Source organism: Rhodococcus sp. I2R (genome assembly GCF_020889545.1).
Classification (GTDB): Bacteria; Actinomycetota; Actinomycetes; order Mycobacteriales; family Mycobacteriaceae; genus Rhodococcoides.
Genome location: NZ_JAHUTG010000001.1, coordinates 171,350 through 336,301, shown reverse-complemented (window position 1 = coordinate 336,301; position 164,952 = coordinate 171,350). Strand labels below are relative to the sequence as shown.

Below are 164,952 nucleotides of genomic sequence, written 5' to 3'. Positions count from 1 at the left end.
CCCGCCGCCGCGGCACAATTTCACCGAGCTGCCTCGTATCCGTTCCGAGCGTCCGGCGTTCGAGTTGCATTACCCGCATATGGTCGACCGGATGCGCGCCGAAGCCCACGTCGGTCCCGGGTCCCACGGTGGCGAGACCACCGAAGTCCTCGAACAGGCACGCCGGGCACCCATCGCCACCAGCGACCACGAAGGCTCCGGGGATCCAGACCCGAAGTAAATCAACACGCAGTGATCGAAGGGCCCCTCCCGACTACACGGGCGGGGCTCTTCGCTTGCGACAATTCATGATCTAGACCACGCCGAACACGACGCGCCCCCGGGGCGGGTCGAGCGCGAAGGGAGAACTAGTGCCGTCGATGGATACCGCAGTACTCGTCACGGTGACGGGCCCGGACAAACCGGGAGTCACCTCGGTTCTGTTCGCTGCGCTGTCGCGGCATCAGGTGAGTCTTCTCGACGTGGAACAGGTCGTGATCAGAGGCCGCCTCACATTGGGTGTACTACTGACCTGCCCCAACGACGCCGAAGAGCTCCAGGAAGAGCTCGAAGAGGCGATGACTACGGTCGGCGTACACGTCGACGTGGAGATCGGTGCCGACCCGGTCGGCAAGCGAATGCTCGCGACTCACGTTGTCGTCGTGCTCGGACGGCCCGTCACCGCCCGTGCGTTCAGCTCCATCTCCCGCGAACTTGCCAGACAGGGCGCCAACATCGACTCCATCCGGGGCATCGCGGACTACCCGGTAACCGGTCTCGAACTTCAGGTCACCGCAACCAACACCTCGCCCGATGCCGATCGGCTTCTGCGTACCGGTCTGTCCGAGATCGCTGCCGGAGTCGGCGTCGATGTCGCGGTCGAACGAGATGGGATTTCGCGTCGCTCGAAGCGGCTCATCGTGTTCGACGTGGACTCCACCCTTGTTCAGGGTGAGGTGATCGAGATGCTCGCGGCCAAGGCCGGCCGTGAGGAAGAGGTGCGCGCGGTCACCGAATCCGCGATGCGCGGTGAGATCGACTTCGCCGAATCGCTGCATCAACGCGTTCAGGCGTTGGCCGGGCTGGATGCGTCGGTGATCGAGGAAGTCGGCGAGGCGCTCGAACTGACGCCCGGTGCCAGAACCACCATCCGCACGCTTCGGCGGCTCGGCTACCACTGCGGCGTCGTCTCGGGCGGTTTCCGTCAGGTCATCGAAGGTCTGGCACACGAACTCGAACTGGATTTCGTCAAAGCGAACACTCTCGAGATAGTCGACGGGAAGCTCACCGGCCGGGTCGTGGGCGATATCGTCGACCGTGCCGCCAAAGCGAGCGCGTTGCGTGAGTTCGCGACGCAGGCTGGTGTACCGATGGAACAGACCGTTGCTGTCGGAGACGGCGCCAACGACATCGACATGTTGACCGCCGCCGGGCTGGGTGTCGCATTCAACGCGAAGCCTGCTCTGCGCGAGATCGCGGATACCGCCATCTCGCATCCCTACCTCGACGCCGTTCTGTTCATGCTCGGTGTCACGCGCAGCGAGATCGAGGCCGCCGATGCCGTCGACGGCGGGGTCCGTCGCGTCCCGATCCTGTGACCGACGCTCCGCCGGAAGGGCAGAGCCAGGAGGATACGTTCGCGGAACGCCATTCGATACTCGCCCGGGGATACGGCGGGCGCGGCGATCCACCCGACCCTGCGGACGTCCTCGCCATGCCCATGGTGCTGCATGTTCCCAAGGCAACTCCACCGCCGCGAAGCCAACTGCTCGAAGCTGCGGCATCGGCGGTGGTCGCCCTGTGTCTGGACGAGCGTGTCGGTCCCGGCGGAGAATGGGAGGGCGCCGTCCGTGACTGGACTCTCGCCCGCATCCGAAAAGTTGCCAGGCGCGCGAGGGGTGCGCACTGGGATGCAGCGCAGAACGTTCCGGGCATCACCGTCGAGGTGGGACAGGCGCAGGCTCGTGCGTTCGTGCCCGGACGAGTCGGCGACGTGGATTCGCGGATCAAGCGGCTACAGATCGGCGGGACCGATCTCGAGCACGATGCTCCGCCACTGCCGATTCCCGGAAGGCCTGTGCTGTGGATCGACGCTGCGCTGGAGATGACTGTCGGGAAGGCGGCCGCGCAGGTCGGACACGCGGCCATGCTGCTCGCCGGTGTGATGACGGTGGACCAGTGCCGAAGCTGGGCGTCGGAAGGGTTCGTCTGCTCGGTCCGCGAGGCCGACCCGAAACAGTGGAAGCATGCCCGCGCACTCGTCGACACCGGGCGGGCTGTCGCCGTCCGCGACGCAGGGTTCACCGAGGTAGCACCGGGCTCGATGACCGTGATCGCCCAACCAGCGCCGTGATTTCGATCAGATTGTTGGATTCTCGGCTGCGCGAACCGCTCCGAGCTTGACGGGTCCACGCGCGCGTCAGTGGATATCGAAAGCAGGGCCAGTATTCATGTTCCCTCGCTGCGCAGGACCATCACTGTGGGCCCTGACAACGGGATCACCGACCCGGCCTGCACCGTCGACGTGCTCGACGGCGCGCCGTCGACGGTGGAGGAATCGAAGATGGGAACGAACTGCGACGCGGCCCAGGCCGGACATGCGAGTGTGAGTTCGATGGGGCCGCCGGAGTGCACGATCAGCAATGCGCTGACATCGGCTACCGGTAGTCCTTCCGGCTCGAAGGAGCGTATGTCGCCGCCATCGACCCACGCCTGCAGCGTGCGGACCGAATCGTCGTTCCAGGCTTCGATGCTCAGCTCGTGACCGGCCGCATCGAACCACACCAGATCCGGACGGCCGCTGGGTGTGTCGCGTCCGATGAAGAATTCCTGCTGGCGCAGCGCCGGAGCGCCTCGGCGGACACGCAGAAGGCGCGAGACGAAGGCGACGAGATCGTCATCGGCCGTCGACCAGTCGATTGCCCAAGCAAGAGCGGCGGGTGTGTCCTCGGGAACGCAGTAGGCGTTGTTGTTGCCGCCCTGTGTATGGCCCAACTCGTCTCCGGCCAAGAGCATCGGTGTTCCGGTGGACAGCGCCAGCGTGGCCAGCAGCGCGCGAACGTGACGAGCGCGTGCGGACAAGATCGCCGGATCGTTCGTCGGGCCCTCTGCGCCGTGGTTGACCGAGATGTTGTGGTTGGTTCCGTCCCGATTCTCCTCACCGTTGACCTCGTTGTGCTTCGCTGCGTAGGACACGAGGTCGCGGACGGTGAATCCGTCGTGGGCACTGATGAAATTGACCGAAGCCCAGGGCTTTCGGCTGCCGCCGCCATAGATGTCCTCGGAACCGGCGAGCCTCGACGCGAGCTCGCGCACACCGCTCTGGCCGGCCCAGAATCGGCGGATCGTATCGCGATAACGATCGTTCCATTCCGACCACATACTCCCGAAGCCGCCCACTTCGTAGCCGGCGCCGGTGGCGTCCCATGGCTCGGCGATCAGTTTCGTTCGGGACAGAACAGGATCAGTGGTGATCGCTGTGAGTAGCGGTGCGCGAGCATCGAAGCGCCAACCGCCGGGGCGTCCGAGCGCGCTTGCCAGATCGAAGCGGAATCCATCGACGCCCATCTCGGTCACCCAGTATCGGAGGCTGTCGCACACCATGCGCACCACTGCAGGCGAGGCGGAGTCGACGGTGTTCCCGCAGCCGGTCAGGTCGACGTCCTGACCTCGTCCGTCGAGCAAGTAGTAGCCGGGCGCGTCGAGTCCGCGCCAACTGATCGACGGGCCGGCGACGGAGGATTCGCATGTGTGGTTGTACACGACGTCGAGCACGATCTCGATGCCCGCCGCATGTACGGCGTCGACCATCGTTCTGAACTCGGTGATCTCGGCGCCGGGAGTCGAGGCGAATCGCGGGTCGGGTGCGAAGAAGGCTCCCGTCGAGTATCCCCAGTGGTTGCGCATGCCCCGGGACCGCACATCCGGTTCCGTCAGCATCGCCTGCACCGGGAGCAGCTCGATCGTGGTGACACCGATGCGTCGTAGATGTTCGAGGACTGCGGGGGCGGTGAGGCCGAGATATGTTCCGCGATATTCCGGCGGTACGCCCGGATGACGCGCCGTATAGGCACCGACGTGCATTTCGTAGAGTACGGTCTGATCCCACGGCACCTCCGGCCTCGGGCTGAGCGGCCGGTTTGCCGGCGCGGTGACGACCGAGAGCGGAACGTGTCCGAGCGAGTCGACAGTGCTCGCGTGTCCGAACGGGTCGTCCTCGTAGGACAGCAGAGCTGCCGCCGCCCCCAGCCGTCCCGAGATCTGGCGCGCTGCCGGGTCGAGAAGAAGCTTGTGCGAGTTGAATCGGAGCCCGCGGCTCGGATTCCACGGCCCGTGCGCTCTGATCCCGTATGTCGCGCCGGCGTCGACATCTCTGATCACACCGTGCCAGATCCCGTAGGTGCGACTGCCCAGTTCGACGCGGCGCTCACCTCCATCCGGGTCGATCAGACAGATCTCGAGCCCGTCGGCCTCGGGGGAGTGGACTGCAAATTGAATCCCACTCTCGGTTGCTGTGGCTCCCAGTGGAAAGGGTGAACCGGTCGCGGGGAGTTCCCCGAGGGCGTTGTGATGTGAATTGGACGACACGCATGGAGATCTTGCCGTGTTCGGTGGCCTCATGTGCGACAAGATAGGGACCGTGTCTGAACCGGATCCCGATCTGCTCATCGATTTCAAAGACGTTCTCATCAGGCGAGGCGGGGTAACCCTTGTCGGACCGGTGACCTGGCAGGTCGAGTTGGACGAACGGTGGGTGGTGCTGGGGCCGAACGGCGCCGGAAAGACATCGTTGATGCGGATCGCCGCGGCCGAGGTGCATCCGACATCCGGCGTCGCACATGTGCTGGGCGAAGTGATGGGCAAGGCTAACGTCGCCGATCTGAAGACGCGGATCGGGCTCTCCTCGTCTGCGCTCGCTCATCGCATTCCTGCTGACGAAACAGTGATCGACCTGGTGGTTTCGGCGGGGTACAGCGTGCTCGGACGGTGGCGTGAGCGCTACGACGAGATCGACACCGAGCGTGCTGTCGACATGCTCGAAAGTCTCGGTGCCGAGCACCTGGCGCAGCGAACGTACGGAACGCTTTCCGAGGGGGAGCGCAAACGCGTGCTCATTGCACGTTCGCTGATGACCGACCCGGAGTTGCTGCTGCTCGACGAGCCGGCGGCCGGACTCGATCTCGGCGGGCGCGAGGAACTCGTCGCCCGGTTGGCCGACCTGGCCGCCGACCCCGACGCTCCGGCGACGGTCCTGATCACCCATCATGTGGAGGAGATCCCGCCGGGATTCAGCCATGCCTTGTTGCTCAAGGAGGGTGGTGTCGTCGCACAGGGACTCGTCGATGACGTGATCACCGCGGAGAACCTCACCGAGGCATTCAGCCAGTCGATCACACTCGATCGAGTCGACGGTCGCTTCTTCGCGCGACGCACCAGGGCAGCCGGTCAGCACCGCCGCTGATCATCGCCTGCGGCGGTCGTTGTAGTTTTCGAAGATGACCCCCACACCACTTCCCCCGACCGACGGCCCGGCGTCGGGGACGACCGACGGCTCCCTTCCGGTGCGTGATGCCTCGACGGTGATCCTCGTTCGTGACAGCGAACCCGCCGGGCGGTCCGAGGGCATCGAGGTCTTCTTGCTCGAACGGGTGGGCGGGATGGCCTTCGCCGGCGGCATGACGGTCTTCCCCGGCGGCGGCGTCGACCTTTCCGACGCCGACGCCGATCTCGTGTGGGCCGGGCCGGATGCTGCATGGTGGGCTGTGCAGTTCGGTGTCGACGAACGCAAGGCGATGGCGCTTGTATGCGCGGCCGCACGCGAGATGTTCGAGGAATGTGGAATCTTGCTTGCCGGTCCGACGACGGACTCGGTCGTCTCCGACACCTCCGGCTATTCCAGTGATAGAGGACGGCTCGAGCGGCGCGAGCAGACCTTCGGTGAGTTTCTGGTTCGCAACGGTCTGGTGCTGCGGGCGGATCTGCTCAGGCCTTGGTCGAACTGGATCACTCCGGTGGGCGAGAAGCGGCGGTACGACACGAGGTTCTTCGTGGCCGCTGCGCCGAGCGGACAGGACGCGGACGGGGCGTGCAGCGAAGCGGCATCGGTGGGCTGGCGGTCCGTCTCCGCTGCGCTCGAAGACTGGCGCGGCGGGCAGACGATCCTGCTTCCGCCGACGTGGAGTCAGCTGTCCGGCCTACTCGAATTCGAATCGGTGGCGGATGTGCTCGCGGCACGTCCTCAGATCGCACCGATCCAGCCTGATCTGTACCGCGTCGACGGAGAATTGCGGGTCGACTTCCCGGGGCAGCAGGGGTACTACGAAGGCAGCGCGCACCCGTGGACCGGGCGGTAGGGCCCACACCGGTAGCGTGTGAACCATGGCTGAGTTCGTGACTCTCGAGGTAACAGACGGCATCGGCACGATTCGGCTGGACCGCCCTCCTATGAATGCTCTGAACCGTCAGCTACAGGAGGAAATACGAGCCGCGGCGCGGGCAGCGAGTGTCGATTCCTCCGTCAAGGCGGTCATCGTCTACGGCGGCGAGAAGGTGTTCGCTGCCGGTGCGGACATCAAGGAGATGGCAGAGCTGTCGGCGGCTCAGATGGCCGCCATCGCTGGCGAGCTGCAGTCCGCGCTGGGTTCGTTGGCCGAGATCCCGAAGCCCGTCGTCGCGGCCGTGACCGGATATGCACTCGGTGGCGGGTTGGAGGTTGCGCTCGGTGCCGATCGCCGGATCGTGGGCGACAACGTCAAGCTCGGCGTCCCCGAGGTGCTGCTGGGCGTCATCCCCGGCGGCGGTGGGACACAGCGACTGGCTCGTTTGATCGGGCCGAGCAGGGCCAAGGATATGGTGTTCACCGGCCGTTTCGTGGGCGCCGACGAAGCCCTGCGCATCGGTCTGGTCGACGAGGTGGTCGCACCCGACGAGGTGTACAACGCCGCCCGGGCCTGGGCATCTCAGTTCACTACGGGTGCCTCGCGAGCTCTGGCAGCAGCGAAGGCATCAATCGATTCGGGGCTGGACACCGATCTGCACACTGGTCTGAGGATCGAGGCTCAGCAGTTCGCCGCGCTGTTCGCGACCTCTGATCGCACGATCGGTATGGAATCGTTCATCGCCAATGGACCGGGAAAGGCCGAGTTCACCGGCGAGTGACGGCTACGCAAGAACTAGAACTTGTTCATTCTCTACTGGATAGTAGGCTGCCCTCATGACTGCAAGCCCCCACGACGGTACTTCTGCCACCGGCCGCGCCGACTCCGGCCTGCACGTGGTGTCCGATGCCTCGAGCGACCCCGCGCCCAACCCGCATGCCACGGCCGAGCAGGTCGAGGCGGCACGAAGCGACACGAAACTGGCTCAGGTCCTCTACCACGACTGGGAAGCGGAAACGTACGACGACAAGTGGTCCATCTCTTACGATGAGCGCTGCATCGACTACGCCCGCGGCCGCTTCGATCGCGCTGTGCTCGGGCAGGACGAGGCGCAGGAGGCGCTGCCGTACGGTCGGGCCCTCGAGCTCGGCTGCGGCACCGGGTTCTTCTTGCTGAACCTGATGCAGGCCGGTGTAGCGGAGAAGGGGTCTGTCACGGACCTGTCGCCGGGCATGGTGAAGGTTGCGCTGCGCAATGCGGAGCACCTGAAGCTCGATGTGGACGGTCGGGTAGCCGATGCCGAGACCATCCCTTACGAGGACAACACGTTCGATCTGGTCGTCGGACACGCGGTGTTGCATCACATTCCCGACGTCGAGCTCTCACTCCGTGAGGTGCTCCGAGTGCTCAAGCCCGGCGGGCGTTTCGTCTTCGCGGGGGAGCCAACCACTGTCGGTAACTTCTACGCCCGCTGGCTCGGACGATTGACCTGGGAGGCGACGACTCGCGTCACCAAGCTTCCGTTCCTGGCGAGTTGGCGCAAGCCGCAGGAAGAACTCGACGAGTCCTCGCGTGCGGCTGCGCTGGAGGCAGTGGTCGACCTTCACACCTTCGATCCCGCCGATCTCGAAGACATTGCCCGCAGCGCCGGTGCCGTCGAGGTGCAGGCGCAGACCGAGGAGTTCGCGGCGGCGCTGTTGGGATGGCCGGTTCGAACGTTCGAAGCTGCCGTCCCCGCCGAGAAACTGGGTTGGAACTGGGCGAAGTTCGCTTTCGGCGGGTGGAAGTCGCTGAGCTGGGTCGACGAGAACGTGTTGGGGCACGTCGTACCCCGCGGCTTTTTCTACAACGTCATGATCACCGGCAGAAAGTCCAGCTGAGCCGAGTCCGCCGGACTACACACCTCCGACATGGGTTATGCCTTTTCCGGCGCCGACATCGACTATCTCCGCAGCGATGTCGGCGTCGCTGCGTTGCGGGAGACGGAGCGACTGCCACTGACCAAAGCGTCGATGCTCACCGACGTCGCCCTCGTGCGAGGTAGACACGGGGACAGAGTGGGCGTGTTGATCGAGACCACGACGCTCAGGCGTAGGGCCCGAGCAAAGATCTCCGATGCCGAGGGTTGGTTGCTCACCGACGACGCCGTCCAGCAGGCGACACCGTCGGTGGTGGCGCGGCGCCGAGCGCAGCGACTTGCCGGTCGGGACGTGCACGATGTGACCTGCTCGATCGGTACCGAACTGGCCGCGCTCGTCGCCACGCCGGGCGCGGTACTCGGTAGTGATCTCGATCCGATTCGCGTACTGATGGCGCAGCACAATGTTCCCGCCGCGGGCGTGTTCCGTGCCGATGCGCTGACCCCCACCACGCGGGGGACGGTCGTGCTCGCCGATCCCGGCCGGCGTGCAGGTGGCCGGCGGACACACGATCCCGAAGCGCTCGAGCCACCGCTTTCCGCGTTGCTCGATGTCTACGCCGGCCGCGACCTCGTGGTCAAGTGCGCGCCCGGACTGGACTACGACCGTCTGGGGTGGGACGGCGAGGTCGAGGTGGTCTCGGTGAGCGGCGGTGTTCGGGAGGCGTGCCTGTGGTCACCCGGACTGGCGCGGCCACCAGTCCGCAGGCGGGCAACGGTCTTGGCCGCGGATGGTTCCGGCTACGACATCACCGACGCCGATCCGGACGATATCGAAGCCGCCGCTCCCGGCGCATGGTTGATCGATCCGGACGGGGCCGTCGTCAGGGCCGGGCTGGTTCGGCACTACGCCGCCAAACACGGACTGTGGCAACTCGATCCTCGGATTGCGTACCTCACGGGTGACTCGGTGCCGGCGGGCGTGAACGGGTTCCGGGTGCTCGACCGCATCAAATATTCCGAAAAGGTGCTCCGTCAGGCGCTGACGGCGCTCGATTGCGGTTCCGTCGAGATCCTGGTGCGCGGGGTCGACGTCGATCCGGCAGTGCTGCGCCCCCGACTCAAATTGCGCGGCAACCTCGCGCTGTCGGTGATCATCACGCGCATCGAACGGTCCGCGGTCGCATTCGTGTGCGCGGCCCGTGAACCCGGGGATTTCAGGACGAATAGGTGAAGATCTCCCCGAGGTAGGTCGAGGTGACGACCTGGCCGTCCGGGCCGATCGACGTCCCCACGGTGAAGCCCGTGGCCCCGGGCAGCGGGCGATCCGCGACGGTGTCGCCGGTGTTCGCGTCGACCGTCGAGATCACCAATTCGTTGCCGCGGCCGGTGACTGTCACAATTGTGTCATCCGCAGCGTGTACCGGAGTCCCCAACTGCTGCAGGTCGTTTCGTTCCCACTCCAGCGTTGCGCGGTCTCCCTCGTCGCGTAGGCTGCGCACTCCGGCATCGCCTCCGGTGGGGACGATGGATCCGTCCGAGGAGATCGATGGCGTCCCCGATGCCCCGAAGCCGGCGCCGTAGGTCCACTTGGCGGTGCCGTCGGAGGTTTTGTACGCGCTCAGCCGACCGTCGACATCCGCGAGATAGACCGATTCACCGTCAGCGGAAAGCACTGGGCTCGACGTGACCGCCGCTGGAAGCAACTCGGAGGACCACCGTTCGGTGACGGCGGGGGTGGCATCGGCGTCGTAGTGCAGCGAAACAAGTTGAGGTGCAATAGCTCCCGCGCGCCAGAGAACCAGATAGATGTTCGAGGCGTCCAGGTCCACTGCGGGTGCTGCCGCGACCGGGCACTGCGACGAACCGGTCGCGCAGGCCTCGAGGCCTGTGTCGGGTGGCAGGAAGTCGGTGTTCGGCGCTTCAAGGAATTCGGGCGGGCTGATCAAGTCGTGAATCGGCACGGTGGTTCGGCCGGTCTGAGTGTCGAGGATGTTGACCTGGCCGAGTTGAGTAACGGCCAGCACGCTGCCGTCACCGAGGAACTGCGCCGAGCGAGGCACTCCGTACACCGGTGTTCGCCAACGAAGCTGGCCGTGATCGTTGAACGACGAGAACCCCCCGTCGTCGCCGATGTAGGTGTTGGCGACAGAATCGACGAGCGGAGTTGCGGTCGCCACCGACGGCCCGGACCGGTTGCACCACCGTTTCCTACCGGAGTCGATCTCGAAGGAGAACAGATTGCATCCGGCGTCGGTATAGGTGGAAACGAACATCTGTCCGGTCGAGGCTATCGACACCGGTGACACCACGGGGCCGCCCAGCGGCCGCGACCAATCGAAGGTGGCGTTTTCGAGACCGCTGTGCTCGGTCGAGTTGCTGTTTCGGGCATCCGCATGCGCGGCCGGCCAGCCGCTGGAGTCGAGCGCGTCGACGGTATCGCTCCCGCTGCTGCACGCGGCGACTGTCAGCACAGCTACGGTCGCCAGCGACGCTGTGCGGGCGAGGCCAGCTCTGCCGCCAAGCACGTGGTGTTCTCCTTCGTCGGAAGTAGCAGTTCAGGGTCGTAGCAGTTCGCCGGGAGCCCCGCGCTCGCGGATGTCCCCTGCCGCAAGAGACTATCCCGGTGCCCGCGGGGCGCGCAGCAGCGGCCGGAGGGGAAGTTGGTTCACCGCGCTCGCGAAACTAGGGTGACTGTCTATGACGAGCATGTGGAATGCCCCACTCCGTTCACGGTGGCGTGGATCGAGACGACGGGACACCGATCAAGCTCGGTTTCTCACCCTCGACTCGCTCCGATGGGTGCTGCGGAACAAGGCCTACACCCCCTGGTACCTGGTTCGTTACGCCAGGTTGGCGCGGTTCAAGGCTGCCAACCCGCACGTGATTCTGCGGGGGATGCTGTTTTTGGGCAAGAACGTCGAGATTCACTCCACCCCGGAGTTGTCGAGGCTCGAGATCGGCCGCTGGGTTCACATCGGCGACGGGAACGCGATCCGGTGTCACGAGGGTTCGCTACGCATCGGCGACAAGGTTGTCTTCGGTAAGGACAACGTCGTCAACACCTACCTCGACATCGAGATCGGCGCGTCGACGCTCGTAGCCGACTGGTGCTATATCTGCGACTTCGACCATCGAATGGATGATGTGAACATCCCCATCAAGGACCAGGGCATCGTCAAGGGGCCCGTGCGGATCGGGCCGGACACCTGGATCGCCACCAAGGTCACCGTGTTGCGCGAGACCAGCGTGGGGCGCGGTTGTGTGCTCGGTGCGCACGCAGTCGTCAAAGGCGTCGTGCCCGATTACAGCATCGCCGTCGGGGCGCCCGCGAAGGTAGTGCGCAACAGGAAAGCCGACTGGGAGGCCGGGGCCGCGGAACGCGCCGAGTACATCGCGGCGCTCGAAGACATCGAGCGGAAGAAAGCGCTCAAAGCTGCCGAGCAGACTCGTGGCGAATCAGCTTCGTTCGGGTAGGGCTCGCTCGATGATGGTCGGACGGCCCAGGGGAAACCGGACCTTGCGTTTGGCCGAGAGGTAGACCTGCGCGGTGGCGTCGGCAACGTGCTTCCAGTCGAAGTCGACCGTGAGTCGGGCACGCGCAGCTTCGGCGCGCTCTTGGGCGGCATCGACGTTGTCGAGGACCTGCCGAACCGAGGACGCCAGCCCTGCGACGTCGGCCGGCTCGAAGGACAGCCCAGTCACCGAGTCGACGATGGCCTCTCCGAGGCCACCGGCCGTGGACGCCACGAGCGGAATGCCCGCTGCGGCGGCTTCGAGGGCGATGATCCCGAAAGGTTCGTAGCGGCTCGGTAGGACGATGGCGTCGGCGCCGTGGAGCCAACCCAACAGTTCGGCGTGATCGAGCGTGCCCATGAACGAGACCGCCCGAGCGACGCGGTGGGTGCGGGCAAGCTGAGCGAGCCAGGCGTACTGGGTGCCTTCGCCGGCAATGTGAAGCGTCGTTCCCGGATGACTGCGACGGATGCGTGGCAGTGCAGCGATGGCATCCTGAATGCCCTTTTCGTACTCGAGGCGGCCGACGTAGAGCAGTTTCGCCGGTTCGTGACGCGGCTGTCGGCGTCGGAAGGTCCACGTGCGAATGTCGATTCCGTTGCGAATGACGGTCACCGCCGCGTCGCGAATCCCGAACAGTCGGGTGACCTCGTCTTTCATGGAGGCCGAACATGTGATGACGGCATCGGAGTCGTTGGCGAGCCACCATTCGATGGAGTGGACCTGCCGATTGACCGGACCGGAGATCCAGCCGCTGTGGCGGCCGGCCTCGGTGGCGTGAATGGTCGAGACCAGGGGGACGTCGAAGTGCTCGGCCAGCGCGATCGCAGGGTGCGCGACGAGCCAATCGTGTGCGTGGACGACCTCGGGTTGCCAACCCTCGCCCAGTCCGGGCTTGCCCAGCGCAATTCCTGCCCGCACCATGGCGTGGCCCATGGCGAGCGTCCAGGCGAGCATGTCCTCGCCGAACACGAAGTGCGGGGGATCCTCGGCGACCGCGACGACGAGAACACCGTCCTCGATGCGATGGAGCGTCGGATGGGTCGAAGCGTCGGTTCCGGTGGGACGGCGAGAGAGAACCACGACCTCGTGGCCGCTTCGCACGAGTTCGGTGGCGAGGTGATGCACATGGCGACCGAGGCCGCCCACCACCACCGGCGGGTATTCCCACGACACCATCAGAATCTTCACTTATCGTTCCCCTCCTTGCGGCCGATCCCTACGCAGTCGCCGGGCGTCGAGGGCCGGGAACAACCCGTCTGCCCGATTCCACTGCGCTGCGAGTTCGGCGGCGCGAACGTCATGCCCCCGTGTCGCCGCGTCGGCGATCTCGCGCAGAGCGTGCGCGTGGATGTGCGCGCGCCGACGGGCGTACTCGGCGGCGGAATCCTTGCTGACCATGAATGCCCAGTCGCTGGCGATAGCCAGAAGTGTCTCACGCAAAATCTGATCGTTGACCGGGTTGCGTAATTCTGGTCGTCCGTTCGAGGCCGCGCCGCGCCCGGCATCCACGGTGCGCAGAGCAGTGTCGACCACCTCTTCGTTGAGCGCCACCAGGTCCTGTACTGCGTCGCCGGCCCACACCCGCCAGTCCTTGCCCGATCCCCACGAGGACCGCTCGAGCTCGACTGGAGCGCCGACATATCCCCTCGACCGGGCGTCGGCAAGTGTGCCGACGTCGATGCCGGCTTCCGGTAGAGCACGAAGGACACGTTCGAGCCAGATCGGGCCCTCGAACCACCAGTGACCGAACAATTCGGTGTCGAACGCGGCCACGACGAGCGCGGGACGGCCGATTCTGCTCGACTCCTCGCGTAGACGCCGCCTGACGGAGTCCACGAAGTCCACGACGTGCTTGTCGATTGCCGCTGATGCCGCCTCGGGGTCGTACGGGGCCTTGTCCTGTGACGCCACTGCCCGTCCGGTCACGCGTGCATGTTTGAGGCCGGTAGCGTGATCGTAGGTGTGGAAATCGCGATAGGCAGCATGCCCCGGATAGCCGGATTTCGGTGACCACACCCGGTAACTGACCTTCAGGTCGCGGCCGAAAGCCAGAACGTCGGAGTCGTACACCGGCCTTGCCAACGTGGTGTCTCCGCGCAGCGCCGGCCCGTCGACCATGAAGTGGGTGACTCCTGCTGCGGCATAACCCTTCTCCATGCCCGGCGCGTACGCGCACTCCGGGGCCCAGATCCCACTCGGTCGTGTTCCCCAACGAGCCTCGGCGTCGGAAAGTCCTTCCGTCAAGGAGAATTCGCGCAACCGCGGGTCCATCAACGGCTGAAACGGATGTGCGAGCGGGCCGCCCAGCAATTCGATGGCTCGGGCATCGATCAGACTGCGGAACAGAGCTGAACCGCCGTGCCGCCAATGCTTTTCGAAGGTCTCGAGCGATCCCGCGGCAGCGCGGTGTTCGCGCCTCGCCAACCCCCGATCCCGAGCCTCGTGTGCACGCAACTGCCAGTTGCCGAGCCAGTGATGCATGCCGGACAAGCAGTGCGGATCGTCCAACTGTGCTGCCAGTACCGGGGTGATTCCGAGCGAAAGAAGATTGGTTCGGCCCTCGTCGGCGAGAGTGCTCAGCATCGTCGTCAGCGGCAGGTACGAACCGGCCCACGATTGGTAGAGCCATTCCTCACCCACCGGCCAGCGGCCGTGGTTGGCGAGCCAGGGGAGGTGGGAGTGCAGAACCAGGGCGAACATCCCCGGTTCGGTCACGGAGGGTACCGGTGTGCTCACCCGCTCACCGGAGACGTCCCGGCCGCTGACGGTTTGATCGCAATCGCCACCAGGTCGAGGCTGGCGTCGATCTCGGACGGGTCCACCTCGAAGTCGGCCACCTCGACGGACGCGACATCCTCGGTCAGGTCCTGCGGCCACGGATCACCGGCGAGCGACCGCTCGATCTGTGCGTCGATGAACGATCCGCCGTGTTTCGCGTCCAACTCGCGGAGCGCTCGACCGTGATGGACACCCGTCATCGTTTCCACGGTGAAGCCCGCTTCGACCAGCAGTTCGATCAGCTCAACGGCATCGAGTTCTCGGGTGTGGAACGGGTTCAACGGCGTATCGCGGCCGGGGGAGAAGGTGATCCGATTGGGGGTGCTGATCAACAGTGCGCCGCCCGGAGTCAGGACTCGGAAGCACTCGCTCAAGAACTGCGCCTGGTCCCACAGGTGCTCGATCACCTGGAAATTGACGACGACATCGACCGATGCATCCCGTAGCGGGAGTCGAGCGAGATTGCCGCGCAGCATGCGGACCCTGGGGTACCGGGTACTGACGTGCGTGGCCGCGGACAGGTCGTAGTCCAGTCCGATCACCACGGACGCCACATCGGCGATCATGTTGGCGCCGTAGCCTTCTCCGGATCCCGCCTCGAGAACGACGCGATCGATGCAGCGCTTCGCCAGCGCTTCGTAGGCGACTTCGTGCCGACGGAACCAGTAGTTCTCCTCGGCGATACCCGGCACCGTCCGCTCCCCGGTCAGCGCAAGCGCAGGGGCATCCGCTGTCGCGGGGGTCGGTGACGCTTCGACGGTCCGTGGCGCTGTGGGGGTCGGCGTTGCGTTCGATGAATCGCTCACCGACGAGAGGGTAGTGCCTCACGGGGTGAAAGAACCATCGGCTGTGCGGTGGGGTCGGAGTGGGTCGGATGTATGGTCGAACCGGAAGTGCCGTAAGTTACCCGCCAGTAACTAAACATGGGGTAATCTACGACAAGGCCTAGAACAGCAAGAACCCATTAGTACGCCCCGATTGAAGCGAACCATGACCAGGAGGTCGACGCAGACCCATGACGAACATCGTTGTTTTGATCAAGCAGGTTCCCGACACGTGGTCCGAGCGCAAGCTCACCGACGGTGACTTCACCCTCGACCGCGAGGCAGCCGACGCAGTGCTCGACGAGATCAACGAGCGCGCCGTCGAGGAAGCCCTGCTCATCAAGGAAGCACAGGGCGGCGAGGTGAAGGTTCTGTCCGCAGGCCCCGACCGCGCGACCGACGCCATCCGCAAAGCCCTGTCCATGGGCGCGGACAGTGCAGTACACCTGAACGACCCGTCGATGCACGGCTCCGACGCAATCCAGACGGGCTACGCACTCGCGGCAGCGCTCGGGAACGTCGCATTCGAGAACGACGAGCCGGCCGACCTCATCATCGCCGGCAACGAAGCAACCGACGGACGCACCGGCGCCGTACCGGCCATCATCGCCGAGTACCTGCAGATCCCCGCGCTCACGCAGATGCGCAAGGTGACTGTCGCCGACGGCAAGGTCTCCGGTGAGCGCGAGACAGACGAGGGCATCTTCGGCCTCGAAGCAACGCTTCCCGCCATCGTGAGCGTCACCGAGAAGATCAACGAACCGCGCTTCCCCTCCTTCAAGGGCATCATGGCCGCGAAGAAGAAGACGGTGCAGACGATCACCCTTTCGGATATCGGTGTCGAAGACGGCATCGTCGGTGTCGAGAACGCGGGAACGACCGTGACGTCGTCCACGCCGAAGCCTCCCAAGACTGCGGGCGAGCGGGTCACCGACGAAGGCGACGGCGGCCAGAAGATCGCCAGCTACCTCGTCGGCCAAAAGATCATCTGATCCAGCCCCCGAGCCACTCGAGACCACTCAAGGAGAGCAAGACATGGCAGAAGTACTCGTGCTCGTGGAGCACGTCGACGGAACTCTGAAGAAGGTCAGCGCCGAGCTGATCACCGCCGCTCGCGCCCTCGGCGAGCCGTCGGCGGTCGTCACCGGCCCGTCCGGCACCACCGACAAGGTCGCCGACGCGCTGACCGAGGCCGGCGCCGAGAAGATCTACGCCGCAGAGTCCGACGACATCGACGGATTCCTCGTCACCCCCAAGATCGACGTACTGGCAGGCCTTGCAGAATCGGTCAGCCCGGCCGCAATCATGACCGCCGCAAGCATCGAGGGCAAAGAGGTTGCGGGTCGTCTCGCAGCTCGCCTCGGCTCCGGCTACCACAACGACGTCGTCGCCATCACCGCTGGCGGCAGCGCCACCTACTCCATCTTCGGAGGTGCGTTCACCGTCGAGGCCAAGGCCAATGGCGATGTTCCCGTCATCTCGCTTCGCCCCGGTGCGGTCGAGGCCGAGCCCAAGGCCGGAGCAGGCACACGCGAGAGCGTCGAGGTCCCAGCCCAGGAAGAAGCCGTCGTGAAGATCACCTCGCGTGATCCGATCGTCGGAGGCGACCGCCCGGAACTCACCGAAGCCAGCGTCGTCGTGTCCGGTGGCCGCGGAGTCGGCAGCGCAGACAAGTTCAGCGTCGTCGAAGACCTGGCCGATTCGCTCGGTGCAGCAGTCGGCGCATCGCGCGCAGCCGTCGACTCGGGCTACTACCCGGGCCAGTTCCAGGTCGGCCAGACCGGCAAGACCGTCTCACCGCAGCTGTACATCGCACTGGGCATCTCCGGTGCCATCCAGCACCGCGCAGGGATGCAGACCTCGAAGACCATCGTCGCCGTCAACAAGGACGAGGAAGCACCCATCTTCGAGATCGCCGACTACGGCATCGTGGGCGACCTGTTCAACGTCGCACCGCAGCTGACCGAGTCCGTCAAGAAGCACAAGGGCTGATCACACAGCTCCCGGGCCCCCACATCCGTCGGATGTGGGGGCCTGTTGCTTGCCGCAGCCGTTCACACAACATCTGCGGCGGCGTTACCCTCCCGACGCACTGAGGCCGTTCTGATTCGTTAGACACACGTCATGACCAGTTCAGTCATGACGTCTCGAACGGTAATCAACCCAGCCGAAGCCGGTCGTTCCGCAGGCTCCCCTCCTGCCACCGATCGGTATTCGCTCGTGCTCTCCACCGACCGAGACCACCGCCGCGCCGCGCAGCGACTCCGGTACGACGTGTTCGCCTCCGAACCAGGGTTCGCCATCGAAGAGGACACCGACGGCCTCGACGCCGACCGCTTCGACGAGTTCTGCGACCACCTGCTCGTCCGTGACAACAAGACCGACGTCTTCGTCGGTTGCTACCGCATGCTCCCGCCCGACGCCGCAATCGCCGCCGGCGGCTACTACACCGCAACCGAATTCGATCTCCGCGCGCTGGACCCCGCTGCCTCCAGGGTGGTCGAGATGGGCCGAGCCGTCGTCCATCCCGATCACCGCTCCGGATCCGTCCTCGGACTGATGTGGGCCGGAATTCTGCACTACCTCGAAGTCACCGGACTGGAATGGGTGATGGGATGTGTATCGGTTCCCATGCAGTCCGCACCCGACGAACCCGCCGGGGCGAACGTCCGGGGAGTCCGCGACCAACTCCTCAACAGACACGGATCTGCACTCGACCGACGAGCTGTGCCGTACAACCCGGTGATTGTCGACGGCCGAACCCTCGACGAGATTGCTGCCCCCGCACGTACGACCATGCCGCCGCTCCTGCGGGGCTACCTCAGACTGGGCGCCCAGATATGCGGAGAGCCGGCGCACGACCCGGCGTTCGGTGTCGCGGACTTCGTCGCGCTACTCGGTTTGCACGAGGCCAACACCAGATACCTCGACCGACTGCGAAGCGCAGCCACCACCTACGAGACGAAAGCGGGCGCATGAGTCCGTCGAAAGACCTCGCACCGGTCGAACCACGAACGGATCACGCGTGGATGCCCTCGAGCCCCTGCGGAACCGGATGCATCGGCCGTGACTCGGCAACCGTGATGCGCGTGACGGTGCTGCTGCGCATACTCGTCGCGATCATCGCATTCGGCCTGCTCCCGATTCTGATCCTCGTCGGATTGGCCTCACCGCGTGCCCGTCACGGAGTGACGAGATTCGGTGCGAGGCTCCTGTTGTTCGCGGTCGGCATCGATCTGCGCGTATCGGACTTGCGATCCGACCGTGAACGTTCCCGAACCGATGCGGGCGCGCTGTTCGTCGCCGCTCACGTCTCGTGGACCGATGTGCTCGTCCTCACCGCCCTGCGTCCGGCGACCTTTGTCGCGCGCGGCGACCTCATCGACTGGCCCGTTCTCGGACTGCTCGCCCGCGCGATGAAGGTGCTTCCGATCGATCGCGCAAACCTACGGGCCTTGCCCGGAACCGTGGAACAGGTGAGTCGACGTCTCGACAGCGGCTCCGCCGTGGTCGCGTTTCCAGAGGCGACGACATGGTGCGGACGGGCATACGGATCGTTCCGGCCTGCGATGTTCCAGGCGGCCATCGACACCGAAACCTGGGTACAGCCCGTCCGGCTGCGGTACACCGACGCAGACGACGGCCTCACCACCGCCACCTGCTTCGTCGGCGAGGAAACAATCGGACAGTCGATCAGCCGAATCTTCCGGCTCAAAGGAATCACCGCACAGGTCGAACTGCCTGCACCCGAGCCGCCCGGCAACGACCGCCGCGATCTGGCGAGTCGATGTGAACTCTCGGCACGGGCCGGAGAAACACACGACCCGTCCATGCATGCCGTTGCACTCGACGACGCCGTTCGCGCACCAGAACTGCACATCGGACGCTGACAAGGCTTGCTGGGGTGGGTGCCGGTATCGCGCAGGGACGGGATACCGGCGCCGACCGGCTATCCTGAAGAGCGTTATGCCTTCAGCCCGCAGTTCGTCTGCCAACCAACACGCGAGTGCGCCCGTCTACCTCGACCACGCTGCAACGACGCCCATGTCGCCCGCCGCGATCGAGGCCATGACCGCAGTCTTCGCGACTGTCGGCAACGCGTCCTCGCTACACGGGTCCGGCCGCGCTGCGAGGCGTCGCGTCGAAGAATCTCGCGAATCGATCGCGGCGCACCTCGGGGCGCGCCCGTCCGAAGTGATCTTCACCTCAGGCGGCACCGAGAGTGACAACCTCGCGGTGAAAGGGATTTTCGCAGCTCGTCGGAACGCCGATCCAGCGCGCACGCGGATCGTCGCCAGCGCGGTGGAACACCATGCGGTGCTGGATGCGGTCGAGTGGCTGGCCGAGAACGAGGGCGCCCGCATCACCTGGTTGCCGGTCGACTCCGAAGGTCGGGTGCATCCGGACGCCCTGCGCGCCGAACTCGCCCTCCATGCCGACGAGACCGCACTGGTCACGGTGATGTGGGCGAACAACGAGGTCGGAACCATCATGCCGATCCGCGAACTCGCGGTGGTCGCCCGCGACTACGGCGTTCCCATGCATAGTGACGCCATTCAGGCAGTGCCGCACCTACCCCTCGACTTCGCCTCCAGCGGGCTGTCAGCCATGAGCATCGCAGCTCACAAGTTCGGCGGCCCGCAGGGCGTCGGAGCGCTTCTCCTGGGCCGAACCGTCTCGTGCGTACCGTTGCTGCACGGCGGCGGACACGAGCGCGACGTGCGGTCGGGCACGCACGACACGGCGTCGATCGTCGCCATGGCCGCCGCCCTCACCGATACTGTCGACGGACTCGCGGAACGACACACCCAGCTCACCCGCTTGCGCGAGAAGATGATCGCAGGTGTGCGGGCGCTCGACCCCGACGTGATCGTCAACGGCCCGGACGGCGCCGACCGGCTCGCAGGAAACGCGCACTTCACCTTCCCCGGCTGCGAGGGTGATTCCCTGTTGATGTTGCTCGACGCCGCGGGAATAGAATGTTCTACGGGGTCCGCGTGCACCGCAGGTGTGGCCAGCGCGAGTCACGTGTTGATCGCGATGGGTGCGGATCCGTTCACCGCCCGGGGCTCGTTGCGGTTCTCGCTGGGGTCGGATTCCTCCGAGTCGGATGTGGACGCACTGCTGGCAGCGTTGCCGCACGTGATCGAACGAGCCCGCGCTGCGGGATTGGCGAGCGTAGGAGCTCGGGGAGGACAACGCTGATGCGTATTTTGGCTGCCATGAGCGGTGGAGTGGATTCGGCTGTTGCGGCGGCTCGTGCCGTCGACGACGGTCATGATGTCGTCGGTGTACACCTTGCGCTGTCCACCGAGCCCGGGACGCTGCGTACCGGTTCGCGGGGCTGCTGCTCGAAGGAGGACGCCGGGGACGCACGCCGTGCCGCCGACGTCCTCGGCATCCCGTTCTATGTGTGGGATTTCGCCGATCGGTTCAAGGAAGACGTCATCGACGACTTCATCGAGTCCTATGCCGCCGGTGAAACACCGAATCCGTGCCTGCGATGCAACGAGAAGATCAAATTCTCCGCACTCGCGGACCGTGCGCTGGCTCTGGGATTCGACGCCGTCGCCACCGGGCACTATGCCCAGTTGCACGATGGTGTCCTGCGTCGGGCAGTCGATGCCGACAAGGACCAGTCCTATGTGCTCGCCGTCCTGACGCCCGCGCAGTTGTCCCGGGCGATGTTCCCGATCGGCGACACACCCAAGTCCGAGATTCGAGCCGAAGCCGCTGAGCGAGGTCTCGCGGTCGCGGACAAGCCCGACAGTCACGACATCTGCTTCATTCCCTCCGGTGACACTCGCGCGTTTCTCGGCGCCAAGATCGGTATTCGCCCGGGCAAGGTCGTCGATGCGGACACCGGCGCGGAACTCGCCGATCACGAAGGGGTGCACGGCTTCACGATCGGTCAGCGGAAGGGGCTCGGCGTCGAAGGGCCGACGATCGACGGCAAGCCGCGTTACGTGACGGCCATCGAACCAGACAGTGGCAATGTCATCGTCGGTTCCGCAACACGTCTGGATGTGTGGGGAATAACCGGTGACCGAGCGATCTGGACCGAGGGCTCAGCGCCCGTCGGGCCGATCGAGTGCGTGGTTCAGGTGCGGGCACACGGCGGTATGTCGGAGGCTGTCGCCGAGGCAACCGAGGGTGGTATGGACATCCAGCTGCGGACTCCTCTCGCCGGGGTCGCGAAAGGTCAGGCCGCAGTGCTGTACCGGAGGGACGTACTCGGTGACATCGTCATCGGAAGTGCGACCATCGCGGGCACTCGTTCCGAGAACACGTGAGCGCGAGCGTCTTCGGCGCCCTCTCGACAGGCTTGGGTTCCTGGCCGGGCACGGATATCCGTGAGTCCGTGTCAATCGTTCTCGGGGAGCTACCTGTTCTGCCGCACCTCGTCGAGCTGCCGGCCAGAGGGCTCGGTGCGGACCTGATCGGGCGGACCGGCGCTTTGATGGCCGATGTCGAACTCGATGTTCGGACGTCGGGATATCGCGTCTCCCCGCGCAGAACGTTGTCGAGTCGTCGAGCTGGAGACTTGCTGCGCGAGGATCTCGACGTGCTCGAAGAGCTTTGGGAGACAGGCGGTCACGCTGGGACGCGCAGTCTGTTCAAGGTGCAGGCGGCCGGAGTCTTCACCATGGCGGCGCAAGTCGAATTGCGCGGCGGACACCGCATTCTGACCGATCGAGGCGCGGTTCGCGGCTTCGCCGAATCGCTCGCCGAAGGAGTACGCCAGCACTGCGCGGAGATCACCGCGCGGCTCGGCGTCGAGGTAGTCGTTCAGTTCGACGAGCCGAGCCTGCCTGCGGTGCTCGCGGGCTCGTTGTCCGGGGTCACTCGGCTCGATCCTGTCCGCGCAGTACCCGAACCCGAAGCACTGGACCTGCTCGACACGGTGCTCCGCAACGTCGGTGCCCCCGCTGCGATCCACTGCTGCGCCGTCGACGCTCCGCTGGAGATGTTCCGTCGCAGTCTCGCCGAGGCAGCAGCTATCGACCCTGCGCTGCTTCGGGCGAGTGATCTCGACGACGTCGGGGAGTTCTTGCAAGCGGGCAAGACACTGATGTTGGGCCTCGTGCCCGCCGTCGAGCCGGATCGAGTACCGACCTGGCGCGAGCTGGCGGCACCGGCAGTCTCGCTGGTCGATCGGCTCGGGTTTCCGCGATCTGTGCTGGCTACACAGTGCTCCGTCACGCCGTCCTGCGGGTTGGCCGGCGCATCGGTGCCGTGGGCGCGCACGGCACTCGAATTGGCCTCCGCGATCGCCGAGGTCTTCCAGGACGCTCCCGACTCGCTCTGAGCGCCTCATCGCCGAGGGCGTCGGCATCAGGGCCGGGGCCGGTGTTGTCGCGCCGGAGGTGTCGGTCGCGTCGGATAACCTTCTGGCGTGGACGAAACAACTGAACTTCCGGGTTCCGAGGAAGCGGGCGCGCCGGGTGCCGCCGTGTCGGCGAGGGCTGCCGGCACACCCGCCTCGGGCAGGGATCGTGAGCGCTGGCAAGAGTTGGCCGAGGAAGTTCGCGGGCATCAGTTCCGCTACTACGTTCGCGACTCACCTGTTGTCTCGGACGGCGAGTTCGATGCACTGCTCGGTGAACTGAACGATCTCGAGGAGGCGCATCCCGAGCTCCGCGCCGCGGATTCGCCCACGCAGCTCGTCGGCGGCGGGTTCGCCACCGAGTTCACTGCGGTCGATCATCTCGAGCGGATGTTGAGTCTGGACAACGTATTCGATCAGGACGAACTGCGAGCGTGGGCCAAACGCGTGGAGTCCGAGACCGGCCCCGATCTGCATTACCTGTGCGAGGTCAAGATCGACGGCGTTGCCCTCAACCTCGTGTACGAAAACGGGAAGTTGGTGCGAGGTGCGACGCGCGGCGACGGACGCACGGGTGAGGACGTCACACTCAATGCCCGCACCATCGACGATATTCCGGAAGTGTTGGCCGAGAGTGCCGAGCATCCGACGCCGAGCCTGTTGGAGGTGCGCGGAGAGGTGTTCTTCCGGCTCGAAGATTTCGCCGCTCTCAATGCTTCGCTCGTCGAGGAGGGGAAGCCGCCGTTCGCGAATCCGCGCAATTCGGCCGCAGGGTCCCTGCGACAGAAGAACCCCGCAGTGACCTCTCGTCGTAGGCTGGGCATGATCTGTCACGGATTCGGTCGCATGGAGGGCTTCTCGCCCGATTCGCAACTGCACGCCTACGAAGCGTTGAAGGCATGGGGGCTGCCGGTCTCAGCGCTCACCGCCCGCGTCGAGGGCATCGATGCCGTCGTCGAGCGGGTCGCATACTGGGACGATCATCGGCACGACGTCGAACACGAAATCGACGGGCTTGTCGTCAAGGTCGACGAGATGTCGCTGCATCGCAGGCTCGGAACCACCTCACGCGCGCCTCGTTGGGCGATCGCGTACAAGTATCCGCCCGAGGAAGTCACGACGAAACTGCTCGATATCAGGGTCAGCGTGGGTCGAACAGGCCGCGTAACCCCATTCGCCTACATGCAACCGGTAGTGGTGGCCGGGTCCACGGTGGCATTGGCGACATTGCACAACGGGTCCGAGGTCAAGCGCAAGGGCGTGCTGATCGGGGACACGGTCACCATTCGTAAAGCAGGCGAGGTCATTCCCGAGGTACTCGGCCCAGTCGTCGCCGCCCGAACCGGTGACGAGACCGAGTTCGTCATGCCCGACAGGTGTCCCGAATGCGGCACCCCGCTCGCGCCCGCGAAAGAGGGCGACGCGGATCTACGTTGCCCCAACTCGGAATTCTGCCCGGCACAGCGCCGCGAGCGGGTGTTCTTCGTGGCAGAGCGCGGTCGTTTCGACATCGAGGGTCTCGGATACGAGGCGGCGACCGACCTGCTCGAAGCCGAGGCCATCGTCGACGAGGGCGATATCTTCTCGCTCACCGAGGAAGACTTGCTGAAGACGTCGATATTTCGGACCAAGGCGGGTTCGTTGTCCGCCAATGGCCGTCGACTGCTTGCCAACCTCGACAAGGCCAAGGACCGGCCACTGTGGCGGGTTCTGGTGAGCCTGTCGATCCGGCACGTCGGACCGTCTGCCGCTCGCGCTCTGGCCACCGAGTTCGGCAGTCTCGAGCGTATCGAGAACGCCACCGAGGAAGAGCTCGCGGCGGTGGACGGTGTCGGCGGCACCATCGCCAAGGCGGTCTCGGAGTGGTTTTCGGTGCCGTGGCACCGAACCATCGTGGAGAAGTGGCGGACCGCGGGCGTTCGGATGGAGGACGAGCGCGACGAATCGATCGTCCGCAACCTCGAGGGCATGTCCATCGTCGTCACCGGCTCACTCGTCGAATACTCGCGTGACGGGGCCAAAGAGGCGATTCTCGCGCGCGGGGGCAAGGCGGCCGGATCGGTGTCGAAGAAGACAGCGTTCGTCGTCGTCGGCGAGTCTCCGGGGAGCAAGCACGACAAGGCACTCGAACTCGGCGTTCCCGTTCTCGACGAGGAGGGGTTCACGCTGTTGCTGACCGAGGGGCCGGACGCAGTACGCCCGCCGGACAAGACCGAGGACGCCGAAACGGAAAACCCAGAAGACTAGGTCACCCGAGCACGGTGGCGACGATCCCGGCGAGATAGCCCAACCTCGCCACTTCAGACGGGCGGAACCCCGGACCACCGGGGCGGCCGAGGACCAATACGGTGCCGGTCGAACCGAGTGGTGCAGCCGCGATCTTGGTGTCCATGTCGCGCCACACCTGCGGGACCCAGTCGGCCTCCGAGTCCAGCGCCGTTGGGTGAGCAAGTGGCATCCATGGCATGTCGGCTGCGTGCGTCTCCGGAGCCCCGGAGCTGCCGACGACGCGATACGCGCCGTGCCTGCCCGAGGCCACCACGATGGACCATCCCACTCGGAGCACCCGGGGCGCGCCGTCGACGAGTACCTGCAGACGATCGTCCGACGCGGCGGCGACCCGATCGATCAGCTCGAGTTCGCGATGTGTGTCGAGAACTCCGGTGTACGGCCGAATGGAATCCACTCGCACATCGGTCAGGCGTTCGGCGGCGGTGATGAGGGTATCGGGTAGAGCGCCCGGGGGAACGTCGACCACCAGGTCGTCGACGGCGAAGTCGGGGCCGCGTTCGATGACGTCGAGCGACAGGATGTCTGCACCGACCGAGCCGAGAGCAACGGCGAGCGCCCCGAGGCTTCCGGGGCGATCGGGGAGTTGAACGCGGAGCAGGTACGACATGACGCTCCCTTTCGATCACACAGTGCGGACATCGTGGGCACCGACGGCATCGGGGTGCGTGAGTTTCGCGCACACCCGCATGCGCGAGCACCGCGAGTCATCCTTGCATTGTCTGCTCCCCTTCTCGACACGGACGGCTCCGGCGGTGATCTTTCGGACACCTTCCGACGGCGCGGCGACCGCTGGATGAGTCGGCGCGCCGGTTGGCTACTACGATTACGTGGTCGCGTGTCTGTGCGGCAGCTTCGATACATGTGTGAAAGGGGTCTACGCGGTGCCTGATATTTCCCGCGACGAGGTTGCTCACCTCGCCCGGCTGTCCCGGCTGGCTCTGAGCGAAGCCGAGTTGGACGAGTTCGCCGGCCAGCTCGATTCGATTCTTCACCATGTGAAGGCAGTCGCTGAGGTCGCTGCAGACGAGGTGCCTCCGACAGCCAACCCCGGTGCCATCGCGAACGTAACGCGCCCGGACGTGATCGTGCCCGGTCTGACGCCGTTGCAGGCGCTATCGGGTGCACCGAACGCCGAGGACGACCGCTTCGCAGTGCCACAGATTTTGGGAGAGAGCGAATGACCGACCTGACTGCCCTCGACGCCTCCGAACTCGCGGGGCGTATTCATGCCCGCGAGGTGTCTGCGGTGGAGGTCACCCAGGCGCATCTGGACCGTATCGATCAGGTCGACGGTGAGTATCACGCCTTCCTGCACGTGTCCGGCGCGAACGCACTGGTTGCTGCGAAGGAAGTCGACGATGCACTGTCGGCGGGGGAGTCGCCCGCGTCGGCACTGGCAGGGGTGCCACTGGCATTGAAGGACGTGTTCACCACGACCGACATGCCCACCACCTGTGCGTCGAAGATGCTGGAGGGGTGGATCTCGCCCTACGATGCAGCGGTCACCTCGAAGCTCCGGTCGGCAGGAATTCCGTTGCTGGGCAAGACCAATATGGACGAGTTCGCGATGGGCTCCTCGACGGAGAACTCCGCCTACGGGCCGACCAAGAACCCCTGGGACACCACGCGCATACCGGGTGGCTCGGGTGGCGGTAGTGCCGCGGCTCTCGCCTCTCGGCAGGCACCCCTGGCGATCGGCACCGATACCGGTGGATCCATCAGACAGCCCGCTGCTCTGACAGGAACCGTCGGCACCAAGCCGACCTATGGGACCGTGTCCCGCTACGGCCTCATCGCATGCGCGTCCTCCCTCGATCAGGGCGGGCCGTGTGGGCGCACCGTGCTCGACACCGCTCTGCTGCACGATGTCATCGCCGGGCACGACCCGCGCGACTCGACGTCGGTCGACGTGGAAGTGGCCTCGATGGTCGCCGCTGCCCGAGCGGGCGCGAACGGTGATCTGACCGGGGTGCGGGTAGGAATTGTCAAGGAACTGCATTCCGACAGCTATCAGCCCGGCGTCATCTCGTCCTTCGACGCCGCCGTCGCCACGTTGACGTCGCTGGGTGCAGAGGTCGTGGAGGTCTCGTGCCCCAACTTCGTGCACGCCCTGGCGGCGTACTACCTGATCCTGCCGTCCGAGGTGTCGTCCAATCTCGCGCGATTCGACGGCATGCGGTACGGCGCACGCGCAGGGGACGACGGCACCCACAGCGCCGACCAGGTCATGGCCATCACGCGCGCCAAGGGATTCGGCGCAGAAGTCAAGCGCCGCATCATGATCGGAACCTACGCACTCTCGGCCGGATACTACGACGAGTACTACGGTCAGGCCCTCAAGGTTCGTACACTCATCGCCCGCGACTTCGACCGTGCATACGAGCAGGTGGACGTGTTGGTCTCGCCGACTACCCCGACCACTGCGTTCCCGTTGGGGGACAAGGTCGACGATCCCATCGCGATGTATCTCAACGACCTGTGCACGTTGCCGACGAACCTGGCCGGGCACTGTGCAATGTCGGTTCCGTCCGGCCTCGCCTCGGAGGACGCACTTCCCGTCGGATTGCAGATCATGGCACCGGCATTTGCCGATGACCGTCTCTACCGTGTCGGAGCGGCGTACGAGTCGGCTCGCGGGCCGCTTCGCTAGCACTCCGGTAGCAGAGATCCTTGATCGGCACCGTAGCGGTGCCCGTGTCCGGTGGGAGCATTCTGAGCCGACATCAGGTCGACGGTGGTCTGCAGATAGCTGACGACTGGGATCCACTGCGGCATGGGCGCATCCGCCTGGGTGCCGTCGAGCTTCGGCGGTGAGGTAAGGAGCTCGGTCGACCATCGAACAACCGGGTCCGACGTGTTCGCGAGCACCACTGCCGAACCCGATTCGACCTCTCCGGCGGGCGGACCGGCCCACAGAGTCCCGCAGATCCCCTCCGGATTCGCCGCCACCGCCGCGCTGCCGCCGATGGCACCGAGGCTTTGACCGTAGACGTACAGGTCGGGCCTCGATGCGGCAGGCAGTGCTGCGATGCGTGTGCGTACGGCGTCGAGCAGTGCCGTCGCCGAGTCCTCGGCCTCTGTCTTCGCGAGTAGGAACGTAGCCCAACTCGGTCGGTATGAGTACTGGAGTGCCACCGTGGCGACGTCTCCTTGGAAGCGATCCTCGATTCCGCTCGTCGCGTTCTCGTCGACCCACCCGGATCCGGTCGGAACAGCCACCACGACATGCGATTTCGTGAGACCGCCCGAGTGTTCGAGTTCGTCGACGGCGATCTGTGCGCGTGCCGTGGCGCTCGACGCGGCGTCGAGTGCGACGTAGGTGCGTACAGCGTCGACGTCGGTGCCACCGGAGACGAACTTGCGTCCCTCTCGGCCGAGATCGTCCCACCTTACGAGTGATCCGATGCTTCCGGACTTGCTGGGTGTCAGCGGAATGATCAGCGATGAATCGATCATCGCATTGGATGCTGCGAAACGATCCGTCAACGACGCCCACGCAGCGGGCAGTACGACGAGATATCCGGCGAGTCCTGTCACCGGAATTACGCAGACGGTTCGGGTGCGGCCGAGCCTTCTTCCGCCGCGCATGAGTCCCACCCCGATCACCACCGAGATCGCGCAGATCGAGATTGCTCCGCACCACACCTCGACCCAGTGCATCGGTGGCGTCGGTTCGGTGCCCATCGCTGAGCGGAGATCGTTCTGCCATCCGGCTTCGCTCACAGCCGCAGCGAAGATCGCAGTCACGCTGCCGCAGAGTGCAATGCGACGAGCCACCGGGCGAACGGACGGAGTGAATACACGGGAGACGATGCGGTGAGCAATCGCGGACAATGCGAGCCCGAGGGCGGCCGCGATTCCGGTGACGAGTGCCTGTGTCCACGAGGATCGTGGCAGCAATCCTGGTGCCAATGATGCGATTACCGTCACCGAGAGGATGATCGAGGTGGCAGTTCGGGGTACTGCAGGACGGGCCGATCGAGTGGTCGGCGGGCCGAGGACTACTGGGGCGTCGAGAATCTCGGCGCTCATGCTCCCACCCCACGCAGTCGTAGAGGAGCTGTGATCGACATGGCGGACGGGCCCATTGCCGCGATGCCGCCGCCGATGCCGATTGCGAGGAGGTACGGAAGCGCGGGTTCTGGCTCTGGCGTGCCGTAGTGCTGACGCCACGAATTGAACCGGACGGCCGTGGTTGCTATCTCGGCCATCACGTGGCACGAGGCGCGAGACCGGATTCCCGAACGCGCGCTACAGCTTTCGTTCATTCTCTCGCCGAGTTGCGTGTCGAGTTCCTGGCGAGCGGTCGCCGTATGCTCGGATGCCCCGCCGAAGCGGAGTAGGTCGTATCCCAGATCGTGCGCCTTGCATGGCCCGTCGAACTCGGATGGAAGCGGAATCGGCGACGAGCAGTCTCCGTCAGGATCGACCAACACCCCGTTCTCGACAGAGGGGACGTAGAACCGCTCGGTGAATCCGGCGGGTACGGTCGCGGAGGCTCGGCCGGCCGGTACGTCGGCGAGCGCTGTCGGCGGTGTGATGGTGGCACCGATCCCGAGAACGGCGCCGACGGCTAGCGTCCCGACGCCCACTTGCGCTGCGCGTGCCCCTGTCCCGAATATCCCAGTCCTGTTCTTCATGGTGACCGACGCTATGAGCGACCTGCGGTGCAGGTAATCGGTCTGCGGTGCCGATCCTCCCTGCCTTCTCGGTGCTGCCGACGCTCCGTTCTGATACCGAAGGGGCGCCGCGATCTCACTCCTGGGTACGATGACTTTTCGGCTCGGGGTTCCTAGTGTTCTGAGGGTGGGTATCAGAAGCAGAACCAGGAACAAGGCTCCGGTCGGCAGGCAAGGGGGAGTCGTGACGCGGGCTGCCCGCGCAATCCCGCCTGGCCGCAGAATCGACATCACGATATTCGTCGTGACTGCGATCCTGTATTCAGTGGCGTGGCCGACGCTCCAACTCACGCACGACGTACCGATCCCGATCATGCCGATCGTGTCTGCGCTCGCAGTGTTCCCACTTGTGCTCGTGCGTGCCAACCCTGCTCTCGGGTGGGCGATTTCAGCTGCATCGGCAGTGGTGGTCCCGGTGGCCTTCGATCGGCTTCCCGGCTACGACTTTCCGTGGCAGGTCACCCATCTCATCGTGTTGTTGGTGCTCGTGTCGACGGTGAGCCTGCGTTGTGCTTTCCCGGTAGTCGCCGTCGTCTGGCTCTCGACAGTTCTGCTGTTTCTGGGTTTCACCCCGGGTAACGACGGGGTCGGTTGGGCGGTGGGACTGAGCGCGATCGTCTTGTTCGCCCTGTTGATCCGTTGGCTCGTGCTGTCCAGGCGCGAACTGGCCAAGCAGGAAGAAGTCAGCGAACTGGAGCGTGCGCGTCGCACCGTCCTGGAGGAGAAGGCGAGGATCGCGCGCGATCTACACGACGTCGTCGCCCATCACATGTCCCTCGTCGTCGTACAGGCGCAGAGCGCGCCCTACCGAATCGAGGATGTGTCACCCAGCGCAGCAGCAGAATTCGAGGCCATCGGAGCCACCGCTCGCGAGGCGCTGAACGAGATTCGGGGAATGCTCGGTGTGCTGCGCAGTGACGGAGTTCTCGCTGAGAACTCACCGCAACCGGGTACGGCCGACGTGCCTGCATTGCTCGAGAGCAGTGCGCGCGCCGGGGTTCGATTGAGCTGGGAATCGACGGGCAACCCAGCGGCAATCTCCGCCACGACCGGGCTCGCGCTCTATCGCATACTGCAGGAGTCGCTGTCCAACGCCTCCCGGCACGCACCGGATACCGACGTTCGGGTGCGACTGGATTACGGACTCGACGTCGTCTATGTCGAGGTCGTCAACGGAAAGACGCCAGGCAACGGTGACGTTCCTGTGCAGATGGGAACCGGAGGGCACGGCCTCCGCGGTATGCGCGAGCGCGCCTTGGGCGTGTCCGGGTGGCTCGACGCCAGAGTTCGTCCGGACGGGGGATTCGAAGTGGTGGCTCGGCTACCGACCACCCCGTCAGCGCACGTCGTCTCCGAGCACACAACCGCCTTCACCGCATAAGGTCTCTGTTCGTGGCTATCACGGTATTCATCGCCGACGATCAGGCAATGGTTCGGCAGGGGTTCGGCGCACTGCTGACAGCTCAGCACGACATCAGTGTGATCGGCGACGCCGACAACGGCGCGACCGCAGTCGACGAGGTGAAGCGCCTGCACCCGGACGTGGTTCTCATGGATGTTCGGATGCCGCAGATGAACGGACTCGATGCAGCGCGAGCCATCCTCGGCGCCGCGCTCGATCCGCCTGTACGCATCTTGATGTTGACCACATTCGACATCGACGACTACGTCTACGAGGCTCTCACTCTGGGCGCGAGCGGCTTCATGCTCAAGGATGCCCCCGCGGAGGAACTGATCCGGGGAGTGCGCGTCGTAGCGGCCGGGGAGGCCTTGCTTGCCCCGTCGGTGACGCGTCGCTTGATCGCCGATGTGACTTCGCGGCGTGGGCGGGTCCGTACGCGCCCCTCTGCTCTGACCTCGCTCACCCCACGTGAACGTGAAGTGCTCGAGCTGATAGCCAAGGGAATGTCCAATCTCGAGATCGCCGCTGCCCTCTTCGTTGCCGAGCAGACCGTCAAGACACATGTCGGGAAAGTGCTGGGGAAGCTCGGCCTTCGTGACCGCGCGCAAGCGGTGGTGCTCGCGTACGAAACCGGAGTTGTCGGGCCCGGGTGATCGGCTCGCACTGCCGACACCGGTGCGAGGCGGCAAGATTACGGTAATGGTCATGGAGTCGACGAGAAGCGAGAAATCGATGCGCATCGGAGTTCTTACCGGCGGTGGCGACTGCCCCGGTCTCAATGCGGTGATCAGGGCTGTCGTTCGCACTGCCGATGCTCGGTACGGATCGGCCGTTGTCGGCTTCCAGGACGGGTGGCGCGGGCTGCTCGAAGACCGCCGCATCCAGTTGCGCAACGACGACCGCAACGACCGTCTGCTCACCAAGGGCGGAACCATGCTCGGTACGGCACGCACCAATCCCGAGGTGCTGCGCGCTGGATTGAGCCGGATCGAGCAGACTCTCGAGGACAACGGCATCGATGTGTTGATTCCGATCGGCGGTGAGGGCACGCTCACGGCGGCGCACTGGCTGTCCGAGGAGGGCGTTCCGGTTGTCGGTGTCCCCAAGACCATCGACAACGACATCGATTGCACCGACGTCACGTTCGGCTTCGACACCGCACTGACCATCGCAACCGACGCGATCGACCGTCTGCACAGCACCGCCGAATCGCATCAGCGCGTCATGCTCGTCGAGGTGATGGGCCGTCACGCCGGGTGGATTGCCTTGCATGCGGGGCTGGCGTCGGGCTCGCACATGACGCTCATTCCCGAGCAGCCGTTCGACGTCGACGAGGTCTGCGACATGGTGCGCAAGAGATTTCAGCGAGGCGACTCGCACTTCATCTGTGTCGTCGCGGAGGGGGCCATGCCCAAGGAGGGCTCGATGTCGCTGCTCGACGGCGGCATCGACGAGTTCGGGCATGTGAAGTTCACCGGCGTCGCACACCAACTCGGCCAGGAGATCGAGCGTCGGATCAACAAGGAAGTGCGGACGACCGTCCTCGGACACGTGCAGAGGGGCGGTACCCCGACGCCGTACGACCGGGTCCTGGCCACGCGGTTCGGTGTCAACGCCGTCGACGCCGCGCATGCCGGCGATTTCGGAAAGATGGTCTCTCTCCGCGGCGCCGAGATCGGCCTGGTATCTCTGGCGGAGGCGGTGACCAAGCTCAAACGGGTACCGGAGAGTCGGTACGTGGACGCAGCAGCCTTCTTCGGCTAGTTCGCCTCGACTTCACTGTCAGCACGTCGGTCCACCAGTGGGACGTTCTCGGTTCCTCGCTGGATTTCCGATTCGCGCCGCTCGGTCTCACGCCGCAGCTCACGCCGTCGTTCGGCGGCTTGGAAACGTTGTCGGCCGAGTTCGCTCGTCGGCGTCAACGGTGGCAACTCGAGCGGTGCGCCCGCGTCGTCCACGGCCACCATCGTGAAATAGCAGCTGTTGGTGTGCCTGGTGTCGCCGCGCTGGATGTTCTCGGTCTCGACGCGGATACCGACTTCCATCGACGTCCGTCCGGTGTAGTTGACCGACGCGCAGAAGGTGACGAGCTCGCCGACGTGAATCGGCTCTCGAAATACGACGCGATCGACCGAGAGCGTGACCACGTATGCCCGCGCGTACCGGCTCGCGCAGGCGTAGGCGACCTGATCGAGAAACTTCAGGATGGTGCCGCCGTGCACGTTGCCGGAGAAATTGGCCATGTCCGGTGTCATGAGCACGGTCATGGACAGTGTCTGTTTCGCGGAGTCCGTCACCTCCCGAGCTTAGCGAGCACCCGGGGTTACTCGCGCGTTGCACGCAGCGCATAAACTTCCCTGCATGACTGCCGCCATGGTCGATTACGACGACGTTCTGACCCGCTTCGACCCCGTTCTGGGTATGGAGGTCCACGTCGAGTTGGGCACGGCCACGAAGATGTTCTGCGGTTGCCCGACGGCCTTCGGGGCCGAACCGAACACTCAGGTGTGCCCAGTGTGCCTGTCTCTGCCTGGAGCGCTGCCGGTGGTCAACGCCGCCGCCGTCGAGTCGGCGATACGCATCGGCCTCGCGCTGAACTGCTCCATCACCCCGTGGGGGCGGTTCGCGCGGAAGAACTACTTCTACCCGGATCAGCCGAAGAACTACCAGATCTCGCAGTACGACGAGCCGATCGCCACCGAGGGCTACCTGGACGTGCTGCTCGACGACGGCAGCACCTTCCGCGTGCAGATCGAGCGCGCCCATATGGAGGAGGACACCGGAAAGTCCACCCACGTGGGCGGCGCGACGGGCCGCATCGAGGGCGCCAGCCATTCGCTGCTGGACTACAACAGGGCGGGTGTCCCGCTCGTCGAGATCGTCACCAAACCCATCACCGGAACCGGCGAACGTGCACCCGAGGTCGCACGCGCCTACGTCACTGCGCTCCGCGACCTGCTGAAGGCACTGAACGTCTCCGATGTCCGTATGGATCAAGGTTCGTTGCGCTGCGACGCCAACGTCTCGCTCATGGAGAAGTCCGCCACGGAGTTCGGCACCCGCACCGAAACCAAGAACGTCAATTCGCTCAAGAGTGTCGAGGTTGCCGTGCGCTACGAGATGCGCAGGCAGGCAGCGGTTCTGCAGTCCGGCGGCGAGATCACTCAGGAGACGCGTCACTTCCAGGAGTCCGACGGCACCACCACGCCGGGACGAAAGAAGGAGACCGCCGAGGACTACCGCTACTTCCCCGAGCCCGACCTGGCTCCGGTTGCGCCCGACGCAGCATGGATCGAAGAACTGCGCGCGACTCTGCCGGAGCTACCGTGGCTTCGCCGGGCGCGTATCCAGGCCGACTGGGGTGTTTCCGACGAAGAGATGCGTGACCTCGTCAACTCGGGGGCGCTCGATCTCGTCGCAGCGACGGTCGAGGCCGGTGCCTCCGCACAGTCCGCCCGCTCCTGGTGGGTGTCCTACCTGGCGCAGCAGGCGAACATCGCCGGTGTCGAGCTCACCGAGCTCGCCATCACTCCGGCGCAGGTCGCCGAGGTCGTCGAGCTCGTATCGGGCGGCAAGGTCAACAACAACGGAGCCCGCCAAATCGTCGACGGTGTGCTGGCCGGTGAAGGTGAGCCGGCCGAGGTCATGGCGGCCCGCGGTCTCGTCGTGGAGAAGGACGACACCAAGCTCCAGGCTGCAGTGGACGAGGCGCTCGCTGCCAATCCCGGTGTGGCAGAAAAGATCCGCGCAGGCAAGGTTGCGGCGGCCGGTGCCATAGTCGGTGCCGTCATGAAAGCCACTCGCGGACAGGCGGATGCAGCCCGAGTCAAAGAACTGGTGCTGGCGGCATGTAGCTGAGCTGGAGTCATTCGATGCCATCGTCGGAAGCGTCGCTCTTCTGGATAGCGGTGATCGCTGTTCTGGCACCGTTGTTGGCTGGCTTCGTTCCGCGCAGGCTCGTGCCGGAGGTCGTCCTGCTGCTCGTGCTCGGGATGGTCGTCGGACCCAACGTGCTCAACTGGGCCGCCGACGGTAGCGAAGTGGACCTGCTGCGCGAACTGGGCTTGGGAATGTTGTTTCTGCTCGCAGGCTTCGAAATCGACGTCGAGGAGATCACCGGCCGTGGTGGTCGCCGAGCCCTGGTGACCTGGCTCTTCAGCCTGGGCGCGGCCTTCGCCGCTGTGCTCTTGCTCGGGCACACCGGCGCCATCACGGCCGAGATCGCCGTTGCGATTGCGTTGACCTCGACTGCACTCGGGACGCTGCTGCCCATTCTGAAAGACAGTGGACTACAGAACACCGCGCTCGGGCGAACGGTGATGAATCACGGTGCGATCGGCGAATTGGGTCCGGTTGTCGCCATGGCGGTGTTGTTGGGTTCGCGCGGTGATATCGAATCCGTGGTGGTCCTCGCTCTGTTCGTGGTGGTCGCGGTCGCGGTGGGTATGCTGCCGCTGTGGGTCTTCCGCGAGGGATCGCGAGTACTCGCGGTCGTGCAGCGGGGGTCCGACACGACTGCGCAGACGACCGTACGGCTGACGATGCTGTTGCTCATCACGTTGACAGCCGTCGCAACTGCATTCGGTTTGGACATCATTCTCGGTGCCTTCGCCGCCGGATTCATTCTTCGCCGTGTGATGCCCGAGGGGGACGAGCAGCTGGAGACGAAACTGGGCGGGCTGGCCTTCGGCTTCCTGATCCCGATCTTTTTCGTCACCTCCGGCATGTCCATCGACATCGCGGCCGTGCTCTCGGCACCCGGCGCGCTCGTGGCGTTCCTGGTGTTGCTGCTGCTGGTTCGCGGCGTTCCGGTTTTCGTGGCGACCAAGTTGGACCGGGTAGACAATTTCTCCACCCGAGAACAGATGCGAGTGGCCCTCTATGCGACGACCGGGCTGCCGCTGATCGTCGCCGTCACCGGAGTCGCCGTCGATGCCGGGGAGATGTCCTCGGCCAACGCGTCGATACTCGTCGCGGCCGGCGCGATCACGGTATTGGCATTGCCGATGCTGGCCACGGTCCTCGGTGGTGACGAAGCGAGTGAGGCTAGTCGAACCCACCGCCCCCCGCGGGAACAGGAATCTTGACCACACGGTCGTCGTTGGGTCCGGGCGCGTCGCCGTTCTTGTTGACGGTACCGGCCCAGATCTGGCCGTCGGGTGCGAGCGCGGCACCGTTCAGCTGTCCGTATCGACCCTCCACCAGCAGTGTCGGCGCTGCTGATACCGCGCCGCTCTCCGGGTCCGTCACGAGCACTGCGACCGCTTGACCGCCTGTCAGTGAGATCGCCACGGCACCTGGACCTGCCCCGCAACCCGCGACGCCGGGTCGGTCCGGCCAGGTCCAGACGGGTGAGATGACGGTACCGAGCGGGTCGATGCGCTGTAGACGATCTTCCACCGCTGTGCGATCGGTGACCCAGATGCCACCCGTCGGATCGATGCAGACGTCACCGGCCGTGCCGATTCCACTCAGGGCGACTTGCGGTGCAGGTCCGCTCTGCGCGGGTACGAGCGACTCGACTCGGAGGAGTTTGCCGGCCAGGGAGGAAGGATCCGTGGCCGAATCCGGACTGCCCGCATCCCCGGTGAGCACCAGAAGTTGGTTCGGGCTGTAGAAGTCGAGTGCGCCGCGATTGCCCTGGGTGCCCTTCGGAATGCCGGTGAGGATGTTCTTGGGTGTGTCACCGGGGGCGATGCGGACGACGCGATTGTCCGAGGCGGTGGTGATGTAGGCGTAGAGGAGTCCGTCCTCGCGATAACTGGGGGACAACGCGAGGTCGAGTAGCCCGCCGTCCGCGCCTGCATCGACATCGATGGTGGCGACCTCGACGGGCGTCTGCCCTGGCGCGACCTGCATGATGCGGCCGGTGCGGCGCTCGGCCACCAAGGCGGACATCCCGTCCGGAAGCATCACCAGCCCGCCGGTGGTGTCGAGGCAGGTCGCGACCACGTTGGGGTCCGGGTCGATACACGGCCCATCCGGCCTGTCCAGGTCCTCGGGTGTGGTCGTCGGTGCCGCATCGGGGTCGCGTGGCGCGATTTCCGCTGCGCCGAACGACGGTTCGGGGCTGAACGGCGTTGTGGTCGAATCGTCGAAGCGTGCGCAACTCCCGGTCAGCAACACTGTCAGGCCGAGTGCGGCACCTACGGTTGCAGTTCTCCAGGACCCTCGCACCGGCTTCATGTACTCCGACGTTACGGAAAGCGCGCCGGGGTTCGCCATTCGGTGTATGTCTCTCCCGCGCCGCGCCAAAATTCAATGCAGCCGAATGAACACGTCTTCGCCATACTGTTGACATTGTGACCGACAAGCCTCGAGACCCTGAACAACCCGATCCCAGCTACGAACCCGCATCGAGTCCGTACGACCAGCCGACCGAGCAGCTGCAGCCGAAGACCGAGGATGAACTCGACTTCGGGCGAGCCGGTTCGGGCTCGTACCCGACGGAGCAGATCCCGTCGTACCGGCCGTCGCAGTTCGATGAGCCCATCGCGCCCGACAGCCGCGGCGCCTATTCCGATCAGCCCACCGAGTTCTTGGACTCCGACCATCTGAAGACCGGGGCCCCGGCGTCCGCCGCGGCAACCTCGGCGACAGTAGATGCGCCCGAACCGGTGATACGCACCGAAACCGTGGAGGTTCCGGCACGTCGCGGCACCACCGATGTAGGGCTGTTCTTGCTACGACTGGTCGTTGGTGGGATCTTTCTCGTGCACGGCCTGCAGAAGCTCACCGGCATCTGGAACGGCCCCGGTCTCGACGGTTTCCGATCGTTGCTCGAGGAATCTGGCTACGAGCAGGCAAATCTGCTCGCTATAGCCGGAGCCGTCGGTGAGACCGCAGGCGGTGCGCTGCTGATCATGGGACTGGCAACTCCGTTCGCCGGCGCTGCCGTGCTGGCCGTCATCATCAACGCATGGTGCTTCAAGCAGGCGGCCGAACCGGGCTTGCAGTTCTTCGCCCCTGACGGCATCGAGTACGAGACATTGTTGGCCGTCGCGGCTGCTGCGATCATCCTGACCGGTCCCGGCAAGATCGCGTTCGACGGGCGCCGAGGCTGGGCGACCCGCCCGAGCTACGGTTCGTTCCTCGCGCTCGCCGCCGGTATTGCAGGCGGAGTATGCATGTGGATCTTCCTCAACGGCGCCAATCCGTTGGTCCAGTAGGACGCTCCGCGTCATGTGCGTGGAAATACGTGCCAGAGCACGTATTTCCACGCACATGCGGCGAAGCCGCCTCAGGGCACGTAGCGCACTGCGCCCTTGTCTGCCGAGGTGGCCAGGGCAGCGTAGGCGCGCAGCGCCGTGGTGACCGTGCGCTGACGATCCACCGGCTGCCAGGGCCGCTCGGAGGCATCCATCTTTGCGCGACGGGTCTGCAGGGTCGCGTCGTCGACGAGGATCTCGAGTGTGCGCGAAGCGACATCGATGCGGACCTGATCACCGTTCTCGACGAGACCGATGACTCCGCCCGCGGCGGCCTCGGGGGAGATGTGGCCGATGGACAGTCCCGATGTTCCGCCGGAGAATCGACCGTCGGTGATCAAGGCGCAGACCTTCCCGAGACCAGCGCCTTTGAGGAACGCGGTCGGGTGCAACATCTCCTGCATGCCGGGGCCGCCCTTGGGCCCCTCGTAGCGCACGACGAGCACGTCGCCCGCCTTGATCTTCTTCTGCAGAATCGCCGAGACGGCCTCTTCCTGTGACTCGACCACGAGCGCCGGGCCCTGAAAGCTGAACAGATCCTCGTCGATTCCTGCCGTCTTGAGAATCGCTCCGTCGAGTGCGATGTTCCCGCGCAGCACAACCAGGCCGCCCTCGACGGTGTACGCGTGTTCCTTGTCGCGGATGCAACCTCCGGCGGCGTCGGTGTCGAGCGAGGACCACCGGTTTTCCGTCGAGAACGGTTCGATGGTGCGAACTCCGCCGGGAGCAGCGTAGAAGAGCTCGAGTGCTTCGTCCGAGGCCTTGCCGGAGCGAATGTCCCACGTGTCCAGCCACTCGTCGAAGCTCTTCGTGTGCACGGTCGACACGTCGGTTTCCAGCAGATTCGCACGACGAAGCTCGCCGAGCAGAGCCGGGATTCCGCCGGCCCGGTGCACATCTTCCATGTGGTAATCCGAGTTGGGAGAGACCTTGGACAGGCACGGCACCTTACGGCTGATGGCGTCGATGGTGTCGAGATCGAAGTCGACCTCGCCCTCCTGCGCGGCTGCGAGGGTGTGCAGCACGGTGTTGGTGGAACCACCCATGGCCACATCGAGTGCCATCGCGTTGCGGAAGGCGGCAGGCGTCGCGATGTTGCGCGGTAGAACGGACTCGTCCTCGTCGCGGTAGTACTTGAGTGCTGCCTCGACGACGGTGGTACCCGCACGCTGGAACAGCGCGTACCTGGCCTTGTGGGTGGCGAGCGTAGAGCCGTTGCCGGGCAGCGCCAAGCCGAGAGCCTCGGTGAGGCAGTTCATGGAGTTGGCGGTGAACATGCCCGAACATGATCCGCACGTCGGGCACGCGCTGCGCTCGACCTCGTCCAGTCCGTCCTCGGACACTGCGTCGTTCGCACTCGCCGAGATCGCGGTGATGAGGTCGGTCGGTGCCTGCGCGACGCCACCGACGACAACAGCCTTGCCTGCTTCCATCGGCCCGCCCGAGACGAAGACGGACGGAATGTTGAGCCGCATGGCCGCATTGAGCATTCCGGGTGTGATCTTGTCGCAGTTGGAAATGCAGACCAGGGCGTCGGCGGTATGGGCATTGGCCATGTATTCGACGGAGTCGGCGATGATTTCGCGACTGGGCAGCGAGTAGAGCATGCCGCCGTGGCCCATTGCGATCCCGTCGTCGACGGCGATCGTGTGGAATTCACGGGGAACGCCGCCTGCGGCGCGGACGGCATCGGCAACGATCTCGCCGACGTTCTTCAGATGCACGTGACCGGGGACGAACTGGGTGTACGAATTCGCGATCGCGACAATCGGTTTGCCGAAGTCGGAATCGGTCATTCCGGTTGCGCGCCAGAGCGAGCGTGCGCCGGCAGCGCCTCGTCCGACAGTGGTGACTCGTGACCGTAGCGGCGGCATGTGTAAGTTCCTCGATTCGGCGTGTGCGATTGTCGCGCGGAAAAGGTTACTCCCGCGCTACGAGTTCTCAGTGTGCGGCGTGGGTTCCTCGTCCCGTTCCTCGTCCCGTTCCTCGGCCACTGCCACGTCAGCCACGTCAGCCGCGGCGGCCGCATAGGGGTCGGTGATGCGTCCGCCACTCGCGGCCGCCAGCTGAGGTAGGCGATCGAACCGCACCAGCGGCAGGGACTTCTCCGAGTCGTCCTCGAGGACCACTCGTGCCCACCGTCGGTCCGGGAAGTGGATTCCGCGAACGTTGTCCCAGGACACGAAATCGGAGCCCACGAAGCGGCGCATGGCGAGCCCGTCCGTGCTCACCACCGTGCGCACGCGAAGTACCCAGACGGCCGCGACGACGGGGAGGGCGAACAGCCACCCGAGGGCCAGTGGCCAGCTGGCCGCGGCGAAGGACACTCCGAACAGGAGCATCCCCACGCCGACCAGCGCCAACCGGGGGAGACGGATGACCTGCGGAGACGGAGCGGGAGTATGGGATGATGTGTCCGGTGGTTCGGACTGCTGCGAAGGTGACACCCCTTCATCTTCGCATTGCATCTACGTGATCTCACATAATGGGATTGCGTCGTGAGGAGTTTGACTGTTCGCTACCTGCGCGCCTAACGTCGAGCGCGTGAAGCGAACATGGATACTCGTAATCGGCCGGCGCGTCGTCGCCTGAGCCGGTTAATCCCTACTCGCATCGACGCGCCACCCTCGTCCAGCCTCGGCTGACGGGGGTTTTTTCTTGCCCAGAGATCGTCCAGCAACCGAAAATCCTGAGGAAGCAGCAGTGAGCGCACCAACCGCACGCCCAGGGCCCGCGACACGTAAGTCGGGGGCAGCCAACAGCTCGTCCGTGCCGGAGACAACGGCCGCAGTCACCATCGACGGGTCGCGTCGCCATGTCGCCCCCGAAAAGGTGACCGGCGCACAGTCCGTCGTCCGGGCTCTCGAAGAGCTCGAGGTCGACACGGTATTCGGCATTCCGGGTGGAGCCGTGCTCCCGGTGTACGACCCACTCTTCGACTCGAAGAAGGTCCGGCACGTCCTAGTGCGCCACGAGCAGGGTGCAGGTCACGCCGCCACCGGCTACGCGCAGGCAACCGGACGCGTCGGCGTCTGCATGGCAACGTCGGGTCCCGGTGCCACCAACCTCGTCACCCCGCTCGCCGACGCGCAGATGGACTCGGTCCCGGTCGTCGCGATCACCGGCCAGGTCGCTCGCAGCTTGATCGGCACCGACGGCTTCCAGGAAGCCGACATCTCCGGCATCACGATGCCGATCACCAAGCACAACTTCCTGATCACCGACGGCGCCGACATCCCGCGAATCATGGCAGAGGCCTTCTACCTCGCCTCCTCGGGTCGGCCCGGCGCCGTCCTCGTCGACATCCCGAAGGACGTGCTGCAGGCGCAGACCACGTTCTCGTGGCCGCCGGAGATGCGCCTGCCCGGCTACCGGCCGGTGACGAAGCCGCACGGCAAGCAGGTTCGTGAAGCAGCGCGCTACATCGCCGACGCCAAGCAGCCTGTGCTCTACGTCGGTGGCGGCGTCATCAAGTCGAACGCCTCGGCCGAGCTGATGGAGCTGGCCGAGCTCACCGGAATCCCCGTCGTCACGACGCTGATGGCTCGCGGCGCCTTCCCTGACAGTCACAACTTGAACCTGGGCATGCCCGGAATGCACGGAACGGTCGCCGCAGTTGCCAGCCTGCAACGAAGCGATCTCCTCATCACCCTCGGCGCGCGGTTCGACGACCGTGTCACCGGTCAGCTGTCCTCGTTCGCGCCGGGTGCCAAGGTGATTCACGCGGACATCGATCCGGCAGAGATCGGCAAGAACAGGTATGCGGACGTCCCGATCGTCGGTGACTGCAAAGAGGTCATCACCGAACTGATCGAAGCCATCCGCGCCGACCGCGCCACCGGCACCACCCTCGATTTGGAGGACTGGTGGGTGTATCTGAACGGCATTCGCAGGACCTACCCGCTCAGCTACGACCGTCCCAGCGACGGCAGCATGTCACCCGAGTTCGTCATCTCCTCGGTCGGAAAGTTCGCCGGACCCGACGCGATCTACTGTGCCGGCGTCGGCCAGCACCAGATGTGGGCCGCACAGTTCATCGACTACGAGAAGCCGCGGACGTGGCTCAACTCCGGCGGTCTGGGCACCATGGGTTACGCGGTGCCCGCCGCGATGGGTGCGAAGATGGGTCTGCCCGACGCTGAGGTGTGGGCGATCGACGGTGACGGGTGCTTCCAGATGACCAATCAGGAACTCGCGACGTGTGCTGTCGAGGGCATCCCGATCAAGGTCGCGCTGATCAACAACGGCAACCTCGGCATGGTTCGGCAGTGGCAGACACTGTTCTACGAGGAGCGTTACTCCAACACCAACCTCGGCACCCACGGTGCCGTCCGGATCCCCGATTTCGTGAAGTTGGCCGAGGCCTTGGGTTGCGTCGGCCTGCGCTGCGAACGCGAGGAAGACGTCGATGCGGTGATCGCCGAGGCTCGTGCCATCAATGACCGTCCGGTTGTCATCGACTTCATCGTCGGTGCGGATGCTCAGGTGTGGCCGATGGTTGCCGCGGGCACCGGAAACGACGAAATCATGGCTGCGCGCGGAATCCGCCCGCTGTTCGACGATGACGAGGCCGACGGCCACGTGCCCGGTATCGCAGAGTCGATGGAACGCGAGCAGGCACTCGGCGAGCACGCCGGTACCGACGAGGCGAAAGGCGCCGACAAGTGAGCACCAGCCATACCCTCAGCGTTCTCGTCGAGGACAAGCCAGGTGTGCTGGCCCGTGTCGCCGCACTATTCTCGCGGCGCGGCTTCAACATCTCCTCGCTTGCCGTCGGCGGCACCGAGATTCCCGGGATCTCACGCATGACGATCGTCGTGACCGTCGACGAGTTCCCACTCGAACAGGTGACGAAGCAGCTCAACAAGCTCATCAACGTCATCAAGATCGTCGAGCAGGACGACGACTCGTCGGTTGCTCGTGAGCTCCTGCTCATCAAGGTTCGTGCAGACTCGAGCGTGCGCAGCGAGGTCATCGAGACCGTCAATCTTTTCCGCGCCAAGGTCATCGATGTCTCGCCCGAGGCTGTCACCGTCGAGGCGACGGGAACACGGTCGAAACTCGATGCGCTGTTGAAAATGTTGGATCCCTACGGAATTCGAGAAATTGTCCAGTCGGGAGTCGTTGCCGTCGGACGTGGACCCAAATCGATCACGGCGTCTCGCTAGCGAGACGCCCGCGATGACGGCGTCGCGCCAGCGCGCCGCCGAAGAGTTGAACAGACCCCAGAGGAAAGGTACTAACCAGTGGCAGTCGAGATGTTCTACGACGACGATGCTGATCTGTCGATCATCCAGGGCCGCAAGGTCGCCGTCATCGGCTACGGAAGCCAGGGCCACGCGCACTCGCTGAGCCTGCGCGATTCTGGCGTCGAGGTCCGGATCGGCCTCAAGGAAGGCAGCAAGTCCCGCGCCAAGGCACAGGAGCAGGGCCTGACGGTCGGAACTCCGGCCGAGGTGTCGGCCTGGGCCGACGTCATCATGGTGCTCGCACCCGACACCGCGCAGGCAGCGATCTTCACCGAGGAGATCGAGCCGAACCTGAAGGACGGCGACGCGCTCTTCTTCGGACACGGACTCAACATCCACTTCGACCTGATCAAGGCTCCGGAGTTCGTCACCGTCGCGATGGTCGCGCCCAAGGGGCCGGGCCACCTGGTGCGTCGTCAGTTCGTCGACGGCAAGGGCGTCCCCGCCCTCATCGCCGTCGATCAGGATCCCAAGGGTGAGGGTCAGGCGCTCGCGCTGTCCTGGGCCAAGGGCATCGGTGGAACGCGCGCAGGCGTCATCAAGACCACCTTCAAGGAAGAGACCGAGACCGATCTCTTCGGCGAGCAGGCCGTGCTGTGCGGCGGCACCGAGGAGCTCGTCAAGACGGGCTTCGAGGTCATGGTCGAGGCCGGCTACGCCCCCGAGATGGCGTACTTCGAGGTGCTGCACGAGCTCAAGCTCATCGTCGACCTCATGTACGAGGGCGGCATCGCCCGCATGAACTACTCGGTGTCCGACACCGCAGAGTTCGGCGGTTACCTGTCCGGGCCGCGCGTGATCGACGCCGGCACCAAGGAGCGTATGAAGGCGATTCTCGCCGACATCCAGTCCGGTGAGTTCACCCGCCGTCTCGTCGCCAACGTCGAGAACGGAAACACCGAACTCGAAGGCCTGCGCAAGGAGAACGCTGAGCACCCCATCGAGGTCACAGGCAAGAAGCTGCGCGACCTGATGAGCTGGGTCGACCGGCCGATCACCGAAACGGCTTGATTCCGGCGAATCGTCGGTAGTACCACCGAAGGGCGCCCGGCACGCGCTGCCAGGCGCGGGTCGGGTGCCCTTCGGTCGCAAGGCGACGCCTAAACTCGTCCTGCACACATGCACTTCAGCTCGCCCAAAGATTCATCACGACCTACATAGGGAGTTTTCCACGTGAGCCAGCCAGGCCGTCCTGTCGTTCTGATCGCCGACAAACTTGCGCAGTCCACAGTCGAGGCACTCGGCGACGGCGTCGAGGTCCGTTGGGTCGACGGCCCGGACCGCCCGGCTCTGTTGGCCGCTGTTCCAGAAGCCGACGCCATCCTCGTTCGCTCGGCCACCACGGTCGACGCCGAGGTCCTCGCAGCCGGAACCAAACTGAAGATCGTCGCGCGTGCGGGCGTCGGCCTGGACAACGTCGACGTGCCCGCCGCCACCGAGCGCGGAGTACTCGTCGTGAACGCGCCGACCTCGAACATTCACACCGCGGCAGAACACGCCGTCACGCTGCTGCTCGCCGCGGCCCGGCAGATCCCCGCGGCCGACGCCACCCTCCGTCAGCACGAGTGGAAGCGCAGCAAGTTCAACGGCGTCGAGTTGTTCGGCAAGACGGTCGGTGTCGTGGGCCTCGGCCGCATCGGACAGCTGTTCGCGCAGCGTGTCGCCGCGTTCGAGACCCACGTCATCGCCTACGACCCCTACGTCTCCGCCGCCCGCGCCGCGCAGCTCGGAATCGAGCTGGTAACTCTCGACGAACTGTTGACTCGCGCCGACATGTTCTCCGTCCACCTGCCCAAGACGCCCGAGACCAAGGGCATCATCGGCAAAGAAGCGCTGGCCAAAACCAAGCCGGGCGTCATCGTCGTCAACGCCGCACGCGGTGGCCTGGTGGACGAGCAAGCCCTCGCCGACGCGATTGTCAGCGGTCACGTGTTCGCAGCTGGCATCGATGTGTATGCCACCGAACCCTGCACCGACAGCCCGCTCTTCGAGCTCCCGCAGGTCGTCGTCACCCCGCACCTCGGCGCCTCCACCACCGAAGCGCAGGACCGGGCCGGCACCGATGTCGCGAAGTCCGTTCTGCTGGCTCTGGCAGGCGAATTCGTTCCCGACGCAGTCAACGTCAAGGGCGGGGCCGTCGGCGAAGAGGTCTCGCCTTGGCTCGAGATCGTCCGCAAGCAGGGCGTGCTCCTGGGCGCGCTGTCGGACGAGCTCCCTACGTCCCTGTCGGTCGATGTTCGCGGAGAACTCGCTGCCGAAGAGGTCGAGATCCTGGGGCTCTCGGCGTTGCGCGGATTGTTCTCTGCTGTCATCGAGGATTCGGTGACCTTCGTCAACGCGCCGTCGCTCGCGCAGGAGCGGGGTGTCAGCGCCGAGGTGACGAAGGCCAGCGAGAGCGAGAATCACCGTAGCGTCGTCGACGTGCGCGCTGTCTACGGAGACGGCTCGGTGCTCAATGTCGCGGGCACGCTCACCGGTACGCAGCAGGTCGAGAAGATCGTCAACATCAACGGCCGCAACTTCGAGCTCCGCGCCGAGGGCAAGAACCTCATCGTCAACTACGCCGACCAGCCCGGAAGCCTCGGCCGTATCGGCACGCTGCTCGGTGACGCCGGAATCGACATCCAGGCAGCTGCACTCAGTCAGGACTCCGAGGGCAGCGGCGCGACCATTCTGCTGCGCGTCGACAAAGATGTTTCGGCCGAATTGAGGGCGAGCATCGCCGAGTCGGTGGGCGCGTCGACGATCGAGCTCGTCGACCTGTCCTGATCGCGTCACCGTCCAAGCAAGCGCCTGAGAAGAACGAGGAGTCCATGAAGCTCGCCGTCATCGCCGGAGATGGAATCGGCCCAGAGGTCGTCGACGAGGCACTCAAAGTGCTCGATATCGTCGTTCCCGGGGTCGAGAAGACCGAGTACGACCTCGGTGCGCGCCGCTACAACGCCACCGGTGAGCTTCTCCCGGACTCGGTGCTCGACGAGATCCGTGGGCACGACGCCATCCTGCTCGGCGCGATCGGCGATCCGTCCGTGCCGAGCGGGATCCTCGAACGTGGACTCTTGCTGCGTGCGCGGTTCGAGCTCGATCACCACATCAACCTCAGGCCGGCGAAGCTGTACCCAGGGGTCGTCGGCCCGCTCGATGGGAACAAGGACATCGATGTCGTTGTGGTTCGGGAAGGAACCGAGGGGCCGTACACCGGAAACGGAGGCGCGCTGCGGGTGAACACCCCCCACGAGGTGGCCACCGAAGTGAGCGTCAACACGCGCTACGGAGTGGAACGGGTCGTCCGGGACGGGTTCGCACGGGCAATGGGTCGGCGTAAGCACGTCACCCTGCTGCACAAGACCAATGTGTTGACCTTCGCCGGCAGCCTCTGGTCGCGCACGGTCGACGCCGTGTCGAAGGAATTTCCGGATGTCGAGGTGGCCTACCAGCACATCGACGCCGCGATGATCCACCTCGTCACCGATCCCGGTCGTTTCGACGTCATCGTCACCGACAACTTGTTCGGCGATATCGTCACCGACCTCTCCGCGGCGGTGAGCGGCGGGATCGGTCTGGCAGCCAGCGGCAACATCGATGCCACGCGGACCAACCCGAGCATGTTCGAGCCGGTCCACGGCAGTGCGCCGGACATCGCGGGCCAAGGCAAGGCCGACCCGACAGCGGCGATCCTGTCGGTGTCGTTGCTGCTCGCGCATCTCGGTGACACGGCGAACGCGGAGCGCGTCGAGGCTGCCGTTGCCGCGGACCTCGTCGACCGCGGAGCGGGTGTTGCGAGCACCAGCGCTGTCGGCGATCGGATTGCCGCAAGGCTGTAGGGGTCTTTTCGGCGCGTTGTATGGAGCGAATGTCACAGTTGGTCACTCAGAGTGACCAACTGTGACATTCGGTCACCGCGGGGTGACCGTCTTACCCGGGCGATCGGTGATCGTCCGGGATCACCGGCATGGCGAGGGCGGGGAACACCGCCGATACGAGGAAGGCCACCGGGAAACTCACCGCTGCCAGCACACCGAATCCCGGTGGTACCAGCGACGCGGCGACATACTGGCCGGTGTTCTGAACCCCGAGTGCACGTCCGCTCCAGTAGGGGCCGGAGAACTCGGCGACTGCAGTGAACGCGAGCCCGTTCGGCGCAACCGTGGCAATGGACGCTGCGATCAGAAACGCGACGGACAGTGGTGAGTCCAGCCAGTCCGTCAGGGCCAATCCGAGCATGCTCAGCGCAGCCGTGGCCGACACCCAGCGCAGCGGGCGCATACGACTGCCGACCCTGTCGGACAGCGCGCCAACCCCCATGCGCCCCAGGGCCCCGAGGATCTGTGTGACGGTGACGAGAATTCCTGCGGACGCCGCCGACCATGCGCGGTCGGTCATGAGCCAGACCAGCGCGTAGGTCCATACGACGTACTGCGGAACGACGAGCAGAATCGACGTCGAATGAATTCGCCACAGCTGTGATCCGGCGCGGTAGGGATTGCTGAGCAAGCCCATGTGTTCGGCCGCAGCACGGTCGGGCCGCGCGGGGTCGAGCACCCCGAGGCACAGCAGTGCACCGACGGCGCAGATCGATGCCGGCACGAGCAGCGCCGCGGATACCCCGTGATCTCGGGCGATAGGGGGCACCGTCATCGCGGCGATGGCCACACCGAGCGGTACGGACATTTGGCGTATCCCCATGGCGAGACCGCGGCGTTGCGGCGGAAACCATCCCACGACCACGCGTCCGCTGGCGCTGTTCGCGCTTGCTGCAGCCATTCCGCCGATCAGCAGGCACAGGCCCAGCAGAGGCAACGAGGTGGTGAAGACGGCGGTGGCGCTGGCGGCGGCTGTCAGTGCCAGCCCGATGCACAGGACGAGGCGCTCACCGATCCGGTCCACCAGCATTCCCCAGGCGATGAGTGTGAGCATGATTCCGACTGTCGGCATAGCGACGAGAAGTCCTGCGGCAGCAAGGCTGAGACCGCGGTCGTCGAGCAAGGCGGGAATGAGAAAGGCGGCGCCGTTGATGAAGACAGCGCCCGCAGTCTGCGCGAGCATCCCGAGAGCGAGCATGACCCACTTGCGTGCGCCACCGGTGCGTTGCACATGGTTTGCGGTGGTCATTCCATTCCGATCTCACATAGTGAACACTGAATCTTGTAATATGAACATCGAAGCGAACTTTACACACCTTCGCCGTCGCGGGTGAGGACGGCCGTCGTCACTGCGCGTCGAAGGTCGATAGACTTCCGACATGCGTCTGGGTCGAATTGCAAGTCCTGATGGTGTGGCATTCGTGAGTATCGAGGGGGAGGGTGAAGAGCGGACGGCGCGGGAGATTGCCGAACATCCCTTCGGCACACCGACGTTCACCGGTCGGTCGTGGCCACTCGCCGACGTACGTCTGCTCGCGCCCATTCTCGCGAGCAAAGTGATTGCAATCGGCAAGAACTATGCCGCGCACGCCGCTGAGATGGGTAGCGAAGCCCCGGACTCGCCGGTCATCTTCCTCAAGCCGAACACATCGATCGTCGGTCCCGGCGCCCCGATCGTGCTGCCCCCCACCTCCTCCGAGGTGCACTACGAGGGCGAGCTCGCCGTGATCATCGGACGGCCCTGCAAGGATGTTCCTGCGTCGAAGGCGCTCGATGTGGTGCTCGGATACACGGTCGCCAACGATGTCTCCGCGCGCGATCATCAGCGGCAGGACGGACAGTGGACGAGGGCGAAGGGGCACGACACGTTCTGTCCGCTCGGGCCCTGGATCGAGACCGCCCTCGATCCCTCGGATGTCGAGATCAGGACCGAGGTGGACGGTGAGGTCAAGCAGCGCAGTCGAACCTCGCTGCTGCTGCACGACATCCCCGACATCATCGAGTGGGTCTCGGCGGTGATGACCTTGCTCCCCGGCGACGTCATTCTCACCGGTACCCCCGAGGGCGTCGGTCCGATCACGTCGGGCCAGTCGGTGTCCGTCACCGTAGAAGGTATCGGAACCCTCACGAACCCGGTCGCCGCAAAGAAGTAGAGCGCCGCACAAAGCTGAGCACGACCCAAGGCGAATTCAACCCCTCGACGATGAGTGAGACATGACCTCCACCGAAGTACGAGTCCGATTCTGTCCGTCGCCGACCGGAACGCCGCACGTCGGTTTGATCCGCACGGCGCTGTTCAACTGGGCGTTCGCCCGCCATCACGGCGGGAGTTTCGTCTTCCGCATCGAGGACACCGACGCAGCCCGAGACTCCGAGGAGTCCTACGCCGCCATCCTCGACGCGTTGCGGTGGCTGGGTCTGTCCTGGGACGAGGGCCCCGAGGTCGGTGGCCCGTACGAGCCCTACCGTCAGTCCCTTCGGCGCGATCAGCATCTCGAGGTCGTTCGGAAGCTGCGCGAGGCCGGGGAGGCCTACGAGTCTTTCTCCACGCCTGAGGAGGTGGAAGCGCGGCACCGCGCCGCAGGGCGTGACCCGAAGCTGGGCTACGACAACTTCGACCGCGATTTGACCGATGCGCAGAAGCAGGCCTTCCTGGACGAGGGTCGCAAGCCCGTTGTCCGCCTGCGTATGCCGGATCACGACCTGACCTGGACCGACTTGGTGCGCGGCGAAACCACCTTCAAGGCCGGCACCGTGCCGGACTTCGCCTTGACTCGCGGCAACGGAATTCCGTTGTACACCTTGGTCAATCCTGTCGACGATGCCTTGATGAAGATCACGCACGTGCTGCGCGGTGAGGATCTGCTTTCCTCCACGCCGAGGCAACTGGCACTGTACGAGGCTCTCGTGCGGATCGGTGTCGCCGAGCGTGCGCCGGAGTTCGGGCATCTGCCGTTCGTGATGGGTCAGGGCAACAAGAAGCTCTCCAAGCGTGACCCCGAGTCGAATCTGTTCATCCACCGCGACCGAGGGTTCGTACCCGAGGGATTGCTCAACTACCTGGCGTTGCTCGGGTGGGGCATCTCGGACGACCACGATGTCTTCACTCTCGATCAAATGGTGGCCGCGTTCGAGATCTCCTCGGTCAACTCGAACCCTGCGCGTTTCGACCAGAAGAAGGCCGACGCCATCAACGCCGAGCACATTCGGTTGCTGTCGTCGGAAGACTTCGCTGGGCGGCTCCGCGCATTTCTCACCGAGCATGGTCATCTGTCGGCCGAGATCGACGAGACGAAGTTCGCGGTTGCGGCGGATCTCGTGCAGACGCGAATCGTGGTCTTGGCCGATGCATGGGACTTGCTGAAGTTCCTGTACGTCGACGACGCCGACTTCGAAATCGATCCGGCCGCCGCGTCGAAGAACCTGGGCGCCGACGCGGGCCCGGTTCTCGACGCCACGATCGAGGCGCTGACCGAGCTGGCGCAGTGGCGCACCGCCGATCTGGAAGAAGCGCTCAAGGCCGCCTTGGTAGAGCGAATGGAGCTCAAACCGCGCAAGGCGTTCGCACCCGTACGAGTGGCAGTGACCGGATCACACGTCAGCCCGCCGTTGTACGAATCGATGGAACTGCTTGGTCGGGAGAAGACACTGGCTCGGCTGCGCGCTGCGCGCGCCACCATCGGCTGACAGCCGAAGCCCGATGAGTTTCTCCGGCTGGTTGGACCGGACCCAGCGCAGGCATCCTGCGCTCGGCTTTCCCATCGCCGTGATCTACAAGTTCGTCGACGATCAGGGCGGCTATCTTGCCGCCCTGATCGCCTACTACGCCTTCGTGTCGCTGTTCCCGCTGTTGCTGCTGGGCTCGACGATTCTCGGCCTCGTCCTCGCGGGCAATCCCGAACTGCAGCAGGAAATCCTGGAGTCGGCGCTCGAGCAGATCCCGATTCTCGGAACGGATCTGGGTGAGCCGCAGAACATCGGCGGCGGAGTCATCGGGTTGATCGTGGGGTTTCTCGGGTCCCTGTACGGCGGCCTCGGAGTCGCCGTGGCCCTTCAGAATGCCACCAACATTGCGTGGGCGATTCCGAAGAATCTGAGACCGGATCCCATCTTCGCGCGAGTACGCGGTCTCGCTCTGCTCAGCACCGTCGGACTGGCGGTCCTCGCGATCACCGCGGTGAACGTCGTCAGCTCGGCGGGGTACTTCGGTCCCGTCACGGGCGTCGTCGTGTTCGTGGCGATGGTCCTGCTGAACACCGCGGTGTTCACGGTCGCCTTCCGGCTTGCCACCGAGCGAGCGCTGTCCCTCACCGACGTCCTGCCGGGCGCGATGGTGGCCGGTGTGGTGTGGCAATTGTTGCAGGCCTTCGGCGGCGCCTACATCAAGTACGTCGTCACGCGCGCGTCGATCACCAACGGAGTGTTTGCGGTGGTACTCGGGGTGTTGGCCTTCATGTACATCGCGGCTGCGGTCGTCGTGATCTCGGTCGAAATCAACGCCGTCAGAGTCAGGAAGCTCTACCCGAGGTCGTTGCTCACGCCGTTCACAGACGACGTGGAACTGACCGAGGGTGACGAGCTCACGTACACCGGGCAGGCCGAGGCGCAGCGCAGCAAGGGGTTCGAGGAAATAGAAGTGACGTTCGATGGCCCTCGCCCGGACGAGGAACAGCGTTCTCCATAGCGCTTGACCAGGCGATTTGGAGAAACACCGGTGTCGTTTGATAGTCTCTATCCCGGCCCGAAACGCGGTCCACATCGGATGAGATGTGGATCTCGAACAAAGCCATTGGGGTATGGTGTAATTGGCAACACAGCGGTTTCTGGTACCGCCATTCTAGGTTCGAGTCCTGGTACCCCAGCAAGCGAGCGGCAGCGATTTTGTTGCCGAACGCGGGTCGGTTAAGCTGACCGAGCTTCTCATCGAAGCAAGCAGTGCAGGTAGAAAGCAGTGCAGGTAGCGCAGCTACCATGAAAGTTCCTGGCCCCGTCGTCTAGCGGCCTAGGACGCCGCCCTCTCAAGGCGGTAGCGCGGGTTCGAATCCCGTCGGGGCTACAAAACAAAGCACCCTCCAAGCCATTTGGCTGGAGGGTGCTTTTCTGTTCGTACCGTGGCCTTGCTCAGACGCTCTTGCGCCGAAACATTTTCTGGTGATCGGCCGGCCCGTGAACGTTGTTCACTTTCGGACCGCCGTCCTTGTGTTCGGTGGTCGGCGTGGCCCTGTGGTTCTTCTTGTCGAGTGCCTCGCGGAACTTCTTCTTCATATCGTCGTCGCTCGGCGGGTTCTTGCTGGTTGGGTTCTTGCTGGTTGGGGTCATGATCGCTCCTCGCACGTCGGTGACGAATAAAACGTACCTCACCTGCGAAATTGCATCACCCGGTTTTTCGGTGTGCTTTCGGTGGCCTACTGCTAGAGGTAACGCGCTGTGGTGCCGGACAGTGGCATCGCGGGCAGGCCGAGCTTGCGGTGGTCCCATGATCTGACGCGATCCACGGCGACGCGCACCGCAATTCTCTTGTTCATCATCTGATCCACGAGTGGCTTGACTTCTTCGGAGTACGGGCCGGTATACCGCTCCCATACACTGATGCCGACTTTCGAGATCGATTCCGCATCGTCGACGATCTCCGCGTGACCCTCGATGGACACCCCGCGAAGCGTGTCGTAGGTGTGGCCGTCCTCGATGAGCACAGTCAGTCTCGGATCCCTGCGCAGGTTGACTGCCTTTTGCGACTTCGCCTTGGTCTCGAACCAGATTTCTCCGTCGATCAGTCCGTACCACATGGCCACGAGGTGAGGTGTGCCGTCGCGTCCCAGCGTCGCGAGATTCGCGATGCGGCTGCGTTCGAGAAACGTCGTCGTTTCGGCGTCTGTCATGGTGATCTGTGCGCGCTGGTTGGTTCCCACGCTCTACTCTCTAGCAGAACTTCGGCCGATATGGTGACTGCGCCACCTTCACGGCTACGTTGTGGATCTCAGAGGCGCTTGTGGATTGCTTCGGCGGCGGCGAGCAAGTCGGCGGCCCACCGTGCCCCTGGTCTCCGGCCGATGCGGTCTATCGGACCGGAAACAGATACGGCCGCAACTACTTTACCGACAGCGTCGCGTACGGGCGCTGCGACGCTGGCGACGCCGGGTTCGCGTTCACCGGCACTCTGCGCCCATCCGCGGCGACGAACTTCGGCCAGAGCCCGTTCCCCGAATTCTGCATCCGGCAGCAGTGCATGCTGAGTCTGTGGGTCGGCCCACGCGAGCAGGACCTTGGCCCCGGAGCCGGCAGTCATGGGCAAGCGGGCCCCTACGAGCACCGTGTCACGAAGCCCCGCGGGTGGTTCCATCGAGGCGACGCACACGCGGACGGTGCCCTCGCAGCGATAGACCTGGACGCTTTCTCCGGTGATCTCGCGTAACCGCGGTAGAACTGCCGCCGCAGCGTCGACCAGGGTGTCGGAGGCGCTCGCGGCGAGCTCGGCCAGGCCAGGCCCGGGGCGCCACACGCCGCCGGTATCGCGGGTGAGCAGTCGGTGGATCTCGAGGCCGACGGCCAACCGGTGCGCTGTCGCACGCGGCAGGCCGGTGCGTTCGCAGAGATCACTGAGAGTGCAGGGTTCTTCGGCAACCGCGTACAGAACACCCATCGCTTTGTCGAGGACGCCGATGCCGCTATGCTGTCTCATAGGTCGATATTAACGTCTCGCATAGTGGGAACGCACGTTAGGGCGTGCGCGCCGCTTCGGGGTAGACCGGTATCGACGACATGACGCGACGTGGGCCAGCCCGTAGTCCACCGGCGCGACGCACTCGAAGAATGGTTGGTGATGAAGCATGGCCGGCACAGCACGCACTCTGGCTGAGAAAGTCTGGGATCAGCACGTCGTGGTTCGCGGTGGTGGCGAAGGTGGGGCGCGCGAACCTGATCTCATCTTCATAGATCTGCACCTCGTGCATGAGGTCACCAGCCCGCAGGCATTCGATGGCCTGCGTCTTGCGGATCGACCGCTCCGCCGACCGGATCTGACGATCGCGACCGAGGACCACAACGTACCCACAGCTGACATCTTCTCGCCCATCGAAGATTTGGTTTCGCGTACTCAGGTGGACACACTTCGGCGCAATTGCGCGGAATTCGGAGTTCGGCTGTACCCCATGGGGGATCTCGATCAGGGGATCGTCCACATCATCGGCCCGCAACTCGGTCTCACCCAGCCCGGCATGACGGTGGTCTGTGGCGACAGTCATACCTCCACCCACGGCGCGTTCGGGGCGCTGGCGATGGGTATCGGCACCAGTGAAGTCGAGCACGTGATGGCAACGCAGACGTTGTCGTTGCGTCCGTTCAAGACCATGGCGATCACAGTCGACGGCGAACTCGCACCGGGAGTCAGCAGCAAGGACCTCATCCTGGCCGTCATCGCGAAGATCGGAACCGGTGGCGGGCAGGGCTACGTTCTCGAGTACCGCGGGGAGGCCATTCGGAAGCTGTCCATGGAGGCTCGAATGACGATCTGCAATATGTCGATCGAGGCGGGTGCACGCGCGGGAATGATCGCGCCCGACGAGATTACGTACGAGTACATCAAGGGCAGGCCGCACGCTCCGCGCGGCGCCGACTGGGACGCGGCAGTGGCGGCCTGGGAGGAATTGAAGACCGATCCCGATGCGGTGTTCGACAACGAAGTTCGTATCGACGCGTCCGCGTTGACTCCGTTCGTCACGTGGGGAACCAACCCGGGGCAGGGGGCCCCACTCGGAGATCGGGTGCCGAATCCGGCGGACATCGTCGACGAAAGCGAGCGAACCTCCGCCGAGAAGGCGCTGCAGTACATGGACCTCGAGCCTGGGACGGCACTGCGCGAGATCGCAGTCGACACGGTTTTCGTCGGCTCGTGCACCAACGGACGGATCGAGGATCTGCGTGCGGTCGCGGAGGTTCTGGACGGCAGGAAGGTTGCGGACAGTGTTCGCATGCTGATCGTCCCGGGTTCGATGCGCGTGCGTGCACAGGCCGAGAAAGAAGGACTCGGTGAGATCTTCACTGCCGCGGGAGCGGAGTGGCGGCAGGCGGGCTGCTCGATGTGCCTGGGCATGAACCCCGATCAACTTGCGGTGGGGGAACGGTCGGCGTCGACCTCGAACCGGAATTTCGAAGGACGACAGGGTAAGGGCAGTAGGACACATCTGGTTTCGCCGTTGGTCGCGGCCGCTACGGCGGTACGGGGGACACTGTCCTCTCCCGCCGACCTGGACTGAACTTCGCGCACGTAGTCCGTCCCGAAGTCCGAAGACGTATCGGTACCTGTCAATCGTAGGAGAGTTTTCGATGGAACCATTCACTAGGCACAAGGGGATCGGCGTACCGCTGCGTCGGTCGAACGTCGACACCGATCAGATCATTCCGTCCGCGTATCTGAAAAGGGTGACGCGCACCGGATTCGAGGACGGGCTGTTTTCGGCTTGGCGAAACGACCCGGAATTCGTGCTCAACGTCGCGCCCTACGACAAGGGTTCGGTACTCGTCGCCGGACCGGATTTCGGAACCGGCTCCTCACGCGAGCACGCGGTGTGGGCGCTGTCGGATTTCGGATTTCGTGTCGTGATCGCTTCCCGGTTCGCCGATATTTTCCGCGGCAACGCCGGAAAGGCGGGATTGCTGGCAGCGGAAGTGGATCAGAGCGACGTCGAATTGATCTGGAAGGCGCTCGAAGAGCAGCCCGGTCTCGAAATAATCGTCGATCTCGCCGAGAAGACCGTGACCGCTGGAACCTTGGTGGTGCGCTTTGCCATTGATGACTACACGAGATGGCGTCTGCTGGAAGGTCTCGACGACATCGGATTGACATTACGCCAGGTAGACGCCATTGCGGAGTATGAAAGGTCAAGGCCGTCATGGAAACCTGCAACGCTTCCGGCGCGGATCGAAGAGCCCTCCGACGGGTGACGATTTCGGCCCTCCGACACGCATTGTGGCGGTAAATCATTCCGCCACGCCGGATGAGAATTGGCGTGGCTCATAGACTCTTGACGCCTGGGGGTTTACCGTTGTAGTAGTCGGTCCGACGATGGGCCACAATATTGCGGAGGAAATCCATGAACAAGGCAGAGCTGATCGACGCCCTGACCGAGAAGTTGGGGTCTGACAGGCGGAGCGCCACAGAGGCTGTCGAGAACATCGTCGACACCATCGTGCGCGCAGTCCACCGCGGCGAAAGCGTCACCATTACCGGATTCGGCGTTTTCGAGCAGCGTCGTCGTGCAGCTCGCGTCGCGCGCAATCCCCGTACCGGCGAGACCGTTCGGGTAAAGCCGACCAATGTCCCCGCATTCCGCCCCGGTGCACAGTTCAAGGCTGTCATCGCCGGCGGCCAGAAGCTCCCCGCCACCGGCCCTGCCGTCAAGCGAGGGTCTGCGTCGACTCCGGCGAAGAAGACTGCTGCCGCGAAGAAGACGGCTGCGAAGAAGGCCGCCGTCAAGACAACTGCACGTAAGACGACGGCCGCGGCGAAGAAGGCAGCGCTGGCAAAGACCACGGCACGCAAGGCTGCTCCGGCGAAGACCGCAGCCAAGAAGGCCGCGCCCGCGAAAACCACGGCGCGCAAGACCGCCGCGAAGAAGGCTCCGGCCAAGACTGCAGCGAAGAAGACCACTGCGGCTGCGGCCAAGAAGGCTCCGGCCAAGACTGCAGCGAAGAAGACCACTGCGGCTGCGGCCAAGAAGGCTCCGGCCAAGACCGCGGCAAAGAAGACCACCGCAAAGAAGGCTCCGGCCAAGCGCACCGCGCGCAAGTAGCTCGCTGCGCAGATAGCACTGCGCACCGAGCGAACTCAGGGCCCCGGCGATATTCGCCGGGGCCCTGAGTTTTTGCGCACCGTTCCGAACCGGAGTGCCAAGCTTCAGTCAGCCGCCGGAACGCGGTGGTAGGGGACTGGCAATATGGTCTGCGGCGACGAGGGTTCCACCCACCAGTGACAGCACCCACACACTGCCCTTGCGATTTCGATTCGGTGGCAGCGTCACACCGTCCTTGCCTGCCCACCACTGCAACAGGTCGGGAATGACTTTGCCTTGACTGCAGATCGTGCGAACGCCGCCTGCAGAAGCGATATCTACCGCTCGCTGTCGACCTGCTTCCGGGTCGTCCCAGTACCCTTCCTCGGAGAGCATCGGTTCGAGCGTGATCTGCTCCGAAATGGTCTCTGCCAACGGCTGAACCGTCTGAATGCATCGGCGACGGTTTGCGGCGTGTATCGACTCCGCCCCGAACGCCAGCAGTTGCGGCACGAGCGCAACCGCTTGAGTTCGCCCGACTGCATCGAGCGGACGAAGGGCATCGTCGCCTTTGTATCGCGAACGTTGACCGGCCCTGGCGTGCCGAACGAGTAGCACAGTCTGGGTGTGCGCCGGATGTTGGGTGAATCGATCGAGTACCTTGTGGTCCATTCGATACGACAGCTGGTCCGCTGCCTCGTCAGGGGAGACCCAACGTAGTACGTCCACCTCTTCGTTGGGCTCGAACTTCCCGTCCTTGGCCTCTGCTGCCCAGTAATCGACCTTCTTCACCTTCTGATGACCGGGGACCGGGTAGGTCACCTTGGCCAGGTGGCGTCCGAGTGTGGCTTCGAACCCTGTTTCCTCGGTAACTTCCCGAACGGCGGCTTCGACGACGGTCTCACCGGGATCGATCTTCCCTTTGGGAAACGACCAATCGTCGTATTTCGGTCGATGAACCAGAGCGACCTCGATGCCGCCCGGATCGTCGCTGGACTTGCGCCACAGGACGGCGCCAGCTGCGAATATGTTTGCTCGCAACGGTTTACTGCGGGACATCAGGAGCCCTGGCTCCGACGGCTACGCATCAGCTCCACCTGATGTTCGCGGACGCTCTCGCCCTGGGCCGGCGATGCGGCCCAACCACCATCTGCGCGCAGGATCCAGCAGCGGGTGGTCGGGTCGAGTGCGGATTCGAAGATGTCGTCGAGCTGGTCGGTCAGTCGTGGATCCTTCACCTGCGCCATGACCTCGACGCGGCGGTCGAGATTTCGGTGCATCATGTCCGCACTTCCGATCCAGAACTCACCCGCGCCTCGGAAGTGCAGCACTCGGGAGTGTTCCAGGAAGCGACCGAGAATCGAACGCACCTCGATGTTTTCGCTCAGACCGGGCACGCCGGGCTTGAGAGCACAAATGCCTCGAACGACGATTTCGACGGGCACCCCTGCCGCCGATGCCCGGTAGAGCGCATCGATGACCTGTTCGTCGACGAGTGCATTGGCCTTGAGACGGATCCCGGCGGGCCGGCCGGCTTGCTGATGCTCGACCTCGCCTTCGATGCGCTCGACGATTCCTCGTCGCACACCGTAGGGCGCGACCAGAAGGTTGCGATAACTGGTCTTGCGCGAATACCCGGTGAGCGAGTTGAACAAGTCGGTCAAGTCGGCACCGATCTCCGGCGAGGAGGTCAGCAAGCCGACGTCCTCGTAGATCCGTGCTGTCTTGGGGTTGTAGTTTCCGGTGCCGATGTGGCAGTACCGCCTGATGACCGACCCTTCTCGGCGTACCACCAGGCAGGTCTTGCAGTGGGTCTTCAGTCCAACCAGGCCGTAGACGACGTGCACGCCGGCCTTCTCCAGCTTGCGTGCCCATTCGATGTTGGCCTGCTCGTCGAAGCGAGCCTTGATCTCCACGAGAGCGACAACCTGCTTGCCCGCGCCGGCAGCATCTACGAGGGCGTTGACGATCGGGGAGTCACCGGACGTTCGGTACAGGGTCTGTTTGATCGCCAGGACTTGCGGGTCGGCCGCCGCCTGTTCGATGAAGCGCTGCACGCTGGTGGAGAACGAATCGTAAGGATGGTGAACGAGTACATCTCCGTCGCGCAGCGTCGAGAACACGCTCTTCGGGGTTTCACGTTCGCCGAACGCCGGATGCGTGGCGGGCACGAAAGGGGCGTCCTTGAGGGCGGGACGGTCTACGCCGTAGACCTGCCACAAGCAGGACAGGTCCAACAAACCTGGAACCTGGATGACATCGCTCGGGTCGACGTCGAGTTCACGCAGCAACAACTCCAACATGTGCTCGGTCATGTCGTCGGCGATTTCCAACCTGACGGGCGATCCGAAGCGTCGGCGCGCCAACTCCCGTTCGAGAGCTTGAAGGAGGTCCTCGTCGCGGTCCTCTTCCACCTCGAAGTCTGCGTTGCGGGTGATGCGGAAGGCGTGGCTCTCCACGACGTCCATGCCTGGGAAGAGCACATCGAGGTGCGCCGAGATCACTTCCTCCATCGACAGGAACGCATCGATCCGGTGGCTCCCGTCGCCGCGCCGAACCCGCACGAAGCGGTCGACGTTGTCCGGCACCTTGACTCGGGCGAAGTGCTCACCCGAGGTGGCGTAATCCTTCACCGTCACAGCAAGATTGAGGCTGAGCCCGCTGATGTATGGGAACGGATGAGCCGGATCCACTGCCAGGGGAGTGAGAACCGGAAAGACCTGTTCGTGGAAGTAGGCCGAAAGTCGCTCTCGTTCATCGGCGTCGAGATCGGACCACCGGATGATCTCGATTCCGACAGCGGTGAGTTCAGGCAGGATCGAATCGAGCAGCACCCGGGCGTGTCGTCGGGCCAGTTCCTGAGTGCGCTCCCCGATCAGGACCAGCTGTTCGCGCGGGGTGAGACCGTCGGCGGAACGAACCGAGAGTCCTGTTTCGTCGCGGCGCTTGAGTCCGGCGACTCGGACCATGTAGAACTCGTCGAGGTTCGAGGCGAATATGGCGAGGAACTTGGCTCGCTCCAAGAGGGGGAGTGAGGCATCCTCGGCGAGCGCGAGGACACGTGAATTGAAGTCCAGCCAGCTCAATTCGCGATTGAGGTAACGGTTTTCAGGCAATGCTCCGCGCGCATCAGGGGCGTGGGGTTCGGTCGCAGCGGGGAGGGCAGTGGGACTGCTTGCGCTGCCGAGTACGGACGGGGAGGTGGCCGGGTTGCCGTCGCTGCCGTTGTGCTGGGCAATCGATCCGACGTCGGGGGCCTTGGATTCGCTGTTGCTCACGTCCTGATCATCCCCCATTTGCGCGGTCGCTGAAACTCGGATCGGAGAATCGTCTCGCGCTGGTCGCTCGCGCGGATCCGGTCACCAGCCGAGCGAGCGGAGAACAGCGGCGGTGGCGTCGCCGACACCCAGCGCGTGCGCAGCTCGTACATCGTCGATGGTGTCGACATCGAGTCGGAGCCCGGGCCAGAAACCGTCCAGGTCGTTCGCTCCCGACTCCCGGTGACGTCGGGCGGAAGCAGGTCCGAACAGCGGTGCGAACTCCTCGGTGTGTCCTTTCAGGATGAGTGCGGCGGTGCCCGTCCCGTGATGGTCGCTCACCACCGATCGTGTCTCTGCCGGTGCGAGTTGGTAGGCCTGGGCCAGCTCTCGGCTACGCAATGCGGGCAGGTCTGCCTGCAACGCGATGATGTCATCGTCTCCCTCGTCGCGTACAAGGGACGCCGCCGCGGTGAATGCCGAGTTCAATCGTGCCACCGAGTCCTGCGGCGACCTGTCGCACGGCTCCTGGATGACACGCGCGCCGAGTTCGGCGGCGGCGTCGGAGACCGCGGAATCCGGTGTTACGACGGTGACGGCGCCGACGGCCTCGACTGCCCACGCTGCAACGACGGTGTCGCGGAACATGGCAACGACCAGGCGTGCACGATCGGCGTCGGCGAATGCATCGGCCAAGCGTGTCTTGGCGGCGGCGAGATCCTTCACAGCGATCACCACGTGCGCGGTACTCATGACCATTGATCCTGCCAGCGACCGTCGATCAGCTGCCGTTCGACCTCGCCACCGGTCGCCGAACGTTAGTGTGGGGCGGCGGTACGGTGCCGAGCGGCAGGCGTGATCACTCACAGACCCAAGAAGGTGGCTTTCGATGACCAAAGCAGCGGTACTCGGTTCCGGATCGTGGGGAACGGCGTTCGCCAAGGTGTTGGCGGAAGCAGGAACCGACGTGACGATGTGGGCTCGGCGCGCCGAACTCGCCGAGGCCATCTCCGATCGGCACGAGAACCCGGACTATCTGCCGGGCATTTCGCTCCCACCGACGATTTCGGCGACCAGCGATCCGGAGCGTGCTCTCGCCGACGCCGACATCGTTGTCCTCGCCGTACCGTCTCAGTCGCTCCGGGCCAATCTCATCGAATGGACTGAATTCATTCCTCGTGACGCGACGCTGCTGAGCCTCGCCAAGGGCATCGAAACCGGGACGCTGCTGCGCATGAGCCAGGTGATCGGACAGGTCACCGGTGCCGACCCCAGTCGGATCGCATCGCTGTCCGGGCCGAACCTCGCGCGTCCGATCGCCGAGGGTCAGCCGGCGGCGACCGTCATCGCCTGCTCGGATTCCAGGCGCGCACTCGAGGTTCAAAAGAGTTGTGCTACAGGATACTTTCGGCCGTATACCAACTCCGACGTCATCGGTTGTGAGATCGGTGGCGCCTGCAAGAATGTGATCGCGCTGGCATGTGGAATGGCCAGCGGCGTCGGATACGGGGACAACACGTTGGCCTCGATCATGACGAGGGGACTCGCCGAGATCATTCGACTCGGTACTGCCCTCGGCGCCAAGCCCGCAACGCTGGCCGGACTTGCCGGTGTCGGTGATCTGGTCGCGACCTGTACCTCGCCGCTCTCACGAAACCGTACCTTCGGTGAACGTCTCGGTTCGGGCGGTTCGCTCGAGAGCGCCCAGGAAGCAGCGCACGGTCAGGTCGCCGAAGGCGTCAAGTCGTGCACATCGGTGCGCGCACTGGCCGAGAGCTACGACGTGGAGATGCCGCTGACCGATGCTGTGCACCGTGTATGCCACGAAGGACTGTCCGTACCGGACGCCGTCGGGCATCTGCTGGGGCGGAGAATCAAGCCCGAGTAGACCGAACGGAGCCTCACGGTACGGTTGAGCACCGTGAGTCAAACGCGCACCAAAGTCGCCGTCATCTTCGGCGGAAAAAGCAACGAGCATTCTGTCTCCTGCGTTTCTGCAGGAAGTGTGCTGAAGCACATCGACTCGGAGCGCTACGACGTGGTGCCCGTCGGTATCACTTCCGAGGGCGCATGGGTTCTCGGAGCCGCCGATCTGGACGAACTCGCTATCACCGGTCGAGTGCTGCCCAGCGTCGACAAGAACTCGACCGCGTTGACACTGTCGGCGGACCCGACTCGAGCCGGCGCGCTCGTCTCGCTCGACGGCAGCGACGCCGGAACGGTCCTCGCCTCTGTCGACGTCGTGTTTCCGCTTCTCCACGGCCCATACGGCGAGGACGGCACGCTCCAGGGTCTGCTCGAACTGGCAGGTGTGCCCTACGTCGGCCCGGGCGTGCTCGCCAGTGCCGCGGGCATGGACAAGGAGTTCACAAAGAAGTTGTTGGCCGCCGAAGGACTTCCGGTCGGCCGTCAGGTTGTGCTTCGGCGGGGAGTCGATGCGCTGACGGCCGAACAGCAGGACTTCCTCGGCCTTCCGGCCTTCGTCAAACCAGCGCGCGGAGGCTCGTCGATCGGCATTACGCGTATCACCAGCTGGGATCAGCTGTCGCGTGCGGTGGACCACGCTCGGCAGCACGATCCCAAGGTGATCGTGGAAGGCGCGATACACGGGCGCGAGGTCGAGTGCGGAGTGCTCGAGTTCCCAGATGGATCCGTCCGAGCCAGCGTGGTCGCGGAGATCCGCATGCCGGACGCCCCAGCGGACGATCACACATTCTACGATTTCGACAGCAAGTATCTCGACGACGTATGCGAATTCGATGTCCCGGCAGCGCTGTCGGCGAACGTGAGCGAGGATATCCGGCGTATCGCAGTCGATGCGTTCCACGCACTCGACTGCCAGGGGCTCGCGCGCGTGGACCTGTTCGTCACCGAAGACGGACCGGTGATCAACGAGATCAACACCATGCCCGGCTTCACCTCGATCTCCATGTTCCCGAAGATGTGGGACGCGGCGGGCGTCGATTACCGAACGTTGATCGACACGCTCATCGAGACAGCCATCGCCCGCGGCACCGGGCTCCGATAAGCGGACCGGCGCTACTGCAGGGGTGCGGGGTCGAGAGGCGTCTGCGGCAGCGATGCCGAAATCGCATCGGACGCATCCTGCAGGGGTGTCGGACCTGAGCCGCCAGGCACAGTCAACGCCACGTAGACGGGGCGATCGACTGTGTACCAGGTGCTGGCGTCGATACCGGAATCCGCACCGGATACTTCGAACCACTGCACCCCATTGATCACCTGAAGCGCCGAAGCCACGTCGAAACCTATCGGCCGAGGCAGGCCGCAGCGGAGCACGATTGCATCGGCTGTGGCGTCGTCGGGAGCCCAGGCGCGCACCCCGACCGGAGCAGGTTCGATCAGCTCGGCGCGAGAGTAGTCACCCAGCTCGTCGGGCAACCCGGCGAGGACGGCCGAACAGTCGGCAGTGTCGGCCGCAGGCGCATCCACCGGGCCAAGGGCCTCGGGCGGCCGCGTCGATTCGCCGATTACCGTGACCGCAGCGACGATGACGCCGATGAGCAAGGCAATAGGCAGCGCGAGAGCAGTCGCGATTACCGCGGGATGCCGCCTCTCCTGGGCATCATCGGCCTCCGGGGCCTCCGGGGCCTCCGGGGCTTCCGGGGCCTCCGGGGCCTCGGCGGAGTCCGGCCGGGTGATCTCTGGGGTGTTCGGTTCGCGATCGTTACTCATCGATGTTCAGTGTGAAGTCTCGATCAACGGTCCGCGGCAGCGGGGGGCTCGGCGATCTCGCACGTGAGCGTGCGGGTGATCGAATCGGTCTTCTGTACCCGCCCGATGATCTCGGCGATCGCGGATCTGTCTGCACCGTTGACTCGTACCACCACGTCGTAGGGGCCGAGCACCGCCTCGGCCGACTCCACGCCGTCGACCTCGCTCAGCGCTGCCGCTACCAGCATCGCGCGGCCCACCTCGGTCTGCACGAGGACGAATGCCTGCATCGTAAGGCCCCTTTCCGGATCCTCGCGCAACCCCCGAAGGTAGTCTCGCGGAGGTTCTCGCTCGTGATCGAGTCTTTCCCTGTCTGCTCTGTTGCCGGTAAAAGGTACCGCAGACATATGCGACGGTCCGCGCGAGAACGAGCTACAGACATCGCGAGAGAAAGAGGACGATCATCGACGCTGGCGAGAACCGTATTCCACCGTCCAGTCTCACCGTCGGTGAAGTCGGTGAGTTCGGCGTGATCGACCGTGCCACGAAGGGCCGGACTCAGTCGGAAAACACGATCCTCGGCCCCGGTGACGATGCCGCTCTTGTTGCTGCGCCGGACGGGCGCGTTGTGGTGACGACAGATATGTTGGTGCACGGCAGGCATTTTCGCCTCGATTGGTCCAGCCCGGTCGACATCGGTCGCAAAGCGATCGCGCAGAACGGCGCGGACATCGCGGCGATGGGGGCTCGGTGTACCGGGTTCGTCGTGGCACTCGGCTGCCCGGCCGACACTCCCGTGAACGTCACCGACGGCATCTTCGAGGGTATGTGGCGTGAGGCGGGCAGGGCCGGCGCGTCCGTGGTCGGCGGGGATCTCGTCGAGTCGACGGCCCTCGTGATTTCGGTCACCGCATTGGGTGCCCTCGACGGCCGAGGCCCGGTTCTGCGATCGGGAGCGAGAGCAGGTGACGTGGTGGCGGTGGCCGGTGTGCTGGGGTGGTCGGCGGGAGGTCTTGCCGTCCTGCAGTCCGGCATATCGGGGCACCCGAAGCTCGTGGGCGCGCACCGGGTGCCGAGGCCGGAGTACGAGCAGGGTGTTCAGGCTGCGCTTGCCGGTGCCACCTCCCTCACCGACGTCTCGGACGGACTTCTCGCAGATCTGGGTCACATCGCGGTGGCGTCTTCGGTCGACATCGACCTCGACAGTGGAAGTTTCAGCATCAGCGACGAAATGAACTCGGCTGCAGAAGAACTGGGTGTGTCACCGTTGTCGTGGATGTTGACGGGCGGTGAAGATCACGCACTGGCCGGAACATTCGCGTCCGCAGCTGATCTTCCGGACGGGTGGACCGTGATCGGCCGAACGACGGACGCTCGAGGCGCACCCACGGTGACCGTCGACAGTCGGTCCTACAGCGGGCCCGCGGGATGGACCAGTTTTCAGTAGCTCGGCTATGTTGCAGCAGATGAGCTACGAGTACGAAAGGGTCACGGCATGAGAGCGCAACCCCTGGAGAATATCGTCGAAAGCGGTTGGGCCGCAGCGTTGAAGCCCGTCGAAGAGCAGATAGCTGCGATGGGCGAGATGCTGCGCGCCGAACTCGCCGACGGGCGTGACTATCTTCCCTCCGGGGAGAACGTTCTGCGTGCCTTCACTCGCCCCTTCTCCGAGGTTCGCGTCCTGATCCTCGGGCAGGATCCGTACCCCACGCCGGGGCATGCTGTCGGCCTCAGCTTCTCGGTCGCGCCGCACGTGTCGCCGGTTCCGCGAAGCCTGGCAAACATCTTCAAAGAGTATTGCGACGACCTGGGCTACCCGACGCCCGAGAACGGCGACCTTTCGCCCTGGGCCGATCAGGGTGTACTGCTACTCAATCGCGTGCTCACCGTGCAACCCGGACTGTCCGGGTCACATCGGAAAAAGGGGTGGGAGGTGGTGACGGAGCGAGCCATCAGAGCGTTGGTCGAACGACGCACAGAGGAGCACTCGGCCGGATTGGTGGCAATCCTCTGGGGCCGTGATGCTGCGACTGTGAAGCCGATGCTGGGAGCGACGTCGTGCATCGAGTCGGCTCACCCGTCACCACTATCGGCCTCGCGCGGCTTCTTCGGCTCCGCGCCGTTCAGCCGCGCGAACGAACTACTCGTCGCCGAGGGTCACGAACCCGTCAGCTGGCGCTTGCCATAGCCGTGCCGAGTTCTTAGGAGAAATCTGGGCGACGCTTCTCTACGAATGCATCGACACCTTCTCGGCCGGTGGGACCGTTGGCCGCCTCGGCGATGGAGACAGCTTCGGCCTCCAGTTGCTCGGCGAGAGTGCGGGTCTCCGACGCGAAGAGCAACGCTTTCGCGCCCTGGTAAGCCGAGGTCGGTCCGGCGGCGAACGTTCGAGCGAGACGCTCGGCCTCGGTCGCGATGATCTCGTCTTCGACCAGCCTGCTCAGAAGGCCGAGGCGCACTGCTTCCTCGCTGTTGAGGATCGAGTCGTTGAGCAAGATGTCGCGAGCACGCGCCGAACCGACGATTCGAGGGAGCGTCCAGGTCAAGCCGCCGTCGGGAGTGAACCCGATGCCGGGATACGCCGGGCGGAGTTTGGTTCCGCGTCCACCGATCGCCACGTCCGAATGGCAGACCAGGCTCATTCCTGCCCCGGCCGCCCATCCATGAACTGCCGCCACGACCGGAACTGTGGCTGCGGCGAGTGCGGAGACGAATCCGTGGAACTCGTCGGCGACGTCGCGAACGTACTGCCCCCGGTCGGGCGCACCCGCGAATGCGCGTACGTTGCCGCCCGCGCAGAAATTCGCGCCCGAACCGGCGAGGAGGATGCACCCGGCTTGCAGTTCGCCGGTGTTCAGCGAGTGCAGGGCGGCCGTGCCCTCTCTCATTCCGGCGCCGCTCAGCGAGGTGCCGGCAGCTTCGGTTGCCACGATGATTTTCAGGACGCCGTCGACGAGTTCGACGGAACCCGTACTCTCGAAATTGCTCACACCCGCACTGTAACTTGCGTCCTCGCCCAGAAATGACTGTGCCCGGAAACAACTGTGCCCCGCGGCACAGGCCGCGGGGCACAAGTCGATCTTGGGGGGGGCTTCGGTCAGCCCCGAACCACCTTGCCGGCCTTCAGGCATGAGGTGCAGACGTTCATGCGCTTGGAGTTGCCGGGGGCAACCTGAGCGTGAACGGTCTGAATGTTCGGGTTCCAACGACGGTTGGTCCGTCGGTGCGAGTGCGAGACCGACTTACCGAAGCCGGGCCCTTTGGCGCATACGTCGCAGACGGCAGCCATAGTCGCGAACTCCTTGATAGATGATTGATCGTTAACATGAGGGCGGTTGCTCGGGGGAGAGCGACACACAATCTGCGCCGCGCCTCATCGGGCAACCCTGCAAGAATAGCGGCGCACCCCGAATTCACCAAACCGCCACCTGACAGGAAGGCCGAGCGGCGTCCGGACAGGGAGCAGTCTAGGCTGGCCGAACTGGCGCGAGGGAATGGGGAGCCTGCGAGCATGGGCGAGGCGGTCGATGATGGAACCGAGGCTGCGTCACCACCGCGATGGCGACCACATCGCGCTCCGGATGCGAGCATCCTCGGTCCGGACGAGATTCGGCAATGGGTTTACCGCTGCGTAGATCGTCTCACCGACCGTTGCGACGAGATCAACGAACTCAATGTCTTCCCGATACCGGACTCCGACACCGGAACCAACCTCGTCTTCACTGTCCGTGCCGCCGTCGAAAGTATGCGCGGTGCAGGTCCGGACGCTGATCTGACCACCCTGACGGCGGCCCTTGCCCGCGGCGCGACAGCGGGTGCCCGTGGCAACTCAGGGGTGATCATCTCGCAGGTGATGCGCGCACTCGACGAGCAATCCGCCCACGGTGTCCTCGACGGTCCCGCCGTCGCGAGCCTTCTTGGTAGGGCATCGGCGCTGGTGCGCGAGGTCATCAGTGTTCCCGTCGAGGGAACGATCGTGACCGTCGTCGAGGAAGCAGCGGTGGCCGTCGGCGCTCTGGGCCCCGAGGCTGATCTCCCGGTTGTCGTCACATGTGCGGTCGAGGCCGCCGCCGATGCCCTGGGGCGCACACGCACACAGTTGCCGGTTCTCGACGCCGCGGGTGTGGTCGACGCGGGAGCTCTCGGTCTTCTCGTCATGCTCGACGCGTTGTGCTTCGTGGTCACCGGATCTTCTCCGAATCGCCCCCGCTACCACCGGAGCGTCGGACCGGGGGTTCGTACCAGCTCGTCCATCGTTCGTGCGGAAGCGCCGCGGGTCGGGGTGAGGTCGGCCGGCTCGACCTCCTCGGACGCGGGAGGCGTGCTCGGCTACGAGGTCCTCTTCCGGATCACCTCGGTCGATGACAGCGATGTCGTCACTCTGCGCCGCGTGCTGTCCGATCTCGGTGACTCTGTGGTCGTTGCGGGTGACGGCGCCGGCACGTGGTCGGCGCACGTACACACGATCAATGCCGGATTGGCAGTCGAGGCGGGCCTCGACATCGGTCGAATTCACGACGTGCGTATTTCGGCGTTCGCCGCCGACGAGGACTGTGCCCCGCAGGCGGCGACGTCGCCGAGCAGCGAGGTCGCCGAGCGAGACATTCTGGCCGTGGTGGCAGGCGACGGTGCCGAGTACCTCTACCTCGGCGAAGGCGCCACCGTACTCAGATGCGACACCACAGACGTCGGTACGGCCGAGCTGTGTGCGGCGATCGTCGCCTCGGAGCACACCGAGGTGCTGGTGCTACCCAACGGTGCACTGTCGGCGCACGAGCTCGTGTCGGTGTCCATCGCCTCGCGGACCGCGGGCAAAGACGTCCTGATGTTGCCATCGTCGTCGATGGTGCAGGGTCTGGCAGCGTTGGCAGTGCACGATCCGACACGCGCAGCGGTCGACGACGCGTTCGCGATGTCCGAGGCCGCCGCCGGTACCCGGTGGGCCTCACTGCGAGTGGCGGAGGAGCGATCACTCACGTGGGTCGGAACGTGCGAACCCGGCGACGGTCTCGGACTGGTCGGTCGGGAGGTCGTGGTGATCGGGCCGGATGTGTTCGCGGCGGGATGTGACCTGCTCGACCAACTGCTGTCGGTGGGTGGTGAGATGGTGACGATGTTGCGTGGAGAACACGCATCGAGCACCCGCGTCGGCGGAACACACAGCCGTGACGAACTGGACGTGGCGGGGCGGCTTGCGCTCTACGTCGCCGAACGTCACCCGGAAGTCGAGGTCTTGGTCTACGACGGTGGCCAGCCAGGCGACGCCGTCCAGCTGGGTGTCGAGTAACTGTCGTAGCGCGACGAGACTTCACGAGAGGGCAGGCACAAAGATGGTCGCCGTATCGGATCGACTCGACTTCGCTCTCGGTAAGAAGGTGTCGGAGCCGCTGGCCGAGCAGTTCGGTATCCACACCGTCGAGGATCTGCTGCGGTACTACCCGCACCGCTATATGACGCAGGGCGCGGAGCTGACAGAGAAGGAACCTGCCGAGGGTGAGCACATCACGATCGTGGCGACCATCTCGTCCGCCACGGTGAAAGACATGAAGTCGAGGAAGGGGCAGTACCTCGCACTGTCGCTGGCGGCGGAGGGACAGCAGATCGAGGCGACGTTCTTCAGCCCGCACAAGCTCAAGCGCGTACTCACCCCCGGCAAACGCGGAATGTTCTCGGGCAAGGTCAAGTACTTCGGCCGTCGCTGGAACCTCACCCACCCCGGTTACGTGATTCTCGGCGGGGACGAGGACGACGGCGCGATCGTGCCGTCCGGTCGAATTGTCGGTGGCGGCGCACTGGCAGGTGTCGCCCGGGGCTCCGTCGGCGCGACCGGCAGTGTCGACATGTCGGTGTTCGACCGCGCCTATGTGCCGCTGTATCCGGCGTCGAAGGACGTGGAGAGCTGGACCTTCATGCGTGGGGTCCGTCAAGTGCTGGACCAGCTCGACGCCATCACCGATCCGGTGCCGGCCGACGTTCTCGCCGAGCGTGGACTGGTCTCACTCGACAACGCATTGCATTGGATCCACTTTCCGGAATCGATCGAACAGAAGGAGCAGGCGCGCGCTCGGCTCAAGTTCGACGAGGCGCTCGCCGTTCAACTGGTGCTCGCATCGCGCCGGCGGGACGTCTCGACGCGGAGCGCACCGTCGTGCCCTCCGCGTCCGGACGGCATCGCCGCCGAATTCGAACGACGTCTACCCTTCACACTCACTGCCGGGCAGATGGTGGTGGCCGAGGAAATCTCGGCCGATCTCACTCGCGGGCATCCGATGTCGCGGCTACTGCAGGGTGAGGTCGGCTCCGGCAAGACCATCGTCGCCCTGCGCGCCATGCTGCAGGTCATCGATGCAGGCCACCAGTGCGCTCTGCTCGCCCCGACCGAGGTTCTGGCCGCGCAGCATGCACGCTCCATTTCGGCGATGCTGGGAACACTTGCCGGCGCCGGCGAGCTCGGCGCCGACGACCTGGCCACGAAGGTCACACTGTTGACCGGGTCGATGGGTACCGCAGCGAAGAGGGCAGCGCTGCTCGATGCGGTCACCGGCGACGCCGGCATCGTGATCGGCACGCACGCACTCATCCAGGACCGCGTCGAATTCTTCGATCTCGGCATGGTTGTCGTCGACGAACAGCATCGATTCGGCGTCGAGCAACGAGATGCGCTGCGATCGAAAGCGCGAGACGGAACGAGTCCGCACCTCCTCGTCATGACTGCGACGCCGATTCCACGCACCATCGCGATGGCTTCTTTGGGCGATCTCGAAACCTCGACGCTCACCGAACTGCCGCGCGGGCGTGCCCCCATCATCAGCAAGGTGGTGTCGGCGCGGGACAAGCCCGGCTGGGTCGACCGCGCCTGGGCGCGCATCCGCGAGGAGGTCGCCGCAGGTCGGCAGGCCTACGTCGTGTGTTCCCGGATAGGCGGGGACGATGACGAGGAGAAGAAGAAGCCGCGTACCCGCACCGCGGCCCACGACGACGAGAAGAACCTGCCCGAAACCAAGGCGGCGCTCGAGATGTTCGAGATGCTCAGCGCAGGTCCGCTCGCAGATGTACGGGTCGGACTCCTCCATGGGCGAATGCATCCGGACGAGAAGGACGCGTCGATGCAGGACTTCAATGCCGGCGCCATCGACGTCCTGGTGTGCACGACGGTGGTCGAGGTGGGCGTCGACGTTCCCAACGCCACGGTCATGGTCATCATCGATGCCGATCGGTTCGGCATCAGCCAGCTGCATCAGCTCCGCGGTCGCATCGGGCGAGGTGGGCACCAGGGACTGTGCATCATGATCAGTCAGCTGAGTTCGAATGGACCCTCGTTTGCGCGGCTGGAAGCGGTCGCCGCGACCAACGACGGCTTCGAGTTGGCCACGCTCGATCTCAGAACCCGGCGAGAGGGCGACGTCCTCGGGGCGGCGCAGTCCGGAACGGTGAGCAGTATGCGTTTGCTCTCGCTCATCGACGACGAACCGATCATCGCCGATGCCCACCTGTGTGCTCGTCGACTGTTCGAGATCGATCCCGAAATGTCGAGCCACCCAGGAATCGCGACGATGATGAAATCGGCGTGGCGTTCGGACCGAGCCGAGTATCTGGAGAAGTCCTGACCTACGAGTACGTAACAACTAAACCGTTTCAGAACAAGAATTCGGTCGTTGAGTCTCACATTTCGGGACAGTGACCGCAACGAGCAACCCGTTCGGCGGTAGGTTTGGCGAATGTTTTCCAAAGTGTTGGTTGCCAATCGCGGTGAGATCGCCATCCGCGCGTTCCGCGCCTCATACGAGTTGGGCGCCGCAACCGTGGCCGTCTTTCCGTTCGAGGACCGCAACTCTGTCCATCGGACCAAGGCCGACGAGGCCTACGAGATCGGCGAGAAGGGCCACCCCGTGCGGGCATACCTTTCTGTCGCGGAGATCGTCGCTGCGGCGAAGCGGTCGGGGGCCGACGCGGTCTATCCCGGGTACGGCTTCCTGTCGGAGAATCCGGAGCTGGCGGCCGCGTGCGCCGAGGCCGGTGTCACGTTCGTCGGTCCGTCCGCCGATGTTCTGCAGCTGACAGGAAACAAAGCGCGCGCGATCGCGGCGGCCAAACGTGCCGGTCTGCCGGTGCTGGCTTCGTCGGAGCCGTCGAGCGATATCGAAGAACTGGTGGCCGCGTCCGAGTCGATGACGTTTCCGTTGTTCGTCAAAGCGGTTGCCGGTGGCGGCGGCCGCGGTATGCGCCGTGTCGCCGAACCCGCGCAATTGCGTGAGTCGATCGAAGCGGCTGCGCGTGAGGCCGAGTCCGCGTTCGGCGACTCGACGGTCTTCCTGGAGCAGGCCGTAATCGACCCGCGGCACATCGAGGTGCAGATCCTGGCCGATGGGCAGGGCAATGTGGTGCACCTGTTCGAGCGTGACTGCTCGGTCCAGCGTCGCCACCAGAAGGTGATCGAGCTCGCTCCGGCGCCGAATCTTCCGGAGGGCGTGCGGGAGAAGATCTGCGCCGACGCTGTCGCCTTCGCGAAGGAGATCGGCTACTCGTGCGCGGGTACCGTCGAGTTCCTCCTCGACACGCGAGGCAACCACGTCTTCATCGAGATGAATCCGCGCATCCAGGTCGAGCACACGGTTACCGAGGAGGTTACCGATGTCGACCTGGTTCAGTCGCAGCTGCGAATCGCCTCGGGCGAAACGTTGGCAGATCTGGGGTTGAGCCAGGACAACATCGTGCTTCGGGGTGCGGCGCTGCAGTGTCGCATCACCACCGAGGACCCGGCCAACGGATTCCGGCCCGACACCGGCCGGATCACCGCCTACCGAACCCCGGGCGGTGCGGGTGTTCGTCTCGACGGCGGCACGACGCTCGGCGCGGAGGTGGGTGCCTACTTCGACTCGATGCTGGTGAAGTTGACCTGCCGCGGACGTGATTTCGACACTGCTGTCGCGCGCGCACGCCGAGCCGTCGCCGAGTTCCGTATTCGGGGCGTGGCCACCAATATTCCGTTCCTACAGGCGGTTCTTGTCGATCCGGACTTCACGCAGGGACGGGTGACGACCTCGTTCATCGAGGAACGCCCTGAGCTGCTGACGTCACGGAGCTCTGGAGACCGCGGCACCAAGATTCTGACCTACTTGGCCGATGTCACGGTGAACAAGCCGCACGGGGAACGCCCGTCCACGGTGTACCCGCAGGACAAGCTACCTCCCGTCGACTTCTCTGCGCCGATTCCCGACGGCAGTCGTCAACGTCTTCTCGCGCTCGGCCCGGAAGGGTTCGCCCGCGATCTCCGCAATCAGAAGGCCCTCGCGGTCACCGACACGACTTTCCGCGACGCGCATCAATCGTTGCTGGCCACCCGCGTTCGCACTTCCGGTCTACTGATGGTCGCACCCTACGTGGCACGGACGACGCCCGAGTTGCTGTCGATCGAGGCGTGGGGCGGCGCGACATACGATGTGGCTCTGCGGTTCCTGCACGAGGATCCGTGGGAACGCCTTGCCGCGCTCCGTGAAGCCGTACCGAACGTCGCGTTGCAGATGCTGCTCCGAGGCCGCAACACCGTCGGCTACACCCCTTACCCGGAGAAGGTCACCCGCAGTTTCGTCGCCGAGGCGACCGACACGGGTATCGACATATTTCGCATCTTCGACGCCCTCAACAATGTCGATCAGATGCGCCCCGCGATCGACGCGGTTCGGGAAACGGGTACTGCGATCGCCGAGGTCGCGATGAGCTACACCGGGGACCTGAGCAATCCGAACGAGAAGCTGTACACCCTCGATTACTACCTCGGGCTCGCCGAGCAGATCGTCGACGCGGGCGCACATGTGCTGGCGATCAAGGACATGGCTGGTCTGCTTCGCGCTCCGGCTGCGAAAACGCTGGTGACGGCACTGCGAAGCAACTTCGATCTCCCGGTGCACGTGCACACGCACGACACTCCGGGTGGTCAGTTGGCGACGTACCTTGCGGCGTGGGAGGCCGGCGCCGACGCCGTCGACGGTGCGAGCGCGCCGATGGCGGGCACGACGAGCCAGCCCGCGCTCTCGGCTATCGTCGCCGCCGCGGCGCACACCGAGCGGGACACCGGCCTCGATCTGCAGGCTGTCTGCGATCTCGAACCGTACTGGGAGGCGATGCGAAAGGTCTACGCGCCGTTCGAATCCGGTATCCCAGCTCCAACCGGCCGGGTTTACACGCACGAGATTCCCGGCGGGCAGCTGTCCAATCTGCGCCAACAGGCGATCGCGTTGGGTCTGGAGGACCAATTCGAGACCGTCGAGGCGAACTACGCTGCAGCAGACCGGATGCTGGGGCGCTTGGTGAAGGTGACTCCCTCGTCGAAGGTAGTCGGCGATCTGGCGCTCTCGCTGGTGGGTGCCGGAGCGTCCGCCGAGGAGTTCGCAGAGAATCCAGCCAAGTTCGACATCCCCGATTCGGTCATCGGCTTCCTGCGGGGCGAACTGGGCACTCCGGCGGGCGGATGGCCGGAGCCACTTCGCACCAGGGCCCTGGAGGGACGCGGCGAGGCCAAACCGGAAGCGGAGCTGTCCTCGGACGACGAGAAAGCGCTCGACGGAACATCGTCGCAACGTCGAGATGCGCTCAACCGCCTACTGTTTCCGGGACCCACCGCGGAACTGGCAGAACACCGAGAGAAGTACGGCGATACTTCCCGGCTCTCGGCCAATCAGTTCTTCTACGGTCTGCGCCAGGGCGACGAGCACCGAGTCAAGCTCGAGAAGGGGGTCGAGCTGCTGATCGGGTTGGAGGCGATCTCCGACGCCGACGAGCGCGGAATGCGTACGGTGATGTGCATTCTCAACGGCCAGCTCCGGCCGGTATCGGTCCGAGATCGATCGATCGCCAATGAAGCACCGACAGTGGAGAAAGCCGATCGCACGAACCCCGGGCACCTGCCGGCACCGTTCGCCGGCGTCGTCACGCTGTCGGTGGCCGAAGGCGACAAGGTTGCGGCCGGAGACGTCGTTGCGACGATCGAGGCGATGAAGATGGAAGCTGCGATCACCGCACCCAAGGGTGGCACGATCTCGCGCCTCGCCATCGGCGCGGTCCAGCAGGTCGAGGGCGGTGACCTGCTCGTGGTGATTGGCGGCGAATCGACCGAGAACCAGTCCTGAGCGGCGATGAGTAAAATTGCGTAAATGACACGCATCGTCGCCGGTATCGCGGGAGGCCGAAAGCTGAAGGTTCCGCCTCGCGGCACACGTCCGACATCCGAACGTGTCCGCGAGGCGGTGTTCAGTGCGCTACAGGCTCGGTTGGACCTGGACGGTACAGCAGTGCTCGACCTGTACGCGGGCTCGGGAGCGCTTGGTCTGGAGGCGCTTTCGCGGGGAGCGGCGTCGGTGCTACTCGTCGAATCCGACGCGCGAGCGGCTGCGGTGGCGCGAGAGAACGTTGCGACGGTCGGTGTGCCCGGGGCGTCGGTGCGGTGCGCTCCGGTGGCAGCGGTGTTGGCGGGTGCGGCGGAGACCGAGTACGACCTCGTACTCGCCGATCCGCCGTACGCGGTGACGGAGTTGGCGGTGCACCAGATGCTGACGGCATTGGTTTCGGGTGGCTGGCTGGCACCGGATGCGGTCGTTGTCCTGGAACGGTCGGCCCGATCGCCGGAAACGGTGTGGCCCGAAGGTCTGACGCCGGCAAAGGTCAAGAAATACGGCGAGACCCGAATCGAGATCGCCGAGCTCGTGTCGCAGAATACCGATATCTGACCGGCCCGAACGGACGGGTGCCGGTGATAGCGTGCAGCCATGACTGGAGCACTCTGTCCTGGATCCTTCGACCCCGTGACCAGAGGTCATCTCGACGTCATCAGCAGGGCGGCAGCGCAGTTCGACGAGATCATCGTCACGGTGATGATCAACAAGAGCAAGCGCGGGCTGTTCACCGTGGACGAGCGAATCGACATGCTGGGCGAGGCAACGTCCCATCTGCCCAACGTTCGCATCTCCTCGTGGCACGGTCTGCTCGTGGACTATGCGAAGCAGGTGGGCTTTGCCGCCATCGTCAAAGGTTTGCGGGGGGCGAACGACTTCGACTACGAGTTGCAGATGGCTCAGATGAACCAGAAGCTCTCCGGCGTCGACACGCTCTTCGTACCGGCGAACCCGACGTACAGCTTCCTGTCGAGCTCGCTGGTGAAGGAGGTCGCGACGTTCGGAGGCGATGTCGAAGACATGGTTCCCGCATGCGTTCACGGGCGCCTGCTCGCGCGGATCGCAGAACGCAAGGCCGAGTAGTCGGCCAGGTGTGTCGCATGCAGCGACACACCGAGGTCCGCCGGTCACGCACGGACGCCGATCACCAGGCAAACTGGGTAAGCCAGCATTACTTCGTAGGTTCGACGATTGGGGTTACCGGTGTACCGCGTATTCGAGGCTCTCGACGAGCTCGTTGCCATTGTCGAGGAGGCGCGCGGTGTCCCGATGACAGCGGGCTGCGTCGTACCTCGTGGCGACGTACTGGAACTGCTGGACGACGTCCGAGATTCGATCCCGGGCGAGCTGGACGACGCACAGGATGTGCTCGACCACAGGGACAAACTGGTCGGTGACGCCAGGGCGACTGCCGACAAGACCGTCACCTCCGCGAATGCCGAGGCGCAGGACACCGTAGAGAATGCGCGCGACTCCGCCGACCGAATCCTGGCCGATGCGAAGGCGCAAGCCGACCGCATGGTGGCGGAGGCGAAGGCGCACGCCGATCAGCTCGTCGACGACGCAACCGATTCCGCCGAACGAGCGGTGGAAGCGGGTCGGCTGGAGTACGAGGCATTGACCACGAGAGCTCGGAGCGAAGCCGATCGTATGGTCGAAGCCGGACAAACGTCCTACGACCGGTCGATTGCAGATGGTGTCGAGGAGCAGGCCAGGCTGGTCGCGCAGACCGAGGTGGTTCAGGCTGCACGCGCGGAGTCTGCCCGGGTCATCGACGCCGCGCACGCGGAATCGGATCGCATGCGAGGTGAGTGCGACGTCTACGTCGACACCAAGCTCGCGGAGTTCGAGGAGTTTCTGTCGGGCACGATTCGATCTGTGGGGCGTGGGCGTCAGCAGCTCAGAACCGGTTCGGGCGTGCCCGACTACGGATCCGAATCGGGCGAGGACGCGGGTCGCTTCCGTCGATAGCCGCCGACAGGGATTTGCTCACATATGCGCGGATGCGTATCGTTGAGTGGTTGACCTTGGCAAGAACCTTCAGGGTTCGACCATGATCGCATTTCGTCATCGAGCAGAAAGAACAGTTGTGTCTACCCGTCGCAGTACCCCCCGTCCCGAGTCGGAAACGGGTTTCGTTCTGTACATCGACACCCTGGGCCGTCGGCCCGGTTCGATGAAGCAGGTCCAGCGGACGGTGGCGGCACCTTCGCGTATAGGTCTCGACGCGATCGGAATCGAAACCGGCTCGCCCGTGGAACTCGATCTTCGACTCGAAGCGGTTTCGGAGGGCGTGCTGGTGACCGGCAGCGTGCAGGCCGCCACGTCGGGGGAGTGCACGCGGTGTCTCGAGCCGGTGAGCGGAGCGGTGGATGTGTATCTCACCGAGCTGTTCGCCTACCCCGCGAGCGTCACGGAAGAGACCACCGACGAGGACGAGATTCACCGTATCGTCGACGATTGCATCGACCTCGAACCAGTCCTCGTGGACGCCGTCGGACTGGAGCTCCCGCTCCACCCTCTGTGCCGTGAAGACTGCGAGGGATTGTGCCCCGAATGTGGCGTTCGCCTGGCGATTGCCGAATCCGGCCATGGTCATGACATACTGGATCCTCGCTGGGCTGGTCTTGCAGCCAAATTTGGCGTGGAATCAGAACCGAGCAACAAACTTGTGAACAACGAAGCCGAGGAGAAGTAGAAGTGGCTGTCCCGAAGCGCAAAATGTCGCGTTCCAACACGAGGTCGCGGCGTGCACAGTGGAAAACCACTGCGCCCACTCTCGTAACGTGCCCCAACCGTGGCTGCGGCGAGAAGACGCTGCCCCACATTGCGTGCCCCTCGTGCGGCACCTACAAGGGCCGTCAGGTCACTGCTGCAGTCTGATCTTCCGATCAGTTCCGGTAGCGGACACACAGTGACGAACAAGAGCACTCCTGCTTCCAAATACAGCAGTGCAAAAAACAGCAGTGCAGCCGACAGCGGCGGGGACGACAGAACGTCGCTCCTCGCCGCTCTCGGCGTTGAGCTGGAGGATCCGCTCCTCACCCTGGCGCTGACGCATCGCTCCTACGCGTACGAGCGGGGCGGACTTCCCACCAACGAGCGTCTGGAATTTCTGGGCGATTCTGTTCTCGGGCTCACCATCACCGAACGCCTCTACGTAGTACACCCGACCAAGTCGGAGGGCGAGCTCGCGAAGATCCGCGCAAGTGTGGTCAACATGCACGCCCTGGCCGAAGTGGCGCGCGGACTCGGTGAGGGCGGACTAGGTAGGCATCTGCTCCTGGGTAAGGGCGAGGAGCAGACCGGGGGACGCGATAAGCCGAGCATCCTGGCCGACGGTATGGAGTCGCTGCTGGGCGCGATCCATCTGCAGCACGGGATCGACACCGCTCGCCACGTCGTGCTCGCCTTGTTCGACGATCTGCTGGACCGCGCTCCGCGTCTGGGGGCGGGCTTGGACTGGAAGACGAGCCTGCAAGAACTGACGGCAGTGAAGTCGCTCGGCGTGCCCGCATACGAGATCTCGTCCACCGGGCCGGACCACGACAAGGAGTTCACCGCGACCGTGGTGGTCAGCGGACGTGCTCTGGGCGTGGGGATCGGTCGGTCGAAGAAGGAAGCCGAGCAAAAGGCCGCGAGTACCGCCTGGAATGCGCTCTCGCCTACCGGCAGCGTGGATGCCTGAGCTTCCCGAAGTCGAGGTGGTTCGCCTGGGTCTCGAGTCGCACATCGTCGGAACCACGATCGAGTCCGTCGAGGTGCTTCATCCTCGGGCCGTGCGGCGACACATCGCCGGTGGCAAAGACCTCGAAGGGCAGCTACGTGGTTGCACCATCGCGGCGGCCCAGCGGCGCGGAAAATATCTGTGGCTCCCGCTCGAATCTCGTGACCGTGCCATCGTGGTCCATCTTGGGATGAGCGGTCAGATGCTGGTGCAGCCGCCGACCGTGCCGGACGAGAAGCATCTACGCATCCGTGCGCGGTTGGACAACGGCGCGGACCTGCGTTTCGTCGATCAGCGGACGTTCGGGGGGTGGGCCCTAGCGCCGTTGCTCACCGTCGACGGTGAGTCGGTGCCGGAGCCCGTAGCCCACATCGCACGCGATCCAGTCGACCCGCTGTTCGACGCCGAGACGGTGGTGAACATGCTGCGCGCCAAGCACACCGAGATCAAGCGAGCTCTACTCGATCAGACGGTGTTGTCCGGGGTCGGCAACATCTACGCCGACGAAGCTCTCTGGCGCGCGAAGATTCACGGCAATCGCATCGCTGAGACGCTCTCGAGGCCGGCACTTCGTCGGCTGTTGACGGCAGTGCATGCCGTCATGGGCGAGGCCCTGGCGCAGGGTGGCACGTCGTTCGACGCGCTGTACGTCAACGTCAACGGAGAATCCGGCTACTTCGACCGGTCGCTCGACGCCTACGGGCAGGAGGGCCTGCCGTGTTCGCGTTGCGGCAGCCCCATCCGGCGGGAGAAATTCATGAACCGGTCCTCGTACAGCTGCCCCAGGTGCCAACCTCGACCTCGAATATCCCGATCCTGACCCATTGCCCGAACACGCGAGTCTCTAGAATCCGATCATGACCGACGAGAGCACCCCGACTGACCAGAGCCCTTCGACGAAGCTCTGGGTGGAACGCACCGGAACCCGCCGCTACATCGGCAAGAGTTCACGCGGAGCCGAAGTACTCATCGGATCCGAGTCGGTCGACGGCGTCTTCACTCCCGGGGAATTGCTCAAGATCGCGCTCGCGGCCTGCACAGGGATGAGCTCGGACCTTCCGCTCTCGCGTCGGCTCGGGGACAACTACGACGCCACCATCGAGGTCTCCGGAGCGGCGGATCGTGAGAACGAGCTCTACCCTGCACTCGCCGAGGTGTTGAGAATCGACTTGAGCGAGCTCGATGCGGACGCGCAAGAACGGCTTCTCACTGTCGTCGAACGCGCAGTCGACAAGGTGTGCACCGTGGGGCGCACCTTGAAGGCAGGAACCAAGGTCGGCCTCGACATTGCCGTGGACGGCTGAGGTGAGGGTCTGGTCGGTCCTCGCGACCGTCGTGACTGCAGCAGTGCCCCCGGGGCTACTCGTGGGTGTGCCGAGTGCGTCGGCGACGCCGAGTTGTGTCCCATGGAGTGTGACCACCGTCGCGTCGGGATTCGGGATGCTCGAGAACATCGCGTTCGACGACAGTGGATCGATGTATCTCTCGCAGACCTCGCCTCTCGGACCGGGCGCTATCGCGCGGATGACGCCCGACACCGCACGAACAGTCGCGGTTGCGGACGTGTCCTCGCCGGGCGGCATCGTCGTCGACGGTGACACGATGTACTTCACAACGGGAAACGGCACTGCTGCAGGGCTTTTCGGCACTCCTGATGGAACCGTCGACGCTCTCGATCTCGTGTCCGGTGTTCGGTCCACCTACGCGCGCGGCTTGGTGATGCCCAACGGTCTTGCGCGGGCAGCGAGCGGTGAACTATTTGCGACTCGAAACCTCGGTAGCGCAACGGGTCTCACGTCGGTGGGTGCCGAGGCCCCACATGAGCCATCGGTGATACGCAACGATCTCGGAACTGCGAACGGCATCGCGATCGACGGCGAAACCTTGTACGTCGCCAATACTTTCGAGCCCGAACTCGAGATATCGGTGCTCGATGTGCGTGACCTCGACGGCCCCGCTCGCAGGATTCCGGTGGACGGATTCGGTCCTGTCACCGCCTCGGACGACATGACTGTCGGAGCGGACGGCCAGATCTACCTCTCGCAGAACCTGGCGGGCCGCGTACTTCGCATCGATCCCGAATCCGCTTCCTGGTGCGTGATCGGCACCGGGATGCCCTTGACCACCTCCGTCGCATTCGGCGGCATCGGATGGGATCGCGAGTCGCTGTACGCCACCAGCTTCGACGGCACCGTGCGGAAGTTGAGCCCGCCATGACAGACGAGCGTTTGACGGCCTGGGTCCACGGGCAGGTGCAGGGTGTCGGCTTTCGATGGTGGACACGTTCTCGCGCATTGGAACTCGGCCTTCTAGGATCGGCCACCAATCACCCCGACGGGCGTGTGCTGGTAGTCGCCGAAGGCGCCAGGGACCGGCTCGAAAAGCTGTTGGAATTGTTGCGCGGAGGAACCACGCCGGGTTCGGTGACGCTCGTCGTCGAGAGTTGGGATCGTCCACGCGGCGGACTCTCCGGATTCGTCGAGCGTTGAAGCGAGTGTGCGCGCAGTACGCGGCCGTACACCCGGTACTCTGAACGGCCATGCATCTCAAGAGTCTGACGCTGAAGGGCTTCAAGTCCTTTGCATCGGCGACGACTCTTCGATTCGAGCCAGGTATCACCTGCGTCGTCGGGCCGAACGGCTCGGGCAAGTCGAACGTCGTCGACGCCCTCACCTGGGTTATGGGGGAGCAGGGCGCGAAAGCGCTGCGTGGCGGAAAAATGGAAGACGTCATTTTCGCGGGGACGTCGGGCCGTGCCCCCCTCGGACGGGCCGAGGTGACGTTGACGATCGACAACTCGGACGGCGCGCTGCCGATCGACTACAGCGAGGTGTCGATCACTCGTCGGATGTTCCGCGACGGTGCCGGAGAGTACGAGATCAACGGCAGCTCGTGTCGGCTCATGGATGTACAGGAGTTGCTCAGCGATTCAGGCATCGGTCGTGAGATGCACGTCATCGTCGGGCAGGGGAGGCTCGCAGCCATCCTCGAATCGCGTCCGGAGGATCGACGTGCCTTCATCGAGGAAGCTGCGGGTGTCCTCAAGCATCGGAAGCGCAAGGAGAAGGCGGTACGCAAACTCGATGCGATGCAGGCCAACCTGGCGCGGTTGACCGATCTCACCACCGAACTGCGGCGCCAACTCAAACCGCTCGGCAGGCAGGCAGAGGTGGCGCGACGTGCGCAAACCGTGCAGGCAGATCTTCGCGACGCCCGACTCCGTCTCGCTGCCGACGATTTGGTCACACGGCGCGAGGAGTTCGCCAGCCAGACGCAGGACGAGGCTGCCGCGCGCGAACAGTACGCCGCTGTGCAGGATGCGTTGGCGGCCGGAAACGTCGCTCTCGGGGAGCTGGAACACTCCGTGGCAAGGCTGACGCCGAGTGCCGAGGCGGCAGCGCAGACCTGGTTTGCGCTGTCCGCGCTCGCCGAACGCGTCAACGCGACCGTACGAATCGGTAGGGAACGGGCGCGTCACCTCGACACAGCGCCGTCCGGTGGCCGTGGCCAGGACCCCGATGAGCTGGAACAGCAAGCCGAGCGCGTCGCCGAGGAGGAAGCGGAACTCGTCGAGGCGGTAGAGATGGCACGCGAAACCCTCGAGGTGGCGCGTGAGAAGTTGGTCGAGCGGGAGGCTGCGGCCGCGGAAGCGGAGCGCGCCCACATGGCGGCTGTGCGAGCTGTGGCCGATCGCCGTGAGGGGTTTGCGCGCCTCTCCGGCCAGGTCGACACGTACCGAACCAAGGTCGAGTCCGTGGACGCGGAAGTTGCGCGGTTGTCCGTCGCGATCGAGGAAGCACGGGAGCGCGGTGACGTCGCGCAGGCGGAATTCGAGAGCGTCCAGGACCAGATCTCGGGCTTGGATGCGAGCGAACTGAGCCTCGACACACATTACGAACGCGCGGTGGCGGCGCTGCGCAGTGCGGATGCGCGCGTGAGCGAACTGCAGAGCGAGGAGCGGGTCGCGGGCAAGAAGGTGGCTTCGTTCCAGGCGCGCATCGAAGCGTTGACGATGGGCCTCGAGCGCAAGGACGGGGCGGGTTGGCTTCTGGAGAACAACGTCGCCGGGGTGTCCGGGTTGGTTGCCGAGCAGATTACTGTGGCCGTCGGCTTCGACGTTGCCGTAGCCGTGGCCATGGGGCCTGCAGCGGACGCTGCACACGCCGAGTCGTTCGCCAGTGCCCGCCAAGCAGTGCGTGCGCTCCGCGACGCCGACGGTGGCCGAGCGGCGATCGTGTTCGACGATTCAGGCGATGAGGCGGCTGTGCGATCGCGGACGGTCGTGCTCCCGGAGAGGGCCCGCTGGGCCGTCGACGTGGTGGAGTTTCCGCAGTCTCTGTCAGCTTCGATGCATGCCCTGTTGGGCGACATCGTCATCGTCGACTCGCTCGACGACGCGCAGTCGCTCGTTCGATCGACCCCGGGCGTGCGGGCGGTCACCACAGCCGGCGACTACGTCGACGCGGGGTGGTTGTCCGGCGGGTCCGACCGTCGACCGAGCACTCTCGAGGTGCAGGCTGCGATCGATACCTCCACCGTCGAACTAGCCGCTGCCGAGCGCCGAGCCTCGGAGTTGGAAGCAGCGTTGTCCGGTGCTCTCGCCGAGCAGCACGATCGCCGCGAATCCGCCGAACAAGCGCTGGCCGCGCTCAACGAATCCGACGCCGCCATGTCGGCGGTGTACGAGCAGTTGGGACGCTTGGGGCAACTGGCGCGCTCGGCGCACGCCGAATCGAGCCGACTGAGCGAGCAACGCACCGCGGCCGAGCACGGACGAGAAGAAGCTCTCGCCGCTCTCGCCGATCTACAGGAACGGTTGAGATTGGCCGAGGACGAACAATCAGGGTCCGGCGGCGCCTCGGACCCTGAGGACTCGACTCTCGCCCGCGAGAGCGCCGCTGCCGCGCTGGCGGAGGTGCGTTCGGTCGAGGTGGAGGCGCGGCTGAACGTGCGCACTGCGGAGGAGCGTGCACACGCACTTCGTGGCCGCGCCGATTCGCTTCGACGAGCTGCCCGAGCCGAGCGCGAGGCGCGTGTCAGAGCCGAACGTGAGATGGTCGCGCGTCGGCACGCAGCAGCAGTCGCCGAATCGGTCGTATCGGCAGGCGAGCGCATCGCGGTGCGGTTGGCCTCGGTCGTGTCGGCCGCTGCCGCCCGTCGCGATGAACTCTCCGAACAGCGTTCGAACACCAACGCTGAACTCGATCGGGTGAAAGAGCAGGTCAGGGCACTTGCCGCGCAGCTGGCCTCGATCACCGACGCCGTTCACCGCGACGAGGTCGCGCGGGCTCAGGCTGCGCTGCGGATAGAGCAGCTCGAAACGACGATTCTCGAGCAGCACGGTATCGGTCTCGACGACTTGATCGCCGAATACGGTCCCGATATCGCATTGCCGCCGAGCGAACTTGAAATGTCGGAGTACGAAGCTGCCAAGGAGCGCGGCGAACAGGTGATCGCCCCCGCACCCATGCCGTTCGATCGATCCACCCAGGAAAAGCGAGCGAAACGGGCCGAACGAGATCTCGCGACGCTGGGCAAGGTCAACCCGCTCGCGCTGGAGGAATTCGCGGCGCTCGAGGAGCGATACAACTTTCTCTCGACTCAGCTCGAAGATGTGAAATCCGCCCGCAAGGATCTGCTCGAGGTCGTCGCCGATGTGGACGAACGAATCCTGCAGGTCTTCACCGAAGCCTGGCTCGACGTCGAGCGTGAATTCACCCAGGTCTTCGCCAAGCTCTTCCCCGGCGGCGAAGGTCGGCTGATACTCACCGACCCCGGCGACATGTTGACCACCGGTATCGAGGTCGAAGCACGGCCGCCGGGCAAGAAAGTCAAGCGCCTGTCCTTGCTCTCGGGTGGCGAGAAGTCACTGACCGCGGTGGCGATGCTCGTCGCAATCTTTCGTGCTCGCCCCTCTCCGTTCTACGTCATGGACGAGGTCGAGGCGGCCCTGGACGATACAAACCTCAGGCGGCTGATCGGGCTTTTCGAACAGCTACGCGAAAAATCGCAGCTGATCGTGATCACCCACCAGAAGCCGACCATGGAGGTCGCCGACGCGCTTTACGGTGTGTCGATGCGTGGCGACGGCATCACGACCGTCATCTCGCAGCGCCTCGACCGCGACCGAAACCGGGTCGAGACCATCGGTAGCGCGACCGTCGAGGACTGAGATGTCGATGCCGACGGGTGCTCGCCCGGTCCGGCCAGGGTGACCGCGGGGGCTGCGGGCGGTCCTGACAGGATGGATCTCGTGAGTACCCAAGCCTGGATCATCCTTGCGGCCGTTCTGGCCGTGCTCGTCGTCGTACTCGTCGCCGGGTTCGTTCTCCTCCGTCGTCGACGCGTGTCACTGAAGGCGCCCGAGACGGACAGAATCGAAGAGGGACTCAAGGATCGTTCCGGCGGCTACAAGGCAGGAGGGGGATTCTCCTTCAGTCAGGGTGCCGCAACGGTAGAGCCCGAGCTCGCTCCCAAGCCCCGTCCGACGCCCGAACCGACGCCCGAGCCCGAACCGACGCCGGCGCCCCCGGCGATACCGGTTCCGGCTCCGGAACCCGAGCCGACACCTGAACCGGAACCTGCACCCGCGCCGATACCGGAGCCTGCACCGGAGCCGGTATCCACGGCGCCCGTGCTGGACGAGATCGAGCCCACCGACGGTCGGCTCGATCGCTTGCGGGGTCGACTGTCGCGCTCGCAGTCGGCGGTGGGCAAGAGCCTGCTCGGCCTGCTCGGCGGCGGCGACTTGGACGAGGACTCCTGGGAGGAGGTCGAGGACACTCTCCTGATTGCCGACCTCGGCTCGTCCACGACTGCGGAGATCATGACGACACTGCGCGAGCAGATGGCGGCCAGAAGTGTGCGCACCGAGGCCGACGCGCGAGCGCTGCTGCGCGAAATACTGGTCGATCAACTGCACCCGGAGTTCGATCGTTCCATCAAGGCGCTTCCGCACGAGGGGACTCCCGCGGTGTTGCTGGTCGTCGGCGTCAACGGCACCGGTAAGACGACCACCACCGGCAAACTGGCGCGCGTGCTCGTCGCCGACGGTCGCCGTGTGCTGCTGGGCGCCGCGGACACCTTCCGAGCTGCGGCCGCAGACCAGCTCCAGACATGGGGAGAGCGCGTCGGAGCCGACGTGGTGCGCGGCAAGGAGAACGCTGATCCGGCGGCTGTGGCATACGACGCGGTCACCAAGGGGATCGAACAGGGTGTCGACGTCGTCCTGGTGGACACAGCGGGCAGGTTGCACACCAAGTCGGGACTGATGGACGAGCTCGGCAAAGTCAAGCGCGTCATCGAGAAGCGAGCCCGCGTGGACGACGTGTTGCTCGTTCTCGACGCGACGGTGGGCCAGAACGGCTTGACCCAGGCACGCGTTTTCGCCGAGGTCGTCGACATCACCGGAGTCGTGCTCACCAAGCTGGACGGCACCGCCAAGGGTGGCATCGTTTTCCAGGTTCAGCGCGAGCTCGGTGTTCCGGTCAAGCTGGTCGGTCTCGGTGAAGGAGCGGACGATTTGGCGCCCTTCGAGCCGGGTGCTTTCGTGGATGCTTTGCTCGGCTGAGTACCGAAAAATCGTCGGTCTGGACATACCGGACACAGCTTCCATGGGCTTGAAACGAAGCCGGCAAAAAGGCGAAATGCCTGGACGAAACCTGCTCGCAACAGTTTCGGGTAATGCGTTCACACGGGCGAAACACCTGAGTGTCATGGCTGAAACTTTGTGACACGACCCTTTGTTCACGGCGCAACAACCGGTGCGCAGGAGAATGGAGGGTGTACGTGAGTCCCGAGGATATGTTGGCCAACTCCGGCAACGCCGCGTGGATGCTGATGGCAGCATCGCTGGTATTGCTGATGACGCCAGGCCTGGCGTTCTTCTACGGCGGTATGTCGCAGCAGAAGTCCGTCCTGAACATGATGATGATGTCGTTCGGGGCAATGATGGTTGTGTCCATCATCTATGTCCTGTGGGGATGGTCGATGTCGTACGGCACCGAGGACATCGGTGGACTGTTCGCCAATCCCTTCGAGTTCTTCGGTCTGAAGGACACGATCACCGACGCGGACGGCAACTTCATTGCCGGAGCCTTCGGCTACGCCAATGTCATCGATGTCGCTTTCCAGGTCACGTTCGCGATCATCACAGTCGCACTCATTTCCGGTTCGCTCGCCGGTCGCGTCAAGTACGGAACCTGGCTGGTGTTCGCCGGCATCTGGGTCACGCTGGCGTACTTCCCACTGGCTCACATGGTCTGGGGTGGCGGTCTGCTCTCCGGTTCCGAGGACGGTCTGGCCGCGAAGATCTTCGGCACGACTGACGATGGTGATGGCGGGCTGGTTGCCTCGGTCGCACCCATCGACTTCGCCGGTGGCACCGTCGTGCATATCAACGCAGGTATCGCCGCACTCGTCCTGGCCGTGATCATCGGCAAACGCGCAGGCTTCGGCAAGGTGGCATTCCGGCCGCACAACCTTCCGTTCGTCATGCTCGGCGCAGCACTGCTCTGGTTCGGCTGGTTCGGCTTCAACGCGGGTTCGGCGTTCGCGGCCGACGGTGCTGCGGGCCTCGCCTGGGTCAACACCACGGCCGCCACTGCCGCCGCAATCGCAGGCTGGCTGATCACAGAGCGCATTCGCGACGGGCACGCCACCAGCCTCGGAGCCGCTTCCGGAATCGTCGCCGGACTTGTCGCCATCACCCCGGCTGCAGGTTCGCTCACTCCGGTTGGTTCGATGATTCTCGGTGTCATCGCCGGTGTCCTGTCCGCACTCGCGGTCGGGCTCAAGTTCAAGTTCGGATACGACGACTCGCTCGACGTGGTCGGCGTGCACCTCGTAGCCGGCCTGTGGGGCACAATTGCCATCGGCTTCCTCGGCTCCGAGACCGGGTTGTTCTACGGTGGCGACTACAAGCAGTTGGTCGTTCAGATCGTCATCGCACTGTTCGCGCTGATCTTCACCGCGATTGTCACCGTCGTAATCGCGCTGGCACTCAAGCCGCTCGGATGGCGCGTATCGGACGAGGAAGAGGCCAACGGCATCGACGAAGCCGAGCACGCGGAGACTGCGTACGACTTCGCCTGACAGGGTAAAGATAGGGGCGAGGGATCGCTCTGAACGCAATCGGGCACTCCAGAGCAGGCGAAGGGAAGCAAGATATGAAGCTGATCACGGCAATCGTCAAACCGTTCACGTTGGAGGACGTCAAGACGGCCCTCGAACAGGCCGGCGTGCTTGGCATGACGGTCAGTGAGGTTCAGGGATACGGACGACAGAAGGGGCACACGGAGGTCTACCGCGGCGCCGAGTACTCCGTAGATTTCGTACCCAAGGTTCGAGTCGAGGTCGTCGTCGACGACGCGGCAGTGGAAAAGGTCGTCGAGGTAATCGTCGAGGCCGCGCGAACCGGCAAGATCGGTGACGGCAAGGTCTGGGTTTCGCCGGTCGACTCGGTCATCCGAGTTCGTACCGGAGAACGCGGCGCAGATGCACTCTGACCCACACGGGTCGGGCGCAGGCGGCCCCGATTCTTCAGCAAAAGCTGGAGGATCGGGGCCTTCGGCCTCGAAGGGCACCAAGAACATGGGCTCGAACTCGACATCTCGAAACACCATGGGCTCCGGCGCGAAGAACAACGATGCCGCAGCCGACCTGGCACGTGCCAGGAAGCAGTTGCTCGACGGTGGTGCACGCAACCGCCGACTCGACGCGCCCTCGCTTCGCAGGGCACTTGTCGACTTGCACGAATTCTGGCTCACTACCAAGGGCGCCGAACTCGGCATCAAGCCCGACTCGGGATTCGCTATCGTTGCTGTGGGCGGGCTGGCGAGACGTGAGTTGCTTCCGTACTCGGATCTCGACCTGATCCTGTTGCACGACGACATGGACTCCGAGATCGTCGCAAGCGTCGCCGACGCACTCTGGTACCCCCTCTGGGACGCGCACATCAAGCTCGATCACAGCGTCCGCACGGTCCCACAGGCACTTCACGTCGCATCCACCGATCTCACGGCCGCTCTGGGAATGCTCGAGGCTCGTCACATCGCGGGTGACGTCGAGCTGAGCAACCTCCTGATCGGCGGAGTTCGCCGTGAGTGGCGTACCAGCATCAGGTCGCGTTTCGACGATCTCATCGCACAGACCCGATCGAGGTGGGCCCGCAGCGGCGAGATCGCCCATCGCGCCGAACCCGACCTCAAGAGCGGACGAGGAGGGCTGCGCGATGTCCAACTGCTCGACGCGCTCTCCATCGCCCAGCTGACCGACGGGATGCCCGGGCTCGGCCCCGAATCGCCCGGTGGTGGTCTCGCGTTTGCGCACGGCCGTCTGCTCGATGTACGTACCGAACTGCATCGGGTAGCAGGGCGTGCCCGTGACCAGCTCCGCGCGCAGGATGCAGACGAAATCGGTGCAGCCTTGCGGATCGGTGACCGATTCGACCTGGCTCGTGTGCTCAGCGACTCGGCGCGCACGATCAGCTATTCCGTCGACGTCGGATTGCGAACGGCGGGCAACTCGTTGCCCCGCCGCGGTCTTTCGAGACTCCGTCGAGCACCCGTTCGTCGACCTCTGGACGAGGGCGTCGTCGAGCACGGTGGCGAAGTGGTGCTCGCTCGTGACGCTCGGCCGAACAAGGATCCCGGTCTGATCATGCGGGTTGCCGCAGCTTCGGCTCAGACAGGTATGCCGATGTCGGCGTCGACGCTCAACCGTTTGTCCGACAGTGCGCCCGAGCTACGCGAACCGTGGCCGAAGGAGGCACTCAACGACCTGCTGGTGCTGTTGGGTTCTGGACGTCGGGCGATAGCCGCCATCGAGGCGCTCGACCGCACCGGACTGTGGGGTCGACTCATGCCCGAGTGGGGGGCCGTTCGCGACCTACCGCCTCGGGACGCAGTCCACACGTGGACGGTGGACCGACACCTGGTGGAAACGGCCGCCTACGCGAGTGCCCTCACGACGCGCGTGGCGCGGCCGGACCTGCTCGTTCTCGGTGCCCTCGTGCACGACATCGGTAAAGGTCGCGGCGGGGATCACAGTGTCGTCGGCGCAGAGTTGGCAACTCAGATAGGAAACAGGCTAGGACTGTGGCCGTCCGACGTCGCTCTTCTCAGTTCGATGGTCCGCTATCACCTGCTGCTACCGGACACCGCGACACGACGTGATCTCGACGATCCGGTCACGGTGGAGACGGTGGTGAAGGCACTCGGTGCCGACACCGTGCTGCTGGAGTTGCTGCACGCCCTCGCCGAGGCGGACTCGCTCGCGACGGGGCCGGGGGTGTGGGGCGACTGGAAGGCCTCGCTCATCCGGGAACTCGTCCGCCGGTGCCGCATGGTGATGGCAGGGGACAACCTGCCCGTCCCGGACCCACTGGACCCCGCCCACATCGCACTCGCCGAGAAGGGCGGCGTGCACGTGGATCTGCAGCAGACCAACGGGTCTCACACCTACGTCGTCACGGTGGTTGCACCGGACACCCGTGGCCTGCTTTCCGATGCTGCCGGTGTGCTGGCACTGCAGTCGCTTCGCGTGCTGTCGGCCTCTCTCGGCAGTCACGACGGTTCTGCGGTGAACTCGTTCGTGGTGGCGCCTCTGTTCGGAACGCCGCCGCAAGCCGGTTTGCTGAGACAGGAGATCATCAGGGCGCGAGCCGGCGAACTGAATCTCGTCGCGATGTTGGACGCCAAGGAGAAGAGCTCGCGTCCTGCGCCTGTCGACGAGACGCCTCTCGACGAGTCTCCGTTCGACGCCGCTTCCCGCAGCGAGAGCTCGAGGGACGGCAAAGCCGACGAGGAGGCGGGCGAGCCTTCGGTTCCTGTCACGTATGCACTGGCGCCTCCCCGGGTGCTGTGGTTCGACGGAACCGATCCGGGACAGGTGGTGCTCGAGCTACGGGCGGAGGACCGACTCGGATTGTTGTGTCGGTTGGCCACCGCCTTGGAAGCCATCGGTGCGGACATCCGGTGGGCGAGGGTCGCGACGCTGGGAACCTCCGTCGTCGACGCCTTCTGTATCGACCTGACCGGCTCCGACAGTCGTGCCACCAGGGAGGAAATCGAACGTGCACTGCTCGATGTGGTGCCCGCGCCTGAACCGCCCAAGCCGCCGGAGAAGCCGGAAGGAACCTAGTCGCCGAACGGTTTCAGCGGGTGAGAACGAACCGACGACTGTGAAGTGTCATCAAGATTGGGCCACTGTCATTCGAAACGATGTCGTTTTGTTACCTTGATCCCCACAGCGACGACACCTGAGCCAGAGCGAATCCATCCGTAAAACGGCCGCGACGGTTCGTCTTCACCGTTCGTGAGAATTGACGAGGTACTGACTGTGGGAGCCCACCGCCGGTCGAACATCTACGTTCCAGCCGACGCAGAAACCGACACCCCGCGCGGGCGTCATCGAGCGAAGGAGGATACGAAGGACTCGGGCTTGAAGACAGCCACCGTGGTGGTGGCCACCGGAGCCATCGTCGCCGGCGCGACGTCGCTCGGAACCGGCACTGCGACCGCAGCGCCTCTTCCCGCGCCCGAGGCGCCCGCCGCGAGCACCCCGTTCGGCATCCCCGAACACCTGATACCCGCGGGCTTCGAAATGCCGCACTTCGAGGTGCCGGATGGCCTCGTATTGCCGGAGAATCTCGATCTCCCACCGTGGCCCACGCTTCCCGAGCTACCGGACTTCGGTCTGCCCCAGGTCGGAGAGCAGGATATGCAGCCGATCGGGCTGCGTGCGGTGCAACCGGTCTCGGGAACGCTGACGTCCTCCTTCGGACAGCGGTGGGGTACTCACCACAGCGGGACCGACATCGCGGCGCCCATCGGCACGCCCGTGCTCGCGGCTGCAGACGGGGTGGTTACCGCTGCGGGTCCGGCCACCGGGTTCGGTCTGTGGGTCAAGGTCCGTCACGTCGACGGGACCGAAACTGTGTACGGGCACGTCGACACGTTTTCCGTCACGGAGGGGGAAACCGTTTCCGCGGGGCAACGTATCGCCACTGTCGGTAATCGCGGGCATTCCACCGGGCCACACCTGCACTTCGAGGTCCACGACCCGTCCGGAGTGAAGGTCGATCCAGCTGCCTGGCTGGCGACACGAGGAGTAGCGGTGACCTGGAACGATTCCGCGCGCAACGCCTGACCACACCGGGCCGAGCCACCGCCCGGTGCACGCGCTGTCCACGCCTGATCGCGGCGAGCGCTAGTCTGGAGCCACGTATCGCTCGACCAACAGGCTCTTTCTTTCTATCGGCTCAGGAGTGCAATCGGTGTTCGAATCCCTTTCCGACAGGTTGACCGGGACCCTCAAGGACCTGCGTGGCAAGGGGCGTCTCTCCGGTGCCGACATCGACGCGACGGCACGTGAGATCAGACTTGCGCTCCTCGAAGCGGACGTCGCCCTGCCCGTGGTGCGCGAGTTCATCACCCGCATCAAGACACGGGCCAAGGGCGCCGAGGTCTCGGCCGCGCTCAACCCGGCCCAACAGGTCGTCAAGATCGTCAACGAAGAACTGGTCGGCATCCTCGGCGGTGAAACGCGTCGCCTGACTTTCGCGAAGAACCCTCCTACCGTCATCATGCTCGCCGGACTGCAGGGCTCGGGCAAGACGACGCTGGCCGGCAAGCTCGCGAAATGGCTCAAGGACCAGGGGCACACACCGCTTCTGGTGGCGTGTGACCTACAGCGTCCCGGCGCGGTCAGTCAGCTGCAGATCGTCGGCGAGCGAGCGGGTGCTGCAGTGTTCGCACCGCACCCCGGGACCTCGATCGGCGGCGGAGACAACGCACTCGGCGTCACGGCAGCCGATCCCATCGAGGTCGCACGGGCCGGACTGGACGAGGCGCGAAGCAAGCAGTACGACGTTGTCGTCGTCGACACCGCTGGTCGTCTCGGTATCGACACCGAACTGATGGAGCAGGCCGCGGGCATCCGTGACGCGGTCGACCCAGACGAAACACTGTTCGTCCTCGACGCCATGGTCGGCCAGGACGCCGTCAGCACGGCACAGGCGTTCCGTGACGGAGTCGGTTTCACCGGCGTCGTCCTCACCAAGCTGGACGGTGACGCCCGCGGTGGTGCCGCGCTGAGCGTGCGTGAGGTCACCGGCGCTCCGATCATGTTCGCCTCGACCGGCGAAAAACTCGAGGACTTCGATGTCTTCCACCCCGACCGGATGGCCAGTCGCATCCTCGGTATGGGTGACGTGCTGAGCCTCATCGAGCAGGCCGAGCAGCACTTCGACGCCGAACAAGCCGAGGCCACAGCCAACAAGATCGGATCCGGTCAGCTCACCCTCGACGACTTCCTCGAACAGATGATGGCAGTCCGGAAGATGGGTCCGATCGGCAATCTGCTCGGCATGCTCCCCGGTGCCGGACAGATGAAGGAACTCGCCAACGTAGACGAGAAGCAGTTGGATCGGGTGCAGGCCATCATCCGAGGCATGACTCCGCAGGAACGCAACGATCCCAAGATCATCAACGCCTCACGCCGACTGCGTATCGCCAACGGGTCGGGTGTGAAAGTGTCCGACGTCAATCAGTTGGTGGACCGATTCTTCGAGGCTCGGAAGATGATGTCCGCGATGGCGGGCCGAATGGGAATGCCGGGCGCGCGCAAGCAGGTTCGCAGCAAGAAGGGCAAGAAGGGGAAGAAGGGTGGCCGTGGGCCGACCCAGCCCAAGATCCGCGGTGGATTCCCAGGCATGCCGGGAGGTATGCCCGCTGGCATGCCCGACCTGTCGGGTATGCCGAAGGGACTCGACCAGATTCCTCCGGGTCTCGAGGGAATCGACCTGTCGCAGCTGAAGTTGCCCAAGAAATAGGGCTGCTGGTGTCCGCGTTCCGGATCCGAGGTCGGCGGCTTCCCGGTGAGGATCCGATCGAGCTGTGGATCCATGACGGGAAGATCTCTCTCGATCCCATCCTCGGCGCGACCACCCTGTGCGAGGACGGTTGGGTTCTGCCCGGGCTGGTCGACGCGCACTGTCACGTCGGAATCCGGTACGGCGGTGGACACGAGGATCTACCCGGAGCCATCGAGCAGGCGAGAACCGAACGCGACGTCGGAGCGCTGCTGCTACGCGATGCCGGTTCGCCCATCGATACACGCGAGCTCGACGACTACGCGGATTTGCCGCGCATCATCCGGGCAGGCAGACACATCGCGTCCCCGAAACGCTACATCCCGGGCCTGGCAATCGACATCGAGGACGACTCGCAGCTCCCGGAAGCCGTGGCCCAGCAGGCGCGCCTCGGAGACGGATGGGTCAAGCTCGTCGGAGACTGGATCGACCGGTCCGTCGGTGACCTTGCTCCGCTGTGGGACGAACGCATCTTGAAGGACGCAATCGACGCGGCACACGCCGAGGGGGCCCGTGTCACCGCCCACGTCTTCGGGGAGGATGCGCTGCCGGGGCTCATCGGGGCAGGCATCGACTGCATCGAGCACGGGACCGGCCTCACCGACGACACAGTCCAGATGATGGTCGAGAACGGTACCGCTTTGGTGCCGACGCTCGTCAACATCGAGACCTTCCCCGACATCGCCGCGTCGGCAACGAAGTATCCGGTCTATGCGCGGCATATGCGCGCTCTGCACAGTCGCGTCGGGGAGACGATCGGCAGGGCGCACGATGCCGGTGTGCCGATCTTCGCGGGAACGGACGCAGGCGGTTCGATTCGGCACGGCCGCATCGCGGACGAGGTCGAGGCTCTCGTCGGCACAGGGATGACGCGCACCGAGGCGTTGGGTGCGGCGAGTTGGACGGCCAGGACGTGGCTCGGCTGGCCGGGACTCGAGCACGACGCGCCCGCGGATCTGCTCGTTTACTCGACGGATCCTCGCGGCGGCCCGGATGTGCTGTCGGCGCCCGACATCGTCGTACTGCGCGGTAGGCCGATACCGAGGGCGGTGTGAACGCATCATCGGACTTCGAGCCGGATGAGGCTCTGCCTAGTTGGGCCGCAATGCCGCCGATGAACCCCGTGCACCACCAGGATCATGGTCTTTCGCAATCATATTGGCGAGCCGAGCAAGCTGCGGCCCGCCGTCGTCCCGGTCAGCGGTGGGGGATACCTGCCGCTGCAGCAGTCCTGCTGGTCAATCTCGCAGGATTTCTCGTGCTGCCGTTCGTCGTCGACACCGACGCTCCCGCCGTGTTCGTGTTCGCGATCATGGTGCCGAGCGTCGCCGCCATGTCCCTGGCATTCGTGGTCAGCACCTACCGCGGAAACGGGCCGATCGTCGATTTCGGTTTTCCGACATCACTGTCGGAGTTCGGTGGACAACTCAGATCCGGATTCGCTTGGGGCGCTGCGGCACTGGGGGGAGGGATCGTGCTGGCCCTGGTGGTGCTGGCGAACAGCGATCTCGCGGATCAAGCGCCACTGAGTGAACTGTTCGACATCCCGATGCCGTGGAAAGTCGTACTCGTTCTGTGGATCTGGATGGGCGCACCGTTCTGCGAGGAAGTGATGTTCCGAGGCATGGTGTGGGGGGCGCTCGAACGCAGAGTCGCGCCAGTCCGATTCGCTTGGCTCGGCAACCGGTGGGTCGTACTCATCGTCACCGCAGTCCTGTTCGCGCTGTGGCATCGCGAAAGCTGGCGGCTCGTGATTCTGATATGGGGCGGTCTCGCGATCGGAATCGCTCGGATGAGGTCGGGGTCGGTGGCTGCCTCGGCCATCGCGCATTCGGTGAACAACACGCTCCCGGCGCTGGCAATCCTCACCGTTGCCTGAGCGGATTGCGAGCGGGCGATTAACTGCTCTGCGGCTTCGTCTGGCACAATAGGCTGCTGTTCGCCCGTCCACCGGTTACGTACCGAACGGCGGTCACAACACCCATCAACGCAAAACCGGGTGCGCACCCCATGCGCACCGCCGAATTGCGCCGTGACCACTCGAAAGGCTCTATTCTTCATGGCTGTCAAGATCAAGCTCATGCGTATCGGCAAGATCCGCACCCCCCACTACCGCGTAGTGATCTCCGATTCGCGCACCCGCCGCAACGGCCGCGCAATCGAGACCATCGGCAAGTACGAGCCCAAGCAGGATCCGAGCATCATCGACATCGATTCCGAGCGTGCGCAGTACTGGCTGGGTGTCGGCGCGCAGCCGACCGAGCCCGTCGAGGCTTTGCTCAAGATCACCGGTGACTGGCAGAAGTTCAAGGGACTCCCCGGCACCGAGGGCACCCTCCGCGTGGCCGAGCCCAAGCCGTCCAAGCTGGATCTGTTCAACGCTGCGCTGGCTCAGGCCGATGCCGAGCCACTCGGCGACGCCACCACCGCCAAGAAGAAGAAGTCGGCCAAGGCCGACGAGGCCGACGCCCCCAAGGCTGACGCTCCCAAGTCTGATGATGCAGCTGCAACCGAAACGGCCGAGGCGCCGGCCGCCGAGGCTACTGAGAAGTGAGTGCCGTTGTCGCCGATGCCGTCGAACACCTTGTTCGCGGCATCGTCGCCAATCCTGACGCCGTCCGCGTCGAGATGAGCACCGGCCGTCGCGGACGCACCGTCGAGGTACACGTGCACCCCGACGATCTCGGTAGGGTCATCGGCCGCGGTGGACGCACGGCCACGGCGCTGCGGACGCTCGTCTCCGGAATCGGCGGACGCGGCATTCGCGTCGATGTCGTCGATACCGATCGATAGCACCGATGGAGCTTGTGATCGGTCGTGTTGCCAAGTCGCACGGCATCAAAGGTGAAGTGGTCGTAGACGTTCGCACCGACGAGCCCGAGGATCGGTTCGCCGTCGGATCGGTGCTGCGTGGACGAAAGTCCCCGCGTCAGGCTTCGCGCCAGGAAAAGGCCCGTACCGACACGATCGCTTATACGGTGGAAGCCGCCCGGGAGCACTCCGGGCGGCTTCTGCTGCGTTTGCGTGGCATCGAGGACAGAGGTGCGGCCGACGCGCTACGCGGAACACTGTTCCTCGTCGACTCGGCCGATCTGTCCCCGTCCGATGACCCGGACGAGTTCTACGATCACGAACTCGAAGGTCTCTCCGTCCGGCTGTCCGACGGCACCGTCGTCGGAACCGTTCACGAGGTACTCCACTCGGCAGCGGGGGAGTTGCTCTCCGTCCGCCCGGCCGACGGTAGCCGAACCGAGATTCTGATTCCGTTCGTGGCCGCGATCGTCACGTCGGTGTCGCCGGCCGACGGAGTGGTCGAGATCGATCCGCCCGAAGGTCTGCTGGACCCGGAGTAGCAGTGAACCTCGACGTCATCACGATTTTTCCCGAGTACCTCGCACCACTTCGCACGGCCCTGCTCGGCAGGGCAATCGACCGAGGTCTCGTGAGAGTGGGTGTGCACGACCTGCGGTCCTGGACTCACGATGTACACAAGGCAGTGGACGATTCTCCGTACGGCGGCGGGCCTGGGATGGTCATGAAGCCGACGGTATGGGGCGATGCCCTCGACGACGTTCTCACCGACGAGTCGGTTCTGGTGGTACCCACTCCCGCCGGAGTGCCGTTCACGCAGCGCACTGCCGAGCGCTGGTCGCAGGAACGGCATTTGGTGTTCGCGTGCGGGCGATATGAGGGAATCGACCAGCGCGTGTTCGACGACGCAGCGAGACGAGTACGAGTCGAAGAAGTCAGCATCGGTGATTACGTGCTGATCGGCGGTGAGGCCGCGGTGCTGGTGATGACCGAGGCAGTCGTTCGCTTGCTGCCCGGTGTTCTGGGCAACCAGAGATCGCACGAGGAGGATTCGTTCTCCGATGGCGTTCTCGAAGGCCCCAGCTATACGCGACCGGTGAGTTGGCGCGGGCTCGACGTACCGGAGGTGTTGCTCTCGGGCGATCACGGACGGATCGCTGCCTGGCGCCGAGAACAAGGTATGCGGCGTACAGCCGAACGTCGTCCCGATCTGCTCAACGGCTAGTCGCCCTTCTGCGGACCCGCTAGTCGATGCGTCCGTCGGGAAAGAGCATGTTCACGAAGCCGGTTACCGTGTCCCTTGCGTGGCGGGCGCTGCTGTCATCGCTGACGTCGAAGACCGAGGTGTCCGGATATCGCTCGACGCCATCGTCGTATTGGATCTCTTCGCGTGACAGAATCGCGATCACGTATCTGTTGTCGACACCCACCGTGCCGGTCGAGAGGTGGAGCCAACGGCCCACGATGCAGCACATCCACCCCTGCTTGACCGCGCGAATCGCTTCGCTGGGAAGACCGTCCACAATTCCGAAGTGTTGTAGATACCCGTCCGTCGCCACCGGCGCGGACTCGCGCAGCAATCCGAGCATCACTGCTGTCGATGCGGGCGATAAGCCGCCTCTGCCGTCGAGCAGTCTGTTGTAGTACGCCACGATGTCGCCGGCCGATGTGGTTGTGTTCCACCACTGCCCATCCCACGGAGCTGTGGTGAACGCCAGCCCGTACCGCTGGGCGACGCGTTCGACGATGTCACTTCCGCCGTACTTCGACCAGAGGTAGGTCGCCGCGCTGTCGTCCGAGGAAGTCAGCATCGTCGTGATCGACGCGAGGTCGTCCGCGGCCACCGAGGTCTGCGTCAGCTCGGCCCCACGCAGCACATCATCGACGATGAAGAGCTTCGATACAGAAGCTGTTTCGAGCTGATCGGTATCGCCACTGGCGAAGTATGCGCCGGTCCGGCGGTCCAGAAGCGCGAAGCGAACATCCGCTCCGCGCCCAGCTGCGGACGAGAGTGCCTCGGGTATACGTGCTTCGAGAGCGAGGCCGTCGACGGTCTCGATATCAGGGAAGGGTGAGGACACGGTCGAAGTCGTCGACTTGGAAGCCGGTGACTCCTCGGGGATGGAACACCCCGATTGAATCAGCAGCCCAACAGACACGACCAAGGCCGCGCTCGAAACAGCCAAAACCTTGAGCGGCCTGGACATCTGTAGGTCTCCCACACTGGTCCCTGAACTACCTGTCCCAGGGTAGCTGTAGGGTCGTGCGCCGTGACGATTGCTCTGAAAACTGTGAACAAGCGCATAGCCGAGGAACTCGACGTTCGTGAGGGTCAGGTGGCCGCGGCCGTGGACCTCTTGGACGGAGGTTCCACCGTCCCGTTCATCGCCCGGTATCGCAAGGAAGTCACCGGCATGCTCGACGACGCGCAGCTGCGTCAACTCGAGGAACGCCTGCGGTACCTGCGCGAGCTCGACGAGCGACGCGATGCGGTGATCGAGTCGATTCGGTCGCAGGGCAAGCTGGACGAGGCGCTGGAGCAGTCCCTGATGCTCGCCGAGACAAAGGCGCGCGTCGAGGACATCTATCTCCCGTTCAAGCCCAAGCGGCGCACCAAAGCGCAGATCGCCCGTGAGGCCGGACATGAACCCGTCGCCGACGCGCTCATCTCAGATCCGTCCACCGACCCCGCGAGTTTCGACAGCGAGCAACTCGACGGGGCGCGCGCCATCCTGGTGGAAAGGTTCGCCGAGGATCCGGACCTCGTCGGTGAACTGCGCGAACTGATGTGGACGCGTGGACGGCTGACCTCGACCGTTCGGAAGGGCAAGGAGGACGAGGGGGCCAAGTTCGCCGACTACTTCGAGTTCTCGGAGCCGTTCACCTCGCTCCCGTCGCACCGCATTCTGGCTGCATTCCGTGGCGAGAAGGAGGATGTCCTTTCACTCGGCCTCGAGCCCGACCAGGAGGAAACGCCTCGGGGGGTGCCGACGGTGTACGAGGGTCGTATCGCCACCAAGTTCGACATCGCCGACCGTGGTCGCCCCGCGGACCGCTGGCTGCTCGATACCGTCAGGTGGGCGTGGCGTACCAAACTCATGGTCACGATGGCTATCGATGTTCGAATGCGGCTGCGGCAGTCCGCCGAGAAGGACGCTGTCGACGTGTTCGCCACGAATCTGAAGGATCTGTTGCTCGCGGCGCCCGCCGGCAACAGAGCCACCATGGGCCTGGACCCCGGCTTTCGCACCGGCACCAAGGTGGCCGTCGTCGATTCGACCGGAAAGGTCGTCGACTACGACACCATCTATCCGCACAAGCCGCAGGGCAAGTGGGATCAGGCCCTCGCAACCCTTGCGGCCCTTGCTGCCAAACACTCTGTTCAGCTCATCGCCATCGGCAACGGCACGGCCTCCCGGGAAACCGATTCGCTCGCAGCGGAGTTGATCGCCAAGTACCCCGCAGCTGGACTGACCAAGATCGTCGTCTCCGAGGCCGGCGCGTCCGTGTATTCGGCTTCGGCGTATGCATCGAGCGAACTACCCGAACTCGACGTGTCGATTCGCGGTGCCGTCTCCATCGCCAGGCGTCTCCAGGACCCGCTCGCGGAACTGGTCAAGATCGATCCGAAGTCGATCGGCGTCGGCCAGTATCAGCACGACATATCGGAATCGCTGCTCGCACGTTCGCTCGGTGCCGTGGTCGAGGACGCGGTGAACGCGGTCGGCGTCGACGTCAACACCGCTTCGGTACCGCTGCTGGCGAGGGTGTCGGGAATTGCCGGATCGCTCGCCGAGAGCATCGTCTCGCATCGCGACCAGCATGGGCCGTTCGGTAGCCGGTCCGAGCTCAAGGATGTCGCCCGCCTCGGCCCCAAGGCATTCGAACAGTGTGCGGGGTTCCTCCGGATCTCAGGCGGTGCCGACCCACTCGACCGGTCCAGCGTGCATCCGGAGGCGTACCCGGTGGTTCGCCGGATCGTCGACTCCGCCGGTGTAGGTGTACGCGAAGTGATCGGAAACAGTGCCCTGCTCAGTACCTTGAATCCGAAGCAGTTCGCCGACGAGCGCTTCGGGATCCCGACGGTGACCGACATCATCGCCGAGCTCGACAAGCCCGGCCGGGACCCACGTCCCGAGTTCAAGACGGCGACATTCGCCGCGGGAATCGAGAAGGTCGCCGACCTCGAGCCGGGCATGACACTCGAGGGTGTGGTCACCAATGTCGCGGCCTTCGGCGCATTCGTCGACGTCGGCGTGCACCAAGACGGGCTCGTCCACGTCTCCGCCATGTCGCACAGCTTCGTCAAGGATCCTCGTGAGGTCGTCAAGTCCGGCGACGTCGTCAAGGTCAAGGTCATGGAGGTCGATATCCCCCGCCAGCGAATCGGCCTCAGTCTGCGACTCGACGACGAACCCGGCTCCACCACGAAGGGCAAACCACGTGATGCGGCGGTGTCCGGCGGCGGCCCGCGGGGCAGCAGGCCCGACGCCGGTGCCGGACGCGGTGGCGAGGATCGCCGCCGACAGTCCGAGCGTCGGGACAGTCGCGGTGGCCGTCAGGCAAGCACGCCTGCGGGCGGCTCGATGGCCGATGCACTCCGAAAGGCCGGATTCGGGAAGTAGACCCACGGCCTCGGGCAAGATGAGCAAGTAATCGCTAGCGATTCGGGCGAATCTTGGCCGAGGAAGGGTGGCGGGCCGAAGTGGACTGGTTCAACCGCGAGATCATTTCGCAAGGACGGCTACCACTGCTGTGCTTCCTGTTGGGATTTCTCGCCGGTTTCGTCCTGATTCGCCTGAGCGTCAGGATGATCAGGGCGCAGGTTTCGTGGTGGCCCGGCAACATCACCCCGGGTGGGCATCACGTGCACCACGTCGTGTTCGGCGTCGTCCTGATGCTCGTGGCAGGCGTTGCGCTCATCGCCGTGTTCGAGGACGCAACCCGCGAGACGGCGGCGGTACTCGCTGCGCTGTTCGGCGTCGGGGCCGCGTTGGTACTCGACGAGTTCGCGCTGATCTTCTACCTCGAAGATGTCTACTGGTCGGAACAGGGGCGAGCGTCGGTGGATGCCGTGTTCGTTGCGGTCGCCGGGACCGGACTGCTTCTTCTCGGCTTCCATCCGCTCGAGCTGCTCGAAGTCACCGACATGCGTCGAGACCCCGAACCGCTCATCCGCTTCGGCTACCTCGCTCTCGCGCTCGCCCATCTCGGGCTGTGCGCGGTCGTCGTACTCAAAGGGAAGATATGGACGGGGTTGCTCGGGCTCTTCGTGGGTCCGCTGCTCGTCGTCGGCGCGGTGCGGTTGAGCAGGCCGGGTGCGCCGTGGGCGAGGTGGAGATACACGAAACGGCCGAAGAAGATGTACCGGGCGCTGCAGCGCGAGCGGAATCTACGGCGGCCGGTTGTCGGCGCGAAGATCTACCTGCAGGATCTGATCGCGGGCAAGCCGGATATCGACCGTGCCGTCGCCGCAACGGAGAACGAGCTCGATCGGACCGTGCAGGCTGCTCCGGCGCCGTTGCCTTCGAGGCAGCGAGCACGCGTGATTTCGTAACCGCGCCCCCAATCTGGCACAATGGTGGGGTTGCCTGTTCCGGGCACACACCTGATCGGAGTACGAACCAGTCCGAGTGCCGCGAATCCGCGGCGCCGCTCGGTTCCTCTACTCGTGCGAAGAACGCAAGGATGGCCCCACCACATGAACACTTTGGACTTCTTGGACAAGCAGTCGCTGCGCAGCGACGTTCCCGACTTCCGTCCCGGCGACACGCTCAACGTGCACGTCAAGGTTATCGAAGGCTCGAAGGAGCGCGTGCAGATCTTCAAGGGCGTCGTCATCCGTCGCCAGGGTGGTGGCGTCCGCGAGACGTTCACCGTTCGTAAGGTGTCGTTCGGCGTCGGCGTCGAGCGAACCTTCCCGGTTCACAGCCCGAACATTGCGCAGCTCGAGGTACTCACACGCGGCGACGTTCGTCGCGCGAAGCTGTACTACCTGCGCGACCTCCGTGGCAAGGCCGCGAAGATCAAAGAAAAGCGCTGACTGCACATATTCAGTGGTTCGACCAGCGCCGTATCGCCTCGCAAGGCGGTACGGCGCTTTTCGTGTGTCATGGTGCCCAGCCTGCCGCGGCGCGTCGTGTCGACGCTCCGTCCATGGCTCGTCGCCGATGCGGTTAATCTGGTGCGGTGTCAGATTCCCCGCAGGATCCTCACGGCCCGAACAGCTCGCCGAGCGAGAACTCGGAGAACACGCATCGCGGGAAGAAACAGCGATCCTTCTGGCGTGAGCTGCCGATCCTGATTCTCGTCGCCCTCGTCCTGAGCTTCGTGCTGCAGACGTTCATCGCGCGTGTCTACCTCATCCCATCGGAATCGATGGAACCAACGCTGCACGGTTGCGTCGGCTGCACCGGTGATCGAATAGTCGTCGAGAAGATCGGCTACCGATTCGGGGACCCGCAACCCGGAGACGTCGTGGTCTTTCGCGGTCCGGATTCATGGAACAGCGATTTCGTGTCCACCCGTTCGTCGAACACGATCGTTCGCGGCGCCCAGGAGGTGGGGTCGGTCATCGGGATCGTTGCGCCGGACGAGAACGATCTGGTCAAGCGCGTCATCGCAACCGGCGGTCAGACCGTCGAGTGCTGCGACGACCAAGGACGCGTTCTCGTGGACGGCCAACCCCTCGACGAACCGTACGTGCAGATGGACTTCCCGTTCGTGCCCGGAGAACTCACATGCGACACCGAGCTGAAATCGGGCCGCTGCTTCCCGGCCGTGACTGTTCCCGAAGGAAATCTGTGGGTCATGGGCGACAACAGGAGCAATTCCGCCGATTCACGCTTTCACGTCTCCGATGAGCTGATGGGAACCGTCCCGGTCGACAATGTCATCGGCAAAGCCTTCATGATCGCACTGCCCCCGTCGCGTTGGGGAACCCTCGACTCTCCGGACATCCAGGGCAAGTGAGGACCGAAGGCCGAAGTTTCGATGGCTGACACCAGAACGAGCCGCTCTCGCCAACGCCCGCCGTGGCCGCCACGTCCGATCATCCGCAGATCCGGGGGCCTGCGGACCATGGAGTCCGCGCTCGATCGCAATGGGCTCGGACCGGTAGCAGGCGTGGACGAGGCCGGCCGGGGTGCATGCGCCGGACCGCTCACCGTCGCGGCGTGCATTCTCGGTCCCAAGCCGTACGCGTCGTTGGCGGAACTCGACGATTCCAAGAAGCTGACGCACAAGCGTCGAGAAGAACTCTTCCCGAAGATCCAGAAGCTTGCGCTCGCCTGGAGCGTGGTGTTCATCGAGGCCGAGGAGATCGATCGCATCGGTGTGCACGTGGCGAATATCGAGGGAATGCGGCGCGCGGTAGCGGGCCTGGGCGCGATGCCCGGCTATGTGCTGACAGACGGATTTCGGGTACCCGGTCTGCCTGCCCCGTCTTTGCCCGTGATCGGCGGCGACGCAACAGCGGCGTGCATCGCCGCGGCAAGCGTGCTTGCGAAAGTGTCCAGGGACCGAGTGATGGTGGAGATGGACGCGCGGATACCCGGCTATGGTTTCGCGGTGCACAAGGGCTACAGCACGCGAGCTCATGCCGAGGCGATGTTGCGGCTGGGTCCGTGTTCCGAGCATCGAATGTCGTACGCGAATGTCTCGGCGGCAGCATCGGGCGAGGCCGATGCGGTGGTCTCGATGCTGGGCCGAATGGACTGCGACGATCGGAGTGCGCGATGATTGCGGTTCGTAACAGCAACCGGAGGATGAGAAAAAACCGATGAGTGCCGAGGATCTCGAAAAGTACGAAACCGAGATGGAACTCTCGCTGTACCGGGAGTACCGGGACATCGTCGGTCAGTTCAACTACGTCGTGGAGACCGAACGGCGGTTCTATCTCGCGAACTCTGTCGAACTCATTCCGCACAATGCGGACGGCGAAATCTACTTCGAGCTGCGTATGTCCGACTCGTGGGTGTGGGATATGTACCGTCCGGCCCGTTTTGTGAAACACGTACGCGTGATCACGTTCAAGGATGTCAACATCGAAGAACTGGACAAGCCCGACCTTCGACTGCCCGAGTAGCGCAGGCCGGTGTCGATCCTCGTATGGCTGATGCTGATTGCAGGTGCGGTCTATCTGCTCGGTCGCCGGCGTTCGCGAACCACCCTGGTCATATGTGCGCAGCTGATCGGTGCCGCCGCGATATGCCTGGTCCTCGGCCAGGTGGTGTGGCAGATTCTTCGTTCTTGACTCGCGAGCGGCAATTGCGGTTCAGGTTGTCTGTGCTGCAACGCATTACGGTTTCAGTTCCGCTGTTCGGTGTGCAAACAATTTGTCTGAATTCCTGAAACAAAGCTGTGTATTCCGTTGATTCTTTGTAGTCGACGGTCCCGGGGTGGTACAAAAGTCTCGATAAGTTTATCCCTTCACCGTTAGAGGTTCGGCCATGGCGCGTAAGACTCTCGTCCAAATGATCGATGATGTGGATGGTTCCGTCATCAAAGAGGGCCAGGGAGAAACCATCGAATTCGCTATCGATGGAAACCAGTACCGCATCGATCTGAATCTGAAGCACGCAAACGAATTGCACGAGCAACTGGCTTTCTGGATCGAGCATGCCGAAAAGGTGTCGGGGCGTCGTGCACGCAAGAGCCCGGCCGGATCGTCACGCGGAAAGACCGATCTGCAGGATATTCGCACGTGGGCTCGTGAGAACGGTTACGAGGTCAGTGCGCGCGGACGGATCAGCCAGGACGTGCAATCCGCGTACGACGCTGCGCACTGAGGCGGACCGCACACTGACGCGGAGCCGTTTGGTTCGTTCCATCGAAATATGCCCCTGCCGGATTCGGCGGGGGCATATTTCGTTGCGCAGATGCGCCCGAAAGACGGTCCGGCACTAGCAGGTGGCACCGACATGGCGCGTCGTCGGGGTGGTGCGGCGGTCGGGTTATCCACAGGGAGCGCGTTTGTCCACAGGGCGATCTGCGACCTGGATTTTGCGACGGGTGCAATGACGTCCTGCGGCATCGTCGGGACATCGGTTGGCCATTCGGCGATCCGATGACCACAGGGGGAGACGGTGTCGAATTCGAAGTTGGGGGCGCGCGGGGAAGCTTTGGCCGCGCTGCATCTGGTCGACGGCGGTATGGAAATCATCGACCGTAATTGGCGCTGCAGATACGGGGAGCTCGATATCGTCGCCCGCGACGGAGATGTCATGGTTTTCGTCGAGGTGAAGACCCGGTCGGGCATCGGGTACGGGACTCCCGCCGAATCGGTGACCTACGCCAAGCAGTTGAGGATCCGGCGTTTGGCGCTGGCATGGCTCGACGAACGAGGTAGCCCGTGGGTCCAGCTGAGGTTCGACGTGGTCGCAATCCTGATGACGCGTGACGGTGATCCGGTGGTCTCGCACCTGCGCGGGGTCTTCTGATGGCACTGGGGCGTGCGTTCTCCGTCGCTGTCAGCGGGGTCGACGGCCAAGTGGTCGAGATAGAGGCCGATATCGGCCGCGGACTGCCCGGCGTGCATCTGGTGGGCTTGCCGGATACCGCATTGCACGAGTCTCGTGATCGCGTGAAGGCGGCGGTGACGAACTCGGGCCGGCGATGGCCGGATTCGAGGGTGATTCTTGCGCTGTCACCGGCAACACTGCCGAAAGTCGGCTCGGTCTACGATCTGGCCCTCGCGTTGTCGGTGCTGGACGCAGACAAGCAGATTCCACGCAGGTCGCTGGAGAAGACGCTCTTTCTGGGTGAACTGGCGCTCGACGGTCGCATCCGCGGCGTGCGCGGCGTGCTGCCTGCGGTTCTGGCAGGCAAACGCGCGGGATGGACTTCGGTGGTGGTTCCGATGACGGGCCTGGCCGAGGCCGGTCTGGTGGAAGGCGTCGAGGTATTGGGTGCGACTTCGCTGAAGGAGGTCGTGGCCTGGCTACAGGGGGAAGTGCTGCTGAGTCATCCGCTCCCGGCGTCAAGGCAGCAGGACGAGTCGTACCCGGACATGCGTGATGTGGTGGGGCAATCCGAGGCGCGCTGGGCGCTCGAGGTTGCCGCGGCGGGTGCGCATCACGTCATGCTGACTGGGCCGCCGGGAATCGGCAAAACGATGTTGGCGCAGCGACTTCCCGGAATTCTGCCGCCGTTGACTGAGGAAGAGTCGTTGGAAGTGACGGCAATTCACTCCGTCGCCGGTACGTTGACCGGTGATCGTCCGCTGATCTCGTCGCCGCCGTTCATTGCCCCGCATCATTCCACCACGGTCAGCGCGATGGTCGGCGGTGGTACGGGAATGGCGAAGCCGGGGGCGGTGAGTCGGGCACACCGCGGTGTGTTGTTCCTGGACGAATGCGCGGAAATGAGCCAGAAGGTGCTGGAGGCGTTGCGAACCCCGCTCGAGGACGGAGAGATCCGAATAGCGCGTCGAGACGGTGTGGCCCGCTACCCGGCACGATTCCAGCTGATTCTGGCCGCCAACCCCTGCCCGTGCGCACCGGCCCGAAATGTCGATTGTGTATGTGCCCCAACTGTTCGCCGCAAGTACCTGGGCCGGTTGTCCGGTCCGTTGCTCGATCGAGTGGATCTGCGGATCGCGATGCCGCCGCCCGCCACCGGCGCCCTGACGGACGAGGTCGGCGAGACCACCGAACGCGTGCGGGCACGAGTCACCGGTGCCCGTGACGCCGCAGCCGAACGCTGGCGGGAATACGGGTGGCGGACCAATGCCGAAGTTCCAGGACCGGCGTTGCGCCAGACGTTTCGACTCTCGAGTGCAGCACTACGTCCTCTCGAGCGCGCGCTCCGCAATGGTGCGATCACCGCGCGCGGCGCAGACAGAGCGCTGCGCGTTTCCTGGACCCTGGCCGACCTGGCCGGGGGCGTGGTACCCGGGCTCGACGAGGTCGGAGCCGCGCTGGACTTTCGCGACAAGGGGACGATGTGAGTAGCGCAGAAGATCCTCGGCGGCTGGCATGGGCATATCTCTCTCGCGTTGCGCAGGGACCCCACCGCGCGTTGGCGGACTATGCGGAGAAGGCTGGGCCGGAGGAAACGTGCGCAGCCGTGGCCGGTGGTGAGCTCGGTGACAGACTGCTCGTGCGCTCGCATATCGACACGGCCGCGGCGGATCTCGAAGTGATCACCTCACTCGGTGGGCGTCTCGTCACTCCCGATGACGAGGAATGGCCGGTGTGGCAACTTCTTTCGTTCGACGGTGCAGGTATGTCGGACGGGGCGGACCAGTGCGCACCGTTGGCATTGTGGGTTCTCGGCGGTACACCGCTTACGGAGTTGCTGGAACGGGCAGTCGCCATCGTCGGAACTCGCGCGGCGAGCGCCTACGGCGAACACGTGACCGCGGAGATCGCCGGCGACCTGGCCATCGACGGGTGGACGGTGATATCGGGTGCAGCATTCGGGATAGACGCAGCTGCACATCGTGCAGCACTCGGCGTCGGTGCCCGCACGATGGCGGTGTTGGCCTGCGGAGTCGATCGGGCCTACCCGTCGGGACACGCGCGGCTACTGCAGCGGATCGCCGGCAGTGGTGCTGTCGTGAGCGAGTACGCCCCAGGAACGCCGCCCGCAAAGCATCGCTTTCTCGCGCGCAACCGAGTAGTTGCTGCCTTCGGTTCCGCAGTGGTGGTGGTGGAGGCGGGGTGGCGAAGTGGTGCGCGAAACACTGCTGCGTGGGCACACAAACTCGGTCGACCGGTGCTCGCCGTTCCCGGCCCCGTCACGTCGGCCTCGTCCAAGGGGTGCCACCGCATGATTCGCGAGGGGGAGGCTCGTCTGGTCGCCGACGCTCACGACGTGGTCGCCGAGGCAGGCCCGGTGGGCGCCGTCGGCGAAGGGCGGCCGTCGATGTTCCGCGATATCGATGCACTGTCGGAGAATGCGCTGCTCGTCTACGAGGCACTTCCAGCTTCGGGTACACGCTCTCCCCGGGAATTGTCCGAGCAGGCAGCGATACCGGTGGAGAAGGTCCGCTCGGTGCTGCCACTGCTCGAGCTCGAAGGATTCGTCGCGAGCGACGAGACAGGATGGTATCGAGTGGCCCGGGCATGAACATGGGCGCCAACTGCACACAGGCGGAACGAACTGCAGAACAACCCTTGGCGGTAGCCTGGTTAGGTAACACTTATTCGCTGAGCGATCAAGACAGCTCCGACAGCTTGGGAAGGCTGACCGACGTGGCACGACGCAGAACGACGCTGACGGTTCTACGCACCGAGGCTCTGACACCGCACATGCAGCGGGTGTACCTCGGCGATCCCGGATTCGAAAATTTCGAACCGGCGAACTTCACAGATTCCTACGTGAAGCTGATCTTCGGGTCGGAGGGCGAGGAAGTTGTGCGAACCTACACCGTCAGGTCGGTGGATCCGGACGCCCGCGAGATCGCGATCGATTTCGTGGTGCACGGTGACGAAGGCATCGCCGGACCGTGGGCGGCGAACGCGGTGACCGGAGACAGAATTGACTTCTACGGCCCGAACGGGGCGTATTCGCCCCGATCGGACGCCGACTGGCACCTCTTCGCCGGCGACGAATCGGCCATTCCGGCGATCAGTGCAGCCGTCGAAGCGCTCCCCGAGGACGCCATCGCCAAGGTCTTCGTCGAGGTCGCCGACCGCAAGGACGAGATCTACATGGAGACTCTCGCCCTGGTGGATGTCACATGGGTCCACCGCGGTGCGGGGTCGAACGAGGTCGGCGACGACAGGGCGGGCGACAATGCCCCGCTGATCGAGGCCGTCAGAGCCACAGAGTGGTTGCCCGGCCAGGCACAGGTCTTCATCCACGGCGAAGCCCAAGCGGTGATGCACAATCTTCGGCGCTACATCCGCAAGGAGCGCGGCATCGGTGCCGAGTGGGCATCGATTTCCGGTTACTGGCGCAGAGGGCGGACAGAGGAGGGCTTCCGGGTATGGAAGCGAGAGCTCGCCCAGGCCGAGGAAAGCGTCCAAGCGTGAGCAAGCCGCCCGCGTCGGCAGCGGACCCGTTCCGTGTCGGCGCGCCCGGTTGCTCGGGACGCCATGGCAGGCAAGGCTGACATCCGTGACCGATACGCTGCCACCCACGCTGACGGTGCATCTCGAGGAGTACTCGGAGTACCTCACGCTGGGCCGGTCGCGTTCGGTCAACACGGTCCGCGCATACGTCAAGGACGCCGAGTCGTTGCTCGTGCACTACGTCGGAGCCACCGAGGCAGACTCTCTCGACGCACTAGACCTTCGGATACTCCGCTCTTGGCTGGCGCAGCAGGCGCGGGATGGTTCGGCACGGACGTCGATGGCGCGTCGAACGTCGTCGGCGCGAGCGTTCACCGCCTGGCTCACCCGGACCGGCCGAGTCGAGCGAGATCCGGCGCTGCGTCTGGTGGGGCCCTCCGCGCGGCGGTCGCTGCCGTCCGTGCTCAAGCAATATCAGGCTGCGGAAGCTCTGACGTGGGCTGAAGTGGGGGCAAGGGAACTCGAGCCGATAGCACTGCGTGATCGGTTGATCGTCGAACTGCTTTACGCAACCGGGATCCGAGTGGGCGAGTTGTGCGGCCTGGACCTCGACGATGTCGATCGAGATCGTCGGGTTCTGCGCGTCACGGGCAAAGGCGACAAGGAACGATCGACGCCGTTCGGGGGCCCGGCCGTCTCGGCCCTGAACGCATGGATTGCACACGGCCGTCCGGAACTGGCGACCGATCGATCGGGCCCTGCGCTCCTGCTGGGCCGGCGGGGTGGGCGGATCGACCCGAGACAAGCCCGGACCGCCGTGCACGATGCGCTCGCCGCTGTACCCGGTGCTCCGGACATGGGCCCGCACGGACTGCGGCATTCCGCCGCGACCCACTTGCTCGAAGGTGGCGCCGATCTTCGCGTCGTGCAGGAGCTATTGGGTCATTCATCGCTCGCAACGACGCAGATCTACACCCACGTGTCAGTGGACCGGCTGCGTGCAGTCCACGACCGCGCACATCCCCGAGCGTGAGCGATGACACATCCGAGCAGACCATCGTTTGGTAGCGTCGTGGCGAAACAAACCGCATGCGAAGTATTGTCGGTCCGGAGAAAGTCGAAGCCCGAGAATCAACGCCAGAATCCGGATACGGGGGGACCGTGGACCGCGACCAGCCACGAGGCTCAGCCGCTGCGTGGTCGATCCGTGCACAACAGAGTTCGAGCCGGGCCTCGCAGCCCGGCTCGGCACCAATCGAGCCAGTACGTGTCGAGCCGCTTCGCCCGGGAGGAGGGTCCATGAACGGTGATAGGCAGTCACCGCCGTGGCAGTCGCCTCGTCCAGCGGACCGGCAGCCACCGCCGCGATACTCCGCTCCCTCCGAGTCGACTGCGTCCGCGCGCGCCGAGGAATGGACGCCGCCCTGGGCCTCTGTGCCGGAGCGGCAACAATCGGACGGGCAGCAGGCTCCGTCGAATCGTCGGGGCCCCGAGGCGGTCAACCTATCGGGACACGGACAGTTCGCACCCGAGCCTGCGTTTCTGGACCCGATACACAACCCGCGTTATCAGCCCACCAGTTCCGACCTAGCTTCGGACAGTCTGTTGCGTCGACCCAAACGCGCCTCTACGTCGGGGTGGCGACGCGGCGTGCACCGACTCACCGGCGGCGTGATCAATCCCGGCGAGTCCACGGCCGAGGAGCGCTACCGCAATCAGGTCGAACGCATCCGTCAGCCGGTACTCGGTGATTACCGCATTGCATTTCTGTCGCTCAAAGGTGGTGTGGGCAAGACCACCACGACACTGGGGCTAGGTTCCACGTTCGCTTCGCTGCGCGGGGACTGTGTCATCGCTGTCGACGCCAACCCTGATTTCGGCACTCTCGGTGAACGGGTCCCGCGCCAGACATCGTCGACCGTTCGTGATCTGTTGGCCGATGCGCCGAATATCCGGCGCTATTCCGACATTCGAGTGCATACTTCGCAGGCTCCGAGTCGTTTGGAAGTGCTTGCCGGAGAGCGTGATCCGGCTGCATCCGAGATGTTCGGTGAACAGGACTACCGCTCGGTCATCGAGATGTTGCAGGTGTACTACAACCTCATACTCACCGACTGCGGCACCGGCATCATGCACTCGGCGATGAACGGAGTGCTCCAACTCGCGAATGCGCTGGTTCTGGTGTCGTCACCGGCTGTCGACGGTGCACGCTCGGCTGCGGCCACCCTGGATTGGTTGCAGCTGCACGGTTACGGGCACCTCGTCGAACGCACGGTGGTTGTCATCAGTTCGGTTCGGCCAGGTTCGTCGGCGGTCGACATGAATCTGCTGACTCAGCACTTTCTCGAACGTTGCAGAGCGGTATTGGTTGTTCCGTTCGACGAGCATCTGGCGGAGGGCGCCGTTGTGGATCTCGAACTTCTCCGGCCGCAGACGCGGGCGGCGTTCGTTGAACTCGCCGCGATGGTGGCCGACGATTTCCCGGCGGCATCCGGTCGGCATTCAGGACCTGGCTGGCGATAGCGTTCGAGAGAATCCACGGCCGCTCTTTACGCGGCTACCGGGGCCCGAGCGGTTTGAGCCGGATTGTCATGGCATCGACCAGCGCCAGCGGGTTGAGATAGACGCGGCTACGGCGCACCCCCCAGTGCAGGCACGCGTCCGCGCAGCCGGAGTGGCCCGCGACCAGCTGGCCGATGCGTTCGCCCGTACGAACTCGCTCGCCGGCCGAGACCGTCGCGACAACGGGTTCGTAGGTGCTGCGCAGCCCGTTGGAATGATCCACCGACACCACCGGCTTGCCTGCGATGGTGCCGGCGAAGACCACCAGTCCCTCGCCGACCGCGCGAACCTCTTGGCCGTCGCGCCCGGCAACGTCCACGCCTCGGTGGCCGGGCAGCCAGTCGTGCTCGGGTGGATCGAATGGGTTGACGACCGTGGGGCGGGGATCGAGCGGCCATACGAACGACGGCGCTGCCTGCACCTCTCCGCCGGCGTGCACAATCACCGCGACCGTGGCAAGAAGCAGAATCAGAGCTCTCATGACTGACAGCGTTGCCTCGCGAGGTCGTCAGCGACAGAGGTGAACCTCGATTGTGGATAGCGGCACCATTCATCCCCAAGCGATGAAAAGGCTTGACCATCGGGCCGCGTTATGAGCTGCGACGTTGAAGTCGTACACTGTGACAGCGACCTGTGCCTGCATAGGTCGACTTCGCGCGTCTGCGTAACGAAGTATCCACCCACGGTGGGCTCGTACTTCGTGACCGGTTGCCGGCGGTCCCTCTTCTGACGAAGTCGGTCCGGCAGCCAGCGGACGCCAGGGCAGGGGTCGACGACACCCTGCGACAACCGGCAATCGAAAGCGAGTTATTCAGCCATGGCTGTAGTAACCATGAAGCAGCTGCTAGATAGCGGCACACACTTCGGACACCAAACCCGTCGCTGGAACCCGAAGATGAAGCGATTCATCTTCACCGACCGCAACGGCATCTACATCATCGACTTGCAGCAGACTCTGACCTTCATCGACAAGGCCTACGAGTTCGTCAAGGAGACGGTTGCCCACGGTGGCACCGTGCTTTTCGTCGGCACCAAGAAGCAGGCCCAGGAGTCGATCGCCGCAGAAGCGACCCGCGTCGGCATGCCCTACGTGAACCAGCGCTGGCTCGGCGGAATGCTCACGAACTTCCAGACCGTCCACAAGCGTCTGCTCCGCCTCAAGGAGCTCGAGGCGATGGAGCAGACCGGTGGCTTCGAGGGACGTACCAAGAAGGAAATTCTCATGCTCACGCGTGAGATGACCAAGCTCGACCGCACCCTCGGTGGCATCCGGGACATGGCCAAGGTTCCGTCGGCCATCTGGATCGTCGACACCAACAAGGAACACATCGCCGTCGGCGAGGCTCGCAAGCTGAAGATCCCGGTCATCGCGATCCTCGATACCAACTGCGATCCCGACGTGGTCGATTACCCGATCCCGGGCAACGACGACGCGATCCGCTCCGCAGCACTGCTCACCAAGGTCGTTGCATCCGCAGTGGCCGAGGGTGTTCAGGCCCGCGCGGGGCTGAACACGAGCACCGATGCAAAGCCCGAGGTCGGCGCAGGCGAGCCGCTCGCCGAGTGGGAACTCGAGCAGCTTGCGCAGGCATCGCCCGCCGCCGAGACGGTCACCGAGGCTGCAACCGAGGCGCCGGCCGCCGGTGAGGCAAACCTGACCGAAACCCTCGGCGAGGGCACCGCTGATGCACCTGCAGCAACGGAAGCCCCCGCAGCAACGGAAGCTCCCGCAGTACAGCCCTGATCGAAGAGCGCTCGACCCCGGGCGCGCTCCGACCACCGTTGGTGCGGCGACTTGTCGCGAGAACAGCCCTGGCCTCCTTCACGGGGCCAGGGCTGTTCGCCCGGAGTCCCGATGCCGGGAACAGGTACAGGGAGCATCGCTTCCCGTAGCCTCGTGTCCGACTCGCAGTGCACGCACGCACGGTCACACGCACGCACGGTCACAGGCACACACGGTCACAGACACGCACAGTCACAGACACCCATAGAGGAGGCTCGCCCGACATGGCGAACTACACCGCCGCTGACGTCAAGCGGCTTCGTGAGCTCACCGGCTCCGGAATGATGGACTGCAAGAACGCGCTCGCTGAAACCGACGGCGATTTCGACAAGGCCGTCGAGCAGCTTCGCATCAAGGGCGCGAAGGACGTCGGCAAGCGTGCCGAGCGTTCCACTGCCGAGGGTCTCGTCGTCGCCAAGGGCGGCGTACTGCTCGAGATCAACTCCGAGACCGACTTCGTCGCCAAGAACGAAGAGTTCCAGGCATTCGCAGACTCGGTAGCCGTTGTTGCAGCCGAGGGCAAGCCGGCCGATGTCGATGCCCTCAAGGCGCTCGATCTCGGTGGCAAGAGTGTCGACGTCGCCTTGAACGAGCTTTCCGCCAAGATCGGCGAGAAGCTGGAATTGCGTCGTGTCGTCTCGTTCGATGGCCCCGTCGCTGCGTACCTGCACAAGCGCAGCGCAGACCTCCCGCCGGCAGTCGGCGTGCTCATCGAGTACACCGGTGAAGGCGAAGCCGCAGCGGAGGCCGCTCGCGGTGCTGCAATGCAGGTGGCCGCGCTCAAGGCCAAGTACGTCACCCGCGACGAGGTGCCTGAGGAGACCGTCGCGTCCGAGCGTCGCATCGCCGAGGAGACTGCACGCGAGGAAGGCAAGCCCGAGCAGGCGCTGCCGAAGATCATCGAAGGCCGCGTCAACGGCTTCTTCAAGGACGTCGTGTTGACCGAGCAGTCCTCGGTGCAGGACTCCAAGAAGTCCGTCAAGGCAATCCTCGACGAGGCCGGTGTGACGATCACTCGTTTCGCTCGCTTCGAGGTCGGCGCGAACTGAGTTCGTAGCGCGCAGTAGTACCACCGACGGTGCCGTCCGTTCGACTCCGAGTCGAACGGACGGCACCGTTCGATCCGGGGCCGGGCGGTGAACCGACGGCGATGGAAGGTGGTGTCGTCCACGGCGCCCTCGATAGGGCAGGATGAGTGTGGGTGCGCAGAATTATCGTTGGAAATCAGTGCACCTTGCTTTATCGTGCGCAATCGACAGGCGAGAACCGAGGAGAGCTATGACCGATCCCGCCACCGACCGCCCCGGGTTCAAGCGTGTGATGCTCAAGCTGGGTGGTGAAATGTTCGGCGGAGGCCAGGTGGGTCTGGATCCTGACGTGGTCAACAACGTTGCCGAACAGATCGCCGAGGTCGTCTCGACCGGGGTTCAGGTTGCTGTCGTCATCGGGGGAGGAAACTTCTTCCGCGGCGCCGAACTGCAGCAGCGGGGAATGGATCGTTCCCGCTCGGACTACATGGGCATGCTCGGAACAGTCATGAACTGCCTTGCTCTGCAGGACTTCCTGGAGAAGCAGGGGGTGGCCACCCGCGTCCAGACCGCGATCACGATGGGTCAGGTTGCAGAGCCGTATCTACCGTTGCGTGCCCGCAGACACCTGGAAAAGGGTCGCGTCGTCATTTTCGGTGCAGGCATGGGCATGCCGTACTTCTCCACTGACACCACGGCGGCGCAGCGCGCGCTCGAGATCGGCGCGGAGGTACTTCTGATGGCCAAGGGCGTCGACGGAGTGTATTCCGCCGATCCTCGGGTCGATCCCGACGCGACGATGTATCGGACCATCACTCATCGTCAGGTCATCGAGAAGGGCCTGAAGGTCGCAGACGCCACGGCGTTCAGCCTGTGCATGGACAACCAGATGCCGATCATGGTCTTCAACCTCCTCACGCAGGGGAACATAGCGCGTGCTGTTGCAGGCGAGGACATCGGAACTCTGGTGCAGTCGTGAGCGACGCCGACAACACAGGTAGACAAGCTGGATTTCCAGCGATGACGATGGAGGACAGACCGTGATCGACGAAGCGCTATTCGATGCCGAGGAAAAGATGGAGAAGGCTGTCACCGTTGCGCGTGATGATCTCTCGTCCATCCGGACCGGTCGAGCGAATCCGGGCATGTTCAATCGCATCGTCGTCGAGTACTACGGTGCGCTGACGCCCATCACGCAGCTGGCGAGCATCAATGTCCCCGAAGCGCGGTTGGTGGTCATCAAGCCGTACGAGGCTTCTCAGCTCGGTCCGATCGAGACTGCGATCCGCAACTCCGATCTGGGTGTCAATCCCACCAACGACGGCAACCTCATTCGTATCGGCGTGCCTCAGTTGACCGAGGAACGACGCCGCGAGTTCGTCAAGCAGGCGAAGGGCAAGGGTGAGGACGCGAAGATCTCCATCCGCAACGTTCGGCGCAAGACGATGGAAGAGCTCAAGCGGATCCAGAAGGACGGCGAAGCGGGCGAGGACGATGTGGTGCGTGCGGAGAACGAACTCGACAAGACCACCGCGAAATACACCGCGTCGATCGACGAGTTGGTCAAGCGCAAGGAAGCCGACTTGATGGAGGTCTGACCTCGGTCGAGTTCGGTTGTACAAGATGACAAAGCAAGGAGATGGCGTCGTGGTGGGTTCGGATCGGCCACGTGGGTCTGCCGGTTCCGATCCTTCGGCGGCCGACGGGCCGGGACAGACCCCGGACACGTCGGGTTCGGTGCCCGGCGCGCCGGACCACGCTGCGAAGCCCCCCGGTAAGGCGGGTCGAAATCTACCCGCCGCCATTGCCGTGGGCGCTGCGTTGGGGATCTCGTTGATCCTGATCATGGTGTTCGTGCCCCTGGTGTGGATCGGTGTGGTGTCCGTGGCGCTCGCGGTCGCCACCTACGAGGTTGCCGATCGTCTCCGCGAAGCGGCTGTTCTCGTACCGCGTATCCCGCTGATCCTGGGTGGTCAGGCGATCATTTGGTCGGCTTGGCCGTGGGGGACCACCGGTGTCCTCAGCGCCACCGCGGGAACAGTCCTGGTCTGCATGGTGTGGCTGCTGCTACAGCAGGGTCTCCGGTCTGCACCGAAGAACTATCTGCGCGAACTCTCGGTAACGGTGCTGGTGGCATGCTGGTTGCCGCTTCTCGCCTCGTTTGCCGTGTTGATGGTGCTCGAGGACAACGGTCCCGAACGGGTGCTCGTCTTCCTCATCGCCGTGGTCTGCTCCGATGTGGGCGGGTACGTCGCCGGGGTGCTGTTCGGGAAGCACCCGATGGCGCCGGCAATCAGTCCGAAGAAGTCCTGGGAAGGACTCGCGGGCTCGTTGTTGTTCTGCGTGATCGGCTCACTGTTGACCGTCACGCTCATTCTCGGAGCGAATTCGCTGATCGGTGTGCTGCTGGGAGTCGTCCTGGTCGTGTCGGGAACCCTCGGCGATCTGATCGAGTCACAGGTGAAACGAGATCTGCGGATCAAGGACATGGGTACGCTGCTGCCGGGCCACGGCGGCATCATGGACCGCTTGGACTCCCTGCTTCCGTCGGCGTTCGTCGCGTGGCTGGTCTTCGCAATCCTGTTGTGACCGATCGCCGGACCATTCCCAGCCCGAACATCTGGCACTGGCCCGAGATCTACGAGGCAGAGAACCGAGCGCAGGATGTCGATGGCGCGATCCCGGCCGAACTGCGCCGAATTGCACCCTGGGATGGCGCAACCATCGTCGACGTCGGCTGTGGCACCGGCTTTCACCTTCCCGGGTTCGCCGCCTCGGCTCGGCGAGTGGTGGGCATCGAACCGTATGAGCCGATGGTCCGCCGCGCGCGAGTACGCGTCTCAGGATCGAGCAATGTCGAGGTGCTCACAGGTCATGCCGAGGAGATCCCACTCGAAGACTCCGTGGCCGACATCGTGCACGCCCGCACCGCGTACTTTTTCGGTCCGGGATGTGGAGCCGGAATCACCGAGGCGATGCGAGTTCTCCGTCCAGGTGGGACCTTGATCGTGGTTGATCTCGATGTTTCCGCTTCGCCCTATGGTCATTGGATGCGGGCGGATCTACCGAAATACAACTGCGCGGCCGTCGAGGGGTTCTTCGACGCGCAAGGATTCGCGTTGCGCAGAGTCGATACTCGATGGCGCTTCGAGGACCGGAAAACACTGCGTTCGGTGCTGCGAATCGAATTCACCAGGCGGACAGCGGAGCGGGCGGCTCGAAGTGTTCCCAACCTCGAATTCGGAGTGCGGTATCGCGTGCACTGGCGAGCCAAGCCCAGCGGGCTCGAGACGAGCCGGCTCGGACCTCGGTCGCTCTAGTCAGCTCGGATTCCGAATACGTCGGCGGCCGCGCGAATTTTCAGAGCCTTGGCCAATCGAGGCAGGTCACTGCCGTCCCTGACGTGTGCGCCGTCTGCACCGAGTTCTTCGACGACCTCGTGGGCCCAGGTGACGTCGTTCGGTGTCGGGGCCAACTCTCGGTTGACGATGGGTGCCTGTTCGGCATGCATACACAGTTTTCCGGTCATGCCCATCGACACCGTCAGCGCCGAGTCCCGGGCAAGAATTCCGTCGTTCGCCGTCAGAGTCGGTCCGTCGATCGGGCCCGGGAGTCGGGCCGCGCGCGAGGAGACTACGAGTCGCGACCGTGGATACGCCATGGCAAGTGGTTCGTCGCTCATTCCGGTGTCGCGGCGGAAATCGCCGCTGCCGAAAGCGAGCCGAAAGGTCGAATCGGCGCGCGCGATCTCGGCGACGGCTTCGAGGCCCACCGCGGATTCGACGAGCGCAAGAATCCGGGTGCCTGCAGGAAGCCTCGTCGCCGTGGCGTCGACCTGACTTCCGCTCTCGGTCTTCGCGAGCATGATGCCGGCGAGGGTTCCCACACCGGCGAGGGCGGCCAGATCTTCGGCCCAGAACGACGTGGTGGCGTCGTTTATTCGAACCCACGCGGTGTTCCCGGCCTCGAGCCAGGACACGACAGCCTCACGCGCAGCCGGTTTCGCTGCTGGGGCGACGGCATCTTCGATGTCGAGGATCACCGCGTCGACCTCGGAGTCGACAGCGGCGGAAAAGGCTTGGGGCCGGGTGGCCGGCACCAGCAGCCACGAGCGTGCGCGGTCCGGCGCGACCGCTGGTGTCACTCGATTCTGTATGAAAGTGGTCACATCAACTCCTTGCGGTGAGGTGGGGCACCGCAATCGTGATCGATTCAGTCTGGCGCAGCGAGCTTCTGTGCATAGTGTTCATCGATCCGTGAACTACTTTCGTTTCGCTGCGCGTCTGATCTGCAGGATGCGAACCCCGCCTGCCAAGGCCATCACCAGGGCGCCGGCGATTGCGGCCAGCAGCATCGCCACGCCGAGAGGCAGGTCGAATGTCCATATGAAGATGTTCACTGGGACTGCATCGAGATTCTGCAGAATGAATACCAGCAAGAGAATCAGAACGAGCGCGCCGACGACCAATCCGGTCCACAGAGCTGCAGCTCTCGTGTGCGCAATTCCGTCGGGCGACTGCCCGGATGGCAGCCGGTCATCGTGGACTGAGTCCGGGTCGGGTGCGCTGTGCTCGTCGGAATCGGGCGTCGTGATCGGTGACGGTGCTCGGTCCGAATCCGATCGATCTCGGGAGCTCACGGGCTCACCGGTGGGGTCCGCGTACTTGCCATCGCCTGTCGGAGTGGTCATTGTGCGATCCTTCCATGCCGAAGCCCGATCTAGCGTGCCCTGTGTTTACCCGTATGCGGGGGAGTGAAAACCAGACCGCCCGCGTGGTCTACGAATAGGACTCACGGCCTGCTAATGGGACACTGGTAGGCATTATGAGTGACCCCGCTACAGCAGCCGATGTGACCGCCGACGACAACACGCCCACGACGACGAGGCCGTCGCTTCCGTTGGTGTTCGCGGACAAGCGTCGCGGTATGCCCCCGCGGCACCTGGCCGATCTTGATCGGGAGGGCCTCAGGGAGGCTGTGAAGAAGCTAGGGCTCCCTGCGTTCCGTGCCGACCAGCTCGCTCGCCACTACTACGGCAGGCTCGAAGCCGACACGAAGAACATGACAGACCTGCCCGCCGCGGCCCGGGAAAAGGTCGGTGCCGATCTCTTTCCCCCGTTGCTCACCCCGCTCAAGCATCTCTCGTGCGACGACGGCGATACACGCAAGACCTTGTGGAAGGCGAATGACGGGACGCTGCTCGAGAGCGTGCTCATGCGCTATCCGGATCGAGCGACGCTGTGCATATCCAGTCAGGCGGGTTGCGGAATGGCGTGCCCGTTCTGCGCCACCGGTCAGGCCGGACTCGACCGGAACCTCACCACCGCCGAGATCGTGGATCAGGTCCGCTCTGCGGCCGCCGACCTGCGTGACGGTGTCGTGCCGGGCGGTCAAGGACGGTTGTCGAACGTGGTGTTCATGGGGATGGGGGAGCCCCTTGCCAACTACAAGCGCGTCGTCGCGGCGGTACGCAAGATCGTCTCACCCGCACCGGACGGTCTGGGTCTGTCACAGCGTTCGGTCACCGTGTCGACCGTGGGGTTGGCACCGGCGATCCGCAAGCTCGCCGACGAAGGGCTATCGGTGACGTTGGCGGTCTCCTTGCATACTCCCGACGACGAACTACGCGACACTCTTGTGCCGGTGAACAACCGTTGGTCGGTGGCGGAGGTTCTGGCAGCGGCCCGCTATTACGCCGATCGAACCGGCCGCCGAGTCTCGATCGAGTACGCCATGATCAAGGAAGTCAACGATCAGCCGTGGCGAGCGGACCTGCTCGGCAAGAAGCTGCACAAAGCGCTCGGCTCCCGGGTGCACGTCAATCTCATTCCGCTGAACCCGACGCCGGGCAGTGAATGGGACGCGAGCCCCAAGGACGTCGAGCGTGAATTCGTCAGAAGAGTGATCGCGCAGGGCGTCTCGTGCACCGTCCGAGATACCCGCGGACAGGAAATTGCCGCCGCCTGCGGTCAGCTCGCGGCGGAGAACTGACGAGAAGCTTCGGGCCGTTCGTTACCGCGGCTTGCGTCGGACGATGATGTCGCGCACCACGATGCCGACGAGGACGACCGCGAAGCCGATGAGGTAGAGGTCCTCGACCAGTCCGGTGTGATTGCCGTGCATCATGAAAAGCAGGAAGGCCGCGACGACGAGTGCGGCGATTCGCATGGCGCGCCGGGATTCCCCGGTCCAGCCCCAATCGGCGGACGGCACCTCGGCGATGTCCTCGTGGGTGTACTCGACCGGGTCGTACGAAGCGGGGGTCAGCTCGGTTTGGGCCACCGGTCGATCCTCTCGGGTCATGTTCACACCGTCGGTACGGCATGCATCGATGGTGACAATGTTTGCATACGACCGGCCGTCGTAGCCAGCAGGGTCGGCTGGGCCCCGACGGTGTGTGTCGAGCGCCCGTCAGGGAAGTAGTCGAGCGCCTGCAGGCAGTTGCTGGGAGACTGCTCAGCGTGAACACCGAAGGTGCGCCTCGTACACCGGCCGCTCGTCCCGCAGGGTCCGCCTATCCCCGGGACCTGGTCGGCTATGGCGCGATCCCACCCGATCCGGCGTGGCCGGGGGGCGCGCGGATCGCGCTGCAGTTCGTCCTCAATTACGAGGAGGGCTCGGAGAACAATGTTCTCGACGGCGACGCGGGTTCGGAGACCTTTCTGTCGGAGATGATCGGTGCTCAGTCTTTCCCCAATCGACACAAGAGCATGGAATCTCTGTACGAATACGGCTCGCGTGCCGGCGTGTGGCGAGTGCTGAGAGTCTTCTCACGGCGCGGTCTGCCTCTGACGGTCTTCGCCGTCGCACGCGCGATGCAACGCAACCCTGAAGCCGCGGCTGCTTTCGTCGAGCACGGTCACGAGATCGCCTCGCACGGGTTGCGTTGGCTCAATTATCAGATGGTCGACGAGGATGTCGAGCGTGCCCACATGGCCGAGGCCGTGGCCATTCTGACGGAGTTGACCGGAAGCGCGCCGCTCGGCTGGTACACCGGACGTGACTCGCCGAACACGCGATCGCTCGTGGTCGAGCACGGTGGATTTCTCTACGATTCCGACTCCTATGCCGACGATCTCCCGTACTGGGAACGGGTGGACGTGGGTTCCGGAACGACGCAGCACCTCGTGGTCCCGTACACGCTGGACACCAACGACATGCGATTCTCGTCGCCGGGCGGATTCTCGACGGGCGAGGAGTTCTTCGCGCACCTGCGCGACGCCTTCGACGTCCTGTACGCGGAGGGAGTAGCGGGCGCACCGAAGATGCTCTCGGTCGGGCTGCACTGTCGACTGGTGGGTCGCCCGGCTCGGATCGCCGCGCTCGAGCGGTTCCTCGACCACGTGCAGAGCCACGACAAGGTCTGGATCGCGCGACGCGTCGATATCGCCCGACATTGGGCGGCGAACCACCCGCATCCGGCGTGAAACGGGCAGGCCGTCGACACATAGCTGTCTCTCAGACTCCATCAGGGACAATGAACGAGTGCCAGAGCATCGAACACACGCCGAGATCGCCATCGACACGCCGGCCATGGGGGATCGTCCTCGAAAGCGCGTGCTCGTTCTGGGTAGCACCGGATCCATCGGTACGCAGGCTCTCGACGTCATCGCCGCAAATCCGTCGCAGTTCGAAGTGGTCGGGCTCGCAGCGGGCGGAGGCAACCTCGACCTACTGAGCAAACAGATTCGCGAAACCGGTGTCACTGCAGTGGCGGTGGCCGACCCGGCGGCGGGCGCCGAACTGAATCGGCCCGACACCTTGGTCGGTGATCGGGCAGTCACAGAATTGGTCGAATCCGTACAGGCGGACATCGTCCTCAACGCGCTGGTCGGCTCGCGCGGGCTCGAACCGACTCTCGCCGTGCTCGCCTCGGGCGCCACCCTGGCTCTGGCGAACAAGGAGTCGCTGGTCGCCGGCGGCGAGCTCGTCGTTTCCGCTGCCGCGCCGGGGCAGATCGTTCCGGTCGATTCCGAACACTCCGCACTGGATCAGTGTCTACGCGGTGGCCGCGCCGAGGAAGTGGAGCGGTTGATCCTCACGGCATCCGGTGGCCCGTTCCGAGGCTGGTCCGAGGTGGAACTGAAATCTGTGACACCCGAGCAGGCAGCGGCGCATCCGACCTGGTCGATGGGGCCGATGAACACGTTGAACTCGGCCACCCTGGTGAACAAGGGGCTCGAACTCATCGAGACACACCTGTTGTTCGGTGTTCCGTACGACCGAATCGACGTCACTGTGCATCGCCAGTCCATCGTCCACTCCATGGTGACGTTCTTCGACGGTTCCACGATTGCGCAAGCGAGCCCGCCCGATATGCGTCTGCCCATTGCGCTGGCGCTGGCATGGCCGAACCGAGTGCGTAACGCGGCCCGGGCCATCGACTTCACCACGTCCTTCACCTGGGATTTCGAACCGCTCGACGATCGAGTGTTCCCGGCCGTCCAGCTGGCCCGCGAAGCCGGAATTCTCGGCGGATGTATGACCGCGGTCTACAACGCGTCCAACGAGGTAGCCGCCGAGGCGTTCCTCGCCGGACGTATCAGCTTTCCGCGGATCGTCGAGACCGTCGCTCAGGTGGTCGACGCAGGTAGCGGCGATTGGACGTCCACCCCCCGCGGCGTGGACGATGTACTCGAAGCCGATTCCTGGGCACGCAGGCAGGCCCGCTCGTTCTTGAACCAGAAGGACTGAATCAACGATGGTGTTCGCTTTCGGCGTCATTCTCTTCGCTCTGGGCATCACTGTGTCGATCGCCCTGCACGAGGCCGGTCACATGTGGACCGCCCGCGCCACGGGCATGAAGGTACGGCGGTTCTTCATCGGCTTCGGCCCCAAGGTGTTCTCGTTCCGGCGAGGCGAAACCGAGTACGGCCTCAAGGCCATACCTGCGGGCGGCTTCTGCGACATCGCCGGAATGACTGCGATCGACGTTCTCGAACCGGATGAGATAGACCGTGCCATGTACCGGCAGAAGACGTGGAAGCGTCTGCTGGTGATGATGGGCGGAATCTGGATGAACTTTCTCCTGGGCTTCGTGCTGATCTTCATCCTGGCCGTGGGCTGGGGGCTGCCGAACCTGAACCCGCCGACGAACGCACTGGTGGGTGAGATGCCGTGTGTTACCGCAACTCAGAACAGGGATCTGTCGTACCCCGAATGCGATGGCCCCGGCCCGGCGTATCAGGCCGGAATTCGGGAGGGTGACGTCATCGTCTCGGTGAACGGGACGCCGACCGCGGACTTCACCGACGTCGTCCGAGCGACGCAACCGTTGTCGGGGACAGTGGACTTCGTCGTGGAGCGGAACGGTGAGCAGCTGACGTTCCCGGTGGCGGTGCAGCAAGTCCAGCGATGGGTGTCCGACGGTACGGAGGACGGGCGAGAATCGGCGACCGTCGGGGCGGTTGGAATTCAGCTCGCACAGTTCTTGCCGACGCAGTACAACCCGCTCGCGGCCATCCCGGCCTCCTTCGCCTTCACCGGCGAAATGTTCGTCGAGACCGCCGAGCGCCTGGTGCAGATGCCGAGCAAGGTTGCCGACCTCTGGACCTCCGTCACCGGCGGTGAGCGCGATCCGGAGACACCGATCAGCGTGGTAGGTGCCAGTGTCATCGGCGGGCAGCTGGTAGAGCGGTCCTTGTGGCCAGTGTTCATTCTGCTGCTGGCGAGTTTGAATTTCTTCCTCGGAATCTTCAACCTGCTGCCGCTGTTGCCGCTGGACGGTGGGCATATGGCGGTGACCATGTACGAGCGGATTCGCAACTTCTTCCGCAATCGGCGTGGTCTGCCGAACGGTGGGCCGGTCGATTACATGAAGCTGATGCCCGCGACATATGTGGTGATCGTGATCGGTGGGGCATACATGTTGCTCACGCTCACAGCGGACATCGTGAACCCCATTCAATTGTTCTAGCTAGACTCGTGCATATAGCTAGGGAAGAAGGCAACGAAGTGACTGTGTCAGTCGGACTGGGAATACCGGCTCCTCCGGTTCCCGTACTCGCACCCCGCCGGAAGACGCGTCAACTGCAGGTCGGATCGGTTGGGGTGGGCAGTGACCATCCCATTTCGGTGCAGTCGATGTGCACGACCAAGACTCACGACATCAACGCGACTCTGCAGCAGATTGCGGAACTGACGGCATCCGGTTGCGATATCGTGCGCGTCGCATGCCCCACCCAGGAGGATGCGGACGCCTTGTCCGTCATCGCCAAGAAGAGCCAGATCCCGGTCATCGCGGATATTCACTTCCAACCGAAGTACATATTCGCCGCGATCGATGCGGGCTGCGCTGCAGTGCGCGTCAACCCAGGAAACATCAAGGAGTTCGACGGCCGAGTCAAAGAGGTCGCCAAGGCGGCAGGTGATGCGAACATTCCGATTCGCATCGGCGTCAATGCGGGGTCGCTCGACAAGCGAATGATGGACAAGTACGGAAAGGCGACGCCTGAGGCGCTCGTCGAGTCGGCACTGTGGGAGGCCGGCCTGTTCGAGGAGCACGGCTTCGGCGACATCAAGATCTCCGTCAAGCACAACGACCCGGTTGTCATGGTCGCTGCATACGAGCAGCTCGCCGCGCAGTGCGACTACCCTCTGCACCTCGGCGTCACCGAGGCCGGCCCCGCGTTCCAAGGCACCATCAAGTCGGCGGTCGCCTTCGGTGCGCTGCTCGCTCGCGGCATCGGCGACACCATTCGCGTCTCGCTGTCGGCTCCGCCGGCCGAGGAGATCAAAGTCGGCAATCAGATTCTGCAATCGCTCAACCTGCGTCCACGCAAACTCGAGATCGTCTCCTGCCCGTCATGTGGACGCGCGCAGGTGGACGTCTACACCCTCGCCGACGAAGTCACCGCAGGGCTGGAGGGCATGGACATACCCTTGCGTGTGGCCGTGATGGGGTGCGTCGTCAACGGTCCCGGCGAAGCGCGAGACGCCGACATCGGAGTGGCTTCAGGCAACGGCAAGGGCCAGATATTCGTCAAGGGGAAGGTCATCAAGACGGTTCCCGAAGCGCAGATCGTGGAGACGTTGATCGAGGAAGCGATGCGTATCGCCGAGGAGTTCGGCGAAGGTGAGGGTTCCGATCCCGGCGCGCCGGTCGTCACGGTCGGTTGAGGCGAAGTGGCAGGAATGCCCGACGCCGCCTCGAAAGTCTGGCAATCTGTGAGCGGTGACTCGGCGATCGGCGCACGTTCGGCTCTGTGATGTTGTGCTCGGTGACGCTGTCTCCACGTGGATGCGGCGGGCAGGAGGTGACCCCAGGTGCTCAAGCTTCTCGGTGCGAAGCCTCTGAGTGGCAAGGACACGTCCAACGTGCTGCGCGTGCTCGATGCTGATCCCATAGCGTCCTGCATGATTGCGGCGCGCGTTCAGGAGAACGGTCTCGACCCGCGCTCGTTTCACGGTGAGATGTGGAGTCGCGGAGGTCCGGACGAGTCGCTGTGTTTCTACGGTGCCAATCTCGTCCCGCTGAGAGGTTCGGTGGACGATCTGCGTTCGTTCGCAGACCGGGCGTGCCGTGGACCGCGTATGTGTTCCTCGCTCGTCGGACGGGCTGAGCTGACGCTGCCGCTGTGGGAGATGTTGGAACCGGATTGGGGTCCGCCTCGTGAACTGCGCAGCGAGCAACCGCTGCTCGCCACCTCGCAGTACTCGACCTTCGCGCCCGATCCTGGTGTGCGGCTCGTTCGGGCCGACGAAATCGAGGTGTATCTCACGGCTGCGGTCGCGATGTTCATCGAGGAAGTCGGGGTCGATCCTCGCGCCAACGATGGTGGTCGGGGTTACCGACGTCGAATCGGCAGTCTCATCGCCGCCGGTCGCGCGTGGGCGCGGATCGAAGACGGCGAGGTGATCTACAAGGCGGAGATCGGATCTCAATCGGCGACCGTGGGCCAGATCCAGGGAGTGTGGGTGCATCCGCTCTATCGGGGACGCGGGATCGGGTCCGCCGGCACTGCCAGCGTCGTCGATGCAGTCGTGCGCAGCGGCCGAACGGCAAGCCTGTATGTCAACAGCTTCAACATTCCGGCCAGGCGCGCCTACGCGCGCATCGGACTGACTCAGGTCGCGACATTTGCGACGGTTCTTCTCGACTGACCGCGATTCGCTGACTGTAGTTGCGCAGAAGCCGAACTACGATGGGTGCGATGAGATTTCCGGATGTCCGACGCGCGCGGCGCGCAATCTCGACTGTTGCGGTTGCCCTCGCGATCGTGGCGTCGTCGTCGGCGTGTACGCCGAGTCCGGACGGTCCCGAACCTGCTGCGCAGGCGTTTCTCGCCGCCATTTCCGCCCGCGAAATCGAGACCGCGGCGTCCGACACGGATCGACCGTCGGCGGCCGCCGCGGCACTCGCCGAGACCTGGGACAACCTGCAGGCCGAATCACTCGAGGCGACAACAACTTCCGTACGGGTCAACGGCGATACCGCAACGGTCGGCTACACCTACCGGTGGCAGCTACCGCGGGATCGAGTCTGGACCTACGACGGTGAACTGCAGATGGGCAGAGCCAACGACCAATGGGGTGTTCGGTGGACCTCGACCGACATTCACCCTGGTCTCGGTGAAACCCAGACCATGGCATTGCGTTCCACCGCGCCGCCACGGGCGCGAGTGAACGAGAGGTCCGGAACCGACGTCTTGGTCCCGGGCGTCGTGTACCGGATCAAGATCGACGCCGACGAGGCGGCGAACGTCGTCGAGTCGGCGACGAGACTCGTCGAGATCCTCGAGCCGTTGGCCCCCGGGCTCTCCGCCCAGAGCATCGTCGAGTCCGCGACGTCCATCGACGGGGAATACCCGGTAGCTCTGCTCCGTGAGGAGGACTATCGAAGCGTGGCGGCGCCGCTTTCGGCGCTGTCCGGCGTGAGTATCTCCGACGAGTCGGATCTCGTCTCTACCGACCGGACCTTCGCACCCGATCTCGTTTCGCAGGTCAAGAAGGCCGTGATCGACGAGGTCGACGGTCAGGCCGGATGGAGCGTGGTGACGGTGAATCGGAACGGCGTCGAAGTCGACGTACTGACCGACACACCGCCCGAGCCTGCGCCGTCGTTCTCGGTCACGCTGGATCGCAATATCCAGGTAGCTGCTCAGAATGCGGTGAACGCGCGTGTCGAGCAGGCGATGATGGTTGTCATCGAACCGTCGACGGGGGCGATCCTTGCCGTGGCGCAGAACGAGGAAGCAGATCGAGATGGTCCCGTTGCCTCGGCCGGGTTGTACCCGCCCGGATCGACATTCAAGATCATCACCGCCGGAGCAGCGATCTCGGAGGGCATCGCGGGCCCGTCAACCACTGTCCCGTGTCCTGGCCGCATTGTCATCGGCGAACGCAGTATCCCCAACTACAACGAGTTTTCGCTTGGGAACGTGAGCATGGCGACGGCGTTCACTCGTTCCTGCAACACCTCGTTCGCGAAGCTGGCCAGTGAGATGCGACCCGATGCACTGACGGTTGCGGCATCGCAGTTCGGTATCGGACCCGACTACGACGTGACGGGCCTGCCCACCGACTCCGGATCGGTTCCGCCCGCCGCCGAGCTCGTGCAGCGGACCGAGGACGGATTCGGGCAGGGCCGAGTTGTCGTCTCCACTTTCGGAATGGCGTTGGCTGCAGCCACCGTCGCGAACGGATCGACTCCGATCCCGAGGTTGATCGTCGGTGCGGACACCACGATCGAGGGCGATCACCCCCCGATCGAGCCGGCCATGGTCGACGGGCTGCGCGGAATGATGCGCTCGGTGGTCACGAGTGGCACAGCCGATCGCATCGCGGATCAGGGCGAGGTGTTCGGTAAGACAGGAGAGGCTGAAGTCGAAGGCGGTTCACACGCCTGGTTCGTCGGCTATCGCGGCGACCTGGCCTTCGCGACTCTGGTGGTGCGTGGCGGCAGCTCGGACAACGCTGTGGCCGTCACGCGAGATATGTTCGAGCAACTGCCGCCGGGATACTGAAACGGCGGCAGTAGCCAGCGAGTTCGTCAGGGGAGCAGGCCGAGCTTTCGTGCTGCGACGACGGCTTCGTGGCGAGTGCGTGTACCAGTCTTGGTCATGACCGTGCGCAAGTACGACTTCACCGTTTCCGGTCGCAGCGACAACCTCTCGGCGGCTTGGGCATTGGTGCAGCCGAGCGCAATCTGCGCGAGCACGTCCGATTCGCGGGCGGTCAGCGTGACGTCGGTATCGATGGGAGCGGCGCGCAGCGCATCGGTGATTCGATCGGACAGCAGCGTCAGCTTTTCTCTCACCGCGGCCTCGGTGGTCGAGGTGGACAACGTACGCAGCTCGGCGTGGAGTTCGCGAAGGATCTCCGTCGCGACCGTCGATCCCGCCGACTGCGAGTGCGCTTCGAGCATGTCGACGCGGCGGTCGACTTCGTCCCGTATCGCGAACTCCTGCGAGAGGCGCTTGGAGGCCTGCACCATCGTGTCCGCCACTCGGTCACCGAGAGGGCCACGCTCGCGCACGGCGGCATACATCACGGCTCGGGATGCTCCGCCGACGACGACGGGAACGGCCAGTATCGAACGAAGTCCCTCGCTCAGTACCGGGCGGTCGTAGTCGTGGGTGATGTAGCGCGAGCTGCCGTAGTCGCTGACCGCAGCGGGTGTGCACTGGTCCATCACCCGACCGCCGAGGCCTGATCGACTCGGGATCAACAGACCGTCGAGCCCACGAGTCCTGGTGCCGTGGAACTCGCTCAGGCGCAGGGTGTGCGCCGACACTTCTCCGCCGAACACGACGGGAACACCCGAAACCGCGGCTATCCGCCGCAGTTCGCTGCGCAGTGCATCGCTGTCGCGAGGGCGTAACAGGTCACTACGTGACACGTGCGACTCCCTTCGATTCATGTGAGCTGAATCATAGTAGTTGAGCCCTCGGGTGCGTCGATGGTAGGGCCGCCTCCAGGCCGTAGACGCGGTACGTGCCCGCTGAGGCCAACGACTACCCTGGTGGGCATGTCTGTGACCGCCGAGAGCAAGCCCCGTCAGCCACTCGTGCCGGGCGTCGTATCGCCTACCCTGCCTGTGCCCAGTTCGATCGAACGACCCGAGTACGCCTGGAAGCCGACGGCGAACGAGGGCAACGAGCCGTGGGTTCAGACGCCTGAGGTCATCGAGAAGATGCGTGTGGCCTCGAAGATCGCGGCCGGCGCGTTGCAAGAAGCCGGCAAGGCGGTTGCGCCGGGTGTCACCACCGACGAACTAGACCGCATTGCACACGCCTACATGATCGATCACGGTGCGTATCCGTCCACGCTGGGATACAAGGGATTTCCCAAGTCGTGCTGCACATCGCTGAACGAGATCATCTGTCACGGCATTCCCGACTCGACCGTCATCGAGGACGGTGACATCGTCAATATCGACGTCACCGCCTACATCGACGGCGTGCACGGAGACACCAACGCGACTTTTCTTGCCGGCAACGTTTCCGAGGAGGCTCGCTTGCTCGTGGAGCGGACTCATGAAGCGACTATGCGTGCGATCAAGGCCGTCAAGCCCGGTCGCGCCCTCAACGTCGTCGGCCGCGTCATCGAGTCGTATGCGCACCGTTTCGGCTACGGCGTCGTCGAGGACTTCACCGGCCATGGAATCGGTACCACCTTCCACAGCGGGCTGGTTGTGCTGCACTACGACCAGCCGTCTGTGGAGACGGTCATCGAGCCGGGCATGACGTTCACGATCGAGCCCATGATCAACCTCGGCGGGATCGATGCCGAGATGTGGGACGACGGCTGGACTGTCGTCACGCGCGACCGCAAGTGGACGGCACAATTCGAGCACACGCTCGTCGTGACCGAGACAGGCAGCGAGATCCTGACGCTGCCGTGAGCGGAGCCTGCGGAGTGAACCCGGGTGCCGTGAGCGGAGCCTGCGGAGTGACGGGCGCTCTGCTGGTGGCGGGCTGTACCTCCGATGCCGGTAAAAGTGTGTTGGTCGCCGGCCTGTGTCGGATGCTGGCTCGACGAGGTGTGTCGGTTGCCCCGTTCAAGGCGCAGAACATGTCGAACAATTCGGTGGTCACCCTCGACGGAGGTGAGATAGGCCGGGCGCAGGCGTTGCAGGCTCGTGCCTGCGGTCTCGAACCGAGCGTGCGGTTCAATCCTGTGCTGCTGAAGCCGGGTAGTGATCGGACATCTCAACTCGTGGTGCGTGGTCACGCGGTGGCGCAGGTGTCGGCGTCGAGCTATATCGAGCATCGGCAGGCCTTGCGGGAGGTAGTTGCTGCAGAACTCGCATCGCTGCGGGAAGACTACGACGTGGTCATCTGTGAGGGTGCGGGCTCACCGGCAGAGATCAATCTGCGTGCAACGGATCTGGCGAACATGGGTTTGGCGACTGCTGCCTCGCTGCCGGTGATCGTGGTGGGGGACATCGATCGTGGTGGGGTGCTCGCGCACCTGTTCGGCACCGTCGCCGTGCTGTCACCCGAGGACCAGGAGTTCATCAAAGGCTTCGTCATCAACAAGTTTCGAGGCGATCCAGCGTTGTTGGATCCGGGCCTCGTTCAGCTCGAATCCCTCACCGGCAGGCGAACTTTCGGGGTGGTGCCCTACTGCGAGGATCTGTGGCTGGACGCGGAAGACTCGTTGGGGACGGTGGCCGATGCTCCGGTCGGTCGTCCTCGGCCGCCGTTGGGGGAGCAGTGGTTACGGGTAGCGGCGATCCGTCTTCCTCGCATTTCCAACACCACCGACGTGGAGGCGCTGGCCTGTGAACCGGGGGTATCGGTGCACTGGGTGACCGAGCCCTCCCGGCTGACCGATGCTGACCTCGTCGTGGTTCCGGGCACCAAGGCGACACTGTCGGATCTGCAGTGGCTGCGTCGAACCGGTTTGGCCGATGCCCTGGTGTCGCGAGTGAACGCGGATCTTCCGGTGCTCGGTATCTGCGGCGGTTATCAGATGCTCGGGCGCACCGTCACCGACACCGTGGAGAGTTCTTCGGGAAGAGTCGAAGGGCTCGGGCTACTGGACCTCGACGTCGAGTTTCATTCGGAGAAGGTGCTCGCGCGGGTGTCGGGGTCCTCGCCTCTGTTCGACGTCGGTGATGTCACCGGCTACGAGATACACCACGGCCGGGTGGTGCGAAACGGTGATGCGCCGCTGTTGCGTGACGCGAACGGGGAAGCGGAGGGCAGCGTCCGCGGAAGCGTGCTCGGATCGCACTGGCACGGGATGCTCGAATCCGACGGCTTCCGTCGACACCTGTTGCGGTGGGCGGCGGACCGGGCCGGCCGTGGAGGGTTCGAGGTGGCAGCGGATACGTCGGTCGGGGCAATGCGCGAGCAGCAACTCGACCTACTCGCGGACCTGGTGGAGAACAATGTCGATGTCGACGCCGTGCTCGAGATCATCGAGCGCGGCATCGACGTGTGAGGTCTGCTGTGGCTCAAGCGGTTGCGCGTCGCAGTCCTGTCCAGCTTGCTATTGCGAAGAGTGCGCTCAGTGCGAGCGGGATGGCACCCAGGAGCAGCACGGTCGGTGTCTCGATGAAGAAGCGGCCGACCGCGGGCCACCACTGCTGCCACGACACTACGATCACAGCGCTGCCCACCACCACGAGCGCGGCCAGACCGGTGGCCAGGATGCCGGTAACGCGGTAGCGCTGATAGACAACGCCCAAGGCCATGCCGACGGAGGCGACGAGCAGCAGTGTCGTAAAGATTCCGAGCCATTCCAGGAACGGATTTTCGGTGGCGTAGCGGAAGGGGCCGAACATCCGAGATTTCACTCCGAAGCCGGCAGTAGCGTTTTCGAGCGCAGACAGCACGACTACCAATGTCGCAAGCAGTGCCGATTGTACGGTTCCGACCAGCGCGGTCGCTCTGAAGAACTCTTTTCGAGTCACACTGATACCGAGAGCGAACGGGAAGGTCTGGGTCACTGCCTGCAGGTAGAAGCCCACTGCGAATCCGTACATCGAGAACATGCCTCCGGTGAAGTTGTACTCGTTGTCGGTCTCGGGCAGGAGCGCGAACAACGTGTAGCTGAGCGCGAAGGCGATGGCGAGCACACCTATAGGCCAGCCGATGATCAACGGCCACGCGGTGAGGTGCAGTCGTGCGACATCGAGTGTGCGTTTCATGAAGCCGACTCCTTCGCGGTGGTGTTTCGAACGATCAGTTGTTGCAGTGACAACGGTTCGACACCGAGTCCGAGGGCTGTCGCTCGGGTGCGTTCGTCCAGCGAGAGTGCTGAGTCGATACTGACCCGTGCGAGCGACCCCAGCGAGTCTCGGTGCAGCACTGCACGTCCGCCAACGAACTGCTCGACTGCGCTCGCGGTGCCGGAGACCACGAAAGCGCTTCGCCGCAGCTCGTCCGCATCGGAGTCGATGACGATGCGACCTTTGTCGATGAGGAGGACGTGTTCGATCAGATCGCTGACCTCGTCGATCAGATGAGTGGACAGGATGACGGTGCGGGGGTTCTCGGCATAGTCGGCAAGCAGCCGGTCATAGAACATGTGCCGTGCGACGGCGTCGAGTCCCAGGTATGGCTCGTCGAAGAATGTCAGTGGCGCGCGTGAGGCCAACCCGATAACGATGCCGAGTGCGGATGTCATCCCGCGCGAGAGTTTCTTCACCTTCCGAGTGGTCGGTAGATCGAAGTCGCGCATCAGTTCGTCTGCGAAATCTCGGTCCCAGCGCGGGAGAAGCCTTGCGGAACAATCGAGTACGTGTCGCACTCTGAAGTCATCGGGGAACTTTTGGCTTTCGCCGATGAAGCAGATGTCAGCCAGCGCCGAGCGATTCTCATAGGGCTGCATTCCGAAAACGTCGATGTTGCCGGTGGTGTGACGACACTGCGCGGTGAGGAGTTGCATCACCGTGGTCTTGCCGGCGCCGTTGCGACCGAGCAGACCGTAGATCTTGTCGGCGCGGATGTCGAAGCTTATCCCGTCCACCGCGGTGAAGTTTCCGTACGACTTGGTCAGATTGCGCGCGGATGCGATGACGGGCGCGTCGTCGACCAGGGTGAGGTCGTGACGATCGGTTATGATCTTTCCTCCCAGGTATCGAGCATGGTCTTGAGCTCGTCGACGGTCATGCCGAGCTTGTTCGCTTCTGTGATCAACGGTTCGATGTATTGCTTGGCGAAATCCTCGCGACGGCGGAAGCGGAGTGCATCCGAGGCGCCGTTGGTGACGAACATGCCGATTCCTCTTCTCTTGTAGAGGATTCCGTCGGCGACGAGTTTGGCGAGGCCTTTGCCTGCTGTCGCCGGGTTGATTCGATGGAAGGCAGCCAGCTCGTTCGTCGATGGAACTTGCGCCTCGTCGGCGTAGGTGCCGTCGATGATCGAGTTCTCGATCATTTCGGCGATCTGTACGAAGAGGGGTCGGCCCTCGTCGATCAAGTCGATCGCCATGAGACTGTTTGGCTATATGGTTCCTTACTCATGTAATGAACCATAGAACCTGTCCATCGGCTGTGCAACTCCATGCCGGCTATCGAGGTGGAGGCGGGTGGTGCAGTAGCGTCGAGGCCATGGACCACAAGCAAGTGACGACCCGAGACGGGAGCTGCTCGCTGCGCATCGCAGGGCCGGATTCCAGGCACGCAGTGCTGATGCTTCCGGGACTGGGTGACCCTCCTGACCTGTACGACGGCGTCGCCGAGCGGCTGCACAACTCGGATCTCAAAACCGTTGCCGTGGAAGATATCGCAGGCCTGGACCACAGTGCGGTATTGGCGGTCCTGGACGAGTTGTCGCTACCATGGGTCCACCTCGTCGGCACCGACGAGGGCGCTGAGCTGGCATGGACACTCGCGGCGCGGACGTTCGGCAGAATCGCCAGTCTCGTCGTCTGCGACCGCGGCCATCCGGCCGTCCCAGACCAGAACGGCCTCGTGCTCGCGGCAGACTGCCCGCCGGTCGAGCTTCCGACGACGATTGTCGTCGGAAATTCGCTCGGACGCGCGGTCGCCGACAGCAGCGGCCGTCTCGTCTACGGAGACTTCCGCGTGGTTCAGCTCGACGGCGTCGGCAAGGTACCGGCCGATGCGACGGCGGAGCTCGCCACCGAGATCGTTCTTCGCACCAGTCCCTGGTGACGAGCCGCCGAGCCTCGTCGGATATCGAGCCTCGTCAGATATCGAGGCCCAGTAAGGCGTTCTCCACTACCTCCGGCAGACCCGGATGGATCCAGTACTGACCACGGGCCATCTCGGTTGCGGTCGTTCCGAAGCTCATTGCCTGGATGAGGGGCTGCAGAACCGTCGGGGCCTGCGCGCCCATGACGTGCGCGCCGAGAATGCGGCCGGTCTTCCTCTCCGCGATGATCTTGCAGAAGCCCTCGCGATCCTCCATGGCCCAGCCGTACGCGACGTCCCCGTAGGACTGAGTTTTCACCGTGATGTCGAGGCCTGCCTCGAGGGCCTCGTCCTCGGTGAGGCCGACAACAGCGATCTGTGGGTGCGTGAACACAGCGGCAGGCACGAATCGGTGATCGAACGCCCGAAATCGAGAGGTGTCGTCCCACTCGCGCTGAAGCAGGTTGTACTGCACCACGCGAGCTTCGTGGTTGGCGACATGCTTGAGCTGGTGCTCCGAGGACACGTCCCCGACCGCGAAGACGCCTTCGGCGGTCGTGCGCCCGAACTCGTCGACGACCACCCGTCCTTCGTCGTCGAGTTCGATGCCGCCGGCTTCGGCGCCGATATGGTCACCGTTCGGCACACGACCGATTGCGACGAGCAGTGCGTCGCCGAGAACCCGCGTTCCGTCACGCAGTTCGAGGCCGACTCGGTTGCCCTCGGAGACTGCCAGCGCCTCGCCGGAATTGAGGTGGACGTCCCAGTTCTTCTGTGCCAGTTCGGTGAATCTGTTCGAGATGTCGGTATCGAGCCCACGTAGGACGTTGTCCTTGCGGGCGACCATCGACACCTTCGATCCCAGCGAGCCGAACACGTGCGCGAACTCGGACGCAATGTATCCGGAACCCAGGATGACGAGGTGCTCGGGCAGCGAAGGCAGGCGCATCACGTCCTCGTTGGTGTGGAACGCGACACCGCTCTCGCGTACCTGCTGCGGAACCACCGGTCGAGAACCGGCGGCCACGACGACCTGATCAGCTGTGATCACCTCACCGGTGCCGGTGTCGATCGTTCTGGGGCCGACGAACGATGCGTGGCCACGGAAGAGCGTGACGTTGTCACTTCCGGTTTCGCGATAGTTCTCCCCGCCGGCGGAGATGGGGTCTATTCGGCCGAAGACGCGGTCGACGATATCCGTCCATCTGACCTTCTCGATGGTCGAATCGATCCCGTACCGAGCCGATTCGCGAATGGTCTGCGCGACCTCTGCCGCGTAGACGAACATCTTCGTCGGAATACACCCGACATTCAGACAGGTGCCGCCGAACGGGGAATGCTCCTCGAACAGAGCAACCTTCAGATCGCCGAATCGCTCGTCGGGAATGGAGTTGCCGGAGCCCGAGCCGATGACGGCGAGATCGAAATGCCTGTATTCGCTCATCGAGCGGTACCCGTTTCGTTGTGGTCCTTGCCCGATTCGCGTTCGATATGGGCGCTGCGATAGAGCCAACCCAGCCATTCGTCGACCTCGTCGAATGCCCGAGTTCGCGGGATCTCCTGGGAGAGAAACACATCGTGCCGTGCACCTTCGATCGGTACGACGGTCGTTCGATCGCCCAAGCACCCTGCCCACCGCGCGATCTGGCGCACGTCGAGGACGGCGTCGGCGACATCGACTCGCGAGCTGTACTTGCGCGAGAAGTGCGTGACCTTCGAACGCAGGATCAATGATGGCACGCCGATGTCGAGCCCACGATGCAATGCAGCGTGACCCTGTCGAATGGCGCGGATCCAGCCGAACGTAACGGGGAACCCGGCGAGTGGCTTCCAATCCAGGTTGTATTCCCATTCGCCGAAGTGATCCTTGGCGAGGGAAAGTCCATAGGTGTCGAGGCCCTGTCCGGGTACCGGAGCCTTGGCCCTGACGCGTCCGATGACGTCGATTGCCGTGGTCCCGACGGTTCGCATCGCTGCGGGGCCCTGCAGGTCGAACCACGGGCTGTTGAGGATGACGCCGTCTATCCCCATTGCCGCGGTGCCCCCTTCACGCCGATTGCGCCTGTCGAGCCACAGCGGGAGGATGAGTCCTCCGGTCGAGTGAGCGGTGAGAACCACCGACCCCCCGCCGGTGTCTGCGCGAACCAGCGCGAGAGCCTCGTCGAGTTCGGCGTCGTAGATCGCCAGATCCGTTACGAAGTGCGGTGTCTGCCCGGCACGTAGTGAACGGCCGCACTTGCGGAGATCGAGGGCGTAGAACGCGAAGCCCTGCTCGGTGAAGTGCTCGGCGAGGTGCTGCTGGAAGAAGTAGTCGGTGTATCCGTGGACATAGATCACCGCACGCCGTGCGGGGCGAGCGTCGGCCGGCTGGTAGCGGACCAGCGTGGCTTCGACCTGCCCTTCGCCGTCCGGGTCGTCGCCGAGTGGGATGGTGGTCTGTTCGTAGCCGTCGCCGAGGACATCGGGCACCCAGGTAGTCACAGATCACAACTGTAGTTGGCAGTTCGGCGATGCCGTGAGGAGCACAATCGAGGTAGTGCATTTCGCGGGCGTTTCACGGGGCTTTTCACGGGGGTCGGGACGGGTATGTACGGGCGGGTAACGTAACCGCTACCTGAAGCAGAACTCGGCAACGAGTACTCACGGACAAGGAAGTCGAATCTCCAGTGTCAAACGAACAGCGTTCCAACGAAGAGCAGGTCAAACGGGTCAAGACCGACGTGGTTCTGGTCGGCGCCGGAATCATGAGTGCCACTCTGGGCGCGTTGTTGCGGCAGCTCGAACCTGAATGGTCGATCGATGTGTACGAGCGACTCGACGCGGCCGCTGCAGAAAGCAGTGACGCATGGAACAACGCCGGCACCGGCCACTCGGCCCTGTGTGAGTTGAATTACACCCCGCAGAACAAAGACGGTTCCGTCGATATCTCGAAGGCGCTCAACGTCAACGAGCAGTTCCAGGTCTCACGTCAGTTCTGGGCGCACAGCGTCGACTCCGGAATCCTCAGCGATCCGAAGAACTTCATCAACCCGATTCCCCATGTCAGCTTCGTGCACGGTGAAGAGAACGTGAAGTACCTGCGTGCCAGGTACGACGCGCTTGCGACGAACCCACTGTTCGAGGGTATGGAGTACATCGCCGATGCCGACGAGTTCACCAGGCGTTTGCCGCTGATGGGTCGCGGCCGCGATTTCAGCGATCCGGTTGCTCTGAACTGGAGCGACAAGGGCACCGACATCGATTTCGGCGCCCTCACTCGCCAGCTGCTCAACTACCTCGCGGGTGCAGGCGCAACCGTTCACTTCGGTAGCGATGTCCGCAACATCTCCAAACAGTCCGACGGCACCTGGGATGTCAAGGTCGCCAACCTGCGCACCGGGGCGAAGAAGACCGTCAACGCGAAGTTCGTCTTCGTCGGCGCTGGCGGGGGAGCGCTGCACTTGCTGCAGAAGTCCGGCATCGAGGAGATCAAGGGATTCGGTGGCTTCCCGGTGAGCGGTGAGTGGTTGCGCTGCACCAATCCTGATCTGATTTCGCAGCATTCTGCGAAGGTGTACGGAAAGGCGTCCGTCGGGGCGCCGCCGATGTCGGTGCCGCACCTCGACACCCGTGTCATCGGCGGCAAGCCGGGCCTACTGTTCGGGCCGTACGCTGGCTGGTCACCCAAGTTCCTCAAGCAGGGCAAACTCACCGACCTGCCCAGTTCGATCAAGCCGGGCAACCTGATGTCCATGTTGGGTGTCGGTGTCACCGAACTCGGATTGGTCAAGTACCTGGTATCCGAACTCGCACAGTCCGAGGCCGATCGCGTGGAGACACTGCGGGAATTCGCACCGACGGTGCTGGGCAAGGACTGGGAACTGGTTTCTGCCGGCCAGCGAGTGCAGGTGATCCGCAAAAAGGGCCGCGGCGGCGTCCTCGAATTCGGTACCGCAGTCATCAACGCCGCGGACGGCACCATCGCCGGCCTGCTCGGTGCATCTCCGGGTGCGTCGACGGCCGTGCCCGCGATGCTCGACGTGCTCCAGCGTTGCTTCGCCGACCGCTACGACGGGTGGCAGCCCAAGCTGAAGGAGATGGTCCCGTCGCTGGGCAAAAAGCTCGCCGAGGACCCCGCGTTGTTCCGCGAGGTGTTCGACTGGACCTCCGATCGACTGCTGCTCGACGAGTCGACTCAACTCGCACAGCCAACCGGCGTGTGATAGCAACAGTTGATGACTACGCAAGCGGCTGCCCTCAAGAGATCCTGGGCTCTGGATCTTTCCAACAACACTCTGTACGACCTGTTGAAGCTGCGTGTCGAGGTGTTCGTCGTCGAGCAGGCGTGTGCCTACCCTGAATTGGACGGCCGTGACCTGCTCGCCGAAACCCGTCACTTCTGGCTCGAGCGCAACGGTGAAGTCGTCTGCACTCTTCGGCTGATGGAAGAGCACGACGACGGTGAGAAAGCGTTCCGCATCGGGCGTCTGTGCACCCAACGTTCCGCTCGCGGTCAGGGTCACACGACTCGGATACTTCGCGCGGCATTGGCGGAGGTCGGGGAAGCACCGTGCCGGATCAACGCGCAGAGTTACCTCGTCGACATGTATGCCAAGCACGGATTCCAGCCGGACGGTGAGGAAGTGCTCGAAGACGGCATTCCGCACACGCCTATGCGCCGCGGCGGCGGTACGCCCTGGAACGAGTCTTAAGACAGCACGAACGAAGCCGACGCGGGGAAGTCCTGTGTGAATCAGGCGCGGTCCCGCCACTGTGTACGAGTGCACCGATACGTTCACTCGAAGCCAGATCACCGCTCGGTCTCGTAGAACACGGCGCGTCGTCCTCGGCGTGGCCGACACCGTCCCGGCGCGGAAACCGGGTTACGAAGGAGTATTTGTGCAGCAGGGCAGCGGTTCATCCAGCGACCGGGGTTCATCGAGAGTCGAGGCGGCACCGCAACCGGGGTACCCCTTCAGTGCGATAGTCGGCCAGGATCAACTGCGTTTGTCGTTGATCCTGTGCGCGGTGCACCCCGGTATCGGTGGCGTTCTGGTGCGTGGGGAGAAAGGCACTGCCAAGTCCACGGTGGTGCGCGCGCTCGCCGCCCTGCTGCCCGCCGTGGAGGATGGCGATGGGCCTCGACCGGCTCGACTCGTCGAACTACCGGTCGGCGCAACCGAGGACCGCGTCGTCGGTTCCCTCGATTTGGAGAAGGTGCTTCGGGACGGTGAGCGGGCCTTTCAACCGGGTCTGCTCGCCGCGGCCCACCGCGGTGTTCTGTACGTCGACGAGGTGAACCTCCTGCACGACCACCTCGTCGATGTGTTGCTCGACGCCGCGGCGATGGGCCGCGTTCACATCGAGCGTGACGGTGTCTCACATTCGCATGCGGCACAGTTCGTCCTCGTCGGAACGATGAACCCCGAAGAAGGTGAGTTGCGTCCGCAGCTGCTGGACCGGTTCGGTCTGGCCGTCGATGTGAGGGCTTCGCGGGAGGTCGACACACGGATGGATGTCGTGCGTCGGCGGTTGAACTACGAGCGCGATCCGTCCCGGTTCGCGGCCGCGTATGCCGATGCGGACGCCGACATCGCGCGCAAGATCCTCGCTGCCCGAGCAGCTCTGGACGCGATCGAGCTCGACGATATCGAGCTACGCCGAATCGCTGCCCTGTGTGCGGCGTTCGACGTGGACGGGATGCGAGCGGATCTGGTCGTCGCGCGAACGGCCACAGCCCACGCAGCATGGCGTGGATCGGAGAAAGTCGAAGAGTCCGATGTGCGCGTCGCAGCCGAGCTCGCCCTACCGCACCGCCGCAGACGGGATCCATTCGACGAGCCTGGCATCGACGAACAGGCGTTGGACGACGCCATGCGCGACGCCGCTGAGCAGGCAGAGTCCGAACGCCCCGACCCGACCGAGCCCGACCCGACCGACCCGGATGGCGGCGGCGCTCCCGACACCGACTCCGATGGTCCGCAACCCCCAGCCAGCAGCACGTCAGAGGACAGCACGTCAGAGGGCAGCGACCCGGAGCGGAGCGGAGCGCGGGAGAACAACGCCGGTGCACCGGCCAGCGAGTTCAGGGCCAGGTCGATGGAAATACCCGGTGTCGGTGACGGCGCGCCGGGGCGCAGATCCCGCTCTCGCTCGACTCAGGGGCGAGCGGTTCGCTCGACGACCGAGCGCGGCAAAGGACTGCACCTCGTCGGCACCCTGTTCGCCGCCGCGGAGGAACAGGTCGCCAGGGGCCGCACCTCCGGCCGATTTCGGCTGGAACCGGCAGACCTGCGTGGCGCGCTGCGTGAGGGGCGAGAAGGAAATCTCATCGTGTTCGTCGTGGACGCATCCGGATCCATGGCCGCGCGCGATCGTCTCTCCGCTGTGACAGGGGCGGTGCGCTCACTGCTACGCGACGCCTACCAACGTCGAGACAAGGTTGCAGTCGTCACGGTCCGAGGCCGGGAAGCGGACCTGGTGCTGCCCCCGACCTCCAGCGTCGATGTCGCGGCCACGCTGTTGCGTCGGATGAAGACCGGCGGCAGATCACCGCTCGCACAAGGGTTCGTCAAAGCTCGCGAGGTGGTGTTGCGCGAGAAGGTCCGCGATCCGTTGCGCCGAGCGCTGGTGGTCGCGATGACGGACGGTCGAGCGACCGGCGGCGTCGACCCGGTCGGTCGCGCGCGAATCGCGGCAGCTCGACTCGCCGCCGACGGTGTCGCGTCGGTCGTCGTCGACTGCGAATCCGGCATGGTTCGACTGGGACTTGCCGCCGACTTCGCCCGTCACCTCCAGGGCGGCTACGTTCGACTGGCCGACCTTTCGGCGGAGCAGGTTGCTGCCGTCGTTCGCGCCGCGGCCTGAGGGGGTTTGCACGATGCCACAGGGAGTGCCAAGTCCGGGATCGGTCCCCGACGACGGACTGACGACGCGACAGCGCCGAAACCAGCCGATCCTGGCCGTTCATACCGGTCCGGGCAAAGGGAAATCGACCGCTGCATTCGGGATGGCTCTACGGGCGTGGAACCAGGGTTTCGACGTAGGGGTGTTCCAATTCGTGAAGAGCGCGAAATGGAAGGTCGGTGAGGAGGCCACGTTCGCGTTGCTCGGTGAGCTGCACGAGAGCTCCGGGGCCGGAGGTGCCGTCGAGTGGCACAAGATGGGCGAGGGTTGGTCGTGGACCCGCAAGAAGGGGTCCGAGGTCGATCACGCCGCGGCCGCCGCCGAGGGGTGGGCGGAGATCTCCCGACGACTCCAGGAACAGACGCATCGCTTCTACGTCCTGGACGAGTTCACCTATCCGCTGAAATGGGGCTGGGTCGACGTCGACGAGGTTGTCGATGTACTGACACATCGCCCAGGGAATCAGCACGTCGTCATCACCGGCAGGGACGTCCCGCAAGCACTGATCGACGCTGCGGATCTGGTCACCGAGATGAGCAAGGTCAAACATCCGATGGATGCGGGCCGCAAAGGTCAGCGCGGAATCGAGTGGTGACTCCGAACGCGCTGAGCGCGTCGCCGCCCGCTGTCGTGATCGCGGCCCCGGCGTCGGGAAGCGGGAAGACGACGGTCGCGACCGGGCTGATGGGTGCGTTGCGCGCTGCGGGTCATCGAGTGGCGCCCTTCAAGGTGGGGCCGGACTACATCGACCCCGGCTACCATGCGCTGGCCACCGGTCTGCCCGGACGCAATCTCGACGCGGTCATGGTCGGGGCCGATCGCATCGGTCCGCTGTTCCTGCACGGCAGCAAGGGCTGTGACATCGCGGTCGTCGAGGGTGTGATGGGCCTCTTCGACGGCAAGATCGACATGTCCGGCGGCGGCGCAGCGTCGGCAGAGGGGTCCACCGCGGCGATCGCGTCCTCGATCGGCGCACCTGTTGTACTCGTCGTAGATGCTCGCGGTCACAGTCAATCTCTCGCCGCGGTCCTGCACGGTTTCTCGACCTACGATCCTTCCGTCCGTATCGGCGGGGTCATCCTCAACCGGGTAGGCAGCCCACGCCACGAGGAGGTGCTGCGGCAGGCGTGCGAGCGGGTGGGTGTACCCGTGCTGGGATCGCTGCCGCGGATGTCCGAACTTGCTGTGCCGTCCCGGCACCTCGGGTTGATCACTGCGCTCGAGCACGGCGGACTCGCGGCACAGGCCGTCGACGCGATGGCGGACCTCGTGCGCGAGCACGTCGATCTGGGCGCTGTACAGGCACTCGCCCGGTCCTCGGTCACGGGTGCTGCGTGGGATGCCGAGGCCGAGATCTGCGATCACAGCAACTTCTCACCCGTCGTCGCGATCGCCGGCGGCCCGGCCTTCACGTTCGGGTACGCCGAGCATGTCGAGTTGCTCCGGGCAGCCGGAGCGGAGGTCGCGGTCTTCGATCCCTTAACCGATGCGTTGCCCGAGCGCACGGCTGGCATCGTCGTTCCAGGTGGGTTTCCCGAGGAGCACGCAGAAGCTCTGGCAAGCAACGGTGAGCTGCTACAGGACGTGCGGGCGCTCGCGGGCCGCCAGATTCCGATTCATGCCGAATGTGCCGGGTTGTTGTACCTGTCCCGTTGCCTGGACGGTCACGCCATGGCGGGCGTGATCGACGTCGACGCGCGATTCGGCTCGCAACTCACGCTCGGCTACCGAGATGCGGTTGCGCTCGAGGACTCGGTGTTGTTCGAGGCAGGTGAGCGGGTGACCGGCCACGAGTTTCACCGCACGATGTTGGTCGAGACAGGTACCGAGCATGCGGCGCCTGCATGGGGATGGCGCAACCCCAGTGCGACTGCCGAAAAGCGCACCGTGCGGGAGGGATTCGTTCAGGGGCGAGTTCACGCCTCGTATCTGCACACGCATCCGGCGGGAAACCCGCGAGCAGTGAGTCGATTCGTCGAAGCCTGTGCCCGCTTCGCCGCAGTAGAGAGCTGACCGGGCCGATGGTCGACCGGGTCGTCGTCGGTCTGGGGGCCACGTCCTCCGCAACTGTGGACGACTGCCTCGAACTCGTCCGGCGAGTCGTTCGTCCCGAATGGGTTGTGGTCGAGGTGGCAACTCTCGCCGGCAAGGAAGCGTTGATCGGGCCCGTCGCCGACGCGCTGGGGGTGCCCTGGTCGGCGTGGACCGCCGAGTGTCTCGACCGAGTCGAGGTGCCGAATCCCTCGGCGCTCGCTCGCGGGGTCATCGGAACGTCGAGTGTCGCCGAGGCGGCGGCGTTGCTCGCGAGCAAGGGCGGCCGCCTCATGCTCGGGAAGGTCGGCGGCCGAGCGGTGACGATCGCCGTTGCTTGCACAGCGGACTAGAACACGTTCTAATGTCTCATGCGCTACGGATTGGTCTTGTTCACCTCCGATCGCGGCCTCACCCCCGCTGCGGCGGCCGCCGCAGCGGAACGTCACGGCTTCGACTCGTTCTACGTGCCCGAGCACACCCACATGCCGATCGAACGAGAGGCCGCGCATCCACGGACCGGTGACACCTCACTACCCGACGACCGGTATGCGAGGACGCTCGATCCATGGGTCTCGTTGGCCATGGCCGCAGCGGTGACCTCCCGCATCGGTCTTGGTACCGCCGTGGCGATCCCGGTCGAGCACGACCCGATAGCGTTGGCCAAGACCATCGCCTCACTCGATCATCTCAGCGGTGGGCGCGTGCGTCTCGGCGTCGGATTCGGTTGGAACACCGACGAGCTCGCCGATCACGGAGTGCCGCTCGGGCGCCGCCGCACCATGCTGCGCGAATATCTGGAGTCCATGCGCAGCCTGTGGTCGGACACCGAGGCGCATTACGAAGGCGAGTTCGTGAACTTTCGTCCCAGCTGGGCCTGGCCCAAACCCGCTCAGGGCAAGTCGATTCCGATCATCGTCGGTGCTGCCGGGACCGACAAGAACCTCGCGTGGATCGTACGTAGCGCGGACGGGTGGATGACCACACCGGGGGAGCGGGACATCGCGGAATCTGTGCTGCGCCTGCGCACACTGTGGAGTGATGCCGGGCGAGCGGGGCAGCCGGAAATAGTCGTCCTCGACGCCGCACCGAAAGGGGAAAAACTCGACCGATGGCGTGAGCTCGGGGTGACCGAGGTGCTGTACGGCATTCCGGACAAGTCCGATGCCGAGGTTCATGCGTACCTCGCGCGGCTGGCGGAGAAGCTGGCGCAGAGGTCGTAGTAGGGGCACTGTGTGAACAATGACGTCCTCACCCCTCGAGCTGGGTCCGCTGGTTCGCTACGTCGGTGCGCACGACGCGAGTTTCTGGTTCGAGTTCGATGCACCGGGCACGGTCCGGGTTAGCACAGACATCGGTGTGGCAGGCGAGGCCAAGACCTGGGGAATTCACGGTCACCACTATGCGCTGGTCGCGCTGACCGGCTTGCCTCAGAACACCGCACTCGACTACAAGGTCACGTTCGACGGCGTGAATGTCTGGCCGATACATCCGGAGACGGCATCGATCCACACCGTCGACCCCGACGGACCGGTCACCCTCGCCTTCGGGTCCTGTCGACGCGGTGACAACTACAGCGACCAATCGCTGCAGCGCATCGGCGCCGACGCACTGGCCGGTCTGGGCAATAGGATGGCGACGCAGGATTCCAGCCGATGGCCACAAGCGTTGCTTCTCCTGGGCGATCAGGTCTATGCCGATGATCCGTCTCCGGAGATCCTCGATCGCCTTCGTGCACGCCGCGGGGCGGGGCACGGCCCCGACAGTGTCCGCGGAACCGATGCAGAGGACGAGATCTGCGACTTCGAGGAGTACTCGTGGCTCTATCACGAGTCGTGGGGCGCCGAACCGGTGAGAAAACTTCTGGCGAGCGTGCCCTCGTGCATGATTCTCGACGATCATGACCTCCGCGACGACTGGAACAGTTCGGCGTCCTGGCGAGCGAACATCGAAACGAGGTCCTGGTGGAAGGACCGCGTCGTCGGCGCGTTCACCTCGTATTGGGTCTACCAGCACCTGGGCAACCTCTCACCCGCCGAGCTCGTCGAGGACGAGTTGTACGCGGCCGTGCGATCGGCGGCCTCGGACACCGAACGTGAACGGGTGCTCGCCTCGTTCTCCCTTCGAATCGATGCCGAGCCCTCCACCGGCCGGTGGAGTTTCTACCGCGACTTCGGCGACACTCGGCTGATCATGATCGACTCTCGATGCGCGCGGAATCTGGATCCGAACAACCGAGCCATGGTCGATGCCAGACAATGGGCCTGGGTGCGAGAACGCGCTCTCGAGGCGTCACCGAAGCACCTGTTGTTCGGGTCGTCGTTGCCTTACCTGATGCTGCCCGCGCTGCATCATCTCGAACAGTGGAACGAGGCGGTGGCACAGGGAAGTTGGGGTAGAGCGGCCGCTCGGGTGGGGGAGAAGTTGCGGATCGACCTGGACCTCGAGCATTGGGCTGCGTTCGGAAATTCGTTCGCCGACATGGCGACGCTCACTCGTGAGCTCGCGCGCGGCGAGGATGCTCCCGCGAGCATCCTGTGGCTTTCCGGTGATGTGCACTGCTCCTACGTTGCACGGGCGGAGTTCGGAGTCGGTGGCGATGTGCCCGCTACATACCAGCTGACGATGTCACCGTTCCGAAATCCCCTCGAACTACCCATCAGGGCGGTCAACCGCCTCGCGATCAAGAGACCGATGGCGCGCGCGATGGCCGCGCTGGCTCGTTCGGCGAACGTCGCACCGACCGAGACGTCCTGGAAAACCGAGGCAGGTCCGTGGTTCGACAACGGCGTCATGCTGCTCACCACCGACGGTGATTCTGCGGCGCTTCGGGTCGAGCATGCGTTCGTGAATGCCGCTGGAGTACAGACGCTCACGACCACGTGCGAAATACGATTGACCTGACTGACATAGTTGGTCGGTGTGGCGCACCTCGAACTGACCGACATCGATTACTTCCTTCCCGACGGGCGACAACTGCTCAGCGGAGTGGGGTTTCGTGTCGGTGACGGCGCAAAGGCGGCGCTCATCGGACCCAATGGAACTGGAAAGACCACGCTCACGCGCATCGTTGCCGGAGACATCGAACCGGACGACGGGGCCGTCACTCGATCCGGTTCACTCGGTGTGATGCGTCAGTTCGTAGGCCAACTGAGGGATGATTCGACGGTTCTCGACTTGCTGCTGTCGGTTGCATCGCCGGCCGTGCGGTCGGCAGCGAAAGCCCTCGACGACGCCGAGAATGCGATGATCGAGGCCGACGACGAGAAGACGCAGATGAAATATGCTGCTGCGCTGTCGGATTGGGGCGACATCGGTGGGTACGACCTGGAACCGTTCTGGGACAAGGTCACCATGGCCGCACTCGGCATGCCGTTCGACAGAGCAAAGTGGCGAGCGGCGTCGACGTTGAGCGGCGGCGAGCAGAAGCGATTGGTACTGGAGGCATTGTTCACCGGCTCGGACCAGCTGCTGTTGCTCGACGAACCTGACAACTACCTCGATGTACCCGGGAAACGGTGGCTCGAGAGAACCATCCGCGAATCCGACAAGTCCGTGCTGTTCATCAGTCACGACCGCGAGCTCATCGCCGCCGCGGCGACGCGCATCGTCACCCTCGAACCCGGCATCAACGGTGCGACATCGTGGGTGCACGGCGGCGGATTCGGCACCTACTACGACGCTCGCGAGGACCGCAACGCTCGGCTCGACGAACTACGTCGTCGGTGGGACGAGGAGCGGGTGAAACTGCGTGCGCTCGTGCTCCGCCTCCGGGAGAAAGCGAAGTTCAACGACGGTGTCGCGGCCCGCTATCACGCTGCTCAGACTCGACTCGCTCGATTCGAGGACGCAGGACCGCCCGAGGCCGTCCCGGTGAAACAGAAAGTGACCGTCCGGTTGCACGGGGGTCGTACGGCCAAACGAGCGCTTGTCTGCACAAGCCTCGAACTGACCGGTCTGATGAAGCCGTTCGATACCGAGGTCTGGTTCGGCGACAGGGTCGCCGTGCTCGGATCCAACGGCTCCGGCAAATCGCACTTCCTGCGACTACTCGCCGCCGGCGGCACGGATCCCGAGCGGGAGCACCAACCGGTGCAGGAGCTGGCGCTCGAGTCGGTTCCACATACCGGCCAGGCAGTACTCGGTGCCAGAGTTCGGCCCGGTCTCTTCGCTCAAACCCACACCCGACCGGATCTGACGGGGAACAACCTGCTCGACATCCTGCATCTCGGAAACGAGCACCGCGACGGGATGGGCCGTGAGGCATCCAGCCGTGCCCTCGATCGATATGGACTCGCCCTCGCCGCCGAGCAGCTCTACGATAACCTGTCAGGGGGTCAGCAGGCGCGCGTTCAGATCCTGCTGCTCGAACTGTCCGGAGCCACAATTCTCCTGCTCGACGAACCGACCGACAACTTGGACTTGCTGTCGGCCGATGCACTGCAGGACGCGATCGCCGCGTTCGAGGGGACCGTGATTGCAGTCACCCACGATCGCTGGTTCGCCCGCAGTTTCGACCGATTTCTCGTCTTCGGGTCGGATGGCCGGGTGTACGAATCGAACGAGCCCGTATGGGACGAAACGCGCGTGCAGCGTTCACGGTAGCGTTTCCTACCGTGCATGAGACTGAAACCGATGCGACTGAATCGCCCTACCTCGTCGGCCTGAATCTCTCGGGCAGGCGTGCGGTGGTGGTCGGTGGCGGGACCGTTGCGCAGCGCCGGCTTCCCTTGCTGATCTCGTCGGGAGCGCTGGTGCACGTCATCACGCGCGAGGCGACACCGGCCGTCGAAGCGATGGCCACCGCCGGGCAGGTGACGATGGAACTGCGGGATTATGCCCCCGGGGACATCGGCGATGCGTGGTACGCCATCGCCTGCACCGACGAGGCCGACACGAACGCCGCCATCGTCGCCGAGGCCGAAGAATCCAGGATCTTCTGCGTTCGTGCAGATATCGCCCGCGACGGCACAGCCGTCACCCCTGCGTCCGCAGAATACGACGGTCTGCAGCTCGGCGTCCTCGCCGGGGGAGCGCACCGACGTTCGGCGGCCGTACGCAATGCGGTCCTCGAAGCGCTGCAGTCGGGCGTCATCACCGATTCCGCGCACGCGCCGTTGACCGGGGTGGCTCTGGTGGGTGGAGGGCCCGGCGACCCCGACCTGATCACGGTGCGCGGACGTCGGATGCTGGCATACGCGGACGTCGTGGTGACCGACAGGCTTGCGCCACCGGAACTGCTCGCCGAGCTCGGGCCGCACGTCCAGGTCATCGACGCATCGAAAATTCCGTACGGTCGCGCGATGGCGCAAGAAGCGATCAACCAGGCACTCATCGACGGGGCGAGAGCGGGCAAATTCGTCGTGCGACTCAAAGGTGGCGACCCCTACGTGTTCGGGCGCGGCTACGAGGAGCTCGAGGCGCTCACCGCCGCCGGAATCCCGGTGACAGTGGTTCCCGGAATCACCAGCGCCATCTCGGTTCCGTCCGCGGCGGGTGTGCCGGTCACGCACCGCGGAGTCACGCACGAGTTCGTCGTCGTCTCCGGCCACGTCGCGCCCGATCATCCCGATTCGCTGGTCGACTGGAACGCGCTCGCCAAGCTCAAGGGGACAATTGTGCTGCTGATGGCGGTCGAACGCATCGAGAAATTTGCGAACGTACTCATCGACGGTGGCCGCCCCGCGACGACACCGGTGCTCGTCGTTCAGGAAGGGACGATGCGTACTCAACGTGAGGTACGCGCGGATCTGACGACGGTTGCGCGCAAGGTCAAGGAAGAGGGCATCAGGCCGCCTGCCATCGTCGTCATCGGGACCGTTGCTGGTTTTTCGGTGGACTCTCGGTAACGTGAACTTCCATGCCTGACCACTCCCAGCCCGCAGCGCGCGAAACGCAGATCGTCTACCCGGTAGTGACCAGGGCATTCGGTCTCGCCATTATCGTGCTGAGCGGACTTCAGCTCATGGTGGTTCTCGACGGCACCGTCGCCAATCTCGCGCTCGCACCTCTGCAGGCCGATCTCGGTCTCAGTGATGCTGGTCGCAACTGGGTGCTGACGTCGTACGCCCTCGCATTCGGCGGTCTCATGCTCCTCGGTGGGCGGTTGGGTGACGCGTTCGGACGCAAGAAGATGTTCCTCACCGGCGTGATCGTCTTCACGCTCGCATCGCTGCTGTGCGGGTTGGCGTTCAACGAGGCGACCCTGGTCGGCGCACGTGCCCTGCAGGGCGTGGGGGCCGCGATCGCCTCACCGACCGCGTTCGCGCTCGTGGCCACCACGTTCGCGCCGGGGCCCGTCCGCAACCAGGCGATCGCCATCTATGCCGCGATGACCGGAGTCGGTTCCATCGCCGGATTGATACTTGGCGGCGCATTGACTCAGGTGTCCTGGCGCTGGATCTTTCTCATCAACGTTCCGATCGGTGCGATCATCGTCGTACTTGCGGTGGTGTCCCTCAAGGAGACCGCCGGGGTGCGCCTCCCGCTCGACTTCCCGGGCGCCGTACTCGGCACGCTGGGATGTACCGGTGTCGTCCTGGCGTTGAGTGAGGGGACAGAACTGGGTTGGCTCAGCCCCGTAGTCGTCGGTTCGCTCGTCGCAGGGCTGGTCTTGCTGGGACTGTTCCTGGCCGTAGAGCGCAGGGCCGAAAACCCGTTGCTTCCGTTCTCGCTGTTCGCCGACAAGGATCGTGTGGCGACATTCGTGGCCATCTTCTTCGCCGGTGGCGTGATGTTCTCTCTGGCCGCGTTCGTCGCCTTGTTCGTGCAAGACATTCTCGGCTACAGCCCACTCAGTGCAGGTCTCGCGTTCGTGCCCTTCGCCTTCGGTCTCGGCGCAGCGGCATTCATCACTTCCAAGCTGGTGGTGCGAATTCAACCGCGCTGGCTCGTGATGACCGGGGCCGCGATCATGGTCGGCTGGCTGCTGTTCTCGGTACTGACGATGAACGCGGATTCGTCGTACTTCCCCGGTATCTTCTTCCCGGTCATCGGTATCGGGTTCGGCGTCGGCATGGCGTCGATACCGCTACCGCTGTGCGCCATCGCCGGGGTGCCCGCCACCGAGATCGGGCCTCTCACCGCCATCGCGCTGGTGGCTCAGACGTTGGGTGGGCCGGTTGCGCTCGCAGTGGTCGGTGCACTCGCCACCTCTCGCACGCTTTCACTCGGGGGCATCGCCGGACCCGCCAACCTCATGAACGACGCCCAACTGGGCGCCCTCAGTTCCGGATACATGTTCGCGCTGTTCTGTTGCGCGATGTTCGCCCTTGTCGCCGGACTCGCCGCATTCTTCATCCGATTCACCCCACAGCAGGTGGCCCAGGCCCAGGCCGCGCAGGAGGACGTGCAGTCGGTTTGATCGATCGCCGACTAGCGCGATAGATCCGCCTCGTCGGCTGCGGCCTGGCCTGAATGCCAGCCCTCGGCGTCTAGCCGCGGACCACGCATCGGCCGGGTGCTGGGAAAGAGTCGCTCGAATTCTTCGTCGACAGCGACGGACTGGGCCGCGAGCATCGGGAGCAGGTCACTCGACTGCTCGGATGCTTCCTCGAGTGTGCGCGCGTCGACCTCGGCGAGCCGCTCGCCGATCCGCACCGCATACGCATACAGAAACGCCTTGCCGAACGCCGCTGACGCCGACCCTTTGCGACGCTTGGCTTTGGGCGAATGCGACAGCGCTCTCGTGGCCTGGATGAGCAGCGATGTGAACAGAATTTCCGTCTGCTCGACGTCGACCGGAGTGCCGACGAGCGTGGCGACGGCGAACGTCGGATCCCAGATCGACTTCACACGGTTGACGGCGCCGACACCGTGCAACAACTGAGCTTTGGGTGGAGCATGCGGGTTGTCGATGTGTACGCGAACGCTGACGACCTCGACAGTGCCCTCGGTCAGCAGCAGGGAGTCTATGGAGTAGCGCGTCATCAACTCCTGCGCTTTCGCGGTGAGTGTCTCGGCCTCCTCCTCGAAGTCGGTGGCGTCGGCCTTCGCCAGCAAGCCGCGAATCCTGCCCAGTACCTTCTCGCTCGGTGCATCCGAACTTCTCGTCGATCGCGCAGCGGTCGGTGGGCGCTTCTTCGGCCATTGTGACGGCAGTGGACCGATCCGAGGCCAACGAGGAAGGGTCTGCCATTGACCCAGCAGTGCGAGAACGGACTGCCACAGATCGCTCTGAGCGATGTAGTCCGCAGTGCCGCTCGACCGCAGTACAGCGGCGAGGAAACTCGGGGAGGCCTCCACACGCGCGGCCGCTTGCGGATAGACGGCACAGATCTCCGACAGTTGCGCCACCCAGTTCTCGGGTGCGCGCTGGTCCGCGTTCGACAGGTCCGACTGATGCAGGATGGCGGCCGCCGCCAGCGAGGACACCGCGACACTCTGTTGCCGCCGAACGATGTGGATTAGGTCCAGGGGTTGCCACCCGGCCTCGTACATCGTCTCGATCATGTTCGTCAGGGCGACCGATCCCAGCCCCAGCGCGTCGGAGTTCTCCATCGCGATGAGCTGATCGGAGACATCGTCGACGATGCGCAGGTCTTTGCCGCGACCGAACGAGGCGTCGGCTCCGGCGCGGAGCAGTCCAGGAACGGGGTTCATTGCGTGATCACGACCAGTTCGACGGGTGAGGCGATCTCCACTTTCAGCCCAGCTTTCGCCGCGACCCTGGCCACGGCTTTGACGTCCTTCGGTTCGGCTGTGGTGAGCGTGAGAGCTCTTGCCAACAGCCCCTTGTGGTGCTTGTTGAAGTGGCTCACCACTGACCGGGTTCCGTCAGGCTTCTCGGTCAGCACTGTGGCTGTGATCGCACCTGGCACGGGGCCGAGCTGCTGGTAGATACCGGACCGGAGGTCCACGACGAGGCTGTCGGCCTCGGCGACCAACGCATCGGTGAGCTCGGGCGTCCAGTGCGCGCGCAACGTACCGAAGCCGGGGAGTTTTGAGCCGCCGGAGAGACGGTAGTAGGGGAGCGGGTCGATGGCTCGGACCGCGCCGAACAGGGCGGAGCCGATCCATAGGCGGTCGGCCGCACGTGCGCGGCCGGCCTTCGTGAACGAGCGCGCATCGAGGGCGTCGTAGAGCACACCGGTGTAGCGATCGAGCGCGGGCGTCGTCGCAGATGTCCACAGTGACGCGTTGCGTTCGATCTCGTCCGCCTGGGTCGGGCCGAGCCCGAGTGCCGCACTCGACGCGGGTGCGTCGTCGGCGAGTTCGACGAGCGCGTCGACCAGCTTGCGGCGGAGCGGCGTCAGCTCGGGCAGCGACAGGGCGGCAAGATCGAGAGGAACTCCGTCGCCGCCACCGGACTTGGTTTCAGACGGGGGTAGGAGAATCAGCACGAGGAACCACGTTACGCACCGACCGGGTGCCCAGCGCCACCCAGTAGTCCAGCCACTCAATAAACCAGTGGCGGGGACCGACTACTCTCGTATCCCGTGATCACCCGTCTCTCGCAGCTGTTCCTTCGTACCCTTCGCGACGACCCTGCCGACGCCGAGGTCGACAGCCACAAGCTGTTGGTTCGCGCCGGCTACGTTCGTCGTATCGCGCCCGGTGTGTACTCCTGGCTGCCGTTGGGTCTGCGAGTTCTGCGGCAGGTGGAGAGGGTCGTCCGCGAGGAGATGGACGCAATCGGGGCGCAGGAGATCTCGCTGCCCGCGTTGCTTCCCCGCGAGCCGTACGAGACCACCAAGCGGTGGACCGAATACGGTGATGCCCTCTTCCGGCTGCAGGACCGCAAGGGCAACGACATGCTTCTCGGGCCCACGCACGAGGAACTGTTCGCACTGACGGTCAAGGGCGAGTACAACTCGTACAAGGATCTGCCTGTCACGCTCTACCAGATTCAGACCAAGTACCGCGACGAGGAACGCCCCCGCGCCGGCATCCTCCGCGGACGTGAGTTCGTGATGAAGGATTCGTACTCGTTCGACCTCGACGAGGACGGGCTCAAGGCGTCTTACCATGCCCACCGCGAGGCATACCAGCGGATCTTCGCTCGCCTGGGAGTCGAGTACGTCATCGTGGCGGCGACCTCGGGCGCCATGGGTGGAAGTGCATCGGAGGAGTTCCTCGCCGCAAGCGATATCGGCGAGGACACCTACGTCCGCTGTATCGAGTCCGGCTATGCAGCCAACGTCGAGGCCGTCGAGACCGCCAGGCCCGATTCGCTGCCGGTCGAAGGCCAGCCCGCAGCCGAGGACTACGAGACCGGCGACACCCCGACCATCTCCACACTCGTCGACTGGGCCAACACTGCTGATCTCGGACGCACGATCACCGCCGCGGACACCCTGAAGAACATCCTGCTCAAGGTCCGCAACGCGGAGGGCGAGTGGGAACTGCTCGCAGTCGGTGTGCCCGGAGATCGCGAAGTGGACGAAAAACGACTGGAGGCCTCACTCGAGCCGGCCGAGTTCGAACTGCTCACCGATGCGGATTTCGAAGCCAATCCCTTCCTCGCCAAGGGATACATCGGGCCACGGGCCTTGCAGGCCAACGGTGTTCGTTACCTGGTCGATCCTCGGGTGGTCGACGGCACGTCGTGGATCACCGGTGCAGACGCCAAGGGTAAGCATGTGGTGAATCTCGTCGCGGGTCGCGATTTCGTTCCCGACGGAACGATCGAAGCCGCCGAGGTTCGTGACGGTGACATGTCGCCGGACGGTCGTGGGCCCTTGGTCACTGCCCGCGGAATCGAGATCGGTCACATCTTTCAGCTCGGCTCCAAGTACACCGACGCGTTCGCCGTCGATGTCCTCGGGGAGAACGGCAAGCCTGTGCGTCTGCTTCAGGGCTCCTACGGGGTCGGGGTTTCCCGGCTCGTCGCCGTCATCGCCGAACAGATGCACGATGAGAAGGGGCTCCGCTGGCCGGCCGAGGTCACTCCGTTCGACGTTCATCTGGTCGTGGCGAACAAGGACGAGGCTGCGCGCGCCGGTGCCGAGGGGATTGCGTCGGAACTGAACATTGCGGGTCTCGAGGTCCTCTTCGATGATCGCAAGGCCTCTCCGGGTGTGAAGTTCAAAGATTCCGAGCTTCTCGGTATGCCCCTGGTGGTCGTGGTCGGGCGAGGTTGGGCCGACGGCAATGTCGAGCTGCGCGACCGGTTCAGTGGAGAAACTCGGGAACTACCCGTCGAGACAGCCGCCGCCGAGATCGTGAAAGTCGCACGCCGCACTTCCTGATCACCACTGCCGTCCGAATTGCCACTGCAGTCGGTTACTCCTTGGTAGCTTCGAGTAACCGACTGTGAGAGGTGACAACATGGCACATGTTGAGCTGTTGAATCCCACGAAGTTCGATACTTCTCGATTCGACGAGGAGACAGCGCGTCAACTCCACGCCCTCATCTCCTTCTTCGAGAACCGAGGGAAGGCGCGTTTGCTCGCCGACGACCTCGACGCCGTCTGGACGGCCGACTTCCTCGAGTTCGTGGCGAAGGAGAAGCTGTTCGCCACCTTCTGCACACCGGCCGCATATGCGGACGGCAACCCCAACAAACGTTGGGACGCCGCACGAAACGCAGCGCTCAGCGAGATACTTGGTTTCTACGGTCTCTCGTACTGGTACGCCTGGCAAGTCACCGTCCTCGGCCTCGGTCCTATCTGGATGAGTGACAACGAGAACGCCAAACGTAGGGCCGCACAAGCACTCGACGACGGCGCCGTGATGGGGTTCGGGCTCTCCGAACGCACGCACGGCGCCGACGTCTACTCCACGGACATGGTGCTCACCCCGTCGGACAGCGAGGATCTCGCATTCACTGCTTCGGGGGAGAAGTACTACATCGGAAACGGCAACGTCGCGGGTATGGTTTCGATATTCGGTCGACGAGCGGATCTGGACGGTCCGGAGGCCTACGTGTTCTTCGCAGCCGACTCCTCGCATCCGAACTACGTGCTGCGTGAGAACGTGGTGCACGGGCAGATGTTCGTCAGCACCTTCGGGCTCGAGGACTATCCAGTCCGCAGTCAGGACATTCTCCATACCGGACCCGACGCGTTCTCCGCGGCCCTCAACACCGTCAACGTCGGCAAGTTCAACCTCTGCACCGGATCCATCGGCATCGCCGAGCATGCGTTCCACGAGGCGATCACGCACGCGCACAACCGAATTCTGTACGGCCACCCGGTCACCGACTTCCCGCACGTACGGTCCAGTTTCGTCGATGCGTACGCGCGTCTGATTGCGATGAAAGTCTTCTCCTCGCGCGCAGTGGACTACTTCCGCTCGGCGAACCTCGAGGATCGGCGCTACCTGCTGTTCAACCCGATGACAAAGGCAAAGGTCACCTCCGAGGGCGAAACGGTGGTGCGGATGCTGCACGACGTCATCGCCGCGAAGGGGTACGAGAAGGACACGTACTTTCGGGAGGCGGCACAGTTGATCGGCACCCTGCCCAAGCTCGAAGGCACCGTGCACGTCAACGTTGCGCTCGTGCTCAAGTTCATGCCGTCCTACATGTTCGCCCCCGTCGACTACCCCGTGGTAGGTGTTCGCGACGATGCTTCCGACGACGCATTCTTCTTCGCTCAGGGACCCGCCCGAGGAGCCAGCACCGTACGCTTCCATGACTGGGAAGCGGTCTACGAGAAGTTCTCCCATATTCCCAACGTCGCGCGTTTCTACGAGCAAGCTCAGGCATTCAAGCAATTCCTCAGCGAAGCCGCCCCCGACGAGGCTCAGCAGAAGGATCTCGACTTCCTGCTGAACGTGGGGCACCTCTTCTCGCTGATCGTCTACGGGCACCTCATCCTCGAATCGTCCGACGCGATCTCGGTCGAGACGCTGGATCAGATATTCGACTTCCAGATTCGCGACTTCTCGGGGTACGCCGTGGCCTTGCACGGCAAGCCGTCCTCGACCCCGGCCCAACAGGAGTGGGCACTCGGTGCGATTCGCAAGCCGACCGTGGATCGGCGCCGTTTCGACGCCGTGTGGGCCGAAGTGCTGACCTACGACGGTGCGTACGAGATGAATCCCTGACCGCGCATCACACTTGACCGGGAAACGCCGTGGTCCCCGGTACCTCACCGAGGATGCGGCGCCAAATGGCCAATCGAAGCGCGGCTTCGGTGAGGGCGATGACGGCGGTCTCCCGGGTGGGCCCGGACCTGCTGCGCTCGATCACCGACCGCCACGCGATGGAGGTGTCCACCTCGACCTGGGCCGCCAGTTGCGCGGCGCCGACCGGATCGGTCACCGGAAACGGGATCGCGTAGGCAGTCGCCGCAGCAGGGGCTTCGACGCTTGCCGCCGTCAAGGCGTCGATCGTCGCGTTCCGGCGAGCCCGATGAGCGGCTGCATTCGCCGCGACGAGGTCGGCGCGTGCCGGATTCGAGAAGGCGCCGACAACGCCGTACGCGAAGACGGCCGCGTACTCGGCATCGAGAGCATCGACGAGCGCCTGTTGTTCCACACCCAGTTCGTTCACGCCAGCACCACTTCCAGTTCGACGGCACAGGCCGCGCTGATCGAACCGAGAAGGCCGGCGCGATATCCCGACTCGTTGCGGGCCGAATCGGCCGCGCCACGCTGCGACTCGAGCAGGTAGGACTTCAGTTCGTCCAGCGTCGGCGGCGGCTTCGGCGTCGTGGACTGCGCCTGGGTCGTCTCCGCTGCCTCTGCCGCCGTTGTCGCGGGCACGCCTGCAACCCGAGCGATCTCCGCGGCGAGCGCGTCGGCGTGGCTGGTGCGTTCGGCGCGGACCACATCGAGCGCTCCGGCCAGTTCGGGTGCGAGCGCAGTCAATGCAGTGGCAGCGGTGGCATCGCGTCGCGCGAGCCGCAAGTGCGTTGTCAACGTGTCCACGGTGGCCTGCTCCTCGGCGGCCGAGGAGCAGGAGATCGCGCCGACCAGACCGGCAGTGCCCAGGACTGCGCCTGCGGTCCACCGGAACGCCGCACGGCGTGAGAGCGAACGAGTGATCTCCGGCGTCGGCACGCCCTTATCGTGCCAGGTGCGATCTTGCTCTCGTGCACCCGGACCTGGTCATCAGTGCCCGCAGATGGCGTTAAGCTGTACGTTCACCACGCGCTGGCTTTCACACAACTTCAACGAGGAGTTCCCACCACGATGCCTGTTCCGTCCAAGGAGAGGGTCATCGCACTCCTCTCCGATCTCGTCGAGGCCAGGGGGTTCGACCTCGAGGACGTCACCGTCGTCGCGGCCGGCAAACACAGTGCCGTAAAGATCATGGTCGACCGTGACGAGGGCATCGATCTCGATTCCCTGCCTGCGCTCAGTCGCGATATCTCCGATGTCTTCGACGCTGTATCGGATTTCGGTGAGGCGCCGTACACGCTCGAAGTCACCACCCCTGGGATCGACCGGCCGCTGACCGAGCCCCGGCATTGGCGTCGGGCGCGGGGTCGGATGGTCCGGATCCAACTGGCCGATGAGAAGTTCGATGCTCGCGTCGGGCTGCTCGACGGAGATGTCGTCACCGTTGTCACCCGGACCAAAGGGGTCCTGGCCACACGGGACATCGTGCTGGCGAACGTGGTCAAGGCAGTTGTGCAGGTGGAATTCTCGCGGCCCAAGGCTGATGAAATGGAGTTGGCGGGCGGCGTCGTCGACGGCAGGCCCGCCCCGGCCGACACCGACGAGATCGTGAACGTGGAAACACCGGAAGAAGGGTCTTGACAAGTGAATATCGACATCGCAGCGCTACGCGCTATCGAGGCGGACAAAGGCGTCTCGATCGAGACAGTGATCTCCACGATCCAGACAGCGCTGCTGACGGCCTACCGGCACACCGAGGGGCATCAGCCGCACGCGTGGATCGACGTCAACCGCAAGACCGGTTCGGTGCGGGTGATGGCCAAGGAGATCGACGCGGACGGCAACACCATCTCGGAGTGGGACGACACCCCCGAGGGATTCGGTCGTATCGCAGCCACGACGGCACGACAGGTCATCCTGCAGCGGTTGCGTGATGCCGAGCACGAGCGCTCGTTCGGCGAGTACTCCACCCATGAGGGTGAGATCGTCAACGGAGTCATTCAACGAGACACCCGGGCGAACGCGAAGGGCACGGTCATCGTCCGAATCGGCAGCGACGCCAACGGTGCGGACGGTCTGTTGCCGCCGGCAGAGCAAGTCCCGGGGGAGAGCTACGAGCACGGCGAACGAATCAAGTGTTACGTCGTCGGTGTTGCCCGCGGGCAACGCGGTCCGCAGATCACCCTGTCGAGAACGCACCCCAACCTGGTGCGAAAGCTCTTTGCCTTGGAAGTGCCGGAAATTGCCGACGGCTCGGTCGAGATCATCGCTGTCGCCCGCGAGTCGGGACACCGGTCGAAGATTGCCGTGCAGTCCACCGTGAACGGACTGAACGCCAAAGGTGCGTGCATCGGGCCCATGGGCCAGCGCGTTCGCAACGTGATGAGTGAGCTCGCGGGCGAGAAGATCGACATCATCGACTTCGACGAGGATCCTGCCCGATTCGTCGGGAACGCACTGTCTCCGTCGAAGGTTGTGTCGGTGACGGTGGTCGACGCCGTAGCTCGCGCGGCCCGCGTCGTCGTCCCTGATTATCAACTCTCGTTGGCCATCGGCAAAGAGGGGCAGAACGCCCGATTGGCTGCCAGGCTGACGGGTTGGCGTATCGATATCCGCAGCGATGCGGCGGTGGCACCCGAATCGACCAGCGGGTAAGGGTGGAATGCGGAGTTCGGAGCGATACAGCGGTAGAGTGGTCGGTGGTTCGGAAATGATCTCCATGCGTTCGTCTCATGAGAGCACCGGTTCGGCGGTAGACCGTCAGCCGGTGCGCACGTGTGTCGGGTGCAAGGAGAGAGCTCCGTCCGTCGATCTGTTGAGAGTCGTGGTCAGACCCTCGTACGGTGGATCGCAGTCCTCGGACTGGATCCTCGTACCCGATGTCCGCCGCAGGCTGCCCGGTCGAGGTGCATGGTTGCACCCCGTCCAGCAGTGTCTGGTCAACGCAGAACGGCGCCGAGCTTTCGGCAGGGCACTTCGCGTGCCGGGGCCGGTTGAAACCTCCGAGGTAGTCGCTTTCGTCGAAGGCGCTTCATCGGAAGGTCGATCACCGGAACCGGACGACAGAGTTACATCCGTCGAGAAGAACAGGCAACAGCACTGATGAGCACACCGTGAAGCACCAACGATGAACGTCCGTCGGAGATAACCCGAGGTCGTGCGGGCACCAAGCCTCGCTCGGCCTCTCAGTGAGGAGAGCAGTGGCAGGCAAGGCCCGCGTGCACGAGTTGGCAAAAGAACTCGGTGTCACCAGTAAGGAACTACTCGCACGGCTCAAAGAGCAAGGCGAGTTCGTCAAGTCCGCATCGTCCACCGTCGAAGCGCCCGTAGCGCGTCGACTGCGTGAGGCGTTCCCATCCGACAAACCCGATTCCGCCTCCGGCAACGGTCAGTCCGCCGGCGCAGCGAACGGCAGCACCGCATCACGTAGCGATGCCACCGATTCCGCGCCCAAGCCGACCACCGGCGCCAAGCCCGGCGGTCCGCGGCCCGGCCCCAAGCCGACACCGCGGCCGACACCGGCAGCCCCGGTTGCAGAAACACCTGCGGAGCCCGTGGCGCCGACCAAGTCGGAACCCGCTGCTCCCGCCGCAGCCGCACCGACGAGCCCGTCCCCGGCTGCTCCGGCACCATCGGCGCCAGCTGCCGCTGCGCCGGCAGCACCCGCCGCAGAGGCGTCCCCGGCAGCATCCGAGGCTCCGGCTGCGCCGGCCGGACCAAAGCCAGGCGCGCCCGGGCCCAAGCCGGGACCCAAGGCTCCTCGCGTCGGTAACAACCCGTACTCGTCCGCACCCACCGAGCGTCCCGCGCCTCGTCCGGCTCCCGGTGCTCCTCGGCCGGGTGGCGGTCGTCCGGCCCCCGGTCAGGGTGGACCTCGTCCGGCAGCACCGGCGGGTGGGTCGCGTCCGGCTCCCGGCCAGGGCGGACCTCGTCCGGCTCCCGGTCAGGGTGGACCTCGTCCGAGTCCCGGCTCGATGCCACCTCGCCCGAACCCGGGTGCCATGCCCACGCGTTCGTCGCGTCCCGCTCCCGCCACAGGCGGCCGTCCGGGTCGCCCCGGCGGCGCTCCGGGCGGTCGTCCCGGTGGCGCCGGTGGCGGCGGTTACCGCGGCGGCGGCGCGCCAGGTGCGCCCGGCGGCGCTCCCGCAGGAGGAGCACCGGCAGGCGGCTTCCGTGGTCGTCCCGGCGGCGGTGGTCGTCCAGGCCAGCGCGGCGCTGCAGCAGGTGCATTCGGTCGTCCCGGCGGCGCGCCCAGGCGTGGACGCAAGTCGAAGCGGGCGAAACGTGCCGAGTACGAGAGCATGCAGGCTCCTGCCGTCGGCGGCGTCAGGCTGCCTCGCGGCAACGGCGAGACCATCCGTCTCGCCCGTGGCGCTTCGCTGTCCGACTTCGCGGACAAGATCGACGCCAACCCGGCTGCATTGGTTCAGGCTCTGTTCAATCTCGGTGAGATGGTGACCGCGACACAGTCGGTCAACGACGAGACGCTCGAGCTGCTCGGCGGCGAGATGAATTACGTCGTCCAGGTCGTCAGCCCCGAGGACGAGGATCGCGAGCTGCTCGACAGCTTCGACCTCACCTACGGCGAGGATGCGGGCGGCGAGGAAGACCTCGAACAGCGTCCCCCCGTGGTCACGGTCATGGGCCACGTCGACCACGGTAAGACGCGGTTGCTCGACTCGATCCGTAACACCACGGTGCGCGAAGGCGAGGCCGGCGGCATCACCCAGCACATCGGTGCTTACCAGGTTCTCACCGAGCTCGAGGGCAACGAGCGCCTCATGACCTTCATCGATACACCCGGTCACGAGGCCTTCACGGCCATGCGTGCTCGCGGTGCGAAGGCCACCGACCTCGCGATTCTGGTTGTTGCAGCCGATGACGGTGTCATGCCGCAGACGGTCGAAGCGATCAACCACGCGCAGGCTGCCGATGTCCCCATCGTGGTCGCGATCAACAAGATCGACAAGGAAGGTGCCAACCCGGACAAGATCCGGCAGCAGCTCACCGAATACGGTCTCGTCGCCGAGGAGTACGGCGGCGACACGATGTTCGTCGAGATCTCCGCGAAGCAGGGCATCAACATCGACGCCCTTCTCGACGCGGTGCTCTTGACCGCAGATGCCGCATTGGATCTGCGTGCGAACCCCGACATGGAGGCGCAGGGCGTCGCCATCGAGGCCCACCTCGATCGTGGACGTGGACCGGTGGCAACCGTGCTCATTCAGCGCGGAACGTTGCGAGTCGGCGATTCGATCGTGGCCGGCGATGCATACGGACGTGTCCGCCGCATGGTCGACGAGCACGGCGAGGATGTCACCGAAGCGTTGCCTTCGCGGCCCGTGCAGGTCATCGGTTTCACCTCGGTGCCCGGTGCAGGCGACAACCTCCTCGTCGTCGACGAGGACCGTATCGCTCGGCAGATCGCGGATCGTCGCAACGCCCGTAAGCGCAACGCGCTTGCCGCGAAGAGTCGCAAACGCATCAGCCTCGATGATCTCGATGCAGCGCTGAAGGAGACTTCGCAGCTGAACCTGATCCTCAAGGGCGACAACTCGGGCACCGTCGAGGCGCTCGAAGAAGCCCTGCTGGGTATCGAGATCGACGACGAGGTAGAGCTGCGGGTCATCGACCGCGGTGTCGGTGGCGTCACCGAGACCAACGTCAACCTCGCATCGGCCTCCAACGCGATCATCATCGGCTTCAACGTCCGCGCGGAAGGCAAGGCCACCGAGCTCGCCAACCGTGAGGGCGTCGACATTCGGTACTACTCGGTGATCTACCAGGCGATCGACGAGATCGAACGGGCCCTCAAGGGCATGCTCAAGCCGGTGTACGAAGAGGTCGCGCTTGGTCAGGCAGAGATTCGTGCGCTGTTCCGTTCGTCCAAGGTCGGCAATATCGCCGGTTGCCTCGTCACCTCCGGTACGATCCGTCGCAACGCAAAGGCGCGTCTGCTTCGCGATAACAAGGTGGTCGCCGAGACCGTCACCATCTCCTCGCTTCGTCGTGAGAAGGAGGACGCGGTCGAGGTGCGCGAGGGCTACGAGTGTGGTCTTACGGTGACGTACTCCGACATCAAGGTGGGAGATGTCATCGAGGCGTACGAGCTTCGCGAGAAGCCGCGCGACTAGACGGGAAAGGAACCTGTGGGTGACGCACCCGACAAGGTTCCGATCTCGGTTGTGGTGACGCACGGGGAGTGACACTGGAGTGATCGATACGGCCGGCGGCGGTACCTCGAAGGTGCCGCCGCCGGATCGTCCGGTCGAACCGATCGAAGGATGGCCGCGTGTATCTGGGTGCTCTGGAGTTGGACGTGCTGTTGGGCGATGTGCGGTCGTTGGCGGAGAAGCAGACGACGGTCGAGCCCGTGCTGTCGGAGTTGCACAGATTTGGTGTTTCGGCGGCGGAGACGGGTGAACTCGGCCGTATCAGGCGGTCCCTTTTCGGAATCGCCGCAGCGGGATCCGATGTCGATGGTCTGCACGACAAACTGGACGAATGCGAACGGCATGTCGCCGAGCGCCACGATCTGGAATTGTTGGCAGTGAGAAGAAGAATTTTCGGTCCCGAGGACTGACTCGGTACCGCGTATGAGGAGCGTGAAGAGTTCATGGTGGATCAGGCGAGGGCTCGCAGGCTTTCGAAACGGATAGCCGCCATCGTTGCGACGGCTATCGACCACGAGATCAAGGATCCGCGGCTGGCATTCGTGACGATCACCGACTGCAAGGTCACAGCCGACCTGCACGATGCGACGGTCTATTACACGGTGCGAGGCGAGGACTTGGACACGCCGCCCGACGTGCAGGCTGCGGCTTCCGGTTTGGAGAAGGCAAAGGGCGTTCTGCGCTCCAAAGTCGGTGCGGGAACCGGTGCGCGCTTCACACCGACGCTGACGTTCGTCACGGACACGGTCCCCGATACAGCGCGTCACATGGAGGAACTCCTCGAGCGCGCCCGGCGAGCGGACAGTGAGGTCGCCCGGGCGGCGGCCACCGCGCAACCCGCAGGTGACCCCGATCCGTACAAGGCGCCCCGAGACCTCGACGAGGACTCAGAGTCGGCCGAGGTGGACCGGGCGACGTGACGACATCGCCCAGGGCGGCCTCGCCACAGGCAGGAATCGGTGCACCGGTAGAGGACATGTTCCCCCGCGTCATCTCTCTGTTGGAGGCTGCTCGCTCGGCGACTGTGCTCTGTCACGTGCACCCGGACGCCGACACCATCGGTAGCGGTCTTGCGTTGGCGATGGTGCTGGATCGGCGGGGAGTGTCGGTGGAAGTGTCGTTCGCCGTCCCCGAGGAGCTACCGGAATCGATGAACGAACTGCCCGGGCGCGAAATGTTGGTTCCCGCTCGGGAAGTGCGCAGCGAGGTCGACCTCGTCGTCACCGTGGATGCCGGCAGCCGAGGGCGACTCGGTGCGCTTGCCGATCGAATCGACTCCGCAGACGCATGCCTGGTGATCGACCACCACAGATCCAATACCCGTTTCGGGACCGTGAATCTCGTCGACGACGGTGCGGAGTCCACGACCGCGGTCATCACGCGGCTGTTCGACGCGTGGGACATCGAGGTCGATGCCGACGTAGCCCACTGTTTGTTCGCTGGTCTGGTCACCGACACCGGATCGTTTCGATGGGTTCGGCCCGGCTCGCATCTGCTTGCCGAACGACTGCTCGCCACCGGTATCGACGGTGCTGCGATCGCCCGAAAGCTGCTGGACAGTCATCCGTTCGGCTGGCTTCCGATGCTGGGCAAAGTTCTCGGATCCGCGACGCTCGTTCCCGACGGTGTCGGCGGGCTCGGGTTGGTGTACGCCGTCATCGAACGCGAGGACACCGCCGGACTACGGTCGGAGGAGATCGAGAGCGTCATCGACATCGTGCGCACCACCGCCGAAGCCGAGGTCGCGGCTGTGTTCAAACAACAGGCCGGTGACGAATGGACCGTGTCGCTGCGCTCGAAGACCGTAGTCGACGTCTCGACCGTCGCAACGGTTCTCGGCGGTG

Annotated in this window: 153 protein-coding genes, 2 tRNA genes, 1 pseudogene and 1 riboswitch (1 of these 157 running past the window's edge); of the genes and pseudogenes, 118 read left to right on the top strand and 38 right to left on the bottom strand. The window is 64.6% G+C overall.

Annotation, left to right across the window (positions count from 1 at the left end; all coding sequences use genetic code 11):
- From KVY23_RS01545 to KVY23_RS01535, 3 genes and pseudogenes are all read left to right on the top strand, one after another.
- A pseudogene (locus KVY23_RS01545) lies at positions 1–220 on the top strand (cytochrome ubiquinol oxidase subunit I); the annotation flags it as partial.
- Between the two features lie 139 nt (positions 221–359).
- A complete protein-coding gene (serB, locus tag KVY23_RS01540; protein ID WP_268994592.1) occupies positions 360–1,577 on the top strand; it encodes a phosphoserine phosphatase SerB in 1,218 nt (405 codons plus the stop codon).
- Positions 1,574–2,332 carry a peptidyl-tRNA hydrolase gene (locus KVY23_RS01535; protein ID WP_075840167.1) on the top strand — a complete coding sequence of 253 codons (759 nt, stop codon included), beginning with the start codon at positions 1,574–1,576 and terminating at the stop codon, positions 2,330–2,332. Before serB ends, KVY23_RS01535 begins: the two co-directional genes overlap by 4 nt.
- Positions 2,333–2,427: 95 nt before the next feature.
- Here the strand turns inward: KVY23_RS01535 and glgX are convergent, their stop codons facing one another.
- The gene (gene glgX, locus KVY23_RS01530; protein WP_230555027.1) at positions 2,428–4,566 is read right to left on the bottom strand and encodes a glycogen debranching protein GlgX; all 2,139 of its coding nucleotides are present in this window, start codon (positions 4,564–4,566) and stop codon (positions 2,428–2,430) included.
- A 31-nt stretch (positions 4,567–4,597) separates the two neighbouring features.
- On the opposite strand from glgX, the gene KVY23_RS01525 reads away from it, so the two are divergent.
- The 5 genes from KVY23_RS01525 to KVY23_RS01505 are packed head-to-tail and all read left to right on the top strand — an operon-like array spanning position 4,598 to position 9,448.
- Entirely contained in the window at positions 4,598–5,440 is an 843-nt protein-coding gene (locus tag KVY23_RS01525; protein ID WP_230555026.1) for an ABC transporter ATP-binding protein, read from the top strand.
- A gap of 34 nt (positions 5,441–5,474) precedes the next feature.
- Complete coding sequence (locus KVY23_RS01520) at positions 5,475–6,332, top strand: NUDIX hydrolase (protein ID WP_230555025.1); 858 nt, start codon at positions 5,475–5,477, stop codon at positions 6,330–6,332.
- Between the two features lie 25 nt (positions 6,333–6,357).
- Positions 6,358–7,137, top strand: a complete 780-nt coding sequence (locus KVY23_RS01515; RefSeq protein WP_230555024.1) for an enoyl-CoA hydratase/isomerase family protein — start codon at positions 6,358–6,360, stop codon at positions 7,135–7,137.
- A gap of 55 nt (positions 7,138–7,192) precedes the next feature.
- Positions 7,193–8,236, top strand: coding sequence for a class I SAM-dependent methyltransferase (locus KVY23_RS01510; protein ID WP_230555023.1), 1,044 nt, complete (start codon positions 7,193–7,195; stop codon positions 8,234–8,236).
- A gap of 30 nt (positions 8,237–8,266) precedes the next feature.
- Complete coding sequence (locus KVY23_RS01505) at positions 8,267–9,448, top strand: class I SAM-dependent methyltransferase (RefSeq protein WP_230555022.1); 1,182 nt, start codon at positions 8,267–8,269, stop codon at positions 9,446–9,448.
- Here KVY23_RS01505 and KVY23_RS01500 read toward each other — a convergent pair.
- A complete protein-coding gene (locus KVY23_RS01500; protein WP_230555021.1) occupies positions 9,432–10,742 on the bottom strand; it encodes a PQQ-binding-like beta-propeller repeat protein in 1,311 nt (436 codons plus the stop codon). The genes KVY23_RS01505 and KVY23_RS01500 overlap by 17 nt on opposite strands.
- Positions 10,743–10,914: 172 nt before the next feature.
- Between KVY23_RS01500 and KVY23_RS01495 the strand changes: the two genes are divergently transcribed.
- On the top strand, positions 10,915–11,691 hold the full coding sequence (locus tag KVY23_RS01495) for an acyltransferase (protein WP_075840164.1): 777 nt from the start codon (positions 10,915–10,917) through the stop codon (positions 11,689–11,691).
- On the opposite strand, the gene KVY23_RS01490 is transcribed toward KVY23_RS01495, so the two are convergent.
- From KVY23_RS01490 to KVY23_RS01480, 3 genes are read right to left on the bottom strand one after another with little or no spacing between them, the layout of a single operon-like run.
- The gene (locus tag KVY23_RS01490; protein ID WP_230555020.1) at positions 11,674–12,921 is read right to left on the bottom strand and encodes a glycosyltransferase family 4 protein; all 1,248 of its coding nucleotides are present in this window, start codon (positions 12,919–12,921) and stop codon (positions 11,674–11,676) included. The genes KVY23_RS01495 and KVY23_RS01490 overlap by 18 nt on opposite strands.
- On the bottom strand, positions 12,922–14,433 hold the full coding sequence (locus KVY23_RS01485) for a glycoside hydrolase family 57 protein (protein WP_230555049.1): 1,512 nt from the start codon (positions 14,431–14,433) through the stop codon (positions 12,922–12,924).
- 32 nt (positions 14,434–14,465) lie between these two features.
- The gene (locus KVY23_RS01480; RefSeq protein WP_230555048.1) at positions 14,466–15,221 is read right to left on the bottom strand and encodes a class I SAM-dependent methyltransferase; all 756 of its coding nucleotides are present in this window, start codon (positions 15,219–15,221) and stop codon (positions 14,466–14,468) included.
- 305 nt (positions 15,222–15,526) lie between these two features.
- Here KVY23_RS01480 and KVY23_RS01475 point away from each other — a divergent pair, with 305 nt between their 5' ends.
- The 8 genes from KVY23_RS01475 to ligA all read left to right on the top strand — a co-directional run bounded on the left by KVY23_RS01475 (position 15,527) and on the right by ligA (position 24,909).
- Positions 15,527–16,327, top strand: a complete 801-nt coding sequence (locus KVY23_RS01475) for an electron transfer flavoprotein subunit beta/FixA family protein (RefSeq protein ID WP_206510880.1) — start codon at positions 15,527–15,529, stop codon at positions 16,325–16,327.
- A 43-nt stretch (positions 16,328–16,370) separates the two neighbouring features.
- Positions 16,371–17,327, top strand: a complete 957-nt coding sequence (locus KVY23_RS01470; RefSeq protein ID WP_230555019.1) for an electron transfer flavoprotein subunit alpha/FixB family protein — start codon at positions 16,371–16,373, stop codon at positions 17,325–17,327.
- A gap of 147 nt (positions 17,328–17,474) precedes the next feature.
- The gene (locus KVY23_RS01465; protein WP_206511117.1) at positions 17,475–18,314 is read left to right on the top strand and encodes a GNAT family N-acetyltransferase; all 840 of its coding nucleotides are present in this window, start codon (positions 17,475–17,477) and stop codon (positions 18,312–18,314) included.
- A complete protein-coding gene (locus KVY23_RS01460) occupies positions 18,311–19,225 on the top strand; it encodes a 1-acyl-sn-glycerol-3-phosphate acyltransferase (RefSeq protein WP_230555018.1) in 915 nt (304 codons plus the stop codon). The genes KVY23_RS01465 and KVY23_RS01460 overlap by 4 nt, the downstream gene beginning before the upstream one ends.
- 76 nt (positions 19,226–19,301) lie before the next feature.
- Positions 19,302–20,540 (top strand): cysteine desulfurase family protein, encoded by a 1,239-nt coding sequence (locus KVY23_RS01455; protein WP_206510878.1) that lies wholly within the window; start codon positions 19,302–19,304, stop codon positions 20,538–20,540.
- Positions 20,540–21,628 carry a tRNA 2-thiouridine(34) synthase MnmA gene (gene mnmA, locus KVY23_RS01450; protein ID WP_206510877.1) on the top strand — a complete coding sequence of 363 codons (1,089 nt, stop codon included), beginning with the start codon at positions 20,540–20,542 and terminating at the stop codon, positions 21,626–21,628. The genes KVY23_RS01455 and mnmA overlap by 1 nt, the downstream gene beginning before the upstream one ends.
- Positions 21,625–22,644 carry a methionine synthase gene (locus tag KVY23_RS01445; RefSeq protein WP_230555017.1) on the top strand — a complete coding sequence of 340 codons (1,020 nt, stop codon included), beginning with the start codon at positions 21,625–21,627 and terminating at the stop codon, positions 22,642–22,644. The genes mnmA and KVY23_RS01445 overlap by 4 nt, the downstream gene beginning before the upstream one ends.
- A 144-nt stretch (positions 22,645–22,788) precedes the next feature.
- A complete protein-coding gene (ligA, locus tag KVY23_RS01440) occupies positions 22,789–24,909 on the top strand; it encodes an NAD-dependent DNA ligase LigA (RefSeq protein ID WP_230555047.1) in 2,121 nt (706 codons plus the stop codon).
- A 1-nt stretch (position 24,910) separates the two neighbouring features.
- Here the strand turns inward: ligA and KVY23_RS01435 are convergent, their stop codons facing one another.
- Positions 24,911–25,561, bottom strand: coding sequence for an amino acid-binding protein (locus KVY23_RS01435; protein ID WP_230555016.1), 651 nt, complete (start codon positions 25,559–25,561; stop codon positions 24,911–24,913).
- 274 nt (positions 25,562–25,835) lie between these two features.
- On the opposite strand from KVY23_RS01435, the gene gatC reads away from it, so the two are divergent.
- Together gatC and gatA are read left to right on the top strand one after the other, a co-directional pair.
- Positions 25,836–26,135, top strand: a complete 300-nt coding sequence (gatC, locus tag KVY23_RS01430; protein WP_075840239.1) for an Asp-tRNA(Asn)/Glu-tRNA(Gln) amidotransferase subunit GatC — start codon at positions 25,836–25,838, stop codon at positions 26,133–26,135.
- A complete protein-coding gene (gene gatA / locus KVY23_RS01425) occupies positions 26,132–27,604 on the top strand; it encodes an Asp-tRNA(Asn)/Glu-tRNA(Gln) amidotransferase subunit GatA (protein ID WP_230555015.1) in 1,473 nt (490 codons plus the stop codon). The genes gatC and gatA overlap by 4 nt, the downstream gene beginning before the upstream one ends.
- Here gatA and KVY23_RS01420 read toward each other — a convergent pair.
- Together KVY23_RS01420 and KVY23_RS01415 are read right to left on the bottom strand one after the other, a co-directional pair.
- On the bottom strand, positions 27,601–28,986 hold the full coding sequence (locus KVY23_RS01420; RefSeq protein WP_230555014.1) for an alpha/beta-hydrolase family protein: 1,386 nt from the start codon (positions 28,984–28,986) through the stop codon (positions 27,601–27,603). The two genes, gatA and KVY23_RS01420, sit on opposite strands and share 4 nt — an antisense overlap.
- Positions 28,983–29,594: a hypothetical protein gene (locus KVY23_RS01415; RefSeq protein ID WP_230555013.1), complete on the bottom strand. Its 612-nt coding sequence runs from the start codon at positions 29,592–29,594 to the stop codon at positions 28,983–28,985. Before KVY23_RS01415 ends, KVY23_RS01420 begins: the two co-directional genes overlap by 4 nt.
- A gap of 166 nt (positions 29,595–29,760) precedes the next feature.
- Here KVY23_RS01415 and KVY23_RS01410 point away from each other — a divergent pair, with 166 nt between their 5' ends.
- From KVY23_RS01410 to KVY23_RS01400, 3 genes are all read left to right on the top strand, one after another.
- Positions 29,761–31,014: a sensor histidine kinase gene (locus KVY23_RS01410; protein ID WP_374108680.1), complete on the top strand. Its 1,254-nt coding sequence runs from the start codon at positions 29,761–29,763 to the stop codon at positions 31,012–31,014.
- A gap of 11 nt (positions 31,015–31,025) precedes the next feature.
- Positions 31,026–31,688, top strand: a complete 663-nt coding sequence (locus KVY23_RS01405; RefSeq protein WP_206510870.1) for a response regulator transcription factor — start codon at positions 31,026–31,028, stop codon at positions 31,686–31,688.
- A gap of 79 nt (positions 31,689–31,767) precedes the next feature.
- Positions 31,768–32,799, top strand: a complete 1,032-nt coding sequence (locus tag KVY23_RS01400; RefSeq protein ID WP_206511115.1) for an ATP-dependent 6-phosphofructokinase — start codon at positions 31,768–31,770, stop codon at positions 32,797–32,799.
- On the opposite strand, the gene KVY23_RS01395 is transcribed toward KVY23_RS01400, so the two are convergent.
- Positions 32,796–33,302, bottom strand: a complete 507-nt coding sequence (locus tag KVY23_RS01395; RefSeq protein WP_230555046.1) for an acyl-CoA thioesterase — start codon at positions 33,300–33,302, stop codon at positions 32,796–32,798. The two genes, KVY23_RS01400 and KVY23_RS01395, sit on opposite strands and share 4 nt — an antisense overlap.
- A 94-nt stretch (positions 33,303–33,396) precedes the next feature.
- Here KVY23_RS01395 and gatB point away from each other — a divergent pair, with 94 nt between their 5' ends.
- Positions 33,397–34,893 carry an Asp-tRNA(Asn)/Glu-tRNA(Gln) amidotransferase subunit GatB gene (gatB, locus tag KVY23_RS01390; protein ID WP_230555011.1) on the top strand — a complete coding sequence of 499 codons (1,497 nt, stop codon included), beginning with the start codon at positions 33,397–33,399 and terminating at the stop codon, positions 34,891–34,893.
- Between the two features lie 14 nt (positions 34,894–34,907).
- Positions 34,908–36,122 carry a cation:proton antiporter gene (locus tag KVY23_RS01385; protein WP_230555010.1) on the top strand — a complete coding sequence of 405 codons (1,215 nt, stop codon included), beginning with the start codon at positions 34,908–34,910 and terminating at the stop codon, positions 36,120–36,122.
- On the opposite strand, the gene KVY23_RS01380 is transcribed toward KVY23_RS01385, so the two are convergent.
- Positions 36,082–37,221, bottom strand: coding sequence for a sorbosone dehydrogenase family protein (locus tag KVY23_RS01380; protein WP_230555009.1), 1,140 nt, complete (start codon positions 37,219–37,221; stop codon positions 36,082–36,084). The genes KVY23_RS01385 and KVY23_RS01380 overlap by 41 nt on opposite strands.
- 116 nt (positions 37,222–37,337) lie before the next feature.
- Between KVY23_RS01380 and KVY23_RS01375 the strand changes: the two genes are divergently transcribed.
- Positions 37,338–38,204 carry a DoxX family protein gene (locus KVY23_RS01375; RefSeq protein WP_206510868.1) on the top strand — a complete coding sequence of 289 codons (867 nt, stop codon included), beginning with the start codon at positions 37,338–37,340 and terminating at the stop codon, positions 38,202–38,204.
- A gap of 71 nt (positions 38,205–38,275) precedes the next feature.
- On the opposite strand, the gene ilvD is transcribed toward KVY23_RS01375, so the two are convergent.
- On the bottom strand, positions 38,276–40,117 hold the full coding sequence (gene ilvD / locus KVY23_RS01370) for a dihydroxy-acid dehydratase (protein WP_230555008.1): 1,842 nt from the start codon (positions 40,115–40,117) through the stop codon (positions 38,276–38,278).
- 57 nt (positions 40,118–40,174) lie between these two features.
- Positions 40,175–40,690, bottom strand: coding sequence for a PH domain-containing protein (locus KVY23_RS01365; protein WP_230555007.1), 516 nt, complete (start codon positions 40,688–40,690; stop codon positions 40,175–40,177).
- A gap of 256 nt (positions 40,691–40,946) precedes the next feature.
- On the opposite strand from KVY23_RS01365, the gene KVY23_RS01360 reads away from it, so the two are divergent.
- The 5 genes from KVY23_RS01360 (at position 40,947) to KVY23_RS01340 (ending at position 47,316) form a co-directional block, all read left to right on the top strand.
- Entirely contained in the window at positions 40,947–42,911 is a 1,965-nt protein-coding gene (locus KVY23_RS01360; RefSeq protein WP_230555006.1) for an acetolactate synthase large subunit, read from the top strand.
- The gene (gene ilvN / locus KVY23_RS01355; protein WP_068376145.1) at positions 42,908–43,411 is read left to right on the top strand and encodes an acetolactate synthase small subunit; all 504 of its coding nucleotides are present in this window, start codon (positions 42,908–42,910) and stop codon (positions 43,409–43,411) included. The genes KVY23_RS01360 and ilvN overlap by 4 nt, the downstream gene beginning before the upstream one ends.
- Before the next feature lie 90 nt (positions 43,412–43,501).
- The gene (gene ilvC / locus KVY23_RS01350) at positions 43,502–44,503 is read left to right on the top strand and encodes a ketol-acid reductoisomerase (RefSeq protein WP_206511114.1); all 1,002 of its coding nucleotides are present in this window, start codon (positions 43,502–43,504) and stop codon (positions 44,501–44,503) included.
- A gap of 162 nt (positions 44,504–44,665) precedes the next feature.
- Entirely contained in the window at positions 44,666–46,261 is a 1,596-nt protein-coding gene (gene serA, locus KVY23_RS01345; protein WP_230555005.1) for a phosphoglycerate dehydrogenase, read from the top strand.
- A gap of 44 nt (positions 46,262–46,305) precedes the next feature.
- Positions 46,306–47,316, top strand: a complete 1,011-nt coding sequence (locus KVY23_RS01340) for a 3-isopropylmalate dehydrogenase (RefSeq protein WP_230555004.1) — start codon at positions 46,306–46,308, stop codon at positions 47,314–47,316.
- A 91-nt stretch (positions 47,317–47,407) separates the two neighbouring features.
- Here KVY23_RS01340 and KVY23_RS01335 read toward each other — a convergent pair whose 3' ends face one another.
- Positions 47,408–48,604, bottom strand: a complete 1,197-nt coding sequence (locus KVY23_RS01335; RefSeq protein ID WP_230555003.1) for an MFS transporter — start codon at positions 48,602–48,604, stop codon at positions 47,408–47,410.
- Between the two features lie 130 nt (positions 48,605–48,734).
- Here KVY23_RS01335 and KVY23_RS01330 point away from each other — a divergent pair, with 130 nt between their 5' ends.
- From KVY23_RS01330 to KVY23_RS01310, 5 genes are all read left to right on the top strand, one after another.
- Positions 48,735–49,508 carry a fumarylacetoacetate hydrolase family protein gene (locus KVY23_RS01330; RefSeq protein WP_075840152.1) on the top strand — a complete coding sequence of 258 codons (774 nt, stop codon included), beginning with the start codon at positions 48,735–48,737 and terminating at the stop codon, positions 49,506–49,508.
- A 61-nt stretch (positions 49,509–49,569) separates the two neighbouring features.
- On the top strand, positions 49,570–51,042 hold the full coding sequence (gene gltX, locus KVY23_RS01325) for a glutamate--tRNA ligase (protein WP_230555002.1): 1,473 nt from the start codon (positions 49,570–49,572) through the stop codon (positions 51,040–51,042).
- Positions 51,043–51,055: 13 nt separating this feature from the next.
- Positions 51,056–52,039: a YihY/virulence factor BrkB family protein gene (locus KVY23_RS01320; RefSeq protein ID WP_230555001.1), complete on the top strand. Its 984-nt coding sequence runs from the start codon at positions 51,056–51,058 to the stop codon at positions 52,037–52,039.
- A gap of 106 nt (positions 52,040–52,145) precedes the next feature.
- Positions 52,146–52,217, top strand: a tRNA-Gln gene (locus KVY23_RS01315).
- Positions 52,218–52,338: 121 nt separating this feature from the next.
- A tRNA-Glu gene (locus KVY23_RS01310) sits at positions 52,339–52,411 on the top strand.
- A 65-nt stretch (positions 52,412–52,476) separates the two neighbouring features.
- Here the strand turns inward: KVY23_RS01310 and KVY23_RS01305 are convergent.
- The 3 genes from KVY23_RS01305 to KVY23_RS01295 form a co-directional block, all read right to left on the bottom strand.
- Positions 52,477–52,674, bottom strand: a complete 198-nt coding sequence (locus KVY23_RS01305) for a DUF5302 domain-containing protein (protein WP_230555000.1) — start codon at positions 52,672–52,674, stop codon at positions 52,477–52,479.
- A gap of 92 nt (positions 52,675–52,766) precedes the next feature.
- Positions 52,767–53,264, bottom strand: coding sequence for a pyridoxamine 5'-phosphate oxidase family protein (locus KVY23_RS01300; protein WP_230554999.1), 498 nt, complete (start codon positions 53,262–53,264; stop codon positions 52,767–52,769).
- Between the two features lie 68 nt (positions 53,265–53,332).
- Entirely contained in the window at positions 53,333–54,034 is a 702-nt protein-coding gene (locus KVY23_RS01295) for an IclR family transcriptional regulator (protein WP_075840149.1), read from the bottom strand.
- A gap of 148 nt (positions 54,035–54,182) precedes the next feature.
- Between KVY23_RS01295 and leuC the strand changes: the two genes are divergently transcribed.
- From leuC to KVY23_RS01280, 3 genes are all read left to right on the top strand, one after another.
- Positions 54,183–55,607: a 3-isopropylmalate dehydratase large subunit gene (gene leuC, locus KVY23_RS01290; RefSeq protein ID WP_230554998.1), complete on the top strand. Its 1,425-nt coding sequence runs from the start codon at positions 54,183–54,185 to the stop codon at positions 55,605–55,607.
- A 70-nt stretch (positions 55,608–55,677) separates the two neighbouring features.
- Entirely contained in the window at positions 55,678–56,295 is a 618-nt protein-coding gene (leuD, locus tag KVY23_RS01285) for a 3-isopropylmalate dehydratase small subunit (RefSeq protein ID WP_075840147.1), read from the top strand.
- Between the two features lie 149 nt (positions 56,296–56,444).
- The gene (locus tag KVY23_RS01280; RefSeq protein WP_230554996.1) at positions 56,445–57,143 is read left to right on the top strand and encodes an HU family DNA-binding protein; all 699 of its coding nucleotides are present in this window, start codon (positions 56,445–56,447) and stop codon (positions 57,141–57,143) included.
- Between the two features lie 108 nt (positions 57,144–57,251).
- On the opposite strand, the gene KVY23_RS01275 is transcribed toward KVY23_RS01280, so the two are convergent.
- From KVY23_RS01275 to cofC, 3 genes are all read right to left on the bottom strand, one after another.
- Entirely contained in the window at positions 57,252–58,181 is a 930-nt protein-coding gene (locus tag KVY23_RS01275; protein ID WP_230554995.1) for a bifunctional NUDIX hydrolase/histidine phosphatase family protein, read from the bottom strand.
- The gene (locus KVY23_RS01270) at positions 58,181–60,418 is read right to left on the bottom strand and encodes an RNA degradosome polyphosphate kinase (RefSeq protein ID WP_241260196.1); all 2,238 of its coding nucleotides are present in this window, start codon (positions 60,416–60,418) and stop codon (positions 58,181–58,183) included. Before KVY23_RS01270 ends, KVY23_RS01275 begins: the two co-directional genes overlap by 1 nt.
- A 63-nt stretch (positions 60,419–60,481) precedes the next feature.
- A complete protein-coding gene (cofC, locus tag KVY23_RS01265; protein WP_308070316.1) occupies positions 60,482–61,132 on the bottom strand; it encodes a 2-phospho-L-lactate guanylyltransferase in 651 nt (216 codons plus the stop codon).
- Positions 61,133–61,268: 136 nt separating this feature from the next.
- On the opposite strand from cofC, the gene KVY23_RS01260 reads away from it, so the two are divergent.
- Both KVY23_RS01260 and KVY23_RS01255 read left to right on the top strand, forming a co-directional pair.
- Positions 61,269–62,267 carry an NAD(P)H-dependent glycerol-3-phosphate dehydrogenase gene (locus KVY23_RS01260; protein ID WP_230554991.1) on the top strand — a complete coding sequence of 333 codons (999 nt, stop codon included), beginning with the start codon at positions 61,269–61,271 and terminating at the stop codon, positions 62,265–62,267.
- A 33-nt stretch (positions 62,268–62,300) separates the two neighbouring features.
- Positions 62,301–63,407 carry a D-alanine--D-alanine ligase family protein gene (locus KVY23_RS01255; RefSeq protein WP_230554989.1) on the top strand — a complete coding sequence of 369 codons (1,107 nt, stop codon included), beginning with the start codon at positions 62,301–62,303 and terminating at the stop codon, positions 63,405–63,407.
- A gap of 11 nt (positions 63,408–63,418) precedes the next feature.
- Here the strand turns inward: KVY23_RS01255 and KVY23_RS01250 are convergent, their stop codons facing one another.
- Positions 63,419–64,072: a DUF3515 domain-containing protein gene (locus KVY23_RS01250; RefSeq protein ID WP_230554987.1), complete on the bottom strand. Its 654-nt coding sequence runs from the start codon at positions 64,070–64,072 to the stop codon at positions 63,419–63,421.
- Between the two features lie 23 nt (positions 64,073–64,095).
- The gene (locus KVY23_RS01245) at positions 64,096–64,341 is read right to left on the bottom strand and encodes an Lrp/AsnC ligand binding domain-containing protein (RefSeq protein WP_230554985.1); all 246 of its coding nucleotides are present in this window, start codon (positions 64,339–64,341) and stop codon (positions 64,096–64,098) included.
- Between the two features lie 170 nt (positions 64,342–64,511).
- On the opposite strand from KVY23_RS01245, the gene KVY23_RS01240 reads away from it, so the two are divergent.
- Positions 64,512–65,498: a thiamine-phosphate kinase gene (locus tag KVY23_RS01240; RefSeq protein WP_230555045.1), complete on the top strand. Its 987-nt coding sequence runs from the start codon at positions 64,512–64,514 to the stop codon at positions 65,496–65,498.
- Between the two features lie 48 nt (positions 65,499–65,546).
- Positions 65,547–66,239: a uracil-DNA glycosylase gene (locus tag KVY23_RS01235; protein WP_230554983.1), complete on the top strand. Its 693-nt coding sequence runs from the start codon at positions 65,547–65,549 to the stop codon at positions 66,237–66,239.
- 13 nt (positions 66,240–66,252) lie between these two features.
- On the opposite strand, the gene KVY23_RS01230 is transcribed toward KVY23_RS01235, so the two are convergent.
- Both KVY23_RS01230 and rpmB read right to left on the bottom strand, forming a co-directional pair.
- Positions 66,253–67,041: an enoyl-CoA hydratase/isomerase family protein gene (locus tag KVY23_RS01230; protein WP_206510857.1), complete on the bottom strand. Its 789-nt coding sequence runs from the start codon at positions 67,039–67,041 to the stop codon at positions 66,253–66,255.
- A gap of 107 nt (positions 67,042–67,148) precedes the next feature.
- Positions 67,149–67,340 (bottom strand): 50S ribosomal protein L28, encoded by a 192-nt coding sequence (gene rpmB, locus KVY23_RS01225; RefSeq protein ID WP_008717389.1) that lies wholly within the window; start codon positions 67,338–67,340, stop codon positions 67,149–67,151.
- A 222-nt stretch (positions 67,341–67,562) separates the two neighbouring features.
- Here rpmB and KVY23_RS01220 point away from each other — a divergent pair, with 222 nt between their 5' ends.
- The 26 genes from KVY23_RS01220 to trmD all read left to right on the top strand — a co-directional run bounded on the left by KVY23_RS01220 (position 67,563) and on the right by trmD (position 97,854).
- Positions 67,563–69,338, top strand: a complete 1,776-nt coding sequence (locus tag KVY23_RS01220; RefSeq protein WP_230554982.1) for a DAK2 domain-containing protein — start codon at positions 67,563–67,565, stop codon at positions 69,336–69,338.
- Between the two features lie 43 nt (positions 69,339–69,381).
- The gene (gene recG, locus KVY23_RS01215; RefSeq protein ID WP_230554981.1) at positions 69,382–71,658 is read left to right on the top strand and encodes an ATP-dependent DNA helicase RecG; all 2,277 of its coding nucleotides are present in this window, start codon (positions 69,382–69,384) and stop codon (positions 71,656–71,658) included.
- 111 nt (positions 71,659–71,769) lie between these two features.
- Entirely contained in the window at positions 71,770–75,177 is a 3,408-nt protein-coding gene (locus tag KVY23_RS01210) for a pyruvate carboxylase (protein WP_230554980.1), read from the top strand.
- 24 nt (positions 75,178–75,201) lie between these two features.
- Complete coding sequence (gene rsmD, locus KVY23_RS01205) at positions 75,202–75,774, top strand: 16S rRNA (guanine(966)-N(2))-methyltransferase RsmD (RefSeq protein WP_230554979.1); 573 nt, start codon at positions 75,202–75,204, stop codon at positions 75,772–75,774.
- A 39-nt stretch (positions 75,775–75,813) separates the two neighbouring features.
- Positions 75,814–76,302: a pantetheine-phosphate adenylyltransferase gene (coaD, locus tag KVY23_RS01200; protein ID WP_230554978.1), complete on the top strand. Its 489-nt coding sequence runs from the start codon at positions 75,814–75,816 to the stop codon at positions 76,300–76,302.
- A gap of 120 nt (positions 76,303–76,422) precedes the next feature.
- A complete protein-coding gene (locus tag KVY23_RS01195; protein ID WP_230555044.1) occupies positions 76,423–77,190 on the top strand; it encodes a DivIVA domain-containing protein in 768 nt (255 codons plus the stop codon).
- Positions 77,191–77,272: 82 nt separating this feature from the next.
- Positions 77,273–77,917 carry a DUF177 domain-containing protein gene (locus KVY23_RS01190; protein ID WP_187346795.1) on the top strand — a complete coding sequence of 215 codons (645 nt, stop codon included), beginning with the start codon at positions 77,273–77,275 and terminating at the stop codon, positions 77,915–77,917.
- A gap of 2 nt (positions 77,918–77,919) precedes the next feature.
- Complete coding sequence (rpmF, locus tag KVY23_RS01185; protein WP_075840136.1) at positions 77,920–78,102, top strand: 50S ribosomal protein L32; 183 nt, start codon at positions 77,920–77,922, stop codon at positions 78,100–78,102.
- A 31-nt stretch (positions 78,103–78,133) separates the two neighbouring features.
- Positions 78,134–78,907 (top strand): ribonuclease III, encoded by a 774-nt coding sequence (gene rnc / locus KVY23_RS01180; protein ID WP_230554976.1) that lies wholly within the window; start codon positions 78,134–78,136, stop codon positions 78,905–78,907.
- Positions 78,900–79,766: a bifunctional DNA-formamidopyrimidine glycosylase/DNA-(apurinic or apyrimidinic site) lyase gene (gene mutM, locus KVY23_RS01175; RefSeq protein WP_230554975.1), complete on the top strand. Its 867-nt coding sequence runs from the start codon at positions 78,900–78,902 to the stop codon at positions 79,764–79,766. Before rnc ends, mutM begins: the two co-directional genes overlap by 8 nt.
- Positions 79,767–79,803: 37 nt before the next feature.
- Positions 79,804–80,250 (top strand): OsmC family protein, encoded by a 447-nt coding sequence (locus KVY23_RS01170; RefSeq protein WP_230554974.1) that lies wholly within the window; start codon positions 79,804–79,806, stop codon positions 80,248–80,250.
- Position 80,251: 1 nt separating this feature from the next.
- On the top strand, positions 80,252–81,163 hold the full coding sequence (locus KVY23_RS01165; RefSeq protein ID WP_230554973.1) for an SMP-30/gluconolactonase/LRE family protein: 912 nt from the start codon (positions 80,252–80,254) through the stop codon (positions 81,161–81,163).
- Positions 81,160–81,435 (top strand): acylphosphatase, encoded by a 276-nt coding sequence (locus KVY23_RS01160; protein ID WP_075840131.1) that lies wholly within the window; start codon positions 81,160–81,162, stop codon positions 81,433–81,435. The genes KVY23_RS01165 and KVY23_RS01160 overlap by 4 nt, the downstream gene beginning before the upstream one ends.
- Before the next feature lie 50 nt (positions 81,436–81,485).
- The gene (gene smc, locus KVY23_RS01155) at positions 81,486–85,118 is read left to right on the top strand and encodes a chromosome segregation protein SMC (protein ID WP_230554972.1); all 3,633 of its coding nucleotides are present in this window, start codon (positions 81,486–81,488) and stop codon (positions 85,116–85,118) included.
- A gap of 81 nt (positions 85,119–85,199) precedes the next feature.
- Positions 85,200–86,516, top strand: a complete 1,317-nt coding sequence (ftsY, locus tag KVY23_RS01150) for a signal recognition particle-docking protein FtsY (protein ID WP_371829745.1) — start codon at positions 85,200–85,202, stop codon at positions 86,514–86,516.
- Between the two features lie 233 nt (positions 86,517–86,749).
- A complete protein-coding gene (locus tag KVY23_RS01145) occupies positions 86,750–88,039 on the top strand; it encodes an ammonium transporter (protein ID WP_187346805.1) in 1,290 nt (429 codons plus the stop codon).
- Positions 88,040–88,113: 74 nt separating this feature from the next.
- Entirely contained in the window at positions 88,114–88,452 is a 339-nt protein-coding gene (locus KVY23_RS01140) for a P-II family nitrogen regulator (RefSeq protein ID WP_075840128.1), read from the top strand.
- On the top strand, positions 88,442–91,087 hold the full coding sequence (locus tag KVY23_RS01135) for a [protein-PII] uridylyltransferase (RefSeq protein WP_230554970.1): 2,646 nt from the start codon (positions 88,442–88,444) through the stop codon (positions 91,085–91,087). Before KVY23_RS01140 ends, KVY23_RS01135 begins: the two co-directional genes overlap by 11 nt.
- Positions 91,088–91,285: 198 nt before the next feature.
- On the top strand, positions 91,286–92,095 hold the full coding sequence (locus KVY23_RS01130; protein WP_269417338.1) for a M23 family metallopeptidase: 810 nt from the start codon (positions 91,286–91,288) through the stop codon (positions 92,093–92,095).
- A 127-nt stretch (positions 92,096–92,222) separates the two neighbouring features.
- The gene (gene ffh, locus KVY23_RS01125; RefSeq protein ID WP_075840233.1) at positions 92,223–93,779 is read left to right on the top strand and encodes a signal recognition particle protein; all 1,557 of its coding nucleotides are present in this window, start codon (positions 92,223–92,225) and stop codon (positions 93,777–93,779) included.
- Positions 93,780–93,787: 8 nt separating this feature from the next.
- Positions 93,788–94,873, top strand: coding sequence for an amidohydrolase family protein (locus KVY23_RS01120; RefSeq protein ID WP_075840127.1), 1,086 nt, complete (start codon positions 93,788–93,790; stop codon positions 94,871–94,873).
- Positions 94,870–95,697: a CPBP family intramembrane glutamic endopeptidase gene (locus KVY23_RS01115; protein WP_230554968.1), complete on the top strand. Its 828-nt coding sequence runs from the start codon at positions 94,870–94,872 to the stop codon at positions 95,695–95,697. Before KVY23_RS01120 ends, KVY23_RS01115 begins: the two co-directional genes overlap by 4 nt.
- A gap of 180 nt (positions 95,698–95,877) precedes the next feature.
- Positions 95,878–96,372: a 30S ribosomal protein S16 gene (rpsP, locus tag KVY23_RS01110; RefSeq protein ID WP_230554967.1), complete on the top strand. Its 495-nt coding sequence runs from the start codon at positions 95,878–95,880 to the stop codon at positions 96,370–96,372.
- Positions 96,369–96,611 carry an RNA-binding protein gene (locus KVY23_RS01105; protein ID WP_230554966.1) on the top strand — a complete coding sequence of 81 codons (243 nt, stop codon included), beginning with the start codon at positions 96,369–96,371 and terminating at the stop codon, positions 96,609–96,611. The genes rpsP and KVY23_RS01105 overlap by 4 nt, the downstream gene beginning before the upstream one ends.
- A gap of 5 nt (positions 96,612–96,616) precedes the next feature.
- Complete coding sequence (gene rimM, locus KVY23_RS01100) at positions 96,617–97,171, top strand: ribosome maturation factor RimM (RefSeq protein WP_230554965.1); 555 nt, start codon at positions 96,617–96,619, stop codon at positions 97,169–97,171.
- Between the two features lie 2 nt (positions 97,172–97,173).
- Entirely contained in the window at positions 97,174–97,854 is a 681-nt protein-coding gene (gene trmD, locus KVY23_RS01095) for a tRNA (guanosine(37)-N1)-methyltransferase TrmD (RefSeq protein WP_230554964.1), read from the top strand.
- 19 nt (positions 97,855–97,873) lie between these two features.
- Here trmD and KVY23_RS01090 read toward each other — a convergent pair whose 3' ends face one another.
- Positions 97,874–98,836, bottom strand: coding sequence for a class A beta-lactamase-related serine hydrolase (locus KVY23_RS01090; protein WP_230554963.1), 963 nt, complete (start codon positions 98,834–98,836; stop codon positions 97,874–97,876).
- A gap of 63 nt (positions 98,837–98,899) precedes the next feature.
- Between KVY23_RS01090 and KVY23_RS01085 the strand changes: the two genes are divergently transcribed.
- From KVY23_RS01085 to KVY23_RS01020, 14 genes are all read left to right on the top strand, one after another.
- Positions 98,900–101,254: a Tex family protein gene (locus KVY23_RS01085; protein WP_230554962.1), complete on the top strand. Its 2,355-nt coding sequence runs from the start codon at positions 98,900–98,902 to the stop codon at positions 101,252–101,254.
- An 80-nt stretch (positions 101,255–101,334) separates the two neighbouring features.
- Positions 101,335–102,186, top strand: a complete 852-nt coding sequence (locus KVY23_RS01080) for a hypothetical protein (protein WP_230554961.1) — start codon at positions 101,335–101,337, stop codon at positions 102,184–102,186.
- 144 nt (positions 102,187–102,330) lie between these two features.
- Positions 102,331–102,672, top strand: a complete 342-nt coding sequence (gene rplS, locus KVY23_RS01075; protein ID WP_075840232.1) for a 50S ribosomal protein L19 — start codon at positions 102,331–102,333, stop codon at positions 102,670–102,672.
- 146 nt (positions 102,673–102,818) lie between these two features.
- Positions 102,819–103,601, top strand: coding sequence for a signal peptidase I (gene lepB, locus KVY23_RS01070; RefSeq protein ID WP_075840121.1), 783 nt, complete (start codon positions 102,819–102,821; stop codon positions 103,599–103,601).
- Positions 103,602–103,622: 21 nt separating this feature from the next.
- The gene (locus tag KVY23_RS01065; protein ID WP_075840120.1) at positions 103,623–104,369 is read left to right on the top strand and encodes a ribonuclease HII; all 747 of its coding nucleotides are present in this window, start codon (positions 103,623–103,625) and stop codon (positions 104,367–104,369) included.
- 40 nt (positions 104,370–104,409) lie between these two features.
- On the top strand, positions 104,410–104,715 hold the full coding sequence (locus tag KVY23_RS01060) for a DUF2469 domain-containing protein (RefSeq protein WP_008717288.1): 306 nt from the start codon (positions 104,410–104,412) through the stop codon (positions 104,713–104,715).
- Between the two features lie 9 nt (positions 104,716–104,724).
- Positions 104,725–104,883: a hypothetical protein gene (locus tag KVY23_RS01055; protein WP_158050708.1), complete on the top strand. Its 159-nt coding sequence runs from the start codon at positions 104,725–104,727 to the stop codon at positions 104,881–104,883.
- A gap of 196 nt (positions 104,884–105,079) precedes the next feature.
- Complete coding sequence (locus KVY23_RS01050; protein ID WP_075840119.1) at positions 105,080–105,418, top strand: Lsr2 family protein; 339 nt, start codon at positions 105,080–105,082, stop codon at positions 105,416–105,418.
- Positions 105,419–105,715: 297 nt separating this feature from the next.
- Complete coding sequence (locus tag KVY23_RS01045; protein WP_075840118.1) at positions 105,716–106,069, top strand: YraN family protein; 354 nt, start codon at positions 105,716–105,718, stop codon at positions 106,067–106,069.
- A complete protein-coding gene (locus KVY23_RS01040) occupies positions 106,069–107,577 on the top strand; it encodes a YifB family Mg chelatase-like AAA ATPase (RefSeq protein WP_230554960.1) in 1,509 nt (502 codons plus the stop codon). Before KVY23_RS01045 ends, KVY23_RS01040 begins: the two co-directional genes overlap by 1 nt.
- Complete coding sequence (gene dprA, locus KVY23_RS01035) at positions 107,574–108,701, top strand: DNA-processing protein DprA (RefSeq protein ID WP_230554959.1); 1,128 nt, start codon at positions 107,574–107,576, stop codon at positions 108,699–108,701. Before KVY23_RS01040 ends, dprA begins: the two co-directional genes overlap by 4 nt.
- A gap of 125 nt (positions 108,702–108,826) precedes the next feature.
- Entirely contained in the window at positions 108,827–109,609 is a 783-nt protein-coding gene (locus KVY23_RS01030; RefSeq protein ID WP_206510845.1) for a siderophore-interacting protein, read from the top strand.
- An 85-nt stretch (positions 109,610–109,694) separates the two neighbouring features.
- Entirely contained in the window at positions 109,695–110,621 is a 927-nt protein-coding gene (locus tag KVY23_RS01025; protein WP_230554958.1) for a tyrosine recombinase XerC, read from the top strand.
- Between the two features lie 266 nt (positions 110,622–110,887).
- On the top strand, positions 110,888–112,111 hold the full coding sequence (locus tag KVY23_RS01020; protein WP_268994588.1) for a MinD/ParA family protein: 1,224 nt from the start codon (positions 110,888–110,890) through the stop codon (positions 112,109–112,111).
- 34 nt (positions 112,112–112,145) lie between these two features.
- Here the strand turns inward: KVY23_RS01020 and KVY23_RS01015 are convergent, their stop codons facing one another.
- Positions 112,146–112,631 (bottom strand): M23 family metallopeptidase, encoded by a 486-nt coding sequence (locus tag KVY23_RS01015; protein WP_230554957.1) that lies wholly within the window; start codon positions 112,629–112,631, stop codon positions 112,146–112,148.
- Positions 112,632–112,967: 336 nt separating this feature from the next.
- On the opposite strand from KVY23_RS01015, the gene rpsB reads away from it, so the two are divergent.
- The 6 genes from rpsB to KVY23_RS00985 all read left to right on the top strand — a co-directional run bounded on the left by rpsB (position 112,968) and on the right by KVY23_RS00985 (position 118,281).
- Complete coding sequence (rpsB, locus tag KVY23_RS01010; protein WP_206510842.1) at positions 112,968–113,894, top strand: 30S ribosomal protein S2; 927 nt, start codon at positions 112,968–112,970, stop codon at positions 113,892–113,894.
- A 263-nt stretch (positions 113,895–114,157) separates the two neighbouring features.
- Complete coding sequence (tsf, locus tag KVY23_RS01005) at positions 114,158–114,982, top strand: translation elongation factor Ts (protein ID WP_206510841.1); 825 nt, start codon at positions 114,158–114,160, stop codon at positions 114,980–114,982.
- A gap of 229 nt (positions 114,983–115,211) precedes the next feature.
- Positions 115,212–115,940 (top strand): UMP kinase, encoded by a 729-nt coding sequence (gene pyrH, locus KVY23_RS01000; RefSeq protein WP_230554956.1) that lies wholly within the window; start codon positions 115,212–115,214, stop codon positions 115,938–115,940.
- Positions 115,941–116,001: 61 nt separating this feature from the next.
- Positions 116,002–116,559: a ribosome recycling factor gene (gene frr, locus KVY23_RS00995; RefSeq protein WP_075840114.1), complete on the top strand. Its 558-nt coding sequence runs from the start codon at positions 116,002–116,004 to the stop codon at positions 116,557–116,559.
- 25 nt (positions 116,560–116,584) lie between these two features.
- Positions 116,585–117,550, top strand: a complete 966-nt coding sequence (locus tag KVY23_RS00990; RefSeq protein ID WP_230554955.1) for a phosphatidate cytidylyltransferase — start codon at positions 116,585–116,587, stop codon at positions 117,548–117,550.
- Positions 117,547–118,281, top strand: a complete 735-nt coding sequence (locus KVY23_RS00985) for a class I SAM-dependent methyltransferase (RefSeq protein WP_230554954.1) — start codon at positions 117,547–117,549, stop codon at positions 118,279–118,281. Before KVY23_RS00990 ends, KVY23_RS00985 begins: the two co-directional genes overlap by 4 nt.
- Here the strand turns inward: KVY23_RS00985 and KVY23_RS00980 are convergent.
- Positions 118,278–119,129, bottom strand: a complete 852-nt coding sequence (locus KVY23_RS00980; protein WP_371829746.1) for a CoA ester lyase — start codon at positions 119,127–119,129, stop codon at positions 118,278–118,280. The genes KVY23_RS00985 and KVY23_RS00980 overlap by 4 nt on opposite strands.
- Positions 119,130–119,222: 93 nt before the next feature.
- Positions 119,223–119,651 carry a lipopolysaccharide assembly LapA domain-containing protein gene (locus KVY23_RS00975; protein WP_230554953.1) on the bottom strand — a complete coding sequence of 143 codons (429 nt, stop codon included), beginning with the start codon at positions 119,649–119,651 and terminating at the stop codon, positions 119,223–119,225.
- 236 nt (positions 119,652–119,887) lie between these two features.
- On the opposite strand from KVY23_RS00975, the gene rlmN reads away from it, so the two are divergent.
- Positions 119,888–120,952 carry a 23S rRNA (adenine(2503)-C(2))-methyltransferase RlmN gene (gene rlmN, locus KVY23_RS00970; protein ID WP_230555041.1) on the top strand — a complete coding sequence of 355 codons (1,065 nt, stop codon included), beginning with the start codon at positions 119,888–119,890 and terminating at the stop codon, positions 120,950–120,952.
- A 21-nt stretch (positions 120,953–120,973) separates the two neighbouring features.
- Here rlmN and KVY23_RS00965 read toward each other — a convergent pair whose 3' ends face one another.
- Positions 120,974–121,243, bottom strand: a complete 270-nt coding sequence (locus KVY23_RS00965; RefSeq protein ID WP_139318232.1) for a DUF2631 domain-containing protein — start codon at positions 121,241–121,243, stop codon at positions 120,974–120,976.
- Between the two features lie 179 nt (positions 121,244–121,422).
- On the opposite strand from KVY23_RS00965, the gene puuE reads away from it, so the two are divergent.
- From puuE to KVY23_RS00935, 6 genes are all read left to right on the top strand, one after another.
- Positions 121,423–122,388 (top strand): allantoinase PuuE, encoded by a 966-nt coding sequence (gene puuE, locus KVY23_RS00960; RefSeq protein WP_230554952.1) that lies wholly within the window; start codon positions 121,423–121,425, stop codon positions 122,386–122,388.
- A 106-nt stretch (positions 122,389–122,494) separates the two neighbouring features.
- Complete coding sequence (dxr, locus tag KVY23_RS00955; RefSeq protein WP_230555040.1) at positions 122,495–123,655, top strand: 1-deoxy-D-xylulose-5-phosphate reductoisomerase; 1,161 nt, start codon at positions 122,495–122,497, stop codon at positions 123,653–123,655.
- Positions 123,656–123,662: 7 nt separating this feature from the next.
- Complete coding sequence (locus KVY23_RS00950) at positions 123,663–124,877, top strand: RIP metalloprotease (RefSeq protein ID WP_230554951.1); 1,215 nt, start codon at positions 123,663–123,665, stop codon at positions 124,875–124,877.
- Between the two features lie 38 nt (positions 124,878–124,915).
- The gene (gene ispG, locus KVY23_RS00945) at positions 124,916–126,079 is read left to right on the top strand and encodes a flavodoxin-dependent (E)-4-hydroxy-3-methylbut-2-enyl-diphosphate synthase (protein WP_230554950.1); all 1,164 of its coding nucleotides are present in this window, start codon (positions 124,916–124,918) and stop codon (positions 126,077–126,079) included.
- 147 nt (positions 126,080–126,226) lie between these two features.
- Positions 126,227–127,063, top strand: coding sequence for a GNAT family N-acetyltransferase (locus KVY23_RS00940; protein ID WP_206510838.1), 837 nt, complete (start codon positions 126,227–126,229; stop codon positions 127,061–127,063).
- Between the two features lie 50 nt (positions 127,064–127,113).
- Positions 127,114–128,925 carry a penicillin-binding transpeptidase domain-containing protein gene (locus KVY23_RS00935; RefSeq protein ID WP_230554949.1) on the top strand — a complete coding sequence of 604 codons (1,812 nt, stop codon included), beginning with the start codon at positions 127,114–127,116 and terminating at the stop codon, positions 128,923–128,925.
- A gap of 26 nt (positions 128,926–128,951) precedes the next feature.
- Here KVY23_RS00935 and KVY23_RS00930 read toward each other — a convergent pair whose 3' ends face one another.
- Positions 128,952–129,821: a LuxR C-terminal-related transcriptional regulator gene (locus KVY23_RS00930; RefSeq protein ID WP_230554948.1), complete on the bottom strand. Its 870-nt coding sequence runs from the start codon at positions 129,819–129,821 to the stop codon at positions 128,952–128,954.
- Between the two features lie 108 nt (positions 129,822–129,929).
- On the opposite strand from KVY23_RS00930, the gene map reads away from it, so the two are divergent.
- The gene (gene map / locus KVY23_RS00925) at positions 129,930–130,805 is read left to right on the top strand and encodes a type I methionyl aminopeptidase (protein WP_206510835.1); all 876 of its coding nucleotides are present in this window, start codon (positions 129,930–129,932) and stop codon (positions 130,803–130,805) included.
- A 47-nt stretch (positions 130,806–130,852) separates the two neighbouring features.
- Positions 130,853–132,352: a cobyric acid synthase gene (locus tag KVY23_RS00920; RefSeq protein WP_230555039.1), complete on the top strand. Its 1,500-nt coding sequence runs from the start codon at positions 130,853–130,855 to the stop codon at positions 132,350–132,352.
- A 13-nt stretch (positions 132,353–132,365) separates the two neighbouring features.
- On the opposite strand, the gene KVY23_RS00915 is transcribed toward KVY23_RS00920, so the two are convergent.
- Genes KVY23_RS00915 through KVY23_RS00905 form a run of 3 tightly spaced genes read right to left on the bottom strand, consistent with a single transcriptional unit; the run spans position 132,366 to position 134,334 of the window.
- The gene (locus tag KVY23_RS00915; protein WP_230554947.1) at positions 132,366–133,061 is read right to left on the bottom strand and encodes an ABC transporter permease; all 696 of its coding nucleotides are present in this window, start codon (positions 133,059–133,061) and stop codon (positions 132,366–132,368) included.
- Positions 133,058–133,975 carry an ABC transporter ATP-binding protein gene (locus KVY23_RS00910; protein WP_230555038.1) on the bottom strand — a complete coding sequence of 306 codons (918 nt, stop codon included), beginning with the start codon at positions 133,973–133,975 and terminating at the stop codon, positions 133,058–133,060. Before KVY23_RS00910 ends, KVY23_RS00915 begins: the two co-directional genes overlap by 4 nt.
- Positions 133,972–134,334 (bottom strand): GntR family transcriptional regulator, encoded by a 363-nt coding sequence (locus tag KVY23_RS00905; protein ID WP_230555037.1) that lies wholly within the window; start codon positions 134,332–134,334, stop codon positions 133,972–133,974. The genes KVY23_RS00910 and KVY23_RS00905 overlap by 4 nt, the downstream gene beginning before the upstream one ends.
- Before the next feature lie 131 nt (positions 134,335–134,465).
- Between KVY23_RS00905 and KVY23_RS00900 the strand changes: the two genes are divergently transcribed.
- Positions 134,466–135,032: an alpha/beta fold hydrolase gene (locus tag KVY23_RS00900; RefSeq protein ID WP_230554946.1), complete on the top strand. Its 567-nt coding sequence runs from the start codon at positions 134,466–134,468 to the stop codon at positions 135,030–135,032.
- A 34-nt stretch (positions 135,033–135,066) separates the two neighbouring features.
- Here KVY23_RS00900 and mtr read toward each other — a convergent pair whose 3' ends face one another.
- Positions 135,067–136,455 (bottom strand): mycothione reductase, encoded by a 1,389-nt coding sequence (gene mtr, locus KVY23_RS00895; RefSeq protein WP_230554945.1) that lies wholly within the window; start codon positions 136,453–136,455, stop codon positions 135,067–135,069.
- Complete coding sequence (locus KVY23_RS00890; protein ID WP_230554944.1) at positions 136,452–137,492, bottom strand: alpha/beta hydrolase; 1,041 nt, start codon at positions 137,490–137,492, stop codon at positions 136,452–136,454. The genes mtr and KVY23_RS00890 overlap by 4 nt, the downstream gene beginning before the upstream one ends.
- A gap of 185 nt (positions 137,493–137,677) precedes the next feature.
- Here KVY23_RS00890 and mqo point away from each other — a divergent pair, with 185 nt between their 5' ends.
- From mqo to KVY23_RS00835, 11 genes are all read left to right on the top strand, one after another.
- The gene (gene mqo / locus KVY23_RS00885; RefSeq protein WP_230554943.1) at positions 137,678–139,213 is read left to right on the top strand and encodes a malate dehydrogenase (quinone); all 1,536 of its coding nucleotides are present in this window, start codon (positions 137,678–137,680) and stop codon (positions 139,211–139,213) included.
- Between the two features lie 12 nt (positions 139,214–139,225).
- Entirely contained in the window at positions 139,226–139,702 is a 477-nt protein-coding gene (locus tag KVY23_RS00880; RefSeq protein ID WP_206510828.1) for a GNAT family N-acetyltransferase, read from the top strand.
- Positions 139,676–139,827: riboswitch (cobalamin riboswitch) on the top strand. (Overlaps the previous gene by 27 nt.)
- Before the next feature lie 146 nt (positions 139,828–139,973).
- On the top strand, positions 139,974–141,857 hold the full coding sequence (locus KVY23_RS00875) for an AAA family ATPase (RefSeq protein ID WP_230555036.1): 1,884 nt from the start codon (positions 139,974–139,976) through the stop codon (positions 141,855–141,857).
- A gap of 13 nt (positions 141,858–141,870) precedes the next feature.
- The gene (cobO, locus tag KVY23_RS00870; protein ID WP_230554942.1) at positions 141,871–142,491 is read left to right on the top strand and encodes a cob(I)yrinic acid a,c-diamide adenosyltransferase; all 621 of its coding nucleotides are present in this window, start codon (positions 141,871–141,873) and stop codon (positions 142,489–142,491) included.
- A gap of 11 nt (positions 142,492–142,502) precedes the next feature.
- Positions 142,503–143,909 carry a cobyrinate a,c-diamide synthase gene (locus KVY23_RS00865; protein ID WP_268994611.1) on the top strand — a complete coding sequence of 469 codons (1,407 nt, stop codon included), beginning with the start codon at positions 142,503–142,505 and terminating at the stop codon, positions 143,907–143,909.
- 8 nt (positions 143,910–143,917) lie between these two features.
- A complete protein-coding gene (locus KVY23_RS00860; RefSeq protein WP_230554940.1) occupies positions 143,918–144,280 on the top strand; it encodes a cobalamin biosynthesis protein in 363 nt (120 codons plus the stop codon).
- Positions 144,281–144,298: 18 nt separating this feature from the next.
- Complete coding sequence (locus tag KVY23_RS00855) at positions 144,299–145,150, top strand: LLM class F420-dependent oxidoreductase (protein ID WP_230554939.1); 852 nt, start codon at positions 144,299–144,301, stop codon at positions 145,148–145,150.
- A 19-nt stretch (positions 145,151–145,169) separates the two neighbouring features.
- Complete coding sequence (locus tag KVY23_RS00850) at positions 145,170–146,831, top strand: alkaline phosphatase D family protein (protein WP_230554938.1); 1,662 nt, start codon at positions 145,170–145,172, stop codon at positions 146,829–146,831.
- Positions 146,832–146,849: 18 nt separating this feature from the next.
- A complete protein-coding gene (locus KVY23_RS00845) occupies positions 146,850–148,532 on the top strand; it encodes an ABC-F family ATP-binding cassette domain-containing protein (protein ID WP_230554937.1) in 1,683 nt (560 codons plus the stop codon).
- Between the two features lie 11 nt (positions 148,533–148,543).
- A complete protein-coding gene (gene cobA / locus KVY23_RS00840) occupies positions 148,544–149,776 on the top strand; it encodes a uroporphyrinogen-III C-methyltransferase (RefSeq protein ID WP_230554936.1) in 1,233 nt (410 codons plus the stop codon).
- Between the two features lie 11 nt (positions 149,777–149,787).
- Positions 149,788–151,290, top strand: coding sequence for an MFS transporter (locus KVY23_RS00835; protein WP_230554934.1), 1,503 nt, complete (start codon positions 149,788–149,790; stop codon positions 151,288–151,290).
- A gap of 11 nt (positions 151,291–151,301) precedes the next feature.
- On the opposite strand, the gene KVY23_RS00830 is transcribed toward KVY23_RS00835, so the two are convergent.
- Entirely contained in the window at positions 151,302–152,528 is a 1,227-nt protein-coding gene (locus KVY23_RS00830; protein ID WP_230554932.1) for a DUF2786 domain-containing protein, read from the bottom strand.
- On the bottom strand, positions 152,525–153,268 hold the full coding sequence (gene yaaA / locus KVY23_RS00825) for a peroxide stress protein YaaA (RefSeq protein WP_230554930.1): 744 nt from the start codon (positions 153,266–153,268) through the stop codon (positions 152,525–152,527). The genes KVY23_RS00830 and yaaA overlap by 4 nt, the downstream gene beginning before the upstream one ends.
- Before the next feature lie 96 nt (positions 153,269–153,364).
- Here yaaA and KVY23_RS00820 point away from each other — a divergent pair, with 96 nt between their 5' ends.
- Both KVY23_RS00820 and KVY23_RS00815 read left to right on the top strand, forming a co-directional pair.
- A complete protein-coding gene (locus tag KVY23_RS00820) occupies positions 153,365–155,116 on the top strand; it encodes a proline--tRNA ligase (RefSeq protein WP_230554928.1) in 1,752 nt (583 codons plus the stop codon).
- 79 nt (positions 155,117–155,195) lie between these two features.
- On the top strand, positions 155,196–156,917 hold the full coding sequence (locus tag KVY23_RS00815; protein WP_230554926.1) for an acyl-CoA dehydrogenase family protein: 1,722 nt from the start codon (positions 155,196–155,198) through the stop codon (positions 156,915–156,917).
- A 7-nt stretch (positions 156,918–156,924) separates the two neighbouring features.
- Here KVY23_RS00815 and KVY23_RS00810 read toward each other — a convergent pair whose 3' ends face one another.
- Positions 156,925–157,365: a ferritin-like domain-containing protein gene (locus KVY23_RS00810; protein ID WP_230554925.1), complete on the bottom strand. Its 441-nt coding sequence runs from the start codon at positions 157,363–157,365 to the stop codon at positions 156,925–156,927.
- The gene (locus KVY23_RS00805) at positions 157,362–157,874 is read right to left on the bottom strand and encodes a hypothetical protein (protein WP_230554922.1); all 513 of its coding nucleotides are present in this window, start codon (positions 157,872–157,874) and stop codon (positions 157,362–157,364) included. The genes KVY23_RS00810 and KVY23_RS00805 overlap by 4 nt, the downstream gene beginning before the upstream one ends.
- Positions 157,875–158,006: 132 nt before the next feature.
- Here KVY23_RS00805 and rimP point away from each other — a divergent pair, with 132 nt between their 5' ends.
- The 7 genes from rimP to KVY23_RS00770 form a co-directional block, all read left to right on the top strand.
- On the top strand, positions 158,007–158,576 hold the full coding sequence (rimP, locus tag KVY23_RS00800) for a ribosome maturation factor RimP (RefSeq protein WP_230554920.1): 570 nt from the start codon (positions 158,007–158,009) through the stop codon (positions 158,574–158,576).
- A 3-nt stretch (positions 158,577–158,579) separates the two neighbouring features.
- Entirely contained in the window at positions 158,580–159,590 is a 1,011-nt protein-coding gene (gene nusA, locus KVY23_RS00795; RefSeq protein ID WP_230554918.1) for a transcription termination factor NusA, read from the top strand.
- 64 nt (positions 159,591–159,654) lie between these two features.
- Positions 159,655–160,038 carry a YlxR family protein gene (locus KVY23_RS00790; protein ID WP_230554917.1) on the top strand — a complete coding sequence of 128 codons (384 nt, stop codon included), beginning with the start codon at positions 159,655–159,657 and terminating at the stop codon, positions 160,036–160,038.
- A 97-nt stretch (positions 160,039–160,135) separates the two neighbouring features.
- Complete coding sequence (gene infB, locus KVY23_RS00785; RefSeq protein WP_230554915.1) at positions 160,136–163,069, top strand: translation initiation factor IF-2; 2,934 nt, start codon at positions 160,136–160,138, stop codon at positions 163,067–163,069.
- A gap of 158 nt (positions 163,070–163,227) precedes the next feature.
- Entirely contained in the window at positions 163,228–163,518 is a 291-nt protein-coding gene (locus tag KVY23_RS00780; RefSeq protein ID WP_075840098.1) for a DUF503 domain-containing protein, read from the top strand.
- A 33-nt stretch (positions 163,519–163,551) separates the two neighbouring features.
- Positions 163,552–164,028, top strand: coding sequence for a 30S ribosome-binding factor RbfA (gene rbfA / locus KVY23_RS00775; RefSeq protein WP_230554913.1), 477 nt, complete (start codon positions 163,552–163,554; stop codon positions 164,026–164,028).
- A 56-nt stretch (positions 164,029–164,084) separates the two neighbouring features.
- Positions 164,085–164,952 carry the 5' portion of a bifunctional oligoribonuclease/PAP phosphatase NrnA gene (locus KVY23_RS00770; protein WP_206511099.1) on the top strand. 83 nt of this gene lie beyond the right edge of the window, so the window shows 868 of its 951 coding nt (coding positions 1–868); it begins with the start codon at positions 164,085–164,087; the stop codon falls past the right edge of the window.

Coding starts and splice junctions, on each gene's coding strand:
- KVY23_RS01415 (WP_230555013.1), bottom strand. CDS start 29,594: ATGAAGAACAGGACTGGGATATTCGGGACAGGGGCACGCGCAGCGCAA.
- KVY23_RS01065 (WP_075840120.1), top strand. CDS start 103,623: ATGGCTGACACCAGAACGAGCCGCTCTCGCCAACGCCCGCCGTGGCCG.
- KVY23_RS01060 (WP_008717288.1), top strand. CDS start 104,410: ATGAGTGCCGAGGATCTCGAAAAGTACGAAACCGAGATGGAACTCTCG.
- KVY23_RS01460 (WP_230555018.1), top strand. CDS start 18,311: ATGAGTCCGTCGAAAGACCTCGCACCGGTCGAACCACGAACGGATCAC.
- KVY23_RS01520 (WP_230555025.1), top strand. CDS start 5,475: ATGACCCCCACACCACTTCCCCCGACCGACGGCCCGGCGTCGGGGACG.
- KVY23_RS01090 (WP_230554963.1), bottom strand. CDS start 98,836: ATGTCCAGGCCGCTCAAGGTTTTGGCTGTTTCGAGCGCGGCCTTGGTC.
- ilvC (WP_206511114.1), top strand. CDS start 43,502: ATGTTCTACGACGACGATGCTGATCTGTCGATCATCCAGGGCCGCAAG.
- KVY23_RS01235 (WP_230554983.1), top strand. CDS start 65,547: ATGAGAGCGCAACCCCTGGAGAATATCGTCGAAAGCGGTTGGGCCGCA.
- KVY23_RS00790 (WP_230554917.1), top strand. CDS start 159,655: ATGCGTTCGTCTCATGAGAGCACCGGTTCGGCGGTAGACCGTCAGCCG.
- KVY23_RS01420 (WP_230555014.1), bottom strand. CDS start 28,986: ATGAGCGCCGAGATTCTCGACGCCCCAGTAGTCCTCGGCCCGCCGACC.
- KVY23_RS00835 (WP_230554934.1), top strand. CDS start 149,788: ATGCCTGACCACTCCCAGCCCGCAGCGCGCGAAACGCAGATCGTCTAC.
- KVY23_RS01170 (WP_230554974.1), top strand. CDS start 79,804: ATGACCGACGAGAGCACCCCGACTGACCAGAGCCCTTCGACGAAGCTC.
- KVY23_RS00930 (WP_230554948.1), bottom strand. CDS start 129,821: ATGAATCGAAGGGAGTCGCACGTGTCACGTAGTGACCTGTTACGCCCT.
- KVY23_RS01515 (WP_230555024.1), top strand. CDS start 6,358: ATGGCTGAGTTCGTGACTCTCGAGGTAACAGACGGCATCGGCACGATT.
- KVY23_RS01020 (WP_268994588.1), top strand. CDS start 110,888: ATGAACGGTGATAGGCAGTCACCGCCGTGGCAGTCGCCTCGTCCAGCG.
- KVY23_RS00855 (WP_230554939.1), top strand. CDS start 144,299: ATGCGCTACGGATTGGTCTTGTTCACCTCCGATCGCGGCCTCACCCCC.
- KVY23_RS01160 (WP_075840131.1), top strand. CDS start 81,160: ATGACAGACGAGCGTTTGACGGCCTGGGTCCACGGGCAGGTGCAGGGT.
- KVY23_RS01015 (WP_230554957.1), bottom strand. CDS start 112,631: ATGAGAGCTCTGATTCTGCTTCTTGCCACGGTCGCGGTGATTGTGCAC.
- rimP (WP_230554920.1), top strand. CDS start 158,007: ATGCCTGTTCCGTCCAAGGAGAGGGTCATCGCACTCCTCTCCGATCTC.
- gatA (WP_230555015.1), top strand. CDS start 26,132: ATGACCGACCTGACTGCCCTCGACGCCTCCGAACTCGCGGGGCGTATT.
- mutM (WP_230554975.1), top strand. CDS start 78,900: ATGCCTGAGCTTCCCGAAGTCGAGGTGGTTCGCCTGGGTCTCGAGTCG.
- rpsP (WP_230554967.1), top strand. CDS start 95,878: ATGGCTGTCAAGATCAAGCTCATGCGTATCGGCAAGATCCGCACCCCC.
- mnmA (WP_206510877.1), top strand. CDS start 20,540: ATGCGTATTTTGGCTGCCATGAGCGGTGGAGTGGATTCGGCTGTTGCG.
- KVY23_RS00950 (WP_230554951.1), top strand. CDS start 123,663: ATGGTGTTCGCTTTCGGCGTCATTCTCTTCGCTCTGGGCATCACTGTG.
- KVY23_RS01320 (WP_230555001.1), top strand. CDS start 51,056: ATGAGTTTCTCCGGCTGGTTGGACCGGACCCAGCGCAGGCATCCTGCG.
- smc (WP_230554972.1), top strand. CDS start 81,486: ATGCATCTCAAGAGTCTGACGCTGAAGGGCTTCAAGTCCTTTGCATCG.
- rpmB (WP_008717389.1), bottom strand. CDS start 67,340: ATGGCTGCCGTCTGCGACGTATGCGCCAAAGGGCCCGGCTTCGGTAAG.
- KVY23_RS01040 (WP_230554960.1), top strand. CDS start 106,069: ATGGCACTGGGGCGTGCGTTCTCCGTCGCTGTCAGCGGGGTCGACGGC.
- KVY23_RS01190 (WP_187346795.1), top strand. CDS start 77,273: ATGATCGCATTTCGTCATCGAGCAGAAAGAACAGTTGTGTCTACCCGT.
- KVY23_RS01455 (WP_206510878.1), top strand. CDS start 19,302: ATGCCTTCAGCCCGCAGTTCGTCTGCCAACCAACACGCGAGTGCGCCC.
- leuC (WP_230554998.1), top strand. CDS start 54,183: ATGGCCGGCACAGCACGCACTCTGGCTGAGAAAGTCTGGGATCAGCAC.
- cofC (WP_308070316.1), bottom strand. CDS start 61,132: ATGAGTACCGCGCACGTGGTGATCGCTGTGAAGGATCTCGCCGCCGCC.
- tsf (WP_206510841.1), top strand. CDS start 114,158: ATGGCGAACTACACCGCCGCTGACGTCAAGCGGCTTCGTGAGCTCACC.
- serB (WP_268994592.1), top strand. CDS start 360: ATGGATACCGCAGTACTCGTCACGGTGACGGGCCCGGACAAACCGGGA.
- KVY23_RS00830 (WP_230554932.1), bottom strand. CDS start 152,528: ATGAACCCCGTTCCTGGACTGCTCCGCGCCGGAGCCGACGCCTCGTTC.
- KVY23_RS01465 (WP_206511117.1), top strand. CDS start 17,475: ATGACGTCTCGAACGGTAATCAACCCAGCCGAAGCCGGTCGTTCCGCA.
- rbfA (WP_230554913.1), top strand. CDS start 163,552: ATGGTGGATCAGGCGAGGGCTCGCAGGCTTTCGAAACGGATAGCCGCC.
- map (WP_206510835.1), top strand. CDS start 129,930: ATGTCTGTGACCGCCGAGAGCAAGCCCCGTCAGCCACTCGTGCCGGGC.
- KVY23_RS00935 (WP_230554949.1), top strand. CDS start 127,114: ATGAGATTTCCGGATGTCCGACGCGCGCGGCGCGCAATCTCGACTGTT.
- KVY23_RS01395 (WP_230555046.1), bottom strand. CDS start 33,302: ATGACCGTGCTCATGACACCGGACATGGCCAATTTCTCCGGCAACGTG.
- KVY23_RS01260 (WP_230554991.1), top strand. CDS start 61,269: ATGACCAAAGCAGCGGTACTCGGTTCCGGATCGTGGGGAACGGCGTTC.
- KVY23_RS01050 (WP_075840119.1), top strand. CDS start 105,080: ATGGCGCGTAAGACTCTCGTCCAAATGATCGATGATGTGGATGGTTCC.
- KVY23_RS01475 (WP_206510880.1), top strand. CDS start 15,527: ATGACGAACATCGTTGTTTTGATCAAGCAGGTTCCCGACACGTGGTCC.
- KVY23_RS00975 (WP_230554953.1), bottom strand. CDS start 119,651: ATGACCACTCCGACAGGCGATGGCAAGTACGCGGACCCCACCGGTGAG.
- gltX (WP_230555002.1), top strand. CDS start 49,570: ATGACCTCCACCGAAGTACGAGTCCGATTCTGTCCGTCGCCGACCGGA.
- cobO (WP_230554942.1), top strand. CDS start 141,871: ATGCCACAGGGAGTGCCAAGTCCGGGATCGGTCCCCGACGACGGACTG.
- rsmD (WP_230554979.1), top strand. CDS start 75,202: ATGACACGCATCGTCGCCGGTATCGCGGGAGGCCGAAAGCTGAAGGTT.
- KVY23_RS01245 (WP_230554985.1), bottom strand. CDS start 64,341: ATGCAGGCATTCGTCCTCGTGCAGACCGAGGTGGGCCGCGCGATGCTG.
- KVY23_RS01250 (WP_230554987.1), bottom strand. CDS start 64,072: ATGAGTAACGATCGCGAACCGAACACCCCAGAGATCACCCGGCCGGAC.
- rpsB (WP_206510842.1), top strand. CDS start 112,968: ATGGCTGTAGTAACCATGAAGCAGCTGCTAGATAGCGGCACACACTTC.
- KVY23_RS01220 (WP_230554982.1), top strand. CDS start 67,563: ATGGGCGAGGCGGTCGATGATGGAACCGAGGCTGCGTCACCACCGCGA.
- KVY23_RS00860 (WP_230554940.1), top strand. CDS start 143,918: ATGGTCGACCGGGTCGTCGTCGGTCTGGGGGCCACGTCCTCCGCAACT.
- KVY23_RS01330 (WP_075840152.1), top strand. CDS start 48,735: ATGCGTCTGGGTCGAATTGCAAGTCCTGATGGTGTGGCATTCGTGAGT.
- KVY23_RS01485 (WP_230555049.1), bottom strand. CDS start 14,433: ATGTTCGCCCTGGTTCTGCACTCCCACCTCCCCTGGCTCGCCAACCAC.
- KVY23_RS00815 (WP_230554926.1), top strand. CDS start 155,196: ATGGCACATGTTGAGCTGTTGAATCCCACGAAGTTCGATACTTCTCGA.
- KVY23_RS00900 (WP_230554946.1), top strand. CDS start 134,466: ATGGACCACAAGCAAGTGACGACCCGAGACGGGAGCTGCTCGCTGCGC.
- ilvD (WP_230555008.1), bottom strand. CDS start 40,117: ATGCCGCCGCTACGGTCACGAGTCACCACTGTCGGACGAGGCGCTGCC.
- leuD (WP_075840147.1), top strand. CDS start 55,678: ATGGAACCATTCACTAGGCACAAGGGGATCGGCGTACCGCTGCGTCGG.
- mtr (WP_230554945.1), bottom strand. CDS start 136,455: ATGAGCGAATACAGGCATTTCGATCTCGCCGTCATCGGCTCGGGCTCC.
- KVY23_RS00915 (WP_230554947.1), bottom strand. CDS start 133,061: ATGAAACGCACACTCGATGTCGCACGACTGCACCTCACCGCGTGGCCG.
- pyrH (WP_230554956.1), top strand. CDS start 115,212: ATGACCGATCCCGCCACCGACCGCCCCGGGTTCAAGCGTGTGATGCTC.
- KVY23_RS01380 (WP_230555009.1), bottom strand. CDS start 37,221: ATGAAGCCGGTGCGAGGGTCCTGGAGAACTGCAACCGTAGGTGCCGCA.
- gatB (WP_230555011.1), top strand. CDS start 33,397: ATGACTGCCGCCATGGTCGATTACGACGACGTTCTGACCCGCTTCGAC.
- rplS (WP_075840232.1), top strand. CDS start 102,331: ATGAACACTTTGGACTTCTTGGACAAGCAGTCGCTGCGCAGCGACGTT.
- rimM (WP_230554965.1), top strand. CDS start 96,617: ATGGAGCTTGTGATCGGTCGTGTTGCCAAGTCGCACGGCATCAAAGGT.
- KVY23_RS01140 (WP_075840128.1), top strand. CDS start 88,114: ATGAAGCTGATCACGGCAATCGTCAAACCGTTCACGTTGGAGGACGTC.
- KVY23_RS01305 (WP_230555000.1), bottom strand. CDS start 52,674: ATGACCCCAACCAGCAAGAACCCAACCAGCAAGAACCCGCCGAGCGAC.
- KVY23_RS01275 (WP_230554995.1), bottom strand. CDS start 58,181: ATGTCCCGCAGTAAACCGTTGCGAGCAAACATATTCGCAGCTGGCGCC.
- KVY23_RS01210 (WP_230554980.1), top strand. CDS start 71,770: ATGTTTTCCAAAGTGTTGGTTGCCAATCGCGGTGAGATCGCCATCCGC.
- KVY23_RS01495 (WP_075840164.1), top strand. CDS start 10,915: ATGACGAGCATGTGGAATGCCCCACTCCGTTCACGGTGGCGTGGATCG.
- KVY23_RS01505 (WP_230555022.1), top strand. CDS start 8,267: ATGGGTTATGCCTTTTCCGGCGCCGACATCGACTATCTCCGCAGCGAT.
- KVY23_RS00880 (WP_206510828.1), top strand. CDS start 139,226: ATGACTACGCAAGCGGCTGCCCTCAAGAGATCCTGGGCTCTGGATCTT.
- KVY23_RS01295 (WP_075840149.1), bottom strand. CDS start 54,034: ATGAGACAGCATAGCGGCATCGGCGTCCTCGACAAAGCGATGGGTGTT.
- KVY23_RS01335 (WP_230555003.1), bottom strand. CDS start 48,604: ATGACCACCGCAAACCATGTGCAACGCACCGGTGGCGCACGCAAGTGG.
- KVY23_RS01385 (WP_230555010.1), top strand. CDS start 34,908: ATGCCATCGTCGGAAGCGTCGCTCTTCTGGATAGCGGTGATCGCTGTT.
- KVY23_RS01340 (WP_230555004.1), top strand. CDS start 46,306: ATGAAGCTCGCCGTCATCGCCGGAGATGGAATCGGCCCAGAGGTCGTC.
- KVY23_RS01525 (WP_230555026.1), top strand. CDS start 4,598: ATGTGCGACAAGATAGGGACCGTGTCTGAACCGGATCCCGATCTGCTC.
- KVY23_RS01400 (WP_206511115.1), top strand. CDS start 31,768: ATGCGCATCGGAGTTCTTACCGGCGGTGGCGACTGCCCCGGTCTCAAT.
- KVY23_RS01145 (WP_187346805.1), top strand. CDS start 86,750: ATGTTGGCCAACTCCGGCAACGCCGCGTGGATGCTGATGGCAGCATCG.
- rlmN (WP_230555041.1), top strand. CDS start 119,888: ATGCCCCCGCGGCACCTGGCCGATCTTGATCGGGAGGGCCTCAGGGAG.
- KVY23_RS01470 (WP_230555019.1), top strand. CDS start 16,371: ATGGCAGAAGTACTCGTGCTCGTGGAGCACGTCGACGGAACTCTGAAG.
- KVY23_RS01135 (WP_230554970.1), top strand. CDS start 88,442: ATGCACTCTGACCCACACGGGTCGGGCGCAGGCGGCCCCGATTCTTCA.
- KVY23_RS01270 (WP_241260196.1), bottom strand. CDS start 60,418: ATGGGGGATGATCAGGACGTGAGCAACAGCGAATCCAAGGCCCCCGAC.
- recG (WP_230554981.1), top strand. CDS start 69,382: ATGGTCGCCGTATCGGATCGACTCGACTTCGCTCTCGGTAAGAAGGTG.
- KVY23_RS01435 (WP_230555016.1), bottom strand. CDS start 25,561: ATGTCGTACCTGCTCCGCGTTCAACTCCCCGATCGCCCCGGAAGCCTC.
- coaD (WP_230554978.1), top strand. CDS start 75,814: ATGACTGGAGCACTCTGTCCTGGATCCTTCGACCCCGTGACCAGAGGT.
- KVY23_RS01510 (WP_230555023.1), top strand. CDS start 7,193: ATGACTGCAAGCCCCCACGACGGTACTTCTGCCACCGGCCGCGCCGAC.
- KVY23_RS01280 (WP_230554996.1), top strand. CDS start 56,445: ATGAACAAGGCAGAGCTGATCGACGCCCTGACCGAGAAGTTGGGGTCT.
- dxr (WP_230555040.1), top strand. CDS start 122,495: ATGGGGGATCGTCCTCGAAAGCGCGTGCTCGTTCTGGGTAGCACCGGA.
- KVY23_RS00990 (WP_230554955.1), top strand. CDS start 116,585: ATGACAAAGCAAGGAGATGGCGTCGTGGTGGGTTCGGATCGGCCACGT.
- KVY23_RS00850 (WP_230554938.1), top strand. CDS start 145,170: ATGACGTCCTCACCCCTCGAGCTGGGTCCGCTGGTTCGCTACGTCGGT.